Below are 225,651 nucleotides of genomic sequence, written 5' to 3'. Positions count from 1 at the left end.
TGTTGCGCACGCGGAAGACGAAGGTGGTCATCATCAGTTCGTCGGCGGCCTTGCGGATCGGGATGTAGGGCGCATTGGACAGGACGACGAAGCGCGTGACGTTGTTCTCCTGATCCTCGACGTCGTTGGCGATGATCTTCAGGCCGTGCAGTTCGGCGGCGAGCGCCGGCGCCAGCGCGGCCATGGTCGGATCGCCGGCTTCGGCGACGAAACGCGCCGCTCCGGCGGTGTCGCCGGCGACGACGCCCTCCCAGCCATTGTCGCGGACGAACTTGCGGCACTGGCCCAGCGCGTGAATGTGGCTGTGCACGGTGCGGATGGCCGAACGGTCCGTGTCCGGCAGCGCCATGAGCTGGAAATGGATCGGCAGGAAATACTCGCCGACGATGTGCAGGTTGGATTCGGGCAGAAGCGAGTGAATGTCGGCGACGCGACCGGCAATGGTGTTCTCGATGGGGATCATGGCAAGCGCGGCCTGGCCCTTCTCGACCGCGCTGAAGGCGTCCTCGAAGGTCGCACAGGGCAGCGGCGTCATCGCCGGATACATGTTGCGGCAGGCCGTGTCGGAATTGGCGCCCGGCTCGCCCTGAAAAGCGATCAGTGTGGTCGCATCGTCGGTCATCGATGGCCTTCTTCCTGTCGGTTCGTTCAGCCGGCGAGCACAGCGCGCGCCCTTTGAAGATCGGCCGGTGTATCGACGCCGAGCGGCGCGGTGTCAACGAGGCGGGCATGGATGGTCATGCCGGCCTCGAGCGCGCGCAACTGTTCGAGGCGTTCGCGCTTTTCGAGCGGCGATTGCGGCAGGGCGACGAATCGGGCCAGCGCCCGGCGCCGATAGGCGTAAAGGCCGATGTGGTGATAGAGCGGGCCATTGCCCCATGGCGCCGTGGCGCGGGTGAAATACAGCGCGTTCAGGACCCTGGGGCCGACCGGCGAGCCGACGATCTTGACGACGTTGGGATCGCTGCGCTCGGCTTCCTCGACGATGACGGTGCCGAGCGTTGCGATGTCGCAGAAGGGGTTGGCGAGCGGGGCGAGCGCGGCGCCGATGTCGCCTGGCGCGATCGTCGGCAGATCGCCCTGCACGTTGATGACGACGTCATGGGCGCCATCGGGATCGAGTAGCTCGAGCGCCTCGAAGATCCGGTCCGAGCCGGACTGATGATCGGCGCGCGTGGCAATGGCGCGGTGGCCGTGCCGGACGACGGCATCGAGGATCGCCCGGTCGTCGGTTGCCACGACGACCTCGGCGCAATCGGCCTCGCGCGCCCGGTCGGCGACATGGACGATCATCGGACGGCCGCCGATGTCGGCGAGCGGCTTGGCCGGCAAGCGGGTCGCCCCCATGCGCGAGGGAATGACAATGATCGGCTTCATCGGGCGAGGCAGGCCATGGCGGGCAGGTGGCAAAAGGTCTCAATCGGTACGACCTTATATGTGTTGCAAGCCTATCGCAAAAGACATAGGAGACAGCCCATCTGCGACGGGCGCCCGCCCGTCCAGTTCAACCATGGTTGATCGGGAATCGGGTTTTCTATGAACTATAACATGTACGCCGGCGCGTTCCTGGGGACGGTGTTTGTGCTGATGACCGTCGGCATCGCCGGAAACGCCATCTTCTCCACCGAGCCACCCGAGGAAGAGGGCTTCGCCATCGCCGTTGCGGACGATGCACCGGCCGAACCCGCCGAGGAAGACGAGGGCCTGCAGCCGATCACGCCGCTGCTGGCGAGCGCCGATATCGGCAATGGCCCGAGCGTGTTCCGCAAGTGCCAGTCCTGCCACAACATCGAGGCGGACGCGGCCAACAAGACCGGACCGAACCTGTGGAACGTCGTCGGCATGCAGGCCGCCAGCAAGGAAGGCTTCAGCTATTCGGCGGCGATGTCCGAATACGGCTCGGAAGGCAATGTGTGGGATTTCGAGGCGCTGAACCGGTTCCTGGCCGCGCCGGGCGATTATATCGATGGCACGTCGATGGGCTTTGCCGGGCTGCGCCGTGAGGGCGAACGCGCCGACCTGATCGCCTGGATGGCCGAACAGGGGGACGAACCGGTGCCGCTGCCGAGCGAGGACACCGCCGCCGACGATGCTGCCGCGGACGACGAGGCGCCGGCGGACGAAGCGCCCGCGGACGGGGAGGCTCCGGCGGACGAAGCGCCCGCAGACGGGGAGGCTCCGGCGGAAGAGGCGACCGCCGACGAGGAGGCTCCGGCGGAAGAGGCGACCGCCGACGAGGAACCTGCGACGGAGGAAGCGACCGCCGAGGATGCCGCGGCCGAGGAAACCGCGCCGACGGACGGTGCCGCCGCGGCCGAACAGGCCCCCGCGCAGGATGGCGAAGAGGCGCCGGCCCAATAGCGGCGCACGAAGTTTTGAGGACGCAGCGACCGGTTGCGTCCTCGCGCCGCAGATTGGGGCTTTGAAATGCCGCAAAGGCCACTACTGTATCTGCAAAGGCAGATCGGGAGGTTTGGCTGTGGCATTTGCGATATCGAACACGCTCACACGCATCATCGCGCTCGGCACGATTGTCGCCGCACCGGTGCTCGCCACAGAGGCGAGCGCGCAGCGCGCCGAGGACGATGCGCCCTGGGTGCACGCCTCGGCGCTGGTCGGCGAGCCGCAATACCCGCCCGATTTCGAGCGGTTCGACTACGTCAATCCCGACGCGCCCAAGGGCGGGACGCTGGAGTTGTCGGAGACCGGCTCCTTCGATACGCTCAACCCGATCCTGACCAAGGGCGAGGTCGCAACGGGGCTGGGCCTTGTCTATGAAAGCCTGACCACCTCCTCGCTCGACGAGATTTCCGCCGATTACGGCCTTTTGGCCGAGGCGCTGAGCTATCCGGAGGACTATGCCTGGGTGAAGTACCGGCTGCGCGAGGGCGCGCGCTGGCACGACGGCGAGCCGGTGACGGCCGAGGACGTGGTCTGGTCGTTCGACAAGCTCGTCGAGCTCAACCCGACGCAGCGCTTCTACTACCAGCATGTCGTCCAAGCCGAGGCGCTCGACGACCGAACGGTCCTGTTCACCTTCGACGAGAAGAACAACAAGGAACTGCCGCACATTGTCGGCCAGGTCCTCGTCCTGCCCAAGCACTGGTGGACCGCAACCGATGCCCAAGGCAATCAGCGCGACATCGCCTCCTCGACGCTGGAGCCGCCGCTCGGCTCGGGTCCCTACCGGATCACCGAGGTCAACGCCGGCTCGTCGGTCACGTTCACGCGGGTTGAGGACTATTGGGGCCGCGATCTGCCGGTCAATGTGGGCAAGCACAATTTCGGCGAGATCGGCTACACCTATTTCCGCGACCGCGACGTCGAATTCCAGGCGTTCAAGGCGGGGGAGTTCGATTTCTGGAGCGAGAACGAGGCCAAGCGCTGGGCGACCGCCTATGACTTTCCGGCGGTCGAGGAAGGCCGGATCAAGCGCGAAGTGCTGGAGAACGCCTACCGGACCCGGGGCATCCTGGTCGGCTTCATCCCCAATCTGCGGCGCGAGATGTTCCAGGATCCCAGGGTGCGGCGGGCGCTGAACCAGGCCTTCGATTTCGAAACGCTCAACGAGACCATCTTCTACGACCAGTACGAGCGGGTGGATTCGTTCTTCTACGGCACGCCGCTCGCCCATGAAGGGGCGCCGGAGGGGCGCGAACTGGAAATCCTCAACGAGGTGCGCGGCCAGGTGCCGGACAGCGTGTTCGAAGGCGAATACGAAAATCCGGTCGCCGGCAGCCAGCAGGCGCTGCGCGACAATCTGCGCGAGGCGGTGCGGCTGTTCCGCGAAGCCGGCTACGAATTGCGCGACGGCCAGATGGTGGATTCGGAGACCGGCGAACCGTTCGAGTTCGAACTGCTGCTGAACGGGCCGATCATCGAGCGCGTCGCCCTGCCCTATGCCGAGGATCTGCGCAAGATCGGGGTGACGATGAATGTCCGCTCGGTCGAGCCGTCGCAATTCGTCACGCGGCTCAGGGCGCGCGACTTCGACATGATCTATTCGGGCTGGGCGCAGTCGCTGTCGCCGGGCAACGAACAGTTCGACTATTTCGGTTCGGCTTCGGCCGACCGCGAAGGCTCGCGCAACTATGGCGGCGTCGCGGACCCGGCGGTCGACGCGCTGATCGAAGAGGTGGTCTTTGCCCCGGATCGCGACGATCTGATCGCGGCGACCCGGGCGCTCGACCGGGTGCTGATGGCGCAGCAATTCGTCATTCCGTCCTACACGGCGCGCAATTCGCGGATCGCCTACTGGAACAAGTTCGATCACCCCGATCCGCTGCCGTTCTATTCGATCGGCTTTCCGACGGTGTGGTGGTACGACGCCGACAAGGCGGAGGCGATCCAATGATCATCGATCGCCGGCGCTTCTTGACGGTGGCCGCGGGCGGATACGTCGCCTCGGCCGCCTTTCCAAGGCTCTGTCTGGCCGCCAACCCGACCGGCGTGCCGCGGCACGGCCTGTCGGCATTCGGCGACCTGAAATACGCGGCCGGTTTCGCCGCCTTCGACTATGCCAATCCGGACGCACCGGTCGGTGGCACGTTCAACTTCCAGCCCGGCTACTGGTACTTCAACCAGAACACCCAGACCTTCAACACGCTCAATTCCTTCGTGCGCCGGGGCGACGCGCCGCCGCGCATGGAGATGTGTTACGACTCGCTGGTGGCGTCGGCCCATGACGAGCCGGACGCGGTCTATTGTCATGTCGCCGAGACGGTGACGATCTCCCAGGACGGCAACCGCTTCACCTTCAGGCTGCGCGACATCGCCCGGTTCCACGACGGCACGCCGATCACGGCGGCCGACGTCAAGTTCAGCTACGACACGCTCAAGGCCGAGGGCCACCCGCAGCTTTCGCTGCCGCTCGACCCGCTGGCCGAGGTCATCGCCGAGGACGCGCGCACGGTGACGCTCGTCTTCGACGGCACGCAGTCGGCGCAGGCCATCCTGTCGGTGGCGGGCTATCCGATCCTGTCGGCGGCCTATTATGCGGACCGGACCTTCGACGAATCCACGCTCGACGCGCCGCTCGGCTCGGGTCCCTACCGGGTCGGCGACTTCAGTGCCGGCCGGTACATCGAATATGAGCGCGTTCCGGACTACTGGGCGCGCGGCATCGGCACCGGGCGCGGCACCGGCCATTTCCAGACCATCCGCATCGAGTTCTATGCCGAGCGCCAGGCCGGATTCGAAGCCTTCAAGAAGGGCGAGATCCACTGGCGGCGCGAATTCACATCCAAGACCTGGGCGACCGAGTACAATTTCCCGGCCGTGGAGGAAGGCCAGGTCGTCCAGCGCCTTTTCGACGACCTGAAGCGGCCGGGCATGCAGGCCTGGGCCCTGAACCAGCGGCGCGAGCGCTTCAAGGACCGACGCGTGCGCGACGCGATCGGGCTGTGTTTCGATTTCGAATGGACCAACCAGAACCTGTTCTACGGGCTCTATGCGCGCAGCCAATCGATCTTCGGCGGATCGCAATACGAGGCCGCCGGAACGCCCGACGAAGACGAGACCGCGCTGATCCAGGCGCTGGGCGCCGATCACCAATTGCCCGACGGCATCATGGATGACGCCTATATCCAATCGGCCGCCGACGGCTCGGGCCGCGACCGCGCGCGCCTGCGCGAGGCGACGCGCCTGCTCGAGGAGGCGGGCTGGACGGCGGGCGGCGACGGGCTGCTGCGCAACGCGGCCGGCGAAACGCTCGATGTCGAGTTGCTGATCCGCGCCTCGGTGTTCGAACGCATTTATGGCCCCTTCGTCGAGGTCATGCGCATGGTCGGCATCAATGCCGGGCTGCGCCTGGTCGATCCGGCCCAGTATCAGGCGCGCACCGCCGAGTTCGACTTCGACATGGCGGGCTTCGCGCTGACCTGGGGCGCAACGCCCACCGAACCGAGCCTTGAGGGTGTGCTCGGCTCGAAATCGGCCGAACTGCCCGGCTCGCGCAACTGGCCGGGCACGGCCGACCCGCTGGTCGACGCGCTGATCGCGCGGGTGGGCGATGCGGAGAACCGCGACCAGCACGAGACCGCCATGCGGGTTCTGGACCGGGTGTTGCGTTTGCGCCGCGACTGGATTCCAAATTGGACCGCGCCGAATCAGTTCATCGCCTATTGGGACATGTTCGGTTTCGGCGAGATGCCGGACTATTTCTGGCCGGTCGAGGCGCTGTGGTGGTTCGACGAAGACAGGGCAAGGGCGATTGGCAGGGCATAGCGCGACGACATCGACGGTTGTGCCGCTCCATTGCCGGGAGCGCTGATCGATGGGCGCCTATATCCTGCGCCGCCTGCTCCTGATGATCCCGACCATTTTCGGGATCATGGCGATCTCGTTCGTCATCGTGCAGTTCGCGCCGGGCGGGCCCGTCGAGCAGGTCATCGCCCAGCTCACCGGCCAGGGCGCCGACGCGACGGCGCGCTTTACCGGCGGCGGCAGCGAACTCGGCGGCGGAGGCGGCGAGGAATTCGGCGACACGGTGCAGGGCGGCGAGATCAATTCGCGCTATCGCGGCGCGCAGGGGCTCGACCCGGAGTTCATCGCAGAACTCGAGGAGCAGTTCGGCTTCGACAAGCCGCCCCTGCAGCGCTTCGGCATGATGATCTGGGACTATCTGCGCTTTGATTTCGGGGAGAGCTATTTCCGCGACATCACGGTCATCGACCTGATCATCGAGAAGCTGCCGGTCTCGGTGTCGCTGGGGCTGTGGATCACGCTGATCTCCTATGCGATCTCGATCCCGCTGGGCATCCGCAAGGCGGTGACCGACGGTTCGCGCTTTGACGTGTGGACCTCCGGCGTGGTGATCGTCGCCTATGCGATCCCGGGCTTCCTCTTCGCCATCCTGCTGATCGTGCTGTTCGCCGGCGGATCGTTCTTCGACTGGTTTCCGCTGCGCGGGCTCGTCTCGGACAACTGGGACGAGTTGAGCTGGCCGGCGCGCATCGCCGACTACTTCTGGCATCTGACACTTCCGCTGATAGCGCTGGTCATGTCGGCCTTCGCCACCACGACGCTTCTGACGAAGAACTCGTTTCTCGACGAGATCCGCAAGCAGTATGTCATGACCGCGCGCGCCAAGGGGCTGACCGACCGGCAGGTGCTGTACGGTCATGTGTTCCGCAATGCGATGCTGATCATCATCGCCGGCTTTCCGGGCGCGTTCATCTCGGCCTTCTTCACCGGTTCGCTGCTGATCGAGACGATCTTCTCGCTCGACGGGCTGGGGCTGTTGGGCTTTACCTCGGTGGTCAATCGCGACTATCCGGTGGTGTTCGCCACGCTGTACATCTTCTCGCTTCTGGGCCTGTTCGTCAGCCTTCTGTCGGACCTGATGTACACCTGGATCGATCCGCGCATCGACTTCGAACGACGGGAGGTCTGACATGGACCAGAGCGTCGACAAGCCGATCGGACGCATGCCGCCGCCCACGCGGGTGCCGCGGCGCGGCCGCTTCGTGCTGTCGCCGCTCAACCGGCGGCGCTGGCAGAACTTCAAGTCCAACCGGCGCGGCTACTGGTCGCTGTGGATCTTCATGATCCTGTTCGTCCTGTCGCTGGGCGCCGAGTTCATCGCCAACGACCGGCCGCTGCTGGTCTCCTACAAGGGCGAGATCCTCACGCCGGTCTTCGTCAACTATCCCGAGGAGAAATTCGGCGGGTTCCTGGCGCGCACCGACTACACCGACCCCTTCATCCAGGAGGAGATCAAGGCCAATGGCTGGATGGTCTGGCCGCCGATCCGCTATTCCTACCGGACCGTGAACAAGGAGGTGCCGACGACGGCGCCGTCCAAGCCGGCCTTCATGTTCGACAGCCGCGAGGAACTGTGCGCGCGCTATCCGGGCGGTGTCGGCGATCCCAACTGCCACTGGGGCAATTTCAACTGGCTGGGCACGGACGATCAGGCGCGCGACGTGCTGGCGCGATCGATCTACGGGTTCCGGATCTCGGTGCTGTTCGGGCTGATCCTGACGGCGGCCTCCGCGGTGATCGGCGTGACCGCCGGCGCGATCCAGGGCTATTTCGGCGGCTGGACGGACCTGGTCTTCCAGCGGGTGATCGAGATCTGGTCTTCGATCCCGGTGCTCTACATCCTGCTCATCATGGCCGCCGTGCTGCCGCCGGGCTTCTGGGTGCTGCTGGGCATCATGCTGGTGTTCTCCTGGGTGGGATTCGTGGGCGTGGTGCGCGCCGAGTTCCTGCGCGCGCGCAACTTCGAATATGTCAACGCGGCGCGCGCGCTCGGCGTGTCCAACCGCACGATCATGTTCCGGCATCTTCTGCCCAACGCGATGGTGGCGACGCTCACCTTCCTGCCCTTCATCCTGAACGGGTCGATCACCACGCTGACATCGCTCGACTTTTTGGGCTTCGGCCTGCCGCCGGGCTCGGCCTCGCTGGGCGAACTCATCCTTCAGGGCAAGAACAACCTGCAGGCGCCGTGGCTGGGCTTCACCGGCTTCTTCGTCATCTCGATCATGCTGTCGCTGTTGATCTTCATCGGCGAGGCGACGCGTGATGCGTTCGACCCACGCAAGACGTTTGGGTGATCGGCCTTTCGATGCTATATCGAGGTAGAATTCTACCATGGAAGCCGCGATGAGCCTGAACATCAAGAATGAGCGCGTACATCAACTGGCCAGGGAACTGGCTCTAAAGCGCAATTCCACCATGACCGCCGTGATACTGGATGCATTGGAAAGGGAGCTGGAACGAGATCAGGCCCACTCCGATGAGGTCCAAATGATGCGCATTAAGGCGCGAGAAGAGTTTCTCGCGCACCTTGATACGATGAAGGAACTGCCGGACGGCTACACAAGCGACCATGACGATCTTTATGATAGGGACGGCTTTCCGGCATGATTGTGGATGCGTCGGCCATCGTGGCGTTTGTCATGAAGGAAGCGGGTAGCGGCATCTACGGGCCATACCTGTTCAGCGACACGGTTCCGCTGTTCATATCCGCCGTCAATTGGTGGGAGGTTCAGGCGCGGATCATACGGCACGACAAGCCCGACGCCACACGATCACTGCAGTTCTTTCAACGTGGAACACGAATGGAGCTTGTTGCGGTCGATAGAGGACAAACCAACATTGCCATTGATGCATTCCGCCGTTTCGGCAAAGGCCGCGGGCATCCGGCCGGGCTCAATCTTGGCGACTGTTTCGCCTACGCGCTTGCCAAGACCCGAAACGAGCCGCTCCTGTTCAACGGGGACGATTTCCGCCACACGGACGTCAGGGCGGCGCTGTGAGCGAACCCCTCCTGTCCATCGACGATCTTTCGGTCGACTTCGCGCAGGGTGGCGAAGTCACCCACGCGGTGCGCAACGTCTCCTTCGCCATCGGCGAGCGCGAAACGGTGGCGCTGGTCGGCGAGAGCGGATCGGGCAAGTCGGTCACCGCCCTGTCGGTGCTCAAGCTGCTGCAATACCCGCCCGCCTCGCACCCCTCCGGCGCGATACGCTTTGCCGGCACCGACCTCTTGTCGGCCAACGATGCCGAACTGCGCGCGGTGCGCGGCAATCGCATCTCGATGATCTTCCAGGAGCCGATGACTTCGCTCAACCCGCTGCACACGATCGAAAAGCAGGTCGGCGAGGTTCTGCGGCTGCACCAGGGCATGGGCGAGACCGCGCAACGCGCCCGCACGCTCGAACTGCTGAACCAGGTCGGCATTCGCGAGCCCGAACGGCGCCTTGGCGCCTATCCGCATCAGCTTTCGGGCGGCCAGCGCCAGCGCGTGATGATCGCCATGGCGCTGGCCAACATGCCCAAGCTGCTGATCGCCGACGAGCCGACCACCGCGCTCGACGTCACGGTGCAGGCCCAGATCCTCGAACTTCTGGACCGGCTCAAGGACAGCCAGCAGATGTCCATGCTGTTCATCACCCATGACCTTGGCATCGTGCGGCGCATCGCGGACCGGGTCTGCGTGATGACCGATGGGCGGATCGTCGAAGCCGGGCCGACCGAAACCATCTTCACCGACCCGCAGCACGACTACACGCGGCACCTGCTCGCCGCCGAGCCCAAGGGGCAGCCGCCGGTCGGCGACGACAGCGCGCCGATCGTCGTCGGCGGCGATGGAATCAAGGTGTGGTTCCCGATCCGCAAGGGCCTGCTGCGGCGCACGGTCGATCACGTCAAGGCGGTCGACGGCATAGACATCACCGTGCGCGCCGGCCAGACGATCGGCGTCGTCGGCGAGAGCGGGTCGGGCAAGACAACGCTTGGCCTGGCGCTGACGCGGCTGATCTCGTCCGAGGGCCAGATCCGCTTTGCCGGCGACCGCATCGACACGCGCTCGTTCAAGCAGATGCGGCCGCTCAGAAAGGATATCCAGGTCGTCTTCCAGGATCCGTTCGGCTCGCTCAGCCCGCGCATGTCGATCTCCGAGATCATCGCCGAGGGTCTTGCCATCCACGAGCCGCACCTGAACGCCGACCAGCGTGACGACCGCGTCGTCGCCGCGCTCGCCGAGGTCGGGCTCGATCCCGATACGCGGCACCGCTATCCGCACGAGTTTTCCGGCGGCCAGCGCCAGCGTATCGCCATTGCCCGCGCCATGGTGCTCAAGCCGAAGTTCCTGATGCTCGACGAGCCGACATCGGCGCTCGACATGAGCGTGCAGGCGCAGGTGGTCGACCTGCTGCGCGACCTGCAGAAACGGCACGATCTGGCCTATCTGTTCATCAGCCACGACCTGAAGGTGGTGCGCGCGCTCGCCAATGACGTCATCGTCATGCGCGACGGCCGGATCGTCGAATCGGGGACGGCCGAGACCATTTTCAACGCGCCGCAAGCCGACTATACCAAGGCACTGATGGCCGCCGCCTTCGACATCAAGGCCAGCGGGGCGGGCGTCGTCAGCCAGTAACCGCGGACATCGAGAACATCCGAGCCATGCCCCAACCCGGCAAGATCCTGCTTTCGGTCACCGGTTTCGACCCTGCCGTGTGGCTCGCCGCCCTGCAGAAGCACGCGCCCGACCGCGAGATCGTCACCGAACCCGCCAGTGCCGACGATCCGACGATCCGCTATGCGGTGGTGTGGAAACAGCGGCCCGGCGTGCTCAGCGGGCTGCCCAACCTGGCCGCGATCTTCTCGGTCGGCGCTGGCGTCGATCACGTCTTCCAGGACCCGGACCTGCCGGAGGTCCCGATCGTGCGCAGCGTCGCCGACGACCTGACCGAGCGGATGAGCGAATATGTCGTCTGGCAGGTGCTCGACCATCACCGGAAGGGGCCGCGCTATCGCCGTCAGCAGGCCGAGCGCGTGTGGAACGAAGACCGCATGCAGCCGGCAGCGCGCGATGTCACGGTCGGGATCATGGGAATGGGCATATTGGGGCGCGATGCGGCCGAAAAGCTCAAGGCGCTCGGCTTCAGGATTGCCGGCTGGAGCCGGCGGCCGCAGGCAATCGGCGGTGTCGAGGGTTTCGCCGGCGACGCGCAGCTCGACGGGTTCCTGGCCATCAGCGACATCGTCGTGTGCCTTCTGCCGCTGACGCCGGCAACGCGCGGCATCCTGTCCAAGCCGCTTTTCGCGCGGATGAAGCGGCGCGGCCCGCTCGGTCCCGCGATCCTGATCAATGCCGGCCGCGGCGGGCTGCAGAACGAGGCCGATATCGTGGCAGCGCTCGACAATGGCTGGCTGGGCGCGGCGACGCTCGATGTCTTCAACCAGGAGCCGCTGCCCGCAACGAGCCCGCTCTGGAACCATCCGCGCGTGATGATCACGCCGCACGCGGCGGCGACCTCCATGCCCGACGCGCTGGTGCCGCCGATCCTGGCCCAGATCGAGGCGTTCGAGCGCGGCGAGGAACTGCGCAACGTGGTCGACCGCCAGGCCGGGTATTGAGGGTGCAGCGGCGCAGGATAACGGTGCCGATCGCGGGGCCGGGCCTTTACGGCCGCCGGAAGGCCGTCGGCGGGCCGTAGACCGCGCCGATGCGCTCGAGCGCCTGCGCCAGCGGTTCGCTGGTCACGTCCATCGTGCCCGCATTGGCGTGCAGCAGCGTCTCGCCGTCGCGCATGATGCCGACATGGCCGTCCCAGAAGACCAGATCGCCGCGCGCAAGGCGATTGGCGCGATCGATCGGCGTGCCGATGGCCGCCTCCTGCATGTAGGTGTCGCGCACGACCCGTTCGCCCGCCATGAGCATGGCGAGCTGGACAAGGCCCGAGCAGTCGAGCCCGAAGCCGGACGTGCCGCCCCACAGATAGGGCGTGTGCAGCAACCGTTCGGCGACCGCGACATAGTCGGGCGCGTGCTCGTCGGCCGGCCGGAAATGGCCGGCAAAGCCGAACGCGCCCGAACCCAGGCGCACGAAGCGCATCGTCCCGTGCGCGACCGTCTCGACGATGCCCGCGCAGGCGCCCATGGGCAGCGTGTCGAGGGCGGGCCGTTTCATGTCCGGTTCGGGGTAAAGAAAGGTGCGCGGCACGCAAACGCGGTGCGGCACGCCCTCGGCCGTCTGCTCCACCGGCGCCAGCGCCCGCGCCGGCGCATAGCCGACATAGCCGTCGCGCTCGCCCTTCACCCAGGCCCAGCCCTCGGCCTCCTCGAAGACCTCGAGGCGATCGCCGGCCAGGAACTGGGTGTCCAGGCTCGAATCCGGCGAGGGATTGCGGCGGATTTCGGCAACGGGCACGACCACCGTGCGCGGCTGCCCGTCGACGAAGCGGCCGGCCTCGACGCGTCCGCGCAGGCGCGCATCGGCGAGGTCGGGCCGGTAGGCGTTCAGCCGCGGATCGGGGTGGCCGGTCATCTTGGAAGCGCCGCCGCCTTGGCGATGATCACGTCGGCGAAACGTTCCAGATACAGCGCGCCCTCGACCGTGCGCGCGATGACGACATTGCGCCGGTCGCGCGGGTCGCGGTGGCGGGTGACCAGCTTCATCGTGCCCATCGTGTCGAGCGCGCGGGTGATGACCGGCTTGGTCACGCCCAGATGCTCGGCCAGGCCGCGTACGGTGTGCGGCGGCGGATCGAGATAGATCGTCAGCAGGATGGCGGCCTGGCGCATGGTCAGATCCGGGGCGGTGTCGCGCACCTCCGAGAGGCTGACCTGATGCCACAGCGAAAGCGCCTGGCTTGGCTTGAGGGAAATCGTCATGGGCCGGAGCATCGACCATGGAAACGTTACGGGACCGTTTCAATATGCATCGCCCAACGCAGGTTTGGCAAGCGGAACGGAAACCGACGTCGCCGCAACGATATCAGCCGGAGCCGAATCGATCTTCGATCACCGAGAACAGGGCGCGGATGCCGTGCGCCTCGCCGCCCACCGGGGCGTGCGGCCGGGAGGTCGGGTTCCAGCCGAAGACGTCGAAGTGCACCCAGCTCGCCGCGGCGGCGACGAACTTGGACAAAAACAGCGCCGCCGTCACCGAGCCGGCGAAACCGTCGGTGGTGACGTTGGCGCAGTCAGCGACGGTCGAGGACAGGTTGCGCTCATAGGGCCTCCACAGCGGCATGCGCCAGAGCGGATCGCGTGTCTTCAGCGCGGCGCGCGCCAGCCTGTCGGCAATGTCGTCGTCATCGGTGAAGAAGGGCGGCAGTTCCGGGCCCAGCGCCACGCGCGCGGCGCCGGTGAGCGTTGCCATGTCGACGATGAGTTCGGGCTTTTCCTCGTCGGCCAGCGTCAGCGCGTCGGCGAGCACGAGACGGCCCTCCGCGTCGGTGTTGCCGATCTCCACGGTCAGCCCCTTGCGGGTCGGCAGCACGTCGCCGGGCCGGAACGCGTTGCCGGAGATGGCGTTCTCGACGGCCGGGATCAGGACACGCAGGCGCACATCCAGGCCCGCATCCATGATCATGCGCGCAAGGCCGAGGACGTTGGCGGCCCCGCCCATGTCCTTTTTCATGTTGCGCATGGCCGATGCCGGCTTGATGTTCAGCCCGCCCGTGTCGAAGGCGACGCCCTTGCCGACCAGCGTGACCCGGGGCGCGCCGCGCCGGCCCCAGCGCATGTCTATCAGCCGCGGCGGCGTGCGCGAGGCGCGGCCGACCATGTAGACGAGCGGGAAATTGCGGCCGAGCAGGTCTTCGCCGGTCGTCACCTTGATGCTCGCCTTGCCATGCCGGGCGAGCGCGCGGGCGGCGGCCTCGATCGCGTCCGGCCCCATGTCGTTGGCCGGCGTGTTGATGAGGTCGCGGGTCAGGAAGATCGAATCGACGCTCGATGCCAGACGGTCGGCATCGACGGCATCGTCGACGACCAGCCGCACATCGGCGCGTCCGGCCGGGCGATAGCGGTCGAAGCGATAGCCGCCAAGGCAGAAGCCGAGCGTTGCCAGCGCGATGTCGGTGACCTCGGGGTTGGCGATGTACCAGTCGCCGGCGGGCAGCTTGCCGGCGAGGGCGCCGAGCGCGAACGGATCGGCGGCGGCGCCGAGCGCGACGATGGCAGCGCCCGGCCGGCTCGCGGCCTCGTCGGGCACCAGCAGCACCGAACCGGCCTCGCCGTCGAAGCGGCACTGGCCGCGCCAGGCGGCGAGCCGATCGGGCAGCGTCGCGCCCGCCTCGATCCACACGGGGCGGGCCCCATCACGCGCCCCGGCGGGCGCGAGCAGGGTTTGCGACGGGCGAGGCGCGTCGCGCTCGGTCTTCGATCCGGGAGCATTAACCATCCGTTAGGGTTAACAGATTATTGCTCGCCCAAAGAGGCCAATCGGGCGCATTGCGCGTTTTTCAACATGATGCGCGGCGCCGCGTCGGGGAGCGCGATCATGAACATCACAGCAGGGGTCGGCATCGTCGTCTCGCCGCGCCGCACCTTGGCGATGCGGGCGGCGCGGCTGGGCGGCGCCGCGATCATCGCCGCGGCGGTGGCCGGCTGCGCCAGCGACAACATCACCACAGGTTCGGTCAATCCCTCGGCCAAACCCATCGCGCAGATGAACAAGGAAGAACTGCGCGGCGCCATGGCCAGCTACCGGCAGCGCTACGAGCAGAACCCGCAGGACAAGAGGACCGCGATCGCCTACGCCTCGATCCTGGGCATGAACGGCTACAGCGAGCAGGCCGTCGCGGTGATGCGCAAGGCCGCGATCATCCATTCGGAGGACCGCGAGGTGCTCGCCGCGTTCGGCAAGGCGCTGGCCGGCGCCGGCGACTTCACCGCCGCGCTCGATGCTATCCAGCGCGCGCAGGACCCCACGCAGCCCGACTGGCGCCTGCTTTCGGCGGAGGGGGCGATCTATGACCAGACCGGCCGTCCCGAGCAGGCGCGCATCCGCTACCGAAAGGCGCTCGATCTGGCGCCGAACGAGCCGTCGGTGCTGTCCAACCTCGCCATGAGCCTGATGCTGGAGGGCGAACTCGACCAGGCCGAACAGCATCTGCGCACCGCCGTGAAGCAACCGGGCGCCGACAGCCGCGTGCGCCAGAACCTCGCGCTCGTCGTCGGCCTTCAGGGCCGGTTCGCCGAAGCCGAGGCGATCGCGCGGCGCGAGCTGTCGCCGCAGCAGGCGCAGGCCAATGTCGCCTATCTGCGCGACATGCTCTCCCAGCAGAACGCCTGGGGGCGCATCAAGCAGGAAGACCGGGCGCAGACCGCAACCAATTGAAACCGCGCGCGGTTTGGGGCATAGGAACGTCGGTCCACCTCGTATCGGGGCGCCCGTCCGGCATGTGAGCGTGCCGGGCCAAACGATCCAGAACGCCTTACGCGCATGAAAACGTTCATCGCCCTGCTTCGCGGCGTCAATGTCGGCGGCAACAACGTCATGGCGATGGCGCAGTTGCGGACGCTGCTGACCGGACTGGGCTATGCCGACGTGAAGACCTACATCCAGAGCGGCAACTGCATGTTCCGCTCGTCCAAGTCCGATCCGGGCCGGATCGCCGCAGCCATCAGCGCGGCGATCGCCAAGACCTTCGGTTTCAGCGTGCAGACCATCGTGATGTCGCTGGACGTGCTCGAGGCGGCGATCGCGGCCAATCCCTATGCGGCGGCATCGGAAGACGACCAGAAGCGGGTGCACCTTTTCTTTTTGCCCACGCCCGCCACCGGCGCCGACCTGCACGGGCTTCAGGCGCTGAAGAAACCCAGCGAATCCTACACGCTGACCAGGCAGGTTCTGTATCTTCACGCGCCCGAGGGCATCGGCCGGTCGCCATTTGCCGCCCAGGCCGAACAGATGATGGGCGTGATGGCGACCGCGCGCAATCTCAGGACCGCGATGAAGATCGCCGAGATGGCGCGCCAGATCAACGAAAAGGCGTCAGTGGGTTGAAGGCCAGATGCGGCCGGCGCGAGGCCGGGCGGCGGTGATCAGAAGATGCCGCCATTGGCGGCGATCTGGATGCCCGCCGGACCCAGAATGACGCCGAACAGGACCGGCAGGAAGAAGACGATCATCGGCACGGTCAGCTTTGGCGGGAGGGCTGCGGCCTTCTTTTCGGCCTCGGTCATGCGCTGTTCGCGGCTTTCGGCGGCGAGCACCCGCAGCGCCGCCCCGACAGGCGTGCCGTAGCGTTCGGCCTGGATCAGCGCCTGGGCCACCGATCGGACCGATTCCAGGCCGGTTCGCGCGCCCAGGTTCTCATAGGCCTGCCGGCGCTCGGACAGGAAGGACAGTTCGGCGCCCACCAGAACCAGCTCCTCGGCCAGCGGCACCGACTGGGTGCCGATCTCCTCGGAGACGCGGCGGAAGGCGGCCTCGACCGACATGCCGGACTCCACGCAGATCAGCATCAGGTCGAGCGCGTCCGGCCAGGCCTTGCGAATGGAATCCTTGCGCTTGCCGGCGACGTTGCTGACATAGATGTTGGGCGCGTAAAAGCCGGCATAGGCGATGGCGATGCACACGAACACGCGCATGAAGGTGGAATGCTCCTCCATGTTGCCCAGGCCGAAGATGTAGAACACCCCGCCGGCCAGGAACACGAAGGGCAGCACGAAGCGGGCGAACAGGAAGATCGTCAGCGGCTGCTGCCCGCGGTAGCCGGCCATGCGCAGCTTGGCAACGGTCTGTTCGTCGGCAAGCATCTTGCGCAGGTCGAGCCGTTCCACCAGGCTCTTGATGCCTCCATACTTGCTGTCTTCGAAACGCAGCGAGCCGCGGCCGGTCTGCTTTTCGGTGGCAAGGCGTGCCCGCTCGCGCGCACGGATCTCGTCGCGCTCGATGGCGACGGTCTTCATGCGCGCCTTGAGCTGGTTGCCGCCCAAAAGGCCGGTGAGCAGGGTGACGAGCGTGGCGAACACGCTGACCGAAACCAGCAGCGCGAACAGGAATTGCTGCGAGGTCAGAAGGCCGACGATGTCCGATGGCATGGCCGTCCCTCACACTTCGAAATTGATCATCTGGCGCATCACGAAGATGCCGATCGACATCCAGATGGCCGACACGCCCAAGATCAGAAAACCGGTATCGGTCGTGAACAGCAGCATGATGTATTCGGGGCTGGTCAGATAGACGAGCACCGTGACGATGGGCGGCAACGCGCCGATGATGGCGGCCGAGGCCTTGGCCTCCATCGACATCGCCGCGACCTTGGCCTTCATCTGCTTGCGCGCGCGCAGCACTTTCGACAGGTTGCCAAGGGCCTCCGACAGGTTGCCGCCAGCCTGTTGCTGGATCTGGATGACGATGGCGAAGAAGTTGGCCTCGGCCACCGGCATGTGCTCGTACATGCGAAGGCAGGCGTCGGGCGTGGACACGCCCAGTTGCTGGGCCTCGACGATGCGCCTGAATTCCGAGCGCACCGGCTCGCGCGCCTCGTTGGCGATCAGGCGGATGCCGTCATTGAGCGGCAGGCCCGACTTGATGGCGCGCACGATCACGTCGATGGCGTTGGGAAACTCGTCCAGAAACTGCTTCATCCGACGCTTGCGCAGGAACGAGACCACCCAGCGCGGCAGGCCGAAGGCGGCGGCGAAGAAGACGCCGGCCAGGTACAGCATGGGCATGCCGAAGATGAACGCGATCAGCGTGATCACCAGCCCGGCGACGATCGAGAGCAGATAGAAAGTGCGCAATTCGATCGACAGGCCGGCCTGCTGGATCTGCATCTTCAGCGACGGCTTGGTGATGCGTTTTTCGCGCGCCTTGTTGCGCTCTTCGAGATCGGACAGGCTCTCGGCGACCTGGCGGCGGCGGCGCTGGCTCTCGGTGAGGCGGTCGGCGGCCGCCTTCTTGCTCGCCGAGTCGGTCTTTTGCGCCTTGACCGTGGCCAGGCGCCGGCTCGTCTGGTTTTCCTGCGCGATGGTGTTGAAGAACACCGCATAGAGCAGGCCGCCGACGCCGAGGGCGGCGAGGCCGACGAGCGCGAGCACCGCCGCGGGAATGCCGAAGATCACCATGGGCGCGCTCCGGTTATGCGGGGCTGGGCGAGCATGTCAGTTCTGCTTCACTTCCATGGAGTCCATGGCGCTGGCCAGCCGCTGCTCCTCGCCATAGTAGCGGGCGCGATCCCACATGGCCGGCCGGCCGATGCCGGTGGAGCGGTGCTTGCCCACGATCCGGCCGTTCGCATCCTCGCCGTCGATGTCGTAGACCATCAGGTCCTGGGTGATGATCACGTCGCCTTCCATGCCGATCACCTCGGTGATGTGCGTGATCCGGCGCGAGCCGTCGCGCAGGCGGGCGGCCTGGACGATGACATCGACCGAGCCGACGATGATCTCGCGCACGGTGCGCTGGGGCAGGGAAAATCCGCCCATGGCGATCATCGATTCGATGCGGCTGAGACACTCGCGCGGCGAGTTGGCGTGGATCGTGCCCATGGAGCCGTCATGGCCGGTGTTCATGGCCTGCAGCAGATCGAAGACCTCGGCGCCGCGCACCTCGCCGACGATGATCCGCTCGGGACGCATGCGCAGGCAGTTCTTGACCAGATCGCGCATTGTGATCTGGCCCTCGCCCTCCAGATTGGGCGGGCGGGTCTCAAGGCGCACCACGTGCGGCTGCTGGAGCTGGAGTTCGGCCGCATCCTCGCAGGTGATGACACGCTCGTCGGTGTCGATGTAGCGCGTCAGGCAGTTCAGCAGGGTCGTCTTGCCCGAACCGGTGCCGCCGGAGATGACGACATTGCATCGCACGCGGCCGATGATCTGCAACAGCGTTGCACCCTCGGGCGAGATCGAACCGAAATTGACAAGCTGATCGAGGGTCAGCTTGTCCTTCTTGAACTTGCGGATGGTCAGGGCGGTGCCGTCAATGGCGAGCGGCGGCGCGATGACATTGACACGCGATCCGTCGGCGAGACGGGCGTCGCAGATCGGGCTCGACTCGTCGACGCGGCGGCCGACCTGGCTGACGATGCGCTGGCAGACCGACAGCAATTGCTGGGCGTCGCGGAAGGTGACGTCGGCTTCCTGCACCTTGCCGTTGACCTCGATATAGCAGCGGTCGGGCCCGTTCACCATGATGTCGGCGATCTCGTCGCGGGCCAGCAGCGGCTCGAGCGGTCCGTAGCCGAGCACGTCGTTGCAGATGTCCTCGAGCAGTTCCTCCTGCTCGGCGATCGACATGGCGTAGTTCTTGATCGCGATGATGTCGTTGACGATGTCGCGGATTTCCTCGCGCGCCGAATCGGCATCGAGCTTGGCGAGCTGCGACAGGTCGATGGTCTCGATCAGCGCCGAGAAGACCTGCGTCTTGGTGTCGTAATAGCTCTCATTGCGCGCCGATCTGCGCGGGGACGCCTGGGCCTGGGCGGGCACGGCCGGCGCGGTCGCCTGCTCGACGGGGGCGGCGGGCGTGGCCTTTTCGGGCGCCGCGGCAGCAGCATTGGCAAGTTCGGCCGCGGCGGGTGCGTCAGGCTTTGCAGCCGCCGGCTGTGCCTCGGCGGGGGTGGGCCTGGGCGCTTGCGGCGCAAGGCCCGCGCCGCGCGCCGGTCCGCCTGTCCCCGTTGCACCTCTCTTGCCAAACATAATGATTTCTCGCCGGTTGGTGACTGGTTACTTCTTCTTCAGGCGCGCCAGGATCGCCTTCAGGCCCGACTTGCCCTTGGGCGCGATGTGGCCGCGACCGGTGACGACATGGGCAAGCTCGGACAGCGTGCTCACGATCGGATTGCCCGCATCGGTCTCGGCCAGCATGCGGCCCGAATTGGCGGCGCTGCCGAAGAGCTGCGCGTCGAAGGGAATGACCGCGGCGGGCTGCAGCTCGAGCGGATCGGCGAAATCGCCCGGAGAGATTTCCGGCCGCTTCGGCATGCCGACCTGGTTGAGCACGAGCCGCGGCGGCGTGTCGTTCGGGCGCAGCGTGCGCAGCGTGTCGATGAGGTTCTTGGTGTTGCGCAGGCTGGCCAGTTCCGGCGCCGCGACGATGACGACCTCGTCGGCATGGGTCAGCGTGGTCTTGGTCCAGCCGTTCCAGACATGGGGGACATCGAGGACGACGAAGGGCGCGGCCAGAAGCGCCAGATGCTCCGCACAGTTGGCGAGCAGCCGGTCCAGATAGACCTCGTCGAGCCGCTCGGGCGACATCACCGCCTCGGCGATGCCCTGGGCGGGATCCTGGTCGAAATTGATGTTGGCGGTGCCGAAGGGCAGGTCCATGTCGGCCACCACGACCTCGCTGTTGAACAGCGTGGAGATCGTCCACGAGACATTGTGGGCGAGCGTCGAGGAGCCGGTGCCGCCCTTGGCGCCGATGAAGGCGACCGAACGGCCGAGCGGATCGGCGTCGGGATCGACGAACAGGGTCGAGATGACATTCATCAACTCGGCGATCGCCACCGGGGCGACCATGTATTCGGAGATGCCCGAACGGATCAGGTCGCGGTAGAGCGCGACATCGTTGTGATGGCCGACGACCACCACCCGCGTCGACGGATCGCAGACCTCGGCGAGATCGTTGAGCCGGCTCATCAATTCGTCGGGCCCGCAGGTCACTTCCAGGAAGATCAGGTTGGGCGTGGGCGCGGACTGGTAGAACTCGACCGCCGCGGCAAGGCCGCCCATGTAGACGCGCGTCTGCGCCTTGGACATGCGGCGATCCTCGGACATCCGCTCGATGGTCGAGGCGACGGCCTGGGTCTCGCAGAAGGCCTGCACCGAGATGCGGGGGATCGGCCGCACCTGCTGTATGCGCATGGCCTCGTCGGCGGAGACCTGCGAGGCGGGTTGGTCGAAATCTGTGTCGATAGCCGTGTCGGACATGGGATGATTCCGCGTTCAATCAGTAATTGACTTCGCCGGTCGTGCCGCCACGGAAGCCTCCTTGATAGCCCCCGAGAACCACGCTGCGCTGCGCGCCGTCGATCGGGCTGGTCTCGCGCGGGCCGAGCAGGTCGCCGGGGTTCTCGACCATGGCGGCCAGGTTGCTCTGGGTGGAGCAGCCGAAATCGGCGTAGGGCCGGTTGCCGCGCGTATCGGCCAGATCGGCCGGACGCTGGCCACAGGGCCTGGGCGTCGACGCGGTCATGCCGACGAAGGACAGGCGCACCGCGGCGGACGGTCCGTGCCCGCTGGCATCATAGCCCTGAATGGCGACATCGTGCCGGCTGGCGCCGCCCTGTTCGATGGCCGCGACGATGTCGCCGCGCACGCGATCGACGGCGTGCTCGTTGGCCGAGCCAACCGGAACCAGCACGTGAATGACGCCGGTGCCCGAATCGGCGAAGGATGCGGCGAAGGCGCTGATGTTGCTCTTGACGGCCGCGGTCAGTTCCCGCGCGCCCGAGGCGACGGGCACGTCCAGGGTCTGCTGCCGCTCGGTGACGACGATCGGATGGTTCACCCGGTGATCGCCGACCGATCCGACCGTCATCGGGTCCTTGGCGGTGGTGCCGCAGCCGGCCAGGAGCGTGGCGCCGACAAACAGCCCGGTTACCGTTCTGAAGATGGTCGCGGACATGGGTTGCGGCCTCCGGTTACTTGAAGATGAAGCCAGGCGTGCCGTGATAGGCGCCCTTGGGCGGTGCCTTGCCGGCATTGCCGTAGACGCGGTTCACCCGGCCCAGGATGAAGGACGCGGCATCGCCGGCCGGCACGAAATTGTCGGTCGGGCTCGCCAGTTCGTTAGCGGGCTTGGGACGCACCAGATAGGGCGTGACCAGGATCACCAGTTCGGTCTCGTTGCGAATGTAGTCGCGGCTGCGGAACAGCGCGCCCAGCACCGGCACCTTGGACAGGCCGGGAAAGCCCGAGGCGACCTGGCGGACATCGTCGCGTAGCAGGCCGGCGATCATCATCGAGCCGCCCGAGGGCAGTTCGACCGTGGTGTCGGCGAGGCGCTTGCGCAGGGAGAGGTAGGCGGAATTGCCCACGAAGCCGCCCACGGAGCCTTCCGTGGTCGGCTCGGACACCGAGGTGCGGATCTTCAGGCTGATGCGGCCCGGGCCGAGCACGATCGGCGTGAATTCGAGCCCCACGCCGTAATCGATCTCCTGCACCGTATAGACGACACCATCATCGTCGTCGGCCGTGGCCCCCTGGATGATGTTATATTGTCCGCCAGCCCGGAACACGGCCGTCTCGCCGGAAATCGCGGTCAAGGTGGGCTCGGCCAGCGTCTTCATGACGCCGACTTCCTCCATCGCCTGCAGCGACGCGCTGATCCCGACCGATCCTATGCTGCCGCCGATGCCGATCCGGCTGCCGCCGAGCGGCTTGCCGAGGGCACCGAAGTTCGGGTCGGAAAGGGCACTGAACGTGATGTCGCCGGATGTGGAGTTGACCTGGAAGGAAGAACCCAGCTGCTTGATCACCGACCTTTGGATCTCGGCGACCACGACCTTGAGCGCGACCTGGTCGCTGCCGCGGATCTCGATCAGGTTGATGATCTCGCTCCGCTGACGCTCGCCGTCCGGGTTGTCGATGTCCACATCGCCTTCTTCCTCGCCACCAGCAGCGACAGAAGCGTACTGGCCGGTCGTCGCCTCGCCGCCTTGCACGAAGACCTGGGCAAGCTGGTTGGCCTTGGCCGAATCGATCGGCGTCTGCACCGTCCCGGTCAGGATGATGTTGTCGTTGACGATCTCGGCCGTGATGTCCGAGCCGGGAATGTAGCGCTCGAGATAGTCCTCGAGCTGGCTGATGTCGCGTTCGACCTTCAGATCCAGTCCGACGATCTGCCGGCCCTGGCGGTCGAAGACGAAGATGTTCGTCGTTCCGACCTCCTTGCCGAACAGATAGATGCGGCGCTTGCTGCGCGTGACGGCGTCGGCGACCTTTGGATTGGCCACCAGGATATCGTGCGCGTCGGCCGGCAGGTCGATGACCAGCGACTTGTCGAGACCCAGATTGATGCGTTCGGTCCGCCCGGCATTCCGGCCGACCGTGATGACCCCCTGTGCCGCGGCATCGGTGACGCCGGCGAGGGAGGTCGGACCCGCCGGGGCGAAGTAGAGCGCGCATGCGGCGAGCGCGGCGGCCATTGTCTTGATCGTCTTGTCCATGATGGAGGCTTGCCCTGGCATGCGTGGCGACGGGACGTGGTGCTTGGCGGTCTTTGTGTGTCTCATTGGCCTGCCACCGTTCTCTGGCCGCGCTTGATCAGGGTGATCGTGCCGCCCGGGCCATCGCCGATCAGGTGTTCGGCGGCATTGCGGGCATCGGCGGGATCGACATCCTGAACCGATCGCAGGGCGAGGGTCAGCCGGTCGGCCATCTGCTGGGCGACGGTGATGATCTCGGCCTGGCGCGGGGTGAGTTCGAGCGTTGCGGTCTGGCCGACCTGGACGAGGCGGCCCTGTTCGTCCTCGCGGATGGTCTGGTCGATCGCCAGAACGCGGATGTTGTTGAGGATCGTCTCGGTGGTGAACCCGCCATTGCGGTCCCGCGAGGTCATGATCACGTCGACATAGTCGTCGGGCAGGATGAAGCCGCCCGCCGAGGTGTCGGCGGCGATCTGGGTCGCCACGGCGCGCTTGCCCGATGGCAGGATCGAGGACATGAAGCTCTGATCGGCGCCAAGAAGCTTGATCGGGCGGACCGGCTCGCCTTCGGCGATCGTCGCGCGGACGACCGATTCGGAGAGTTCGTCGATCGCCTCGGGCCGGCTGGACCGGGTGATGAAGTCGGGGGAGACGGCATCCGCCGGCCAGCGCTGCCAGCGCAACTGCCCCTCAACGCGGGTGCCCGTGGTCAACGTCTGGGACGCCACCAGCACTTCGTCGAGCTCGATCTGCGGTTCGGGTGCGACGACCCTCGCCGGTTCGACGGGTCGGTTCGAGCCCATCATGTTCATGGCAAGGTACCCCGCGCCGCCGGCGGCGAGGATGGCAACCCCGAGAATTATGACACGCATCGACATGAGCACACCCGATTGATTGACGAAACGTCTCGTCGCGGGTGGCATATTCGTCGAGCAATCGTGTAATTATAGTTAACAGGGTCCGTAGGCTTATGCTTAACGGGACGTGAACGGGGGGCGGGGCCGTCTCAGGCGGCCTGCGCCACGGCCCAGATCATGGCCGGAGACTGGGGAAAGGCCGCCAGTCCGCCAATGGCAAGCGCCACGCCGTAGGGAATGTCCTTTTCGTCGACCAGCCGCCGCAGCACGCGCACCTCGCCGGCATAGGCGGCCAGGGCCGAGCCGCGAAAGACCAACAGCACCAGCGTCAGGATGCCGCCGGCGACGGTGGCCATCAGGATGTAGTGCATCAGTGCCGGGCCAAGGCCCATCCACAACGCGGTCGAAGCGAGCAGCTTGGCGTCGCCCCCGCCCATCACGCCGGCGGCGAACAAAGCGAAGGTGACCGACAGCACCAGGGCGAAGGCGGCCAGGTGCAGGCCGAACTCGGTCCAGCTCAGCCCGATGAAGGGGGCAATGGCGATGAAGGCGGCGATCAGCAGCAGCGAGACACGATTGGCGATGGTCATGGTGAAGATGTCGGACAGGGCCGCATGGATCATCGCAAACGGAAAGACGACGAAGACGATGGCGGTGATCATGGCATCCTCCATGGCGAGCGTGCAGCGCCGGGCCGCCCGCGGGCTAGGCAAGACCGGCCCGGCGCGCAGCGGCACGATGCTGCGGCCGGACAGGGCAAAGGCCCGCTACGCATGCAGCGGGCCTTCGATGCGCGCCGGGACGGGCGTCAGGCCCGACCCGTATCCTGCGGCAAGCGCCATTAGCTGCCGGCGCCGGAAACCGTGGTCGCGATCGTGTTGAACTGGGTGTTGATGTTGGTGCCCAGGGCAGTCGCGCCAGCGATGATGGCAACAGCGATCAGAGCGGCGATCAGGCCATATTCGATGGCGGTTGCGCCCGACTCGTCTTTCAGAAAACGTGCAAACATTGGTGAGCTCCTTACTCGGTTTCAAACAGCACTCCTGTCGGGCTCTTTGCGCCCCGATCAGTGAGGCCCAACCTACACGGGGCCTGTTGCCACCGGCTTAAGGATTACGGTTTCACCGCGGTTAACGCGGCTATGGTGAAGGAACGGTTGGCGCGGCGCGAGGCATTGCGGCCGTGGCCCGTGGTTCAAGCCACACCGCCCGCCGAGACGTACGCATTCTTCAACTGCGTTGCCAACATGCCTGACAAGAGGGCTTCCATCTCCGATACGTCAACAATGCCAGACTTCCAAGCGGCGTCAGCCTTGTCCAGGGCATCGAAGTAAGGCGTCCGGTTCTCGACGATCTGCTCGGGGATCGTCGGTACACCTGGCAACACACTCCCGATCTTCGCACACAGCACGACGTATGACAGTATCCGTGATGTTCGACCATTGCCGTCGGCGAACGGGTGTATCCAGTTTAGTCGCCACATGACATATGCGGATAGATGGATAGCAGAACTGTTGTCCCAATTGCCGTTGACATATTCACACATGTCTTCGACCAGTTCCGGGACTTGATGCGCTCCCACAGGAGCGTGATCGCTTCCCACGATCTCCACGCTTGCCGGGCGGTAGTTGCCGGCATAGGCGCTGATCCCGGCGAGCGCCTCACGCTGCAGAGAGAGGACCAAAGATGGGCGCAGCCGAAATCGGCCGGTTTCGATCGCCGACTGAATGACCTGCAAGCCATAGTCGTACTGTTTGAGACCATTTCGAGCTTCGGCAACCGCACGCTCGGTTTCGTCCACGATGAGTTCCGCTTGGCCGGCTCTGCTATGCCTGGTCTCATTCATGAACAAGCGTGCCTCAACCGTCGTCCTTGTCCTTCTTCAGCAGCTCCGCCTGTTCGGCAACCATCTCACGCGTGATCTTGCTGTTTTCGAATCTGGTGTTGCCATAGGCGAAGCTCCGACGCTGCGTTTCGGATGCATCTGTTGATGGTTTAACCGTCTTGGCAGCCTCGATCAGTTTCTGAAGTGCGTCTGTCATCGGTTTCTCCCCATCTGGCCAATAAACTTCAGCATACCGGTTCATTGCAGCGATTTTTCGAATCGTATCACAAACCGCAGCCTGCACACAGAAGACCGGCAGCCACCGGCCTTCGTCTCGGCCTTCTGTCACCCGTCCACCTTCAGCACCTGGATGAACGCCTCCTGCGGGATCTCGACGCGGCCGAACTGGCGCATCTTCTTTTTCCCCTCCTTCTGCTTTTCCAGCAGCTTGCGTTTGCGCGTCACATCGCCACCATAGCACTTGGCGGTGACGTCCTTGCGCATGGCGGGGATCGTCTCGCGCGCGATCACCTTGCCGCCGATGGCGGCCTGGATGGGAATCTTGAACATGTGGCGCGGGATCAGGTCCTTGAGCTTTTCGCACATGGCGCGGCCGCGCTTTTCGGCGGCGGAACGGTGCACCAGCATGGACAGCGCGTCGACCGGCTCCTCGTTGACCAGGATCTGCATCTTGACCAGATCGCCCTCGCGATAGCCCTCGATCTGATAGTCGAAGCTGGCATAGCCCTTGGAGATCGATTTCAGCCGGTCGTAGAAGTCGAAGACCACCTCGTTGAGCGGCAGTTCATAGCTCACCATTGCCCGGCTGCCGACATAGGTCAGATCGGTCTGGATGCCGCGCCGCTCCTGACACAGCTGCAATATCGCGCCCAGATAGTCGTCGGGCGTCATGATCGTCGCCTTGATCCAAGGCTCCTCGATGGCGGCGATCTTGACGACATCGGGCATGTCGGCCGGATTGTGCAGTTCGGTCTGCGATCCGTCGGTCAGCGTCATGCGGTAGACGACCGACGGCGCGGTGGCGATCAGGTCGAGATCGAATTCGCGCGCCAGGCGCTCCTGGATGATCTCCAGGTGCAAGAGGCCGAGGAAACCGCAGCGGAAGCCGAAACCGAGCGCGGCGGACGTCTCCATCTCGAAGGAGAAGCTGGCATCGTTCAGCCGCAGCTTGCCGATGGCCGCGCGCAGATCCTCGAAATCGGCCGCATCGACCGGGAACAGCCCGCAGAAGACCACCGGCTGGGCCGGCTTGAAGCCCGGCAGCATCTTTTCGGTCGGCCGCTTGTCCTCGGTGATGGTGTCGCCGACGCGGGTGTCGGCGACTTCCTTGATCGAGGCGGTGAACACGCCGATCTCGCCGGGGCCCAGTTCGGGGATGACGACGAGCTTGGGCGTCAGCGCGGCGACGCGGTCGATCTGGTACTTGGCGTCGGTGCCCATCATGCGGATGGTCTGGCCCTTCTTCATCTGCCCGTCGATGATGCGCGCCAGAACGACGACGCCCAGATAGGTGTCGTACCAGCTATCGACCAGCAGCGCCTTGAGCGGGGCGTCGCGCTCGCCCTCGGCGGGCGGCGGCAGGCGCTTGACGATCGCCTCGAGCACATCGCCCACGCCCATCCCCGTCTTGGCGGAAATCTCGATGGCGTCGGACGCGTCGAGCCCGATCACCTCCTCGATCTGTGCCTTGACGCGCGCGACGTCGGCGGCCGGCAGGTCGACCTTGTTGAGCACGGTGACGATCTCGTGGTCGTTGTCGATCGCCTGGTAGACATTTGCGAGCGTCTGCGCCTCGACGCCCTGCGACGCATCGACCACCAGCAGCGAGCCCTCGCAGGCGGCGAGCGAGCGCGACACCTCATAGGCGAAGTCGACATGGCCCGGCGTGTCGATCAGGTTGAGCACGTAGTGCTGGCCGTCGGCCGCATCATATTCGAGACGCACCGTGTTGGCCTTGATGGTGATGCCGCGCTCGCGCTCGATGTCCATGGCGTCGAGCACCTGCTCCTTCATCTCGCGTTCCTCGAGCGACCCGGTCATCTGGATCAGCCGGTCGGCGAGCGTCGACTTGCCATGATCGATATGGGCGACGATGGAGAAGTTGCGGATGTGGCTGCGAGGGGTCTGTGTCATGCAGGCGATATAGGCGGGAAAGGCCGGCGCGGAAAGCGGCAAGTGGGGCGCGTGGCGGCGGAGTTCACCCCTCGACCGCCAGCGGCTCGGCCGGCGGCACGGGCGGGCCCTTTCCGGCGTCGGGTTCGTGCCAGTTCAGCCGCTTGTAGTCGAAGCCGAATGCAAGCGTCGGCTTGACCACCTCGAAATAGGGCGACAGATCGAAATCGCGCGGCGTATAGAGCGAATGGTGGCGGATATGCAGGATCTCGCGGCGCGAATAGTCCGAGGCGGCGCGCGCCCGGCCCGGCGCCAGCGTGATCTCGGGCAGAATCGGATAGCGGATGTGCTGAAAGGCCTCGGCGATCAGCGTCGAACAGATGGCCCGGGTCGGATCGCCCGAGCCGAACTCGATCATCCGGCGCCGCCAGCGCACCGGCACGGGCGGGGCCGGCAGGAAATAGCGCGCCATGTCGATGATGTTCTTGTTGTCGTATCTCAGGCCGATCCTGTCGATCATGAACTCGACCACCGTGTGCCGATCGGTCGGCGTCAGCCCCACCGGGCGGCAGATGCGCGTGTTATAGGTGGCGTATTTCTCGATCGGCACCGCGATGCAGCCGGTCCCCAGATTGACCTCGACGAGCCGCTTGCGCCGGCCATTGCCGTCATCCTCGTCCATGACGTCGCCGACATAGAGCGCCGAATGGCTCCAGGTCGACTGGGTGAGATACTTGATCGCCGCCGAGATGCGCCGATTGCCCTCGACCAGAAGGACGTCGCCGGGCCGCAACATGCGGTAGAGCGTTGCGGGGTCGGAGGGCGTATAGGGCTGATAGCCCGAGGACTCGGTCTCGAGGCGTTCGGCCAGCCAGCGGCCGATCCGGTCGAGCATGGTATCGCGCTGTTCGGTCATCTCCCATCCCAACCGGCGAGCAGTCGTGGCGGTGCAAGCCTACCGCGCAGCGTGATCGTCGTCCAATGACGGCATGATCGCGCCCCAGGATCGCGATATCGATGCGCGATAGCCGCGGAGCGCAAATGCCGGGCGCCGATCGTGGCGCGCCCTACGCAGCCTGCCGGCATAGCGCCGCGACGGCGTCTTCGACCGTTGCGGGCTTGTCGGAAAGCACCAGGGCTGCGCGCTCGACGGCCGCGGCGCGCAGGCGTTCGGAAGATAGATGCATGACGTGGATGAGGCTCTCGCGCGCATCGGCGTCGCCGACCGCGTCCGGTTCGACACGCACCAGACCCTCGAGCACGGCCAGATCGTGATCGTCACCCAACAGATCGGCGATGGCCTTGGCCTGCGTGGAGCGCATCATCATCATGGCAGGCCAGGCCTGACGCAGCAGCCGGCAATGCATGTGGTGATACTTCATGCGCTTGCGCAGTTCGTGCCAATCCTCGGGCTTGCCGGATTCGCGCGCGGCGCCGAACGCCTTGCGCGCGCGCTTGAAGGTCTTGCCCATGCCCGCCGACAGGCATTGCGCCGCCGCCTTCTTGCCGCTCGGCAGCCTGACTTGGCGCGCCGCCTTCATGGTGGCTTCGCAGCTTTCGACCGCCTCGGCGATGGCCGGATCGAGCTGCCCGCCATCGTCGGCGATGGCGTCGCGTCGGCGCGCGAGCGTCTCGCGCACCCGGTCGAGATCGTCGCGAACGGACTGGCTGAGGGGATCGGCGCGCAGACGGTCGAGCGTTTCGACGAGCGCTGCCGCATCGCGCACCACCGACAGCGCGTGCGCGCTGTCGCGCAGGCGGGCGTTTTCGGTGGCGTAGAGATCCGGTGCGGCCGGGCGGACTAGGCGATAAAGACCCCGCAGCTTCTTGAAGCGCTTGCGCGCCTCATGGATGGCCTCGTCACGATCGGCGATGCCGCCCAGCAGCGCGTTGCGCGCCTTGCCGGCCTGATCGTCGACGATGGCGACCAGTTCGTGCGAGAGGTTTTCACCAAGGGCGATCTGGTAGGTCATGGCTCCACCGCTCAGGCACCGGCGGCCCCGCCGGTCAACGCCGCACATAGGTCGGCACTCGCCATGGCCGCGTCAAGTCCAAATGCCGCACGGGCTTGCGGGCTGGCGACGAAACGCATAGTTTAGAATTATTCTAAACTAAGGTGACCGCCATGCTCAACAAATTCTTCGCCTCACGGCGCCGCGACTTCGATTCGCTCACCGAGCAGGAGATCCTGGCGCTCGCCATCGCATCGGAAGAGGACGATGCGCGCATCTATCTGGACTATGCCGACGGGCTGCGCGAGGAATATCCACATTCGGCGAAGATCTTCGAGGAGATGGCCGCCGAGGAGGACAAGCACCGGGCGCGCCTCATCGCGATGCACAAGAAGCGCTTCGGCGACCACATCCCGCTGATCCGGCGCGAGCACGTACGCGGCTATTACGAGCGCAAGCCGGACTGGCTGGTGCGGCCGCTGGGCATCGACAAGGTCCGCGCCCAGGCCGCGGAGATGGAGACGCAGGCGCAGCGATTTTATACCGAGGCGGCAAAGCGCGCCTCCGATGCCGACACCCGGGCGCTTCTGGGCGAGTTGGCCCTGGCCGAGGGCGGGCATGTGACGACGGCCCAGGCGCTGGAGGCCGAACACGCGCCCCGGGACGTCCGCGACGCCGAAGCGGCCTCCGAACGCAAGCAGTTCATCCTGACCTATGTGCAGCCGGGCCTTGCCGGGCTGATGGACGGTTCGGTGTCGACGCTGGCGCCGATCTTCGCCACCGCCTTCGCCACCCAGGATACCTGGACGACCTTTCTGGTGGGCCTGGCAGCCTCGGTGGGCGCCGGCATATCCATGGGTTTCACCGAAGTGGCGTCCGATGACGGCGTGATCTCCGGACGCGGCTCGCCGATCAAGCGCGGTCTGGCGACGGGGATCATGACCACGGTTGGCGGGCTCGGCCACGCCCTGCCCTATCTGATCCCGCATTTCTGGACCGCGACAACGGTCGCCATCGTGGTCGTGGTGATCGAATTGTGGGCGATCACCTGGACGCAGAACCGCTACATGGAAACGCCCTGGGGGCGGGCGATCTTCCAGGTGGTGCTTGGCGGCGCGCTGGTCTTCGCCGCCGGCATGCTGATCGGCAATGCGTGAGGGTCGGTCATGACCGGAAACCGCGGCAATTCGGCCACAGTGCCGGTTTTTTGCAGCGCATTCATGTCCGGTTCAACTTGTCGGCCTATGCTGTCAACCGGCGGGGCGATTCGGCCCCTTCACCCGAGGAAGAGGCAATGGCAGCGGCGCTGGACGCACTCGCAAGACGGTTTCAGACGATGCGGGAGTTCTTCTGGCCGTCCTACCGGCCCGAGCGCCACTACATGCGCGGCCCCGGCCCGGCCTGCCATCGCCGCGGCGGCAAGCTTTCCGGCGGCGATTCCGCTTGAGGGGTCACTCGACCGCGCCGACCACCACCCGGTCGGGCATTTCGATCGAAACCCACAAGCCGGCATGGCGCTCCGACTGACGCTTGAGATAGGTGTATTCGGTATCCAGCCACAGCCGCACATCCGTGCGCAGATTGTCGAGCACGAAGTCGCCGCGATCGGTGCGCACCGTCAGCACGGCGTGGCCCTCGCCATCGGGCTTGCGCACGACCGTGATCAGCAGCGCCGAGGGCGAGATGCCGCGTTCGATCAGCATCTGCCGCTTGAGCAGAACGTAGTCCTCGCAATCGCCGGCCCGGTCCGGGAACGTCCAGACCTCCTCGCGCCCGTAGATCTCCAGATCGCTCCTGGGCTCGATGATCATGTTGACCGCCGAATTGATGTCCAGGATGTCGTTCCAGCTCGAGCGGGTGAGCGTGATCGGCGCAGCCGGCCCGCGCTTCTGACGGCATTCGCTCTGGTAGATGCGGCAGAATTCGTAATGGCCGATGGGTTGCGATGTCAGCCCGCCCGTGGTCATCGAGCCGGCCGCCGCCGGCGTCGTGAGCCAAAGCCCGCACAGCACCGTGGCCATCGCCGAGGCCAGAATCGAACGCGAGCGCCGCAACAGCCAACCCATTTCACCCCACTCCCTTGCGCGTTACGGTCGGCCCCGCCCGGGGACGCCGCACCGATCCGTTAACGAAAAGTTAACCACGGGGTTCCGGCGAGGGCAACGCCGCACCGGTCACAGATTTGGGATATGGTTAAGGCGCCCGGCGCCCGCCGGGCAGGGCCTTGCGGCGAAGGGCGGGGTCAGGCGACCACGCGCATCGGCGAACGGCGGGTCACGCTCTGCTGGGCGCGCATGAAGTTGAGCATGCGCGGGGCGACCTCGTTGCGGAATCGCGAGCCGTTGAACACGCCGTAATGGCCAACGCGCGGCTGCTCGTAATGCAGCTTCATGTTGTCGGGCAGCGATGTGCACAGGCGATGGGCGGCGCGCGTCTGGCCGCGGCCGGTAATGTCGTCGTTCTCGCCCTCAACGGTCATCAGCGCGACACGCGAGATCGCGCCCGGATCGACCGGTTCGCCGCGATGCGTCATCGTTCCCCGGGACAGGGAATGGTCCATGAACACGGTCTTGACGGTCTGCAGGTAGAACTCGGCGGTCAGGTCCATAACCGCCAGATACTCGTCATAGAACTCGCGGTGCTTTTCGGCCGAATCGCCGTCGTCGCGCACGAGATGCATGAAGAAGTCCTTCTGCGCGATCATGTGCCGGTCCATGTTCATCGACATGAAGCCGGTGAGCTGCAGAAAGCCCGGATAGACCGGCCGGCCAAAGCCGAGGTTCGGAAACGGCACCTGCATGATCACGTTGTCGCGGAACCATTCCAGGTCCTTTTCCTCGGCAAGCTGGTTGACCGCCGTCGGATTGCAGCGCGTGTCGATCGGCCCGCCCATCAGCGTCATGGAGACGGGCGAATTGGGATCCTTGCGCGCTTCCATCAGCGAAACGGCCGCCAGGACCGGAACCGATGGCTGGCACACGCCCACGATATGCGTGCCCGGACCCAGATGGTCGAGCATGGCGATCAGATAGTCGATATAGTCGTCCAGATCGAACGTGCCGTCGGAGACCGGCACGTTGCGCGCATCGACCCAGTCGGTGATGTAGACCTCCGCCTCGGGCAGAAAGCGCTCCACCGTGCCGCGCAGCAACGTGGCGTAATGGCCCGACATCGGCGCCACCAGCAGCACGCGCGGGTCCTTCGGGCGGGGCTTGGCGAGATCGCGCTGAAAATGCTTGAGATGGCAGAACGGCCGCGACCAGACCGTGTTCTCGACGACCGGCACGGGCCTGGCGTCGATGATCGTCTCATGCAGGTCGAAGGCGGGCTTGCCGTAGCGGCGCGTGGTGCGCTCGAACACCTCGGCCCAGGCGGCCATGGTGCGCCCCAGGCGGGTGCGCGAGATCGGGTTGAGCGGGTTCTGATAGAACATGCGGGTGGCATCGGCCATCGCCCGCCAGGGCTGCATCGCCGCGTGATTGAGCTCATACATGTGGTAGAACAACCGCTATCCCCTTCTGATCGCCATTGAAGGCCTGTCGCGCATGGCGGGCCGCTTCTTGTGCATGGCAGCATTCATGGTCACGACGCTAGCATATTCCTTCGCAATTGCGAAATGGCCCAAAGGTTCAATCGCGGCCGCGTGCAATGTCCGCGCGTTGTGGCGGCCGAACCGGCCGGCCGGTCAGCCGTCGACGCCCTCGACGACGATGATCTCGCCTTCGGCCAGCTCCTGGCGGATGGCCCGCGCCTTCGCATAGCTGTCCGAATTGTAGCAGGCGAGCGCGGCCTCATAGGTCGGAAACTCGATGACGACGTTGCGCTGGCGGACGTCCCCTTCCGAGGCCCCGACGGCGCCACCGCGCACCAGGAACCTGGCGCCGTATTCGGCATAGGCCGGCGCCGCCGCCTCGATGTATTCGGGATATCGTGCGCTGTCGTGCACGTTCAGCCGCGCGATCCAGTAGCCCTTGGCCATGGCGTTGTCCCCCTGGGGTTGTTGCCGGTTCCTAACTGCCGGCCGGCGTGCTCTCGCCGGCGGCCTGCATCTGCTCGATGATGGCGCGTGCCGCCGCGGCCGGATCGGCGGCCGCGATGATCGGCCGGCCGACGACGAGATGGCTGGCGCCGGCGGCCAGCGCATCGGCCGGCGTGACCACGCGCTTCTGGTCGCCGCTGTCGGCGCCCGCGGGGCGGATGCCCGGCGTGACGATCGCCGTGGCGTCGCCAACGATGTCGCGCACCGGTTCGGCCTCTGCCGCCGAGCAGACGACCCCGCCCATGCCGGCGTCGCGGGCCTGCCGTGCCCGCTTGAGCACCAGCGTGGTCGCGTCGTCATGATAGCCCGCATCGGACAGGTCGTGGTCATCCATCGATGTCAGTACGGTGACGGCCAGCAGCGTCAGCTCGGTGCCGCGCGCCGCATCGGCGGCGGCGGCCATCGCCTTGGGATAGGCGTGGATCGTCAGCATGTCGACGCCGAGCCGGGCGACACTTTCGACGCCTTGCGCGATGGTGTTGTCGATGTCGAGCAGCTTCATGTCGAGGAAGACCGACTTGCCGTCTTGACCGAGCGCGCGGGCCAGATCGAGCCCGCCGGCGAAGGCCAGCCGGTAGCCGATCTTGTAGAAGCGAACCGTGTCGCCAAGCGCCCTCACCAGGCGTTCGGCCTCGTCGACCGTGGCGACATCGAGCGCGACGATCAGCCGATCGGCGGCGGCCGCGGCGGCGCCGCTCATCTGCGCGCCCGGCCCACGGCCGTCAGTTCGAGCAGCGACCGGCAGGTCCTGTCGAGCATGGTGCGCTGGCGTTCGTCGGTCGGCATGCCGTCCTCTCCATAGGCACTGGCGGCGCGGCTGATGCTCACCTGCTCGCTGATCACGAGCGCGCCGACATTCATCAACACCGAGCGCAGATGGTAAAGCCCGCGAATGCCGCCAAGGGCCCCATTTGAGGCCGCCCCGAGCGCCACCGTCAAGCCCGCGAAAGGCTTGATGTCGCGCGGCACCAGGCTGACCCAGTCGATGGTGTTCTTCAGCAGCGGCGGGATGGAGGAGTTGTATTCGGGAGAGGCGATGAACAGCCCGTCATGGCCGGCGAGCAGCCGCGCCAGCCGGACGGCATTGTCGGGCACGCCCTTTTGCGACTTCAGGTCCTCGTCGACAATCGGCAGCGGATAGTCGCCAAGCGAGATCATCGTCGTCTCGGCGCCTGACTCGGCGAGCGTCTTGCGGGCGGCCTGGGCGAGCGAGATGTTGAACGAGCCGGCGCGGACCGAACCGGCGAAAATCAGTATCCGGGGATGCATCATCGGGCCTCGGTCGACGTCCTCGTGTAGATCCAGACGCTGGCCGGGGGCACGTTGCGCAGCACCCGCCGGCTCCGCCGCATGGCGACGGCGGGGTCGGACGGCTCGATCGGCGGGCGCGTGCCATAGGTGATCTGGATGAACGGCCGTCCGGACGCGATGCGCGACAGCGCGTCGTTCAGAAGCGCGTTGCGCTCGGGCTGCGGGAAGTTCAGCATCGGCACGCCCGAGACGATGCTGTCGAACCGTTCATGGTCGACATCGGCCAACGCCCGGTCGAGATCGAAGGCGTTGGCGTTGATGACGTGAATGTCCGGAAAGCTCGTCCCGAGATGGGCGCAAAGGTCCGCCGAATACTCGACCGCATAGAGCTTGTCCGGCGCAAGGCCGCGCGCCAGGATCGCCGCCGTCACCGGCCCCGTGCCGGGACCCAGTTCGAGCACGGGCAGGCCCGAGCCGACATCGACATGGCGGGCCATTTCGGCGGCGGTGGGGCGCGAGGTTGGCGTGATCGAGCCGACAAGGCGCGGCGAGCGCATCATCTCGCGCAGAAAGCGGATGCGGTCTGCCATTCGGGAACGGCCATCGCCGGACGAAGGGTCGCCGCGGTCGCCCGGCGCGGTTGTCGGATCAGTCGCCAAGGTCGAAGAAGTCCTTCATTCGGGCAAAGAAGCCGGTCGATTGGGGGCTGTTCTCCTTGGCCGAGATGTCCTCGAACTCGGCCAGCAGTTCGCGCTGGCGCTTGGAGAGGTTCTGCGGCGTCTCGACCGCGATCTGGATGTAAAGGTCGCCCATCGCCGCCTGGCGCATCACCGGCATGCCCTTGCCCTTGAGGCGGAACTGGCGGCCCGACTGGGTGCCTTCGGGCACCTTCACCCGCGTCTGCGTGCCGTCGAGCGTGCCGACCTCGAACTGGCCGCCGAGCGCGGCCGTGGTCATGGAAATGGGCACCTTGCAGTAAAGGTCGGCGCCGTCGCGCTGGAAGAATTCATGGGGCTTGACCGAAATGAAGATGTAAAGGTCGCCCGGCGGCCCGCCGCGATAGCCGGCCTCGCCCTCGCCGGAAAGCCGGATGCGGGTGCCGTCCTCGATGCCGGCGGGGATGTTGACCGACAGCGACCGTTCCTGCGTGACGCGGCCCTGGCCCGAACAGGTCGGGCACGGATCGGTGATTTGCTCGCCGCGCCCGTTGCAGGCCGGGCAGGTGCGCTCGATCGAAAAGAAGCCCTGGGCGGCACGCACCCGGCCGACGCCATTGCAGGTCGAACAGGTGGTTGGCGCCGTGCCCGGTTTGGCGCCCGAGCCCGAACAGGTCTCGCAGGTGGCCGAGGTGGGCACGTGGATCTGCGCCGTCTTGCCCTCGAAGGCCTCCTCGAGCGTGATCTCGAGATTGTAGCGCAGGTCGGCGCCGCGCTCGCGCCCGCCCGAACCGCGCCGGGCGCGCGCGCCACCCATCATCTCGCCGAAAATGTCCTCGAAGATGTCGGCGAAGCCGCCCGCGCCGGCAAAGCCGGCCCCGGCGCCGCCCATGCCGCCGTTCTCGAAGGCGGCGTGGCCGAAGCGGTCATAGGCCGCGCGCTTCTGCGGGTCCTTGAGCGTCTCGTAGGCCTCGTTGGCTTCCTTGAACTTCTGCTCGGCGGTGGCATCGCCCGGATTGCGATCGGGATGGTACTTCATCGCCAGCTTGCGATAGGCGCTCTTGAGCGTCTTGTCGTCGGCGTCCCGGGAAACACCCAAAGTATCGTAGAAATCTGCCTTCATGGTCTTCCAGTTCGCAAATCGGCCGCGCAAAGGGAAGTCGTCCCCTCTCGATGAGTGCAAATAGTCAGTGGATCGCGGAAATTCCAGCGCCCGGCCGGCTTTCACCGGCCCAACGCGCGATCAAATCGGAGCTGGCGCGGTCAGGCGATCGACGGACGCCGGCCGAGCCGCTGGCCGGTGGTCATGATCATCCGCGAGGCGGGCGTTTCGAACCAGCGCAGCGACGCGGCCGCCACGATGATCGTCGCAAGCATGGGCAGCACCATGAAGGCATAGAACCAGGCGGTGGCCGGTTCGCCCAGAAACAGCTTCCAGACGCCCGAAAAGAACACCGTCTCGAGCACCGGGTGCCACATATAGATGCCGTAGGAGAGCATGGTCACCGGCGCGATCAGCGCGGTCAGCGCGCTTTCGTCGGGATCGTCGCGCTCGGCCACGGCGCCGAATACGATGGCGATTCCGATGATGGCGAGCGACCCGTAGGTGCCCTGACCGGCATGCATGCCGGCAACGGCGAGCCCGAGCAGCAGCCATGCCAGGGGGCGCGAACCGAACCGGGCCGGCATGCGCTCGGCTATGCAGAACAGGATCGCTCCGAAGGTGAAATCGGCGAAGATGCGGTAGGCGCCCCAGGTCTTGGCGTCATACCAGGTCTGGGTGAAGTCGGCCGCGTCGCGGCTGGCCCATTCGAGCCCGGACAGCGTGACGGCCAGCACCGCCAGCAGGCCAAGCGGGCCGAAACGCAGGCCCATGAAGGCCAGGATCGGCAGCAGAAGATAGGCGAACCACTCGCCCGACAGCGACCAGGAGACGAAGTTGAAGGTCAGCGTGTCGTGGAACCCCCAGGCCTGAATCAGCAGCAGGTTGGGCACGAGCTGGCCGAAGTCATAGCGCGTGCCAAGCCCGTTGGCGTGGATCAGGCCGGCCTGGGCAGCCACCGCCACGGCGACGAAGAAGCCCAGCGTGACCAGATGCAGCGGATAAAGCCGCGAAAAGCGCCGCAGCACGAAGAAGGCGTAGTCGCCGCGCGTCAGCACCCGATTCCGATAGCGTTCATAGATCAGAAAGCCGGACAGCACGAAGAACATGTCCAGAAGCGGGTTCATGTTCTCGAACCAGTCGACGAGAACATCGGCATGCGGAGCGGCGTGCACATAGTGGTACATCATCACGAGCATCGCCGCGATAAGCCGCCACTGCGCGAAAATCCGGTACTCCGGAAACCGTGCTTTCGTCTCCACCACCATGGCGGATCGATAGCACGATACCCATTAACGGGCGGTGTTGTTTACCGAATATGGTTAACGCGCAAAACAAAAGGCCCCGTAACGGGGCCTTTTGCAGTCGATGCGGGTCGAACTGTGGTCACGAGGCCTTTTTCTGGTCCTCGTCGTCGTCGATCTCCTCGAAATCGGCGTCGACGACATCATCGCCGGATGCATCGGCCGCCGCATCGGATTCCGCGGCAGCGGTCTCGTCGGCCTGGCTGGCCTCGTAGATCGCCTGGCCGAGCTTCATGGACGCTTCGGCGAGCGCCTGCGTCTTGGCGTTGATCGCCTCGGCGTCGGGCGTTTCGGCACCCACTTCCTCCTTCAGCGCGGCGATGGCGTCCTCGATCGCCTTCTTGTCGTCCGCCGAGATCTTGTCGCCGTGCTCGCCGAGCGACTTCTCGGTCGAATCGATCAGCGATTCGGCCTGGTTCCTGGCTTCGACGGCCTCGCGGCGCTTCTTGTCGGCCTCGGCATTGGCCTCGGCCTCCTGCACCATCGTCTCGATCTCGTCGTCCGACAGTCCGCCCGAAGCCTGAATGCGGATCTCGTGCTCCTTGCCGGTGCCCTTGTCCTGGGCCCGCACATTGACGATGCCGTTGGCGTCGATGTCGAAGGTGACCTCGATCTGCGGCACGCCGCGCGGCGCCGGCGGGATGCCGACCAGGTCGAACTGGCCGAGCAGCTTGTTGTCGGCGGCCATTTCGCGCTCGCCCTGAAAGACCCGGATCGTCACCGCGGACTGATTGTCCTCGGCGGTCGAGAAGACCTGGCTCTTCTTGGTCGGGATCGTGGTGTTGCGGTCGATCAGGCGAGTGAACACGCCGCCGAGCGTCTCGATGCCCAGCGACAGCGGGGTGACGTCGAGCAGCAGCACGTCCTTGACGTCGCCCTGCAGCACGCCGGCCTGGATAGCCGCACCCATGGCGACCACCTCGTCGGGGTTGACGCCCTTGTGCGGCTCCTTGCCGAAGAAGTCCTTCACGGTCTCCTGGATCTTCGGCATGCGGGTCATGCCGCCGACCAGCACCACCTCGTCGATCTCGCCGGCCTGGATGCCGGCATCCTTGAGCGCGGCCTTGCAGGGATCGACCGTCCGCTTGATCAGGTCGGTGACCAGGCTCTCGAACTTGGACCGGGTCAGCTTCATGGTCAGGTGCTTGGGACCGGTGGCGTCGGCGGTGATGAAGGGAAGGTTGATCTCGGTCTGGGCCGACGAGGACAGCTCGATCTTGGCCTTCTCGGCCGCTTCCTTGAGCCGCTGCAGGGCCAGCTTGTCGCCCTTCAGGTCGATGCCCTGGTCCTTCCTGAACTCCTCGGCGAGATAATCGACCAGACGCATGTCGAAGTCCTCGCCGCCCAGGAAGGTGTCGCCATTGGTCGACTTGACCTCGAACACGCCGTCGCCGATCTCCAGGATCGAGATGTCGAACGTGCCGCCGCCCAGGTCGTAGACGGCGATCGTCTTGCCTTCCTTCTTCTCCAGCCCATAGGCGAGGGCGGCCGCGGTCGGCTCGTTGATGATCCGCAGCACCTCGAGGCCGGCGATCTTGCCGGCGTCCTTGGTCGCCTGGCGCTGGGCGTCGTTGAAATAGGCCGGCACGGTGATCACCGCCTTTTCGACCTTCTCGCCCAGATAGCTCTCGGCGGTCTCCTTCATCTTCTGGAGCACCATGGCCGAGATCTCGGCCGGGGAGCGCTTGTCGCCGCCCGCCTCCACCCAGGCATCGCCATTGTTGCCCTCGACGATCTTGTAGGGGACCATCTTCTTGTCTTTTTCGACGGTCGGATCGGAATAGCGGCGGCCGATCAGGCGCTTGACGGCGAACAGCGTGTTTTCGGGATTGGTGACCGCCTGGCGCTTGGCCGGCTGGCCGACGAGGCGCTCGCCATCATCGGTGAATGCCACCATGGAGGGCGTGGTGCGCGCGCCCTCGGCGTTCTCGATGACCTTGGCGTCCTTGCCGTCCATGACGGCCACACATGAGTTGGTGGTGCCAAGGTCGATACCGATTACCTTTGCCATGTCTTACCTCTTCTTCAGCGAACCCACGCGGACCCGTTATGGCGTTCGTGTGCGGGGCCCCTCTTTGTTGGCAATTCAAATGTCCTCGCGCACGGTGAAAGGGCACCGTTTCGCGCTGGCGGGTATATAAGAAGGGGCCATTTTGCGTGCAAGGCAGCGCTTCAGGGAAAGTTGGCGCGGCCTCGCTCGCGATCTGGCGTCGAACGGCGCACCGCGCTTGCGTGCCCGCATCGGCGGCGGCGTCATCCCGCCCGGCGGAGACCGGCATTGACCGGCCGGCCCGCCAGCGCGCCATTGGCCGAGCGCACGATGCCCGCCTGGTCGATGCCGTAATGCCGGTAAAGATCGGCGATCGTGCCGGTCTGTCCGAAATGCTCGACCCCCAGCGGAATGGTGCGATGGCCCGCCACCGCGCCGAGCCAGCCCAGCGTCGCCGGGTGGCCGTCGATGACGGTCAGCATGGTGCAATGGCCCGGAAGATGGGCGAACAGGCGCTCGACATGGCACGAGGCGTCGGCATTGCCGCGCGCCCTGTCGCGCTGGGCCGCCGTCCAGCCGGCATTGAGCCGATCGGCGGACGTGACCGCCAGCACGCCGATGTCGCGCCGGTACTGGCCCAGTTCGCCGGCCGCCGCGATCGCCTCGGGCGCGACCGCGCCCTGATAGGCGATGACCAGATCGCAGTTCGGCCCCGGCTCGCGCCACCAATAGGCGCCGTCGATCGTGCCTTGCACGAAGACGTCGTCCCGGCGCGTGCCCGGCTGCTCGACCGCCCGTGTCGAAAGCCGCAGATAGACCGACCCTCCGGTCTCGTCCCGCAGCCAGGTGCGTTCGTCCGGATCGCCCTCGCCGTCCTTTTGCAGATAGGCGAGCGCCCACTTGATGATGACGGCCAATTCGTCGACGAAGGCCGGCTCGAACGCGGCGAGCCCGTCCTGGCTCATACCGATCAGGGGCGCGCCGATCGACTGGTGCGCGCCGCCCTCGGGCGCCAGCGTGATGCCGGACGGCGTGCCGGCGATGATGAAGCGGGCGTCCTGGTAGCAGGCATAGTTGAGCGCATCGAGCCCGCGTGCGACGAAGGGATCGTAGACCGTGCCGATCGGCAGCAGCCGCCTGCCGAACAGCGAATGGGCGAGCCCGGCCGCGCCGAGCAGCAGGAACAGGTTCATCTCGGCGATGCCCAGCTCGATATGCTGGCCGTCGGGCGCGAAGGTCCATTTCTGCATCGAGGGGATGCGCTCGGCGGCAAATGTGTCGGCGATCGCCTCGCGCGCGAACAGCTTGCGCCGGTTCACCCAGGGGCCGAGATTGGTAGACACCGTGACGTCGGGAGAGGTGGTGACGATGCGGTCGGCGAGCGCGCTGTCGGAGCGGGCGAGCGTATCGAGCAGCTTGCCGAAGCCGGCCTGGGTCGAGATTTCGCGATCAGCCGGCGTCGCGAACCCCGGCACGGCCAGCGGGGCATCGTGAAAGCGCCGGAAACCCTTCGAGAAGAACGGCACCGTGTCGAGGAAGGCCTTAAGGCCGTCCGGATCGTCGACGGTGGCGAACGGCTCCCATTCGGCGCCTTCGGCGACGCCCATATGCGCCTGCCACTCGGCCATCTGCGCCTTTGTCATCAGGCCGGCATGGTTGTCCTTGTGGCCGGCGAGCGGCGTGCCCCAGCCCTTGATCGTATAGGCCAGAAAGCAGACCGGCCGGTCATGGTCGATCCGTGCAAAGGCGTCGGCCATGGTCGCAACGCAATTGCCGCCGAGATTCTCCATCAGATCGGCGAGTTCGTCGTCGGAGCGCGCGTCGAGCAGCGCGGTGACATCGCCCTGATCGCCCAGATCGTCCATCAGCCGGGCGCGCCAGGCCGCCCCGCCCTGGAAGGTCAAGGCCGAATAAAGCTGGTTGGGGCAGGCATCGATCCAGGCCCTGAGCGCTTCGCCGCCGGGCTCTTGGAAGGCGGCGCGCTGCAAGGCGCCGTATTTGAGCGTCACCACATCCCAGCCGAAGGCGGTGAAGATCGCCTCGATGCGCTGCCACAGCCCTTCGCGCACCACGCCGTCGAGCGATTGCCGGTTGTAGTCGATGATCCACCAGCAATTGCGCAGGTCCTGCTTCCAGCCCTCCTGCAGGGTCTCGTAGACATTGCCCTCGTCCAGTTCGGCATCGCCGACCAGCGCGATCATCCGCCCCTGCGCGATGTCGCGGCCCCACGTCTTGGCGGCGATATAGTCCTGCACCATGGAGGCGAACGCGGTGATGCCGACGCCCAGCCCCACCGATCCGGTGGAAAAGTCGACATCGTCGAGATCCTTGGTGCGCGAGGGGTAGGACTGCGCACCGCCATAGCCGCGAAAGGCTTCGAGCCTGTCCCGGCCGATATTGCCCATCAGGTATTGCATGGCATGGAACACGGGCGAGGCATGGGGCTTGACCGCCACCCGGTCCTCGGGCCTGAGCGCGGAGAAGTAGAGCGCGGTCATGATCGAGACCATGGAGGCCGACGAGGCCTGGTGACCGCCGACCTTCAGCCCGTCGGCCTTGTCGCGCAGATGATTGGCGTTGTGGATCATGAAGTGCGACAGCCACAACAGACGCTGCTCGACGATCTTGAGCCATTTGGCTTGCGTTGATGCCAACCGGGCCTCCCTTGCGCTATCGCCGACCGGCGGGGTCCCAGATACCGCAGGTCAGATGAAGCATGTCGACAGGGCGAGCGCAATCGTCATCGGCCCCGGGCCGTCCATGGTGCCGGCCGACGTGGTCGCGGCGGCCCTGCTCCGGTATGGCGTCCGGTCAGCCCGCGCCGATAGGGGATCGGCCGACGGACGCGTTACCGCCCAAGGATCACATCCAGCACCGTGCGCTGCCGCACTGCCTGGGTCGTGCCGACATCGGCCGCGGGGCGCGGCTCGTTGGTCGTCGAGGCGGTCGTGGTCGCATCCGGGCCCGGCGGCAGATCGACCATCATGCGGTCGGGGCGCGGCTTGGGCACGACCAGGATCGGCGTGACGCCGGGCAGTTGCGCCTCCGGCAGGGCCTCATGGGCGACGGTCATGAACTGCCGCCACGCCTGCACCGGCAGCGTGCCGCCGGTGACGCCATCCATCGGCGCGCCATCGTCATTGCCGAACCAGACGCCCGCCACGAGCTGCGCAGTATAGCCGACGAACCAGGCATCGCGCGCGTTCTGCGTGGTGCCGGTCTTGCCGGCGGCGGGATGGCCGAAGCGGCCGGCGCGCGCCGTGCCCTCGCGCACCGTCATCGTCATCATGGCGTTCATCATGCCGGCAATGTCGGCCTGCACCACGCGGCGCGGATCGGGCCGGCGTTCGTAAAGCACTTCGCTATCCATGGTGGTGACGCGTTCGATGATGTGCGGGACGTGGCGATAACCGCCATTGGCGAAGGGCACATAGGCCGAGGTGAGTTCGTACAGCGTCACCTCCGATGTGCCGAGCGAAAGCGAGGCATTGGCCTTGAGCGCCGAGGTGATCCCCAGCCGCGTCGCGGTCTCGACCACGGTTTCGGCGCCGGTCTCCATGATCAGTTGCGCGGCGATGGAGTTGAGCGACCTGGCGAGCGCCGTCGACAGCGTGACCGCGCCGAAATATTTGCCCTTGTAGTTTTCAGGCGACCAGTTGCCGAAGGTGATCGGCGCGTCGTTGCGCACCGAATGGGGCATACGGCCCTGTTCCAGCGCGGCCAGATAGACGAACGGCTTGAACGCCGAGCCGGGCTGGCGCCTGGCCTCGCGGGCCCGGTCGAACTGCGAGGAGGCATAGTCGACCCCGCCGATCATGGCGCGGATCGCGCCGCCGGGGTCGATCGCCACCAGCGCCCCCTGGCCGACATTGTGCTCCTCGCCATGCTGGGCGATGAAGTCGCGGATCGCTGCCTCGCCGGCCTGCTGCAGCGCCAGGTCGAGCGTGGTGTCGACGATCACGTCGCGGTCGATCTGACCGATCAGCGCCGGCAGTTCCTCGATCACCGCGTCGGCGACATAGTGGTGCGAGCCCGACCAATAGGCGTTGGCGCGCGTCGGCGGGCGCGACAGCGCCGCCGCCATCTCGCTGTCGGAGACCATACCCTGTTCGCGCATGGCGGCCAGCACGATCTGCGCCCGCGCCTCGGCCCGCTGCGGATCGCGATTGGGGTTGAGCCGCGAGGGTGCCCGCAACAGCCCGGCCAGAATCGCCGCTTCGGGCAGCGAGACATCGCGGGCCGACTTGGAGAAATAGCGTCGCGAAGCCGCCTCGACGCCATAGGAACCGGCGCCGAAATAGACGCGGTTCAGATACATCCCCAGGATCTGCTCCTTGGAGTATTTCTGCTCGAGCCAGAGCGCCAGCAGCACTTCCTGCACCTTGCGCCCTATCGTGCGCTCGGGCGACAGGAACAGGTTCTTGGCAAGCTGCTGGGTGATCGTCGAGCCACCCTGCACCAGCCGCCATTCGGCGATGTTGCGCGCCATAGCCCGCGCCAGGCCGATCGGGTCGACCCCGAAATGCGAATAGAAGCGCCGATCCTCGATGGCGATCACCGCCTGCGGAATGTAGGGGCTCATCTCGTGCAGGCCGACCGCCTGACCGCCGGTCGCACCCCTGTTGGCGAACGGCGTGCCGCCGGCCGAGACGATCTTGACGTTGGGCGGCCGGTCCGGGATCGCCCAGGTGCTCGCGGAGGGCATCTGCGCGCCGTAATAGGCGACGACACCGGCGGCGGCGACGCCCGCCCAGATGCTGAAGATGAACGACCAGTAGAAGAGCCCGCCAATCAGCCCGCGCGATCCCCGCGCGGCACGGCGGCTGGGTCGTGCGCGCTTGCCGCGGCCCTTCTTTTCAGATGCCGCCGAGGACCTGGCGGCGGACCTTGCCCCACGCCTGCGCGGTGGCGGTGCGGCGCGGTCGGCATCGGTGACCGCCAGAGCGGTCTTGTCCGGCTTGCCGGTCGTGCCGAACCGTGGTTCGACGCGCCGCTTTTTCTTCTTTCGCAGGAACATGCAGGCCCGGCACGCATGAGACACAACAACTCGGGATGGCATGATCGTAAAATGCGGCGATTTAAGGCGCCGTTAATCGCCGGTGAACCGCTTTCGCGCAATTGTCGCAATCATGTCACGGCACGCATGTCACGGCGCGGCATGGCAGCCGGGATGTCTTGCCCGCGACGAAAAAAGCCACCATGCGGAGGTCGCGCATGGTGGCTATAGAAAGAAGTGGCAGCCCGGAGAGGGGGATTAGGCTGCCACAAGTCCGGGTCGGCGGGGGACGGGCCTAAGCCGGACAACGGCAAGACTGCCGTTAAAAGAACGTTAACCTGACGTTTGCGGCAAAATATTGGCAGCACGCGTCACACTTCGTGAAATCACGGAAATGTCAACGACAGACATATTCCGTGAGCGCGCCGAACGGCGATGACACGGGCGCGACGCTGGCATAGCATCGTCTGCGTTACGCGCTGATTCACGACGTGACGGCTATCGCCGCGTCATCGGCTTGCATCCGGCACGCCCGGCGGCTTGAAAGGATGCGGCGGCGGCCCGCAGCGGGCAGAGGAAGGGGCGAAATCATGTGTGGCATTGCCGGGCTCGTGACCAGGCCCTTCGACGACACGGCGGCCGAACTGGGCTGGGTGCCGGAACTGCTCAGGACCGTCGAGGCGCTCGATGAGGGCGAGGACGCCGCCGAGACGCTGCGCGGCGCACTGGCCGTGCTGGCCGACCGTTTCGGCCTGTTGATGTCGATCGCCGCGGTTCGGCAGGTGGCGCTTGACGGCGCGCTCGAAGCCGACATTCGCGCGCTCGCCGAGGCGCTGACCCGGCACGAAAAGGCGCTGACGGCCCTGTCGGAGGCCGGGCGCACCGATCTCGATCCGCTGATCGAGGGTCTGCGCGATTATGCCTGGCAGCTTCGCGCCGAACTGGCCGACCACGCCGCCAATGCACGCGCGCTGATGGCCGATGCCGACCCGCGGGCCGGTCACGCACTGCATGTGGCCGTCGCCGCCGAATACGTGCTGCGCGCGATCGACCGGCTGGAAGTGCGCGGCCGCGATTCCGCCGGCCTTGCCCTGCAGATCGACCTGCCGCCTTCGGCTGTCGACTCGCTGGCGCCCGACCATGCCACGGCGCTCGCGCAAAGATGCGCGGACATGCACGCCGGCCATGGCGCGGTCTATCTGACGCCCAATGGCGACGGCACCACGGCGACCTTTCTTTACAAGACGGCGAATCTCGTCGGCCGGCTCGGCGACAATGGCGCGGCCCTGCGCGCGGCGATCGGCGAGGACGCGCTCTTGCGGGCGCTTTCGGTCGCGGCGCGGCGCGCGAGCATCCTGTCGCATACGCGCTGGGCATCGCACGGGGTGATCTCGGTCGCCAATTGCCATCCGCACAACGGTTCGCTGTGCAACGACGGCGCGCCCGAGGCAGCCACGCTCGGCGCGATGTTCGCGCTCAACGGCGATGTCGACAACCATCACGAACTGCTCACCGAGATGGTGACCAACCGCCAGATGGCGGTGGACGCGGCGATCACCACCGATGCCAAGATCATCCCGATCGCCGACCGGCTTTCGGGCGAGGCCGATGCCGAAAGGCTGGAGCGGTTTCGCAGCGCGATCCGCCGGCTCGACGGCTCGGTGGCGATCGGCTGCATCGACCCGGCGCGGCCGGGCGAGGCGTTCCTGGCGCAAAAGGGATCGGGGCAGGGCCTGCACGCGGCGCGGCTCGTCGATGGCTGGGTCTTCGCCTCCGAGGTCTACGGGCTGTGCAATCTCGCCCGCGCCTCGGCCGATCTGGCGCGCTCGGTGGCCGGCGGATCGGTGATCCATCTCGATGCACGGTCGGACACCGCCGTCATGCGCACGGTCAATGACGGCGCGGTGGCGACGGTCAACCCTTCGCCGATCCAGATCTTCGCGCGCGACATCTATCGCGGCGCGTTCTCGACCTTTCTGGAAAAGGAGATCCATGACGGGCCGGCAAGCGTCGCCAAGACGCTGCGCGGCCGATACCGGCGCAAGGGCGGGCTCGTCGCCTTCGACGACCTGGCCAACGACATCTGGGCGCCGCTGCGCGACGCGCTCAAGGGCGGGCTGGCGCGCGTCTATGTCATCGGCCAGGGCACGGCCGGCGTCGCCGCCGTCGGCATCGGCCATCTGATCGAGAAGGCGCTCAGCCGCGATGCGAGGCGCGCCATACCGGTCGAGGCGGTGCGCTCGTCCGAACTGTCGGCCGACATCGAAGCCTATGACCTTGCCGACGCGCTGGTGATCGCGGTCTCCCAGTCGGGCACGACCACCGACACCAATCGCGCCGTCGACCTGGCGCGCGAGCGCGGCGCCTTCGTGCACGCCATCGTCAACCGGCGCAATTCCGATCTCGTGCGCAAGGCCGGCTCGACGCTGTTCACCTCCGATGGCCGCGATGTGGAGATGTCGGTCGCCTCGACCAAGGCGTTCTACGCGCAGATCGCCGCCGGCAAGCTGACCGCGCTGTTCCTCGCCGAACGACTGGGCACGATGACGGAGGTCGAACTGGCCTATGAGATGGGCGAGCTGGAGCGCCTGCCCGGCCATATCGCCGCCGTGCTCGCCGACGAGGCCCATATCGCCGCGTGCGCGCGCGATCTGGCGCCGCGCTCGCGCTATTGGGCCGTGACGGGTTCGGGCGTCAACCACATCGCCGCGCTCGAGATCCGGATCAAGCTGTCGGAGCTGTGCTACAAGTCGATCCCGGTCGACTACACCGAGGACAAGAAGCACATCGACCTGTCGACCGAACCGCTCACGCTGGTCGTCGCCAACGACCTGCCCGGCGACCTAGTCGGCGACGTCGTAAAGGAAGCGGCGATCTTCAAGGCGCATAACGGCAAGCCGGTGGTCTTCGCCACACGGGGCGCCGATGCCCAGGCCTTTGCCGACAATGCCGAGCGTGTGATCGCCCTGCCCGATATCGGTGCCGATCTCGCCTTCGTGCTGGCGACGGTGGCCGGACATCTGTTCGGTTTTCATGCCGCCCAGGCGATCGACGATGGCGCGCGCAAGCTCAAGCCGATCCTTTCGGGGCTGTCGCTGATCGCCATGGACGACGATCAAGCCGATGCCGGCGCGGTCATGGCCGCGCTCGATGCCTTTGTGGACGAGGCCGCCGCCGGCGCCTTCGATTCCGGCCTGGGTGCGGGCAATCTGGCGCGCCTGGCACAGCTCTCGCGCACGCTGCGAGCGGCCGGGGAGCCGTCCGAGCGGCGGGCGATCGCCCAAGCCGCGATCGCCGATGTGCGCGCGGCCTTCGAGGAGACCTCGCGGCCGGTCGACACGATCCGCCACCAGGCCAAGACCGTCACGGTGGGCACCAGCCGCCCCGAGGACGCATTGTCTTCCACCATCCGGCACGCGCTGGCCGCGCTCGGCATTGCCGACAGCCGCATGTCGTTCGACAACCGCAAGATCCTGGCCGCCGTCTCGCGCATGGTCGATGCGGTGCGCTGGTCGGCGCTGCTCGATGTCGAGACCGACCAGGGCGTGCCCAGGGTGGCGCTCGCTGCCGGCGGCGGCGCGCCCGATACGCTTGCCGCCTATGGTGCCCGGCGCGCGCCGATGGGCGTGATCGGCTCGGCGCTCGACACCAACCGGCTGGTCTGTGGCTTCATCGACACCGAGGCGGTGATCGCCGTGCCGGTCACGGGCACGAGCTTTGACCGGACCGAGCACGTACTGTGCCTGTCGGTCGGCATGCTCGCGCACGCCTCCCGCGAGCAGAAGACGGCGGTGATGAACGCGCTCGGGGCCTATCAGACGACGCTGCGGCAATGGGAGCAGACGCTCGGTTCCGACGCCGAGGCCGCGCTGCAGCGCGAGATCGCCCGCCACGATCCGCTGACGGTGACGTTCCGGCCCTCGGCGATCGACGCGCTCAACCGCGACGACCGCGCCTCGGCATAGCCCAGGTCGGCCCGCCCGTCACGCCGACGATCGCCCGCTCTCCAGATATTCGGCCAGCGCCGCCATGACGTGATAGAGCGTGCTCGAGGGCATGTCGGGCGCGGCCACGCGGCCACGGGCGTCGATGGCGTCAAACCAGCCGCCGGCGGCCGGCTGGCCGAGATAGCGTCCGAACAGAAGGTCGATCATCTGCGCGCGCAGCGGCGCGGCGCCGACGAGGCCGCGCCGTTCGAAGGCGAGCGCCGCCTTGAGCGCTTCGGTCTGCGGCCAGCAGCGCGCCCGTTCGGACTGGCGCGCGCCATCCGGCGCCATGGTGTCGGCGGCGGCGCCGGTTTCGGCGTGATGACCCAGCGCACGCGCGGTCGAAAACAGGAGGCGCGCTTTCGCCTCGAGGCCGGGTCGTGTCCGGTGGCCGAGATGGCGCAGCAGCAGCCAGGCCCATTCATAGTGATGGCCCGGCTCGACATCGGTGCTCGCCGAACCGTCGGTGACCGGCGTCCAGTCATCGGCGAAGAACTCGGTCAGCGTGCCGGTCTCAGGATCGAAGAAATGCCGCTCGAAAAGGTCGATAACCGCGTCGGCGCGGTCGAGGAAGCCGGTCTCGCCCGTCGCCTCGTACCAGGCCAGCATGGCCTCGAGGACATGCATGTGCGGGTTGGCGCGGCGCGGCCGGCTGTTCTGGCTGTCCTCGCGAAAGCCGCCATGGACCGGGTCGGCCAGCGCCTCGTCCATGAATTCGAGCGTGCGGTCGGCCCAGCGCCGCGCCTCGGGCCAGCCGCGCACCCGCCACAGCCAGGCCGTTGCCAGCAGCACGAAGCACTGGTCGTAGGTATCGCGCCTTGCGTCCCTGACGCGGCCATCGGGATGGAAGGTGTGGATGAACCCGCCATCGGCGTGCCAGCCGGTGGACACCAGCGTTTCGAACAGGGTTTCGAGCAGGCCCGGGGGCGCGCGCCAGCCCAGATGCTCGCCATGGGCGAAACAGTAGATCTGGCGTGGCAACACGCGCAGGCGCTTTTGCGGGTGCGGGGCGGGCGTGCCGTCGAAGGCCAGCGCCTCGTGCACGCCGCCATTGGCGCGGTCGATGCCGCTGTCGGCCCAGAACGGCAGGCAGGTTTCGAGCAGCCAGGCGCGGATCGCATCGGGTGAGCGGTCGCCGGCCATGGGCGAGGTGGCGCGCGCCTTGATTGCGGCCGCCACCTCCTTGACCAGGTGCGCCTTGTCGCGCGCGGTGACCAGCACCTTGCCATCCTCGGCGACGATGACGAGATCGTCGACGCCGGCAACGGCCACCTGGGCGTCCTCGGCGCGGACATAGGTGCCCGATGTGTGAAGCAGGACGGCATCGCCGCTGACGGCGTTGCCTCGGGCGTCCTTTCGTGCATGGTCGTGAAGCTGCGCCCAGGAGCCAAGATCGTCCCAGTCGAACTGGGCGGGCACGACGCCGATATTGTCGGCCTTCTCCATGATGGCGTAGTCGATGGACACGCGCTCGGCGGCGGCAAAGCTCTCCGGGTCGAGCCGCACCGCGGCACCATCGACGTCGGCGCGGGAAACCGCCCGTGTCGCCTGCTCCCAGATTTGCGGCTGCAGCGCGCCGAACGCGTCCGCCATGCGCCCGATGCGGTAAAGGAAGATGCCCGCATTCCACAGGAAGCGACCCGATTGCAGATAGTCGCGGGCGGTCTGCGCGTCGGGCTTTTCGCGAAAGGTGCGCACCTTGTAGCCCGCACCGACCGGCGCACCCTTTTCGATATAGCCATATTGGGTTTCGGCGCGCGTCGGCGTGATGCCGATCGTCATGATCGCGTCAGTGCGCGCGGCGATCTCGGCGGCGCGCGCCACGGTCCGACGAAACCCCTCCGCATCGGCAATGCGCGCGTCCGAGGGCAGCACGATCAGGAAGTCGTCGGGCGAGTTGCGGCAGTAGAGCGCGGTGCAGGCGGCGATCGCGGCCGCCGTGTCGCGAATGGCCGGCTCGAGCACGAGCCGGGCGCCGTGAACGGCCGGCATCTCCGCGGCGAGCAGATCCGCCAGCGTGGCGCTGCCGATCACGCAGGGCGGGGCGAAGTCGAGCGCGCCATAGGGGCCTGGCGGCATGCGCGCGAGCGTGTTGGCCAGAAGGCTGTCGCCGTCGAACAGCGCGTGGAACTGCTTGGGCTTGTCGCGGCGCGACATGGGCCAGAGCCGCGAGCCGGCCCCGCCGCACAGAACCACCGGTGTAACGACCTGGCGCTTTCCGTCCGTCATGGCCCGTCCCGATTGCACCGCCAATCCGTCCTTAAACCGTCCGGCGCCGATTGGGAACGGCCCATCCACGCCCGGCACGGTCGCAAACGGCCGCATCACCGGGCGCGCGGCCATTCGCGCACGGCCATGGTTAATGCTTCCTTCACGTTTGGCGGCGACAATTGTTCGCGAGTCCTTTCGTCGGAGTTATCAACGATGGCGCTGCGCCTTGCTGGAATTGTCGCCGGCCTTTTTTCGCTGGCCCTGGTCGCCGGGCAGGCCGCAACGGCCTCGGCCAATGAGCACGAACCCGCCGGCATCCAGGTCGTGCTCAATCACGCCAAGGTCATCAAGCTGTCCCGGCCCGCCTCGACCATCGTGATCGGCAATCCGGAAGTCGCCGATGCGACCGTCCAGGACGCGAACACGATTGTGCTGACAGGCCAAGGATTTGGCCGGACGAACCTTGTGATCCTCGATGAGGCCGGAACGCCGATATTCGACGAAAAGATCGCCGTCACGCGCGATCAGGCCGCCACGCTGCGCATCTACCGGCGGGCCAATATCGAGACCCTGTCCTGCGAGCCCCATTGCGAGGCGGCCTATCTGACCGAGGCCGAAAAGGAATCGCTGCAGGAGCGTGCCCGCGTCAACGCGATGTTCGGCGAGTAGCCCTCGCCCGGCAGCCGAGACGCGTCCCCGGCCGGCCGTATCTCCGGCCGCGGCGCCTCTTTGTCTCAATTTCGGTCACAACGGACAACCGAACATCAATCTTTGCGTCATAGGCTGGGCCGTCACAACCAAAATGACGGGGCAATGACGTGACAGTCGAGGCAAGGGGACAGGGCTTCATTTCCCGCCTTCGTGCGTGGAGAGGCGACAGGCGGGGTGCGACCGCGATCGAGTTCGCCATTCTCGCGCTGCCCTTTTTCCTTCTGACGTTCGCGGTCCTTGAGACCACCATCTCGTTCACCGTCGAGCAGGTGATGTCGAACACGACCGACCAGCTGGCGCGACAGGTGCGCACCGGCCAGCTCGACCCGGCGACGGTCGACGAAGACGCGTTCCGCGAATTGATCTGCGAGCGGATGGAAGTGTTCGTGCCGCAAGGCTGCCCCGGTCTGTCCTTCGACCTGCAGAACTATGCCAGCTTTGCCAATGTGCCCAGGGCGATCCCGTTCTCCGCGCCGGGCGTCATCGACACGTCGGACTTCGGCTACGATCCGGGCGGTACGGGCACGATCAACAATCTGCGGATCATCTATGAGTGGCCGGTCATCACCAACATCATGAAGTCGCGCATCGCCGGCCTGGAGGGTGGCCGGGTGCTGCTATACGCGACCACCACCTGGCAGAACGAGCCATTTTGAGGGTGCAGGACCCCGAGACGGGACGACGAGGATGCCGAGCAAAGACAAGATGACGGGACTGTTCGTGCCATGGCGCCGGTTCAAGCGCGACCGGCGCGGCGTGGCCGCCGCCGAGTTCGCCCTGATCGTGCCGCTGCTGCTGGCGCTTTATCTGGGAACGATGGAAGTCTCCAACGGCGTCTCCCTGAACAAGCGCGTCGCGCGGGCCGCCTCCACGATCGCCGACCTCGTCACCCAGCAGGACATCACCGACAGGGCCGAGTTGCAGGCGATCATGGATGTCGGCGCCTCCATCCTGTTTCCCTACGAGGCCGACAATCCCGAGATCCTCATCGTGGGCGTGGATATCGACGACGATCACCCCGAGGGCGGTCAGGTGGTCTGGTCGCGCCAGCGCAACAGTGACGGCAGCCACGAGGAGGGCTGGACAGCCGGCAACGACGTGTGGGTGCCCGAGCGTCTGCGCATCGACGAGACCTTCGTGGTCATGACGCGCGTTCAGGTGAAGTATCTGCCGATCGTCACTTGGGTCACCGGCCGCAATCCCGACGGCACGCGCACCGGGCTCGACATTTCCGAGCGTTACTGGCTGCGCCCGCGTCTGGTCGATCAGATCGACTGCACCAACTGCTGAGGGCCGACGCCGCGACGGCGATCCTATTGCCGGCCGGCCAGCGAGCGCACGATTTCGCTCGCATAAGCGTAGTCGTCCTCGGTGACGGCGACGAAGCCGCCGCCCAGCGCCGGCGCGATCGCATCGAAGGCATCGGGGTCGTCATCGCGAAGTGCGACCAGCATGGCCGTCAGCCGCGCGCGCATGACGTCCGGCATGTCGGCGCTGACCACATGCGGGCCGAACGGGACGACGGGCGACGTCCAGAGCGTCCTCGCGCCGACCTGCGGATCGCCTGACAGTCGCGCGGCAAGCCCGTTTTCGAAGGACGTCTCGCCGTCCGGGTCGGCATAGTCCCAGGCAAAGAAAGCGGCGATCTCGCCGGCCAGGAACCGGTCGCGGGCCGCCTCGAAGCTCGCCGCCCGTTCGAGCGCGAGACCGGCCCGGCGCAGGGCGTTGCCCTCGAACGAAAACGACGCGCTGGGGACGAGATCGCCGGTCAGCGAACCGGCCGGCCCGAAGGTCAGCCCGGTTTCGGCCAGATCGTCGATCCCGGTGATCTTGTCGCCGTCCGCCACGAGCACCGAGCGGACGCCGCGCGCGCCTTCGGCGCTTGTCGGGGCGGCGAGCGGGGCGAGACAGTTGCAGGCGATCTGCGCGGCGGCATAGCCCAGGCTCGAAAGGACCGCATAATCGATCCGGCCGCTGATCTTGGCGTCGATCAGAGCGGCGCCGTTGCGCATTACGTCGATTTCGGTCGGCATGCCGCTGGCGGCCGTGACGGCCTTGCGAAACGGCTCATAGCGCGGTGATTGCGTCCCGGCCTGGGGATCGGCCACGATACCGACGCGAAACACCTCGCGCGCGCCCGTCTCCTGCGCCACGGCCCCGTGCGCCGGGACGAGCAGGAAAAAGGCCGCGGCGAGCACCCCGAGACGATGACCGGTGTTCATGACCGTCATGATGGACCTTGCCGTTGCGGATCCTTATATAGAGCCTGCCGGGCGTGCGGCACAACGAGACAAGACGGCACCCAATGGCGCGAGCATTCCTGATCGTTCTTGATTCCGTCGGCATCGGCGGCGCGCCCGATGCGGCCGCCTTCGGCGATGCGGGCGCGAACACGGTCGGGCACATCATCGATGCGGCCGCGCGCGGCGCGGCCGACAATGCCGACCGGTCCGGCCCGCTGGCCTGTCCCAACCTGGCCGCGCTTGGGCTGTTCAACGCCGTCGAACTGGCCTCGAACCATGAAGGCGCCGCGGCGCTCAAACCGGATCGCCCGGCGGGCTTGTGGGGCGCGGCCGAGGAGGTGTCCAACGGCAAGGACACGCCGTCCGGCCATTGGGAGATCGCCGGCGTGCCGGTGCGCTTCGACTGGGGCTATTTCCCGCACGAGGTGCCGGCCTTTCCGCAGGACCTGCTCGAGCGCATCCATGCGCGCGCCGGACTTGAGGGCTCGCTGGGAAACAGGCATGCCTCGGGCACCGAGATCATCGCCGAACTGGGCGAGGAGCACATCAGGACCGGCAAGCCCATCTTCTACACCTCCGGCGATTCGGTGTTCCAGATCGCCGCCCATGAGGACCGGTTCGGTCTCGAGCGGCTGTACGCCTTGTGCGAGACCGTGCGCGCACTGGTCGACGACCTCAATATCGGCCGGGTGATCGCCCGGCCCTTCATCGGCACCGACAGCGCCTCGTTCAAGCGTACCGGCAACCGCCGAGACTATTCGGTGCCGCCGCCCGAACCGACGCTGCTCGACCGCACCCTCGCCGCGGGCGGGCGCGTGCTCGCCGTCGGCAAGATCGCCGACATCTTCGCCCATCAGGGCGTCAGCGCGGTGCGCAAGGCCTCCGGCAACGCGGCCATCGGCGAAGCGACGCTCCAGGCCATCGACGAAGCACGCGACGGCGATCTGGTGGTCACCAATTTCGTCGATTTCGACATGCTCTACGGGCACCGTCGGGACGTGGCGGGCTACGCCGCCGCCCTCGAGGCGTTCGACCGGTTCCTGCCGCGACTGACGGGCGCGACGGCGCCCGGCGATCTGATGATCATCACCGCCGACCATGGCTGCGATCCGACCTGGCGCGGCACCGACCACACGCGCGAGCGCGTGCCCGTCCTCGGGCTACGGCCGGGCTTCGGGCCGGCCCCGGTCGGGCTGCGGCCGACCTTCGCCGACATGGGCGAGACGCTGGCCGCGCATCTGGGCCTTGCGCCGGGACCGCACGGCCGATCGTTTCTGGACCTGACCGCCGGCGATGCCTGAGCTGCCCGAGGTGGAAACGGTGCGGCGCGGTCTGGCACCGGCGATGGAGGGCGCGCGCATCGACGCGCTCGAACTGCGCCGGCCCGACCTGCGCTTTCCGTTTCCCGAGCAGCTCGCCGAGCGGGTTGCCGGCCGTGCCATCGTCGCGCTCGGCCGGCGCGCCAAATATCTGACGATCCATCTCGATGACGGCACCGTGGTGATCAGCCATCTGGGCATGTCGGGATCCTACCGGATCGAGGCGCCCGACGCCGATGTCCGCGTCCCTGGAAGCTTCGTGCTCGCACGCTCGAAGGCCCGTGCGCACGATCACATGGTGTTCCACCTGACCGGTGCGGACGGCAGGGCCAGCGCGGTCGTCTACAACGATCCGCGCCGCTTCGGCTTCGTCGCGCTCGCCGAACCGGGCCGGTTGGACGAGAGCCCGTATCTGCGCGATCTGGGCCTCGAGCCGACGGGCAATGCGCTGAGCGCCGAACATCTGGCCGAGCGGCTCGCCGGACGCATGGCGCCGCTGAAGGCCGCCCTTCTCGACCAGCGCGTCGTCGCCGGGCTGGGCAACATCTATGTGTGCGAGGCGTTGTGGCGCGCGCGCCTGTCGCCGCGCCGGCGCGCCGGCACGCTGGTTACGTCCACCGGCCGGCCGACGCCGCGTTGCGAACGGCTCGCCCTTGCCATCGGCGCCGTCATCGCCGAGGCGATCGAGGCGGGCGGCTCTTCCTTGCGCGATTATGTGCGCGCCGACGGCACGCTGGGCTATTTCCAGCACAGTTTCGCCGTCTACGGGCGCCAGGGCGAGGCCTGCGCCCGGCCGCAATGCGCCGCGCCGATCCGCCGCATCGTGCAATCGGGCCGGTCGACATTCTACTGCCCGTCATGCCAGAGATGACGCGCGCACCGACACTCTGTCATCATCAACAGCCAGGAGCGGCCGATGGCCTATGAGACGATCATTGCAGACAAGCGCGGGGAAGCCGGACTGATCACGCTGAACCGGCCCAAGGCGCTCAATGCGCTCAATGCGCAGCTGCTCGGCGAACTCACCGAAGCGCTCGCGGCCATGGAAAAGGACGCCAAGATCGGCGCCGTGGTCATCACCGGCTCGCAGAAGGCCTTCGCCGCCGGCGCCGACATCAAGGAAATGCAGCAGATGCAGTTCGCCGAGGCCTATATGGACGATGCGATGTCGGGCTGGGAAAGGGTCGCCGGCTTTCGCAAGCCGATGATCGCCGCCGTCAGCGGCTACGCTCTGGGCGGGGGCTGCGAACTGGCGACGATGTGCGACTTCATCATCGCCGGCGAAAGCGCCAAGTTCGGCCAGCCCGAGATCACGCTCGGCATCATGCCGGGGATGGGCGGCACGCAGCGCCTGGCCCGCTATATCGGCAAGGCCAAGACCATGGATCTGTGCCTGACCGGCCGGACCATGGATGCGCGCGAGGCCGAAAGATGCGGGCTCGTGGCGCGCGTGGTCTCCGACAACGAACTGATCGAGGAGGCCCTCAGCGCGGCCCAGAAGATCGCCGGCTATTCGCATCCGGCGGTGATGATGGCAAAGGAAACGATCAACCGCGCCTATGAGACCACGCTCGGTGAAGGGTTGCGCTTCGAGCGGCGGCTGTTCCACTCCATGTTCGCCCTGGAGGACCAGAGCGAGGGCATGAGCGCCTTCATCGACAAACGCACGCCGACCTTCAAGAACCGTTGACTGCCGGCGGGTTTGCCACTATAGCAGCGCGGACTTTGGCGGCAGGGATGCCGCCATATGTTTTTGCCGTGCGCGCGGAGGCCATCGGGCCGGAGGCGGCGGCTCACACGGCTTCCGGAGGCCGATTCCGGACCACGAAGCAAGAGAGGCAAAGATGGCCAATACCCGGTCGGCCAAGAAGGCAACACGCAAGATCGCCAAGCGTACGGCGGTCAACACCGCGCGCCGCTCGCGCGTGCGGACCCATGTGCGCAAGGTCGAAGAGGCGATCGCCGCCGGCGACCCCGCCGCCGCGGCGGCCGCACTGAAATCCGCGCAACCTGAACTTATGCGTGCAGCCGGCAAGGGCGTCATGCACAAGAATACCGCCGCCCGGAAGGTCTCGCGGCTGTCGCAGCGAATCAAGTCGCTCGCCACCTGAAATTTCCTTCGTCGGCTCACGATATCGCGGCCCGGCCAATGCCGGGCCTTTTTGTTTTTCCGGCTAACGGAAAATTGGCGTTCAGCCACAATGCGTTAGGCCGCGCAACGCGACGGTGACGCCTCGCATGGGCGAGCCCCGATTGCCGGAACTCCGTAGCCTCCTCGCTCAAACCGCAGCTTTTTCAATGACTTACGGTGAATGCCGGGGCCGCTTCCCCCAGCCTTTCACAGCACTGGCGCAGCGAATCGAGTCAATCGTTTTTTTGGAAATTTTTTTGCCGATCGCCGCCATCTGAACGGGCCAAAAAGAAGCTGTGGAATCCCAACGGCTTATCTTTTGCGCCCCGATTCGGGACGCATTTTGTTCCGTTTCGGGCGCTCCGCCGGCGCTTAAATTTGTCTTAACGGGCCTTGAGTCGGCGCCGTTTCTGGGGCTACTTTACGGCCATCAGATCGGCAATCTGCCCCGCAACACAGTCCACTATCGATGACCGGGTACGACTTTAGGTTGTGCCTGCGCGGGGCGGTCTTGCCGGCATTCAGGGCCCGGCGGCCCGGCAAGAAACGAGCGGGTGGCGGCGGTGCCGCCGGTGCCGCGACAGAATGGACGGGGTGAAAGACGGGGGCACTGTCGGCGCCATGCCGGCCAATCCGACAAGAGCCGACCGGCACAGGGCCGTGCCGGCCGGTCCCGGATGGGCCATCGGAGCAGGCGCGCGCTCCCGACAGGCTGGGGAGGTGATCGGGGGCGGGCGCGGCCGGACAGCGCGACAGAACCGGGCAGCGGGGGCGACGCGAGAGTTTGTGTTTGCGCGGCGTTTCGCCGACACGGCGGCGAGTCCGTGTCCGGGAAATACGAATTTGCGACCCGTGAAACCGGGCGTGACGACCTGACAGGAGGCGAACACAAAGATGCGAGGGGAAGCAGAACGCTCAACCTTTTCGACTGCCTTGAACGCAGTGCACGCAATGCCGACGACCGGCACGGCGAGCGCCGCCGCATCGACGGATCGAACGAGCAACCACAACAAGGCCGGCACGCGGATCGAGGGGGCAGAAACGGTGAGCGACAACAAGAACAAAGAAGAAGGCCAGTCCGGTGGCGACGACGCCGACGACAGTGACCGGCGCGCCGTCTTTGCCAAGGTCAGCCGGCAATTGCGGGCCAAGCTCGGCGCCGAGGTCTACCAGAGCTGGTTCGGACGGCTGAAGCTCGAGCAGGCCACGCGCTCGGTCGTCCAGCTTTCGGTGCCCACGCAGTTCCTGCGAAGCTGGATCACGAGCCACTACCTCAAGCTGATCGAGGAGTATTGGCGCGCCGAGGAACCCGATCTGTTGCGTGTCGAGATCGTCGTGCGCAGTGCCACGCGAGGCACCGCGGCGGCCGAGCGGGCCGGCCAGGCGACCCATGCGGCGCGGGCCAGCGTCAAGCGGGCCAAGGCCAATGCGCGGACCGGCAAGGAAACATCCATCGCCGCGACGGCGCGCGAGGCGGCCGAGACCGGGCGCAGCGGACAGATGCTGGGCTCGCCCGTCGATCGCAACTGCACCTTCGACAGCTTCGTGGAAGGGCCGTCCAACCGCGTCTGCCTGGCCGCGGCGCGGGCCGCAGTCGAAAAGGGACCCAATTCGGCGCGGTTCAACCCGTTGTTCTTCCACTCCAATGTCGGACTCGGCAAGACCCACCTGCTGCAGGCCATCGCCAACGCGGCCCGGGCGGGCGACCGCAGCAAGCGCGTCGTCTACCTGACCGCGGAGTATTTCATGTGGCGCTTTGCCAGCGCCATCCGCGACCAGAGCGCGCTCATGCTCAAGGAGACGCTGCACGAGATCGATCTGCTGATCATCGACGACATGCAGTTCCTGCAGGGCAAGACGATCCAGTCCGAATTCTGCCATCTGATCAACACGCTGCTGGACAGCGCGCGCCAGGTCGTGGTCGCCGCGGACCGGCCGCCGTCCAAGCTGGAGTCGCTCGACCCGCGGGTGCGCTCACGGTTGCAGGGCGGGGTGGCTCTGGAGATCCAGAAGCCGGACTACGACATGCGGCTCGCCATGCTGAAGCTGCGCCTTTCCGAGGCGCGCAAGGACGACACGACGCTGGACATCGCCGACGACGTGCTCGCCCATGTCGCCCAGACCGTCACGTCCAGCTTCCGCGAACTGGAAGGCGCGTTCAGCCAGCTGGTCTTCCGCCATTCGTTCGAGCCGAACCTGTCGCTTGATCGCGTCGACGACATTCTGGGCCATCTGGTGCGGGTCGACGAGCCCAAGAAGGTCCTCATCGAGGACATTCAGAAGAAGGTCGCGCAGCACTACAATGTGGCGCGCTCGGAACTGCTCTCCAACCGCCGCACCCAGGCCGTGGTCCGGCCGCGGCAGATCGCGATGTACCTGTCCAAGCTGATGACGCCGCGCTCGCTGCCCGAAATCGGCCGGCGATTCGGCGGCAAGGACCACACCACCGTGCTGCACGCGGTGCGCAAGATCGAAAAGCTGATGAAGGACGACGCCAATCTGGCCAAGGAGGTCGAATTGTTGCGCCGGCTCATCGAGGAATAGAACGATCGCGGCCGCCCGGCAGCGGGCGGCGCGTTTTTCCCCAGCGTTTGCGGCCGGCCCCGCGGCGCCGGCGCGCCAAGCGGCTTGCTTTTCCCCCCTCGAAGCGCCACATTCGGCGTCCCGAACGGCCGTGCGCCGGCAGCGTTTCCGCGGCCGTTCGTCCAATCTCCTGCCGGACAGGCCTGCCCGGTCCTGGCGGACACGAATGACCGGATTGCCGTAGCCATGCGCGTGACCCTTGAGCGAGCCGATCTTCTCACATCCCTCAACCACGTCCACCGCGTGGTCGAGCGGCGCAACACGATCCCGATCCTGTCGAACGTGCTGCTCAAGGCCGAGGGCTCCAGCCTGCAGATGACGGCGACGGACCTTGATCTGGAGATCAACGAGGCGGCGCCCGCCAGCGTGGAGCAGGCCGGGGCGACGACGGTGCCGGCGCATCTTCTTTACGACATCGTGCGCAAGCTGCCCGAGGGCGCCGAGGTGATGCTGGCGACCGACGAGGGCGGCCAGACCATGACGGTCGTCACCGGCCGGGCGCAGTTCAAGCTGCAGTGCCTGCCCGAATCCGATTTCCCTCAGATCGCCGCCGGCGAGTTCCCGCACAGTTTCCGGCTGGACAGCACCACGCTCAAGCGGCTGATCGAATCGACGCAGTTCGCCATCTCGACCGAGGAGACCCGCTACTATCTGAACGGCATCTATCTGCACACCGCCGAGGCCGATGGCGCCATCGTGCTGCGCGCGGTGGCGACCGACGGACACCGGCTCGCCCGCGCCGAAACCGAAGCGCCCGATGGCGCCGAGAGCATTCCCGGCATCATCATCCCGCGCAAGACGGTCGGCGAGGTGCAGAAGCTGGTCGACGATCCGGACATCTCGGTGCTCATCGAGCTTTCCGACAGCAAGATCCGGCTGACCATCGGCTCGGTCGTGCTGACCTCCAAGCTGATCGACGGCACGTTTCCGGACTATCAGCGCGTCATTCCCACCGGCAACGACCGCGAGATGACGATCGACAGAAAAGCGTTCACCAATGCGGTCGACCGCGTCTCGACCGTCTCTTCCGAGCGCGGCCGGGCGGTGAAGCTGGCCCTGTCCGATGGTCAGCTCACGCTTACGGTGAACAATCCCGATTCGGGCTCGGCGACCGAGGAACTGCCCGCCGGCTACGAGGCCGAACCGCTGGAGATCGGCTTCAATGCCCGATACCTGCTCGACATCGCCAGCCAGCTTTCGAGCGGCGACGTCAAGTTCGCCTTTGCCGACGCCGGCTCGCCGACGCTGATCGAGGATCCCGAGGACGCCCAGGCGCTTTACGTGCTCATGCCGATGCGCGTGTAGCGCCTCTGGCCAAACCAGGCACAAACGCCGCATATGGGCTCGCCATGAGCCGTTTTGTCAGCCTGTCGGAATTGCGCCTGACCGATTTCCGCAATTACCGGCACCTCGCCCTTGATCTGAGCGAACGCCACGTCGTGCTGACCGGGCCGAACGGGTCGGGCAAGACCAATCTGATCGAGGCGATCTCGCTGCTGTCGCCGGGCCGGGGCCTCCGGCGCGCGCAGCTTGCCGATATGGCGCGCGCCGGCAGCCAGGGCGGCTTTTCGGTGTTCGCGCGCCTGCGCGACGGCGGAGACGGCCATGCCGTGGGCACCGGCACGGCGGGCAACGGTTCAGGACAGGGCGAGGGAGCGACGCGCCGCGTGCGCATCGACGGGACCACGGCGCGCAGTGCCGACGAACTGCTCGAACTGGCGCGCATCCTGTGGCTGACGCCGGCCATGGACGGGCTGTTCACCGGCCCGGCCGGCGACAGGCGGCGCTTCCTCGACCGCATGGTGCTGGCGATCGACCCCGGCCATGCGCGCCGGGCAACCGAGTATGAAAAGGCCATGCGCCAGCGCAATCGCCTGCTCGAAGCGCCGCCCGAGCCGCAAGTCGATATCTGGCTCGACGGCATCGAGACGCAGCTTGCGGCGCTGGGCACGGCCATCATCGCGGCCCGCCAGGAACTCGTCGGCCTTCTGACCGGGCTCATCGACGAGGCCGGATCGGATCCGGGCCCGTTTCCGACGGCCGACATCGCCCTTGACGGCGAACTGGAGACCATGGCGCGCCAGGGCACCGCGTCGGCCGCGCTGCAGACGCATATGGAGCGTCAGCTTCGCCGCATGCGCCATCGCGAACGGGCCGCCGGCCGAACGCTGACCGGGCCGCACCGCGCCGATCTCAGCGTGCGCCACAGGACCAAGGCAATGGCGGCCGGACGCTGTTCGACCGGCGAGCAGAAGGCGCTGCTGACCGGCCTGGTGCTCGCCCATGCGGCGCTGACGGCGCGCATCAGCGGACTGACGCCGATCCTGCTGCTGGACGAGGTCGCCGCCCATCTCGATCCCGAGCGCCGGGCGGCGATGTTCGACCGGGTCCATGCGCTGGGCGGGCAGGCCTTCATGACCGGTACGGACCGGAGCCTGTTTGACGCGCTCGCAGGACGGGCCCAATATCTGCATGTCGAAGACGGATCCATGGTCCCCGATGCGTGATGACAAGCCCCTGTCGGCCAAGGAAATCGAGCGCTATGCGCGTCATATCGTGCTGCCCGAAATCGGCGGCGGTGGGCAGCAGGCCCTGCGGCGCGCCCGTGTGGCGGTGATCGGCGCGGGCGGGCTCGGCTCGCCCATTCTTGCCTATCTGGCGGCGGCGGGCGTGGGCCAGCTTACGATCATCGACGATGATCACGTCTCGCTGTCCAACCTGCAGCGGCAGGTGCTGCACCGGAGCCAGGACATCGGCGCGCCCAAGACCGCCAGCGCCTCACGCGCCATCGCCGCGCTGAACCCGCATGTGACGGTCGCAACGCACGATCATCGGCTTCATGCCCACAACGGGCGCACGCTGCTCGCCGGCCACGATGTCATCGTCGACGGGTCGGACAATTTCGAAACGCGCTACCTGGCTGCCGACCTTGCCGAGTCGCTGGCCATCCCTGTGGTCAGCGGCGCGATCGGCCGCTTCGACGGGTCGGTTACCGTGCTCGCCCCGCATCTGTCCGACGCCAATGGACGGCCCAATCCGCGCTATCGCGACCTTCATGCCGAGCCACCCGCGCCGGACGCCGTGCCCAGTTGCGCCGAGGCGGGCGTGCTCGGCGCGCTCGCCGGCGTCGTCGGCTCGCTGATGGCCACCGAGGCGATCAAGCTGATCACCGGCGCGGGCGAACCGCTCATCGGTCGGTTGCTGCTTTATGACGCACTTGGTCCGCGATTCGATGTGATCGGCTACCAGCGGCGCGCTTGACGCGGCGGTCGGTTGCCTTACCCTCCACAAAGACGGGCGCATGCCGCGCCAGGCCGCGGCAACGGAACTATTGGGGGTCCCATGGCGACTATGGCATTGTTGCTGACCTTGCTGGTCATCGCGAATCTCGCCGTTCTTTATCTTTACCTGGCGCGGTCTGCGCTGAGAAAGTCACTGTCACCGGACCGAACGGTCTGGCCGGTGATGGTGCCGCGCGACGGCGAAGGGGACCGGTTCCGATTCTTCGGACGGCGCCGACGGGCCGCCCGCGCGGCGGCCTCGAACCGGGCGGCCGGTACGCCGGAGCCGGCCGGGCCGGCCGAAGCCGCACCGCACGCGCCCGACGAAGGCGACGGGCAGCCGACAAGAGCGGCGATCGCACCGACGCCCGCGCCAGCGAGTGCATCCGCGCCCGCGCCCGCCGCCGCCAAGCCCGCCACCAAGACCAGCACCAAGAAGAAGGCGCCCGCGGCAAAGCCGAAGCGCACGAGCGGCGCGACCAAGGCCAAGGCCGGAAGCAAGACGGCCGCGGCCAAGCCGGCAAGCCGCAAGAAGGCCGACAGCCCGAGCCCCGGGCGATAGCCGTTCATCGTCATCTGCCCATGCGGTCCAGGGCGCGGGTGCGCCGAATGCCCGTCAGACCATCGAGGGCAGCACGCGATCGGGCGGGCGGTCGCCGCCGGCCATCATCTTGATGTTGATGATCACCTTCTCGCCCATCTCGATCCGCCCTTCCATCGTCGCCGAACTCATATGCGGCGTCAGGACGACCTTGCCCTGGGCCGCCAGACGGCAGAGCCGGGCATCGACCGATGGCTCGTGCTCGAACACATCGAGCCCGGCGCCGGCAATCCGGCCATCCTCGAGCAGTCGGATCATCGCCTCCTCGTCGATGATCTCGCCGCGCGCGGTGTTGACGAGGAAGGCGGTGGGCTGGAGCAGTTGCAGACGCCGCGCCGACAACAGATGAAAGGTCGCGGGCGTCGAGGGGCAGTTGACCGAGACGATGTCCATGCGCGCGAGCATCTGGTCCAGGCTTTCCCAATAGGTCGCCTCCAGCTCCTGTTCGATCGCGGCGGCGGTGCGACTGCGGTTGTGATAGTGAATGGCAAGGCCGAACGCCCTGGCGCGGCGGGCGACGGCGGTGCCGATGCGGCCCATGCCGACAATGCCCAGGCGCTTGCCGTGAATGCGGTGGCCCAGCATCCAGGTCGGTGACCAGCCCTGCCACTTGTCCTCGCCCAGCAGATAGCCGGCGCCTTCGACGATGCGGCGCGGAGCGGCGAGGATCAGCGCCATGGTCAAGTCCGCCGTGTCCTCGTTGAGGACATTGGGCGTGTTGGTGACGGTGATCCCCCTGGCATGGGCTGCGACGACGTCGATATTGTCGACGCCATTGCCGAAATTGGCGATGAGGCGCAACTGCGCGCCAGCGCCGTCGATCAGTTCGGCATCGATGCGATCGGTGACGGTCGGCACCAGCACGTCGGCCTCGGCCATCGCCGCCGCCAGGGCGGCGCGGTCGAACGGCGTGTCGTCGCGGTTGAGCCGCACGTCGAACAGTTCGCGCATGCGCGCCTCCACCCGATCGGGCAGGCGGCGCGTGACGATGACCAGCGGCTTCATGTCCAAAGGGCGTTTCCCTTGTCTTGGGCCGTGCGGACGGACTGGCGAGCGATACGGCGGCGCTGTTGAGGCCTCATTAACCAAACCATGGGACCATCGGGGCGCGCGGGCGGACGAGCCATCTCTAACAAGCCGACCGGCCGGTGCAAAGGGGATTGTGCCGAGCCCGAACCGCCGGCCCCCGCATCGCTGACGGCACCGCAGGGATGCCGACCGTGGCGCGGGCTCCTGTTCGAAAGATCGGATGTGCCATGCGTAAGCTCCTGATTGCGTTCATGATGTCGCTCCTGCTGTTTCCGGCCGCGTGGACCGAGGCAAGCTGGGCCCAGACGACCGGGTCGATCTCACGCGGTCCCAGCGGCCTGCCGCTACCGCGCTTCGTCAGCCTGAAGGCGGAACGGGTGAACATGCGGGTGGGACCGGGCAAGCAGTACGCGGTCGCCTATCGCTACATGCGTTCGGGCCTGCCGCTCGAGATCATCCAGGAGTACGACAACTGGCGGCGCGTGCGCGATTCGGAGGGCGACACCGGCTGGATCCACGGCTCGCTGCTGTCGGGCACCCGGACGGCGATCGCAACGCCCTGGCGCAATGCCGATGATGCCGACGATGTCATCACGCTCTATCGCGAGCAACGGGCCGGCGCCGATCCGGTGGCAATGCTGCAGCCAGGCGTCGTCGGACGCATCGAGGCTTGCGACGGCGCGTGGTGCGAACTCGAGGTCCGCCATGGCGACAGGACGCTGAGCGGCTTCGTCGCCCAGGCCGACCTGTGGGGCGCCTATCCGGACGAGGTGATCGAGTAGGGCTTCAAGCGGCGGCCGGACCGGTCGGTCGGGACGCTCGTCCCTGGCCGACACTTGCCCTTTCGCCGAAGGGCAAAAAGGCCGACCTACCGCCGGCGGCGCTTCGGCCGCAGGCGGATCACCACGTCGACATTGGCGATTTCCATGCCCTCGGGCGGCTGTGGCAGATTGTCGACCGTCACCGTGCCATCGGGCACGTCCATCACCTCATTGGTGTGTTCGAAGAAGAAATGGTGGTGGTCGGTGGTGTTGGTGTCGAAATAGGTGCGCTGGCCCTCGACGGCGAGAATGCGCAACAGGCCGGCCTCGGTGAACTGGTGCAAGGTGTTGTAGACCGTGGCGAGCGAAACCGGCACGCCGGCGGCCACCGCCTCGCGGTGAAGATCCTCGGCCGCGATGTGGCGGTCGCTATCGGCGAACAGCATGTCGGCCAGCGCCACGCGCTGGCGCGTCGGCCGCAGTCCGACCGACTGGAGTATGGTGCGCGTGTCGGCCTTGTGCGGCCGGCTTTCGGCAATCGGGCTCATGCCATTCCAAAAAAGGCTTGCAGCAACAGGCATTTTCCCTGTTGCTTCCGTCCGAATTCATATATTCGCATTGCCATGATTTATCAATAGATCGGCACGGCTGCCTGCCGGCGCCGGCCAGCCCAGAGACGGCACGTGCGCGCACACGGCGCGGGCCGTTCTCATGATCGGCGCGAGCAAGACGAACCACTCCGGAGGAACGAAGACTGCATGGCCGAACAGAAGTCCAGCTATGACTACGAGGAAATCCTGGCGTGCGCGCGCGGCGAATTGTTCGGGCCCGGCAATGCGCAGTTGCCGGCACCGCCCATGCTCATGTTCGACCGCATCACCGAAGTCTCACAGACAGGCGGCGCCCATGGCAAGGGCGCGATCCGCGCCGAGTTCGACATCAAGCCGGACCTGTGGTTCTTCGCCTGCCATTTCATCGGCGATCCGGTGATGCCGGGCTGCCTGGGGCTCGATGCGATGTGGCAACTCACCGGGTTCTTTCTTGGCTGGCTTGGGGAACCGGGCAAGGGCCGGGCGCTTTCCACTGGCGAAGTCAAGTTCACCGGCATGGTTACGCCCGAAACGCGGCTCGTCGAATATGGCGTGGACTTCAAGCGCGTCATGCGCGGGCGGCTGGTGCTCGGCATCGCCGACGGGTGGATGAAGGCCGACGGCGATACCATCTACCGGGCAAGCGACTTGCGGGTCGGCCTGTTCAAGGACCCGTCCGGCTGAGCGGTCGCCGGTGAAGAACCAGCCTCGGGTCCCAGGTACAGGAACAGACTATGAAACGCGTGGTCATCACAGGCATGGGGATCGTCTCGTCCATCGGCGACAACGTGGACGAGGTGATGGAATCGCTCAGACAGGCGCGGTCGGGCATCAGCCGCGCCGAGGAATACGCCGAACTGGGCTTTCGCTGCCATGTGCACGGGGCGCCCAGGCTCGATCCGTTCAGCGTGCTGGACCGGCGCGAGGCGCGCTTTCTGGCCCGCGGCTCGGCCTGGAACTATGTCGCCATGCAGCAGGCGATCGCCGATTCCGGGCTTGGCGAGGATCTTGTCAGCCATGAGCGCACGGGCATCATCATGGGTTCGGGCGGACCGTCGACGCGGACGATCTTCGAGGCGGCCGAACTGACCCTCAAGAACACGTCGCCCAAACGGATCGGCCCGTTCGCGGTGCCCAAGGCGATGTCCTCGACCGCTTCGGCGACGCTCGCCACGCCGTTTCGCATCCTGGGCGTGAACTATTCGATCTCCTCGGCCTGCGCCACCTCCAACCACTGCATCGGCAATGCCTATGAGCAGATCCAGATGGGCAAGCAGACCATCGTGTTCGCCGGCGGCAGCGAGGATCTGGACTGGACGATGTCGAACCTGTTCGACGCCATGGGCGCGATGTCGACCAAGCACAACGACACGCCGTCGACCGCTTCGCGCGCCTATGACGTCAGTCGCGACGGCTTCGTGATCGCCGGCGGCGCGGGCGTGCTGGTGCTCGAGGAACTCGAACACGCAAGGGCGCGCGGCGCCAGGATCTATGGCGAGATCGTCGGATACGGCGCGACTTCGGACGGCTACGACATGGTCGCGCCGTCGGGGGAAGGCGCGGTGCGCTGCATGAAGATGGCGCTGTCGACGACCAGCGGCGACGTCACCTACATCAACACGCACGGAACATCCACGCCGGTCGGCGACGAGCGCGAGATGGACGCGATCCGTCAGGTCTTCGGCGACCGGCTGCCGCACATCTCCTCGACCAAGTCGCTGACCGGGCATTCGCTGGGCGCGACCGGGGTGCAGGAAGCGATCTACACGCTGTTGATGATGAACAACCGCTTTGTCTGCGAGAGCGCGCATATCGAAGAGCTCGATCCGAAATTCGAGGACATGCCGGTGGCGCGCGCGCGCATCGACGATGTCGATTTCGACATCGCGATCTCCAATTCGTTCGGCTTTGGCGGCACCAATGCGACGCTCGCCTTCCAGAGATTCGACAGCTGACAAGAATGACAAGAGGGACCTGCCATGGGCGGTTTGATGGACGGCAAGCGCGGGCTGATCATGGGCGTTGCCAATGATCACTCGATTGCCTGGGGGATAGCCAGGGCCGTGGCGGCGCAGGGGGCCGAACTGGCCTTCACCTATCAGAGCGAGGCGCTGGGCAGGCGCGTCAAGCCGCTGGCCGACAAGGTCGGCTCGAAACTGGTGATGCCGTGCGACGTCGAGGACGTGGCGACCGTCGCGGACGTGTTCGCGACGATCGGTTCGGAATGGGGCGGGCTCGACTTCGCCGTTCACGCGATCGGGTTCACCGACCGCACCCAGCTCAAGGGCCGCTATGTCGATGTGACCACGCGCGAGAACTTCGTGCGCACCATGGTCATTTCGGCCTACTCGTTCACCGAGATGGCGCAACATGCCGCGCCGCTGCTCAACGAGGGCGCCTCGCTGCTCACGCTGACCTATGGCGGGTCGATCAAGGTCATGCCCAACTACAACGTCATGGGCGTTGCCAAGGCGGCGCTCGAGGCGTCGATGCGCTATCTGGCCGCCGACTTCGGCAATCACCACATCCGCGTGAACGCGCTGTCGGCCGGGCCGATGCGCACCCTCGCCGGCTCGGGCGTATCGGATGCGCGGCTGATGTACAACTTCCAGCAGAAGAACTCGCCGCTGGGTCGGGCGATCAATCTCGACGACATCGGCGGGGCCGGCCTCTATCTGCTTTCGGACCTGTCGAGCGGGGTGACCGGCGAAGTGCACTATGTCGACAGCGGCTACAACATCATGTCGATGCCGCGGCTCGACGAACTGCGCCGCACCGAGACGATCTGACCGCCGCCCTGCGGGTGGCCCGATCGCGGCATCTGCGTGGGTGCGCGATGCAGACCGGATGCGGGTGCCCGAACCGTTCCACGCGGTTAATAGGCGCCATTGCGCCGACCAGTTTCAACGCTTCTTAGGTTTTTGCTGGCATGCTCGCTCGTCGAAGAGGGCAGGATGCACACGGACACCACGCAGACGCGCACACGCCTTTTCAGGGCGGTCACCATTTTCGCAAGCGGCATGGGCGCGGCCATCCTGGCGCTTTGGGCCATGGACATCGCCGGACTGGACCTTGCCGGTCGCAGCGATGCCTCGGTGATCGGCGCCATCGTGCTGGGGCTGGCGACGCTGGCCGGAGCGGGCAGCGCGCATGCCTATTTCGTCGGCAGCGACGATACAAGCGACGCCTATGAAATGCTCCTGAACACCGATCCGGTGACGGGCCTTCTGTCGCGCAAGGGCTTTGCCGACGCGCTCGTGCGGCAGATGGAGGCCGAGGACAATGCCAGCGGGCTCAAGCGCTCCTTCCTGATCAGCCTCGATTTCGATTCCCTGCGTGATTTCAACGATGTGTATGGCATGGAGACGGGCGACGCGCTGCTGAAGGTGTTCGGCGAACGTCTGCGCCGCATCGTCGACGATGCGGGGCTGATCGCGCGCACCAGCGGCGGCGAATTCGTCGTCGTTCTGGCTGGCACGCATGACGAGCGCGAACTGCGGGCCGCGGTCGACGCCCTGCTCGGCGTGATGTCGCTGCCGGTGCGCGTGGGGCAGGCCTCGCATTCGGTATTCTGGAATGCCGGAGTTGCCGAGATCCACCACCGCAAGTCCTCGGTCGAACGCATGTTGCGCAACGCCAATCTGGCCCGCGCCAATGCGCGCACGGCGAGCCGCGGCACCTGGTCGATCTACCATCCCGAGATGAGCCAGGTCGCGGCCTATCGAAGCTGGATCGAGGCCGAACTGCACGGCGCCATGCAGCGCGAGGAACTGCATCTGAACTACCAGCCCAAGGTGTCGGCCAGCACCGGCGAGACGCTCGCCTATGAAGCGCTGTTGCGCTGGAACCACCATCGAAAGGGGATCATCCCCCCATCGGAGTTCATTCCGGTGGCCGAGCATTGCGGGCTGATCCAGCAGATCGGCGACTTCGTCCTGCGGCAGGTGTGCGAAGACCTGACGGTGCTGCCGCCGCACATCACGGTGTCCGCCAATGTCTCGCCGGCGCAGTTCCGGCGCGACGATTTCGTGCCCAACCTGGCGCGCCTGCTGACCGAGACCGAGACCGATCCGGCGCGCCTGGAAATCGAGATCACCGAATCGCTGCTCATCCGCAACCATGTGGCCATGCGGCGCGTCCTCGATTCCCTGCGCGAACTGGGCGTGACGCTGGCCATCGACGATTTCGGGACGGGCTATTCGAACCTGTCGAACCTGTCCGAGCTCAGGTTCCATACGTTGAAGATCGACAAGTCCTTCGTCGACCGGCTGGGCGATCACGATCCGTCCGCCGGCGCCATGGTCTCGTCGATCGTGGGCATGGCGCGCTCGCTGGGCGCCGAAGTTGTGGCCGAGGGCGTTGAGACCGACGCCCAGGCGACGATGCTCAAGGCGGCCGGATGCATGATCATGCAGGGATATCTGTACGGCCGCCCGGTGCCGCTGTCGACGATCCTGCGCGAACAGCAGGCCGACGAAGAGGCCGACGAGCGCGAGGCGCTGCTCGATCAGGCCGACAATGTCTACCGCCTGCCGAGCCTGGCCGCCGCCGGCTGACCGGCGCTATCGCACCGGCCTCATCGCCTCGATCACCTTGAAGCCCTGCGCCTGCGCGCAAAGCCACATCCTTGCAAAACGCGCCCTGATGTCATCCTCATAGGGAAGGTGCCGGTTCGCGACCATCAGCAGCCGGCCATTGGCCACGAGCGCGGCGGCGGCCGCGGCGATGAAGGCCCGGCCGAGATCCGGGTCGCCCCGACGGCCGGCGTGAAAGGGCGGGTTCATGACGACGACGTCATAGCGGCGCGGCGGGGTTTCGCGCGTCAGGTCGAGCCAGTGCGCGGCGACCGGCACGGTACCGGCGCGGGGACGCAGATTGGCGAGCGCCGCGTCGAGCGAGGGCTTGTGCGCCTCGACCAGATCGAGCGTTTCGGGCCGGCCGCGCGCCAGGATTTCGGCGCCAAGATAGCCCCAGCCCGCACCGAAGTCGGCCACGGCACCGGCAATGCGCCCATCGATATGACCGGCAAGCAGCGCCGAACCCGCATCGATCCTTTCGGCCGAGAACATGCCCGGCGCGGCAACCAAGCCCGGCGCCGGCGTGGTTTGGGCGAGCGCGACGTCGGCAAGCGCGTTCGCCTCGGCCGCGAACCAGACCACGAGCCCGTGGTGCTTGGCGAGCGCGCCCAGCGGCGCAAGGCGGGCGGCAAGCCATTTTCTGATGGCCGCCGCACCCAGCGATTTCGGCCCTGAAAACACCACCGGCGCACCGGGCCTGACCATGCGGGCAGCGCGCGCGATCCGCGCCTGGTTCAACCGCCGATGCTTGCCCAGCAACACCAGCGCCCCGTCGAAGCGGCCGGCCGGTGCATCGGCAAGGGCGGGCGTTGTTGCGAAGCCGGCATCTTGCAGGTCGAGGAAGGCACCGCGCCCGGGCTGCTCGCAGACAAGGTCTGCCCCGGCGAAGATATCGCCGACAAGCGAATCGCCGACGGCGCCCAAGAACGCCCATTTGCCCGCCGGCAGCGGCAGGTCGCCCGTCTCGAACGGCAGCAGCGTGCGGATGGCGTCATCGGTCATGGGCGCTGGTTTCCCTCGTCACCCGCGCACGCGCACGTGCGACGGCCCGTCAGCCTCGGGCGCATGCGGGACGTCCCCACAACCCGGCCCTGCGTCCGGGCATATCGGGTCCTTAGCATGCGCTCGCGCGCAACCGAGGATGACGGCGGCGGGCCGATGACCGCGGGCGACGCACCAGCCGGCATGCCCCGATTGAGGCAAGGGAAGGCATGCCCGCCCGAGATGACGAGGGAGAAGCGCCCTCAGTCGGCCACCTCTTCACGCTTCTTGCGCTCGATTTCCTTGCCGGTCTCCTGGTCGACGACCTTCATGGACAGGCGCACCTTGCCGCGCTCGTCAAAGCCCATCAGCTTGACATAGACCTTGTCGCCTTCCTTGACGACATCGGTCGTCTTGCCGACGCGCTCGGGGGCGAGCTGGGAGATGTGCACCAGCCCGTCCTTGGGACCGAAGAAGTTGACGAAGGCGCCGAAATCGGCGGTCTTGACGACCGTGCCCTGATAGATCTCGCCGACTTCCGGCTCGGCCACGATGGTGTGGATCCAGTGCTTGGCCGCCTCGATCTCCTTGGCCGAGGACGAGGCGATCTTGACCGTGCCGTCGTCCTCGATGTTGATCTTGGCGCCGGTCTTCTCGACGATCTCGCGGATCACCTTGCCGCCCGCGCCGATGACGTCGCGGATCTTGTCGACCGCGATGTTCATCACCTCGATGCGAGGGGCGAACTCGCCCAGTTCGGCACGGCTTTCCGACAGGGCGCTCGCCATTTCGCCCAGGATATGGGCGCGGCCGTCCTTGGCCTGGCCGAGAGCGATCTTCATGATCTCCTCGGTGATGCCGGCGATCTTGATGTCCATCTGCAGCGAAGTGATGCCGGTCGACGTGCCGGCGACCTTGAAGTCCATGTCGCCCAGATGATCCTCGTCGCCCAGAATGTCGGAGAGCACGGCGAAGTCCTCGCCTTCAAGGATCAGCCCCATGGCGATGCCGGCGACCGGCGCCTTGATCGGCACGCCCGCATCCATCAGCGCCAGCGAGGTGCCGCACACGGTCGCCATCGACGACGAGCCGTTGGACTCGGTGATCTCGGAGACCACGCGCAGCGTGTAGGGAAACTCCTCGGGCTCGGGCAGCACCGGATGGATGGCGCGCCAGGCCAGCTTGCCATGGCCGATCTCGCGGCGGCCGGGCGAGCCCATGCGGCCCGCTTCACCGACCGAATAGGGCGGGAAGTTGTAGTGCAGCAGGAAGTTTTCCTTGTAGGTGCCGGTCAGCGAGTCGACATATTGCTCGTCCTCGCCGGTGCCAAGCGTGGCGACGACCATGGCCTGCGTTTCGCCGCGTGTGAAGATTGCCGAGCCGTGCGTGCGCGGGAAGACACCGACCTCCGAGACGATCGGGCGGACCGTCGACAGGTCGCGGCCGTCGATGCGCGTCTTGGACTTGAGGATATTGCCGCGCACGACCTTGGCCTGAAGGTCCTTGAAGACCGACTTGATCTGCTCGGGGTTCCACGCCGGATCCTCGGCGCCTTCGGGATAGAGCGTCTCGAACACCTTGCGCATGGCCGCATCGACGGCCTCGTAGCGCGCGCCCTTGTCGGTGATCTTGTAGGCCTCGGCCAGTTCGTCCGAAATCAGCCCGCTCATCGTCGCTTCGAGTTCGGAAAGATCCTCGGGCTGGTAGTCGCGCGGTTCCTTGGCGGCGACCTCGGCCAGCTTGATGATCGCGCTGATCACCGGCTGGAACGCCTTCTGGCCGAACATCACGGCGCCGAGCATGGTCTCCTCGTCCAGCTCCTGCGCCTCGGATTCGACCATCAGCACGGCTTCCGACGTGCCGGCGACGATCAGGTCAAGCGCGGTCTCGTCCATCTCGTCGACATGCGGGTTGAGCACGTAGTCGCCGTTGATGTAGCCGATGCGGGCGGCGCCGATCGGGCCCATGAAGGGCACGCCCGACAGGGTCAGCGCCGCCGAGGCGCCGATCATGGCGACGATGTCGGGATCGTTTTCGAGATCGTGCTGCAGCACGGTGAGCACGACCTGGGTCTCGTTCTTGTAGCCGGGCGCGAACAGCGGCCGGATCGGCCGGTCGATGAGGCGCGAGGTCAGCGTCTCCTTTTCGGTGGGCCGGCCCTCGCGCTTGAAATAGCCGCCCGGTATGCGCCCGGCCGCGAAGGTCTTTTCCTGATAGTTGACGGTGAGCGGGAAGAAGTCGCGCCCCTCGCGCGCCGTCCTCTCGGAGACGACGGTGGCGAGCACGACCGTCTCGCCATAGGTGGCGAGCACCGCGCCGTCGGCCTGGCGGGCGATCTTGCCGGTTTCGAGCGTGAGCGTGCGGCCGCCCCACTCCAATTCCACTTTGTGGTGATCGAACATGTCTTGTCCTTCTTCAATGGCGGCGCGGCGCCGGCTCGCGGCCGGCGGGCACCTGGCTTTGCGGTTTTCGAACCTGAGCCCGGGCAAGACGACCCGATGCTTGAAACGCCCCGGCGCGATGCGCGCCCTTATGGGTCAAGCAGCCGGCAATCCTGCCCCGCGGCCCCAACTCGTTGGGTGACCGGCGCCCCGCCATCGCGGTCACGCCGGCCGACACAGGCGCATTGTCCCCCGCCTGACAAGGGAAAGGCGGGCCCGCCACCCGGCAGGCCCGCCCGAACGCGTCAGCGACGAATGCCCAGTTCCTTGATCAGGGACTGGTATCGCGCCTCTTCCTTGCTCTTGAGATAGTCCAGCAGCTTGCGGCGCTGGGACACCATCTTGAGCAGACCACGGCGGGAGTGATTGTCCTTGGTGTGGCCCTTGAAGTGCTCGGTGAGGTTGTTGATCCGCTCGGTGAGCACCGCGACCTGCACTTCCGGCGAGCCGGTGTCACCGGCCTTGGTCGCAAATTTCTGGATCAGTTCCGCCTTACGCTCGGCAGTGATCGACATCGGGCTTCCTTTCATCGATTTCAAGGGGTGTCCGTCGCCCATTGCCGGGATGTCGTCCAGCAAGGGCCGTTAGCGCGCCGATCGGAATCGGGCCGCGCTGGCGCGGCTATAGTCCATTTGCCGCAAGAAGGAAAGACCTACGGCCGGCTCAGCACTTTCACCTCGGTGAAGTCCTCAAGACCCCAGACGCCGCCCTCGCGGCCATTGCCGGACTGCTTGTAGCCGCCGAACGGGTGGCCCGCCGACAGCCCCGCGCCGTTGACGCGCACCATGCCGGCGCGCAGGCGCCGGCCGACACGGCCGCCCTTTTCGGCATCGGCCGTCCACAGATAGGCGGCGAGCCCGTAGGGCGTGTCATTGGCGATCGATACCGCCTCGTCCTCATCGCCCGAAAACGGGATCATCGACAGAACCGGGCCAAAGATTTCCTCGCGGGCGATGGTCATGTCGTTGGAGACGTCGGCGAAGACGGTCGGCCGCGCATACCAGCCGCGGTTGAGCCCCTCCGGCCGGCCGGGGCCGCCGGCGACGAGCCGGGCGCCCTCGGCGATGCCGGTCTCGATCAGGCTTTGAACCTTGTCGAACTGGGCGCCCGAGACCAGCGGGCCGATATGGGCGCCGGGCTCGCGCGGGCTGGCGACGCGGGTTTCCTCGGCCACGGTGCGGGCGAGATCGACCGCATCGTGATAGACATCGCGGGCGACGATCATGCGTGTCGGTGCGTTGCAGGACTGGCCGGTGTTCTCCATGACGAACTCGACGCCGTTGCGCACCGCCTTTTCGACATCGGCATCGGCGAAGACGATGTTGGGCGACTTGCCGCCCAGTTCCAGTGTGACACGCTTGATCGAGGCGGCGCTGCCGGCCATCACCGCGCTGCCGGCCCGCGTGGAGCCGGTAAAGCTCATCATGTCGATGTCCGGATGGTTAGACATGGCTTCGCCGACCGTCGGACCGTCGCCATTGACCAGGTTGAACACGCCCCTTGGAAAGCCGGCCTCGTGCACCATCTCGGCGAAGACGAGCGCGGAGAGCGGTGCGATCTCGGACGGCTTGAGCACGCAGGTGCAGCCCGTGGCAAGGGCCGGCAGAACCTTGAGTGCGATCTGGTTGAGCGGCCAGTTCCACGGCGTGATCAGCCCGCACACGCCGATCGGCTCGCGGATGATCGTCTCGCGCTCGCTGAACCTTTCCTCCCATGCGAAATCGTCCATCGCCCTGAGGAATCCGCGCATGTGCCATGGCCCGGTCGGAGCCTGTTCGGCCCTGGCGAAATCGATCGGGGCGCCCATCTCCAGCGAGATCGCTTCGGCGAGGTCGTCGAGCCGGCCCTTCATGATGGCGCCCAGGCGCTCGAGCCCGGCGCGCCGTTCGGCGACCGGCGTCGCCGCCCAGCCGTCAAAGGCGGCGCGCGCGGCGGCGACCGCCCGATCGACATCGGCGGCGCTGCCCAGCGAGATCACCGCGCAGGCTTCTTCGGTCGACGGATCGTGGACGTCGAAATCGTTCGGCGTGGCCGGATCGACCCATTGACCGTCAATGTAGAACTGGCGTTTTTCGATCATGGCGCACTCCATCGGCAGCAAGGCAGATCGGCCCGCGCGATCGGGCCACACAGCGCGATCTATGCCCGGTCACCGCTCAATGCAATCGGCACGATTGCACGCTGGGCCTACAAAATGCCAGGCAGGAAGCGCGCCCGCCCCTTCTTGAAGGCGGCATATTCGTCGGCGAGCGCGGTCGCGGCAAAGCGCGCCTCTTCGCCCTGCGCCGCGCGCCAGTAAATGCCCAGCATGCCGAAGGCGAGCACGAACATCCACCACACGCCGGTCGCCAGCGCCCCGCCGAACCAGAACACGATATAGGAGGTGTAGAAGGGATGGCGGACGTAGCGATACGGACCGGTGGTCACCAGCGTTTCGGGATTGGCGTCGGTGAAGGCGGCGAGCAGCCGCGCCTTGCGCGTTGCGCGGATCGCCAGCCAGAACACGGCGAAGGCGATGACCTGCAGGGAAAGACCGGCCAGTTGCACGGCCGGTCGCTGCTCGACGGTCCAGGTCAGCCAGGCGATCAGCGCAGCCATGGCGAAGACCATCATCGCAATCAGCTTGGCGCCCGCCTCCAGCCGGTCCGACCTGAAATGCGCCTTGGCCGACCAGACATAGGCGACCAGCGTGCCGAGCACCATCAATGTCACAGCTAGGTCCAGCACGGCTCTGCCCGCGAAACGACGATCCGATGCGGTGCGGACCAGACAACCGCATTGGTGGCCAATCATGACCGGCATTGGTTAACGGAGACCTTCGGCTGCATGGAAAATGCCGGTGTCCGGCACAATCGCCTCTTGACATGGCGCTGGTATGGTCGGGGCACGAAAGGGGCGGAGCCGGCATGGGCATCGACCTACAACACAGGCTGCAAACCCGGTCCGGTCGGATCGCGGTGCGTGAACGAGCGGGGCGGGCCGGGTCGGCCTGTGTCGTTTTCCTGCACGGGTCGGGCTTTTCCTCCGGCGTGTTCGACCGGCAGTTCGCCAGCCCGGATCTGGCCGGCTTGCGGCTGCTGGCCATCGATCTGCCCGGCCATGGCGCGTCCGATCCGGCGCGCGACCCCGCCGCCACCTACTGCTTCGGCGGTCTGGCGGGCGTGGTCGGCGAGGTGCTCGCCGCGCTCGATCCCGGGCGGGTCGTGCTCGTCGGCTGGTCGCTGGGCGGGCATGTGGCGCTCGACATGCTCGACGAGAACCCGCGCGTGGCCGGCGCGCTGATCATGGGCGCGCCGCCGCTGCCCGCAAACACGCTCGGTTCGCTGCGCGGGCTGCACTTCTCGCGCGACATGCTGCTCGCTTCCAAGGCCCGGTTCAGCCAGACCGATGCGGCCCGTTTCGAGCGGCTGTGCCTTGGCGTGTATGCCGATGGTCGCCATGTGCCCGCCTTGCGGTCGGTCGACCCGAAGGCGCGGCCCATGCTGGCGCGGAGCGTCTTTTTCGGCCACAATCGCGACCAGCGAGCCGTGGCGATGAACGCCCGCAAGCCGCTCGTCATCGTCCACGGCGAGGACGATCCGGTCATCCGCACCAGCTACATGCGTTCGGTCATCGAGGCGCCGCAGTTCGGCGGGCGTGGCCACATGCTGATCGGGGCGGGCCATGCGCCCTTCATGCAGGCGCAGGGCCGGTTCGAGGCGATCCTTGCCGAATTCGTCGAAGACCTTGCCGCCCGCAGTGACCGGCCGGCGGCGCGCGGCGAACCGGTCAGGCCTTCAGGACGCGCCGCGGCTTGAAGCAGCCATGGGCGATCTCGCCGATCGCCAGCAGCCGGCCCTTGTGAAAGGCGCAGGCCTCGTCTTCGGCAAGCGGGGCGTCACGGCCGCGAATGATCGCGTCATTGCCCAGCCGGATGCGCCGCGCCTGGTCGTCGGAGAGCTCGACGCGCGGGAAGCCGGCCATCGCATCGCCCGGCTTCAGCAGCATGGCATCGAGCGCAGCGTGCTGCGCCTGCCGGTCCTCGCCGGCGTCACCGGCCGCCCGTTCGAGCGCGGCGAGCGTGACCGCGTCGGCCTCCTCGAACGGGTCGACGACGGTGCGGCGCAGCGCGCAGACATGGCCGAAACAGCCCAGATCGCGGCCCATGTCGCGCGCCAGCGCACGCACATAGGTCCCCTTGCCGCATTCGACCTCGAACTCGGTGGTCGCGCCGTCATGGGCAAGGATGTCCAGCCGGTCGATCTCGATCTCGCGGGCCGCGATCTGGGCCGCCTCGCCCTGGCGGGCCAGCGCATGGGCGCGTTCGCCGCCGATCTTGATCGCCGAGAACTGCGGCGGGCGCTGGCTGATCACGCCGGTATAGCGCGGCAGCAACGCCTCGATCGCCGCCCGCTCGGGGCGCGCATCGGCGGTTTCCACCGTCTCGCCTTCGGCGTCGTCGGTCGTCGTCTGCCTGCCCCAGCATACCGTGAAGCGATAGATCTTCGTGCCGTCCATGACATAGGGAACGGTCTTTGTCGCCTCGCCGAGCGCGATCGGCAGGATGCCGGTGGCGAGCGGATCGAGCGTGCCCGCATGGCCGGCCTTCTGCGCGCCGAACAGCCATTTGACCTTCGAGACCGCCTGCGTCGAGCCGAGCCCCAGCGGCTTGTCGAGCACGAGCCAGCCCGAGACGGGACGGCCCTTCTTCTTGCGTTGGCGGCTCATTGCGGGTCCATCGGCCTTGCGGTCGTCATCGGCCGGCCTCACCCATCGTCATCGTCACGATCGTCGAGATCCCGGCGCACCTTGTCCGACTTCAGCAGTGCGTCGATGCGCTCGAAATTGTCAAAGCTGGTATCGAGCCGGAAGCGGAACTCGGGCATGAACTTCATCTGTCCCAGTTCGCGCGACAGCCGGCCGCGGATGAACCTGGCATTGCGGGCGAGCGCCTTGACGACGGGCTGCGGGTCCTCGCGCCCGAGCGCGGTGACATAGGCTGTGGCGACCTTCAGGTCCGGCGACATGCGCACCTCGCTGACCGTGATCACCGCCCCGTCGAGCTCGGGATCGGCGATCTCGCCGCGCTGCAACAGGCCTGTCAGGGCATGGCGCACATGCTCGCCAACGCGCAGCTGGCGCTGCGACGGGCCGGCATCGCTGTGTCGTGTGGCTGGCAACAAGGCCTCCCCATGGTCCGCATTGGCCGCACCGTCTCCGGCGGGCGGTCATGCGCGGCACGTTCGTGATCTGCTTGCGGCGACACGCCCATGTGGCGGCCGCAGCGTTCGCGCTCATATCTCCGCGATGGCCCGACATTTCAAGGGCCGCGCCATCGCTATCGAACCCGGATCGGACACGCTCGCCCCTTTCGGGTTGTAATCTCGGGTTGTAATCGCACCATTGCCGGCATCGCGGCGGCGCGCTACTGTCGCATCCGATTGCGCATGCGACCGCGGGACCGAACGCAGATGGGATTTGTCTGGACGCATATGCGATGGGCCGCGGCGATCGTGCTGGGGTTCACGGTGTGGACGACGGCTGCCGGGGCGAACGAGGTTCCGCGATCCGGCCCGGTCCTTGGCAAGCATGCCGACCGGATGGAGATCCGGTTCGGCGGCGCGCTGCACGATCGCGGTTTCCTGACCGTGCACGAGGCCGATGGGTTCGTCGTCAACGGCGAATTGCTGTTCCGCTCGCCCGACCTGCTGGCGCGACTGGGCGCGCCTCGCCCCTATATCGGCGCAAGCTATGCGTTCGTCGAGGACGGCGCCACGCCGGTTCAGTTCATCTATGCTGGCCTGAACTGGCAGGTGCACTGGACCGAGCGCGTCTATACCGGTTTCAGCCTTGGCGGCGCGGTCAACGATGCCGACCTGTCGGCGGGTTCGCCCAATTGGGGGCTGGGCTGCAACGCCTCGTTCCATCTGGCGGCGAGCGCGGGGGTCGACCTGACCGACCGCGTATCGGTCGAGATCTTCGGCGATCACTTCTCCAATGCCGAGCTGTGCTTCAGCAATGGCGGTCACGAAACCGCCGGCATGCGGATCGGTGTGAGGTTCTGAACCGATGAGAGCCCGCCGGCGGAACGGCGGGCGCTCTGCTAGAGCGTCCGCGCCACTTCCTCCACGCGGAAGCACTCGATGATGTCGCCGGCGCGGATGTCCTCATAGTTCTCGAAGGCCATGCCGCATTCCTGGCCGACCGGAACCTCGTTGACCTCGTCCTTGAAGCGCTTGAGCGTTTTCAGCTTGCCCTCGTGGATGACGACGTTGTCGCGGATCAGGCGCACGCCCGCGCCGCGCTCGACCTTGCCTTCGGTGACCTGGCAGCCGGCGACCTTGCCGACCTTGGTGATGTTGAACACCTCCAGGATCTCGGCATTGCCCAGGAACGTCTCGCGCCGCTCGGGCGACAAAAGGCCCTCCATCGCCGCCTTCACGTCATCGAGCAGGTTGTAGATGATGTTGTAGTAGCGGATCTCGACCCCGGCCTGCTCGGCGGCATCGCGCGCCTGCTTGTTGGCGCGCACGTTGAAGCCCATGATCGCCGCGCCGGTGGATTCGGCCAGCGACACGTCGCTCTCGGTGATGCCGCCGGCGCCCGAATGGACGATGCGGGCCTGGACCTCGTCGGTGCCCAGCTTTTCGAGCGCGCCGTTGATCGCCTCCACCGAGCCCTGCACGTCGGCCTTGATGAGCAGCGGGAACTCGGCGGTTTCGCTGTCCCTGGCGGCCGCCATCATCTGTTCGAGCGAGCCGCGCGCGCCGGCCTGGCGGGCCACGGCGATCTCGCGCGCCTTGCGCTGGCGGTATTCGGAAATCTCCCGCGCCCGCGCCTCGCTTTCGACCACGGCGACCTTGTCGCCGGCCTGCGGCGTGCCGTTCAGCCCCAGGATCTCGACCGGAAGCGACGGCTCGGCCTGCTTGAGGTTGTCGCCGCGATCGTTGAGGATGGCGCGGACCTTGCCCCACTCGTCACCGGCGACGACGATGTCTCCGGTGCGCAGCGTGCCGGTCTGCACGAGCACGGTCGCCACCGCGCCGCGGCCCTTGTCGAGCTTGGCCTCCACGACCACGCCCTCGGCGGTGCGGTCGGGATTGGCCTTCAGTTCGAGAACCTCGGCCTGCAGCAGGATCGCATCGAGCAGCCCGTCCAGATTTGTCCCCTTGAGGGCCGAAACCTCGACCTCCTGCGTGTCGCCGCCCATGGATTCGACGAACACCTCGTGCTGAAGCAGTTCGGTGCGCACCTTCTGCGGGTCGGCGTCGGGCTTGTCGACCTTGTTGATCGCCACGATCATCGGCACGCCGGCCGCCTTGATGTGATTGATCGACTCGATCGTCTGCGGCATCACGCTGTCGTCCGCGGCGACCACGAGGATGGCGATGTCGGTGGCCTGGGCGCCGCGGGCGCGCATGGCGGTGAACGCCGCATGGCCGGGCGTATCCAGGAAGGTCACCTTCTGGCCGTCCTTGTCGACCTGGTAGGCGCCGATATGCTGGGTGATCCCGCCGGCCTCGCCGGAGACGACATTGGCGCTGCGGATCGCATCGAGCAGCGACGTCTTGCCGTGGTCGACGTGCCCCATGATGGTGACGACAGGCGGGCGACCCTTGAGGTCCTCGGGCTTGTCCTCGATGTCGAAAATGCCCTCCTCGACATCCGATTCCGAGACGCGCCGGACCGTGTGGCCGAACTCCTCGGCGATCAGTTCGGCCGTGTCGGCGTCGATCAGGTCGCCGGGCTTCATCATCTGGCCCTGCTTCATGACGAACTTGACCACGTCGACGGCCCGTTCGGCCATGCGCTGGGCCAGTTCCTGAATGGTGATCGTCTCGGGCAGCGTCACCTCGCGCGCGATCTTCTCGCGCGGCTCGGACGAGCCCATCTGGGCGCGCTTGATCTTCTCCTGCCGGCGCCGCATGGCCGACAGCGAGCGCGCGCGGCCCTCGCCGTCCGCGGTGACGTTGGACAGGGTGAGCTTGCCGCGGCGGCGATTGTCCTCGCGTCCCCGGGTCGGCTTGGGCGCGGCGTCGGTCTTGGCCGGCCGCTTGGCGGTCGTGCCGCGTCGCTCGCCGGCGTCCTTGTCGGCTTCCCTGGGCTGGGCGGCGGCCTGCTCGGCCTGGCGCGCAGCCTCCTGCTCGGCCTTGCGGGCTTCCTCGGCCCTGGCCTGCTCCTCGGCCTCGCGGCGGGCGGCTTCCTCGGCCTCGCGGCGCTCACGTTCGGCCTTGTCGCGCTCGAGCCGCTCTTCCTCCTCGCGCCGGCGCTGCTCGTCGGCCCGGAACTTCTGGCGGTCCTCGGCCTCGCGGGCCTTGGCTTCCTCGAGTGCCCGGCGGCGCGCTTCCATCTCGCTTTGCGACAGTTCCTTGAGCACGGTGCCGCCGCCGCGGTCGGGCTGGCTGGGCGCGGGCGGCGGCGTGGGCGCCTCGGCCGGGCGCGTGCGCGGCTTGAGCCCGGACGCAAGGGACCCGCCGGCCGGCTTTTCGCCGGGCTTGGTGAACTTGCGCTTGCGCGTTTCGACGACAACGGTGTTGGTGCGGCCGCCGCCCATCTTCTGGCGCACGGTGCCCTTGTCGCCGCGCCTCAGCGACAGCGTACGTCCACCGGTCTTCTTGTCGTCTGTGTAGTTGTCACTCATTCCTGATCCGTTTCCCTCACGGTCGCGTGCTTGCGTGCAGTGTCCGTTGATCGGCCCGATTGTCCGCCTGACCGGCCTTCGCGGTCGCCGGAACCGGCCCGGTAGTCGCGCAGCGCTTCAAGGCGCCGCAATGCGGCATCGCCGGCCCTGCCGTCAAGCACGGCAGCATGTATTGCATTTCCGCCCCCGAAAGCCAAACCCAATTGTTCGGCCTCGAGGAGTTGAAGGACCCCCATATCGGGCCCGCCGAGATGGCGGGTGGCGCGCCGTGCCTGGTCCAGTTTTCGCACCCCGTCGGGCGCCGCCTCCAGCGCGTGCAGGACGACCAGGGCGCGCCCTTCGCGCACGGCCCTGTCGACCTTCTGGGCGCCGGCGACCAGATCGCCCGCCTTGCGCGCGATCGCCAGTGCCCCGATGGCGCGCCGGACCAGCAATGCGTCGACCACCGCCCCCAGATCGTCGCCCGCGACGACCTTGCGCCTGAGCGCGCGGGCGAACAGCCGCTTGCGCACGGCCGTGTCGACATGTTCGCGCCGCGCCGTCACCCAGCAGCCGCGCCCCGGCAGGACCCGCTTGAGATCGGGCACGATGCGGCCGTCGGGATCGGCCACGAAGCGGATCAGCCGGTCAGCATCCGTGCTCGTGCCGGTAACGATGCAGCGGCGCTCGTTCATCGCATCGGCATCGGTGCCATGACCATGGACGCTGATGGCTCATCCCTCCGAAGCCCGTTTCAGGCCGAAGCCGGCGCGGCGGCGGCCGGTTCGCCGGCTTCGCCTTCGCCCTCGGCCGGTTCTTCGTCGGTTTCGGCCGCCAGATCCTCCTCGGAGATCCAGCCGACCGCGAGGCGGGCGGCGACGATCATCTCCTCGGCCTCGGCGCGCGTCGTGCCGAACGGCGTGAAGACCCCTTCATAATGCTTGGTCTCGCCGTCGACCCGCTCGCGCCAGCCGACCAGATCGTCGACCGCGCAGCCAGCGAAATCCTCGAGCGACTTGATGCCGTCCTCGCCGAGCGCAACCATCATCGCCGTGGTCACGCCGGGGACGTCGCGGATCTCGTCGGCAACGCCCAGTTCCTTGCGCCGCGCGTCGTTCTCGGCCTCGATCCGGTCGAGATATTCGCGCGCACGCGCCTGGATTTCCTCGGCGGTCTCCTCGTCGAAGCCCTCGATCGAGGAGACCTCCTCGGCCTCCACATAAGCGACTTCCTCGATCGTCGAAAAGCCCTCCGATGCCAGCACCTGGCCGACCATCTCGTCGACGTCGAGCGCCTCCATGAACAGTTCGGTGCGGTCGGTGAACTCCTTTTGCCGGCGCGCCGACTCCTCGTCCTCGGTCAGGATGTCGATGTCCCAGCCGGTGAGCTGGGAGGCAAGGCGCACATTCTGGCCGCGCCGGCCGATGGCCAGCGAAAGCTGCTCGTCGGGAACGACCACCTCGATGCGCTCGGCATCCTCGTCAAGCACGACCTTGGCGACCTGGGCCGGCTGCAGCGCATTGACGATGAAGGACGCCGCATCGGGCTGCCATGGGATGATGTCGATCTTCTCGCCCTGCAACTCGCCCACGACGGCCTGCACGCGGCTGCCGCGCATGCCCACGCAGGCGCCGACCGGGTCGATCGAACTGTCGCGGGAGATCACCGCGATCTTGGCGCGTGAGCCCGGATCACGGGCCACCGACTTGATCTCGATGATGCCGTCATAGATCTCCGGCACCTCCATCTGGAACAGCTTGGCCATGAACTGCGGATGGGTGCGCGAAAGGAAGATCTGCGGGCCGCGCTGCTCGCGCCGCACATCGTAGATGAAGGCGCGCACGCGGTCGCCATAGCGGTACATCTCGCGCGGGATCAGTTCGTCGCGCCGGATGATGCCCTCGCCGCGGCCAAGATCGACGATCACATTGCCGTATTCGACCCGCTTGACCGTGCCGTTGACGATCTCGCCGACGCGGTCCTTGAACTCCTCGTACTGCTTGTCGCGCTCGGCCTCGCGCACCTTCTGGACGATCACCTGCTTGGCCGACTGCGCCGCGATGCGGCCGAAATCGAGCGGCGGCAGCGGCTCGGCGATGAAGTCGCCAAGCTGCGCGTCCGGGTTCTTGGCGCGGGCATCGGCAAGCGCGATCTGGTTGTCGGTGTTTTCGAGCTCCTCGACCACCTCCATCAGCCGCTGCAGCTTGATCTCGCCGGTCCTGGCGTTGATGTCGGCGCGCACATTGGTCTCCTGGCCGTAGCGCGACTTGGCCGCCTTCTGGATCGCATCGGCCATGGCGCCGATGACGATGTCCTTGTCGATGAGCTTTTCGCGCGCGACCGCATCGGCGATCTGCAGAAGCTCGAGCCTGTTAGCACTGACTGCCATGTCTTTCTCCTGTCACGATCAGGCGTCGGGCCCGTCGTCTGTGAAACCATCCTGGTCGGCGTCGATGTCGCGGGCGGCGCGGGCCGCCTTGTCGGCCTTCAGAGAGGCGCGGATCAGATCGTCGGTGAGGATCAGGCGCGCCTCGGCGATGGCCGAAAACGGGATCTCGCTGCGATTGTCCTCGCCCATGGCCGGCTGGTCGCGGAACAGCGCGACCGTTTCCTTGCCGACATCGGTGATCGTGCCGCGAAAGCGCTTGCGCCCGCCGACCATCACCGAGGTCTCGACCTTGGCGATGTGACCGCGCCATTTGGCGAAGTCCGATCTCCGGACCAGCGGCCGGTCGATGCCCGGCGAGGACACCTCCAGATGATAGGCGCGATCGATCGGGTCTTCAACGTCCAGGATCGGCGAGACCATCCGCGACAGCGTCTCGCAATCCTCGACGGTCATGGTGCCGTCGGCACGCTCGGCCATGATCTGCAGCGTCATGCCGTTCAGGCCCGACAGGCGCACCCGCACCAGGCGGAACCCTTCCGAGTTCAGCACCGGCTCGATCAGTTCGGCGACACGCGCATCGAGGCCGGTTTCGCGCACCAGCCGCGGCTCGTCGTCGATGATGGGCGCGAATTGCGCTGCCTGTGTCGTCACGTGCGATCTGAATATAAAAAAGAGCGGGTCCGGCGGGCCCACTCTTCGTCTGCGACCAAGATTTAAGCGCTATATACGCCTTGGCGCGGGGCGTTGCAAGGGCCGCCTCAGAGCCTTCTGACCGTAAGGTAGGCGGGCTTGCGCCCCTCGGCCAGCGCCTTTTGCTCATAGCGCGTGCCGGGCCAGTGGGGAAACGGGCGCCGCCAGTCCCGGGCGCGGCGGGCGGTCCACGCAAAGCACCGGTGGCCGCCGACATGGCGGAGCGTCCAGTTGACATAGCTGTCGATGTCGGAGGCGAAGCGGAAGACCCCGCCGGGCTTCATGACGCGGGCGAACCGGTCGAGATTGGTCCGGTTGACGAAACGGCGCTTGAAATGGCGCGGCTTCGGCCATGGGTCGGGGTACAGAAGGTCGATCTCGTCGATCGAGGCGTCGGGCAGCCAGTCCAGAAGCTGCGTTGCATCGTCGTCATAGACGCGGATGTTGGGCGCCGGCGTCCGTTCGAGGGCGACGAGCAGCTTGGCCATGGAATTGACGAAGGGCTCGACGCCGATGAAGCCGGCTTCGGGCCGGCGGCGGGCGTGCGCCAGAAGGTGTTCGCCGCCGCCAAAGCCGATCTCGAGAACGACAGTCTGCGGGCTGTGCGGGAAAAGCCGCGCGATGTCGGCGGGCGCCGGTACGCCCGGATCGATGCGCAGTTCGGGCAGGCGCGTTGCGAGCGCCTGCGCCTGGCGCGGCTTGAGCGCCTTGCCGCGCCGCCGGCCGAAAAACGCCTCGGTGGCCCGCCCTGGCCGGTCGGCGGACATGACGGGCCCGCTACGCGGCCTGCTTGACGGCGTCCTTGAGCGCCTTGACCAGGTCAAGCCGCTCCCAGGAGAACGAACCGTCGCGGCCGGGCTTGCGGCCGAAATGGCCATAGGCCGCCGTCTTGGCGTAGATCGGGCGGTTGAGCTTGAGCTGGCGGCGGATGCCGCCGGGCGACAGGTCGACCGTCTGGCGGATGGCGTATTCGATCATCTCGTCGTCGACCCGGCCGGTGCCGTGCGTGTCGACATAGACCGAAAGCGGCTGCGCCACGCCGATGGCGTAGGAAAGCTGGATCGTGCACTTGTCGGCCAGCTTGGCGGCGACGACGTTCTTGGCGAGATAGCGGCTGACATAGGCGGCCGAGCGGTCCACCTTGGTGGTGTCCTTGCCCGAGAACGCGCCGCCGCCATGGGGCGCGGCGCCGCCATAGGTGTCGACGATGATCTTGCGGCCGGTCAGGCCGGCATCGCCGTCCGGGCCGCCGATGACGAACTTGCCGGTGGGATTGACATACCACGCGCAATCGTCGGCAACCGGCATGTCGCCAAGGGCCTGCCGGATATAGGGCTCGACCACCGCGCGCACCTTGTTCGAATCCCAGTCCTCGTCCAGATGCTGCGTGGACAGCACGATCGAGGTGACCTCGACCGGCTTGCCGCCGGCATAGCGCACGGTCACCTGCGACTTGGCGTCGGGGCCGAGCCGGGCCGCCTCGCCCTCGCCGGCCTTGCGGGCATCGGCCAGAATCTCCAGGATCTTGTGCGCATAATATATCGGCGCCGGCATCAGTTCGGGCGTCTCGTCGCAGGCATAGCCGAACATGATGCCCTGGTCGCCCGCACCTTCCTCACCCTCGGCATCGGCGGCGCTGTCGACGCCCTGAGCGATATGCGCCGACTGGGCGTGCAGCAGCACGTCGATCTTGCAGGTCTTCCAGTGGAAGCCGTCCTGCTCGTAGCCGATGTCGCGGATCGCCCGCCGCGCCGCCGAGCGGAAACGGCCCGGCGCGATGGCCGGATGGCCCGAGGCGTCGTGGACGACATTGCCCTGCCTGTCCTTCTTGAAGAAGATGTCGGGGACGCGCACCTCGCCGGCGATGACCACGCGATTGGTCGTCGTCAACGTCTCGCAGGCCACCCGCACCTTCCCGACTGCCTCCTCGCCGGCCTTGCGGGCCTCGCGATAGATCATGTCGACGATTTCATCGGAGATGCGATCGCAGACCTTGTCCGGATGCCCCTCCGAGACCGATTCGGAAGTGAACAGATAATCCTGCCGAGCCATGTTGCTGCCTTCTGGTTTGGTGCGCGCCATGGGTGCCGCGCCCCTTGTTGTTGGCTGTTTGGTTCCCAGTGGCAGCGTGGTTAGGCAACAATCCGACGCAGGTCAAGGACAATAGAAAGATATAAGCATAAGTGCATATGCCCGCGCCAAGCGTGGCGAGGGCCAGCGGGATTTCGGCCCGCGACCGGCGCGATTGCGGCAATGCACGCCGTTCAGCGGCCGGTGCTGCCCGGCCACCACGAGGGCGGATCGCTGGCCGGGAAGGTTTCCTCGAGCGCCTCGTCCACGTCGCCGTTTTGGCGTTCGGGCTGGTTGTCCGCATCCTCCGGGCGCGGCTCTTTCGACGGTGTCGGCTTTTCGGTGCGGTCCTCGGATTCGTGTTCGGGTCTGTGCCGTTTGGTCATCGAACAACTCCTGGTTCATGTCCTCGGTCATGGTCGGCAGCAGGCTACCGCCATGGCCACAGTACATCAACGCGCCGGCCGGCCTGTCGTTCAGCGACTGTCCATCGACCGATCGATTGGGAACCCGATCGCTCCGCAATGCTTATTCGAGAAGTTTCAGTCGCAAACCATGGAAGAGACCGCGATGCCCACCACAGTCGGAACCGAGGCCGATGAGAAGACGATGATCGGCCATCTGATCAATCTCGAGCATGACGCCATCGCCGCCTACGAATCGGTGATCGACAAGCTCGACAATGCCAGCCACAAGGAGCGCGTCACCGCATTCAAGGCCGACCACGACCAGCAGGTGGCCGAACTGCGCTCGATCGCGGCGGAGCTGGGCATGGAGGCCAGCTCGAACGGCGATTTCAAGAAATTGCTGACGACCGGCAAGATCGCGCTGGCCAATCTGGGCGGCGACAAGGCCATCCTTCGCGCCATGAAGACCAATGAGGACGACACGGTGCAGGCCTATCAGCAGGCCCGAGACAACAGCGCCGCCAGACCGGAATGGCGCAGCTTCTTCGAAAAGGCGCTGGCCGACGAGGAAAGGCACCGCGCCTGGTTCGCGAGCGCCGAGTGAATGGCGGGGCATCAAGGCGCGCAGGACGCCTTTGCCCCGCGCAGACCGATCAACGCGGCTTCACAAAGGCCTCGGCGACCCAGTGCCGGGTGCGGACAGCGCTGCGCGGCGCACCGAACAGCGCGCGCAGTTCGGTGCCGATCCGGGCACTCGTGCAGGTCATGTCGTCATAGCGCCAGACGGTGTTGACGACGACCAGCCGCCCGCCCGGGCGCAGGGCCGCAAAGGTTGAAGCCATGGTCGCCCGACGTTCCCTGCCGGCCAGATAGTAGAGCACCTCGCTGGCGATCGCGGCGTCATATCGCGCGCAGGCCAGGCGAAGCGGCAAGGCGGCCTGGCGGATCGTGACATGCGGCAGATGCGCGGTCCGGCTTCGCGCATGGGCGACCGCGCCCCTTGCGACATCGACGGCCTCGAGCCGCAGGAAACGCGGCGCCAGTTCGCGCGTCGAAACGCCCGGCCCGCAGCCGAGTTCGAGACCCCGGCCAAGCCGCCCCGCGCCGAGCATGCGGCCGATCACGGCGCGCTTGCAGCGCTCGACGCGATCGCGCTCATACGACCAGGGGTCGTCGGAACCCGCATAGAGCGCCTCGAAGTGCGCCGCCTGCCCCGGCGCCGTGCTAGCGTTCCAGAACATAGCTTTCGTGTGGCCCCGTCATGGCCCTGAAGGTGGCCGGATCGATGCAAAAGCCATCGGGATCGTCGCCGACGACAGCGCCGAACTGGCTGCGATGGGCTCTCAGGGCGGCGACCTTGCGCGGGCGCGCGGCGCCCACGGTCAGGTGCACCAGACGGCCCTCGCGCGCGCTCGGCCGGTCCCGGCGCGTGCCCGTGATGGGCGTCCAGACAAGGCATTCGGCAAGGGTTGCCGGCAGGCCGTACATGGCCTGACGCAACAGCCGGTATGCGCTGCGGTGATCACGGTGCGGCTCGCGGCGCCAGGTGGTGACGACGAGCCCGGCGCCGCTTTGCACTATGGCGGCGCGCAGGCGGCGACGGGTCCCTTGCCATTGCGCGTCGGCAACCGTGCCGGATGCGCTGTCGGGAAGATCGAGGGTCAAAAGCGGCCGGATCTGCCCCAGGCAACGCAGCGCCGCGCGCATCTCGGCCAACCGGATGGCCGCCAGGCGCGCGGGCCCGTGCTGCCGGCTTCTGGGGTGCGAGGCGGCGCCGTCGGTCAGCAGAGCGACCTCGACCCTCACCCCGCGCATGCGCGCATGGGCGATCAGCGCGCCCGTGCCGATGCATTCATCGTCGGGATGCGGGGCCAGCACGAAGATGCCGCGACCGGCGCCGCTCAGGCGCGCAAGGCGGGGCCAGTCGACGATCGGCTCATGCATCGAAGAGCGGCACATAGCGCCCCTCCGCGGCCGCCGTGCCCGCCCGGCAAAGCGCTGCGTCGGGGGCGGGCTGACGCAGATAGACCGACAGGTCGCGCAAGACCCTTTCAAGCCGATGACCGGCCATCAGACCCGGACAGCCCACCGAACGCTGCGCAAGATCGAGGACGCGGGCGCCAGCCTGCACCAGGTGCGTGCGCGCGGCATCGGCAATCAGCGCCGCCTCGGGCGAGGCGGCAGCGTCCTGCCAGGCAATGGCAGGGGCGATGCGGCGGTAGGCGGCCCTGACGGCCGCATAGGCCGCCTCGGCATCGGCGAGCATTTCGCCCAGCCGCGCCGCCTGGTGGGGGTCGGCGTGCCTGCGTGTGTCCGCCAGGTGCGCCCTGGTGGCATCCCAGACAGCCAGAAGCCCGCCCAGTTGCACCGCAACGAAGCGAATTGCGCCTCCGCCGAAAAACGGCTGGTCGAGATACCGGCCCGGCGCGCCCAGAACGTCAGCCTCGTCCACGACGGTGCCTTCAAGGTCGACGGCGTGGCTGTCGGTGCGCTCCATGCCGAGCGGTTTCCACCAGCTTGTGTCGAACCGGCCTTCCAGCGTCTTGCGATCGGCAAGGACAAGCACCATGCGGTCGGCATCGTCGCGGACCGGTATCAGGGCCAAGGCGAGGTGGGAGGCACCCGAGGCATAGACCTTGCGGCCGTGCAGCCGACCCTTGCGCAGACAAGCCGGGCTGGCACGGTCGTCGGCGCCCCAGACGCCGAACAGGCCGCCAAGTCGGGCCATGTCCAGCAGTCGCTCGCGCTGTGCGGCGCTGGCCAGCCGCGCAATCAATCCGATCGCGTTGACATGGCCTTCATAGATCCGGCCCAGCGCCAGGTCGGCCCGGCCGAGCGCGATCAGGAGGTCACACATCTGCGGCGGCGCGCCCTCGCGTGGGGCGACGAGCGTGGCGATACGCGCCGGATCGGTCAGCCCCTCGTGGCGAAGCAGGTCCAGCCCTTGGGCGGGAAAGGCGTCGCTGGCGCAGGCGCGCAACGCGTCGGTCAGCTCGGCATGGTTCACGCTGCCCTCCCGGCCCGCATCTGTGCAAGGAATGCCTCCAGGCCGGCGATGGCGCGATCGGCCGGCTCCAGCGCCGCCGGCCACTGCACGAAGGCGCGGGCATGGCAGGGACCGGCGCAAAGCCGTTCAAGCGTCAGGTCATGGCGTTCGACGAGACCGGGGTCGGCGGACGCGGCATCGCGGTGCAGCAGGTCGGCCATGCCGCCCAGGGCACGCCCCGTCACCCTTGTGGAGGCGCGCACCGCAAAGCCGCTGCTGCGGTCGACACGCAGGCCCAGTGCGTCCGCCGAGCCGACGAAGCTGCGGTCTTCCTCGCTGGGCACGGGCGGAAATCCTCCAGCCTCGTCGTAGGCCGAAAAGGTCGCGGCGATGCCGGCCGCGCCGTGATCGCCATGCAGCAGTTCGGAGGCCGGCTGCCCCGTGCGCAGCCACTCGACGACCTCGCGCACATGGCGGCGCCACAAGACGATCCGCGCGCGCCGGCGCAGCGCGGTCTGCGGCGCAGGCTCGGCCGGATCGGCAAGGCAGGCGATGCGGGCCAACACGACATCGGCGCCTGCGGCAAATGCCGCGCCGGCCGTCCGAAGCCCGTCTTCGGGAACGATCGCATCGGCGTCGGTGGAAAACAGGCGGTCGCGATCACGGGCGCCGAACACGCGCCGCGCCGCCTCGACCGCCGCGCGGCGCGCCCCGCCGGCATGCGCCAGGGCATCGGGCAGCCGTCGCTCCTCGACGACCGTGTTCAGGTGGGCGCTGCGGGCCGTGTGCCCGGCGGCCATGGCGGTCCCGTCCGTGCAGTTGTTGGCGTAGACAAGCACGTTCACCTCCTCCGACACCCCTCGCGCGGCCCGGTCGAGAGCCTGCAAGGCGCGGGGAATGCGCAATTGCTCGTCTTTGGCCGGGATCACGACGATCCATCGGGCGGGGTCGGTGTGCATCGCAAAATCCGATCAGCTCAACGAAAGCGGTAACGTCGCTGAAGGCCGATCGGTTGCCTTAACGTTCGCAGCGACGGTCCCTGCGCCATTGCCGGCTCAGCCGCTGGAGCCGTCGGCGCCCGTGCCCGCGCCCTCGGCCGGGCGCGGCTGGCCGCACACGCCGTAAAGGGCGCCCCCAGGGCGAACCGTGCCTGTCAGCCGGCGGCGCGCCCCGGCCCGCTCCGGGGCGTGGCGGCGACCGGTCATTGAGTGCGGATGCCGTGGCGGGCGATCGGGCATGGTCATGGCGCATCCTGTCGGATCGGGTGTTTCGGCGTTTGCCCAAACAAGCGTCGATGGCGCCTGCGGTTCCGTGGAGGGTGCGGCCGGCAAGGCGCGCGGCGGCGACCGGCGGGCCGTCAACGACGCGGGTCCGGATCGGGGCCGATCGGCCACCGGTCGCTTCGCCTGGGGAACCTCGAGCCCAGCCGCGCCGTTGAGTTGCAGCCTTCAAACTCTCGCGCGCACCATGAAACGTCCTTTTGGCACCGTGCTGGTCTTTTTCGTGCTCGCGGTCGCCGCCGCGGCGCAGGATGGTGTGCTGCGCTATTTCGAAGTCGACAGCCTGAACACCGGCCTTGGCCCCGTGCCCGAAGGGATCGACCGCGACACGCCCCAGGCGGCGGTGGAATCGTTTCTCAACCGCGCCCATGGCGGCGAGTGGAAGGCGGCCGCCCATCTTCTCGACCTGACCAACCTCGAGCCGGCTAGCCAGCCGCAGGCCGGCCCTGAACTCGCCCGCAAACTGCACACGGTCATCGAGCGGCAGGTGGTCATCAACTGGGACGACCTGCCCGACCGGCCCGACGGGCTGAAATCGCGCGCGCCGTCGAACGCGGTGCTGGCGGGCGAGCCGCGACGGTCGATCCGTGTGTGGATGGTCGAACTCGAAAACCGGCCGGTCTCCATCCGCCTCAACCGGCTGAAGCCCGCCGGAGCGGATCCGGTGTGGGTCTTTTCCGAGCAATCGGTGGAGAACCTGCCGGCGCTCGCTGCGCGCTACGGTGCCTCGCGCTTTGAGGCGATGTTGCCGGAACTGCTGCAAGAAGAGGTCTTCTGGGACCTGCGTGTCTGGGAGGTCATCGGCCTGCCACTGGTGCTCGCCCTGTCGGTCGGCCTTGGCGTGCTCACCTATGCGCTGATGTCGCGCGGCATGTATCGGATCCGCCGCGACGAGGGCGGCAAGTCATTCACGCTCGCGCTGCGCGGCCCGCTCATCCTTTATGTCATGACGGGCGTCGTTCATGTCCTGACCCATTGGGTGCTCGCATTTTCGGGGCGGATCGACGCCTTCCTTGCGCCACTGATCGCCATTGGCTACTTCGTTGCCACGGTGTGGCTGATCATCAACGCGGCCGACACGATCCTCAACCGCCTGATCGACTTCGACCAGGGTCAGCTCAGCACGATCGGTTCCGGCCAGGAGCGCAAGCGCGGCATTGCAACCAAGGTCGCCGCGGCAAGGCGGCTGCTGATCGTGGGGCTGGTTGTGACGGGCGCCGTCATCGTGCTGCGCCGGGCCGATCTGTCGCAGACGCTGGGCCTGTCGCTGGTGGCCTCGGCCGGGGTGCTCACCCTGGTCCTGGCCTTTGCCGCCCGCAGCATCCTGGCCAATATCCTGTCATCGATGCAGATCGCGCTGAACCAGTCGGCCAAGATCGGAGACAAGCTGCTTTGGAACGGCTATATCTGCACGGTCGAGCGCATCCACTTCACCTTCGTGCAGTTGCGCGACTGGACGGGCAAGCGGATCGTCGTGCCGGTTTCCGACTTCGTCGAGGAAAGCTTCGAGAACTGGACGATGGTCGATCCCACCATCATCCGCCGCGTCGACCTGCGTCTTGCCCACGACGCGGACATCGATCCGCTGCGCAAATCCTATCACGCCATTCTCGAGCAGATGGCCGACCGGCTCGGCGACCTCGACAATCGCGGCGTGCACGTCACCGATCACGACATCTTCGGGCAGAACGTGATGTTCATGGTGCCGTGCGCCGATCCGAATGCGGCCTGGATGCTCGAGTGCGAGGTGCGCGAGAAACTGCTCGCCGCCGCCGCGCGGATCGAGGCCGGCGGCGAGAACGTCTTTCCCGAAGCCAACCCGGCCGAGGCGGCGTGACGTGGCGAGCCCGACAGGGTGGTCCTGCCCACACCGTCTTCGCCCCATCGCGATCGGTGCGCATCGCAATGGCCGGGCAACAACGCCGCCGATGGCGGCGCAGGCCAGATCCGTCGAAGTCGGGCGCACGACTTGCGGCACGCAGATGGCGCAAGGCGCGGCGGGCTCGAGCCCGCCCTGGCGGATCAACGCGCAGCGCGGACCACTTCACAGACGCAGGCTATGCGTCAAGCCAATGACACAGCGCTCCGACTTGGCGCCACTGGCTGCTCACATCGTCGCTTCGCACATCCTCGCGACGACCCAGGCGATCACGGCATCGCCGCTGGCGCGCTTGTGCCAGACGGCCGAGACGTTGAATGGCCGCGGCGTGACCGGCGGATCGACCACAAGCAGCCGGAAGTTCGTTGCGTGCGCCATGGCGAGGCTGGCAGGGACCGTCGCGATCAGCTCGGTCCGGGACACGAGGTCAAGGGCGGTAAGAAACCCCGTCGTCGTTACCGCGACGGTACGCGTGCGGCCCCTTGCCCGCAGGGCGCTGTCGACGATGCCGCCCGTCGTGCCACCGGGCGCGGCAACGACATGGTGCTCGGCGCAGTAGGTGTTCAGCGTGACGGGGCCGCCCGCCGCGATCCTTGGGTGATCGGACCGGGCAATCACTTTGTAGGTCTCATCGACCAGGTGTCTTGTCTGAAGGCTTCCCGGTAGCTGTCTTGCAAATCCGATCCACAGGTCGGCCTCGTCGCGTTCAAGCGCGGCCACCGCCGCGTCGCGGCCCATGCCCTTGAACAGGAACCGCAGGCCCGGGGCCTCCTGATGCAGCCGCTCGATCACACCGGATAGTAGCGTGACCTCGAAGTCGAGCGCGCAGATCCGCAGTTCCCGGTGTTCCGTCGCCGGATTGAACGGTGCCGGGTTTGCCAGCATCGTCTCTGCCGCCTCGATCACCTGTTCGGCGATCCGCGCCAGTTGAATGGCCCGTGTCGTCGGCTCCACGCCGTGCGGGCGACGGATGAACAGTTCGTCATCGAAGACGTCGCGAAGCCGCGCCACCGAATGGCTGATCGCGGTCTGCGTCACGCCCAGCGCAGCGGCGACGTCGGACAGCTTCCGACGACGCACGCCCTCGCGCAGGACGAGCAGAAGCATGAAATCCAGCCGCCGGATTTTAGTCTCGTTCAAGTCAGACATGAGGCGAATTCGTTAGCATTCATATCAGTGCTGGTCCAACTCTTCGCCGACGACATTCCCGCCCCTTCAGCGCCCAGGAGAGACAATGAGCAATCCCCGAAGGATCCTGATGATCGTCTCGAACCCCGCCACCTCGCCGGTCACGGGCTGGCCGATCGGCTTTTGGTGGGCCGAACTGTCCCATGCCTACGCGGTCTTCGAGCAGGCCGGCTACCGGATCGACATCGTGTCGCCCGACGGCGGCAAGCTGGAGGCGGACGGCTACTCCGACCCCGAGGACGAAAGCGGCTACTCGGTGCAGGACACGATCTCGCTCGCCTTCAAGAACGATCCGGCCAAGATGCAACGCCTCGACAACACGCCGGCGCTCGCAGACGTGCGCCCCGACGACTACGATGCCCTCTTCGTTGTCGGGGGGCAGGGCCCGATGGTGACCATGATCGACGACGAGCGCGTGCATCGTTTCGTGGCCGAATTCTATGAGGCCGGCAAGGTGACCGCCGCCGTCTGCCACGGCACCTGCATTCTTCTGAAGACCCGCCTGTCGACCGGCGACCTGCTGGTGAAGGGAAAGCGCTGGACCGGCTTCGCGGATTCCGAGGAAGCCTATGTCGAACAGGCGGTCGGCCAGAAGATCCAGCCCTTCTGGATCGAGACGGAAGCACGCAAGATCGCCGAGACCCGATTTGAGGTCGCCGGCCCGCTCGAGGAGCATGCGATCCGGGATGGCAATCTCATTACCGGCCAGCAGCAGGTCTCGGCCGGCGCGGCGGCCCGCGAGATCGTCGCGGCGCTCTCCTGAGGGCGGTCGGAGTCGTGGGCATGACGCAATGGGCGCTGATTCTTGCCGCCTTCGCCACCGGCGCGCTCGTTCCGTTGCAACTGGTCTTCAACGGTCAGCTGGGCGGGGTGACACGCAATGCCTTCACCGCATCGCTGATCGTGTTCCTGATCGGCGCCCTCGTGCTGGCCGCGATGGTCGTGATCACGCGGCCGACCTTGCCGAGCGTCGGAACGCTCATGGCGGCGCCGAAGACCGTATGGCTCGGCGGGCTGATCGCGACCGCCTATATCGTGGCCATCGTCATCATCACGCCACGCCTCGGCGTCGGGGTGACGACCGGGCTGATTCTTGTCGGCCAGCTCTGCATGGCCCTTGCGCTCGATCACTTCGGCGCCTTCGGCAACCCGCAACAGACGCTTGGCCTCGGCCGCGCCGCGGGTTTGTCGCTGATGGTCGCGGGCGTCGTTCTCATCAAATCGTTCTGAAAGGCCTTCCATGTCCCAAGCGCAAAGAACCGTACCGGTCACCGGTGGCCATCGAGGCCTTGCCGCCGCGATCAACGGGACCGGGGAGAGGACCGGTCTGCCGGGCAGCAATGGCGGCTTCACCCCGAAAGACCGCAGGGACGATCCGGACTTTTTCGCTCCACCTTTGCGATCGAGAGGGGTTTTCGGCCGAGAACTTGGCCCACTCCATGTGGATCAGCGCGCTGGCACCGACCGCGCCGATCGCGCACCTTCCGCCCAGCCTGCCGGACGAGGCTGTGGTGCTGAACGCGTCCAAGAGCAGCGATGAGGAGGATGGGTGGTGCCCAGAAGAGGACTCGAACCTCCACGGCCTTGCGGCCACTGGCACCTGAAGCCAGCGCGTCTACCAATTCCGCCATCTGGGCACGAAATCGGATCGTCGCATACGCGCTCGCTCCATCACTGTCAACACGAACCAAGCCGACAGGCCGGCGCCGGCAAACCGGTCACAGCCGCGCCAGGCGCTCGACGATCAGGTCGAAGAAGCCGGTCGCGTCGATCTCGCGCAGCACATTGGCGTTGGCGGGCTTTTTCGTCACGCGCCACCAGTCGACGACCGTCATGCCCATGGTCAGTTCCGAGCCGGTCTCGATCGCCACATGGCAGTCGCGGCCCGAGAACAGTTCCGGCCGCAGCAAATAGGCGATCACGCACGGATCGTGCAGCGGCCCGCCATCGGTGCCGTATTTCTCCTCGTCATAGCGGTCGAAGAAGTCGAGCAGCGCGGCGGCCGCATCGCAGACCGGCGTGCCCTTGGCGCGCAGCGCGTCCAGCCGGGCATTGCTCGTCAGCGCCTTGTGGGTGACATCGAGCGGCGCCATGACGATCGGCACGCCCGCGGTGAAGACCGTATGGGCGGCGTGCGGGTCGACATAGATGTTGAATTCGGCCGCCGGCGTGGTGTTGCCGCCCTCGAAGAAGCCGCCGCCCATCAGCACGATGCGGGCGATCTTCGGCGCGATGTCGGGCGCCTTGATCAGCGCCAGCGCGATATTGGTCAGCGGGCCGAGCGGGCACAGCGTGACATGGCCGTCGGGATGGGCGCGGACCGTATCGATGATGAAGTCGACCGCGTTTTGCGGCTGGACGGGCATGGTCGGCTCGGGCAGGTCGGGCCCGTCCAGGCCGGTCTTGCCGTGCACGTGCTCGGCGGTGACGAGACGGCGCATCAGCGGTCGCGAGGCGCCGGCATGGACCGGCGTTTCGGGCCTGCCGGCCAGTTCGCAGATCTTGCGCGCGTTCTTCGTGGTCAGTTCGAGCGGCACGTTGCCGGCCACCGTGGTGATGCCGAGGATTTCAAGTTCCGGGCTCGCCAGCGCCAACAGGATCGCGATCGCGTCGTCCTGGCCCGGATCGGTGTCGATGATGATGGCGCGCCTGTCTGACATGGTCTGATCCCCGGATTTCCTTGAAAAACGCCCGCCCGGACGGCATAAACCGCGACAGGCGAATGCCGTCCGGGTTCGCCGGGCCGCGGTCGAAATGCAAGCGAAATGTTTCGATCGCCGTTGCTTTGCAAAAGGACATGACGGCCATGACACGCACGACCACGCTGTCGAGCCCGCTGCTCGTGGGGTTCGAAGCCATCGAGAAGTCGCTCGAACGCGTCGCCAAATCGGGCGACGGCTACCCGCCCTACAATATCGAGCGCATCGCGGCCGAGGATCGCGCCATCGTGCGCATCACGCTGGCGGTGGCCGGCTTCGGCATCGACGATCTGGAGATCACCACCGAGGACAGCCAGCTGATCATTCGCGGCCAGCGCGCCGAAGAGGACCAGCCGGACCGGCAATACCTGCATCGCGGCATCGCCGCGCGCCAGTTCCAGCGCGCCTTCGTGCTCGCCGACGGCATGCGGGTGATCGGGGCGCAACTGGAAAACGGCCTGCTGATGATCGACCTGGACCGGCCGCAGCCCGAGCGGCAGGTGCGCAGGATCGCCATCAGCCAGAAGGACTGAGCCTGGCCGGCGCCGGCCGGAAAAAGCAGCCGAGGCGGCGCTGACGCAGGTCTCACCGCAATGTGAGCCGGTTTGAGCATCGGTTTGTTGACCTTTTGCCGGCCTGCGTGATGTTTGCCGTACCGTGGAACCTTCCGGAGACCGAGCCTTGAAGCCGCTTTCGTGCACCATCGCCCTGACCGCCAGCCTCGCTGCGGCCGCCTTCCCCGCCCTTGCCGAGACGCCCGACCCGGCCGACTGGGAGGCGGTGCTCGCCGCGGCCGAAGGGCAAAAGGTCTATTTCAACGCCTGGGGCGGCTCGACCCAGATCAACGCCTATATCGACTGGATCGGCGACCGGCTCGCCGAGCGTCACGACATCGATCTGGTGCACGTCAAGCTCGACGATACGGCAAATGCGGTGTCGACGGTGGTCGCCGAAAAGGCGGCCGGTCGGGACGAGGGCGGATCGATCGATCTGATCTGGATCAATGGCGAGAACTTCGCCTCGATGAAGCGGCAGGGCCTCTTGTTCGCGCCGGACTGGACGACGAAACTGCCCAACTGGGCATTCGTCGACCACGAGACCAAGCCGACGATCACGGTCGATTTCACGGTGCCGACCGACGGGCTCGAATCGCCCTGGGGCATGGCCAAGATGGTGTTCTTCCACGACAGCGCGCGCACCGATGCCGCCGACCTGCCCGACGGCGCGGCCGAATTGCTGGAATGGGCCAGGGCCAATCCGGGCCGGTTCTCCTATCCGCAGCCGCCCGATTTCGTCGGGTCGAGCTTTCTCAAGCAGGTGCTGATCGAGACCGTGGACGATCCGTCCGTCCTGCAGGCGCCGGTGGTCGAGGCCGAGTTCGAGGCGGTGACCGAGCCCCTTTTCGACTATCTCGATGCGCTGCATCCACATTTGTGGCGCAGCGCGCGCACCTTTCCCAAGGACTATCCGTCCATGAGCCAGCTTCTGGCGGACGGCGAACTGGACATCACCTTCGCCTTCAACCCGGCCGAAGCGTCCAACGCGATCGCCAACCAGCTTCTGCCGGAGACGGTGCGCTCGTTCACCTTTTCGGGCGGCACGCTCGCCAACACCCATTTCGTCGCCATTCCCTACAACGCCAACGCCAAGGCCGGCGCGCTGGTGACGGCGAACCTCCTGCTCTCGCCGGAAGCGCAGGCGCGCAAGCAGGATCCGGAAGTGTGGGGCGATCCGACCGTGCTCGCCATGGACAAGCTGTCCGAGGAGGACCGCGCGCGGTTCGAGGCGCTCGATCTGGGCATCGCGACGCTGCGCCCCGACGAACTCGGCCCGTCGCTCGCAGAGCCGCATCCGAGCTGGATGACGCGCATCGAGGAAAAATGGGCCGCGCGCTATGCGGTGGGCAATTGACAGCCAGCCGGTGGCGCCACGCCACGCCGACGCACCCGCTTCGCGTCTCTTCGCAATGAGCCGCTCCAGACCTTGCCCCTCCCCCATCGCGGTGGGAGGGGCGACACCGGCGCCGCCGCCTTGGTGCCGACTTGTGCGCCCGGGACCAGCGACGGTGCGACAGGCGCGCAGGCTCATGCCCCCCTTCCAATACGCTGAGCCGGCCGAAGGACGGGAAAGCGCAGATCGGTGGGCGCAAGAGGCGAGAGGCAACGGCACCTCCGGTTCGGCCGCCTGCGGTTCGGCCGCCTGCGGCCGGGTCGGCTGATGCTTCGCCTTGCCCCGCCGCTCGCGCTGATCGTCCTGGCGGTGCCGCTGGCGTTCGGCGTGCTCGGCACGGTGCTGCCGGCCTTGGGTTACCTGCCGGCGCTCGGCGGCACGCGCCTCACCCTTGCGCCCTTCGCCGAACTGCTGGCCCAACCGGGCATTGTGCGTTCATCGATCCAGGCGCTGCTGATCGGCCTTGCGACGACCGCCGTCTCGCTTGTTCTCGTGGCCGGGTTCGTCTGCGCCTGGTATGGCACGCGCGCCTTCGCTTTCATCCAGCATCTGGTCTCGCCGCTGCTCGCCGTCCCGCACGCGGCGGCCGCCTTCGGCTTTGCCTTCATGATCGCGCCGTCGGGCTATCTGGCGCGCCTGGTCTCGCCATGGGCGACGGGCTGGGAACGCCCGCCGGACTGGCTGATCGTCAACGATCCGGCCGGGCTCGCGCTGATCGCGGGGCTTGTGCTCAAGGAAGTGCCGTTCCTGCTTCTGGTGACGCTCGCCGCGCTGCCGCAGGTGCCCGCCACGCGCGCGCAAGAACTCAGTCAGTCGCTCGGCTATGGCCTGCTCGCCGGCTTCATGTTCACCGTGTGGCCGGCGCTCTACCGGCAGATCCGCCTCGCCGTCTTCGCGGTGATCGCCTATGCGAGCGCCAATGTCGACGTCGCCATCATCCTGGGCCCGACCACGCCGGAAACGCTGCCGGTGCGGCTCGTTGGCTGGATGAACGATCCCGACCTTTCCATGCGCTTCATGGCCTGCGCAGGCGCGGTGCTGCAGATCGGCGTCACCGCCACGGCCATCGCTATCTGGGTCGCGATGGAAAGGGCCATGCACATACTCGCCGAGCGCGTGTGCGAGACCGGACGCCGTTTCCGGCGCGACGGGGCCATGCGCATGCTCGCCGGCGCGGCGATGACGGTCCAGGCGCTGCTCGTCTTCGGCGGCCTTGCGATCCTGGCGCTGTGGTCGGTCTCGGGGCTGTGGCAGTTCCCCGATGCGCTGCCGGCGAACCTGTCGCTGCGCAGCTGGAAGCAGAGCCTGCCGGTGCTGGCCGGCCCGCTCGCGACCACCATCATCGTCGGTGTCGCGGCGACCGCCATCTCGCTTGCCATCGCGCTCGCCTGCCTGCAGCGGGAGAACGAGACCGGCCGCACGGGCGGCAACCGGGCGCTGGCGCTCGTCTACCTGCCGCTGCTGGTGCCGCAGATCGGCTTTCTGTTCGGCCTGCAATTGTTGCTCGTGGCCGCCGATGCCGACGCCAACTGGGCGGCGCTGATCGGCGCGCACGTCATCTTCGTGCTGCCTTACGTCTTCCTGTCGCTGTCGGCGCCCTGGCGCGCCTATGACCGGCGATACGAGGCGATCGCCGCCGCGCTCGGCGCGACCACCGGCCGCATCTTCTGGCGCGTGCGACTGCCCATGCTGACACGGGCCGTGCTGGCGGCGAGCGCGGTCGGCTTTGCCGTGTCGGTCGGCCAGTACCTGCCGACGCTGCTCGTCGGCGCGGGCCGGTTTCCCACCATCACCACCGAAGCGGTGGCGCTCGGCTCGGGCGGCAATCGCCGGGTGATCGGCGTCTACGCCTTCCTGCAGATGATGCTGCCGTTCATCGGCTTTGTCCTTGCCGGCCTGGTTCCCGCCTTGCTTTTCCGCAATCGCCGCGCGATCAGGGGCGTGTGACTCCCGCCGCCCCGTCCACAACGAGCGATGCCGCCGGCCTGCGCCTGGCCGATGTCAGGATCACGCTCGACGGTCGGCCGCTGGTCGCGGCGGACCATGCCATCGCGCCCGGCGAGGTGCTCACCGTGATGGGTCCCTCGGGATCGGGCAAGTCGACGCTGCTGGCGTTCATCGGCGGGTTTCTCGACCCGGCCTTCACGGCGCACGGGCGCATCTGGTGCGCCGGACGCGACATCACCGACGAGCCGCCGCAGGCCCGCCATGCCGGCCTCCTGTTCCAGGATCCGCTCCTGTTCCCGCACATGTCGGTGGGCGGCAACCTGGTCTTCGCGCTGCCCCAGCATGTGCGACCGGTCGCAAGACGCAAGGAACGGGCCGCCGAAGCGCTCGCCGATGTCGGACTTGCGGGTTTCTTCGACCGCGATCCGGACACGCTGTCGGGCGGACAGAAGGCGCGGGTGGCGCTGGCCCGCGTGCTCGTCTCCGAGCCGGCCTTCATGCTGCTCGACGAGCCCTTCTCCAAGCTCGATGCCGGCCTGCGCGCGCAGATCCGGCGGCTGGTCTTCGACCGCGCGCGCGCCATGCGGCTGCCGGTGCTGCTGGTCACGCACGATCAGGCCGATGCGGACGCGGCCTGCGGCGTGACCATCCATGTCGCCCCGCCCGAGGGCTGCGAAGGGAGCGGCGCGTGATCGACCTTGCGGCCACGGGCCTGCCTGTGGTCGACGTGCTGGGCGATCTCGCCGCGGCACTCGACGACAGGCCCAACGCCGTGCTCGTCGCCCCGCCCGGCGCCGGCAAGACGACGCTTGTGCCGCTCGCGCTGCTCGATGCCCAATGGGCGGCGGGCCAGCGGATCGTCATGCTCGAACCGCGACGGCTTGCCGCGCGCGCCGCCGCCCGGCGCATGGCGCATCTGATCGGCGATCAGGTGGGCGGAACGGTGGGGTACCGCATGCGGCTCGACAGCAAGGTCGGCGCGCAGACCCGGATCGAGGTGGTGACCGAAGGCGTCTTCGCGCGCATGCTGCTCGACGATCCCGAACTGACCGGCATCGCGGCGGTGATCTTCGACGAGTTTCACGAGCGCTCGCTCGATGCCGACTTCTCGCTGGCGCTGGCGCTCGACGTGCAGGCCGGCCTGCGCGACGATCTGCGGCTGGTCGTGATGTCGGCCACGCTCGATGGCGGGCGCGTGGCCGCGCTCATGGACGATGCGCCGGTCATCGAAAGCGCCGGCCGGTCCTATCCGGTCGCGATCCGATATCGGCCGCGACGGCCCGACCTGCGCATCGAGGACGCCACGGCCGAAGCGGTGCGCACCGCGCTGCGCGAGGAGGAGGGCAGCATCCTCGCCTTTCTGCCCGGACAGGCGGAAATCCGCCGGACCGCCGAGCGGCTCGAACCGCGCCTTCCGGCCGATGCCTATCTGGCGCCGCTGTTCGGCGCGATGGACATTGCCGATCAGGACAGGGCGATCGCCCCGGCCGCGGCAGGCCGGCGCAAGATCGTGCTCGCGACCGCGATCGCCGAAAGCTCGGTGACGATCGACGGCGTGCGCGTCGTCATCGATTCGGGACTGGCGCGGCGCCCGGTGTTCGAGCCGGGGCAGGCGATCACGCGGCTCGAAACCGTGCGCGTCAGCCGCGCTTCGGCCGACCAGCGCGCCGGCCGTGCCGGACGCACGCAGCAAGGTGTCGCGCTCCGCCTGTGGCATGAGGGCCAGACCGCCTCGCTGATCGCGTTCGATCCGCCCGAGATCACCCAGACCGACCTGTCGAGACTTGTGCTCGACTGCCTGGCCTGGGGCGTCAAGGACCCGCGCGCCCTGCGCTTCGTCGATGCGCCGCCCGAACCGGCCCTGATGAAAGCACGCGCCAGGCTCGAAAGCCTTGGTGCGATCGATGCCGGGGGCGCCCTGACCGCAAAGGGGCAAAGACTGCGCACGATCGCGCTGCCGGTGCCGCTGGCGGCGATGGTGGCCGATGCCACGGGCCGGGACGATGCCGTGCGGCGCGCGCGACTGGCCGTGCTGATCACCGAGCGCGGCCTTGGCGGGGCCTCGACCGATCTCGACCGGCGGCTCGCCGCCTTCGAAAGCGACCGCTCGCCGCGCGGCCGGCAAAGCCGCCAGCTTGCCGCGCGGCTCGCCGGCGGGCTCGACCTGTCCGATGGTGGCGCGGCGGCGTCCGGCGCCGGCGCGATGCTGCTGGGCGCGTTTTCCGACCGGGTGGCGCGGGCGCGGCCCGGCCAGCCCGGACGCTTCGTGATGGCCGGCGGCCGCGGCGTCAGGGTCGAGCAGGCCGATCCGCTCGCCGCCGAGGACTTCATCGTCTGCGCCGAGGTGGCCGGCGCGGGCGCCGATACGCGGTTGATCGCAGGGGCTGCGGTCACTCGCGCGCAGATCGAGGAGCGGCTTGGCGACCGGATCGCCGAAGCGGTCGAGCATCGCTTCGATCCTGCGTCGGGCACGTTGTCGGCGCGCGCGGTCCGCCGGCTCGGCGCGATCACGCTCGATGCGGCGCCCCGGCCGGTCGAAGCGGGCGAGAAGACGACAACGGCGCTGATCGAGGCGGTGCGCCGGCACGGCCTCGACACGCTGCCCTGGGAGAGGTCGAGCAGCGACCTGCGCGCACGCCTCGCCTGGCTGCATGCGCGGCTCGGGGCGCCCTGGCCGGAGATGGGCGCGGCGGCGCTGATCGCCTCGCTCGAGCACTGGCTGGCGCCGTTTCTGGCCGGCAGGACCGGCCTTGCCGATGTCCCGCTGCGCGCGGCGCTGCTGAGCCGGCTCGACCACGCGCTGCACGGCGAACTCGACCGCCTCGCACCGCACCACTTCACCGCGCCGACCGGCTCGAAGGTCCCGCTCGCCTATCCCGAAGACGGCGCCGCGCCGGTGCTGTCGGTCCGCGTGCAGGAGCTGTTCGGCATAAGGGCGCATCCGACTGTGCTCGGCGGCTCGGTGCCGATGGTCATCGAGCTACTCTCGCCGGCTCACCGGCCCATCCAGCGCACCACGGACCTGCCCGCCTTCTGGGCGGGATCGTGGAGGGATGTGCGCGCGGCCATGCGCGGGCGCTACCCCAAACATGCCTGGCCGGACGACCCGGCCCATGCCGAGCCGACACGACAGGCAAAACGGCGAAATTAGAAACCTTCAAATCTGGCAATCGGCAGCCCCGGGCGCCATATGAGCGGGCATGGATCAACAGGTCGTGCAGCAGGAAGTGGGCCAGTCCGAGCGCTTCGAGCGGCGCCGGCTGCGCATGTCGACGCTGATCAACACGCGCTGGATCGCGGTGTTCGGCCAGAGCGCGGCCGTCACATTCGTTGCCGCATGGTTCGGCTTTCAGTTTCCGGTCGTCGCCTGTTTCGCGCTGATCGCCATTTCGGCGGCGCTCAATCTGGTGCTGACATGGATCTATCCGGCCAATCGGCGGCTCGACCCGATGAGCGTGTTCGGCGTCCTGGCATTCGACATCATGCAGCTTGCCGCGCTGTTGTTCCTGACCGGCGGGCTCGAGAACCCCTTTTCGGTGCTGCTGATCGTGCCGGTGATCATCTCCGCCGCAACGCTGCCGGCCCTTTACACGGCCACTCTGGGTTTCCTCGTGGTCACCGCGGCAACCGTTCTGGTCTTCTCGCACCTGCCGCTGCCCTGGTATTCGGACGTTGCGCTCGACATACCGTTCATCTTCGTGGCCGGCATGTGGGGCGCCGTGATCTCGTCGGTCGCCTTCACCGCCTTTTACGTCTATCGCGTCGCAGACGAGGCGCGCAGCCTGGCCGACGCGCTGTCGGCGACCGAACTGGTGCTGCAGCGCGAGCAGCACCTGTCGGCGCTCGACGGGCTCGCCGCGGCCGCGGCGCACGAACTGGGAACGCCGCTGGCCACGATCTCGCTCGTCTCCAAGGAAATGGACCGGGCCACCACCGAAGACGACCCGCTCAAGGAGGATGTGCGCCTTCTGCGCGCGCAGGCCGACCGCTGCCGGCAGATCCTGAGCCAGCTGTCGACGCTGAACACGACGTCCGAAGCGCTGATGTCCCGGCTCTCGCTACGTGAGATGATCGAGGAAGTGGTCGATCCGCATCGCGAGTTCGGCGTGGACATCGCCACAACGCATGAGGGCGACGGTTCGGCCGAACCGGTGATGCGGCGCAATCCGGGCATCCTCTACGGATTGGGAAACCTGGTCGAGAACGCCGTCGACTTTGCGCGCAACCGGGTCTCCATCCGGCTGGGCTGGTCGCAGGAGCGTGTCGAGATCGACATCGTCGACGACGGACCGGGGTTCCCGTCCGACCAGCTCGAAAAGCTGGGCGAGCCCGATATCAGCATGGCGCGCGGCGCCCTGCGCAGCCGCAAGGGCGGGCCCGGGCTCGGCCTGGGCATCTTCATCGCCAAGACGCTGCTCGAGCGCAGCGGCGCGACGCTGCATTTTTCCAATGGGCCGCAGCCCGGTACCGGCGCCAAGATCTCGGTACACTGGCCCCGCTCATCCATCGAGGCGGAAGCTGCGTAGTTGAAGACAAAACAGGTGATTCATGACACACACACAGATCGCAGACCATGATGCGCCGGCCATCGGGCCGGACCCGACCCTGCTGGTCGTCGACGACGACGTGCCATTCCTGCGGCGGCTCGGCCGCGCCATGGAAAGCCGCGGCTTCGTGGTGGAGATGGCCGAATCGGTCGCCGAGGGCCTGGCCAAGGTCGAGGCGGCGCCACCGGCCTATGCGGTGGTCGACATGCGGCTCGAAGACGGCAACGGCCTCGAGGTCATCAAGGCGCTGCACGCCAAGCGCGACGACACGCGCGCGATCGTGCTGACCGGCTACGGCAACATCGCCACCGCCGTCAACGCGGTCAAGCTGGGCGCGATCGACTACCTGTCCAAGCCCGCCGATGCCGACGATGTGTACAACGCGCTCACCGTGGCGCCAAACCAGCCGCCGCCGCCGCCGGAAAATCCGATGTCGGCGGACCGGGTGCGCTGGGAGCACATCCAGCGCGTCTACGAGATGTGCGACCGCAACGTGTCGGAGACGGCGCGCCGGTTGAACATGCATCGCAGGACGCTGCAGCGCATTCTGGCAAAACGCGCGCCGAGATAGGGCGAACGAAAAAGGGGGCGTTCGCCCGTGCTCACCCCGTCATCATCCACTCGGCCGCCAGAAGCCGTTCGGCGGCAAAGCGCGCAAAGCGCAGCGTCATCGCCTTGCGCCGGGCAGCGGCCAGGCGATGCTCGGGCGCCTCGACGAGGATCTCGGCGCCATGGGCATCGGCGCGGATGAAGCCGCACTGGGCCGGAAACAGCGCCTGCGGCACGTCGGGCAGGGTGGCGAAGAAGAACCTGTCGCAGAAATCGCGATAGTCGGGCCATTTGCGGTCGGCACGCAGATCGGCGGGCGAGGACTTGATCTCGACGATCCAGATCGCGCCCTCGCGCGTCAGCCCGACCAGATCCGCGCGCCGGCCATTGGCGAGCGTCATCTCCGGCACAAGGGCGAGACCGGCCTCGAACAGAAGCGTCTGCACGCCGCGGCGCACGCGAAGGGCCCGGTCGGACTGGCGGCCGTCTTCGGTGGGCGGCGAGGCGTTCACGGTGACAAGCGGCATGCTCGGATCGTCTCCGGCAATCGTCGGCGGAGGGGAAGGCTCGGGTCGAATTGTGCCATATCTGTGTTCACAATGCGACACGGTGTGCCAAAGCGCACAGCGGCCACGCCCGCAAGGCACGCATAAGCTTGCTCGTGCAATCACAAATCGGTACAAACGAGGTGAGGCGGAGAGCGGAGGACGCTCTGCTCACCGGATGGGGGAAGACGGACATGCAGCGAAGACAGTTTCTCGCAGGGGTGGCGGCGCTTGCGACAACAGGCGTGGCGGGATGCTCGACGATCACGAACACGATCACCAATTCGGCCTATTTCGCCAATGCCTATGCCGGCCGGACCGATGGTCAGTACAAGCTGCCGTCGATTCCGGTGTCCAAGGTGCCGGCGAAATACCGCCGCCAGGTGGTCAATTATCCCACTGACGAAAAGCCCGGCACCATCATCGTCGATACGCCGAACCGGTTCCTCTACCTGGTCCAGGAGGACGGCAAGGCGATGCGCTACGGCATTGGCGTGGGCCGTGACGGCTTCCGCTGGGCCGGCACGGCGCGCGTCGGCTGGAAGCGCAAATGGCCGACCTGGACGCCGCCCGAGCCGATGATTCGCCGGCAACCGGAACTGGCCAAATACCGTGGCGGCATGGAGCCGGGCCTGACCAATCCGCTCGGCGCACGGGCGCTCTATCTGATGCAGGGTCGGCGGGACACCGGCTACCGCCTGCACGGCACGCCCGAATGGTGGTCGATCGGCGGGGCGGTCTCGTCGGGCTGCATCCGGCTGATGAACCAGGACGTGATCGACCTTTACGAACGCGTCGATCCGGGCGCCAAGGTGATCGTCAAGCAGGGCTGACCGGTTCGGTGCCGGACCGCATCCAAGAAAGGCCGGAGACGATCCGGCCTTTGTTGCGTCTGGCCTGGCCGGGTCCGGCGGCGCCGCTCAGACGGCCTCGACCTGCTGCACTTCGGGGATGAAGTGGCGCAGCAGGTTCTGAATGCCGTGCTTGAGCGTTGCCGTCGAAGACGGGCAACCGGCGCAGGCGCCCTTCATGTGCAAGAAGACCACGCCGTCCCTGAAGCCGCGAAAGGTGATGTCGCCGCCATCCTGGGCAACGGCGGGCCGCACGCGCGTCTCGATCAACTCCTTGATCGTGGCGACGATCGTCTCGTCGCCCGCATCGAAGAACTCCTCGTCGGCACCCATGGACGGGCCGCCGGCGCCGCCCTGATCGGCCATGACCGGCGCGTCGGACATGAAGTGCTCCATGATGCCGGCCAGCACGGCGGGCTTGAGATGCGACCAGTCCACGCCGTCCTGCTTGGACACGGTGACGAAATCATAGCCGAAGAACACACCCGTCACGCCGTCGATGGCGAACAGGCGGCCGGCCAGCGGCGATTGCGCGGCGGCCGCTTCGGGCTCGCGGAAATCGGCCGTGCCCATCTCCATGACGACCTGTCCGGGCAGGAACTTCAGCGTTGCGGGGTTGGGCGTGGCTTCGGTCTGGATGAACATGGCGGTCACCGGTCAAAGATTGGAATGATTCCAAAATAGGGGGCTTTCTCCCCGACATCAAGGGCGTCCGGGCCGGGGCGCTATGACAGGCTCTCGATGTCCTCGTCCGTCAGATTGGCGGGCACGACCGTGACCGGGATCGGAAAGGCCGCGTCGCGCCCGGCCACCGAGGAGACGAGCGGGCCCGGCCCCTCCTTGGCGGCGGCGGCGGCCAGCACCAGGATGGCGATGTCCTGGTCCTCCTCGATCAGCGCGTGGATCTGCTCGGCCGGCCGGCCCTCGCGAATGACGGTCTCGGCCTCCACGCCGCAGCGTTCGCGGGCGAGCGAGGCGTATTTGGCGAGCACCTGCTCGGCGCGCTCGAGCGCTTCCTCGCGCATGACCTGCTCGACGCCCAGCCAGTGCTGGAAATCGCCCGGCTCGATGACGAACAGGAGGATCAGCCCGCCACCGGAATTGACCGCCCGGCGCGCCGCATAAAGCAAAGCACGCTCGCATTCGGGCGTCTCGTCCATGATGGCGAGAAACTTGCGATGGTGGCCGGCCTCGCCGGACAGGCGCTTGGTTACCATGGATGCGATCCTGTCATGACCGCGATGTCGCCACAAGATGCCGTCACCGGCATCGATATGCCGACGGGCCGGGTCACGGACTGAGGCCGACGATGCGCTTGACGTCGGCCACGGTGCGCGCCGCCATCGTCGAAGCGCGCTCGGCGCCGTCGGCGAGAACCGCATCGATGTGAGCGGGATCGGCCAGCAGACGACGCATTTCGCCGGCGACCGGGCTGATCACCTCGACGGCGAGATCGGCCAGCGCCGGCTTGAACGCCGAGAACGGCCGGCCGCCGTGATCGGCCAGCACGGCGTGGCTGCTGACATCGGCGAGCGCGGCGTAGATGCCGACCAGATTGGCCGCCTCCGGCCGGCCCTCGAGACCGCCGGTGTCGGAGGGCAATGGCTCGGAATCGGTCTTGGCCTTGCGGATCTTGCGCGCGATATCCTCGGCGGTGTCGGTCAGATTGATGCGCGACATGTCGGAAGGGTCGGATTTCGACATCTTCTTGGTGCCGTCGCGCAGGCTCATGATGCGCGTCGCCGGCCCCTCGATCACCGGTTCGGTGAGCGGGAAATAGCCCGACACGGTCTCGCGGCCGACTTCCATCTCGACGCCAAGGCCCAGTTCGGCGATGTGGGCGGAATAGTCGTTGTTGAACTTCTGCGCGATGTCGCGGGTCAGCTCCAGATGCTGCTTCTGATCCTCGCCGACGGGGACATGCGTTGCCCGATAGACCAGAATGTCGGCGGCCATCAGCGTGGGATAGGCGAACAGGCCGACCGAAGCGTTCTCGCGGTCCTTGCCCGCCTTTTCCTTGAACTGGGTCATGCGGTTGAGCCAGCCCATGCGGGCCACGCAGTTGAACACCCAGGCCAGTTCCGCGTGCTCGTGCACGCGCGACTGGTTGAAGACGATGTGGTCCCTTGGGTCGATGCCCGAGGCGATGAACGCCGCCGCGACCGAGCGCGTGGCGTCGAGCAGTTCGCGCGGATCCTGCGGCAGGGTGATGGCGTGCAGGTCGACCACGCAGTAGATGCACTTGTAATGCGCCTGCATGGCGACGAACTTGCGGATCGCGCCCAGATAGTTGCCGAGCGTGAGATTGCCCGTCGGCTGGACGCCGGAAAAGACGCGTTCGTGAAAGGTGGCGGTCATCGGAAAACCGGAGCGTGTGGGCAAAAAGCGAGCGCCTTATGCAACGGGTCCGCCCGCGGCGCAAGGCTCGCCGTCACGCCTTGCGCACCAGCATGCGGCGCAAGGTGCCAAGGCGCGCCGCGCCTGTCAGATGCGCAATGGCGAAAAAGCTCACAATGCCGGTGCCGACGACGACGGCCAGCGCGCCGACGCGAACCGGCAGCGGGCTGGTTCGCGCCAGCGGCTCGGCGAGCAGCGCCGCCGCACCCATGACGCACGCGCCCATCAGCACGGCGCTCAGTGCCATCAGGCCCAGAAGTCGGGCCATGGAAGCGTCGATGGTCCACAGCCCGCGCCGGTTGAGCAGCGCATAAAGCAGCAGCGCATTGACCCAGCCGGCCAGCGAGGTCGCAAGCGCGATGCCGACATGGCCCAGAATCGGAAACAGCGCCAGGCTGGCGCCGATATTGACGGCGACGGCGACCGCGCCGATCTTCATCGGGGTGGCTGTGTCCTCGCGCGCGAAAAAGCCCGGCGAGAACACCTTGACCAGCACGAAGGCCGGCAGGCCGATGGCAAAGGCGCGCAGCGCGGCGGCGGTGCCGGCCGTATCCTCGGCGGTGAACTCGACGCGCTCGAACAGCACCGAGACCAGTTCCACCGGCACGACCGCCAGCGCCACGGCGGCGGGCAGGGTCAGCATCATCGAAAACTGCAGCGCGCGGGCCTCGGTCTGCCTGACGACTTCGCCATTGCCGACCTTGAGCTGGCGCGACAGTTCGGGCAGCAGCACGACGCCGATGGCGATGCCGACCACGCCGAGCGGCAACTGGTAGAGCCGGTCGGCGAGATAGAGCAGCGTCACCGCGCCGGCCTGCATGGAGGCGATGATCGTGCCGACAACGATGTTGATCTGGGTGATGCCGCCGGCGATGACGCCGGGTATGCCCAGCGTGACGAGCCGCTTCATGCGCCCGTTCCAGCGCGGGCGCACGAAGCCGAGCGGGAAGCCCTCGCGCCTGAGCGCGATGACGACCATGGCAAGCTGGGCGATGCCGCCGGCGATCACGCCGAAGGACAGCCAGACGCCCGCCGCGCGCTGCCCGACAAGGCCGGCGGCGACGATGTAGGCGAGGACGGCGATCAGGACGACATTGAGCAGGACCGGCGCGAAGGCCGCCGCCGCAAAGCGCCCCAGCCCGTTCAGGACGCCCGATATCAGCGCCAGCAGCGAGACCAGCGCCAGATAGGGAAAGGTGATCCGGGTCAGTTCGACGGCGAGGCCGAACTTGTCGGGGTCGGCGGAGAAGCCGGGCGCCAGGGCATACATGAGCACCGGCATGGCGATCATGGCGATCGCCGTCAGGGTCGCCAGCACCGTGATCAGCCCGGCCATGGCCTCGGAGGCAAAGCGGCTCGCCTCGGCACGGCCTTCGCCCTCGAGCCGTCGCGAGAACAGCGGAATGAAGGCCGAGTTGAACGCGCCCTCGGCGAACAGGCGCCGGAACAGGTTGGGAAAGCGGAAGGCGACGACGAAGGCGTCCGCCACCGGCCCGACGCCCAGGGCGGCGGCGAACAGGATGTCGCGGACGAAGCCGAGCACGCGGCTGGCCAGCGTCGCGCCGCCGACGGTGGCGAAATTGCGCAAAAGGCTCATGGGCTTGACGCGGCCCTGATCGTCCCCGAAGGCGCGGTGTCGCCGCCCGCCCCGTGCTGCTTGAGAACGGATGTCAGCGACTTGCGGATGCGGCCCTGTCGCGCCGGATCGACGATCTTCTGACCGGTCAGGTCGGTCACGTAGAAGCTGTCGATCACCTTCTCGCCGAAGGTCGTGATGTGCGCCGAGCGGATGTCGAGCCGCAGATCGGAGATCGCGCCGGTCAGATGCGACAGCAGGGCCGGCCGATCGAGCCCTTCGACCTCGATCACCGTGAAGCGGTTGGACAAGGTGTTGTTGATCCTGACCGCAGGCTCGACCTGGAAGGCGCGCAGGGCCCGCGCGGCCCGCTTGGGCTTTTGCTGGATCTCGGGCAGGCCGATATGGCCGCGCAGCACATCCTCGATCAGCGCACCGATACGGCGGGCGCGCCGCAACTCGTCCTCGTCGGCGGCGAATTCGCGCTCGATCTGGATGACGTCGAGCGCCCGTCCGTCGGTCGTGGTGAAGATGTGGGCGCTGTCGATGGAGGCGCCGGCGCTCGAACAGGCGGCGGCGATCACCGACAGCAGGCGCGGATGGTCCTGCGCCAGAATGGTGATCTCGGTGATGGCGTGAAAGCCGTGCGTGCGCACGGCCGTCGCCAGCGGGCGGCCGGCGGCGTCGGCGGCGCGGATCATCTCGGCGTGGCGGATCTGGTCGTGAAGATCGACGGTCAGGAGATAGTTGTCGTAATGCAGGTCGAGATAGGCCGTGCGCTCGGCCTGCGGCCAGTCGGCCAGCGCCTCGGCCAGGCGGGCGCGGCGCTCGGCGGCACGGCTGCGGCGGCCGGTCTCCGAAAATCCGCCCGTCAGCGCCAGTTCGGCTTCGGCATAGAGCGTGCGCAGGAGCTGGCCCTTCCAGCCGTTCCAGACCCCTGGGCCGACGGCGCGAATGTCGCAGACCGTCAGGATCAGCAGCAGCTTGAGCCGCCGCACCGTCTGCACACGGGCGGTGAAATCCTCGATCGTCTTGCGGTCGGACAGGTCGCGCCCCTGCGCCGTCATCGACATGGTCAGGTGTTCCTCGACAAGCCAGGCGATCAGCGCGGTATCCTCGGGCGAAAAGCCAAGGCGCGGGCACAGCCGGCGCGCCACCTCGGCGCCGGCGACGGAATGGTCCTGCGGCCGGCCCTTGGCGATGTCGTGCAGGAGCAGGGCGACATAGAGGATCGCCCGGTCGGCGCGAAGGCCCGGGATCAGCGTGGCGGCCAGCGGATGGTCCTCCTTGAGCGTGCCCTTCTCGATGTTCGCCAACACGCCGATGGCGCGGATCAGGTGCTCGTCGACGGTGTAGTGGTGATACATGTTGAATTGCATCATCGCGACGATCTTGCCGAATTCGGGGATGAACCGGCCAAGCACGCCGGCCTCGTTCATGCGCCGCAGGTTGAGCTCGGGATCGTTGCGCGAGGTCAGGATCTTGACGAACAGGGAATTGGCGTTGACGTCGGCGCGCAGGTCGCGGTCGATCAGCTTGAGCGAACGGCGCACGAGTTGCAGCGCCCTTGGATGGTATTCCAGACCGTAGCGGTCGGCGAGATGGAACATGCGGATCAGATTGACCGGATCGCGCTTGAACACATCGTCATCGGCGATGTTGATGCGCTGGCGGTCGATGACGAAGTCCTTGATGCCGCGGATCGTGGTGGCGCGCCGGGAAAAGGGAAGGCTCTGGAGCAGGGCCGACAGGGCCGGCGCCTGCTTGACCTCCGCATCCTCGAGGGCGGCGCAGAAGATGCGGGTGAGATCGCCGACATCCTTGGCCACGAGGAAGTAGTGCTTCATGAAGCGCTCGACGTCCTCGAGCCCGGGGTGGGTCTGATAGCCCAGCCGTTCGGCCAGATCGCGCTGGACGTCGAAGGACAGGCGCTCCTCGGCCTTGCCGGTCATGAAATGCAGGTGGCAGCGCACCGCCCACAGGAAATCCTCGCACTTGACGAACAGATTGTAATCCTTGCGGGTGAACACGCCGAGCTTGACCAGTTCGGCGCGGCGGCGGACGCGATAGACGTATTTGGCGATCCAGAACAGGGTATGCAGATCGCGCAGACCGCCCTTGCCGTCCTTGACGTTGGGCTCGACCAGATAGCGCGTTTCGCCCATGCGCCGGTGGCGCGCATCGCGCTCGGCCATCTTGGCCTGAATGAACTGTGCCGCGCTGGTGCGCACGACTTCATCGTCGAAACGCGCGATCAGCGTGTCGAACAGCTCCTCGTTTCCGATCAGGAAGCGCGCTTCCAGGATCGTGGTCGCAATCGTGATGTCGTCCTTGGAAAGGCGGATGCAATCGTCGAGATTGCGGGTGGCGTGGCCGACCTTCAGCCCCATGTCCCACAGCATGTAAAGGATGTATTCGGCGAGCTGTTCGCCAAGGGGCGTCTGCTTGTAGGGCAGCACGAACAGAAGGTCGACGTCGGAGCCCGGCGCCAGCGTGCCGCGTCCATAGCCGCCCACGGCGACCAGCGCGATGCGCTCGCCCCGGGACATGTTCGAGACCCTGAAGACCTCGGTCAGCGCGAAGCGGTAGGTGGCGCGGATGATGGTGTCCTGCAGTTGGGCGAGCCTTTGGGCGCAGCGATGGCCCGAACCGTCGGCAAACAGGCGGCGCTCGGCTTCGGCGCGGCCGTCCTTCAGCGTCTGCTTGAGATGGCCGAGCACGAGCGCCCGCGTGCTGCTCGCCCCCGCGTCGGCGCCCGACGTGCGGGCCAGCGCGACCAGTTGCGCGGTGAGCGCATCGGCGTCCGGTTCCGGCGGGTCGTCGGTCAGCGCGGCGGGCATCATCCGGGCCGTTGCCATCGATCAGTCCTTTCCCGCCGCCAGGGCCTTGAGCGCATAGAGCGCCTCGAGCGCGGCGCGCGGTGTCATGTCGTCGGGCGTCAGTTCGGCCAGCGCCGCCTCGATCTGGCTGGGCTTGCCGGCCGGCGCCGCCGGCGCCGCGGCCGAGGCGATCGAAAACAGCGGCAGGTCGTCGATCAGGTCGGCCGTGCCACGGTCGCGGTTCCGTGCCTCGAGCCGGTCGAGCACCTGGCGGGCGCGCTCGACGACCGCATGCGGCAGCCCCGCCAGCCGGGCCACTTGGACGCCATAGGAGCGGTCGGCGGCGCCGCGCGTCACCTCGTGCAGGAAGATGACATCGCCCTGCCATTCCTTGACGCGCATGGTCACGTTGACCAGCCGGCCGAGCTTTTCGTTCAGCGCCGTCAGTTCATGGAAATGGGTCGCAAACAGCGTCCGGCAACGATTGTGCTCATGCAGGAATTCGATCGCCGCCCAGGCGATCGACAGCCCGTCAAAGGTGGCCGTGCCGCGGCCGATCTCGTCGAGAATGACCAGGGCATTCTCGCCGGCCTGATTGAGGATCGCGGCGGTCTCGACCATCTCGACCATGAAGGTCGAGCGCCCGCGCGCCAGGTCGTCCGAGGCGCCAACGCGCGAAAACAGCCGGTCGACCACGCCGACATGCGCCTGGCCGGCGGGCACGAACGCGCCCATCTGGGCCAGGATCGCGATCAGCGCGTTCTGGCGCAAGAAGGTCGACTTGCCGCCCATGTTCGGGCCGGTCAGCAGCCACAGCGCGCCATGGCCCGCGCCGTTCTGCGGAGACAGGTCGCAGTCATTGGCGACGAACGGGTCGGCGGCCTGGCGCCTGAGCGCCTGCTCGACCACCGGATGACGGCCCGCGACGATGCGGAAGGTGCGGCTGCCATCGACCACCGGCCGGCACCAGCCCTGGGCGGTGGCGAGATCGGCGAGCGCCGCCGAGACATCGAACACGGCGAGCGCCCGGGCGACGGCGCCGATCGCCTCGGCCCGTTCGACGGCCATGGTGCGCAGCTCGTCGAAGACGGCGAGCTCGATCTCGAGCGCGCGGCCCGCCGCGTTGGCGATGCGGCTTTCCAGGTCGGCCAGTTCGGTCGTCGTGAAGCGGACGGCGCTGGCCAGCGTCTGGCGATGGATGAAACGTGCCTTGGCCTCGTGCGTGCCGGTCAGCGCGCCGGCATTGAGCGCAGTGACCTCGATGAAATAGCCAAGAACGTTGTTGTGGCGGATCTTGAGCGACTTGACGCCGGTTTGGGCGGCATAGTCCGCCTGAAGGCCGGCGATGACGCGGCGGCTTTCGTCGCGCAGCGCGCGCATCTCGTCGAGTTCGCCGTGGTGGCCGGCGCGCACGAAGCCGCCATCGCGCGCCAGAAGCGGCACGTCCTCGTCAAGGGCGGCGGCGAGCGCCTCGGCGAGGTCGGCGGGCAGGGCGCCGAGCGCCTGGCGCGCCGCGGCCAGTTCGGCGGGCAGGTCGCGGCCCTCGAGCAGGTGGCGCAGTTCGGCGGCGGTCTGCAGCCCTTCGCCCAGCGCGCGCAGATCGCGCGGGCCACCGCGGTTGAGCGACAGGCGCGAAAGGGCCCGCGCCATGTCGGGCGCCTGCTTGAGCCGGGCGACGAGCTCGCCGGCGAGCGCGTCGTCGGCGACGAAGAACGCGACCGAATCGAGCCGGTCGGCGATCGCCGCCGGATCGGTCAGCGGCGCGCGCAGACGGGCGGCGAGAAGGCGCGAGCCGGCACCGGTGACCGTGCGGTCGATGGCGTGCAGCAGGCTGCCCTCGCGCCCGCCCGCAAGGGTGCGCTCGAGTTCGAGATTGGCCCGCGTCGCCGGGTCGATGAACATCTTGTCGGTGACCGAGTCGCGCTGCGGGCGCTGCAGCACCGGGCGTTCGGCGACCTGGGTCTTTTCGACATAGGCGAGCGCGCCGGCGGCGGCGGCCAGTTCGGCGCGGGAGAAGTCGCCAAAGCCCTCAAGCGTCGCCACGCCGAAATAGCGCGCCAGCCGGTCGGCGGCGGTGGCGCTGTCGAACAGGCTTGGCGGGTGCGGCGCGACCATGCGGCCGAAGGCATCGAAGACCGGCCGAAGTCCGGGCTCGTGGAACAGCGGCTCGGCCAGGATGATCTCCCTGGGCGCAATGCGGGTGATGTCGGCCTCGAGGCGTTCGGCGGCCGTCTCGCCAAGGCGGAACTCGCCGGTCGAGATGTCGATCCAGGCCATGGCCATCTCGCCGGAGGCGCGGATGCGCGCAATGGCAAGCAGGAAAGTGGCCTCGCCCGGCGCGAGCAGCTTGTCCTCGGTGATGGTGGCCGGCGTGACCAGACGCGTGACATCGCGGCGCACGACGGCCTTGGAGCCGCGCTTTTTCGCTTCCGCCGGGTCCTCGAGCTGCTCGCAGACCGCGACGCGGTGGCCGAGCGCGATCAGCTTTTGCAGATAGTCGTCGGCGGAATGGACCGGCACGCCGCACATGGGGATGTCCTCGCCGGCGTGCTTGCCGCGCTTGGTCAGCGCGATGCCGAGCGCCCGCGCGGCGATCTCGGCGTCGCCAAAGAACAACTCGTAGAAATCGCCCATCCGGTAGAACAGCAGCGAATCGGGATTGGCCGCCTTGATCTCGATATACTGCGCCATCATCGGCGTCGCCGTGGCGGCATCGTCCTTGCCGGTCGTGACGGGGCGCATCTGGGTCATGGTCAGCTTGAATACGCGTCTTGCGCCGCGTTTCCAACGCCCCCGGGCCGCCATGCCACGGGTTTTGCGCGTGCCGGCCGTGCCTTCAGGCCGCAAAGCGGCTGGCGTCGGTGCCGTAATAGGTCAGATAGCGGGCATCGATATGCTCGACGGGCAGAATGACGAGCACGTCGATCGAGGCGAAGACAGGATCGATCACCGCGCCGTCGCCGAACTTCGCGCCGAGACGCAGATAGCCCTTGACGAGCGGCGGCAGGGCGCGCATCGCCGTCCGCAGGTCGATGGCCTCGGCGCCGGTCATGTCCATGTCGACGCCGATAGCGTCATGCGCCCGCGCGGCCCAGGCGCCTTCGGCGCGGGCATGGTGGTGGAGCAAGGACAGTGCCTGGGCATGGGCGGCCGGGTCGGTGCCGGCAAAGGAGGCGCAGCCGAGCATGACATCGAGGTCATGGCGGCGGCAATAGGCCCAGATCCCCTGCCAGAGCAGTTCGATGGTGCGCCTGCCGCGATAGGCGGGCGCCACGCAGGAACGTCCGAGCTCGACGAACCGCCGGCCGCGATGCCGCGCCAGCAGGGGCGCGATGTCGAAGGTGGCGGCCGAATAGAAGGCGCCGCCGGCGCCAAGCCGGTCCGCGGGCAGCAGCCGGTAGGTGCCGACGATGCGGCGCTCGTCCGGGCCGGGCAGGCCGGTGTCGAGGACGATCAGGTGGTCGCAGACGGCGTCGTGGGCGTCCTCGTCGCGCCCGCTGCACGCCTTGGTCCCCAGATCGGCGCCGAATTCTTGCGAGAACACGTCAAAGCGCAGCCTCTGAGCGGCGCGCAGTTCGGCCGAGTTGCGGATGAGACGGGTCTCGAGCGGGCCGAGCCTGCCAAGGCTTCCAAGGCACGGCTCCGGGTTCGGCAGTTCATCGAGCGGGGCAGGACTGAGGACGGTCATCGACGAACCCCGTGTTCGGCGCAGATGTACGGCAAGGCCATTATGTAGGTGCGAACACAATTCGATGACAGGCTTTTCGCCCCGTTGCGACGAAAAAACGCAAACCGCCTCATGCGGCGGACTGCGCGTCGACCCGGGGCAGGAACATGTCCAGATATTCAAGACAGAGCGGCTTCTGGATGACCGCCTGGGCTCCGAGCGCCAGAAGCGACTGTTCGGTTTCGGCGTGATCGTCGGCGGTCAGCGCGATGACGGGTACGCGCGGGGCGAGCCCGGCGGCGTCCTCGTGGCTGCGGATCATGCGGATCGCCTCGGCGCCGTCCATGACGGGCATGTGCACATCCATCAGGACGAGGTCGAAGGCGGTGCCGCCCGCCACGAAGTGCCGCACGGCGTCCTGTCCGTTCTCGGCGAGCGTGACCTTGTGTCCGGCCTTTTCGAGCATGGTGCGGGCCAAAAGCGCGTTGACCGGATTGTCCTCGGCCAGAAGAATGCTGCGCGGCGTGGTGCCCAGATGCGGCGCGCGGCGCTTCTCGCGCACGGTGTCGGCATCGCTGTCGTCGAAACTGTGGGTGAGCACGCGCAGGAGCGTCGCCTCGCGCACCGGGCGGGTCAGAAAGGCGTGACCGGCGGCCTTGAACGCGGCGCCGAGCGTGCCGCGCTGGGCCGGCTCGATCAGCACCACCGCGCGCCAGCCGGTTTCCTTCAGCCTGTCGGCGAGGGCGAGCGCGGAGCCGCTTTCGCCAAGGATGCGGCTGTCGATCAGCGCCGTGCCGTTGTGCCGTGCCGCGGCGCGCTCCGACACGTCTGCGGCGGTGTCGCAGCGGACCGCCTTGGCGCCCGCTTCGGCCATGACGGCGGCAAGCGCTTGCGCCTCGAAGCCGGCGCGCATCAGCAAAACGAAGTCGCGGCCGGACAGCGGCGCCTCGCGCCTGGCTGGAGCCGGCGCGATGCCCGTCGGAAGGCGGATCTCGAAACGCGTGCCCGCGCCGACCGTGCTGTGGCAGGCGATCGTGCCGTTCAGCCGGTCGACGATGCGCCTTGCGATGGAAAGGCCGAGGCCGGCCCCCTCGTGCGGGCGCGCGAGGCTCATGTCGACCTGCTCGAAGGGTTCGAAGATGTCTGCCTGCTTGTCGGCGGGAATGCCCGGCCCGGTATCGCTGACGGCGACCTTGAGATCGCGGGCCACGGTGTCCGCGCGCGCCGCGCACAGGCCGATCTCGACGAGCACGCCGCCGGCCTGCGTGAACTTGATGGCGTTGCCGACGACATTGAACAGGATCTGGCGCAGCCCCTTGGAATCGGCGCGGAAGGTCTCGGGCACCGCCGGATCGATGCGATAGGCGAGATCGAGGTCCTTGTCGTGGGCGCGCGCGGCCAGAAGCTCGATGACGCCGCCGGTGAGGCTGCGAATCTCGGTCGCCTCATAGACCGGAGCGGGCGTTTCGGCGCCGCTGCGCCCGAATTCGAGAAGGTCGCCGACCAGCAGCATCAGCGCCTGCGAGGACGAGCCGATCGCCTCGACATAGTTGCGCTGTTCGGCGGTGAGCCGGGTGTCGGCGAGCAGCTTGCTCATGCCGATGATGCCGTTGAGCGGCGTGCGGAGCTCGTGGCTGACGATGGCCAGAAAGCGCGACTTGGCCGCATGCGCATCGCCCAGCAATGCGTGCGCGTCGGCTGTCCGCCAGTGCCGGTCGTGGCTGGCTTCGTCCGCCTCGGCACCGATGCCGGATTGTGCTGGGCGTCGCTCCATGGCGCGATCATCGCACGCCATGGTTATCGTTTCGTTGCCTGCGCGAGAGCGGTTGCGGACGGCTCAACCGGTCATGTCGACAACCACCCGGCCGCGTATCTGTCCGTTCAGGATGGCTTCGGCCGTCGGTATGATGTCGTCAAAGCCGATCGTGCGCGACAGGCTTTGAAGCTTTTGCGGGTCGAGATCGGTCGCCAGCCGCGCCCAGGCCGTCTCGCGCAGGGGGCGCGGCGCCATTACCGAATCGATGCCCAGAAGCGACACCCCGCGCAGAATGAACGGCGCGACCGTGGCCGGCAGGTCCATGCCCTGGGCGAGCCCGCAGGCGGCAATGGTGCCGCCGCGCATGGTCTGCGCGAGCACGTTGGCAAGGGTATGCGAGCCCGCTGAATCGACGCCGCACGCCCAGCGCTCGGCGCCGAGCGGCCGGCCGGGTTCGGACAGTTCGGCGCGGTCGATGATTTCCGACGCGCCAAGCGAGGACAGGAACGCGCTCTCGCCGGTGCGCCCGGTCGAGGCGATGACATGATAGCCGAGCCGGGACAGGACGGAGATGGCGACCGTGCCCACACCGCCATTGGCGCCGGTGACGATGGCCGGCCCGGCATCGGGCGTGACGCCGGCGCGTTCGAGCGCCAGGATCGACAGCATGGCGGTGTAGCCGGCAGTGCCGATCGCCATGGCCTGTTGCGCGGTGAACGCATCGGGCAGGGCGATGAGCCAGTCGCCGCTGACGCGCGCGCGGCCGGCATAGGCGCCGTAGTGGGTCTCGCCGACGCCCCAGCCATTGAGGATCACGCGGTCGCCGGGCTTCCAGTCGGCGTGGTCGGAAGAAAGGACGGTGCCGGCGAAGTCGATGCCGGGAATCATCGGCCAGCGGCGCACGACCGGCGAAGCGCCGGTGATGGCGAGCCCGTCCTTGTAGTTGACCGTCGTCGCTTCGACGGCGACGGTGACGTCGCCGTCCATCAGGTCGTCCTCGGTCAGCGTCTTGACGGTCACGGACTGGTTCCTGGCCTCGTCGCGCGTGACCATGATCGCCTTGAACGTGTCGCTCATTCGTCCTCTCCCTTGCGTTCGCTCTTGCGGGCGGCCTGCCAGGCGAGCACTTCGTCCAGGATCACCAGCCCCGCCCCGATGGTGATCGCCGCATCGGCCAGGTTGAAGATGGCGAACGACCAGCCCGGCGTGTGAAACAGGAAATAGTCGATCACATAGCCATATAGCACGCGATCGATCAGATTGCCGATTGCACCGCCAATGATCAGCGCAAAGCCGATATGGGCGAGCCGGCGCTCGGGCGGGCTCGATGCCCAAAGCCAGGTGACGAAGGCCGAAACGGCCAGGCTGAGGCCGATCAGCGGCAGCGGACCGGCGCCCGACAGCATGGAAAAGGCGATGCCCGGATTGTGCGTCAGGAAGAGAGCGAAGAAGGGCAGCAGGTCGATGCGCTGGTGATAGTCCATGACCTGCTCGATGCCGATCTTGATCGCCTGGTCGGCGGCGACCAGCGCGGTGACGGTCACAACGGCCGTCGAGAGGCGCTTCATGGCAGGGCTCCTGCGGGCTCGACGGCTAGCGCGTGGCGGCGCGCCTCGTAAAGGCAGATGGCGGTGGCGACGGCCAGGTTGAGCGAGTCGGCGCGGCCGGCCTGCGGAATGCGGATCAAAGTGGTGCAGACCTCGACGAGCGCCGCGGGCAGTCCGGCCTGTTCGTTGCCCATCAGCAGCAGGATCGGGCCGTCGGCATAGTCCGGCGCGCGGTAGTCGACCGCGCCCTCCAGATGAGTGCCCACGATCTGGCCGGGCCAGTTGCGGGCGAGCGCGATGAACGCGTCCTGGCGCATCCGCGCGACGGGCACGGCGAAGATCGAGCCCATGGTGGCGCGCACGGTCTCGGTGGCGAACGGGTCGGTGGTCTCGCCGACCAGGATCACGCCCGCCGCGCCGGCGGCGTCGGCGGTGCGGATGATCGTGCCAAGATTGCCCGGATCGCGCACCCGGTCGAGCGCGATCCAGACATCGCCCGGGGCAGGATCGATGCGACGGGGATCGGCGAAGCGCCGCTGCATGACCGCGGCGACCATCTGCGGATTGTCGCGGCGGGTGATCGTCCCCAGCAGCTTTTCGGGGACCAGCAGGACATCGGCGCCGGCGGCCACGCAGCGCGCGGCGAGCGCCTCGACACGGTCATTGCCGCGTTGCGAGCGCGCCTGGATCAGCGTGCGCACGCGCCAACCGGCATCGAGCGCGTCGATGATCAGTTTCATGCCCTCGGCGAGGAAGCTGTCGGTTTCCTCGCGATGGCGCTTTTTTTCGAGCAGGCGGATCTGCTTGACGATCGGATTGGCGGCGGAGGTGATCTCCTTGACCCGGCCGGGGGCGCGCGCAGCGGTGTCCACGGCGGTCACGCTCCCGGCGTCCAGCGGCTGAACATGGAGGTGGAAAGCGCGCGATCGGCGGCCTTCTCACGCAGGACCAGTTCGCCCGATTCCACATAGCCCGGCTCGTTCCGGCCAGGCGGCGCGAAACCGGTCATCGTCTCCATCATGAGCTCGTGGATCGCAAACATCGAGGCACGGATGGCATAGGCGGTCAGCACCATCATCAGCGGTCTCTCGGTGAGGATGGCGCGGCAGCCGTCGAGCATGTCGGGCAGATGCTCGAACAGTTGCCAGACCTCCCCCGCCGGGCCGCGGCCATAGGCGGGCGGGTCGAGCAGCACGATGTCGTAGACATTGCCGCGCCGGCCCTCGCGGACGACGAATTTCATCGCGTCCTCGCAGATCCAGCGGATCGGCTTGTCCTCGAGCCCGGCATGGGCCTGGTTCTCGCGCGCCCAGCCGATCGCCTTTTTGGAGGCGTCGACATGGGTGACCTCGGCGCCGGCGCGGGCGGCGACGAGAGAGGCGATGCCGGTATAGCCGAACAGGTTGAGCACGCGCACCGGCCGGCCCGCACGGGAAATGGCCTGGTCCATGGCACGCCAGTGAACCGCCTGTTCGGCGAAGACGCCGACATGGCGGAACGAGGTGAACCGGCCCAGATAGCCGATACCGTCGAAGCGCATCGGCCAGGTCTCGCCATGCCGGGCCTTCGGAAAACGCCAGCGTCCGACGCCCTCCTCGTCGGTGTCGCCGGTGAAGATCGCGTCCGCCGCGTCCCATTCGGAAGCAGGCAGGGCCTTGCCCCAGATCGCCTGCTGCTCGGGGCGCACCAGCCGCATGGCGCCATACTGCTCCAGCTTGCGGCCGTCGCCCGTGTCGAGCAGCGCGTAGTCGTCATCGGGCCGGGCCTCGAGGATCACCGGCACGGCCTGGCGCGGCCGTTCGCCGCTTCGGCGCCGGCGCGGGGCCGCGTCGCGGTCCGGCCGCTTCGCCTCGGTGGGGGCGGCGTGCCTGGGCTTGGGCCGGAAGGTCTGCCCGGCGCCGTTGCGATCGCGTCTTGCGGGGGCGTCGCGCCGTGTGTCGGCGGGCCGGGAATGGCGGCCGCGGGGAGACCGGTCCTTGCTCATCGGCCCGATATGGCCGCCAATGATGGCGTTGTGAAGAGCGCGCGCCTGCGTTCTTGACGTGCGCTTGCCCGCGCATTTGACTTCGAAGCCGGCAAGGGAGGCAAGCAATGGACGAACTAGACCAAGGCTATCGGGACAATGTCGGCACGGTGTTCTTCTGGTCGCTGATCGCGTGCCTGGCGCTGTGGCTGCTGGCCTCGCTGTTCGGCTGAGCGCCGGCTCACAGGCCGCACCGGTCGGCGACCAGCGTGGCGGCGGCGATGTCCTCGAGCGAGGCGCCGGTCGACTTGAACACGGTGACCTCCCCGGCGCTCGTGCGGCCGGGGTGGGCGCCCTCGACGAGATCGCGCAGTTCGGCCCTGATATGGCCGCGCGCGATGCGCCCGGCCTTGATCGGCTGCACGATGTCGCCGCCCTCATGCAGCGCCCCGGCATAGGTGTCGACGAAGACGCTCGCCATCTCGATGCAGCGGTCGTCGCTCTCGCGCATGTCCGGGGTGAAGGCGCCGACCAGATCGACATGCGTGCCCGGTTTGACATGGGCCCCCTTGACCAGCGGCTCGGTCGATAGCGTCGCCGCGGTGATCACGTCGGCCTCGCCGATGGCCGCGTCGAGTTGGCCTGCGGGCACGTGGCGCGCATCATGGCCCTCGGCCGCCAGTTCGGCGGCGAGGCGTTCGGCCGACGCCTCGCGGCGGTTCCACACAGCGATCGCCTGGAAGTCGCGCACGGCCAAGTGGGCGCGGGCAAGAAACGGGGCGAGCGCGCCGGCGCCGATGACAAGCAGCGTGCGCGGTTCGGCCGGGGCGAGGTAGCGGGCGGCAAGGGCGGAGGCGGCGGCCGTGCGCCAAAGGGTCAGGCGCGTGCCGTCGAGCATGGCGACCGGCGCGCCGGTGGTCTTGTCCATCAGCACGACCGATCCCATCACCGTGGGCAGCGAGCGCGTGCCGTTGTCGGGCGTGACGACGACCATCTTGACAGCGATGTGCCGGTCCGACCAGGCCGGCATCAGCAGCAGCGTCTGATCGTCGCCGGCCGCATTGGCGATGGTGTGGTGGTGTCGCGGCGGGGCATGGACGCCGCCGGCGAACGCCTCCCGCAGCACGTCGACCAGCGCCGGGAAATCAAGGGCCGCATCGATGTCCGATGCCGAAACGATACGCATCGGCCGACCGGCTCAGCGCTGCAGGACGAGGGAATTGCCGGCGGTGTCGTCGGTCCCCGCCTTGCGCTTGGTCTCCTCGACCTCGTAGCGCAGCTTCTGCGCCTCGCGCTTGTAGCTGCGCTCCTGCTTGCGGTGCTTGCCCTGGGCCAGCCAGGCGCCGACGCCGCCCGCCACGATGCCGATCGCGGCCGCGCAGAACAGCCAGACGAACAGCGGCGCCTCATAGGTCAGAGCCGGATTGCCGGGATTAAACACATCGATGCTCAGCGGCACCGACCGGCGGTTGGCGACCATCAGCGCGATCAGCATGATCGCCAGCGGGATCAGGATGAGGACGTAGAGAATGCGGCGCAGCATGGCAGGTCCGATCGGTGGGTCAGCCCGCCCCGTTGAGGCGGTTGCGCAATTCCTTGCCGGTCTTGAAGAAAGGCACCCATTTCTCCTCGACCATGACGGTCTCGCCGGTGCGCGGATTGCGGCCCTCGCGCGCCGGGCGGTTCTTGACCGAAAAGGCGCCGAAACCACGCAGCTCGACGCGGTTGCCCTGAGCCAGCGTCTCGGCGATCTCGTCGAGCACGGCGTTGACGATGTTCTCGACGTCGCGCTGATAAAGATGCGGGTTGCGATTGGCGATGATCTGCACGAGCTCTGATTTGATCATGGGTTTGATGCTGCTGGAGAAACCGGACTTTCAGCGTGCCAAAGGGAGACAAGGCCGTCAAGGAAAAGCCGCTCCTGAAGCGCCTCGACGGCCGGCGCCGAAAGCGGCGCAAGGCCGGTCGCCCGTGCAAAGCGCGCCACGATCGAATCGAGCAGCAGCGATGCCGCCGAAGGCGTACGCGGTTCCCAGTCGACCGTCCGCAGATCGGGATCGACGCCCTGCTCGGTCAGCCAGGCGCGCGCCACGTCCTGGCCGCCCAGCGCGTCGACCAGACCGTTCTGCAGGCCTTGACGGCCGGTGAAGACCGAACCGTCGGCAAGGCGGTCGATGGTCTGGGCGTCGAAGCCCCGCCGCTCGGCGACCAGGTCCTTGAACCACTGATAGCTGTCGAGAACCATCTGGCGGATCATGCGTTCGGCGCCCGGCGGCGGTTCGCCGAAAAAGGACGGCTCGGACTTCAGCGGGGTCGACTTGATGTCGGTGACTTCGATGCCCCAGCTCTCCAGCAGCCCGGAAAAATTCGGATACTGCACGATCACCCCGATGGAGCCGACGATGGAAGTGTGGCGCGCGACGATGTGATCGGCGGCGGTCGCGATCATGTAGCCGGCGGACGCGCCCAGCGTGTCGATCCGGGCGACGACGGGCTTGTCGGCGGCGATGTCGCGGACGGCGTGGTAGAGCGCCTCGCCGGCCGCCGTCGTGCCGCCGGGGGAGTCGATGGTCACGATGACGCCCGCAACGCGGCTGCTACGGGCGATCTGTTCGAGCAGATCGAGCATGCGCTCGTCGCCCAGGAGCGTGCCGGCAATGGAAACGTTGGCAACGTGGGGCCGGGCCTGGGGGCCGAGCCGGTCCGTGCCGAAACGGGCGGCGAGGGCGACGATGATGGCCAGGGCCGCAAGCACCGACACGATGCGCCAGAAGGTCAGCTTGCGACGCATCCGCTGCCGGTCCACGATGTCGTCGGCGCGCAATGGTTCCATCGTCTCTGGCTCCCGGTCCGGTTGCATCGGCGGCCCGCCCGCCGCATGCAGTTAGCACATCCCAAATCGACCACAATGCGAATTTAGCGCGCAGTCACGCAAATGAAGTATGGTCCCGCGAAATCCAGCCGGCAATGCCAAGGTTCCATGCCATGAGCCAGACACGTCAGCCGCCCCGGCAAGGCGCCTATGCGCGGGCCGCCTCGCATTCCTCGCGGGTGCGGCTGCTCAAATGGCTGGTGCCGGCGCTGGCGACGGTCGGCCTGGCCGCCCTTGCCGGTGTCGTCATCGTCTCGCGGCTGACGACGCCCGGGCTCGAATTCGACCCCTCGGCCAGCGGCATCGTCGACGGTCAGTTCGTCATCGCCGATCCGGTTCTGAACGGGTTCACCGCCGATGACCGGGCCTACCGGGTCGCGGCGCAGCGGGCGCGACAGACGCTGGGCACGACCGTGATCGGCCTCGACGCGCTCGACGCCGAAATCGAGCTCGAGGACGGCCGGACCGTGGACCTGATCGCCGAAACCGGCGTGTTCGATACCGACACCAGCGTGCTCGATATCGAAAGAGCCGGCACGGTGACCATCTCCGACGGGACGCGGGCGGTGTTCTCGGCCATGCGCATCGACTTCGATGCCGGGGCGCTTGAAACGCGCGAGCCGTTGACGATCAGCCGCCCCGGCCTTCGAATCGAGGCGGGCCGGCTGCGCGTCGAGGACAATGGGCGCAGGATGGTGTTTGAAAACGATGTCGGTGTGGTGATACAGCCGGATGCGCCCGGCATGGCGCTGAACGCCGGGGCCGGCGAGGCCGAGCGATGATGATGGACCAAGACATGACCCGCACCGCGTTGCGCATCTGCCTGGGCGTTGCCCTTGCCGTTCTGTTGGCCTGGCCACAGTCCGGCCTGGCACAGGGGCGCGGCACCAATTTCGCCATCACCGCCGACGAACCGGTGCAGGTCGACGGCGACCGGCTCGAAGTGCTCGAGGACCAGGGCCGGGCGATCTTCGAGGGCAATGTGCGAGTCGTGCAGGGGCAGACGGTGATGCGCACCGGACGGCTGGTGATCCATTACGCGCGCGGCGAAGGCGGATCGCTGATCGAGGGCGGTTCGGCGATCGAGCGCCTTGAGGCGAGCAATGGCGTCAACATCCAGTCCGGCGAGCAGGTGGCGACCGGCGAGCGCGCCGAATACGACATGGCCTCGGCGACGCTGACGCTTTCGGGCCAGCGCGTGACATTGTCGGAAGCCGGCAACGTGGCGACCGGATGCCGGCTCACCGTGAACATGCGCTCGAGCCGTGCCCGGCTGGAAGGCTGCGGCGACCAGAGCTCGCGGCCGACCATCCTCATCCAGCCGCGCAACCGCTGACCGAAGCGCCCGCAACCCGCATGACATCGCGCCCGCGCCCTTGACCGCCGCTCCCGAGCCCCCCGCCAACGGGCAAGACGGCAACCGCCCCGCCGCCCGCCGCAACGGGCGCATCGACCTGACGGGCACGCTGATCGCGCGCGGGCTGACCAAGAGCTATCGCGGCCGGCGCGTGGTCGACGGCGCGTCCATGGCGGTGCGCACAGGCGAGGCGGTGGGCCTGTTGGGGCCGAACGGGGCGGGCAAGACCACCTGCTTTTACATGGTCACCGGGCTGGTGCCCGTCGATGCCGGCCAGATCCTGATCGACGGCAACGACGTCACGCACATGCCCATGTATCAGCGCGCCCGGCTGGGGATCGGCTATCTGCCGCAGGAAGCCTCGATCTTTCGCGGATTGAGCGTGGAGAAGAACATTCTCGCCGTGCTCGAAGTGGTCGAAAAGAGCGCCAGGGCGCGCGCGCGCAAGCTCGACGCGCTGCTCGAGGAGTTTTCGATCGCGCATCTGCGCAAGTCGCCGTCGATCGCGCTGTCGGGCGGCGAGCGGCGGCGCTGCGAGATCGCCAGGGCGCTCGCCTCCGAGCCGGCCTTCATGCTGCTCGACGAACCGTTCGCCGGTGTCGACCCGATCGCGGTCGCCGACATTCAGGAACTGGTGCGGCATCTGACAAGACGCGGCATCGGCGTTCTGATCACCGATCACAATGTTCGCGAAACGCTGGGGCTGATCGACCGGGCCTACATCATCCATGCCGGCAAGGTGCTCACCCATGGCACGCCAAGGCAGATCATCGCCAACCCCGATGTGCGCCGGCTTTACCTTGGCGACCGGTTTACCCTTTGAACCGGCTTTGCCGCGCCGCGACGATCGGGCACTGGCCATCGCGTTGAAAAAGCGCTTCAATGGCGCTCATGCAAGCTGCGGGCCATTTGCCGCGGCGGGGACCGGACGCGTAGCGGGTATTCGAGTGGACGAGTGATGGCGCTGTCGGCACGCCTCAACCTGCGTCAGACCCAATCCATGGTCATGACGCCGCAATTGCTGCAGTCGATCCGGCTGCTTCAACTGGGCCATGTCGAGCTGCAGCGTTTCATCGACGAGCAGATCGAGCGCAATCCGCTGCTCGAGCGCGCCGAGGAGGGTGCGGCGCGTGCTGCCGAGATCGGCCCGGACGATGCCGAGAACGCGCCGGGGAGCGGAGCCGAGCCGGCCGCCCATGGCACCGATATCGCCGCAATGGCCGAGGCGGTCGACGCCGCGCCCGAGGACGTCTTCGCCGAGGACGCGCCGCGCATGGAGCGCGCCTCCGATCGCCTCGGACCCGGACCGGCGAGCGGGCCGGTCGGCGGCGTGGTCGAGACGGACTGGACGGTCGAGGAGCTGCCGGCCGGCCGGCCGGGCCTGCGCCAGATCGTCGCCGAGCAGATCGCGCTCGCCTTTGCCGCGCCGGCCGACCGGATGATCGCCGCCGAACTCGCCGACGGGCTCGACGAGCGCGGCTATCTGGACGCCGATCTGGGCGCGCTGGCGCGCCGTTTCGGTGTCGACCGGCGGCGCGTTGCGACGGTGCTCAAAAGGCTGCAGCGCTTCGATCCGCCGGGGCTCTTCGCGCGCGATCTCGGCGAATGTCTGGCCCTGCAATGCGCCCGGCGCGACCGGCTCGACCCGGCCATGGCGGCGCTTCTGGAGAATCTCGAGCTTCTGGCGCGCCGCGATTTCGCCGCGCTCGGCCGGATCTGCGGCGTCGACCAGTCCGATCTGATCGACATGCTGGCCGAAATCCGCACGCTCGACCCGCGGCCGGGCCTCGCCTTCGACAGCGCACCCACCGAGACCATCATTCACGATGTCGAATTGCGCAAGGCGCCCGACGGGGCCTGGCTGGTCGATCTGAACGCCGACGCGCTGCCGCGCGTGCTCGTCGACCGGGGCTATCATGCGCGGATCAGCGCGGGCGTGCGCGACGGCGAGGAGAAGGCCTTCCTCACCCAGTGCCTGCAGGACGCCAGCTGGCTGGAGCGCAGCCTCGACCAGCGCGCCAACACGATCCTCAAGGTCGCCGCCGAGATCGTGCGCCAGCAGGACGGGTTCTTCGAGCATGGCGTCGGCGCGCTCAAGCCGATGACCATGAAGGCGGTCGCCGATGCGATATCGATGCACGAATCGACGATCAGCCGGGTGGCGGCGAACAAGTACATGCTCACGCCGCGCGGCCTGTTCGAATTCCGCTATTTCTTCACCGGCACGATCGGCGCGAGGACGGGCACGGGCGAGGGACACTCGACCGAAAGCGTGCGCCAGCGCATCCGCGACCTGATCGATGCGGAATCGCCCGCAAAAGTGCTGTCGGACGATGCGCTTGTGTCGATGCTGCAGGACGAGGGCATCGACATTGCACGCCGCACGGTCGCCAAGTATCGCGAATCGATGAACATCGCCTCGTCGGTGCAGCGTCGGCGCGAAAAGCGGGCCCGCGCCATGGCCGAGGCCGGCTGAACGGGCCCGAAAGGGCGAACGCACGGCTTTTGCCGCGCGAACCCTTCACAATATGTGCCGATTGCACCAATCTGTCGCTGCTGCGTTGAGCCAGGGCAGCCAATAATGATGGTTCGAAAGAGGTGACACGATGAGCCTGCGCGTTTCGGGAAAGCACATGGAGATCGGCGACGCGTTCCGCACGCGGATCGAGGACCGGATCGACGAAGCGATCACCAAGTACTTCAGCGGGCGTGCCTCCGGGCACGTGACGGTCGAGAAGTCGAAGTCGCGCTTCACCACCGACTGCATGCTGCATCTTGATTCGGGCGCCATGCTGCAGGCCACCGGCGAAGCACAGGATCCGCAAGCCTCCTTCGATGCCGCCGCCGAACGCATCGAAAAGCGCCTGCGCCGCTACAAGCGCCGGCTGAAATCGCACCACGCCAATGGCGCGGCCACGCGCACCGAGGAGTACGCCTATCGCGTTCTGGAGGCGCTGCCCGAGGACGATGAAGAGGACATTCCCGACGATTATGCGCCGCTGGTGATCGCCGAAACCCGCAAGAGCTTATCAACAATGCCCGTCTCCTCGGCGGTTTTGCAACTGGACCTGCAGGACACGCCGGTCTATGTGTTCCGCAACGCGGGCAGCGGAGGCGTCAATCTCGTCTATCGGCGCCCGGACGGAAACATCGGCTGGATCGATCCGGGTTCACTGGAGTAAGCCAGGCGTCCGGTTCCGACGTTCGCATCCCACCGGCAACACACATCGATGCAAACGCCGGAACCAAAGGCCACTGGCAACGCTTTGATTTGCTTGGAGTCTCGAGTTTGACATTTGATTTCGAGCGCGACATCGAGCGGGTATCAAATGTCAAATCCGCTTCACCAGGGACCGGCTCTGCCTGGCGGGGAGCCGGACGTCCATCCGTGATGCCGGCCAAATGGCGCATGCCGCGGTCCGGCGACGCAAGGTGATCGACATGAATCTAGGCGACATACTGCCTCGGGAGGCCGTGATCGGTGATCTGCGGGCCAGTTCGAAGAAGCAGCTCCTTCAGGCCATCGCCGAGCATGCCGCCGACCTGACCGGCCTGTCGGCGCGCGAAATCTTCGACACGATCCTGCAGCGCGAGAAGCTGGGCTCGACGGGCGTGGGCAACGGCATCGCCATCCCGCACGGCAAGTTCCCCAATTTCGACCGCATCACCGGTGTGTTCGCGCGGCTGTCGGCGCCCATCGATTTCGATGCGCTCGACGATCAGCCGGTGGATCTGGTCTTCCTGCTGCTGGCCCCCGAAAGCGCCGGCGCCGATCACCTCAAGGCGCTGTCGCGGATCGCCCGGCTGATGCGCGATCCGGTGCGGGTCGCCCATCTGCGCGCGACCTCCGATCCGGACGCGCTGTATGACTATCTGGTCAGCGAACCGGCCTCGAACGCGGCCTGAGCCCGGCGACGGATTTCCGATGCCCTAACGGATGCGCCGGCCGCTGCCGGTGTCGAACAGCATGGCGCGGGCGGGGTCGAACCGGGCGGCGATCTCGGCGCCGGGCGCGGCCGAATGGCCCTCGCCGAGCGCGATCGTCAGCGGGTTGTCGCTGTCGGCGCCCGAATAGCCGTAGGACACGCCGCCAAGATCCTCGATGACGTCGAGCCGGGTGCGAAGCTGCGCGGTCCCGTCCCTCGAGAAATGCTCGGGCCGGATGCCGAAGGTCAGCTTTGTGCCCGGCGCCGGGGCGTCGCGGACGGGCACCTCGGCCTGCGTGCCGTCGAAATCGGTGAGCGCGACGCGCGCGGTGCCGTTTTCGGCGCCGGTCACCTCGCCGGCAAGAAAGTTCATCTTGGGCGAACCTATGAAGCCGGCGACGAACAGATTGTCGGGATCGCCGTAAAGGTCGAGCGGCCGGCCGACCTGCTCGATCCGCCCGGCGCGCAGCACGACGATCTTGTCGGCCAGCGTCATCGCCTCGACCTGGTCGTGGGTGACGTAGATCATCGTCGCGCCCAGATCGTTGTGCAGCTTGGCGATTTCCAGCCTCATGCGCACGCGCAGTTCGGCGTCCAGGTTGGACAGCGGCTCGTCGAACAGGAACACCTTGGGCTCGCGCACGATCGCCCGGCCGATGGCGACGCGCTGGCGCTGACCGCCCGAAAGCTGCTTGGGCTTGCGCTTGAGCAACTCCTCAAGGTGCAGGATCGCGGCGGCGCGCTGAACGCGCTCGCGCACCAGCCCGGGGTCGGCGCCGGTCATGCGCAGGCCGAAGCCCATATTCTCCTCCACCGTCATGTGCGGATAGAGCGCATAGGACTGGAACACCATGGCAACGCCCCGGTCGGCGGGCTCGGTATCGGTGACGTCCTCGTCGCCGATGGCGATGGTGCCGCCCGTCGCCTCCTCCAGGCCCGCCACCAGACGCAGAAGCGTCGACTTGCCGCAACCCGACGGTCCCACGAACACGGTGAACTCGCCCGATTCGATCTGCAGATCGACACCGTGGATGATTTCCACATTGCCGAACGATTTCCTGAGTTGCTTGAGTTCGACCTCGGCCAATGCGTGCCTCCCCTGCCCCCGCGCGATCAGGCGCGCGGTCCCAACCTGATTTCGATGTCGTTGTTGATGGCCTGCGCCGTGCGGCGCACCTCGTCCGCCCATCCGGCGAGCTGGGCCATCGCAATGCGATAGCTCGGCGCGGTGACCGAGACCGCGCCGACCAGCGACCGGTCGGGCGAATGAATGGGCGCGGCGATGCAGTGAATGCCCGGCTCGTGCTCCTCGCGGTCAAACGCGATGCCCGTGCGGCGGATATCGGCGATCTCGGCCAGCAGGGCGGACGCATCGGTGATGGTGGTCTCGGTATGGCGCCTGAAGGTCAGGCGGCGAACGAGCGCCTGGGCCGCCTGCATCGGCATGGCCGCCAGCGCCGCCTTGCCGACGCCGGTGCAATAGCATGGCGAGGCATTGCCGATCTGGCTGTGCATGCGCACCGACTGTCGCGACTCCACCTTGTCCAGATAGACGACCTCCAGATCGTGCAGGACGCCCAGATGCACCGTCTCCCCGGTCGCCGCATGCAGCGCCGCCAGGTGCGGCTCGGCGACCTCGCGGAAGCGATTGCCGGACCAGGCATTGGAGGCAAAGCGCAACAGGCGGACGCCGAGCTGGTAGGAATGGTCGGGATTGACCTGCAACAGCCCCTCCGAGACCAGATTGGAGACCTGCCGGTGCAGGGTCGCCGCCGGCTGCGGGATCGCCTCGCGCAGATCGCGAAAGCGCAAGGGACGTTCGGCCCGCGCGACCGTATCGAGCACGGCCATCGCCTTGCCCAGCGTGCCGGTGCCCGAGCCCGCCCTGTCGCCCGATGCCCTTTCGGCGGACATGGTCATCGTCTCCTTCCCGGTTCGCGGCGCGTCAGGGCGCACGCCCTTGACATTGCAGGAATGCTAGATCAATAATTCACAATAGTCAAATCGGATTCCATTATTCGGAATGGATTGGACTGTGAATGGCGTGCATCCGGGCCGTTCCCGGCACGGCGGCGCGCTCTTGGCAGGGCGAGCGCGACGACGCTCGCATTCGGGAGGTAAACTGCACATGAAACACATCGTCAAAACCGCCGTGCTCGGCGCAGCCACGCTCGCCATGATGGCCGGCTCGGCGCTTGCACGCGATCTCGTCATCACGTTCGATGATCTCAATCCGGCACCCAAGGAGTCGTTCGAATGGGTGATCGAGCAGTTCAAGGCCGAATATCCGGACATCAACGTGACCACCAACATCAACGATCGCGAGGCGCACAAGACCGCGATCCGCAACTTCCTGTCGGCCGACGCGCCCGACGTGACCTCCTGGTATGCCGGCAACCGCATGGCGCCGTTCGTCGAGGCCGGCCTGTTCGATGACGTGTCCGACGTCTGGGAGGAGAACGGGTTCGACGAGACGCTGGCCTCGACCATGCCGTCCATGACGATTGACGGCAAGCAGTGGGGCGTGCCCTATACCTACTACCAGTGGGGCGTCTACTACCGGAAGGACATCTTCGAGGAGCTCGGCCTGGAGGAGCCGCAGACCTGGGAAGAGCTGCTCGAGGTTTCCCGTACGCTCTCGGAGAACGACATCACACCGTTCACCATCGGCACCCAGTTCCTGTGGACCGCCGCCGGCGTGTTCGACTATCTGAACCTGCGTCAGAACGGCTACGACTTCCACATGGATCTGACCGCGGGCCGCGTTGACTGGACCGACGACCGCGTGCGGGCGACCTTCGACCGCTGGAACGAGCTGATGGACGCCGGCGGCTTCATCGAGAACCACGCCACGATGAGCTGGCAGGACGCGCTGGCGCCGTTCGTGCAGGGCGAGGCGGGCATGTATGTCATGGGTAATTTCGCCGTCGCAGCGATGCGCGACGCCGGACTGACCAACGACCAGATCGACTTCTTCCAGTTCCCGGTCATCGATCCGGACATTCCGAACGCCGAGGAAGCACCGACCGATACCTGGCACATTCCCTCCAACGCCCAGAACAAGGAAGATGCGCGCCTGTTCCTGGCCTTCGTGGCGCGTCCGGACATCCAGACCGAGTGGAACAAGCGGCTTGGCCAGCTTCCGGTCAACTCGGAGGCCGAGGTGGGCGACGACAAGTTCCTGCAGCAGGGCTTCGAGGTCCTCAACGACGCCGCCGGCATCGCCCAGTTCTTCGACCGCGACGCGCCTGCCGAGATGGCCAAGGCCGGCATGGAGGGCTTCCAGGAGTTCATGATCAATCCCGATCGCCTGGACCGCATTCTGGAGCGGCTCGACCGCATCCAGGAACGGGTCTACGAGTAACCGACCAGCCATTCGATCGACCGGGCACCGCACGGTGCCCGGCCGCGCCGAGGGAGGCCGGACATGACCGATGTCGTCGTTCCGCCCATTGCCGGTTCGCCGGCGGGCGCGCGCCGCAGGCGCAGCTGGTATCGGCGCAACCGCATCGCGCTGGCGCCCTGGCTGTTTCTCGCCCCGGCGCTGATCATGTTCGCAATCTACGTGGTCGCGCCGATCTTCCAGTCGATCTGGATCTCGTTTTACGAGTGGGACGGGCTGGGCGAGGCCGAATGGGTGGGCCTGCGCAATTACGAGGACCTGCTCTACGACGACCGGTTCTACACCTCGCTGAAGAACAACGTCATCTGGCTGGTGCTCTACATGGCGGCGGTGCCGGCCGGGCTCGCCGTGGCGCTGTTCCTCAACCAGACTGTCGCCGGCATCCGCGTCTACAAGTCGCTGTTCTTTTTCCCCTTCGTGATCAGCCAGGTCGTCGTCGGGCTGATCTTCGCCTGGTTCTACAATCCCAATTTCGGCATCGTCGGGCAGGTCTGGGAGTTCTTCGGCGCAAGACCGCCGTCCATTCTGGGCGATGAGCGCTACGTCACCTATGGCATCATCTTCGCCGGGCTGTGGCCGCAGATCGCCTATTGCATGATCCTGTACCTGACCGGTCTGAACAACGTCTCGCCCGACCAGGTCGAGGCCGGCCGGCTCGACGGCGCCAGGGGCTGGCGCATGCTCTGGCACGTCATCCTGCCGCAGCTCAGGCCGGCGACCTTCATCGCCGTGGTCGTCACCGTCATCGGCGCGCTGCGCTCGTTCGATCTGATCGCGATCATGACGCAGGGCGGACCGTACGGCTCGTCCAACGTGCTGGCCTATTACATGTACGAGGTGGCGCTGTCCGAATACGGCTTCCGCTACGGCTACGGCTCGGCCATCGCCACGGTGCTGTTCACCATCATGCTGGTCTACATCTCCTATTTCCTGTGGCGGATGTGGCGCGACGAGCGGGAGGGCCGCTGATGTTCCCGGCGCCGATCCAGAAGGCCTCGCCGTCCGCGCAACTGACCTACAAGCTCGCCTTGCCGATCGCGCTGTTCGTCTGGCTGCTGCCGCTGCTGGCGATCTTCATGACCTCGATCCGCCCCGCCGCCGACATCAATGCCGGCAACGTGTTCGGCTGGCCGTCGCAGTTCCAGCTCATCGAGAACTACGTGACCGTGTTCACGACGTCCGATGCGGCGGTCTATCTGTGGAACTCGCTGCGCATTACCGTGCCGACCGTGATCGTCTCGGTGGCGCTGGCGTGCCTGGCGGGCTACGGGCTGGCGATCTATCGCGGCTTTCGCTGGGCGCTGCCGCTGTTCTTCCTGTTCGTGGCCGGCAATTTCGTGCCGTTCCAGATCCTGATGATCCCGGTGCGCGATCTTTCGGTGCGCACCGATCTTTACGACACGATCACCGGGCTGGTGCTGTTCCACGCCGCCTTTCAGACCGGCTTTTGCACGCTGTTCATGCGCAACTTCATCAAGGCGCTGCCCTATGAGCTGATCGAATCGGCACGCATCGAGGGCGTGGGCGAGTTCAAGATCTTCTGGTATCTGGTGCTGCCGCTGGTGCGGCCGGCGATCGCGGCGCTGGCGGTGCTGATCTTCACATTCGTGTGGAACGACTTCTTCTGGGCGACGGTGCTCATCCAGTCCGACGAATATCTGCCGATCACGGTCGGCGTGCGCTCGCTGAACGGGCAGTTCGTCAACCAGTGGCAGCTCGTCTCGGCAGCTTCGCTGCTCGCCGCGCTGCCGCCGGTGCTGATGTTCTTTGCCATGCAGAAGCACTTCATCGCCGGGCTGACGCTCGGCGCGACCAAGGGCTGATCGGCCATGGCCGCCGCTCCGAAAATCGCCTTCATCGGCGCCGGGTCGACCGTGTTCACGAAGAACCTGATCGGCGACATCGTCCGCCGCCAGGCGCTGGCCGAGGCCGATCTCCGGCTCATGGACATCGACGCGGGCCGGCTCGAGCAGTCGCGGCTGATCGCCGAAAAGCTCATTGCCAGCCTCGGCGCCGGTGCACGCGTGAGTGCCACCACCGACCGGCGCGCGGCGCTCGAGGGCGCCGATTTCGTCATCTGCGCCTTCCAGATCGGCGGCTACGAGCCGGCCACGGTCACCGATTTCGATGTGCCCAAGCGCTTCGGCCTGCGCCAGACCATCGCCGACACGCTGGGCCTTGGCGGCATCATGCGCGGGCTGCGGACCGTACCGCATCTGTGGGCGCTGTGCGCGGACATGGAGGAGCTGTGCCCCGAGGCGATCCTGCTGCAATACGTCAACCCGATGGCGATCAACACATGGGCGATCGCCGCGAAGTTCCCGCGCATTCGCCAGGTGGGCCTGTGCCATTCGGTGCAGGGCACGGCGGCGGAACTGGCGCGCGATCTCGACATCGAAGTCGCAACGCTGCGCTACAAGGTGGCGGGCATCAACCATGTCGCCTTCTTTCTGGAACTGGAGCAGCGCCTTCCCGACGGCCGGCGGCGCGATCTCTACCCGGCTCTGCGCGAGGGCTACCGCGCCGGACGCATGCCCAAGCCTTCATCGTGGAACCCGCGCTGCCCGAACCTGGTGCGCTACGAAACGATGATGCGGCTTGGCTATTTCGTCACCGAGAGCTCGGAGCATTTCGCCGAATACGTGCCCTGGTTCATCAAGCGCGACCGGCCGGACCTGATCGAGCGCTTCGGCATTCCGCTCGACGAATATCCCAGGCGTTGCGTCGAGCAGGTCGAAAGCTGGACCCGCGATTATGCACGGATGCAGGCGGCCGAGCGCATCGAGGTCGACGCGAGCCATGAATATGCCTCCGACATCATCGACTCGGTCGTCACCGGCACGCCGTCGGTGATCTACGGCAACGTGCCCAATGACGGGCTGATCGACGGCCTGCCGGAGGGCTGCGCGGTCGAGGTGCCGTGCCTTGTCGATGCCAATGGAATCCAGCCAACGCGCATCGGCGCGCTGCCGCCGCAACTGGCCGCGCTGATGCGCACCAATGTCAATGTGCAGGAACTGACCGTGCGCGCCCTGCTTGAGCGCAAGCGCGCGCACGTCTATCACGCTGCCATGATGGACCCGCACACCGGCGCCGAACTCGATCTCGACCAGATCTGGAACGTCGTCGACCAGCTCATCGAGGCGCATGGCCCGTGGCTGCCCGACTGGCTGCACGAGCGTGCGGCGTCGTCCATCGCCGCGCAATGACGACGAACGAGACCGCAATGAGCAGCCACCCCGTCTATCCCGATCTCGCCGGTGCCTCGGTCCTTGTCACCGGTGGCGGAACGGGAATCGGCGCCGCGCTGACCGAAGGCTTCGTGGCCCAGGGCGCAAGGGTCGCCTTCATCGATGTCGCCGAGGCGCAGAGCCGCGCGCTCGTCGATACGCTTGGCGGGCGCTATGACGCCATCCCCTATTTCCTCAATGCCGACCTGACCGACATCGCCGCCCTGCGCAAGGCGGTGGAGGATGCGGCGCGGGCGCACGGGCCGATCTCGATCCTGATCAACAATGCGGCCTGGGACGACCGCCACGAGATCGACGCGGTCGACGGGGCCTATTGGGACCGGAACCAGGCGATCAATCTGCGCCACGCCTTCTTCACCGCGCAGGCGGTGGTCGACGGCATGATCGAGGCGCGCAAGGGCGCGATCGTCAACTTCACCTCGACCTCCTACATGCTCAATATCGGCGACATGCCGGCATACACCACCGCCAAGGCGGGCATTGTCGGGCTGACCAAGGGATTGGCGGGCAAGCTGGGCAAGCACGGCATCCGCGTCAACGCGATCGCGCCGGGCTGGATCATGACCGAGCGGCAGAAAAAGCTCTGGGTCACCGACGAAGGGCTCGAGGAGATGATCGGCCGGCAATGCCTCAAGCATGCGCTTCAGCCCGAGGAGATGGTCGGGCCCTGCCTGTTCCTGGCCTCGAACGCGGCCAGCGCGATCACCGCGCAGGTGCTGCTGGCCGACGGCGGGATGCTGTGAGCGGTGCCATGCAGATCGCCGCGGTACTGGTCGACTGGGGCACCTCGCATCTGCGCATGTGGGCGGTCGATTGCTGCGGCGGCATCGTCGGCGAGGATCGCAGCGCCGAAGGCATGGGCGCGACCGCTCCGAGCGCCTTTGCCGGCGTTCTGGAGACGCATCTCGACCGCCTAGGCGCGCCGGCCGACACCCCGGTGATGATGTGCGGCATGGTCGGCGCGCGCCAGGGCTGGCTGGAGGCGCCCTATGTCGATGTGCCCGCCTGCCTCGACACGCTGGTCGACCGGGCGGTGCATGTGCAGGTTCCGGGCCGCGACATCCGCATCCTGCCCGGCATCGCCGATCGCAGCGCGGAAACCCCCGACGTCATGCGCAGCGAGGAGACGCAACTGCTTGGCCTTTGCACCGTCGCACCCGAGCCGGCGTCGCGCCTTGTCTGCATGCCCGGCACCCATGCCAAATGGGTGGAGATCGACGGCGCGGCGCGGCAGGTGCGGCGCTTCGCGACCGCGCTGACCGGCGAACTGTACGCCGCGCTCGGCACGAGCACGGTGCTGCGCCATTCGCTCGGGACCGGGTCCGTCGATGCCGACCATCCGCGCTTTGCCGAGGCCGTCGCGGCCTCGCTCGAACGGCCCGAGACGATACTGACGCGGCTGTTCGCGATCCGCCCGCACGCGCTGCTGCGCGGCGAGGGCGAGGCCGACGCGCGGGCGCGGCTGTCGGGCACGATCATCGGCCAGGACATCGCCGGCGCGATCGCGCGTTTCGGCCGGCCCGGGCGCGTGGTCCTGGTCGGCGGCGGGCGGCTCGGTGCGCTTTACGAACGCGCGCTCGATCTCGCCGGCATCGCACCGCAGATCCATGACGGCGAGGCGCTCGCGCGGGCGGGGCTTCTGGCCGCCGCGGGCAAGGTCTGGCCGCATCGCCTCGGCGGGGCGAACCCGACGCAGATCGCGGTGTAGCCATGGGCCGACCGCGAACGCCGACCGCACCATGGCCGCACCTGTCGCGCGGGCTGATCGCGATCCTGCGCGGGCTGACGCCCGACGCCGCTCCCGCCATTGCCGACGCGCTCGTCGAGGCGGGGTTCGAAGCCATCGAGGTGCCGCTCAACTCCCCCGAGCCCTTCGCCTCCATCGAGACGATCGCCCGACGCCACGGCGACACGGTGCTGGTGGGCGCCGGCACGGTGCTCGACCCGCACGATGTCGACCGGCTGGCCGATTGCGGCGGCCGTCTGCTGGTCTCGCCCAATATCGATGCCGCGGTGATGGCGCGCGCCGGCGCGCGCGGGCTGGTGACCATGCCCGGCGTCTTCACGGCGACCGAGGCGCTGGCGGCGCTGTCGCATGGCGCATCGGCGCTGAAGTTTTTCCCGGCAAGCGTGCTCGGCCCGGCCGGCATCAAGGCGGTCATGGCCATCCTGCCGAAGGGTTGCGTCGTGGGCGCGGTGGGCGGCGTTTCGGACGCCGATTTCGCCGCCTATGCGGCGGTCGGTGTGAGGACGTTCGGGCTGGGCTCGTCGCTTTTCGCACCCGGCATGGAAGCGGGCGAAGTGGCCGAGCGGGCACGGCGCGCGGTCGCCGCTCTTGACGCGATCGCGCCATGACCGCGCGGCGCCAGCGGCTGGGCACCTGCTATTATCCCGAGCACTGGCCGCGCGCGCGCTGGCCGGTGGATGCGGCGCTGATGGTCGAAGCGGGCATTTCGCATGTGCGGATCGGCGAGTTCGCCTGGAGCCGGCTCGAGCCCGAACCGGGCCGATACGATTTCGACTGGCTGGACGACGCCTTCGAGGTTCTGCACGCGGCCGGCCTGCGCGTCATTGTCGGCACGCCGACGGCGACCCCGCCCAAATGGCTGGTCGATGCCATGCCCGACATGGTCGCCATCGACGCCGAGGGGCGCCCGCGCGGCTTCGGCTCGCGCCGGCACTATTGCTTCTCCCACCGGGGATACCGGGCCGAATGCGCGCGCATCGTCGAGGCGCTGGCCAGGCGCTACGGCACTCACCCGGCCCTGGAAGCCTGGCAGACCGACAATGAATATGGCTGCCACGACACGGTAGTCAGCCACTCGGCAGCCGCCCGCGACGAATTTCGCGACTGGCTGGCGCAAAAATACCAGTCAGTCGACTCACTGAACCGGGCCTGGGGCAATGTCTTCTGGTCGATGGCCTATCGCGCATTCGACGAGATCGAGCTGCCCAACCTGACCGTCACCGAGCCCAACCCGGCCCATGTGATGGATTTCCGGCGGTTTTCCTCCGAGCAGGTGGTCAGCTTCAACCGGCTGCAGGCGCGCATCATCCGCGCCCATTCGCCGGGGCGGCCGATAAGCCACAATTTCATGGGTTCGGAGACCGGTTTCGACCACTATGCGGTGAGCGCCGATCTGGACATCGCCACCTGGGACTCCTACCCGATCGGCTTTCTCGACCGCGACACCGCGGATCCGGACCACAAGCGGCGCTATCTGGGCGTGGGCGACCCCGATCTGCAGGCCTTTCACCACGATCTGTACCGGGCCTGCGGGCAGGTGCGCAACGGCGATGCGGGGCGCTGGTGGGTGATGGAACAGCAGCCAGGCCCGGTGAACTGGGCGCCGTTCAACCCGGCGCCGGAGCCGGGCGCGCTGCGCCTTTGGGCGTTCGAGGCGTTTGCGGCGGGCGCGGAGATCGTGTCCTATTTCCGCTGGCGGCAGGTGCCGTTCGCCCAGGAGCAGATGCATGAGGGCCTGCTGCTGCCCGATGGAGAAAGGAACGAGGGCTGGCACGTCTGCCGGCAGGTCGCTGCCGAGCTCGATACGCTGGCGGCGATGGCGGTGCCGACGCGCGCGGAAGTGGCGCTGGTCTTCGACTATGAGAGCGCCTGGGCCTGGACGATCCAGCCACAGGGCGCCGACTTTTCGCATCTGGACATGGCGCTGCGGTTCTATCGCGCGCTGCGACGCTGCGGGGCGAGCGTGGATGTGGTGCCGCCGACGGCCGCGGCGGTCGCCGGACGAAGTCTGGTCGTGATGCCGTCGGTGTTCGCGCCAGGCGAGGCGCTCGTCGACGAACTGGCGCGCGGCGATGCCCAGGTGATCGTCGGCCCGCGTTCGGGCTCCAAGACGCCGGACTTTTCGATCCATCCCGATCTGCCGCCCGGCCCGCTCCGGAGGCTCATCGATATCGCCGTGACGCGTGTCGAAAGCCGGCCGCCATTTGCGCCGGTTCCGCTTGCGGACGGCACGCATTTCGAGGGCTGGCGCGAATTCGTCAGGGTCGGCGGCGGCGAAGTCGAGACCGTCCTGAAATCGCAGGACGGGCATGCGGCGCATCTGCGGTGCGGGCGGATCGACTATCTCGCCGGACGGCCCGATGCGGCTCTCGCCGAGACCATCGTGCGCGCCGCCCTCGCCCGCGCCGGCCTCGCCGCCATCGACCTGCCGCGCGATGTGCGCATCCGCGACCATGGCGCGCTGCGCTACGTCTTCAATTACGGGCCGGAGCCGGCCACGGTGCCCGATGCGGCCATGGCGGGCACGGTGGTGCTGGGCGCAAATCCGCTGCCGCCGCGCGGCGTGATGGCGCTGCGCCGCGATCTGTGACCTTGCCCGGCGGCGCCAAGGGCAATACCACAGGCGATCATGCCGACCCTCGTGATCGACACCGCCGCACGCTACTGCTCGGCCTGCCTGTTCGACCCGCAGGCCGACCGTGTGCTGGCGTCGGACGAGCATGATATCGGTCGCGGTCACGCCGAACGGCTGATGGCGGTGATCGGCGCGGTCATGGCGCGGGCGGATATCGACTTTGCGGCGCTCGACGGGATCGCGGTGACCATCGGGCCGGGCTCGTTCACCGGGATTCGCGTGGGTGTTGCGGCCGCGCGCGGCTACGCGCTGGCGCTCGACGTGCCGGCGACAGGCGTCACCACGCTCGAGGCGCTCGCCATGCAGGCGGTCGCGGAGATCGCGCCCGACGCGCCATTCGGCACCGTCATTCAGGGCGGGCGCGGCCAACTCTTCATCCAGCATTTCGGCCCCGACGGCGCGGCACGCGACGAGCCCGCCGCCATCGCCGAGACCGAGGCGGCCGGTCGGATCGACGCCGGGACCGCCCTTTTGGTCGGCAACGGCGCGGGACCTGCGGCCGCGTCGATCGCGGCATCCGGGCGCGCCGCGCCTTGCGCCGCCATCGACCGGCCCGTCGGCACGATCGAAGCGGTGGCGCGCGCCGGCATGCGCTTCAGCCACCGGCCCGTTCCGCTCTATCTGCGCGAGGCCGACGCCAAACCGCAATCGGGCTTTGCGCTGCCGCGCGCCACAACGGAGCCCGTGCGATGAGATGGCTGTTCGGGCTGTGGCCGGCCGACCAGATCGCGATCCATCCCTTCGAGGCCGATCATGTGCACGATGCCGCCCAGATCCACGCGGCCAATTTCGCCCGGCCCTGGACCGATGGCGAGATCGCCACGCTTTCGGGCCGCGACGGGGTCTTCGGCTTCGTCGCGCGCGGCACGGACTGGTGGGGCACGGCGACCGTCGGCTTCGTGCTGGCGCGGATGGCGGCCGACGAGGCCGAAATCCTGACCATCGCGGTCAAACCGGACTGGCAGGGCTATGGCGTCGGTCGGCGGCTGATGGACGGTGTCCTGACCCATGCCTATCGCGAGCGCATCGCCTCGGTGTTCCTGGAGGTCGACGAGACCAACGCCGCGGCGCGCGCGCTCTATCAGCGGCTCGGCTTCGTGACCGTGGGCGACCGGCCGGACTACTATGCGGGCGCCGACGCGCAGAAGTCGCGCGCCATCGTGATGCGGCGCGACGCGCCGGCCAGGCGAGCCTGGCGGTGAACGGCACCGTTCGCGCCGTGCTGGCGGCGGCGGCCATCGCGACGGTCACGATCGCCCTGCTGCCGGTGCATCTGGTCGCGCAATGGCGCGGCATGGCGCTGCGCAAGCGCACCGCGCGGCTGTGGCATCGGGCCGCCGCCCGGGCGCTCGGCCTGCGCATCCTTGTCCACGGCACGCCGCCGGCGCCCGGTCGGCCGGGCGTGCTGATCGCGGCGAACCATGTCTCCTGGCTCGATATCGTCGCGCTCGGGGCGGTGGCCGAGGTCAGTTTCATCGCCAAGGACGAGGTCCGGGGGTGGCCGTTCTTCGGCCTGCTCGCCAGGCTGCAGGACAGCGTCTTCATCGACCGCAGCGTGCGCAGCGCCACCGGCCGGCAGGCGGCGACGATCGGCGACCGGCTGGCGCGCGGCGACGATCTTGTCCTGTTTGCGGAGGGGACCACCTCCTGCGGCAATTTCGTTCGTCCCTTCAAGTCCGCGCTGTTCGGCGCGCTCGGCGTCGGCCGGCGCGGTGACCGGCGGCCCATGGGCCAGGTCGTGCCCGCGGCCATCGCCTATGTCGGTGCCGACGGCATGCCGCTCGGACGCTTCGGCCGGCCGCTGGCGGCCTGGCCGGGCGACATCGCCATGGCGCCGCATCTTTGGCGCGTGCTGCGCGAGGGGCGCATCGACATCGCCATCGCCTTCGGTGCGCCGATCGGCGTCGACGCGGCGACCGACCGCAAGGCGCTTGCCGCGACCGCCGAAGAGCAGGTGCGCGCCATGGTCTCGGCGCTGCTGCGCGGCCGCGCCCCCGCTTCCCCCACGCCGCAAAAAACGCTAGAACGCGCCCCATGAGCGATCGCAATCCGCCCGCCCGCCACGACCGGCCGAACACCCGCAAGGTCTTCGTGAAGACCTTTGGGTGCCAGATGAACGTCTATGACAGCCAGCGCATGGCCGATGCGCTGGCGCGCGACGGCTTTGTCGAGACCGATGCGCCCGACGAGGCGGACATGGTGCTGCTCAACACCTGCCACATCCGCGAAAAGGCGGCCGAAAAGGTCTATTCGGAGATCGGGCGGCTCAAGCAGTTGCGCGCCCGCCGGAACAAGGCGGGCGGCGATCTGATGATCGGCGTTGCCGGCTGCGTCGCCCAGGCCGAGGGCGCCGAGATCGTGCGCCGCGCGCCGGCGGTCGATTTCGTCGTCGGGCCGACAACCTATCACCGGCTGCCCGAGATCATAGCCCGGGCGCGTGGGGGCGAGGCCGTCGTCGATACCGAGTTCGCGGTCGAGGACAAGTTCGAGCACCTGCCGGCGCAGGATCGGCGCCAGGTCCGCAGCCGGGGGGTGAGCGCCTTTTTGACCGTGCAGGAGGGCTGCGACAAGTTCTGCACCTTCTGCGTTGTGCCCTATACGCGCGGCGCCGAGGTCTCCCGGCCGGTCGCCCAGATCGTCGATGAGGCGCGGCGGCTCGCCGCGGCGGGCGTGCGCGAGATCACGCTTTTGGGCCAGAACGTCAATGCCTGGCACGGCGAGGGCCCGGACGGCCGCCAATGGGGCCTTGGCGCCTTGCTGCACGAACTGGCGAAGATCGACGGCCTTGCGCGCCTGCGCTACACCACCAGCCATCCGCGCGACATGGATGACGCGCTGATCGCCGCGCATCGCGACCTGGACATGCTGATGCCCTATCTGCACCTGCCGGTGCAGGCGGGCTCCGACCGCGTCCTGAAGGCGATGAACCGCCGGCACACCGCCGACGACTATCGACGGCTGGTCGACCGCATCCGCACGGCGCGGCCGGATATCGCGCTATCGGGCGATTTCATCGTGGGCTTTCCCGGCGAGGGCGAGGACGATTTCGAGGCGACGATGCGGATCGTGCGCGATGTCGGCTATGCACAGGCGTTTTCGTTCAAATATTCGACGCGGCCCGGGACGCCGGGCGCGGACATGGACGCGCAGGTCGACGAGCGGGTCAAGACCGAACGCCTTCATCGCCTGCAGGCGCTGCTCGGCGAGCAGCAGGCGGCCTTCATGGCCTCGCTCGCCGGGACCAGCATCGCGGTGCTGCTGGAAAAGCCGGGCCGGGAACCGGGACAGCTCGTTGGACGTTCACCCTTCCTGCAGCCGGTCATCTGTGATGAAACTGTCGGAAAGATCGGCGATATAGTGACGGTGCGAATCGATCGGGCTTCGACCAACAGCCTGATCTCGGAAGGCGTGGCGGCAGCCGGCCGCAGCGAGCGCAGGGACGCGGCATGACCGAACTGAACGGGCGGTTCGTTTGAGCACGAGCGGGGTCAAGCTGCAGACGGCGCCGCATGGTGCATCCGATCTCGCCCACATCGTCCTGACGTTCGACAACAATCACCATGCGCGCGGCCTGTTCGGCCAGTTCGACCAGAACCTGGCCCTGATCGAGCAGCAGCTGGGCGTGGATGTGCGTGCGCGCGGCAACCAGGTGACCATCAAGGGCGAACCGGTGGCCACCGAACAGGCCCGGCGCGCGCTCGACTGGCTCTATGACAGGATGGAAAGCGAGGGGCTGGAGCCGGAGGCCTCCGACGTCGAAGGCGCGCTGCGGATGGCAATGGCGGACGACGACCAGCTCTCGCTGCCAACGCTCGATGGCGCGCACCGCCTCGCCGCCGCGCAGATCGCCACGCGCAAGCGCACCGTCAGCGCGCGCACGCCCAATCAGGACGCCTATATGCGGGCGCTCGAACGCGCCGAACTGGTGTTCGGCATCGGCCCGGCGGGCACCGGCAAGACCTTCCTGGCCGTCGCCCACGCCGCCATGCTGCTCGAGCGCGGCCAGGTCGACCGCATCATCCTGTCGCGTCCGGCGGTGGAGGCGGGCGAACGGCTCGGCTTTCTGCCCGGAGACATGAAGGAAAAGGTCGATCCCTATCTTCGCCCGCTTTACGACGCGCTCTACGACATGATCCCCGGCGAGAAGGTGGAGCGCGCGCTCGCCGCCGGCGTCATCGAGATCGCCCCGCTCGCCTTCATGCGCGGGCGCACGCTGTCCCACGCCGCGGTGATCCTCGACGAGGCGCAGAACACCACGTCGATGCAGATGAAGATGTTCCTGACGCGGCTTGGCGAGAATGCGCGCATGATCGTCACGGGCGATCCCAGCCAGGTCGACCTGCCGCCCGGCCAGAGATCGGGTCTGATCGAGGCGCTGGACCTGCTCGCCGGTGTGGAAGGCATCGTCACGGTGCGCTTCGGCGAGGCCGATGTGGTGCGCCATCCGCTGGTGGCGCGCATCGTCGCCGCCTATGATCGTGCCGGCGGCAGGGATTGACCGGCGCGTGGCGACACCGACACCGCCTGCCGTCGATATCGCGATCACCGCCCCGGACTGGCCGCCGGAGGCCGAACTCGCCGCTCTTGTGACGTCCGCGCTGGCGGCCACGTTCGACCGCCTTGGGGCCGATGGCAGCGAGAGCGAGCTTTCGGTGGTCTTCGCCGACGATGCCGCCATCGCGGCGCTGAACGCGCAATGGCGCGGCCAGGACAAGCCAACCAATGTGCTGTCCTTTCCGGTCTTCGCGGTGGCACCGGGGGATCGGCTGCCGCCCATGCTCGGCGACATCGTGCTGGCGCGCGAAACGATTGCGCGCGAGGCAGGCATTGACGGCAAAAGCGTCGATGCCCATCTGACTCACCTGATTGTTCATGGAATCTTGCATCTTCTGGGTTATGATCACGTCAAAGACAGCCAAGCCGAGCAGATGGAGCGCCTTGAACGCGTGATACTGGCCGATCTGGGAATGGACGATCCCTACGCGCCGGTTTCCGACAGCTAAGAGACAATGGAAGACCGACAATCGAACGCCAAGGCGCCGGATGCGCCTTCCAGCCAGGACCCCGATCCCTCGAGTACGGGGTTGCCGGCTGTCCTCCCCGCCAGAAAGCAGCCGGGCTTCTTCCAGCGCCTGGCCTATCTGTTCCGGCCGCAAGGCCATGTGACCATCCGCGAGAACCTGCAGGATGCGCTGGCCGCGCCAAGACCCGGCGACCAGACCATCTCGGCCGACGAGCGGGTGATGCTGCACAACATATTGCGGCTGCGCGAGGTGCGCGTTGTCGACGTGATGGTGCCGCGCGCCGAGGTCGAGGCGATCGACCTGTCAACGACGCTGGGCGAGTTGCTCGCGCACTTCGAGACCTCCGGGCACAGCCGGATGCCGGTCTACAACGAAACGCTCGACGATCCGCGCGGCATGGTGCACATCCGCGATGTCGTCACATACCTGACCAAGACCGCGCGCCGGCGCACGCGCCGCGGCGGCCGCCAGGCCAGCGCCGGCAACGGCAAGGGCAACGGCGCCAAGGCCAATGGCCAGACAGACGGCAAGGCTTCGGCGCCGGGGCTCGATTTCTCGCGGATCGATTTCTCCAGGACGATCGGAGAGCTCAAGCTGATGCGGGACGTGCTGTTCGTGCCGCCGTCCATGCTCGCCTCGGACCTTATGGCCCGGATGCAGACCCAGCGCATCCAGATGGCGCTGGTGATCGACGAATATGGCGGCACGGACGGGCTCGTCTCGCTCGAAGACGTGGTCGAGATGGTTGTCGGCGACATCGAGGACGAGCATGACGAGGACGAGATCCAGATCGAGCGCAAGGACGAGAACACCTTCATCGTCGATGCGCGAATCGAGGTGGTCGAAGCGGGCAAGGAACTGGGCGAGGATTTCGTCGCCGCCGCACAGCGCGAGGACGAAAATGTCGACACGATCGGCGGGCTGATCTTCTCGATCCTGGGCCACGTGCCGGTGCGCGGCGAGGTGATCCCGTCATTCGCCGGCTACGAGATGGAGGTGCTGGACGCCGATCCGCGCCGCATCCGCCGCGTGCGTCTGGTGCGCCTCAAGCAGCCGCATCGGCGCGGCGCGGCGCGGCGCGAGACACCGGCCTTGCCGGCGCCGGCCAATGTCAACGAGCCACGGGACCAGCAAGGCGCCAAACCGCAACGCGAACCGGCCACACCGGCGCAATAGTCGCCCCTTGGCAGCCGCAATGCAGCCGTCGCACGGGTCGGGCGGGCCTGCTATGGCTGATGGCGGGTTGATTCGGATGCGGCAGACATGGAACGACTTGCGCAACGCATCTTGCTGCTGACCGGCTGGCGGCGCGCCGGTCTTGCGATCGGCCTTGGCGCTGTCAGCGCACTCGCCCAGGCCCCGTTCCATCTGTTCATCGTCCTGTTCGCGACGTTCCCCGCGCTCGTCTGGTTGCTCGACGGTGCGGTGCCGGAAGGCACGGGCCGGGCGTGGCTTGCCTGGCTGCCGGCCTTTGCGACCGGCTGGCTGTTCGGGCTGGGCTACTTCACCGCCGGCCTGTGGTGGATCTCCAACGCGCTGCTGGTCGAGGCACCGGAATTTGCCTGGGCGATTCCGCTGGCCGTGCTCGGCCTGCCCGCGATCCTGGCCGTGTTCTACGGCGCGGCCTGCGCGCTCGCCTGGCTGTTCTGGTCGGGCGGCGTGACGCGCATCTTCGCGCTTGCCGCCGCGTTCGGCCTGGCCGAATGGGCGCGCGGCTTCGTGCTGACCGGCTTTCCCTGGCATACGCTCGGCTACGCCATCATGCCCGTGCCGGTCATGATGCAATCGGTGGCGCTGGGCGGCATCTTCGCGATGAGCGCCTTTGCCGTTCTGGTCTTCGCGCTGCCGGCGCAGTTCGCGGCCGGGCGAAGGGCCGGCAATGTGGCGAGCGCGCTGTCGCTGGTCCTGCTGGGTGCGCATATCGGCTTTGGCGCCTGGCGTCTGGCACAGGCTCCTGAGCCGGATGCGGCAGACGGCCCGGTGCTGCGTCTGGTCCAGCCGGCAATCTCGCAAGAGCGAAAGATGGACGAGGCAAGCCGCCAGGAGGATTTCCGCCTGCTGCTCGACCTGACCGCCCTGCCGCCCGGCCACGACGCCCAGGCGCCCGACATCGTCATCTGGCCGGAAACCTCGGTGCCCTTCATCCTGACGCGCGAGCCGGGCGCGCTGAGCGCCATCGGCGAGGCACTGGGCGAGGAACAGGCGCTGCTGGCCGGCGCGATCCGCGAGGAACCGGCCGAGGCCGGCGGCAACCGGTTCTACAACTCGGTCATGGCAATCAGTGCCGAAGGCGTGATCGACGCCGCCTCCGACAAGGTGCATCTGGTCCCCTTCGGCGAATACCTGCCCCTTGCCGGTTGGCTGGAAGGGATCGGCCTGCGTGCCGTCGCCGCCGCAGATCGCGGCTATTCGGCGGCGCCCGGCCGCGCGCTGATCACGCTTGCCGGCGGCTTCACCGTCCTGCCGCTGATCTGCTACGAGGCGATCTTTCCGCGGCTTGTCGCGGCACCGGCAATCGCCGATGTCGACGTGATCGTCAACGTCACCAACGACGCCTGGTTCGGCCGCACGCCAGGGCCGTGGCAGCACCTGCACAAGGCACGGCTGCGCCCGGTGGAGACCGGCCTGCCGATGGTGCGGGTCGCCAACAATGGCATCTCCGCCGTGGTCGACCCCTATGGCCGATTCGTCGCTCGAATTGACATTGATTCGCGTGGCGTCACCGACGTGACCTTGCCCTCCGGAATACAACCAATGCTGACAAGTGCGCAGCGTAAATACACCTTTTGGTTGTTTCTTGCGGTACTTTCAGCTATTGCGGTTATCGGGTCGTTGCGGCGCCGGCGTTTCGGGCGAATTCACAGGCCAGACGATTGACACAATCAGTGCCCGCGGCTCATACGTAGCAGGCCGAGCAGGGGGCTGCGTATCGCGGTGCGCAAGGCGAAGCATCTGGTCCTATTGTGGAAATTGTCCGCATCACCGGCGGAAGGGACGCAGAATGAGCGATAAGAAGAAACAACCCAATCCAATCGACGTACACGTCGGCAGCCGTATTCGCCTGCGCCGCACAATGCTTGGAATGAGCCAGGAAAGGCTTGGGGAGAGCCTCGGGATCACCTTTCAGCAGGTGCAGAAATACGAAAAGGGCACCAATCGCGTCGGTGCCAGCCGGCTGCAGAACATCGCCTCGATCCTGAACGTGCCCGTGTCGTTTTTCTTCGAGGATGCACCCGGCGATTCGCCCGTCGTGTCCGAATCGGGCTTCGAGGAGAGCGCCACGACCTATGTCGTGAACTTCCTGTCCAGCTCGGAAGGCCTGCAACTCAATCGAGCATTCGTGAAGATCGCCGACCCGAAGGTCCGCCGCCGGGTGATCGAACTGGTCAAGTCGCTCGCCGACGAAGACGACACACCCCTGTGACCGCCCAGCCCGAAGCGATGTGAACCGGATCGGCGGCGCCGGCCGATCTCGCAGCTGCGGCCAGTGCCCGGTCGGGCAAAGGCCTTTTCTGGCAGCAGTCGGCGGCCCGCATTCGGCGACCGACCGCCACCCGGGGGTTATTGAACCAGAACGGCGCGCTGGCAGGTGACGCCATGGACCCGCACGTCCGCCTCGCCCACACGCACGCCGAGCACGGTCAGAAGACCGTAGACGACCTGATCGAGCGGGGCGGCCAGCGGCGTGATCAGGCCGCTGACGGTGCGCGTCACCAGACCGGGCAGATTGAGCCCCAGGATCGCAACCTGCACCTCCAGATCGAGATCGCCGATGAGCGACGCAACGACGGAGTTGACATAGTCGCGTGTGGCGACCTGCTTGATCGTCTGCTGCTCGATGTCGCGGTGATCGAAGCTGATGTCCTGGTAGGCCTGATTGCCGATCTCCAGATGTGCCTGGCCCTTCACCCTTATCAGTGGCGCCGAAACGATTCGCGCCGGCCCGGTATCGGGCGTGTCGGCAAATCGACGGAAGCTGTCGCGGTCGACCTCGGCGATCCACAGATCGGCGATGCCGGGACGCGCCTCCACTTCCACCCGTGCCGATTCCGGCCGGCCGGAGGGGCACGAGACGCTCTTCAGTCGCGCTTCGGCATAGGCGAGTTCGAGATAGAGCGGCAGGCGCACGCCGGTGCTCGACAAAAGGCCCGTGCCGCCCACCCGCGCCTCGATGTAAAGCCGCGTCTGCGCGGTGCGAACGGTCTCGCCGCCATCGCCCACGGCGAACCATGCAATGTTCTGCGGCGGCTCGCCGATCGCAAGGTCGACGGTCAGCGCGGCAAGGCCGGGCACGACGAGGCCGAGATCGAGCGCGACCTGGTTTTCGCCGTCGCCGAGCGCGGCGGCCGCCGTCAACACCTGCATGACGCCGACGGCGGCGTCCAATGCCGAAGGCCCCTCGCCCAGCGCCAGTTGGCCCAGGGCGCCCAGGTCGAACATGTGCGACAGCGGCACCGAAACGCCGGCCGCGCCATGGTCGTTGGCGAGCTTGACGAGTGCCGACCGAGCGCCGGGCGAACCCGTCAGATCGGCGGCGACCGCGGCGATGTCGCCGATGCTTACGGCGCTGTCGAGAACATCGTCATAGGTGCCGGCGGTGATGCCGATCTCGCTCGCCAGTCCGTCGATGAAGCTCAGCAGGTCGACATCGGCATCGATCAGCGCCTCGTAGTCCATGACCGACAGCGACACATTGGTGCCGAGCAAGCCGTTGAGCAGCGCGTTCAGCAGGCCGTCGTCGACCCGCGCCAGCCGCGATCCGACCGAGAAGGCCGCCTTGGCCTCGCCATGCCCGATGCCGCTTGCGACGATCTTCGGGTCGTCGATCAGGCCGGCGCCGAAGAAGAGCTGGCCCTCAATGTGCATGGTCACGCGCACAGCGTTGTGGGGATAGCCGCCCGGCGTGAAGCGGTCCTGGGGTGCCAGAGCGGGGTCAGGCCGGTAATGACCCTTTTCGACCAGCACGAGGTTCTGCCCGCCGGACACGGCCTCCTCGACGATCTCGTCGAGCGCATCGCCGGGCTCGACAGACTTCACCAGGACCGAGCCGACGCCATTGTCGCTCATGGTCAGTTTCACGGCGCGTTCGGCATCGTCCAGGTTGGCGGCGGCGGTGATGGCGGCAAGATCGACCAGCGACTGCGCTTCGCGGCGTTCGAGATAAAGCGATCCTGCATCGACGGCGATCGCTGCCAGCCCCACGGCTATCGGCATGAAGAGGGCGGACATGATCGCGACATTGCCGCGCGTTTGGCGCCGCAGTGCGAAGAGCCGGCGCCGCGCTCGTGCGAGAATGGCCATCATACGCCTCCCACGCGAATGGTGGAGGTCCGCATGATCATCTGCTCGGGCAGAGGCAGGGGGACATGCAGGTTCCAGATCGGCAGCTGCCTTGCGTCATAGCTCACCGACACCAGAAACTGGCTGGCATCGCGCGCACTGCCGGCGGCGCTGATCGTCACCGCTTCGGGATCGATCAGCATGTACTGGCTTGAGTTCAGGCTGACGAACCTCTCGGCCAGGCGGGTCCGCTCGTCTTCGTCGAGCCCGGCAACGCTGGCACGCGCCGCATCGGCGGCCAGTTGCTGCATGGAGTGGGCGGCACCGAAATAGATTCCATAGGCGATCATCCCGAACATGAGCAGTATGAAGACCGGACCGACGATGGCAAGTTCGACGGCGACCGTCCCCTCACGCGCGCGGCCTAGCCGGCGAAACGAACTCCTGTGTGTTGAGCGTGGCATGGTGGTCCCCCTTTTCGACAGGTGCGATTATTGTCCAGCGCACTTGAAGGCCACCTTTCCCCAAAAATTAAAATTCGCGCTATGCCCGCTCCGTTTGAAATCTAATCTTCCATGTCGTACGATTTACGACGAATTCACACGACTCGGGCATGATCTCGCCCTGTCAATACTATTCCAGATTGCGCTTTTCGGCGCAGCATTTCACGGTTGCATGCGCATGCGGTTGGCCCTCGGCGCGGGCAGTCACTGTGACGTCACAAACAACAATGATATGACGGGGCTTGTCGCGCGATCTATTGGGGTCACCAAGCCACGCCCATGACGACCGTTCTGACCAATGCCCGCTGCGTGCTCGAGGACACGATCATGCACGGCACGATCGTCATCGACGGACGCGTTATCACCGAGATCGGCGAGGGCGTCGCCAGGACGGGCGAGGATGTCGGCGGCGACTACATCATCCCCGGCCTGATCGAATTGCACACCGACCATCTCGAACAGCACTATGCGCCGCGCCCCGGCGTGCGCTGGCCGCTGACGGCGGCGATCCAGGCCCACGATTCGCAGATCGCCGCCTCCGGCATCACCACCGTCTTCGACTGCCTGCGCCTGGGGTCGGACGAGGAAGGCGGCTTCGAGCGAGGCGAGATGCGCGCCATGGCCGACGCCATCAAGGCGAGCCAGGCCGAAGGCCGGCTGCGCGCCGAACACCGCATTCACCTGCGCTGCGAGGTCTCGTCCGCCGATGTGATGGACCATTTCGCCGCGTTCGAGGACGACGAGAGCGTCGGCCTTGTCTCGCTGATGGACCATACGCCCGGCCAGCGCCAGTTCCAGACGCTCGACCAGTACGAGCTGTACTACAAGACCAAGCGCGGGCTTTCCGACGAGGCGTTCCGCGCCTTTGTCGAACGCCGGCAGATGCAGGCGGCGATCTATTCGGACAGGCATCGCCACGCGCTGGCAGCCATTTGCGGTGCGCGCGGCATCGCCCTTGCCAGCCATGACGATGCGACGCTCGACCATGTCGAGGAAGCGATGTCCTTCAACGTGTCGGTGGCCGAATTTCCCACATCGATGGAAGCGGCGCGGGCAAGCCACGAAGCGGGCCTGGGTGTGCTGATGGGCGCGCCGAACGTGGTGCGCGGCAAGTCCCATTCGGGCAATATCGCCGCGCGCACTTTGGCCGAGGCAGGGGTCCTGGACGTGCTTTCGTCGGACTACGTCCCGTTCAGCCTGGTCTATGCGCCGTTTCTCCTGGCCGACCAGGTCGAGCGGATCGCGCTGCCCGAGGCGGTCGCCATGGTCACCGCCAATCCGGCGCGTCAGGTCGGCCTGAACGATCGCGGCGCATTGCGGCCGGGGCTGCGGGCCGATCTGGTGCGGGTCGGCCGCCAGGAGGGCGTGCCCGTGGTCCGCCAGGTCTGGCGCGAGGGGCAAAGGGTCGCCTGAAGCGTTCTGTGATGAGATTGAATCGATCCTGTTTCCCGGTCGGCGAGGCGATCCACCAGCACAAGCGCGCGGCGCGTGGCGGGGCGACGGGCAAGCGCTTGAACGCCGTGGGCGTCCGCCGGCCGGAACCCCACCCGAACCGGCCCGGCACAATGGCTCAATCCGACCGCGGAACGCTGCAATGACCGGCGTGCTCGTCGCCGTGGTCGGTGCAAGCGGCGTCGGCAAGGATGCCGTGATCGGCGTTGCCCGCCAACGGCTCGGCGAACGCCATGACATCATGTTCGTGCGACGGACAATCAGCCGGCCCGCCGATGCGGGCGGCGAGGACCATCGGCCGGTCAGCGAGGCGGAGTTCGGCGCGCTCGAACGGGCCGGTGCGTTCTGCGCGAGCTGGCGGGCGCACGGGCTCGGCTACGGGCTGCCGCGCGCGGCGCTGGACCATGTCGAGGCCGGCGGCATTGCCGTTGCCAACGGCTCGCGCCGCGCTCTGCCCGCCATCCGATCGCGCTTCGTGACGGTGCGTGTCGTCGAGATCACCGCCGCGCCGGAGGTGATCGCGGATCGGCTGGCCGCGCGCGGCCGCGAAACCGCCGATCAGATCGCGGCGCGACTGGCACGACGCGTCGAGGCGCATCTGGCCGTTCCCGGCCTGATCGCCATCGACAATTCCGGGCCGCTGGAACGGGCGGGCGAAGCGCTTGCCAAGCTGATCGCCGAGCTTGCATCGCCGGCCGTGAGCTGACGGCCGTCAATCGGGCAGCGTGCCGTTGGCGCGCAGCACCTCGCCGGCGAGATAGAGCGAGCCGCAGATGACGATGCGCGGCGGCCGCTCGAGCCCGTTCCAGCTTTCGGTCAGAAGCCTCAGCGCGGCGGGCACGTCGTCCATCGGCTCGGCCGACAGCCCCGCCGCCAGGGCCTGGTCGGCGAGAAAGCCGGGGTCGGCGCCCGCCTCGGTGCCCGGTACCGGCACGGTGAAGACATGGCGGGCGAGCCCTTCGAAGACGCTGAAATACCCCGGTGCATCCTTGCTGGCGAGCATGGCGGCGATCAGAAAGAGCGGGCGCTCGACCTCCTCCTCGCGCGCGGCCACGAATTCGGCGACCATCAGGGCGCCGTCGCGATTGTGGCCGCCGTCGAGCCAGATTTCGGCGCCGGGCGGCGCCAGATCGACGAGACGGCCCGCATCGAGCCGCTGCATGCGGGCCGGCCAGTCGGCAGCGGCCATGGCGCGCTCCATCGCCGCCTCGGACATCTCGAAGCCGCCGGCGCGCACGGCCGCGATCGCCGCGGCGGCGTTGGTGAGCTGGTGGCGGCCGCGCAGGCCGGGCAGCGGCAGGTCCAGAAGCGACACCGCGTCCTGATAGACCATCCGGCCATGCTCCTCGAAGGCCAGGAAATCCTCTCCATAGACGATGGCCGGACAACCCAGCGCCTCGGCGCGGGCGATCAGCACGTCGCGCGCAGTCGGATGGGTCTGCGCGCCGATCACGACGGGCACGCCGGGCTTCATGATGCCGGCCTTCTCGCCGGCGATCAGTTCGACCGTGTCGCCCAGATAGGCCTGGTGGTCGAGGCCGATCTGCGTGATCACGCTGACCCTTGGCCGGGTGATCACATTGGTCGCGTCGGCGCGGCCGCCAAGGCCGACCTCGAGCACGGCGGCATCGGCGGGCTGCTCGCTGAACAGGACGAACATGACCGCCGTCAGGATCTCGAACACGGTGATCCTGGCGCCGCCATTGGCGCTGGCGACGCGACGCACGGTCTCGGCAAGCAGGGCGTCGTCGACCAGATTGCCGCCGAGCCGGAAGCGCTCGTGCCAGCGCACCAAATGCGGCGATGTGTGCACATGGGTGCGCAGACCGGCTGCCTCGAGCAGGGCGCGGCAGAAGGCGGCGCACGAACCCTTGCCGTTGGTGCCGGCGATGTGGATGGTCGGCGGCAGCCGGTCCTGCGGGTCGCCGAGCACGCCCAGCAGCCGGCGCACGCGACCCAGCGAGAGGTCGAAGCCCTTGGGATGCAGCGCCATGAGCGCCTCGATCTCGGCCGTGGCGCGGTCGGGCTGCACGAGGTCCGTGCCCGGCGAAACCGGGCCGAGATGCTTGTCCATGCCGGCGATCCCTTCAGGCGCTGGACGCGGTCTTTGGCGGCGCCTCTTCGGCTTGCGAAGCCGCCACCGGTTCGTTCTGCGCGGTCTCCTCGCCTGAAGGCTCGCGCGCGGCTGCCGTTTCGGCGGGAAATTCGCCATTGGCCAGCACGGCGCCATTGGCGGGGGCGGGCTGGTCCGGTGCCGGTTCCTCGACCACAAGCGCCTCGCGACCGGTCAGCATGCGCAAGAGCCGGGCAATGGTGCGCCGCAGTTCCGGGCGCGGCACCACCATGTCGACCATGCCGTGATCGAGCAGATATTCGGCACGCTGGAACCCATCGGGCAGCTTCTCGCGGATGGTCTGCTCGATGACGCGGGCGCCGGCAAAGCCGATCACGGCACCAGGTTCGGCGATGTGGATATCGCCGAGCATGGCATAGGACGCCGACACGCCGCCGGTGGTCGGGTTCGTCAGCACCACGATATAGGGCAGTCCCGCGTCCTTGAGCATCTGCACGGCGATCGTGGTGCGCGGCAGTTGCATCAGCGACAGGATGCCCTCCTGCATGCGTGCGCCGCCCGAGGCGGCGAACAGCACCATCGGGCACTGTCTTTCGACGGCGGTCTCGAAGCCCTTGATGATCGCTTCGCCGGCGGCCATGCCGAGCGAACCGCCCATGAACGCGAAATCGTGCACCGTGGTGACGATCTGCATGCCGTCGAGCGTGCCGGTGGCGTTGATGATGGAGTCCTCAAGGCCGGTCTTGGCGCGGTTGTCGCGCAGCCGGTCGGCATATTTCTTCTGGTCGCGAAACTTGAGCGGATCCTGGGCGACTTCGGGATTGTCGATCTCGGTGAAGCGGCCCTCGTCATAAAAGTGCCCCAGGCGCTCGCGCGCCGAGATCTTCATGTGATGGCCCGAATTGGGGATCACCCACTGGTTCGCCTCGACATCCCGGTGAAAGACCATCTCTCCGGATTCGGGACACTTGATCCAGAGGTTTTCGGGTGTCTCGCGCCGCCCCAGCATCGAGTTCAGGCGCGGGCGCACATAGCTGGTGATCCAGTTCATGGCGAACTCCTGTTGGAGCGCCTCATGTGGACCATCTATTCGGCGGCTTCAAGGCGGGCGCCGCGCACGCCGGCCGCCAGGCCACCGACCAGCGTGCCGACCGCGGCGACGGTGTCGGGCGTGGCGCGCTCTTCATCGTCGAGCGAGTTGACGATGGCCTGCACGATGGCGGTTCCGACGACCACGCCATCGGCATCGCGCCCGATGGTCCGGGCCTGCTCGGCGGTCTTGACGCCAAAGCCGACGCAGACCGGCAGCGGCGTGTGCGCCTTGATGCGCGACACCGCCTGGCCGACCGCGCCGGTGTCGGCGATGGCCGAGCCGGTGATGCCTGTCATCGACACGTAGTAGACAAAGCCCGAGGTGTTGGCGAGCACGGTCGGCAGGCGCCTGTCGTCGGTGGTCGGCGTGGCCAGGCGAATGAAGCTGATGCCCGCGTCCAGCGCGGGCAGGCACAATTCGCCATCCATCTCCGGCGGCAGGTCGACGACGATCAGCCCGTCGAGCCCGGCCTCGCCGGCATCGGCGAGGAACCGGTCGACGCCATGGATGTAGATCGGGTTGTAATAGCCCATCAGCACGATGGGCGTTTCGGTGTCGGCGCGGCGAAACCGGCGCACCATGTCGAGGGTCCGCGCCAGCGTCTGGCCGCCGCTGAGCGCACGCTGGCCGGCGGCCTGGATCGCCGGCCCGTCGGCCATGGGATCGGAAAACGGCATGCCGAGCTCGATGATGTCGGCGCCCGCCCCGGGCAGCGCGGCCATGATCTCGACGGAGGTGTCGAAGTCGGGATCGCCGCCCATGATGTAGGTGACGAGCGCCGGGCGATCTTCATCGCGCAGGCGGGCGAACAGCGTGTCGAAACGGTTGGTCATTGTCTTCCTCATTGTTCGCCCACGGGCCGCACGACCTCGCCGTCCTCCTTGGTGAACGTGCCGACCTTTTCGGCATCGGGCAGCACGTCGAGCACCTTTTCGGACGGCCGCGCCAGCACTGTCCCCAGCGGGGTGACGACGATCGGCCGGTTCATCAGGATCGGATGGGCGACCATGAAGTCGATGAGCTGGTCGTCGGTCCATTTCGGATCGTCCAGGCCCAGTTCGTCATAGGGCGTGCCCTTGCGGCGCAGCACGTCGCGCACCGAAAGGCCGGTCGCATCGATCAGTTCGACAAGCCTGGCGCGCCCCGGCGGCGTCTTCAGATATTCGATCACCTCGGGCTCGGCGCCCGAGGCGCGGATCATCGCCAGCACGTTGCGCGAGGTGCCGCAAGCGGGGTTGTGGTAGATGGTGATGTCGCTCACGCCGAAATCTCCGGATGGTCGAAACGCTCGCCCTCGCTCCATTTGCCGGGCTGGTTGCCGCCGACGGGAAAGCCGCCCGCATCGGCCAGCATCTTCGCCAGATGCATCAGGTTCCAGCTCATGAAGGTGGTGTTGCGCTTGGTGAAGTCGTTGTCATAGCCCGCGCCGTCATCGCCATAGGAAGCGCCGGGGCCGGCTTCCCCGATCCAGCCGCAGTCGGCCTGCGGCGGGATCGTGTAGCCGACGTGCTGGAGTGCGTACAGGCAGGTCATGGCGACGTGCTTGATGCCGTCCTCGTTGCCGGTGACGACGCAGCCGCCGGCCTTGCCGTAGAAGACGCCCTGGCCGCGCGCGTTCTGCTGGCTCGAATGGGCATAGAGCCGCTCGATGATCATGCGGCAATAGGAGGATTCCTCGCCCAGCCAGATCGGCGTGCCGAGCACCAGGATGTTCGCCTCGCGCACCTTCGGCCAAAAGATGTCGGGCCAGTCGTCCCGCTCGGCGCCGTGGTCGCGCATGTCCGGCATGATGCCGTGCGCGATTTGGTGATCGGCGGCGCGCAGATAGTCGACGGTCACGCCGTTGGCGTCCATGATCGCCATGGAATTGCGCATCAGCCGCTCGGTGTGGCTTTCGCCCTGATGGCTGGCCTTGAGCGTGCAGTTGATGAACAGCGCCTTGAGATCGGAGAAATCGGTCATCTGTCGTCTCGTCTGGCGTGATTTCCGGCAGTCAATCGCGATTGCCGACGCCCCGCCGGCATCGCGTATAGCGGCTAAAGGAACAAGGTGCGTGCGAAGATCGCCACGGCAAGCGCTATCAGAACGCCCATCATCCATTTGACCAAGGTCAGTTCTCCCCGAAGCGACGCGATTTCGCCGTTCAGTTCACCACGCAGCGACGAAAAATCGCTCTTCAGTTCACCGCGCAGCGACGCGTTTTCGCCTTTCAGTTCATCGCGCAGCGACGCGATTTCGCCGTTTAGTTCACCACGCAGCGACGCGAAATCGTTCTTCAGTTCTCCTCGAAGCGACGCGATTTCGCCTTTCAGTTCACCGCGCAGCGCAGCGATCTCGGTTCGGATCTTCTGATTGTCTTCGCGAAGATCGGCGAACTGCTTCTTGAATTCGGCATCCGACGTGGCAAGCGTGGTGGCCGCCTGCCGCGCCTTCTCCTCATTGGCTCCGGCGCTCATAAGCGCGTCATAGAGTTCGGTCACCATGACGTTCATGGGATCAGCCTCGCGTGCTGACAGTCTCCAGACCCTAGACCGGCTCGGCAAGGTTTCAAAGATCAAATCCCAGCCGCTTGCCGACGGCGAAGACGTCCTTGTCGCCCCGCCCGCACAGATTCATCACGATGATCCGGTCCCGGCCCATTTTCGGCGCACGCTTGACCACCTCTGCGAGCGCATGGCTGGGCTCGAGCGCGGGGATGATGCCCTCTATCCTCGACAGGAGCTGGAAGGCCTCGAGCGCCTCGTCATCGGTCGCCGGCACGTATTCGACGCGGCCGCTTTCCTTGAGCCAGGAATGCTCGGGCCCGATGCCCGGATAGTCGAGCCCGGCCGAGATGGAATGGCCCTCCTCGATCTGCCCGTCGCCATCCTGCAAAAGGTATGTGCGGTTGCCGTGCAGCACGCCCGGACGCCCCGCCGTCAGCGATGCGCAGTGCTCGTCCGTGTCGAGCCCCTTGCCGCCGGCCTCGACGCCGACCATCGCAACGTCCTTTTCGTCCAGGAACGGATGGAACAGGCCGATCGCGTTGGAGCCGCCGCCGACCGCGGCGACCAGCAGATCGGGCAGGCGGCCCTCGGCCTGCATGAGCTGTTCGCGGGCTTCCCGCCCGATCACCGACTGGAAGTCGCGCACCATCTCCGGATAGGGATGCGGGCCGGCCGCCGTGCCGATGATGTAGTAGGTGCTGTCGACATTGGTCACCCAGTCGCGCAGCGCCTCGTTCATGGCGTCCTTGAGCGTGCCGTGGCCGGAGGTGACCGGCGTCACCTCGGCGCCGAGCAGCTTCATGCGGAACACGTTGGGCGCCTGCCGCTCGATGTCGGTGGCGCCCATATAGATATGGCACGGAAAACCGAAGCGCGCGCATACGGTCGCCGATGCGACGCCGTGCTGGCCGGCACCGGTCTCGGCGATGATGCGCGTCTTGCCCATGCGCCTTGCAAGCAGGATCTGGCCCAGGCAGTTGTTGATCTTGTGGCTGCCGGTGTGGTTGAGCTCGTCGCGCTTGAAGTAGATCCTCGCGCCGCCCAGATGCGCGGTCAGCCGCTCGGCGAAATACAGCGGCGAGGGCCGGCCGGTATAGTGCCTGCCCAGTTCGTCCAGTTCGGCCAGAAAGGCCGGGTCGGCCTTGGCGGCGTCCCACTTCTCCTGAAGATCGAGGATCAGCGGCATCAGCGTCTCGGCGACGAAACGGCCGCCGAAGATGCCGAACATGCCCTGTTCGTCAGGCCCGGTGCGGAAGGAATTGGGCTGAGCGATGGTGTTCATGCGTGTTCTCCCTGCGCGGCGGGCCGCCGTGCGCCCTGGTGCCCGGCGATCGCCTCGAACAATTGCGCGATCAACGCCGGATCCTTGATGCCGGGCGCGCGCTCCACGCCCGATGAAATGTCGACGCCCGGCGGATCGGCAATGGCGATCGCCCGGGCGATATTGGCCGGGTCCAGCCCGCCCGACAGAAAATAATCTGTGTCCGCATCGAGTGCGGCCAGCACCTGCCAGTCAAAGCAAACGCCATTGCCGCCGGGAAGATCCGAGCCCTTCGGCGGCTTGGCGTCGAGCAGGAAGCGGTCGGCCATGCCGCGATAGGGCGCAAGCTTGTCGAGGTCGGCAGCCGCGCTGATGGCGAAGGCCTTGATGATCTGGAGCCCGTGGCGAGCCTTCAGCGCGGCAAGGCGAGCGGGCGGCTCGGCGCCGTGCAGCTGCAACATGTCGGGCCGCATCACGGCGACGATCTCGTCGATCGTCGCATCGTCGGCATCGACCGTGACCGCGACCGGGCGGACGCCACGGGCGCGCGCCGTCTCGGCCAGATCGCGCGCGATCGCGGGCGTGACATGGCGCGGCGACCTTTCGAAGAAGATGAAGCCGGCATGCGTCGCGCCGGCGGCGACGGCCGCTTCGAGTGCGGGCGCGGTGGAAAGGCCGCATATCTTCACATCGAGGCTCATCGCGCCCGCTTAGCGCGGCAATGGCGCCGGAGTCGAGTGGCATGGCCGATTTCCGCCGCGCAAAGCGGACAGCACCGACGGCGGGCGGACAGGCCGGTCAGAACACGATGGCCTGGAGCTTGCCGCCATTGCGTTTCAGCCAGGCCTTGCAGCGGTTCGTGTCGGGGCACAGCTCCTCGCACAGCGCCCAGAACCGCGGGCCATGGTTCATGTGGCGCAGATGGGCGACCTCATGGGCGACGAGGTAGTCGATCACCGCCGGCGGCGCCATGGCGATGCGCCAGCAAAAGGACAGATGGCCCGCCGACGAGCAGGACCCCCAGCGGCTCACCGTATCGCGATAGCGTATCGAGGCGACCTTGCGGCCGACCGTCGCCGCGTGGCGGGCGACCAGGGGCTCGATCTCCTGGCGCGCCCGCGCCTTGAGGAAGTCGGCGACGCGCCGCGGCAGATGGTCGGCGCCGCCGCGCACGATCAGTTCGGGGCCGGCATGCCCGCGGGTGGTTTCGGTCAGGCCGCGGCCGGGGCGGTGGACGATCAGGTGATTGACGCCGCACACCGGCAGCTTGATGCCGGCGCGCACCTGCGGCCGGTCGGGCTGGGCGGCGATCCTGTCGGCGAGCCAGCCGCGATGGCGGTCAAGGAAGCGGTCGACCTCGCGCCGGCCGATGCCGGGCGGGACGGTCACCTTGATGCCGCGATCGCCGGGCTGGACGCGCAGGGTCAAACGGCGGGCGCGCGGATGTTCGACGATGGCGAGCGCCACCGTGCGGCCGGCGACCTCGTAACGGTCGGCCCGCGCCGGGCCGGGCTGATTGGGAGACAAGGCGGCCATGGCCGCAATCTACCGCGATTCGGCGCCGAGCCGACAAAAAAACCGGGCCCGCTTGCGCGGACCCGGAACGACATTGCCAATGGCAGTGTCATAGGAGACGTGTCAGGCGAGACTTGCGGTCCCGATCAGCCCTCGTTCGGTCGGACACCCGGCACGGAACCGTTCCTGGGCTCGCCATCGTCGGTGGCGCCGGTATCGGTCCTGGACTTGCGGGCCGCCATGAAGGCATCGAACTCCTGCTGGTCCTTGGCACGGCGCAACTCGCGCAGATAGGAATCGAATTCTTCGCGCATCTCGTCGAGCTTGCGGCGCTCCTGTTCGATGCGCTTGAGTTCAGCCTCGCGCCAGTCGTCGAAGGCGACATTGCCGGTGCGCGCGCTTGCCTGCGCGCGGCCGCGGCCGAAGGTCCGCGCGATGTCGTCGGTGGCGCGGTTGACCCCGCCCTTGAACTCGTCGAGACGGTCGCCCCACAGGATATAGGCCAGCATCGCAAGGCCGAGCGGCCAGAACACGATGAAACCCAGAACCATCAAGCCGATGGTGGCGGGCGTCCATGCGGGCCGGATCATTGCAGTCTGTGTCATGTTCACTACACCCCATTGTTCGGTAACGGCGGTGTGTCCGCCACGCCATCGACATGGTGACGGTCGGCGAGCCGCGCAAGCTTCCAGCCGCGTCCTGGCGGCGCGGCGCGGTCAAACCCGATGCAATATCAAGGTCTTGTCAGTGACAAAAAATGCACGCCAAGGCCCAGCATCAGGCCCCAGAAGGCGGCGCCCACGCCGAAAAACGTCACCCCCGAGGCGGTCACCGCGAAGGTGACGATGGCTGCCAGCCGGTCCTGCTCGACGGCAACGGCAAGGCGCGTGGCGTTGGCGAGCGGCGTCAGCACGGCCAGACCGATCACCAGCGCCACGAAGGTCGGCGGCAGGACGGCGACCAGCGCCACGATGGAGGCGCCGAACAAGGCCAGAAAGCCATAGATGCCGGCATACCACAGGCCGGTCTGCCAGCGCTTGTCGGCATCGGGATGGGCCTCGGGGCCGGTGCAGATGGCGGCGGTGACTGCGGCAAGATTGGTCGAGGACGCGCCGAACAGCGCGGTCAACGCCGAAAAGGCGCCGGTGACGGCGACCACCGGTCCGGCGGGCGGCGCATACCCGTCGGCGCGCAGGACCGCCAGCCCCGGCAGGTTCTGCGAGGCCATCGTGACGATGTAGAGCGGCAGGGCCAGGCCGAACAGCGCGCCCACGGTGATCTCGGGCGCGATGAACACGAGAGGCGACAGACCGATCGCGAACTCGGCCTCGGCGCGGCCGCTCAGAAGCGCCCAAAGGGTGCCGGCGACGATGATGGCGACGACGGCGAGCGAGGGGTTGAACAGGCGCAGGATGAAGAAGCCCGCCGCCAGCGGGAGGATGAAGGCCGGGTCGGCCTGCGCCGCCTGCGCCCCGCCGATGACGAAGGGCAGCAATATGCCGCCGAGCATGCCGGCCGCCAGAGCCGCCGGGATCGCCTCGACGGCGCGCATGAGCGGGCCGAACAGCCCGGTCGCCATGATCAGCAGGCCGGCGATCAGGAAGGCTCCGACAGCCTCGTGGATCGAATATCCGGTGCTGGCGGTGACCAGCGCGAGGCCGGCAATCGACCAGGCGGCGACGATCGGCATGCGGAACCAGAGCGTCAGGACCAGCGTCTCCAGGCCCACGGCAATGCAGATCGCCGTCACCCAGCTCGCTGTCTGCGCCTGGGTCGCGCCGACCGATTGCGCGGCGCCGAGGACAAGCGCCATGGTGCCGCCAAAGCCGACCGAGGAGGCGACGAGGGCGGCCGTGAAGGACGAAAAGCGCGGCCGGTTCAAGGCCCGATCCGTGCGGTGCTCACCAATTCGTCCGCCGCGGCGAGGATGCGCTCGATGTCCTGCGGGCGCGACAGGCGATGATCGCCGTCCTTGATATAGGCGATGGTCGCATCGTCCTTGGACAACAGCTCGAACAGGCGCTGGGCGTGCTGCCACGGCACGTCCGGGTCGGCCTGGCCCTGGATGATGTGCACGGGACAGTGGGTGTCGATGGGACCGGTCATGACGCGGTTGTGCTCGCCGTCGGCGAACAGCGCCCGGGTGAAGACGTTCGGCTCGGGGCCGTAGGGCGTGGGCTCCTCGAAATATCCCTTTTCGACAAGATCGCGGCGCTGCGCCTCGGTCAGGTGCGGCTCGTGCAGCTCGCTGGTGAAGTCCGGCGCCGGCGCCAGCAGAAGCAGGCCGGCAACGGGATCGTCGGGCGCGCCGCGATTGCGCTCCTGCACCATGCGCAAGGCGATCCAGGCGCCCATGGACGAGCCGACGAGGATCACCGGCTTGCGTGCGAAGGCTTCGACCACGGCCATCGCTTCGCCCAGCCAGCGCGAGATCGTGCCCTGCATGAAGTCGCCGCCCGAGGCGCCGTGGCCCGAATAGTCGAATGCCGTGCTGGCAAGGCCGCGTTCGGCGCACCACCGATCAAGCTCCAGCGCCTTGGTGCCGTCCATGTCGGAGCGGTAGCCGCCCAGCCATACGAGCCCCGGCGCGGCGCCGGTCCTGTGGCGTACCGCGATGGATGCGCCGCCAACCTCGATGCTGTGCCCGGTCATGGTGCTCCCGCTGGTCTTCGGCCTCGCCCCGCACGGCCTTATCTTCGATCGGTAACGAGCTGTGAAGCCCGAAATACCGTGATTTTCGCCGTCGATCGTGGTATTGACTTGGCCGCGTCAATGCCGACATAGCGGCCGACGCAGAATTCACCCGTCCCCTGAACGACACGGAGTATACGACAATTCGCAGACCATTCAGAGCGCCGCCGCCGCAGAAATCCGGCCCGCCTGCCAATGACGACATTCGCGATCACGAAGTCCAGCTTATCGATTCCGACGGCGAGAACCGCGGGGTCGTCGAAACGCGCGATGCGCGGCGCATGGCCGAGGAGGCCGGCCTGGACCTGGTGCTGATCTCGCCCAACGCCAAGCCGCCCGTCGCCAAGATCCTCGACCTGGGCAAGCTGAAATACGAGCAGCAGAAAAAGGCCTCCGCCGCCCGCAAGAAGCAGAAGACCGTCGAGGTCAAGGAAGTGAAGATGCGCCCGAACATCGACACGCACGACTATGATGTGAAGATGCGGGCGGTCAAACGCTTCTTCGAGGAGGGCGACAAGGTCAAGGTGACGTTGCGCTTCCGCGGCCGCGAGATGGCGCACCAGCAACTGGGCATGCAGCTGCTCAACAAGGTGCGCGAGGAAGTCCAGGACATTTCCAAGGTCGAGGCCGAGCCCAAGCTGGAAGGCCGCCAGATGATGATGGTGCTGGCGCCGAAATAGGCCCCGCGCCCGCCCCTGGCCGAAGCCGACCCCGCCGTCGGCGCGCCGGGGCGACACGGTTGCGCGCGGGCCGTTTTCGGTCTATAGGCGCGCGGTCCGGACCGGCCGGCAGGGCATGCCGTGCCGGTTCTCAATGCTGACAAGTCAAGCTGTCGGGAAACCGAGCGAAGCGCGGCAGGATCGATCGATCACCGTTCATGGTTTCGAACGTGCCGTGCGGAGCGTCTGTGCAGCAGACCGGCGCGCACACGAAAAACGGAGAGCAAAATGCCCAAGATGAAGACGAAGTCTTCGGTCAAGAAACGCTTCAAGACCACCGCCACGGGCAAGGTGAAGGTGCAGGCCGCGGGCAAGCGGCACGGCATGATCAAGCGGTCCAACAAGTTCATCCGCAAGGCGCGCGGCACGATGGTGCTGTCCGAGCCGGATACCAAGATCGTCAAGAAGTTCATGCCGTACGGCCTTTGAGCGCCGTCCGATCGCAGTTCGAGCCCAGGAGCATCCATCATGGCACGCGTCAAACGCGGCGTCACCGCGCACGCCCGACACAAGAAGGTTCTCAAGGCCGCCAAGGGCTATTACGGCCGGCGCAAGAACACCATCCGCATCGCCAAGCAGGCCGTCGAGAAGGCCGACCAGTACGCCTATCGCGACCGCAAGGTCAGAAAGCGCAATTTCCGCTCGCTGTGGATCCAGCGGATCAACGCGGCGGCGCGCGAGCACGGCCTGACCTATGGCCGGCTGATCGACGGCATGAACAAGGCCGGCATCGAGATCGACCGCAAGGTGCTTTCGGACATGGCCATTCACGAGCCGGCGGCCTTCGCCGCCGTGGTCGAGCAGGCAAAGGGCTCCCTTGCCTATCTGAAAGACACCACGCCGAACGCCTTTGAGGGCGCTGTCCGCTAGGCCAGCGCGAGTCTCAACCGTTCCGAACCTGTTTGAGAACCCGCTTCTGGCCACCGCCGGAGGCGGGTTTTCTTTGTGGACCGACTGTGACAAACCAAAGCCGAAACGATCGACGAGAGCTGTGATGAACGCGATGAGCCAAACCGTGCCCGACGAACTGGCGCGCCTTGAAGACGATCTGATGGGCGACATCGCTGCCGCGTCCGACGAGGCGGCGATCGAGGCGGTGCGCATCGCCGCCATCGGCAAGAAGGGTGTCGTCTCCGAACGCATGAAGACGCTGGGCAGGATGAGCCCCGAGGAGCGCCAGGTGCTGGGCCCGGCGCTGAACGGGCTCAAGGCGCGCGTCACCGAGGCCATCAATGCCCGCAAGGCGGAGTTGCGCGCGGCGGCGATCGAGGCGCGCCTTGCCACAGAGACGGTCGACGTCACGCTGCCGGTGCGCAGCTCGCCCGCCGAGGCCGGGCGCATACACCCGATCAGCCAGGTGGTGGACGAGCTGACGGCGATCTTCGCCGACATGGGCTTTTCGATCGCCGAGGGGCCGGACATCGAGACCGACTACTACAATTTCACCGCGCTCAACTTCCCGGCCGACCACCCCGCGCGGGAGATGCACGACACATTCTTCCTGGCGCCCGACGAGAACGGCGAGAGCAAGGTGCTGCGCACCCACACGAGCCCGGTGCAGATCCGCACCATGGAGGCGCAGGAACCGCCGATCCGCATCGTCATTCCCGGCAAGACCTATCGTCACGATTCGGATGCGACGCACACCCCGATGTTTCACCAGCTCGAAGGGCTGGTCGTCGACCGGACCGCGACGGTGGCGCATCTGAAATGGGTGCTGGAAGAGTTCTGCAAGGCATTCTTCGAGGTGCCGCATGTGGATATGCGGTTCCGGCCGTCCTTCTTTCCGTTCACCGAGCCGAGCCTCGAAGTGGACATCAAGTGCGACCGGTCGCGGCCGGGCGAGGTGCGCTTTGGCGAGGGCAATGACTGGATGGAGATCCTGGGCTGCGGCATGGTGCATCCCAACGTGCTGCGCGCCGGCGGGCTCGATCCGGACGTCTATCAGGGCTTTGCCTGGGGCATGGGGATGGATCGGCTCGCCATGCTCAAATACGGCATGCCCGACCTGCGCGCCTTCTTCGATGCCGATGTGCGCTGGCTGAAACATTATGGCTTCCGCCCGCTCGACATGCCGACGCTGTTCGGAGGGCTGAGCGGGTGAGATGCCGACGCTGCTGATCTGGCGCGGGCACAAGTTCCGCTTCTATGCCTCCGATGGCCCGGAACCGCCGCATGTCCACGTCGTCAAGGGCGGCAAAGCCGCAAAAGTATGGCTGCGCGATTTGAGTGTTGCCTACAATCGCGGCTATAACGAGCAGGAGATCAGTCGGCTCCTTGCGGTTGTCTCGAACCATCAGAACGATTGGATTGGATCGTGGAATGACTTCTTTGGAGTTTGAGACCGAAGGGACACGCCCGGTTGCCGCGTGGTGCGACGACCGATACGTGTACGCCACGTTGGCCGACGGCCGCCAGATCCGCGCGCCGTTGTGGTGGTATCCCTATCTGGAGCAAGCCTCTGCCGCCGAGCGCGCCGAGGTGGAGCTTCAGTTCAGCGGTGTCTGGTGGCCAGCCATCGACGAGGGCGTATCGATCAAGGCCCTGCTTCTGGGCTGGAAGGCACCCGATGCGAAAGCGCCCGATCAAGCCGCCTGATCCCATCACCGAAAGACCGAACCGATGAAATTCACCCTGTCCTGGCTTAAGGACCATCTCGACACGGACGCCACACTCGACGAGATCGTCGACACGCTGACCATGATCGGCCTTGAGGTCGAGGCGGTGGACGACAAGGCGCGGTTCGCCCCGTTCACCATCGCCCGCGTGCTCACCGCCGAACAGCACCCCGATGCCGACAGGCTGAAGGTGCTGAGGGTCGATGCCGGCGACGGCAAGCCGGTGCAGGTCGTTTGCGGGGCGCCAAACGCGCGCGCCGGGCTGGTCGGCGCCTTCGCCGCGCCGGGCACCTATGTGCCGGGCATCGACCTGGAGCTCTCGGTGGGCAGGATCCGCGGCGTGGAAAGCCATGGCATGATGTGCTCGGAGCGCGAGTTGCAGATGTCGGACGAGCATACCGGCATCATCGACCTGCCCGAGGACGCACCGGTCGGCCAGCCCTTCGCCGCATGGGCCGGGCTCGACGATCCGGTGATCGAAATCGGGCTGACGCCGAACCGGCCCGACTGCACCGGCGTTCACGGCATCGCCCGCGACCTGGCCGCGGCCGGGCTCGGCACGTTGAAGCCGGTGGACATTACGCCGGCAAAAGGCTCTGGCGACTGCCCGGTGCGCGTGACCATCGACGCGCCGGATCTGTGCCCGGGCTTTGCCCTGCGCATGGTCAAGGGCGTGACCAACGGTCCCTCCCCGCAATGGATGCAGCAGCGGCTGATCGCCATCGGCTTGCGGCCGATCAACGCGCTCGTCGACATCACCAATTACGTCACCTTCGGCTGGGGACGGCCGCTGCATGTGTTCGATGCGCGCAAGGTCGCCGGCGACCTTGTCGTGCGCCGCGCGCGGGACGGTCAGACGATCGTCGGTCTCGACGGGCGCGATTACACGCTCACCGGGGACATGTGCGTGATCGCCGATGATAACGGTCCCGAATCGATCGCCGGAATCATGGGCGGGGAGGCGTCCGGCTGCGACGAGGGCACTGTCGACGTGCTGATCGAATCGGCGCTGTGGAACCCGCGCAACATCGCCCGCACGGGCCGCGATCTCGGCATCATCACCGACGCGCGCTACCGCTTCGAGCGCGGCGTCGACCCCGAATTCATGGTGCCCGGGCTCGACCTGGCGACGCAGCTGGTCACCGAGCTTTGCGACGGCACGCCGACCGAGGCCCGCGTCGTCGGCTATCACCGGCCGGCTCCGAAAACGATCGGCTTTCCCTTTGCGGAAGTACGCCGGCTAACGGGTGCAGATGTTTCGCCGGCTGAAAGCCGCGACATCCTCACCAGGCTCGGCTTCGGCATCACCGGAGACAACGAGCGAGCCGAGGTCACCGTGCCGAGCTGGCGCCCCGATGTCGACGGCAAGGCGGATATCGTCGAGGAGGTGATGCGCATCCACGGCGTCAACAACGTCGCGCCGGTGCCGCTCGCCGGCCACGATGCGGTGAACACGAAGATCCTGACGACCGAACAGACCCGCACCCGCGCCGCGCGGCGGTCGCTGGCCGCGCGCGGCATGATGGAGGCGGTGACCTGGTCGTTCATCTCGGCCGCCCATGCCGAAGCCTTCGGCGGCGGGGCCGCCTCGCTCAAGCTCGCCAACCCGATCGCCGCCGAGATGAGCGACATGCGACCCTCGCTCCTGCCCGGACTGCTGTCGGCGGCCCAGCGCAACGCGAATTTCGGCCATGGCGATGTCGCGCTGTTCGAGGTCGCCGGCACCTATCAGAGCGACACACCGCAAGGCCAGCGCCGCGTCGCCGGCGGCATACGCCGCGGCACGGCGAAGCTGACCGGGCCGGGCCGGGCCTGGGACGGCGATGCCGGTACGGTCGAGGTGTTCGATGCCAAGGCCGATGCGCTGGCCGCGCTCGAGGCCTGCGGCGCGCCGGTCGACAAGCTGATGGTCGAGCCGGGCGCGCCGGGCTGGTATCATCCGGGCCGGTCCGGCGTGATCAAGCTGGGGCCGAAACTCGTGCTGGGCCATTTCGGCGAGTTCCACCCGCGCACGCTGGAGGTGCTCGACGTGAAGGGTCCGGCCTGCGGCTTCGAGGTGTTCATCGACGCGCTGCCCGAGCCCAAGAGAAAGGCGACCCGTACACGGCCGCGGCTCGACGTTTCGCCCTTCCAGGCGGTGACGCGCGATTTCGCCTTCGTGGTCGACGAAACCGTCGCCGCGAGCACGTTGACACGCGCCATCGCCGGCGCCGACAAGGCACTGATCGCCGGGGTCAAGGTGTTCGACGTCTATGCGGGCGAAGCGGTCGGCGCGGGCCGCAAATCGGTGGCGCTGGAAGTGGAGATCCAGCCGACCCAGAAAACGCTGACGGACGAGGATCTGGAAGCACTGAGCGGCAGGATCGTGGCCAGCGTCGAGAAGGCGACGAGCGGCGTGTTGCGTTCATAGCGTCCCGCGCTTGCCCGACCGGCCGGGAGCGAAACATGCCGGTTCGCCATTTTGGATGAACACGGCTGCGATGAGCCGGATGTTTCATGCGCACAACCTGGCCGCCGCGCCAGGTGAGTTCACCGAGCTGCCGGAAGTGGCCGCAGGTCTTAGGCGTGCCAGCCGTACGGATCGGGGCTCCGCGCACCTTGCCCCTTGCCGATGCCTCTGACAAAACGCTGTCCTGCATCGGGCGGAGCCGGTCATGAACTTCATCCTCAACACCGACAGCTACAAATACTCCCACTACGCGCAGTACCCGCCCGAGACGGCGGGCATCTCGGCCTACATCGAGTCCCGGCGCGGCGGCGAGTACGACACCGCGCTGTTCTTCGGGCTGCAGATGTTCCTGAAGGCCTATCTTGCGCGGCCGGTCACGGCGGCCGATGTCGAGGAGGCCGAGGCGCTGGTCACCGCCCATGGCCTGCCCTTCAACCGACCCGGCTGGGAGACCCTGGTCGATCGTCATGGCGGTTATCTGCCCGTGACGATCGAGGCGCTGCCCGAAGGTATGCTGGTGCCTGCCGGCACGCCCATGGTGCAGGTGCGCAACACCGATCCGGACTTCTTCTGGCTGCCGACCTTCCTTGAAACCGCGCTCCTGCGCGCGGTCTGGTATCCCTCGACCGTCGCCACGGTGTCCTGGCATGTGCGGCAGATGATCGCCGAAACGCTGGAGAAGACCTGCGACACGCCTTCCGATGTCCTGCCGACGCGGCTGCACGATTTCGGCGCGCGCGGGGCGACGAGCCTGGAGCAGGCCGGCCTTGGCGGCGTGGCGCATCTGGTCAGTTTCCTGGGTACGGACACGGTGGCTGGGCTCGTCTATGGCCGGCGCTTCTACCACGAGCCGATGGCCGGCATCTCCATCCCCGCCGCCGAGCACTCGACCATGACGAGCTGGGGGGAGGCGCGCGAGGCGGCGGCCTATGAGAACATGATCGCCCGGTTCGGCGGCGAGGGAAAGCTGGTCGCCGTCGTATCGGACAGCTACGACCTGTTCCGCGCGGTCCGCAACATCTGGGGCGAGGAGCTCAAGGAGAAGGTCGAGAAGATGGGCGGCACGCTCGTGGTCCGGCCCGATTCGGGCGATGCAACGCGCGTGCCCATCGACACGATCGAGATGCTGGGCGAGATCTTCGGCTTTTCGGTCAACACGAAAGGCTACAAGGTGCTGTCGCCCTGCGTGCGCGTCATCCAGGGCGACGGCGTCAACCCGCGCACCATCCGCATCCTGCTCGGGTCGATGGTCGAGCGCGGCTGGTCGGCCGAGAACCTCGCCTTCGGCATGGGCGCGGGATTGCTCCAGAAGGTCAACCGCGACACGCTGCGCTTTGCCATGAAGGCCAATGCCCGCCAGGACAAGGACGGCACCTGGCACGGGATCGCCAAGGATCCCAAGACCGATCCGGGCAAGGCCTCCAAGCGCTATCGCCAGGCGGTGGTGATGGAAGGCGACATACCGGTCGCCGTGCCGCTGAAGGATCTCGGCGACCGGCGGAACCTGCTCGAAACGGTGTGGGAGGACGGCGCGCTCAAGCGCGACTGGACGCTGGCGCAGATCCGCGAACGGGCCAATGGTCGATCGTGAAGAAATCGGGAACGGGAGGGCGATGATGTTTCGCTGGGGTATCGTTTCGACGGCGAAGATCGCGCGCGAACAGGTGGTGCCGGCCATCATGCAGAGCGACAGCAGCGTGGTGACGGCGGTTGCCAGCCGCGATGCCGGCCGGGCGGCCGACTTCGCGCGCCGGTTCAACATCGCCCATGCCTTCGAGGGCTATCAGGCGATGCTGGAGTCGGACGTCGTCGACGGCATCTACATCCCGCTGGTGACGTCCCAGCATGTCGAATGGGCGATCCGGGGCGCGCAGGCCGGCAAGCATGTGCTGGTCGAAAAGCCGCTGGCGCTGAACGCCGGGGACATCGCGCCGGTGATCGCGGCGCGCGATGCGGCGGGCGTGGTCGTCTCCGAGGCGTTCATGGTGACATATCATCCGCAATGGCTGAAGGCGCGCGCATTGATCGCCGAAGGGGCGATCGGCCGGCTGCGCATGGTGCAGGGCGCGTTCTCCTACTTCAACCGCGATCCGACGAACATGCGCAACATGCCCGAACTGGGCGGCGGGGCGCTGCCCGATATCGGCGTTTATCCGACGGTCGCCACGCGCTTCGTCACCGGCCAGGAACCGCTGGACGTCACCGCCATCATGGAACGCGACGCCGATTTCGGCACCGACATCTACGCCAACGTCGCCATGCGGTTCGACGGGTTCGATCTGGCCTTCTACGTGGCGACACAGCTCGCCGCGCGGCAGGTCATGGTGTTCCATGGCGATGCGGGTTTCATCGAAGTGCAATCGCCCTTCAATGCCAGCATCTACGATTCCGACAAGGTGATCGTGCACGATGCCGGCCACACCCAGGCGCGGGTCTTCGCCTTTCCGGCCGTGCATCAATACGAGCATCAGATCGATGCCTTCGTGCGACATGTGCGCGGCGAGGATCAGCCGATCTTCACGCTCGAACAGTCGGTCGCCAATCAGCGCGCAATCGATGCGATCTATCGCGCCGCAGAAACGGGCCAGCGCCAACCGGTGTGAGCGCTACCACCACACGCCGCCGCGCGCAAAGCGGATGCGCGGGGCGTCGTCGGCGGGCGCATGCAGGCTTTCGGCGCAGCCGGGGCAATCGGCCTCCTCGCCCTCGATGACCGGCGCGACATGCGGCCGGCTGCGGGCGAAGTCGAACCAGTCGCGATCGGCACGCCCATCGCGGCGCCAGCGCGGACGAACGGTCGGCACCGAGCCGCCGGGCCGCCGGATGGGGATGTGCCGGCCCTCGGCGACGCCGACGGGCCCGGCCGGTCCGGGCAGCATGGACTGCTTGAGCGCCAGGAGCCGCTCGACGCGCTCCTCGGTGCGCGGATGCGAGCGCAGCATGGACGGTTCGGCCATGCGGCCGGTCGGCAGCATCATCGCCTCGAGCCGGCGGCGATGGGCATGTTCGAGCTTTTGCAGCGCCGCGGCAAGCCCATCGGGATCGCCGGTCAACATGGCCGCGCCGTAGTCGGCGTCGAACTCGCGCGTGCGCGACAGCGCAAGCTGCAGCAGGCTGCCGATCGTCGGCGCGGCGATCATGGCCAGGATGCCGAGCCAGGGCACGGTGGGAAAGAAGCCGGTCAGGTTGAACACGATCGCGATGATGCCGACCGTCGACAGCGTCGATGTCAGACGCGACACCACATCGGCCAGGCTCATCACCTTCAGATCGTCGTTGCGGATATGCGTCACCTCGTGGGCGAGGACACCGGCGAGCTCGCGCATGGTCATGTGGCGCACGAGCTGGTCGGTCACCGCGATCGCCGAGCGATCCGGACGGCCGACGGCAAATGCGTTCATCATGCGCGAGGGCACGACATAGAGCCTTGGCGGATGGTCCAGGCTGGCACGGCGCGCCAGTTCCTGGATCAGCCTGTAGCCGGCCGGAAAGTTGACAGGGCTGACAGGCTGGGCCTTGTACATGCGCAGCACCATGTCCGGCGAGACGTTGCGCGCCGCAAGCAGGCTGATGACGCCGAAGACGAGGGCGTAGACGATGCCGATTGTTCCGGCGATCGCCCAGGCGGTCACCGCCAGCAGCGCAAGCGACCCGCCGACCAGCAGCCAGGTATGCAGCCGGTTGATGGTGCGGTGACGGCGGTGGATGGCGTGGCCATGTTCGAAGAATGCAAATGCCATGGCCCTCATATGGCGCGCCCGGGCGCGATTTTTTAGGGCGTCCGCCTCACCGGCGGAAGACGAAGCGCGCATAGCCCAGATAGGAGAAGACCGACACCAGGGCCACGGCGATGAAGGTCGCCCAGAACGGCGAAAAGCCCGGCATGGCGAGCAACAGGCCGGCATAGACCACATAGTTGAGCCCGGCGCCGAGCGCGGCGATCGACGAATAGCGCGCGCCCTCGGTGAGGATCGACCGTCCGCTCGCACCGAAGGTGAAGGTGCGGTTGATCAGGAAGTTCGAGACCATCGCGCAGGCGATGGAGACGAGGCGGCCGGCAAATGGGCCCAACGGCGTGAAGGCGAGCATCAGATAGAGCACGCCGAAATCGATCACGAAGCCGCTGCCACCGGCGGCGGCGAAGCTGCAAAGCCGCCCAAGCGGCGTTGTTGCGGCGCGCGGCCGGCCGCCGCGGTCGGCGTCCCCGCGGCCGGGTGCGTGCGCCATTGGCTCGGCGGATCTGTCCGCTTCGGTCACCGTCTCGCTCCGTTTCGCGGCCAGGTGATGATCATGGGTAGGGTGCCGAAGGGTCGCTTGCAATCACATTCGGTTGCAACGCTTGGAAGCGCGGCGCCGACGCAGTATTCTGGCGCCAGATGGGGCGCAGGACACAAGAGCACATGTCGATGAACATTTCCTTCACCGGCGCCATGCGCGCCGTGTCGAACCTGCGGGGCAGGCCCATGGCGCTTGCCTTTTGCGCAATGACGCTGATCGGCGCTCTCGCGCCGGCGCCCGCCCAGGCGCAGGAGCCGGCGCGGCAGCTCTTCGGCAACACCGACCTGCCCTCGGCGAGCGCGCCGCGGGTGCACGGCTTTTATTCGGGCGGCTGCATCGCCGGCGCGGTGGCCATGCCCGTCGACGGGCCGAACTGGCAGGCCATGCGGCTCGAACGCAATCGCCGCTGGGGCCATCCCGAACTGATCGCGCTCATCCAGCGCCTTGCCGACGAAGCGGTTGACGAGGGCTGGCCCGGCCTTCTCGTCGGCGACATCGCCCAGCCGCGCGGCGGGCCGATGCTGACCGGTCACCGGTCGCACCAGACCGGGCTCGACGCCGATCTGTGGCTGACCAAGATGCCCGACCGGCGCCTGACGCCGGCCGAGCGCCGCGACATGAGCGCCATATCCGTGCTCAAGCCCGGCACGATGGAAATCAATCCCCAGGTCTGGACGCCGGCCCATGCCCGGCTGTTGCAGCGCGCGGCCTCTTATGACGAGATCGAGCGCGTGCTGGTCAATCCCGGCATCAAGAAGAAGATGTGCGAACTGTATGGCGACGATCCGGCCAACGATCCCTGGATGATCAAGCTGCGGCCGGTGCGCGGGCACCATTATCATTTCCACATCCGCATGGTCTGCCCGGACGACTCGCCCGACTGCCGCCCGCAAAAGCCGGTGCCCACCAGCGGCAATGATTGCGGCGCCCCGCTCGACTGGTGGTTCAACCCGCCGCCGCCGCCAAAGGACCCCAAGCCGGTGGCCAAGCCGCGGCCGCGGCGCGACACCGTGCTCGCCGACCTGCCGGATGCCTGCGGGCCGCTGCTGCGCGCACCGCAACCGGCAAGCGAGAGCCTGGCGACCTATTCGGCGCAGTTCGACCGCTCGATCATGATGGCTTCGGCCGTGCCCTCGACCGCCCCGGACCCGGCGCTCGGACGCATCGCGCTGCCTTCGGCCGCGCGGCTGCCGATCCCCACCGCGCGACCGGAATGAACGCGGGACCGACGGTCCGCAACGGCCGCAAGAGGTTCCGCGCCGACAAATCGCGGCGGGGCCGCCAATCGCGCCTTTCATGCCGGCGCAAAGTGCGCTAACAGGCTGGCGCCGCCTAAATCGATTGAACCGCCATGCCGGATGCCCTGACCATTGCGCTGGTCGCGCACGACCAGAAAAAGGACGACATGGTCGCCTTCGTGCGCCGGCACGCGGCGCTGCTCGGGCGCTGCCGGCTCGTCGCCACCGGCACGACCGGCGGCCGCATCGCCGAATCGAACACCGCGCTGGCCGTCGAGCGGTTGCGCAGCGGCCCGCTGGGCGGCGATCAGCAGATCGGCGCCATGATCGCGGAAGGGGCAATCGATGCCCTGGTCTTTTTCGTCGACCCGCTCACGCCGATGCCCCATGATGTCGACGTCAAGGCGCTGATGCGCCTTGCGATCGTCTACGACATTCCCATGGCGCTCAATGCGGCGACCGCGGAAATCCTGCTGAACGCGCTCCTGAAAAGGCATATGGGAACGGTCAATGCCTAGCACTTCCGGATCGAACACGACTGTTCTTCCCTTTCCCACGCTGATCGCCGATATCGGCGGCACCAATGCCCGCTTTGCGATCATCGTGGACGCCTTTGCCGAACCGAAGGTCTTTGCCTCCATTCGCACGCGCGACTTCGCCACGCTCGATGAAGCCATCCAGACCCATGTGCTCGACCAGACCTCGGTGATGCCGCGCGGCGCGGTGCTCGCCGTGGCCGGGCCGACCGATGGCGAGGAGATCGACCTGACCAATTGCGACTGGGTCGTGCGGCCGCGCGGCATGATCGCCGATCTGGGCTTCGACGAGGTGGTCATCCTGAACGATTACGAGGCCCAGGCGCTTGCCGTTGTGGCGCTGGAGGAAGACAATCTCGAGCAGATCGGCGGCGGCGTTCGCGATCCGGCCTCCAACCGCGTCGTCATCGGGCCGGGCACGGGGCTCGGTGTCGCCGGGCTCGTGCACGCGGCGCGAACCTGGATTCCGGTGGCGGGCGAGGGAGGACATGTCGATCTGGGTCCGCAGACCGACCGCGATCTGGAGGTCTTTGCGCATATCAAACGCATCGGCGGGCGCGTGTCCGGCGAACAGGTGCTGTGCGGCAGCGGCATGGTCAATCTCTATGGCGCGGTATGCAGGGCAAACGGCGCACCGCCCACGCTCGACACGCCGGCGGCGATCACCGCCGCCGCCCGGGACGGCAGCGATGCCGCCGCGGTGGAAACGCTGTCGCTGTTCGCCGAGTATCTGGGCCGCGTGGCCGGCGACCTGGCGCTGATCTTCATGGCGCGCGGCGGCGTCTATCTGACCGGCGGGATCACGCAGAAGATCCTGCCCTTCTTCGATCGCGCGCGGTTCCGGGCGGGCTTCGAGAACAAGGCACCGCATCAGGCGATGATCGCCGCCATGCCGACCTATGCGATCACGCACGACCGCGCGCCGATGGAGGGGCTGGCAGCCTATGCGCGCACGCCTTCGCGTTTCGGCGTGTCGCTCGAAGGCCGGCACTGGAAGCGTTGACCATCTTGGACGACGGCTTCGCGCGCATCGCAGCGACCCTGTGCAGACCGGCGCCGATGGGATAGAGCGTCCTTTCATGGCGAGTGATCCGACAAGACCGACCGAAGGCGCCTTGCGGCTGGCTCGGGGCGTGCTGCCGATCCTCAGGCGCATCGTCGCCGAGAACGGCCGCGATTACGCGCGCCACTACGCCGTGACCATCGTCTGCCTGGTGATCATCGGCCTGACCACGGCGTTCGTCGCCTGGATCACGCGGGACGTCGTCAACGAGATCTTCGTGCGCCAGCGCGGCGACCTGATCGTCGGCATTGCCGGCGCGATCGTCGCGGTTTTCCTGCTGCGCGGGGTGGCGATGTATGTGCAGGCGGTGGTGCTGGCGCGCATCGGCAACGATCTGGTCGCCCGTTACCAGAGCCGCGTCTTCGACAAGCTGATGCGGCTGGGCGTGGGCTTTTTCACCGAGGCGCGGTCGGGGCATCTGGCCGCGCGCATCGCCGAAAACGTCAACGGCATCCGCGACGTGCTGTCGCTGACCCTGACCGCGCTCGGCCGCGACCTGATCGCGCTGGTCGGGCTGGTCGTCGTCATGGTGACGATGGATCCGCTCCTGTCGCTGATCGTGCTCGCGGTCGCGCCGATCCTGATCGTGGCGGTGGCCTGGGTGTCGGCGCGTATCCGATCGGTGGTGCGCGACACGGTGGAGCTCAACTCGCGCGTTGTCGGCACCATGCAGGAGTCGGTGCAGGGCATCACCGTCGTCAAGGCCTTCACCATGGAAGAGCAGCTTGGCGCGCGCATCGGCACGATCATCGAACGGGCCCGCGCCAAGGCCGACCGGCTGGCGGCGATCGTCGAACGCGTGAACCCGGCCGCGGAGATCTTCGCCGGGCTCGCGGTCGCCGGCGTGATCGCCTATGCCGGGCTGCGCGCGGTCAACCAGGGCCAGCCGCCCGGGGCAACGTTCGCCTTCATCACCGCCCTGCTGCTCGCAGCCGATCCGGCCCGGCGGCTCGGCCAGCTCAAGGTCAATCTGGAAAAGGCGATGGTCAATGCGCGCATGATCTACGAGATCCTCGACATGCCCGAGCGCCAGGGCGACAGGCCCGATGCGACCGCGCTGGCGGTGGCGGCGGGCGAGATCGTGTTCGACGGCGTCGACTTTTCCTATGCCGACGGCACGCAAGTGCTCGCCGGGCTGACATTCACCGCGCCGGCCAACCGGACCACGGCCATTGTCGGTCCCTCCGGCGCCGGCAAGAGCACCGTGATCGCGCTGATCCAGCGCTTCTACGACCCGGCGGCGGGCGCGATCCGCATCGACGGCCAGGACATCGCCGGCGTCACCGCCGCCTCGCTGCGCGGGCAGATCGCGTTCGTCTCGCAGCAACCCTATCTGTTCGAGGGCACGATCGCCGAAAACATCCGCTTCGGCCGGCCCGATGCGAGCGATGGCGAAATCGAGGCCGCCGCGCGGCAGGCCAATGCGCATGACTTCATCACCGCGCAGGCGGCGGGCTACGACACGCCGCTGGGCGAGAACGGTGTGACGCTTTCGGGCGGCCAGCGCCAGCGACTGTCCATCGCACGCGCCATCGTGCGCAACGCGCCGATCCTGCTGCTCGACGAGGCGACCTCGGCGCTCGACAACGAATCGGAGAAGCTGGTGCAGCAGGCGCTCGAGGAGGTGATGGCCGGGCGCACGACCATCGTCATCGCGCACCGGCTGTCGACGATCGTGTCGGCCGACCGCATCATCGTGATGGATCAGGGCCGTGTCGTCGAGACCGGTACGCATGCCGAACTGGCCACGCGCCACGGCGGGCTCTATGCCAGGCTGAACACGCTGGGCATGAGCGGCGGCGGCACGGTCCGCGCCGCGCCGGACGACGATATGGCGGCAACCGGGACCATGGCAGCGAGCGGCCGCAGGCGCGCCGGCGGAGGGCAGGCATGAGCGAAATCAGATCGATCGCGGTGGTCGGCGCCGGCGGGCGCATGGGCCGGGCACTGATCAGGGCGGTGACCGAGGACGCATCGACGCGGCTTGCGGGCGCGCTCGAACGCGAAGGGGCGGACGTGATCGGCGCCGATGCGGGCGAGATGGCCGGCGTCGGCAGCAATGACATCGCGGTGACCGACGATCCCGAGACGGCGTTCGCCGGGGCCGACGCGGTGCTCGATTTCACCGCGCCGGCGGCGACGCGCGCCTTCGCCGAACGCGCGGCCGCGGCGGGCCTTGCCCACATCATCGGCACGACGGGCCTTGGCGCCGAAGACGATGCGGCGATCGCACGCGCCGCCGAACGCACACCGATCGTCAAGTCCGGCAACATGGCGATGGGCGTGATACTCCTGTCCGTTCTCGTCGAGCAGGCCGCAAGGGCGCTCGAGGCGGCGGAATGGGACATCGAGGTGCTCGAGATGCACCACAGGCACAAGGTCGACGCGCCCTCCGGCACCGCGCTGCTGCTCGGCGCGGCCGCGGCCGCCGGACGCAAGGTCGATCTCGATGACCATTCGGTGCGGGTGCGCGACGGGCATACCGGTGCGCGCGAGGCCGGCACGATCGGCTTTGCCACGCTGCGCGGCGGCTCGGTGGTCGGCGAGCATTCGGTGATCATGGCCGGGCCGGGCGAGCGCGTGACGCTGTCTCATCACGCCGAGGATCGCGGCATCTTCGCGCGCGGGGCGGTGAAGGCCGCGCTGTGGGCGGTCGGACGTCCCGCCGGGCTCTACTCGATGCGCGACGTCCTCGGCCTTTCGCAATTGAGCTAACTGACCTGGGAGAAGAACATGTCCGGCACACTGGTTCTGGTCCGCCACGGACAGAGCGAATGGAACAAGAAGAACCTGTTCACGGGCTGGCACAATGTCGACCTGACCGAACAGGGCGTCGCCGAGGCGACCGAGGCGGGCCGGGCACTGGCCGAAAAGGGCTTTCACTTCGACATCGCCTTCACCTCGGTCCTGATCCGCGCCGAGCGGACCAACGACATCATCCTGAAGGGTGTCGGCCAGCCCGACCTCGAGACCATTCACGACAAGGCGCTCAACGAGCGCAATTATGGCGACCTGACGGGCCTGAACAAGGACGACGCTCGCGCGAAATGGGGCGAGGAGCAGGTGCATGTCTGGCGCCGCTCCTATGCCACCGCGCCGCCCGGCGAGGATGGCGAGAGCCTGCGCGACACCGGCGCGCGGGTCTGGCCCTATTACATGACCGAGATCCTGCCGCGCGTGCTGCGCGCGCAGACCGTGCTGGTCTCGGCCCATGGCAATTCGCTGCGGGCACTGGTCATGGTGCTCGACCGGCATACGCCCGACACCATCACCAAGCTCAATCTCGCCACCGGGGTGCCGATGGTCTACCGCCTGCACGCCGATTCGACCGTGGCGTCGAAGGAAGTGCTGGGGGACATGTCGAAGGCCCACTGACCCGCGAAAAGGGCGCCTTGGGAATCGGCGAACGGTTGGTTCACACGGCTGCCACGCGCGTCCGGACAGACAGATAGACGAGATGCTCATGACCCATGTCCTCACGCTGCTCGCCGAGCACTGGCCGGCGATGATGGCCGTTTTCGCCGTCTTCACCGTCGCCGCGGCAAGTCCGGGTCCGGCGACGCTCGGCATCATGGGGACCTCCATGGCGAAGGGACGCGCGGCGGGCATGGCGTTCGCTGCCGGTGTGCAGGTCGGCTCGTTCACATGGGCGGTGACTGCGGCGGTCGGCCTTTCGGCCTGGCTGAGCACGGTCGCCTGGGGGCTGACGGCCATGAAGATGGCCGGCGCGGCCTATCTTGGCTGGCTTGCCTTCAAGTCGCTGCGCAGTGCGCTCTCGGCCGGACCGGCGCAAGGCGTCACGAGCGGGGCGGGATCGCTGTCCGGCCACTTCCGGCGCGGCGCCCTCCTGCACCTGACCAATCCCAAGGCCGTTCTGGCCTGGATCGCGATCGTCGCGCTCACGCAGACAAGCGGCGGCGGCACGCCCGTGCTCGTGGTCACCCTTGCCATCTGTCTGGTGATCGGCGCCTTCGTCTTCCAGGGCTATGCGCTCGTCTTCGCCTCGCCGATCATGATGGCGGCGTACCGGCGCGCACGCAGGGCGATCGAGGGGATGCTGGCCGCCGTTTTCGGCTATGCAGGCTGGCGATTGTGGGCGTCCGCCGTCTGACCGCCGGCCAACTGCCCTGCTTCCCAGCCCAGCATGGCGCGCTTGCGTGTCAGGCCCCAGTGATAGCCTGTCAGCGCCCCGGACTTGCCGACCGCGCGATGGCACGGCACGACAAAGGACAGCGGATTGGCGCCGATCGCCGCGCCGACCGCGCGCGCCGCCTTCGGCCGGCCGATGCGTTCGGCGATGGAGGAATAGGCCTCGGCCCTGCCCATCGGGATCTCGAGCAGCGCTTCCCAGACGCTGACCTGGAAATCGGTGCCGATCAGCACGACGCGCAGGGGCTGGTCCTGGCGCCAGCGCCCGGGCGCGAAGATGCGCGCCGCATAGGGACCGGTCGCGGCCATGTCCTCGACGAACGCCGCATGGGGCCAGCGCCGGCTCAGGTCGTCGAACGCCGCGCGCTCGCCGCCGGCATCGCAGAACGCCAGACCGCACAGCCCGCGGTCGGTGACCATGACGAGCGCGATGCCGAACGGGCACACATGATAGCCATAGCGCACGGTCAGCCCGGCGCCGCGCGCCTTGATCTCGCCGGGCGACATCGCCTCATGCGTGACGAACAGATCGTGCAGCCGACCGGGTCCGGACAGCCCGAGCTCGAAAGCGGTCTCGAGCAGCGGCATGTCGGAGGCCAGAAGACGCCGCGCATGGTCGAGCGTCACCGCCTGCAGAAACGCCTTGGGCGACAGCCCGGCCCAGCGGGTGAAGAGCTTTTGCAGCGCGGTCGGCGCCATGCCGACCCGCGCGGCCAGGCTCTCGAGCGAGGGCTGGTCGCGCCAGTCCTCGGAAATCATCTCGATGACGCGGCGGACGATGTCGTAGTCGTGGCTGCCGATATCGGCGGGTCGGGTCAGGACGGCTTGCGGCTCGGCCATGGTCTTGGTCCGGCGATGGTTGCGGTGCGTCTGTCTCGCACCGGAACGGCCCGGCCGCCACCCGAAACTTGCGCCCGTCAGCCCTTTGCCGTCGCCAGGGCCCGCGAGAAGGCCATGGCGAAGCTTTCGCGGTCGTCCGGGTTCAAGAAGGCGCCGAGCGTCGTCGCGCGCCCCTGGCCGGACAGGCGCATGGCGGTGATCCCGATTTCCCTGTGCCGATCGATGTGGAAGCGCGCCCAGAACGGATTGTAGTGGTGATCGGAGTGCCGACCGTTCGGGGAAATCTTGCGGATATGCACGTTCGAGCGCGTGACGGTCACTTCCTCGCGGGCGCGGCCGGAGCGGAAGCTCAGCTTGATCGCGATGAAAAGAAGCAGTACGTCCAAGCCCAGGAAGATCGCCACCGGCCAGGCGCCGAGCGTGAAGTAGAAGACAGCATTGCCCGCGCAAATGGCCGCAAACACCGTCATCAACAGTGCAAAGCCGCGCGGCGTGAGCGAGCGATGCGGTACGAGTTCGGCGGCGAACAACGGCCGTTCGGCGGGCTGCGTCGATCCGATCTCCGGGGCGGTCATCGTCATGGCATCGAATTATAGGCGGTCATGAGCGCGGGCCAAGAGAAAAAGCCGGCAAGGACGACTGCCGCACGGGCAAGAAAGCCCCGCCGCCGGCTGCCGCGCACCAAGTACACGAGCGACGAGTTGCACGAGATGTTCCGCCGCTTTTCCGTGCAACGGCCCGAGCCGAAGGGCGAACTGGCCCATGTCAACGCGTTCACGCTGATTGTCGCGGTGGTGCTGTCGGCCCAGGCGACCGATGCCGGCGTCAATCGCGCCACCAAAGAGCTTTTCGCCCTTGCCGATACGCCCGAAAAGATGCTCGCGCTCGGCGAGGAAAAGGTCGGCGAATGCATCCGCACCATCGGGCTTTGGCGCAACAAGGCGAAGAACGTCATCGCGCTGTCGCAGAAGCTGGTCGATGATTTCGGCGGCGAGGTGCCGCGCTCGCGCGAGGAACTGGTCAGCCTGCCCGGCGTTGGCCGCAAGACCGCCAATGTCGTGTTGCAAATGGCCTTCGGCGTGCCGGCGATCGCCGTCGACACCCACATCTTCCGCATCGGCAACCGCATCGGCTTGGCGCCGGGCAAGACGCCCGACGAGGTGGAGGCCGTGCTGATGAAGACCGTGCCCGAGGCGTATCTGCTGCACGCCCATCACTGGCTGATCCTGCACGGGCGCTATGTGTGCAAGGCACGCAAGCCGGACTGCCATGCCTGCGTGATCGCCGATCTGTGCAAGTTCAAGGACAAGACGACCGACATGCCCGCACCGCTGGTGCCGCTGCCGCCGCAGGTGGTGGGCTGATCGCAACCCACTGGCACCCATGCTCGCAAGCCTCCTGATCGTCGTCGCTCTGGTTCTTCTGAACGGCCTGTTCGCGCTGGCCGAACTGGCGGTCGTCTCCTCGCGCCGTGCACGGCTTGCCGCGCTGGCCGATCGCGGCCGGGCGGGGGCGCAAAGCGCGATGGCGCTGCACGCCAATCCGGGTCGCTTCCTGTCGGCGGTGCAGATCGGCATCACCCTGGTGGGCGTCGTCAATGGCGCGTTCTCGGCCGAGACCTTCGGCGAGGCCGCCTCCGGCGCGTTGATGGCGATGGGCATGGCCGAGGCGAGTGCGGCCACGCTCGGCTTCGGCGCGGTGATCATCGTCGTCACCTATCTGTCGGTGATCATCGGCGAACTGGTGCCAAAGACGCTGGCGCTGCGCAATCCGGAGGCGATCGCCTGCCTGGTCGCACCGACCATGACGCTGTTCGCCCGGCTGGCGGGGCCGGCCGTGTGGCTGCTCGATGCATCGACCCGGCTCGTCATGCGGCTGATCGGCCGGGCCGGCGAAGCAGGCGAGGAGGTGACCGACGAGGAGATCAGGTCGCTCGTCGCGCAGGCCGAAAAGGCCGGCGTCGTCGAGCGCGAGGAAAGCGCGATGATCGCCGGCGTCATGCGGCTGGCCGATCGCAACGCCGCAAGCCTGATGACCCCGCGCAACGATGTCGATTGGCTCGACATCACCGCCCCGCACGAGACGATCAAGGCGCGCGTCGTCGAAACGCGCCATTCCTACCTGCCCGTTGCCGAAGGCCAGCTCGAGGAGGTGCTCGGTGTCGTGCGCACGCGCGACTATCTCGCCGCCCTGCGCGACGGCCCCGTCGATCCGCGGTCGATGATCCGGCCGGTCGAACTGGTGCGCGAGGAAACCGCCGCGCTCGACGTCGTCAATATCCTGCGCAAGGCGCAGACCCCGGTCGTGGTGGTCGAGAACATCGACCAGCATTTCGAGGGGCTGGTCACGCCCGCCGACCTGCTCGAGACGATCGCGGGCGCGTTCGTTTCCGATGCGGGCACGGCGGAGCCGGACGCGACGCGGCGCGACGACGGCTCGTGGCTGGTGTCGGGAAGCATGCCCGTGGACGAGGCGGCCGACCTGCTCGGTTTCGAAAAGCCCGAGGATCGCCGCTATGCGACGATTGCGGGCTATGTGCTCGACCGGATGGGCCGGCTGCCCGAACGCGGCGAATGGATCATCGCCGGCTCGTGGCGGCTCGAAGTGGTCGACATGGACGGGCGGCGGATCGACACGCTGCTCGCCCTGCCCATGGCCGGCACGCATCGCGCGGCCGGCCGTCCGGGATAGGCGAACGTCAGGCCGGCGCGGAACCTGGGGCCGAGGCGGCATCGCGCGCGGCGATGGCCTTGTGCAGATGCACCATCAGCGCGGCGCCGAACAGCGGCGTCATCAGGTTCACGATCGGGATCGCCATGAAACCGGCGATCAGGAGCCCCGCCATGATCACCGTCGCCGAGTACTGGCTGCGCAGGCGGTGAACGGTCGCCTCGTCGTGAAAGCGCATGGCGGCGAACTGGAAGTATTCACGACCGAGCAGATAGGCGTTGACCACCAGAAACGCGACCAGATTGATCCCCGGCACGAGCAGGAGCAAGAGGGCAGCCAGGTTGCCGGCGACCACCACGCCGAAGAACTTGACGGACAGCACGACCGAACGGCCCAGCGGCACCGGCGTGCCCGGCGCGTCGGCCGGATAGTCCTGACGCTCGACATGCTCGGCGACATCGTCGAGGAAGACGCCGGCAATGATGGCGCTGACCGGCCCGATCAGGAAGGCGAGCGCGATGGCGAGCACGATGCCCGCCGTGATCGCCGCGAAGACGCCGACGAGACCCGTCCATTCGGGCAGGGCGAGCGGCGAGACGAAGGCGGTCAGATAGGGCAGCGCCGCCCATTCGACGAGCCAGCGCACGGCGAACCAGATCGCGATCAGGCCGGCGATGGTCAGGCCGACCGACTTCCACAGGACCTGGCGCAGGGCCGGGTCGAACAGTTCGCCAAGGGCTTTGCGTGCGGCCTGATAGAGCATGGCGGTCAGATGGGGACGGCGCGGGGCGCTTGCAACGAGGGGACGGGCGCGCCCTTCACCTTTGCCGCCGCACGGGTTAAACCCCTGCCCGTTCAACAGGGAAAACTCATGACACAATACGACGTCCTGTGCATCGGCAATGCGATCGTCGATATCATCGCACGCGCCGAAGACGATTTTCTACGCCAGAACAACATCATCAAGGGTGCGATGAACCTCATCGACGCCGAACGGGCCGAACTGCTCTACGACCGCATGGGTCCGGCGGTGGAAACCTCGGGCGGCTGCGCCGGCAACACGGCGGCAGGCGTTGCAAGCCTTGGCGGCCGCGCCGCCTTCTTCGGCAAGGTGGCCGACGACACGCTGGGCGACATCTATCGCCACGACATCCGCGCCCAGGGCGTGGCCTTCGACACCGGCGCGCTGAACGGGCACCCGCCGACCGCGCGGTCGATGATCTTCGTGACGCCCGATGGCGAGCGCTCGATGAACACCTATCTGGGTGCCTGCGTGGAACTGGGCCCCGAAGATGTCGAGGAGGACAAGGCAGCCCAGTCGAAAGTGACCTATTTCGAAGGCTTCCTGTGGGATCCGCCGCGCGCCAAGGAAGCGATCCGCGAGACCGCCGGGGTCGCCCATGCAAATGGCCGCGAGGTGGCGATGAGCCTGTCCGATTCGTTCTGCGTGGATCGATATCGGGACGAATTCCTCGACCTGATGCGATCGGGCACGGTCGACATCGTGTTCGCCAACGAGGACGAGGCGAAGTCGCTGTACCAGACGGCGGACCTTGAAACGGCACGCGAAGCGCTGGCCGCGGACTGCAGGATCGCCGTCGTCACCCGCTCGGAAAAGGGCTCGATGATCATCAATGGCAGCGGCGCGCATACCCATGTCGACGCGCACGATATCGACCGATTGGTCGACACCACCGGTGCCGGCGACCTTTACGCCGCAGGCTTCCTTTACGGCTACACCAAGGGGATGGACATGGAGGCGTGCGGCCGGCTCGGCGCGCTGGCCGCATCGGTGATCATCCAGCAGGTGGGCCCGCGCGCGCAAATCTCGCTGCGCCAGGCGGCCATCGACGCCGGCTTGATCAGGGGTTGATTTTTCATCGCTGGCCACGATCGGATCAGTCTATGTTCACGGCAGGTTATTCCACGGGCTTTTGTCTCGATCCGGACCGTCCCGCATGGCGCACGAACGACCCAAGGCCGCTGGTGTGGTCGGCATGGTATCCGGCGGATGCGCAAGACACGGTCGAACTGAGCGACGGCGTCGATGATGCCTGGTTCAAGTCCGGACCGATTGCACCGAACGCGCGTCTCAGCGAAAAACGCGCCCAATGGCCGACTGTCTTGCTCTCGCACGGCACCGGCGGATCGGCGGACGGCATGGGCTGGCTCGGGCGGCGTCTGGCCGAACGCGGCTTCATCGCATGGGGTGTGTCGCATCACGGCAATACGTCGATCGAACCCTATCTGCCGGAGGGCTTTGCCTGCTGGTGGGAGCGAGCCAGGGATCTGTCGGTCCTGCTCGATCTGTTGACCGCCGATGGTCCGTTTGCTGGCCGGATCGATACGGACAGTGTGTTCGCGTCCGGGTTTTCGCTTGGCGGGTACGCCGTCCTCTGCCTGGCCGGCGCGCTGACCGATCTCGATCTGTTCGAGGCATGGCGACAGACGGAAGCACCGGAGATGGGCGGTCCGCGAGAGTTTCCCGATCTGGCTGATCGGTTGAAGCGACTTGAGCAAAGCAGCGAGACGTTCCGTCGATCGGTCGCACGCCACGGACAATCCTGGCGCGATCACCGGATCAGGGCCGTCGTGGCCTACGCCCCGGCGCCGACCGTTCGGGCCTTTGAGCCGCAAAGCGTCGCATCGATCGACATACCCGTGGCCCTGATGACGGGGGCGGCGGACGCCGAAGCGCCGTTCGAGGCGTGCACGCGTTGGCTCGAGAAGCAGAACCCGTCATTCGCCGTCAGCAGGCTCGATGAACCGGTCGGGCACTATGTCTTCCTTCAGGAAGCGACGGACGTTGGAAAGGCAGCTGAACCGTCGATCTGTGTCGATCCGCAGGGCATTGACCGCCGCGCGATTCACGAGCGAGCGGCCGCGGCGGCGATTGACCTGTTCGCCCGCGTCGGCGCGTGAGGCAACCAAGGATCAGGCGTCGCGCTCGGCCTGCTCGTTGGGCGGGCCGGGCTCGGCCTTCCAGACGCTGTCGTTCTCCGCCGGCCTTGGCTCCTTCGGCCCGCCCTTGGCGATGCCGACCATGGCCGGGCGCAGAACCCGGTCGCCGATCGAATAGCCGGCCTGGACCACCTGCACCACCGTGCCCGACGGTACGTCCGGGTTGGGCACCTCGAACATGGCCTGGTGGAAATTGGGGTCGAACTTCTCGCCTTCGGGCTCGAGCTGCTTGACGCCATGGCGCTGCATGGTCGCGAGCATGGACTTCTCGGTCAGCTCGACACCTTCGAGGAGCTGCTTGAGCGTCTCGTCGGCGCCCTCGCGCTGCTCGTCGGTGACCGCCTCGATGGCGCGGCGCAGATTGTCCGACACGCCGAGCATGTCGCGGGCGAAATTGGCGATCGAGAACGCCTTGGCATCGGCGACCTCGCGCTGCGTGCGACGGCGCAGATTCTCCATATCCGCGGCCAGGCGCAGCAGCCGGTCCTTCATGTCGGCGTTTTCGGCCTGGATCGCGGCGATCTCCTCGGAGATCGTCTCGCCCGCCTCGCCGCTATCGGCGTCCTCATAGTCGAAATGCTCGCCCGAGGCCTCGAATTCGGCATAGGCGTCGGCGTCTTCCGCCGCCGCGCGCTTGCGGGCGGCCCGGTCGGCCTTGAGCAGTTCGTCGGCGGCCTTGCGCAGCTTGTCGCGATCGTTCGGATCGATGTTCGCGCTCTCGCCTTCCGGCTTGTGATCGTTGTCGGCCATGCGTTCTTCCGTGTCGTTTCGGGGCGTTCGAACCTGGGCGCGATATCGAGTGCGCGGCGGGAAAAATCAACCCCGCGGGCGTGCTACTCGCGCTCGATCATCTTCGAGACGAGCTGTGCGGTGAAGTCGACCACCGGCACGATGCGCGCATAGTTGAGCCGCGTCGGCCCCAGAACGCCAAGCGCGCCGATGACGCGGCGTTCGCCGTCGCGATAGGGCGCGACCACCAGCGAGGAGCCCGACAGCGAAAACAGCCGGTTCTCCGAACCGATGAAGATGCGCACGCCCGAGCCGGTCTCGGCCATGTCGAGGACCTCGACGATCTCGTCCTTGCGTTCAAGGTCGTCGAGCAGCAGCTTGGTGCGCTCGATATCCTCGGCATCGGACAGGTTCTCGATGAGGTTGGCCCGGCCGCGCACGATCAGCTGGCGCGGATGGCCGTCATTGGCGCCCGACCAGACCGCAAGGCCGCGCTCGACCAGATCGGCACTGAGATTGTCCAGTTCGGCCAGGATCTCGGCGCGCTTGCGGTCGATCACCGAGCGCGCCTGCGACAGGGTGTGGCCGCGTGCATGGTGGTTGAGGAAATTGGCCGCCTCGGCGAGCTGGGAGGCGGTCATGCCCGCCGGCAGCTCGATGACGCGGTTCTCGACCTCGCCCGATTCCCACACGAGCACGGCCAGCGCCTTGGTCTCCTCGAGCCGGACGAACTCGATGTGCTTCATGGCGCCGTCGCGCTTGGCCGCCAGCACCAGACCGGCACCGTTGGAGATGCGGCTGAGCATCTGGCTGGCCTCGGTCAGGAGCTGCTCGGTATGAGGATGGCCACCGTTCATGCCGAGCTGGCTCTCGATCAGCGTGCGCTCGTCCTCGGCGATCTGGCCGGTGTCCATGAAGGCGTCGACGAAGAAGCGCAGCCCCTGCTCGGTGGGCATGCGGCCGGCCGAGACATGGGGCGCGTAGATCAGCCCCAGCGCCTCCAGATCGCTCATCACATTGCGCACCGAGGCCGGCGACAGCGAGGTCGGCAGCATCCTCGACAGATTGCGCGAGCCGACCGGCTCGCCCTCGATCAGGTAGCACTCGACGATGCGCCGGAAGATGTCGCGCGAACGGTCGTCCAGCTTGTCTTCGATATCGGCGCGGGCCTGAACGGATGGATGCATGGGCATTGCGGCATGAACCTTGTCAACCGGATATATGGCACCTGCCGGTGCCGATAAAGAGGCGCTATGCAGGCCGGCCATTATCGATTAGACAGGCGCGAATTTCAGCCAAGCCATACGGATATTCCATGAATCGGCCTTCCGGGCGCATGCCCGACCAGATGCGCGCCGTCTCGTTCACGCGGGGCATTTCCAAACACGCCGAGGGCTCGTGCCTGGTCAAGTTCGGCGACACGCATGTGCTGTGCACCGCCAGCCTGGAGGAGCGGGTTCCGCCATGGCTGCGCAATTCGCAACGCGGCTGGGTGACGGCCGAATACGGCATGCTGCCGCGCGCCACCGGCGAGCGCATGCGGCGCGAGGCGAGCGCCGGCAAGCAGGGCGGCCGGACGCTGGAGATCCAGCGCCTGATCGGCCGGTCGATGCGTGCCGTGGTCGATCTCGAAGCGCTGGGCGAGCGCCAGATCACCATCGATTGCGACGTCCTTCAGGCCGATGGCGGCACGCGCACGGCGGCAATCACCGGCGGCTGGGTGGCGCTGCATGACTGCCTGGACTGGATGCACCAGCGCCAGATGGCCTCCAAGACGCGCGTGCTCAAGGACCATGTGGCCGCCGTCTCCTGCGGCATCTACGAGGGCACGGCGGTGACCGATCTCGACTATATCGAGGACAGCGCGGCGGGCACGGACGCCAATTTCGTGCTGACCGGGTCGGGCGGCATCGTCGAGGTGCAGGGCACGGCCGAGGGCGTTCCGTTTTCGCGGGCCGAGTTCGACGCGCTGATCGGCCTGGCCGAGCGCGCCGTGGCCGATCTGGTGGCGCTGCAGAAACAGGCGATCGCGGGCTGACCGGTGGCTGACGCACCCGAGGGCATTCTGGAGACCGCGCTCTATGTCGACGACCTGCGCGCCGCCGAAAGCTTCTATGCGGGCGTGATGGGGCTCGAGAGGATCGTCGAGGTCGAGGGCCGGCACATCTTCTTTCGCTGCGGAGACGGCGTCTTGCTGCTGTTCGTGCCCGAACAAACCGAAAAGCCGCCGAGCGATCCGGCCATGCCGGTGCCGCCGCACGGCGCTTATGGTCCGGGTCACGCCTGCTTTCGCGTGGAGGCCGAGGCGCTCGATGGCTGGCGGTCTCGTCTCGAGGGCGCCGGGGTCGCGATCGAGACCGACTTCCGCTGGCCGAACGGGGCGCGCTCGATCTATTTCCGCGATCCGGCCGGCAACAGCCTCGAGATCTCCGAACCGAAACTGTGGGGCCTTTCGTGACCCGCCGCCTCGAACCGGGCCGGCTGGTGCTGGCCACACACAATGACGGCAAGCTGCGCGAAATTCGCGGGCTGATCGGCCCGTTCGGGTTCGACGTCCTATCGGCGGGCGAACTCGGCCTGCCCGAGCCCGAGGAGCACGGCACGACCTTCGAGGAAAATGCGCGCACCAAGGCCATGGCCGCCATGCAGGCGACCGGCCTGCCCGCGCTGGCCGATGACAGCGGCATCTGCGTCGATGCGCTCGAAGGCGCGCCCGGCGTTCATACCGCCGACTGGGCCGAAACCGGCAATGGTCGCGATTTCATGATGGCGATGCGCACGGTCGAGGAAAGGCTGCGGGCGCTCGGCGCGACCGACCCCGCCGAGCGACGGGCGGCGTTCGTCGCCGTTTTGTGCCTGGCGTGGCCCGACGGCCATTGCGAATTCTTCCGCGGCGAGGCGCCGGGCCATCTGATCTGGCCGCCGCGTGGCGATCTTGGCTTCGGCTACGATCCGGTCTTCGTGCCGGACGGCCACGACCGGACCTTCGGCGAGATGAGTGCCGCGGAAAAGCATGGCTGGACGCCGGGCGATGCCGAGGCCTTGTCGCACCGCGCCCGTGCCTTCAAACTGTTTGCCCATGACTGTCTGGGCGTCACCTGAAAGAACCGAAACGGCGGCGGGCCTGCCCGATGACGGCGCGCCCGGTTTCGGCGTCTATCTGCACTGGCCGTTCTGCGCGGCCAAGTGTCCCTATTGCGACTTCAACTCCCATGTCCGGCACGCGCCGGTGGATCAGGCCGGCTTCGCCGACGCCTTCATCGCCGAGATGACGCATATGCGCGCGCTGACCGGGCCGCGCACCGTGACCTCGATCTTCATCGGCGGCGGCACGCCATCGCTGATGGAGCCGGAAACCGTTGGCGTGCTGCTCGCGTCGGCCGCCGCGCATTGGACCGTGCCGGCTGGCATCGAAGTGACGATGGAGGCCAATCCGCAATCGGCGGATGCGGAGCGCTTTGCCGGCTATCGGGCTGCCGGGGTCAATCGCCTCTCTCTTGGGGTGCAGGCCCTGGGCGATGCCGATCTGCGCTTGCTTGGCCGGCTGCATGACGCCGCCGAGGCACGGGCCGCGATCGATCTGGCGCGGCGCACCTTTCCGCGCCTGTCCTTCGACCTGATCTATGCCCGGCCGGGCCAGACGGTCGAAAGCTGGCGGGCCGAACTGGAGACGGCCATCGATCTGGCCGCCGACCACCTGTCGCTCTATCAACTGACGATCGAGGACGGCACGCCCTTCAAGGCGCTTCATCAGGCCGGAAGGCTGGCCATGCCGCCCGACGATCTTTCGGGCGATCTTTACGCGCTCACGCAGGAGGTGACGGCGGCGCGGGGCCTGCCGGCCTACGAGATCTCCAACCATGCCGTTCCCGGGGCCGAGAGCCGGCACAATCTGACCTATTGGCGCTATGGCGATTATGCCGGCATCGGTCCGGGCGCGCATGGCCGGTTCGCCGCGGAGGCCGGGCGCCTGGTCAACATGACCGAGCGCTATCCGGAGCGCTGGCACGCGCGGGTCGCCGCGAACGGGCATGGCATCGCCGAGACCGAAACGCTCGATGCGGCGAGCCAGGCCGACGAAATGCTACTGATGGGCCTGCGGCTTGTCGAAGGCCTCGACCTGGCCCGCCACGAGGCGCTCGCCGGTCGGCCGCTCCCGGTCGACAAGGTGCAGGCGATGATCGATCTGGGCATGATCGAACGGATCGGCAATGCGCGCATCCGCGCCAGCGCGCGCGGGCGCATGCTGCTCGATGCCGTGCTCGCCGAACTGGCGCGCTGAGATGGCCGGCTTTGCCATCGACGGTCACCGGATCGAGGCGCCGCCGCTCGAGCCGGCGCTCTATCTGGTGGCGACGCCGATCGGCAATCTGCGCGACATCACGATCCGCGCGCTCGAAACGCTCGCCGCGTGCGATGTGCTCGCCTGCGAGGACACGCGCATCACCCGGCGCCTGCTCGACCGCTATGCCATTGCGCACAAGCCCGTGGCCTATCACGAGCACAATGCGCGCCAGGCCGGCCCGCGCCTGCTGGCCGCCCTCGATGCGGGCCGGAGCGTGGCGCTCGTCGCGGATGCCGGGACGCCGCTCATCTCCGACCCCGGCTACCGGCTGGTCGCCGAAGCGCGGGCGGCGGGCCACCGCATCGTGCCGATCCCCGGTGCGTCGGCCGTGCTCGCGGCGCTGACGGCATCGGGTCTGCCGACGGACGACTTCCGTTTCATCGGCTTCCTGCCGGCACGGGACAAGGCAAGACGCGACCTTCTTGCGCAGCTTGCACAGGCAAGGACAACGCTTGTCGCCTTTGATTCACCGCACAGGCTGGCGGCCTCGCTGAACGCCATCGCGGAGGTGATGGGCGCCGAGCGCCAGGTCTGCGTCGCACGCGAGCTGACCAAGCGTTTCGAGACCGTTTCGTGCGGACTTTCCGGCGAACTCAAGGAGCAATTCGGCTCCGAAACGGTGAAGGGCGAGATCGTTCTTCTGATCGCGCCGACCGGCGAGGCGGCAGCGCCACCGAGCGAAGCGGAGATCGAGGCGCTGCTGGCCGGGCTCGTCGAGACCATGCCGGCGGCGCGCGCGGCGCGCGAGGCGGCCAGCCGCACGGGCCTGCCGCGCGCCGACCTCTACAAGCGCCTGATCGCGCTCAAGCGCACCGATGGCTGAGCGCGCGCCCGCGAGCCGACGCCGGGCCGAGCGCCGTGGCCGGACCGGGGAATGGCGCGCCGCCTGGGCGCTGCGGGTCAAGGGCTATGCGATCATCGCGCGCCGCTTCAAGACGCGGGCCGGGGAAATCGACCTGATCGCCCGGCGCGGCGATCTCGTCGCCATCGTCGAGGTCAAGGCGCGGCCGACGCTGGCCGAGGCGATGGATGCGATCACGCCGGCGGCGGCGCGGCGGATCGAGGCGGCGGCCGACCACTGGCTGGCCCGCCAGCCCGACCATGGTCGCCTCAGTCTGCGGTTCGACCTGGTGGCGATCCTGCCGGCTCGCTGGCCGGTGCATGTGCCGCGCGTCTTCACGCCGTGATGGCGCCACGAGCCGCGCATTGATTTTGTCGTCGGGACGACGCAGTTAGGTCGCGCAGATCAAGGGGATGACAATGGCGCTCAGCGTTGCGGTCCAGATGGACCATATCTCGACCGTCGCGATCGCGGGCGACACCACCTTCGCGCTGTGCCTTGAGGCGCAGGCGCGCGGCCATGCGCTCTATCACTATACGCCCGACCGGCTGACCATGCGAAACGGGTCAATCACCGCGAGCGTCGAGGCGCTGAAGGTGCGCGACGTCGCGGGCGACCATTTCACGCTGGGCGCGGCCGAACAGCGCGACCTGTCGCAGATGGACGTGGTGCTGCTGCGCCAGGACCCCCCGTTCGACATGAACTACATCACGACCACCCATCTGCTCGAGCGCATCCACCCCCAAACGCTGGTCGTCAACGATCCGGCCTGGGTGCGCAACTCGCCCGAAAAGATCTTCGTGACCGAATTCGCGCAATTCATGCCCGAAACGCTGATCACCAAGGATATCGACCAGATCTGGGCGTTCCGGCGCGAATTCGGCGACATCATCCTCAAGCCGCTCTACGGCAATGGCGGGGCCGGCGTGTTCCATCTGCGCGACGGCGACCGCAACCTGACCTCGCTGATGGAGATGTTCGCCCAGCTCACCAGCGAGCCGATCATCGCCCAGCGCTATCTCGACGATGTGCGCGCTGGCGACAAGCGCATCATCCTGATCGACGGCGAACCGGTGGGCGCGATCAACCGCGTACCCTCGGAGACCGACGCCCGCTCGAACATGCATGTGGGCGGCAAGGCGCTGGCCATCGAGATGAGCGAACGCGATCGCGAGATCTGCGCGGCCATCGGCCCGGCGCTGCGCGAGCGCGGCTTCGTGCTGGTCGGCATCGACGTGATCGGCGGGCTGATGACCGAGATCAACGTCACCTCGCCGACCGGCGTGCGCGAGGTGCGGCGCTTCGGCGGTGCCGACATCGCCGCGCTGTTCTGGGACGCGGTGGAAGCAAGGCGCTGAGCCGGCACCGCTTTTGTTCCGCCGTGCAACCGGGCGCAACCTGACCGCACCCTTTCCGTGCGCCTGTTCGCATAATGTTCTTGCAATGTGCCGTTCGCTGTGCTTTGCTTGCGTTGGCGGAGCAGGCAGAGGCCAATCGCCGGTTGCAAGGGCCGGCGCGGCCCGGAGGGCGGTTGCGATGGTAGGGCGTGTGACGACGGTTGCCTTTCAGGGCGTCGAGGCGGTGCCGGTCGACGTTCAGGTCATGGTTGCGCCGGGCAAGATGGGCATGCAGATCGTCGGCCTGCCCGACAAGGCGGTCGCCGAAAGCCGCGAGCGGGTGCAGGCGGCACTGCATGCATCGGGCCTTTCAATGCCGCCCAAGCGCGTCACCGTGAATCTGGCGCCGGCCGACCTGCCCAAGGAGGGCAGTCATTTCGACCTGCCGATCGCGCTGGGGCTGATGGCGGCGCTGGGCGCGGTGCCGGCCGATGCGCTGGCCGGCCACTGCGTTTTGGGCGAATTGTCGCTTGATGGCACCATCGCTCCCGTGGCGGGCGTGCTGCCGGCGGCGATTGCCGCCAATGCCGCCGGAAAGGGGCTGATCTGTCCGGCCGCCTGCGGCGCCGAGGCGGCATGGGCCGATGCCGAGATGGCCGTTCTCGCCCCGGTCAGCCTGATCGGGCTTGCCAACCATTTTCGCGGCACGCAGGTGCTTTCGCGACCGCAGCCTGCCATCCGCGCGCCCGCGACCGACCTTCCGGACCTTGCCGACATCAAGGGTCAGGAGACCGCCAGGCGGGCGCTCGAGGTGGCGGCGGCCGGCGGGCACAACCTGTTGATGGTGGGGCCGCCGGGGTCCGGCAAGTCGATGCTGGCGCAGCGGCTGCCGTCGATCCTGCCGTCGCTTGCGGCGCGCGAACTGCTCGATGTCTCAATGATCGCCTCGGTGGCGGGCGAACTGGCCGGCGGCCGGCTCTCCGACCGGCGGCCGTTCCGGGCACCGCACCATTCGGCGTCCATGGCGGCGATGGTCGGCGGCGGGCTCAAGGCACGGCCGGGCGAGGTGTCGCTCGCCCATAACGGCGTTCTGTTCCTCGATGAATTCCCCGAATTCTCGCCGCAGGTGCTCGACAGCCTGCGCCAACCGCTCGAGACCGGCGAATGCGCGATCGCGCGGGCCAATCACCGCGTCACCTATCCGGCGCGTATCCAGCTCGTCGCCGCCATGAACCCGTGCCGATGCGGGCTCGCCGGCACGCCCGGCCATGTCTGCGCGCGCGGGGCCCGCTGCCGCGCCGATTACCAGGCGCGCATTTCGGGCCCGCTGATGGATCGCATCGATCTGCATGTGGAGGTTCCGCAGGTCATGCCAGGCGACCTCATCCGCAAATCCGCAGGCGAATCCAGCGCGGCGGTGGCCGAGCGCGTTGCAGCCGCACGCGCATGTCAGACCGCCCGCTATGGCGCGCTCGGAACGGGCCATATCGGCGTCAATGCACAGTGCCCGACCGCGATGATCGAGGATGTGGCGCAGGCCGATCGCGGCGCGACCGGCCTTCTGGCCGATGCCGCCGACAAGATGCGCTTTTCGGCGCGCGGCTATCACCGCATCCTGAAAGTCGCGCGTACCATTGCCGATCTCGACGGGGCGGCGGCCGTCGGCCGAATTCACGTCGCCGAGGCGATTTCCTATCGCATTGCCGGCGAGGCGACGGCGCTTGCGGCCTGACCGCCCCGGGGCAGGCGCCAGGCGGCCGGCGCAAGGCAGGCGCCGCTCTTGCGCGCTAGGCGGCCGGAAAGCGGTCGCCGGCGACGGACCCGCACCGCCGCCTATTCGAGGCCGGTCGAGCCGAACCCGCCGGCATCGCGCTCGGTCGGTCCTGGCGGGGTGGCGCTTTCGAGCACAACGGCGTGCACGATGGGCGTGATCACCATCTGCGCGACGCGCATGTTGCGCGTGACGAGGAAGGATTCCGTACCGAGATTGGCCAGCAGGATCTGCACCTCGCCGCGATAGTCCGAATCGATCGTCCCGGGCGTGTTCAGGCAGGTGATGCCGTAACGCAGTGCCAGTCCGGAACGCGGCCTGATCTGGGCCTCGTAGCCCGGCGGCACGGCAATGATCAGGCCGGTCGGCACAAGCCGGCGATCGCCGGGCTCGACGAGGATCGGGGCGTCGTCGGGTACGGCGGCGCGCAGGTCCATGCCCGCCGCGCCCGCGGTCTCGTAGGCAGGCAGCGCCAGGCCCCTGGCGTGCTTGAGCCGATGGATGTGAAGCGGCGGCATGCGCATGGCACGGGTCCTCTCGCTGCTGCCGGCGGTGCCCGGCCGATCTGCAAAGACCATGGTCCGCGCGGTTGTTCAAGCAGGCAGCGTGCAGGTTTCGGTTCCGTCCTGCCCGCCATTGCCGCGCACCGGCTTGCGCCGCGTCATCGCGCCTGGACCGCTCGCCGAAGCCGGGGGCGGCCGCACGGCGCTCCTTGCCGCCGCAATGTCAGCCATCTGCCAGGCCGCCACCGGCGCTGGTGCGGTGCGCGATTGACAAATGCGGCCGGGCCCTGCCAGACACCGGCTCGTCCCCCTGCAAGGCCCGTTACCCCATGGCACCCATGCTCGACAAGGAAGTCGCTCGCCGGCGCACCTTCGCCATCATCTCGCACCCCGATGCGGGCAAGACGACGCTCACCGAAAAGCTGCTGCTGTTCGGCGGCGCCATCCAGCTCGCCGGCGAGGTGAAGGCCAAGAAGAACCGCACCCAGTCGCGCTCGGACTGGATGAAGATCGAGCGCGAACGCGGTATCTCGGTCGTCACCTCGGTGATGACGTTCGAATATGACGACACCATCTACAATCTGCTCGACACGCCCGGCCACGAGGATTTCGCCGACGACACCTATCGCACACTGACCGCCGTCGACAGCGCGATCATGGTGATCGACGCGGCCAAGGGTATCGAGCCGCGCACGCTCAAGCTGTTCGAGGTGTGCCGCCTCCGCGACATCCCGATCATCACCTTCGTCAACAAGCTCGACCGCGAAAGCCGCGATCCGTTCGAGATCCTCGACGAGGTCTCCGAGAAGCTGGCGCTGGACGTGGCGCCGATCACCTGGCCGATCGGCCGCGGGCGTAGCTTTGCCGGCACCTATCACCTTTCGGGCAATGCGGTGCGGCGCGGCGACGCCGAGACCGACCGAACGCCGGTCAACGGGCCGGAGGCGAAAAGCGCCGCCGGCCTCCTGCCCGTCGGCGAGCGCGAAGAGTTCATCGACGGCGTCAATCTGGCGCGCGAGGCATGCATGCCCTTTGACCGGCAGGCCTATCGCGAGGGCCATCTGACGCCGGCATTCTTCGGCTCGGCGCTGCGCAACTATGGCGTGCGCGACGTGATCGAGGCGCTCGCCGATTTCGCTCCGCGGCCCCGCGCGCAGCAGGCCGACAGCCGCATGGTCGAGGCCACCGAGGAGCGCATGACCGCGTTCGTCTTCAAGATCCAGGCGAACATGGACCCCAACCACCGCGACCGCATCGCCTTTGCCCGAGTCTGTTCGGGACGGCTTTCGCGCGGCATGAAGGCGCAACTGGTGCGCACCGGCAAGGCGATCACGCTGTCGGCGCCGCAGTTCTTCTTCGCCCATCAGCGCCAGACCGCCGACGCGGCATTTGCCGGCGATGTCGTCGGCATTCCCAATCACGGGTCCTTGCGCATTGGCGACACGCTGACCGAGGGCGAGGGGCTGGTCTTCCGCGGCGTGCCCAATTTCGCGCCCGAGATCCTGCGCCGCGTGCGCCTGAAGGACGCCATGAAGGGCAAGAAGCTTAACGAGGCGCTGCAGCAGATGGCCGAGGAGGGCGTGGTCCAGCTCTTCGTGCCCGAGGACGGCTCGCCGGCCATCGTCGGCGTGGTCGGCGCGCTGCAGCTCGACGTGCTCAAGGCACGGCTTGCGGCCGAATACGCGCTGCCGGTCGAATTCGAGACCGCGCGTTTCTCGCTGTGCCGCTGGATCTCGGCGGAAAGCCGCGCCGATCTCGATGCGTTCATGGTCAGGCAGCGCAGCGCCATCGCCCGCGATCTGGACGGCGATCCGGTGTTCATGGCCGAGAACGGCTTTTCGCTGAACTACGAGGCCGAGCGCGCGCCGGCCATCCGGTTCGAGGCGGTCAAGGACTACCAGGTCACGGCCAAGAAGGCGGCCTGACGCCGCTTACCGGTTCTCGTCGAGCCGCTTGCGGATGGCCCGAAGGTGCGGCAGGGCGGCGGCGAGGTGATCGAGCGTCTGCGGGTCGAAGACCTGCCGCACCATCGCCTCCACCGCGCCGATCGCCTCGTCGCGGAATCGGCGACCGTCCTCGGTCAGGAACACCAGCTTGGAGCGGGCGTCGCGTTCGTTGACCGCAAGCCGGATGAAGCCGCGCCGGTCGAGCAGCGCCAGCGTGTGGCTCATCGTGGCGCGGGTGACCTGAAAGGCCGAGGCCAGCTCGGCCGGGGTGCGCCCGTCGCCGAGCCGCACCATGTGGTTGAGCACGGCGAAATGCGACGGATGCATGCCCTCGGGCAGAACCCTTTGGAACCGGGTCGTGCCGAGCTGGTTGATGATGCCGATTTCGTTGAAGAAGGCGAACGGGCTCGGCTCTTCGGACGCGGTTTCGGTCAGCTTGCGGTCCTTTCGACGATGCGCGATTCCAGCGGCCAGCGGGGAGTCGGGCCGACCGCCGGTCCATAGCCGATCCGCGCCAGCATTTGAACCGTGCCGCCATCGGGCGCCAGCCTCTGGTGCACCTGCTCATAGAGTTCGTCCATCTCCTCATATTCCTGCAGGCACTGGCTGAGCGGATGGAACGCGATGCCCGCGGCCGTGGCGGCCAGATTCATGCGCACCCAGTCGCGCCCCGCGCCGATCTGGGCGAGCCGGTCGTTCGTCTCTGTGACCGTCCAGACAAAGCCCATCGAGGTGTCGAGCGGCGCCATGACGGCGGCCATGCCCTGCCGGTAGGCGATCGAGCCGGGATCGAGCGCCGTCTCGCGCGTGAAAAGGCCCAGCGCCTTCAAGATCTCGAGCGGCGCCCCGGGCAGCTCGATCCCGTCGGGGTTGGCGTTGATCTCGCGCTTTCCGATGCGGAACAGGTCGACCGATTCCCTGTAGGTGCGCGGTGTCTCGAACTCGATTGCCAGCGCCTTGCGGCTCAGTTCGCGCCAGTATGGCAGATCGGCCGCATCGACGGTGCCGCCCGCCGCCGTCACGTGCCGGCGCGCGGTCAGCATCGCTTCGAGCGCCTCGGCCGGCACCGGGCGCGCCATGTCGTGCGCCTCCTTGGCCGAACGGCGGGCGAGAACATGGGCGAACAGCGGGTCGGGCTTCACGCCCTTATCGGGCACGAACCGGGCAAGGGCGACGGGGGCGTCGGTCAGCCCGTCCGGCGAGGCGCCCTGCGGGAACAGGTCGAGGTCGACCCTGTAGCCATCCTGGGCGGCGGCCATCACCATCAGCTCGAGGAAGCAGCCCATGCCGACGGTCAGTTGCCGGTCGAACGGGTCGGTGTGCGGCAACTGACGGCTCTGATCGAAACCGATCGAGACGCCATCATCGCCGACGAGTTCGACCGTCCAGGGCTGGCGATTGTGGGGATTGGGCGCCAGAATCGCAAAGGACAGGGCCCGCATGCGCGGGTCTTCATAGCCCGGCGCGCCGGCCCGCTCCCAGGGTTCGAGGGCGCGCCTGGGCGTGCGGGTGAGCGCGAAGGCGGTGGCCGATGCGCCGGCGGCGACGACGATGCCGCCGCCGGCGAGCATCAGGACTTTTCTGCGGCTGAGGGATGGCATGACAGGCTCCAATAGTTCGACATCAAACCATTATAATAAGATATCGAATTAATCAAGCCGCTTGTCGACAGGACCGCGTCTCGCCGGTTCGAGGATGGAGCCCGTTCCTCCGGGCCGCCCTTTGCCGGAACGGTTTTCCGCCTCCGCGGCCCGCCGCGCATCGGCTTGGCTCGCAACGCGCGTCGGTCGGCCTTAGCCTTTGGTCGAGGCTGGCCGGATTCGGTCGTGGCGCAATGCCGCGCCCCTTTTTCGCGCCCGGTGCGATGCCTATTGAAAGGGCACCTGCCAAGGACAAGCAGAAAGGAGCAGACCCATGGGACTGCGCATCAACGACACCATCCCCGACCTGACCGTCACCACCGACCAGGGCAGCTTTTCGCTGCATGAGTGGATCGGCGACGATTGGGCGATCCTGTTCTCCCACCCCAAGGACTTCACGCCGGTGTGCACGACCGAATTCGGCGCCGTGGCAAAGCTTGCCGACGAATGGCAAAAGCGCGGCACCAAGGTGATCGGCGTGTCGGTCGACAGCGCCGAGGACCATGTGAAATGGAAGGGCGATATCGAGCAGGTCGCCGGCACCAAGGCGGGCTTTCCGATCATCGCCGATGACGGGCTCGAGGTCTCCAAGGCCTTCGACATGCTGCCGGCCGAGGCCTATCTGCCCGAAGGGCGCACGCCGGCCGACAGCCAGACCGTGCGCGCGGTGTTCATCATCGGGCCGGACAAGAAGCTCAAGCTGTCGATGACCTATCCGATGAATGTCGGCCGCAACTTCGCCGAGGTGCTGCGTGCGCTCGACGGGCTGCAGACGGCGGCCAAGCACAATGTGGCGACGCCGGCCGACTGGACCGTCGGCGAGGACGTGATCATCCCCACCGCCGTGAGCGACGCCGACGCCAGGGAGAAGTATGGCGAGTTCACGACCGTGCTGCCCTATCTGCGCAAGACCAGGGCGCCGACAGCCTAGCTCTACTGGCTTGCGTTGGGCGAACGGAAGCCAATGCGCTTGACTGCAATATTGAGAGAGTTTAACCCTTTATAAGGCACTTTTCTTATAAACGAAAGGCTCCCTCGCATTGAACCCCGCATCTTAATCCGTTCGCCCCAGGCGCAGGTTCTCAGCCGCCGGAATTGGCAGGGCGGCGAGAGATCGTTGAGCGTGCTACGCTCGTGCTCGAACGCGTCAAACGTGGCCGTCAAGAAAAGAGTCTGATTGTTGTCGGATTGCGCGGCGTCGGTAAGACGGTTGTTCTAAACAAGATTCGCGATATCGGTACCGAGATCGGTATTCGCGTCATTCAAATCGAGGCAACTGAAGATCGAAACCTGCTCGAGCTGCTCATACCACGTATTCAGCAGACATTGCTTGCATTTGATCGCGGTGAAAGAGCGGTTGCGGCGGTAAAGCAGGCGATTGCTGTTCTAACTTCGTTTGTAAGATTTACTGCGACAATAGAAGGTGTTGACTTTGGGTTGTCAGTCGACCCGGAGGTTGGTTCGGCTGACAGTGGCGACCTTGAGCTGGACTTACCTGATCTATTCGAGGCGGTTGGGGTGGCAGCTAGGGCGAAAGGCGCGACGTTGTGCCTCGTTATTGACGAGTTGCAGTACGCAAACGAACGCGAAATGAGCGCCCTCATCATGGCGATGCATCGGATTTCGCAGCGCAACCTGCCGGTCGTCTTGGTGGGAGGGGGACTCCCGCAGATTCTCGGACTTGCTGGCCGGTCAAAATCCTACGCTGAACGACTTTTTGATTACCCACGGCTCGACCGATTGAAAAAGGTTGATGCAGTTGCAGCGATCAGAGAGCCTATTGAGCGCGAAGGAGCCAACGTCACCGAGGCGGCGCTATTCAAGATATTTGAGACGACAAATGGTTATCCGTACTTCCTGCAGGAATGGGGATACCAGCTATGGAACGAGGCGCCGGGCTCTCCAATCGACAACAGCCGTATGGATGAAGTCGATCGAAGAGCCATTGATCGCCTGGATGAGAGTTTCTTCCGTGTTCGCTTCGATAGGCTAACGCCTGTAGAACAGCGCTATATGTTTGCAATGGCCAGATTGGGTGCTGGGCCACATCGGTCGGGGGACGTTGCCAACGAGATGGATCGCGAGGTTCAAAGTGTCGCGCCACACCGCAGTTCGTTGATCAGGAAGGGCATGGTCTATAGCCCGGCGCATGGGGACGTTGCGTTCACCGTCCCTATGTTCGACGAGTATCTCAACCGCGTTGCGAGTGGTACGACTAGCAGCCAACCGCGCTTGTTGTAGCGCCTACATCCGCGCCTGCTCGCGGATGAAGTTGCCCGAGCGCAGATCGTTGAACGCCTGGGCCAGTTCGGCCTGCGTGTTCATGACGATCGGACCGTGCCAGGCGACCGGCTCCTGGATCGGCTTGCCGGTCACCAGCAGGAAACGGATGCCCTTTTCGCCCGACTGGACGACGACCTCGTCGCCGGTGTCGAACACCACGAGCGTCCTGTCACCGGACATGTCGCGCAGATAGACCTCCTCGCCCGCCACTTCCTTTTCGACGAGCACGCCGAACGGCTTTGACGCATCGCGGAACGTGCCCGACCCCTCGAAGATATAGGCGAAGGCCGACCGGTAGGTGTCGATCGGCAACACTTTCCTTTTCAGTGGCGGCACCCAGACGTCGAGATATTGCGGATCGGCGGCGATGCCGTCGACCGGGCCCTTCTTTCCCCAGAACTCGCCGGTGATCACCCGCACGCGCGTGCCGTCATCGTCGATCACCTCGGGAATGTCGGCGCCCGAAATGTCCTGATAGCGCGGCGTCGTCATCTTCTCGCTCGAGGGAAGATTGGCCCAGAGCTGAAAGCCGTGCATGCGGCCCCTGGCGTCGCCCTTGGGCATCTCCTGGTGCAGGATGCCCGAGCCGGCGGTCATCCACTGCACCGAGCCGGGGCCGAGCGAGCCGGCATTGCCCAGGCTGTCGGCGTGGTCGACCGAACCGGCCAGCACATAGGTGATCGTCTCGATGCCGCGATGGGGATGCCAGGGAAAGCCGGCGGCGTATCTGTCGGGCGAATCGTTGCGGAAGTCGTCCATCATCAGGAACGGATCGGTCATGGACGGATCGCCGAAGCCGAACACGCGATGAAGATGGACGCCGGCGCCTTCCATGGTGGGCGTGGTGCCGGAGACGTGCTTGACGGGACGAATGGACATCGTGGGCAACTCCTTTGCTGCCGCCAAGATAGTGTGCCTGGCGCGTCGGGACGAGCGGATGCGGCGTGAACGCTGTGTTCGCCGTGCCCCGGTCAGGTGACGAGCGTGGCGAGCCGGTCGGCGACCAGGGCGGCAAGGCGCTCGGCCACTTCCTGCTTGCTCATCTCCGGCCAGGGCTCGGCGCCCTGTCGCGAGACCAGCGTGACGCGATTGCGATCGCCGCCCATCACGCCGCCACCACCGATGCCGCTGCCGGCGGAGACATCATTGCCGACGATGTAGTCGGCGCCCTTCTTGGCGAGCTTGGCATCGGCATTGTCGAGCAGGTCGCGCGTTTCGGCGGCAAAGCCGATCACCAGGCGCGGGCGCATGGTGGCGTGTCGGCCGACCGAGGCCAGAATGTCCGGGTTCTCGGCAAGCGGCACCGCCGTGAGGCCGCCATCGTCCTTCTTGAGCTTGTCGGATGCGACCTGCGCCGGCCGGTAGTCGGCGACCGCGGCGACGAAAACAGCGGCGTCGGCCGGCAGGAGCTGGTCGACGACGTCGAGCATTTCGCGCGCGGTCCGCACGTGAACGGTCTCCACACCGGCCGGATCGGGGATGCCGACCGGCCCGGACACGAGACGCACCTTCGCGCCCAGATCGGCCAGCGCGGCGGCGATCGCGTGGCCCTGCTTGCCCGAGGAGCGATTGGCGATGTAGCGCACCGGGTCGATCGGCTCGTGCGTCGGCCCGGAAGTGACGATGACGCTGCGGCCGGCCAGCGGTTTGGGACGGTCGTCGAGCAGGGTTTCGATGGCCGCGACGATCTCCAGCGGTTCGGCCATGCGGCCCTCGCCCGCTTCGCCGCTTTCGGCCATCTCGCCGGCATCGGGGCCGACAAATGCGATCCCGTCGCCGGCGAGCGTCTCGCGATTTCTGCGCGTGGCCGGGTGGGTCCACATGGCCGGGTTCATGGCCGGCGCGACGAGCACCGGACTCGAGGCGGCCATCAGCACGGTGCTCGCCAGGTCGTCGGCCAGCCCGTGCGACATCTTCGCCATCAGGTCGGCGGTGCCCGGCGCGACGACGATCAGATCGGCCTGCCGCGCCAGCCTTATGTGGCCGACATCGTGCTCGGCCTGCCGGTCGAAAAGTTCGGTGAAGACGGTGTCGGCGGTCAGCGCACCGACCGAAAGCGGCGTGACGAATTGCTGCGCGCCGGCCGTCATGACGCAGCGCACGGCGGCGCCGCGTTCGCGCAGGCGGCGGATCAGGTCAAGGCACTTGTAGGCCGCGATGCCGCCGCCGATGATCAGCAGGATGTGCTTGCCGGAAAGGGTCTGTCTCACCGCCGCGCCTCAGCCGGCCGGAAGGGCCGATGCGATGTCGGTATGGCCGAAATCGTCGCCGTTGAAAAGCAGCGACCACCCTGGCATTTGCACGACAATGGCGGACCTGGCCAGGTGCGCGACAACCTTTCGCATTCTCGAAGATGTTTCTCACCGCCTCCCGCCCGTTGAGGGCGCTCGAAGAGAGACACGGGCCAATCGGGCGTGCGTTCTGCGTCACGCGCCCAGTCTCCGAACGGCGGATCGCCCGGCCAACGGTGTTCGAAACAAAAAGAAAAAGGCCCCAATCAGGGCCGCTTTACGGATTCGCTATCCGGATGGTGGCGGTGAGAGAGGGATTCGAACCCTCGAGACGGTTTCCCGCCTACACGCGTTCCAGGCGTGCGCCTTCAACCACTCGGCCACCTCACCTTACCAGTCATCACCGGCCGGGACGGCCGCGCGGGTCACAATGGCGCACGCGCCTTCTGCCGTGACCTGCGTTCTCCGTCGGGGCGGATAACCGCCGGTGCGCCTTCAACCAACCGGCCACCCACTGTCGCCACGACCGTTCCGTCCCGACGACCGGCCGACGGAGCGTTGTCCTAGCGCGGCCACCGCGCACAATCAAGATGGGGAGCGGCCTGGGTGCCGCGCAAGGGGCCGCGCCCGGCCGACCGGCTCGCGATGCGCGTCCGGCGTCGGGTGATCCCGGCACAATGGGCGCGCGGGGCGGCCGGACCCGCCGCGCATGGCCTTGCCGGGCGCATTTGTGTTCGCCGCACGAGGCCGATAGACTCGCCGACAAAGGGCGGTGGCGCATGGTCCGACTTGTCTTTCGCATCCTGGCCTATCTGAGCCTTGCGGCAATGATGGTGTTCGCCGTGCTCGACGCGACGCGCTCGATCGGCGTCTCGCGGCTCGTGCTCACCCCGTTCGCCGCAAGCTGGGACGCCATCGCGCCCGGCTTGCGGCCGGCCTTCGAGCACTGGCTGGCCGACACGGTTCACCCGTTCTTGACCGATCCGGTCCTTGCAACGGTCCTGCAATGGCCCACATTCGCCCTTGCCGGCGGCCTGGCGATCGTGATGGCGATCTTCGCCACCGGCGGCCGGCCGCGACGCCGCGCGCGCTTTGCCCGGCGCTGAACGCCCATCCGCCAGGAGGAAACCCGATGCTGCTCAACGCCCTTGCCGGCAACAAGACCACCATGGTGTCGCCGCGCGACGCCCTGCCCGGCCGCGACACCCCCATGCCCGTCCCCGAGGCCCATTTCGTCAACGGCAACCGGCTCGCCGGGCCCTATCCGGACGGCCTGGAGATCGCCGTTTTCGGCATGGGCTGCTTCTGGGGCGCCGAACGGCTGTTCTGGCAGACGCCGGGCGTTCACGTGACGGCTGTCGGCTATGCCGGCGGCTATACGCCCAACCCGACCTACCGGGAAACCTGCACCGGCCGGACCGGACATGCCGAGGTGGTCATGGTCGTCCACGATCCGGCAAGGATCGGATATGGCGCGCTGCTGCGGATCTTTTTCGAGGAACACGATCCGACCCAGGGCATGCGCCAGGGCAACGATGTGGGCACGGTGTACCGCTCGGCCATCCTGACGACGAGCGAGGCACAGCTCGAGCAGGCCAAGGCGGCGCGCGATGCCTATCAGGAGGCGCTCGCCGCCGCCGGCCGGCGCGATGCCATCACCACCGAGATCAAGCCGCTCGACACGTTCTATTTCGCCGAGGACTATCACCAGCAATATCTCGCCAAGAACCCCGGCGGCTATTGCGGGCTGCAGGGCACCGGCGTTTCCTGCCCGGCGCCGGCCGCGACGGCCTGAGCGCGTTTTCTATCGACAGCGCGCGAGCTTGCGTGCAAAGTCGCCGCCGGGGCGGTTTCAAACCGCTTTGTGGGAGGCCTCCGCCCGCCGGCGGAGGCAGCAGTCAAAACCGGAAAACAGGGAAGTGAGCATGAAGCGCATTGCACTCGGCCTTCTGGCCGCAACCGCGATGACGGCGGCCGCCTATGCGGAAACGCCGGCCATCGTCTACGATCTGGGCGGCAAGTTCGACAAGTCGTTCAATGAAGCGGCCTTTGGCGGGGCCGAACGCTTCAAGGAAGAAACCGGCACGGACTATGTCGAGTTCGAGATCCAGAACGAGGCGCAGCGCGAACAGGCGCTGCGGCGCTTCGCCGAGCGCGGCCATTCGCCGGTGGTGATCGCCGGCTTTTCGGCCGCGGCGGCCGTCGAGAAGGTCGCCCAGGAATTCCCCGAGACCAACTTCGCCATCATCGATGCGGTGGTCGACCAGCCCAATGTCCGCTCGGTCGTCTTCAAGGAGCAGGAAGGCTCCTATCTGGTCGGGATCATGGCCGCCAAGGCGTCCGAGACCGGCACGGTCGGCTTCGTGGGCGGCATGAACGTGCCGCTGATCTCGGCCTTTGCCTGCGGCTATGTCGGCGGCGTGAAGTCGGTGAACCCCGATGCCGAGGTGATCGTCAACTATACCGGCGACACGCCGGCGGCCTGGAACGATCCGGTGCGCGGCGGCGAGATCACCAATGCGCAGATCGCCCAAGGCGCGGACGTGGTCTATGCGGCGGCGGGCGGCACCGGCATCGGCGTGCTGCAGGCGGCGGCCGATGCGGGCGAACTGGCGATCGGCGTGGACTCCAACCAGAACCATCTGCAGCCCGGCTCGGTGCTGACCTCCATGCTCAAGCGCGTGGACGTCGCCGTCATGGAAGCGATGAAGGACGGCATGGAAGGCGAGTTCGAAACCGGCGTGCAGGTGCTCGGCGTCGCCGAGGACGGCGTCGGCGTCGCCATGGACGAGAACAACGAGCCGCTGGTGACCGACGAGATGATGCAGGCCGTCGAGGAGGCCCGCGAGAAGATCATCTCCGGCGAGATCGACGTGCACGACTACCGCACCGACAGTGAGTGCCCCTACGGCTCGGTCGGCTGACGCAGCCCGACCGCGATGACGCCATCGGCCGCCGGCATCCGTGCCGGCGGTCTTGTCTTGAAGGCAACGATCGGAGCCCCCGATGAACGGTTCGACGGTTCGCGTGGCATCGGTGCAGATGGCGCTCGCGCAGACGACCTCGATCGACGCGTTCCTGGCGCGGCTCGAGCACCATGTGCGCGCGGCGGCCGGATATGGCGCCGACTTCGTCTGCTTTCCCGAACATGTCACGCTGCAACTGCTGTCCGGTGCGCCCGACGAAGTGCCGGCCGAAGAGACGGTCGGTCGACTGACTGAATACACCGCCGCTCTGTCGGACCGGCTCTCGGCGCTGGCCGTGCGATACCGCATCAACATCGTCGGCGGATCGCACGCCACCCGGCTCGATGACGGCGCGGCGCGCAATGTGGCCTTGCTGGCCGGCCGCGACGGTACGCTGGCACGCCAGGACAAGCTGCACCCGACGCCGGACGAACGGGCGGTCTGGGGCATCGGCGGCGGCTCGGCGCTCGATGCCATCGAGACCGATTGCGGGCCGGTCGGCATTCTGATCTGCTATGACAGCGAGTTTCCCGAGGCCGCGCGCCGGCTCGTCGACCGGGGCGCGCGCATCGTCTTCGTGCCCTATTGCACCGATACGCGGCACGGACATCTGCGTGTGCACCATTGCTGCCAGGCGCGCACGGTGGAAAACCAGATCTACGTCGTCACGGCGGGGCTCGTCGGAACGCTTGCCAATGTCGCCAATCTCGACATGGCCTATGCGCAGTCGGCGGTGCTGACCCCGTCCGACCACGGCTTTGCGCGCGACGGCATCGCCGCACAGGCCGAGCCGCAGGTCGAGCAGATGATCATCGCCGATCTCGACATGGCGGCGCTCGACCGGGCGCGCAGCGAGGGCTCGGTGCGCAATCTCGCCGACCGGCGGCACGATCTCTACCGGCTGGAGTGGACCGGCGAGTGAGCGGCTGGCCGGTGTTCAGCCGCCGCGGCGCCAGAGCGTGACCGGCGTGCCGTCGGCCAGGCTGCCGGAGAAGTAGTTGATGCCGTCGCGGTTGAGCGTTGCCACAACCGTGCGCCGATCCGATGCCAGCAGTTTCAGCGTGGTGTCGTAGCCGGTGAAGCTGCGCCCGCCCAGTTGCCAGCGTGCCGCATTGGAGACGAGCGAGGTGCAGCCGGACGGCTCGAGCGCGCCGGCGTTCGAGGACTGGCCGGCGAGATTGACCCCCGAGGATATGTCGATGCGGCAGCCGCAGTCGGGCGCGCCGTCGGTGATCGTCCAGCTTCCCTTCAGATCCTGCTCGGTGCGGATCGTGTTCCGTGCGAGCCCGCCGGCGACCGCCGCGCCCAGCCCGCCGCCGAAACGGCCGCCGATATTGGCGATCACGTTGCGGCTGACATTGCGGCCGACATTCTTGGCGACCGCGTTCTGGGCGAAATCGGCGCCCTTGGCGGGCTTGGGCGGCGGGCCGCCGGCAATGGTCATGGCGCACTGACCGCCCGAAGCGGCCGGTGCGGCGGCCGCGAATGCATCGGCGCTGATCGAGGTGGTCCCGGCGGTCGCCGCGCTCTCGGAGCCGCCGAGCGACGAACAGGCCGAAAGTGCGGTCATGGCGCCGAGCGCGACAAGCGCGCCGGCCAGTTTCGTGTGTGGTTTCATCCCGTTGCCCCCGGACTGCCCTTCTCGTGCCGGGAACGGTAGACCCGGTTACCGAAAGGTAAACCACCCGTTCAGGGGGTGCCTTCAGTCTTCGGAGGATTTGGCCGGGCGCTCGTCCTCGGTCGGGTGCAGGCCGTATCTGCCCACCAGCGCCCAGACATGGTCCGGTACCATGTGCTTGATCGCCGCCGGGCGCCGGCGCCGCAGATGCAGAACCGTCTCGATCGCCTTCATTTCGAGGCGCGCGCGGGCGAATTCGAGCCCGCGCGGCCCGGTGCGCGGCTGCAGCCAGGAAACGATGCCACGCAAGAAATTCGGCATGCGGCGCAACGGCAGGCCGCCGGCGGCGCGCTCGGTGTTGACCATGAAGCCCTTGACCGGCGCCGTGCGGTCACCTTTCGAGCCGGGCGCAGACAGTTCGATCTCGCCGGCCAGAAGGTCGAGGATGGCCGCCCCGCGCGCGTTGCGCACGATCAGCCACTGGTCGCCCTGACCGCCCATATAGCCGACCGTGATGTCCGAAAGGGCGTTGGTGTAGTCGACGCAGGTCCGGCAGGTCAGCGGGAAGAAATCGGCGGGCAGATCGGCGATCGGTAGCTTGAGGAACGGAATCTCGCGCACGCGGCCATCGTCGTAGCGCAGTTCGACCCGATAGTCGGCGCGAAATTCGAGATAGCAGATCGTCTCCGGCGCCGGGTCGAGCCGGGCCAGGAAGGCATGGAAATTCTCTGTCGTCGTGTTGTCCGAGCATGGCGTGCCGACGACATAGACCGCCTCGAAGCCCAGCTCCGCCTCGAGCGCGCGCAGCGCATAGACCTGGCAGGGAATGCCGATCACCGCGATGCGCCGATGGCCGGCGGCACGCGCTGGCTCGAGCAGCGACAAGAGCGGCGCGAACCCCATGCGCATGCCGCGGCACTGCGCCATGTCCTCGGACCGGGTGACAATCACCGGCACCGGCTTCCAGCGGTCGTCCGGATCGGGCCTGACCGCGAGCACCGCATCGACCATGCCCGATTCCAGCATCGCCTCGCCAAGGCGCGTGGTGATGCCGGTCCACTGCGCGCCATCGCGCGGGGTGGCGAGCCGCGCCCGGTACATGCGGCGATGGACGCCGAAGAAAGCCTCGTCCGGCTTGTCGTCGGCGTTGCGCGGGCGGCCGTGCACGGCCGTTTCAAGGCCCGGATAGTCGGGCGCGATGAACTGGCACGCCCGCCCGCATCGCTTGGGGTCGGAAGAGCGCGAGATACCGCAATCGGTGCACAGCGTGCGATGCGGCGCAGGCCGCTGGTCTGGCGTCAACATGGGTTGACGTTAACCGCAATTGCGGCGCGGGACCAGCCGCTCGCGCCGATGCAATCGAGTCGACGGGTTTGCGGGCGGCCGGGCCTAGCGACCGAGGCTGTAGCGCGCCCGAATTCGCTCCAGCTCGCGGCATGCATTGACATGCATCGGTAGATGCCCCGCCCATATCACATCGCCGCGGGTGATGCCGAGATCGTCGTAGAGCCAGTCCTCGTGGTCGAGCACCTCGAGGAGCGCCTTGCGGTTGGCCCGCTCGCGCCGCCGCTGGGCGAGGGTGACGCGGCGCATGTCGAGCCAAAGCGCGGCGTGGCGGGCAAGGCGGCGGAGCCAGCCATCGGGGCTGTTGGCCTTGATGAAGCGCGTGTCGTGAACGGTCATTGGCCAGGTCCTTTCGGATCTTCGTGTCAGCATGCGGCGCGACGAACGCGCCGTGGGCTGGACAATGGCGTGCCGGCATGCTTCAATCAAACGAAACGATTTGATGTCGGTGATCAACAATTCTGAATGGAGACTCCATGACCGTCCATGACGCCAGACGGACCCCGAACCGGACGCCCGTGGATATCGACCTGCTGCGAACATTCCTCGCCATTGCCGAGACCGGCAGCTTTTCGCGCGCGGCCGAGCGTGTGTTCCGCACGCCCTCCGCCGTTTCGATGCAGGTCAAGAAGCTCGAGGAAGTGTTGGGCACCAGCGTCTTCGAGCGCGATTCGCGTTCGGTGAAACTGACCGTGAACGGGGAGATCCTGGTCGGATACGCCCGGCGCATCCTGGCGCTGTCCAACGAGATGCTGGCGCAGTTCGTCATGCCGGACGTGCGCGGCACGGTGCGGCTGGGAGCGCCGGACGATCACGGCGAACGGGTGCTGCCACAGGTTCTGAGCCGTTTCGCCGAGAGCCATCCGCACGTGGCCGTCGACGTCGTGATCGAGAATTCGGAGAACCTGATACCGCGCTTCGAGCGCGGCGAACTCGACGTCGTGATGTACAATTCCAGCCAGGCCCATGCTCTCGAACCGGGCGCCCAGGTGCTGATCGAGGAATCGCTTGTCTGGGCCGGACTCAAGGGAGGCTGCGCCTGGGAGCGCGATCCGCTGCCGGTGTCGATGTGGGAGGAAGGCTGCTCCTGGCGCGCCAGTGCGGTCGAGGGCCTCGGCCGGATCGGCCGCGATTACCGCATCGCCTACAAGAGCGCCCACACATCGGCGCAAATGGCGGCAATTCGCTCCGATCTCGCCATCGCGCCGCTGCCCATGTCCTATGTCAAGGCGCCGGCGATCTGCCTGGGCGAGCGGCAGGGCCTGCCCGAACTGGCGTCCTGCCAGACACGCTTGCGCGCGCGGGGGGAGGCCGATGACTGCATCTCGGCCGTGGCCGACCATATCATCGCGTGCTTCGAGGCCATCAAGTCGGGCGAACTGGATTGCGGCTGCGACTGAGGTGACCGTACATGCGCGCGCCGGACACCGCCGGGCGCGCCGGGCGGCGCGGCCTCAATGCGCCTCGTCCCAGTCGTCGGCGGCGTTGGCGTCGACGGCGAGCGGCACGGCCATGGCGACGGCCGGCTCGGCGGCGCTTTCCATGATCCGCTTGACGACCGGCGCGGTCAGACCGACTTCGTCTCGGGGCACTTCGAAGATCAGTTCGTCATGCACCTGCAGGAGCATCCTGGCGCTCAGCCCGGCCTCTTCGAGCGCCGGCTGCATGCGGATCATGGCGCGGCGGATGATGTCGGCGGCCGAGCCCTGGATCGGCGCGTTGATCGCCGCGCGCTCGTTGAAGGCGCGCACCTGCGGATTGGACGACCTGATCTCCGGATAATGCGCCCGGCGACCGAAGATGGTCTCCACATAGCCGTGTTCGCGCGCGAACGCCTTGGTGGCATCCATATAGTCCCTGATCCCCGGAAAGCGCTCGAAATAGGTCTTGATGTACTCGCCCGCCTCCGAGCGCGGGATGGAGAGCTGGTTGGCGAGGCCGAAAGCCGAAATGCCGTAGATGATGCCGAAATTGATCGCCTTGGCGCGACGGCGCACCTCGCCAGGCATGCCCTCGATCGGCACGCCGAACATTTCCGAGGCGGTCATGGCATGGATGTCGAGCCCCTCGGCGAAGGCCTGCTTGAGCTGGCCGATATCGGCGACATGGGCGAGCACGCGCAGTTCGATCTGACTGTAGTCGGCCGAAAGCAGCTTGTGGTCGGGCACGGCCACGAAGGCGGTACGGATGCGCCGGCCCTCGACCGTACGGATCGGAATGTTCTGCAGGTTCGGCTCGGACGAGGAGAGCCGGCCGGTGGTCGTCGACGCCAGCGAATAGGACGTGTGCACGCGCCCCGTGCGCGGATCGATGAAGCCGGGCAGCGCGTCGGTATAGGTCGATTTGAGCTTGGTGAGCTGGCGCCAGTCGACGATGCGCCTGGGCAGTTCGTGCCCTTCGGCGGCCAGATCCTCGAGCACGCGGGCCGATGTCGCCCACTGGCCGGTGCGCGTCTTCGTGCCGCCGGGCAGGCCCATCTTGCCGAACAGGATCTCGCCGAGCTGGCGCGGCGAGCCGATATTGAAGCTCTCGCCGGCCAGTTCGTGGATCTCGGCCTCGATGGCGGCGGCCTTCTGCGCGAACTCGCCCGATAGCCGGCTCAATATCTGCCGGTCGACGCTGATGCCATACGCCTCCATGCGGGCGAGCACATTGACCATCGGCCGCTCGAGCCGCTCGTAAACGGCAGCCAGACCCTGCGCGACGAGCCGCGGCTTGAGCACCCGCCACAGCCGCAGCGTGATGTCGGCATCCTCGGCGGCGTAGCAGGTCGCCTCGTAAAGAGCGATCCTGTCGAAGGTGAGCGCCTTCTTGCCGGTGCCGGCAATGTCCTTGTAGGCGATCGGCTTGTGGCCGAGCCAGCGTTCGGCGAGCGCATCCATGCCGTGCCCGTTCGTGCCCGCATCGAGCACATAGGAGATGAGCATGGTGTCGTCATGGCAGGCGATGTCGACGCCGTGGCGGCGCATGACCAGGATATCGTATTTGATGTTCTGGCCGACCACGAGGATGGACGGATCCTCGAGCAGGGTCTTGAGCCGGCTTAACGCCTCTTCCATCGGCACCTGGTCGGCGAGCAGCCCGCCGGCGCCGAGCAGGTCGTCCGCGCCGTCACGATGGGCGAGCGGCACATAGGCCGCCTCGCCCTCGGCGTGGCACAGCGAGAAGCCGACCAGATTGGCCTGCATCGCATCGAGCGAGTCCGTCTCGGTGTCGAAGGCGACCGTGCCGGCCTGGCGGGCCATGTCGAGCCAGCGGTCGAGCGTTCCAAGATCGCGGATGCACACATAGGCATCGGGGTCGAACTTCGCGGTCGCGGCCGCTTCGGCGCGGGCATTGGCGAGCGCCGATGGCGTGCCCTCCTGGCCGGCCGTGCCGTCCGCCTCGCCCTCTCCGCGCGCGCCGGATCCATCCTTTTGACCGTTCACGCCCGATGCGGATCGAGGGCTCGCTTCCTTGTGCCCGCCTGCGGGGAGACGATCGCCCGAAGATCCGATGCCGGCGCCGGTGTCCAGATCGGGCCCGCGCGCCGCCGCGCCCCATTCGATCTCGATCTCGGCCGGTGCGATTTCGGCGGCATCGGTTCCTGTGGCCTCGGCGACGCGGCGCGTCAGTGTGTTGAACTCCATCGCCTTGAGAAACGCGATCAGCTTCGGCCCGTCCTGGCTGTCGAGCGCCATTTCATCGAGCGGAACCTCGACGGGCGTGTGCGCGTCGAGCTTGACCAGTTCGCGCGACAGCCGCGCCTGGTCGGCGAATTCGATCAGGTTCTCGCGCCGCTTCTTCTGCTTGATCCGGCCGGCGCTGGCGAGCAGCGTTTCGAGATCGCCATATTCGGCGAGCAGTTGCGCGGCGGTCTTGGGGCCAATGCCCGGCACCCCCGGCACGTTGTCGGTCGGATCGCCGCAAAGCGCCTGCAGATCGATCATCTTCTCGGGGCCGACGCCGAACTTCTCGATCACCGCCTGGCGGTCGATCTGCCGGTCCTTCATTGTGTCATACATGGACACATGGTCGGTAACGAGCTGCATCAGATCCTTGTCGGACGACACGATCGTGGTGTCCGCGCCGATGTCCTCGGCCATCCGGCAATAGGCGGCGATGATGTCGTCGGCCTCATAACCCTGCATCTCGATGCAGGGCAGGCCGAAGGCGCGCGTCGCCTGCCGGATCAGCCCGAATTGCGGGATCAGATCCTCGGGCGGCTCGGTGCGGTTGGCCTTGTAGTCGGCATAGAGCGTGTTGCGGAACGTCTTGGCGGAATGGTCGAAAATGACCGCCAGATGGGTGGGCGTGACGCCGACATCGGTGTCGCGCGCATCGACCAGCAGCTTCCAGATCATGTTGCAGAAGCCGGCCACCGCCCCGACCGGCAGACCGTCGGACTTGCGGGTCAGCGGCGGCAGGGCATGGAAGGCGCGGAAGATGTAGGCCGACCCGTCGACGAGGAAAAGATGATCACCCTTCTTCATGGCGAACGCTTAGCGCGCGCACCGCGTGCCAGCAATCACAAAGCCGCGAAGCGGCGCGTTTGCGGCGATTTTGTGTTGCATCGCTGCATCGTTCAGGTTTCATTCACAATGCTTAACTCAATCTTCACGCCATGGGCACTTTATTGGGCGCGCCTGGTTGATAGAGTCGGGCATGGGGCAACCAATCCGGAGAAGATCCGTGGCGTTCACATCGATTTCGCGTTTCGTGCTGGTCCTGGCCGTCGTCGTAACCGGCCTTTCCGTTTCACCGCCGGCCATGGCGGACCAGGTGCAGCTTCATGAGCTGCTGTTCAATCGCGACAAGCGGCAGGAGTGGCGCGAACGCAGGGAACGGGCGCAGCGACCGCAGCGCCAGGTGCAGCGCTCGGCGCCACGGCGCGCGCAACGCGCCCAGCCGCGCCGCACGCAGACCGCGCGCCGCCCCGCGCGGCAGATCCAGAAGGTAAGCGGGCCGCAATACTACACCTACAGCGCACCGGCGGTGAGCTGGGTCACCCTGGCCTCGCTGGTGCCCGATATCGAGCCGACGGGCTCGATCGCAAGCGACGCGGACGCCTTGCCGCCCATGGTGGTGCTGACGAATGACCGCTTTGCGCAGGCGCTCGAGCATGTGCCCGACATCGATGTAGGCCTGGAGGATCCCGTCGCCGAGGCGGTCCGGGCGCATTATGCGGGCAACCCCGCCTTCCTGTGGGTCGAGGGCATGCATGCCAGCGCCACCGGCCGGCAGATCGCCGAACTGGTCAACGATGCCGCCGCCCATGGCCTCCAGGCCGAGCACTACGCGGTCGACCTGCCGCCCGCCGGCTGGTCGATGGACGACCCGGCCAGCCGCTACAGCGAACTGATGGCCTTCGAACTGACGCTGACCGCCAATGCGATCCGCTACGCGATGGACATGAAGGACGGCGCCATCGATCCCAACAAGCTGTCCGGCTATCACGATTTCCCCGGCGAGCGGCTGAGCGCGAAGGCGGCGATGTTCGCGCTCGCCAATGCGCAGGACCCGGTCCGCTGGCTGCGGCGGCTGGAGCCGCGCCAGCCCGAATATGCGGCGCTCAGAAACGAGTTGAGGCGCCTGCAGACAACCGAACTCGAGCCCATCGTGATCCCCGAGGGCATCATGATGCGGCCCGGCACGGTTGATGAGGGCCTGCCCATGGTGATGCGCGCGGTCGAACGCAAGATCCGCGACGAGACCCGGCAGAAGCATGCCGAGACCCTGGCCGCCTATGACGGCGGAACGGCCTATGAGGGCGCGCTCGTCGAACTGATCCGCGACACCCAGCGTGACCTCAACCTAGTCGCCGACGGCATCGTCGGGCCGAAGACGGCGAGCCGGCTGACCGAGGCGACCGTCGAAAGCCGGATCGACAAGGTCAGGTTCGCGCTCGAAAGGCTGCGCTGGCACCCCGAGGAGTTCGGCGACCGGCATGTGGTGATCAACCAGCCCGAATATCGCGTGCGCTATTTCGAGGGCGACGAGACGGTGCTCTCCATGCGCGCCATCGTCGGCAAGCCTTCCAACCAGACCTATTTCTTCTATGACGAGATCGATCACGTGGTCTACGACCCCTATTGGGGCGTGCCGCAGTCGATCATCGTCAACGAGATGCTGCCCAAGCTCTGGCGCGACCGCAGCTATCTGGACCGCAACGGCTATGTCGTGACCACCCATTCGGGCACGAAGGTCGCCTCATCGGCGATCAACTGGCGCCAGTACAACGGGCCGGTGCCGTATAATGTGCGCCAGAAGCCCGGTCCCTCCAACGCGCTGGGCGAGTTGAAGATCATGTTCCCCAACAGCCATGCCATCTACATGCATGACACCCCGGCCAAGAACCTGTTCGAGCGCAGCAGCCGCGCCTACAGCCATGGCTGCGTGCGCCTGCAGGATCCGCGCGCCATGGCGGCAGCGGTGCTGGGCAAGTCGGTCGAACATGTGCAATCGCAGCTTGGCGGCTATGAACAAGTCGAACGGCTTCAGACCCGCGTGCCGGTCTATGTCAGCTACTTCACCGCCTGGCCCAACGACACCGGCGAGATCGGCTACCACGCCGACATCTATGAACGCGACGACTATCTGTCGCGGGCGTTCGACGCTGTGCGCACCGCGCGCACGAGCTGAGCGGTTCTCCCGCAGGCGCCAAATACCGAACACGCATTTGATCCGAAGGCCCGGCGCGCACGCGCCGGGCCTTCTTCATGTCCCGTTCCTGCCGTGCGGCGGTCAGCCGACGCGGCTGATGCAGGCGGACACGACGCCCGAGTTCACCATGCCCAGCTTGCGGGCCGCACCCTTGGACACGTCGATGATCCGGCCCGCCACGAAGGGCCCGCGATCGTTGATGCGCACGACCACGGAGCGGCCATTGGCGCGGTTGGTCACCTGGATCCTGCTGCCGAAGGGCAGGCTCTTGTGCGCGGCGGTCATGCCTTCGGGGTTCATCATCTCGCCGGACGCGGTTTGCGAGGTGAGCGCATACCAGCTCGCCTTGCCGCATTGATCGGCCGCCGAGGCGGCGGTCGCGCCGGCCGCCATCAGGCCGACCGCCAGGGTTGTCGCGCACGCGGCGCGCATCGTCCTTGTCTTCACTGTCATCGTTTGCCAATTGTCTCCTTGGTTGGACAAGCGGCGCGAACGAACCGATCAGGCCCCGGCCTGCCAGCTTCCGTCGTCCCACATCCGGCGCAGCGCCGTCCGGTAGTCGGGATGATCGAAGGAAAAACCGGCCTGCCTGATCCGCGCGTTCGAGACCCGCTTGTTCTCGCCGTAAAAGGACCGGGCCATTGGTGACAATGTGGCGGACTCGAAGTCGATTTCCGGAGGCGGTTCAACTTTCATAACATCGGCTGCAAAAGCGACAACGTCCTGTGGCGGCGCGGGGCAGTCGTCGGTGACGTTGTAGATGCCGTCCGCGCGCCGCTCGGCGAGGAAGGCGAGCGCCCGGGCGATGTCGCGGACATGGATGCGGTTGAACACCTGGCCGGGTTTGACCAGCCGACGCGCCCGGCCGGCCTTCAGATTGGCAAAGGCATTGCGGCCCGGCCCGTAAATGCCCGAAAGGCGAAGGATCGCCAGCGGCGTGCCGCGGCGTTCGGCCAGGTCGCGCCAGGCATTCTCTGCGCCAAGACGCTGGATCGAGCGCTGCGAGACCGGGCGCGGGCGCGTGCCCTCGTCGACCCAGCCGCCATCGTGATTGCCATAGACGCCCACGGTGGACAGATAGGCCAGCCATTGCAGATGCGGCGCGGCGGCGATGGCCTCGCCCGCCGCCTGGATCACCGGATCGCCGGTCTCGTCGGGAGCGATGGAGATGACGATGTCGGTGGCCCGCGCGATGGCTCGCGCCAGATCGTCTGTGATCGCCGCGCCGTCGAAGATCACCGGCGCGATCCCCGCAGCCTCGAGAGCCCCTGCCTTGTCGGCGCTTCGCGTCGTGCCGATCACGGCGTTGCCGCGTTCGGCCAGCAGCCGGCCATAGGCCGTGCCCGAAAACCCGGCGCCGAAGATCACGGTGACGGCCTCATCCATGCGGTTGCACCTGCGTTGCATGTCGGTCGAGCGCGTGCGCCCATTCCTCGCGCACGGTCTCGTCGGCCTCGGCTGCGCCATGGCGCAGATGGGCGGCCCGCACCGCGTCGGGATCGGCAAGGCGGGCAAACGCCCAGACCGCGGCGCCGCGCACCAGCGGTGCCTCGTCGCCGAGCAGGCCCTCGACGTGCGCGATGAGTGCAGGATCGTCGCTGTTGCCGGCGGCGATCAGGCAATTGCGGACAAAGCGCGCCCGGCCGATGCGCTTGATCGGCGAGCCGGAGAAAAGCGCGCGAAACGCCGCGTCGTCGAGCGCGAGCAGGCGGGCGAGCGGCGGTGACCGAAGGTCCTCGCGCGCGCGCAGCCTGGCCTCGCGCGCAATGCCGGCGAACTTGTTCCATGGGCACACGGCCAAGCAGTCGTCGCACCCATAGACGCGGTTGCCCATCGCCGTCCGGAACGCGCGCGGGATCGGTCCCTTGTGCTCGATGGTCAGATAGGAGATGCACCGCCGGGCATCGAGGGTGTAGGGCGCCGGAAAGGCGTCGGTCGGGCAGATGTCGAGACACGCGCGGCACGAGCCGCAATGGTCGGTCTCGGGCACGTCGACGGGCAGCTCCATGTCGGTGAAGATCGCGCCCAGGAAGAACCACGATCCCAGATCGCGGCTGAGCAGATTGGTATGCTTGCCCTGCCATCCGAGCCCGGCCGCCTGGGCCAGCGGCTTTTCCATCACCGGCGCGGTGTCCACGAAGACCTTGACATCGGCGCCGGTGCGCGCGGCGAAGCGGCCGGCGGCCTGCTTGAGCTTGCCCTTGATGACGTCGTGATAGTCGCGGTTCTGCGCGTAGCACGAGATCGCCGCCCGGTCGCGCCGCCCGAGCGCGTCGAGCGGGTCGGTCTCAGGACCGTAATTCATGGCGACCATGACCACGGTCCGCGCGGCCGGCCAAAGCGTGCGCGGATCGGCGCGGCGGGCCCGGGTCGTCGCCATCCACTCCATGGTGCCGTGCCGGCCGGCCCGCAGAAACGCATCGAGCCCCTCGGCGGCGCCGGGCGGGCTTTCGGCGCTCGCAAAGCCGACGGCGCCGAAGCCGGCCTGCCGCAGGTCATGCGCCAGCATGGCGCGCGCCTGCGCCGCCCGGTCGTCGTGCTGTGGGGTTTGCGGTGCCGCCATGGCCGGAACCTATGGCCCCGCCGGTCAAAAATCGAGGTCGGCGTAATGGGAAACCGGTGGCAGGCCGCGCACGCGCTCGTTGAGCAGCGGCCGGAAGGAGGGGCGCGACTTGACGCGGCTGTACCAGTCGGGCGCGTGCTGGGCCTCGGCCCAGGGCACTTCGCCCATATAGTCGAGCACCGAGATCGCCGCCGCGGCGGCCAGGTCGGCCAGCGAGATCGTCTTGGCGCCGAGCCAGTCGCGCGTGCCGGCGAGCCAGTCCAGATAGCGCATGTGCTGGCGCATGTTGGCGCGGGCGCCGCGCAGCGCCGCCGAGTTGGGCGAGCCGCCGCCGGACTGGGCCGGCATTTCGAGCTTGAAGACGCGTTCGCGCACCAGCGCGCGGGTGACGTCGCTTTCCAGCTTGACCAGGAACCAGTCGACCAGCCGGCGCACCTCCGCCCTGGCCAGCGGATAGTCGGGCATCAGCCGGCGGTCGCGCGCCATCGCGCCGCGCGTTTCGTCGAGATATTCGGCGAGCGGAAAGGCGCCGACGACCGGATAGCCGCTCTGGTCGACGAGCACCGGCAGCGACGCACCGGGGCTGATCGCCAGAAAGGACGGGCGGCGCTCCCAGGGGCGCTCCTCGTACAGTTCGACATCCACGCCATATTCGGAAAGCATCAGCCTCACGAAGCGTGAGGATGCCGACATGGGGTGGTGATAGAGGATCATCTTGGCGAGGCCCGGCGTCACGAATGTATCGTGATACGGATTTGCACGATCCGACGCAATATCGATCGCATCAGGGCGAAAAGGCGGCGATCTCGGCAAGCGTGGGCAGGTCGGCGCCGCGTCGCGTGCAGGTCAGCGCGGACGCCTTGACCGCGAACCGCGCCAGTTCGACGATATCGACATCGCGGGCCGCCCGGCGCCGCGCCGCGGCGTGCGCCGTCAGGCGATGCAGGCTTGCGGCCATGAAGGTGTCGCCGGCCCCGACCGTGTCGACCGTGTCGACCTCGATGCCCGGGACATGGGTGAGCCGTCCGTCGGCGCTGGCGGCGATCGCGCCGTCGGGGCCGCGCGTGATCAGCGCGATGTCGGCGCCGGCGACGAGCGCCTTCTCGGCGAACCATTCGAGCGGCTTGCCGGGCCAGAGCAGGCCGATATCCTCGTCGGACGCCTTCACGATGCCCGCCAGCGGCAGCATCTCGTCGATGCGCTGGCGCCACAGGTCCAGATCGGCGACGACCATGGTGCGCACATTGGGGTCGAACGAGATGAAGCGCCGTTCGGCCTCGCGCCGTGCCAGCGTGCGCAGCGCCTCGCCGACCGGCTCGAACACGGTGGCGAACGAGCCCAGATGAACGATCGCGATGTCCTCGCCGAGGGCGGCGGGCAGTTCGCCGACCTGAAGCGAGCAATCGGCAGTGCCCTTGCAGTAGATCGAATAATGCGGGTGACCGCTGTCGTCGGTCTCGATCAGCGACAGTGTGGTCGGGTTGTCCGTGGGCACGCAATAGGCGTCCGAAATGCCGTTCTCGGCCATGAAGGCGCGCATGCGGCGGCCGAGCATGTCGGTGGAGACGCGCGTGAACAGCGCGGCCGGCGTGCCCATGCGCAC

The 225,651-nt window shown here is 67.3% G+C and carries 216 protein-coding genes and 2 tRNA genes (2 of these 218 cut by a window edge); 108 read left to right on the top strand and 110 right to left on the bottom strand.

Annotated features, from left to right (window positions below; genetic code table 11):
- Together RBB34_RS01645 and RBB34_RS01640 are read right to left on the bottom strand one after the other, a co-directional pair.
- Window positions 1–622, bottom strand: the 5' portion of a protein-coding gene (locus RBB34_RS01645; RefSeq protein WP_306117425.1) for a prephenate dehydratase. The gene continues 242 nt to the left of window position 1, outside the view; 622 of the gene's 864 nt are visible here — the first part of the coding sequence; the start codon lies at window positions 620–622; its stop codon lies off the left edge, out of view.
- A gap of 26 nt (window positions 623–648) precedes the next feature.
- Window positions 649–1,377 (bottom strand): 3-deoxy-manno-octulosonate cytidylyltransferase, encoded by a 729-nt coding sequence (locus RBB34_RS01640; RefSeq protein ID WP_306117424.1) that lies wholly within the window; start codon window positions 1,375–1,377, stop codon window positions 649–651.
- Between the two features lie 159 nt (window positions 1,378–1,536).
- On the opposite strand from RBB34_RS01640, the gene RBB34_RS01635 reads away from it, so the two are divergent.
- The 9 genes from RBB34_RS01635 (at window position 1,537) to RBB34_RS01595 (ending at window position 11,874) form a co-directional block, all read left to right on the top strand.
- On the top strand, window positions 1,537–2,361 hold the full coding sequence (locus RBB34_RS01635) for a cytochrome c family protein (RefSeq protein WP_306117423.1): 825 nt from the start codon (window positions 1,537–1,539) through the stop codon (window positions 2,359–2,361).
- A gap of 118 nt (window positions 2,362–2,479) precedes the next feature.
- On the top strand, window positions 2,480–4,354 hold the full coding sequence (locus RBB34_RS01630) for an extracellular solute-binding protein (RefSeq protein ID WP_306117422.1): 1,875 nt from the start codon (window positions 2,480–2,482) through the stop codon (window positions 4,352–4,354).
- The gene (locus tag RBB34_RS01625) at window positions 4,351–6,225 is read left to right on the top strand and encodes an extracellular solute-binding protein (protein ID WP_306117421.1); all 1,875 of its coding nucleotides are present in this window, start codon (window positions 4,351–4,353) and stop codon (window positions 6,223–6,225) included. The genes RBB34_RS01630 and RBB34_RS01625 overlap by 4 nt, the downstream gene beginning before the upstream one ends.
- Before the next feature lie 49 nt (window positions 6,226–6,274).
- On the top strand, window positions 6,275–7,393 hold the full coding sequence (locus tag RBB34_RS01620) for a microcin C ABC transporter permease YejB (RefSeq protein WP_306117420.1): 1,119 nt from the start codon (window positions 6,275–6,277) through the stop codon (window positions 7,391–7,393).
- A 34-nt stretch (window positions 7,394–7,427) separates the two neighbouring features.
- Window positions 7,428–8,561, top strand: coding sequence for an ABC transporter permease (locus tag RBB34_RS01615; protein ID WP_306117480.1), 1,134 nt, complete (start codon window positions 7,428–7,430; stop codon window positions 8,559–8,561).
- A gap of 49 nt (window positions 8,562–8,610) precedes the next feature.
- Entirely contained in the window at window positions 8,611–8,874 is a 264-nt protein-coding gene (locus RBB34_RS01610; protein ID WP_306117419.1) for a type II toxin-antitoxin system VapB family antitoxin, read from the top strand.
- Window positions 8,871–9,266, top strand: a complete 396-nt coding sequence (locus tag RBB34_RS01605) for a type II toxin-antitoxin system VapC family toxin (protein WP_306117418.1) — start codon at window positions 8,871–8,873, stop codon at window positions 9,264–9,266. Before RBB34_RS01610 ends, RBB34_RS01605 begins: the two co-directional genes overlap by 4 nt.
- Window positions 9,263–10,891, top strand: coding sequence for an ABC transporter ATP-binding protein (locus tag RBB34_RS01600; protein ID WP_306117417.1), 1,629 nt, complete (start codon window positions 9,263–9,265; stop codon window positions 10,889–10,891). Before RBB34_RS01605 ends, RBB34_RS01600 begins: the two co-directional genes overlap by 4 nt.
- Before the next feature lie 26 nt (window positions 10,892–10,917).
- On the top strand, window positions 10,918–11,874 hold the full coding sequence (locus RBB34_RS01595) for a glyoxylate/hydroxypyruvate reductase A (protein ID WP_306117416.1): 957 nt from the start codon (window positions 10,918–10,920) through the stop codon (window positions 11,872–11,874).
- Between the two features lie 46 nt (window positions 11,875–11,920).
- On the opposite strand, the gene RBB34_RS01590 is transcribed toward RBB34_RS01595, so the two are convergent.
- The 3 genes from RBB34_RS01590 to RBB34_RS01580 all read right to left on the bottom strand — a co-directional run bounded on the left by RBB34_RS01590 (window position 11,921) and on the right by RBB34_RS01580 (window position 14,545).
- On the bottom strand, window positions 11,921–12,784 hold the full coding sequence (locus RBB34_RS01590; RefSeq protein WP_306117415.1) for an NlpC/P60 family protein: 864 nt from the start codon (window positions 12,782–12,784) through the stop codon (window positions 11,921–11,923).
- A complete protein-coding gene (locus RBB34_RS01585) occupies window positions 12,781–13,131 on the bottom strand; it encodes a MarR family transcriptional regulator (RefSeq protein ID WP_306117414.1) in 351 nt (116 codons plus the stop codon). Before RBB34_RS01585 ends, RBB34_RS01590 begins: the two co-directional genes overlap by 4 nt.
- Window positions 13,132–13,234: 103 nt before the next feature.
- Window positions 13,235–14,545: a leucyl aminopeptidase family protein gene (locus RBB34_RS01580; protein WP_306117479.1), complete on the bottom strand. Its 1,311-nt coding sequence runs from the start codon at window positions 14,543–14,545 to the stop codon at window positions 13,235–13,237.
- 255 nt (window positions 14,546–14,800) lie between these two features.
- Here RBB34_RS01580 and RBB34_RS01575 point away from each other — a divergent pair, with 255 nt between their 5' ends.
- Complete coding sequence (locus RBB34_RS01575; protein WP_306117478.1) at window positions 14,801–15,586, top strand: tetratricopeptide repeat protein; 786 nt, start codon at window positions 14,801–14,803, stop codon at window positions 15,584–15,586.
- 105 nt (window positions 15,587–15,691) lie between these two features.
- Window positions 15,692–16,255, top strand: coding sequence for a DUF1697 domain-containing protein (locus RBB34_RS01570; RefSeq protein WP_306117413.1), 564 nt, complete (start codon window positions 15,692–15,694; stop codon window positions 16,253–16,255).
- A gap of 38 nt (window positions 16,256–16,293) precedes the next feature.
- Here the strand turns inward: RBB34_RS01570 and RBB34_RS01565 are convergent, their stop codons facing one another.
- From RBB34_RS01565 to RBB34_RS01500, 14 genes are all read right to left on the bottom strand, one after another.
- On the bottom strand, window positions 16,294–17,295 hold the full coding sequence (locus RBB34_RS01565; RefSeq protein ID WP_306117412.1) for a type II secretion system F family protein: 1,002 nt from the start codon (window positions 17,293–17,295) through the stop codon (window positions 16,294–16,296).
- A 9-nt stretch (window positions 17,296–17,304) separates the two neighbouring features.
- Complete coding sequence (locus tag RBB34_RS01560; protein ID WP_306117477.1) at window positions 17,305–18,318, bottom strand: type II secretion system F family protein; 1,014 nt, start codon at window positions 18,316–18,318, stop codon at window positions 17,305–17,307.
- A 42-nt stretch (window positions 18,319–18,360) separates the two neighbouring features.
- Entirely contained in the window at window positions 18,361–19,896 is a 1,536-nt protein-coding gene (locus RBB34_RS01555; protein ID WP_306117411.1) for a CpaF family protein, read from the bottom strand.
- 27 nt (window positions 19,897–19,923) lie between these two features.
- Window positions 19,924–21,129: a CpaE family protein gene (locus RBB34_RS01550; protein WP_306117410.1), complete on the bottom strand. Its 1,206-nt coding sequence runs from the start codon at window positions 21,127–21,129 to the stop codon at window positions 19,924–19,926.
- Between the two features lie 19 nt (window positions 21,130–21,148).
- Complete coding sequence (locus RBB34_RS01545; protein ID WP_306117409.1) at window positions 21,149–21,826, bottom strand: CpaD family pilus assembly protein; 678 nt, start codon at window positions 21,824–21,826, stop codon at window positions 21,149–21,151.
- A 16-nt stretch (window positions 21,827–21,842) separates the two neighbouring features.
- On the bottom strand, window positions 21,843–23,369 hold the full coding sequence (locus RBB34_RS01540; RefSeq protein WP_306117408.1) for a type II and III secretion system protein family protein: 1,527 nt from the start codon (window positions 23,367–23,369) through the stop codon (window positions 21,843–21,845).
- A 62-nt stretch (window positions 23,370–23,431) separates the two neighbouring features.
- Window positions 23,432–24,226, bottom strand: coding sequence for a Flp pilus assembly protein CpaB (cpaB, locus tag RBB34_RS01535; RefSeq protein WP_306117407.1), 795 nt, complete (start codon window positions 24,224–24,226; stop codon window positions 23,432–23,434).
- Between the two features lie 128 nt (window positions 24,227–24,354).
- Complete coding sequence (locus tag RBB34_RS01530) at window positions 24,355–24,867, bottom strand: prepilin peptidase (protein ID WP_306117406.1); 513 nt, start codon at window positions 24,865–24,867, stop codon at window positions 24,355–24,357.
- Window positions 24,868–25,046: 179 nt separating this feature from the next.
- Window positions 25,047–25,214 carry a Flp family type IVb pilin gene (locus RBB34_RS01525; protein WP_306117405.1) on the bottom strand — a complete coding sequence of 56 codons (168 nt, stop codon included), beginning with the start codon at window positions 25,212–25,214 and terminating at the stop codon, window positions 25,047–25,049.
- Between the two features lie 185 nt (window positions 25,215–25,399).
- Window positions 25,400–26,005 carry a Fic family protein gene (locus tag RBB34_RS01520; RefSeq protein ID WP_346432521.1) on the bottom strand — a complete coding sequence of 202 codons (606 nt, stop codon included), beginning with the start codon at window positions 26,003–26,005 and terminating at the stop codon, window positions 25,400–25,402.
- 58 nt (window positions 26,006–26,063) lie between these two features.
- A complete protein-coding gene (locus RBB34_RS01515; protein WP_306117403.1) occupies window positions 26,064–26,246 on the bottom strand; it encodes a hypothetical protein in 183 nt (60 codons plus the stop codon).
- A 128-nt stretch (window positions 26,247–26,374) separates the two neighbouring features.
- A complete protein-coding gene (gene lepA / locus RBB34_RS01510; RefSeq protein WP_306117402.1) occupies window positions 26,375–28,183 on the bottom strand; it encodes a translation elongation factor 4 in 1,809 nt (602 codons plus the stop codon).
- A 64-nt stretch (window positions 28,184–28,247) separates the two neighbouring features.
- Complete coding sequence (locus tag RBB34_RS01505; protein WP_306117401.1) at window positions 28,248–29,078, bottom strand: lipo-like protein; 831 nt, start codon at window positions 29,076–29,078, stop codon at window positions 28,248–28,250.
- Between the two features lie 151 nt (window positions 29,079–29,229).
- Window positions 29,230–30,135: a CHAD domain-containing protein gene (locus RBB34_RS01500; protein ID WP_306117400.1), complete on the bottom strand. Its 906-nt coding sequence runs from the start codon at window positions 30,133–30,135 to the stop codon at window positions 29,230–29,232.
- 152 nt (window positions 30,136–30,287) lie between these two features.
- On the opposite strand from RBB34_RS01500, the gene mbfA reads away from it, so the two are divergent.
- Window positions 30,288–31,271 (top strand): iron exporter MbfA, encoded by a 984-nt coding sequence (gene mbfA, locus RBB34_RS01495; protein ID WP_306117399.1) that lies wholly within the window; start codon window positions 30,288–30,290, stop codon window positions 31,269–31,271.
- Between the two features lie 137 nt (window positions 31,272–31,408).
- Window positions 31,409–31,561, top strand: coding sequence for a hypothetical protein (locus RBB34_RS01490; protein WP_306117398.1), 153 nt, complete (start codon window positions 31,409–31,411; stop codon window positions 31,559–31,561).
- Window positions 31,562–31,565: 4 nt separating this feature from the next.
- On the opposite strand, the gene RBB34_RS01485 is transcribed toward RBB34_RS01490, so the two are convergent.
- The 11 genes from RBB34_RS01485 to RBB34_RS01435 form a co-directional block, all read right to left on the bottom strand.
- The gene (locus tag RBB34_RS01485) at window positions 31,566–32,180 is read right to left on the bottom strand and encodes a transglutaminase-like cysteine peptidase (protein WP_306117397.1); all 615 of its coding nucleotides are present in this window, start codon (window positions 32,178–32,180) and stop codon (window positions 31,566–31,568) included.
- 176 nt (window positions 32,181–32,356) lie between these two features.
- Complete coding sequence (phaZ, locus tag RBB34_RS01480; RefSeq protein ID WP_306117396.1) at window positions 32,357–33,619, bottom strand: polyhydroxyalkanoate depolymerase; 1,263 nt, start codon at window positions 33,617–33,619, stop codon at window positions 32,357–32,359.
- Between the two features lie 180 nt (window positions 33,620–33,799).
- On the bottom strand, window positions 33,800–34,093 hold the full coding sequence (locus RBB34_RS01475; protein WP_306117395.1) for a DUF1330 domain-containing protein: 294 nt from the start codon (window positions 34,091–34,093) through the stop codon (window positions 33,800–33,802).
- A 31-nt stretch (window positions 34,094–34,124) separates the two neighbouring features.
- Window positions 34,125–34,853, bottom strand: coding sequence for an orotidine-5'-phosphate decarboxylase (gene pyrF / locus RBB34_RS01470; RefSeq protein WP_306117394.1), 729 nt, complete (start codon window positions 34,851–34,853; stop codon window positions 34,125–34,127).
- A complete protein-coding gene (locus RBB34_RS01465) occupies window positions 34,850–35,422 on the bottom strand; it encodes an NAD(P)H-dependent oxidoreductase (RefSeq protein ID WP_306117476.1) in 573 nt (190 codons plus the stop codon). The genes pyrF and RBB34_RS01465 overlap by 4 nt, the downstream gene beginning before the upstream one ends.
- Window positions 35,422–35,994 (bottom strand): methyltransferase domain-containing protein, encoded by a 573-nt coding sequence (locus RBB34_RS01460; RefSeq protein ID WP_306117393.1) that lies wholly within the window; start codon window positions 35,992–35,994, stop codon window positions 35,422–35,424. Before RBB34_RS01460 ends, RBB34_RS01465 begins: the two co-directional genes overlap by 1 nt.
- 58 nt (window positions 35,995–36,052) lie before the next feature.
- Window positions 36,053–37,183 carry a molecular chaperone DnaJ gene (gene dnaJ, locus RBB34_RS01455; protein ID WP_306117392.1) on the bottom strand — a complete coding sequence of 377 codons (1,131 nt, stop codon included), beginning with the start codon at window positions 37,181–37,183 and terminating at the stop codon, window positions 36,053–36,055.
- 140 nt (window positions 37,184–37,323) lie between these two features.
- The gene (locus RBB34_RS01450) at window positions 37,324–38,430 is read right to left on the bottom strand and encodes an acyltransferase (RefSeq protein WP_306117391.1); all 1,107 of its coding nucleotides are present in this window, start codon (window positions 38,428–38,430) and stop codon (window positions 37,324–37,326) included.
- A gap of 118 nt (window positions 38,431–38,548) precedes the next feature.
- Window positions 38,549–40,477 (bottom strand): molecular chaperone DnaK, encoded by a 1,929-nt coding sequence (dnaK, locus tag RBB34_RS01445; RefSeq protein WP_306117390.1) that lies wholly within the window; start codon window positions 40,475–40,477, stop codon window positions 38,549–38,551.
- Between the two features lie 242 nt (window positions 40,478–40,719).
- Window positions 40,720–43,044, bottom strand: a complete 2,325-nt coding sequence (locus tag RBB34_RS01440) for a transketolase (RefSeq protein ID WP_306117475.1) — start codon at window positions 43,042–43,044, stop codon at window positions 40,720–40,722.
- Between the two features lie 260 nt (window positions 43,045–43,304).
- A complete protein-coding gene (locus tag RBB34_RS01435; protein WP_306117389.1) occupies window positions 43,305–45,473 on the bottom strand; it encodes a PBP1A family penicillin-binding protein in 2,169 nt (722 codons plus the stop codon).
- 569 nt (window positions 45,474–46,042) lie between these two features.
- Between RBB34_RS01435 and RBB34_RS01430 the strand changes: the two genes are divergently transcribed.
- On the top strand, window positions 46,043–49,417 hold the full coding sequence (locus RBB34_RS01430) for an SIS domain-containing protein (protein ID WP_306117388.1): 3,375 nt from the start codon (window positions 46,043–46,045) through the stop codon (window positions 49,415–49,417).
- 18 nt (window positions 49,418–49,435) lie between these two features.
- On the opposite strand, the gene RBB34_RS01425 is transcribed toward RBB34_RS01430, so the two are convergent.
- Entirely contained in the window at window positions 49,436–51,667 is a 2,232-nt protein-coding gene (locus RBB34_RS01425; RefSeq protein ID WP_306117387.1) for an AGE family epimerase/isomerase, read from the bottom strand.
- Window positions 51,668–51,862: 195 nt separating this feature from the next.
- Between RBB34_RS01425 and RBB34_RS01420 the strand changes: the two genes are divergently transcribed.
- The 3 genes from RBB34_RS01420 (at window position 51,863) to RBB34_RS01410 (ending at window position 53,650) form a co-directional block, all read left to right on the top strand.
- Window positions 51,863–52,318 (top strand): pilus assembly protein N-terminal domain-containing protein, encoded by a 456-nt coding sequence (locus RBB34_RS01420; protein WP_306117386.1) that lies wholly within the window; start codon window positions 51,863–51,865, stop codon window positions 52,316–52,318.
- Window positions 52,319–52,467: 149 nt separating this feature from the next.
- A complete protein-coding gene (locus RBB34_RS01415; RefSeq protein ID WP_306117385.1) occupies window positions 52,468–53,016 on the top strand; it encodes a TadE/TadG family type IV pilus assembly protein in 549 nt (182 codons plus the stop codon).
- A 31-nt stretch (window positions 53,017–53,047) separates the two neighbouring features.
- A complete protein-coding gene (locus RBB34_RS01410) occupies window positions 53,048–53,650 on the top strand; it encodes a TadE/TadG family type IV pilus assembly protein (protein ID WP_306117384.1) in 603 nt (200 codons plus the stop codon).
- A 23-nt stretch (window positions 53,651–53,673) separates the two neighbouring features.
- Here the strand turns inward: RBB34_RS01410 and RBB34_RS01405 are convergent, their stop codons facing one another.
- Window positions 53,674–54,591, bottom strand: coding sequence for a PhnD/SsuA/transferrin family substrate-binding protein (locus tag RBB34_RS01405; protein ID WP_306117383.1), 918 nt, complete (start codon window positions 54,589–54,591; stop codon window positions 53,674–53,676).
- A 74-nt stretch (window positions 54,592–54,665) separates the two neighbouring features.
- Here RBB34_RS01405 and RBB34_RS01400 point away from each other — a divergent pair, with 74 nt between their 5' ends.
- From RBB34_RS01400 to RBB34_RS01360, 9 genes are all read left to right on the top strand, one after another.
- Window positions 54,666–55,904 carry a phosphopentomutase gene (locus tag RBB34_RS01400; RefSeq protein WP_306117382.1) on the top strand — a complete coding sequence of 413 codons (1,239 nt, stop codon included), beginning with the start codon at window positions 54,666–54,668 and terminating at the stop codon, window positions 55,902–55,904.
- On the top strand, window positions 55,897–56,793 hold the full coding sequence (gene mutM, locus RBB34_RS01395) for a bifunctional DNA-formamidopyrimidine glycosylase/DNA-(apurinic or apyrimidinic site) lyase (RefSeq protein ID WP_306117381.1): 897 nt from the start codon (window positions 55,897–55,899) through the stop codon (window positions 56,791–56,793). The genes RBB34_RS01400 and mutM overlap by 8 nt, the downstream gene beginning before the upstream one ends.
- A gap of 45 nt (window positions 56,794–56,838) precedes the next feature.
- Entirely contained in the window at window positions 56,839–57,612 is a 774-nt protein-coding gene (locus RBB34_RS01390) for an enoyl-CoA hydratase (protein WP_306117380.1), read from the top strand.
- Between the two features lie 154 nt (window positions 57,613–57,766).
- Entirely contained in the window at window positions 57,767–58,033 is a 267-nt protein-coding gene (rpsT, locus tag RBB34_RS01385) for a 30S ribosomal protein S20 (protein ID WP_306117379.1), read from the top strand.
- Between the two features lie 1,064 nt (window positions 58,034–59,097).
- Complete coding sequence (gene dnaA / locus RBB34_RS01380; protein ID WP_306117378.1) at window positions 59,098–60,597, top strand: chromosomal replication initiator protein DnaA; 1,500 nt, start codon at window positions 59,098–59,100, stop codon at window positions 60,595–60,597.
- A 225-nt stretch (window positions 60,598–60,822) separates the two neighbouring features.
- Window positions 60,823–61,941, top strand: coding sequence for a DNA polymerase III subunit beta (dnaN, locus tag RBB34_RS01375; RefSeq protein WP_306117377.1), 1,119 nt, complete (start codon window positions 60,823–60,825; stop codon window positions 61,939–61,941).
- A 44-nt stretch (window positions 61,942–61,985) separates the two neighbouring features.
- Window positions 61,986–63,143 carry a DNA replication/repair protein RecF gene (recF, locus tag RBB34_RS01370; RefSeq protein WP_306117376.1) on the top strand — a complete coding sequence of 386 codons (1,158 nt, stop codon included), beginning with the start codon at window positions 61,986–61,988 and terminating at the stop codon, window positions 63,141–63,143.
- Window positions 63,136–63,897, top strand: coding sequence for a molybdopterin-synthase adenylyltransferase MoeB (gene moeB / locus RBB34_RS01365; RefSeq protein ID WP_306117375.1), 762 nt, complete (start codon window positions 63,136–63,138; stop codon window positions 63,895–63,897). The genes recF and moeB overlap by 8 nt, the downstream gene beginning before the upstream one ends.
- Before the next feature lie 81 nt (window positions 63,898–63,978).
- On the top strand, window positions 63,979–64,479 hold the full coding sequence (locus tag RBB34_RS01360) for a hypothetical protein (RefSeq protein WP_306117374.1): 501 nt from the start codon (window positions 63,979–63,981) through the stop codon (window positions 64,477–64,479).
- 54 nt (window positions 64,480–64,533) lie between these two features.
- Here RBB34_RS01360 and RBB34_RS01355 read toward each other — a convergent pair whose 3' ends face one another.
- Window positions 64,534–65,523, bottom strand: coding sequence for a D-glycerate dehydrogenase (locus tag RBB34_RS01355; RefSeq protein WP_306117373.1), 990 nt, complete (start codon window positions 65,521–65,523; stop codon window positions 64,534–64,536).
- 251 nt (window positions 65,524–65,774) lie between these two features.
- On the opposite strand from RBB34_RS01355, the gene RBB34_RS01350 reads away from it, so the two are divergent.
- A complete protein-coding gene (locus tag RBB34_RS01350; protein WP_306117372.1) occupies window positions 65,775–66,329 on the top strand; it encodes an SH3 domain-containing protein in 555 nt (184 codons plus the stop codon).
- Window positions 66,330–66,415: 86 nt separating this feature from the next.
- Here RBB34_RS01350 and irrA read toward each other — a convergent pair whose 3' ends face one another.
- A complete protein-coding gene (irrA, locus tag RBB34_RS01345; RefSeq protein WP_306117371.1) occupies window positions 66,416–66,856 on the bottom strand; it encodes an iron response transcriptional regulator IrrA in 441 nt (146 codons plus the stop codon).
- Window positions 66,857–67,066: 210 nt separating this feature from the next.
- Between irrA and fabA the strand changes: the two genes are divergently transcribed.
- The 4 genes from fabA (at window position 67,067) to RBB34_RS01325 (ending at window position 71,454) form a co-directional block, all read left to right on the top strand.
- Window positions 67,067–67,582 (top strand): 3-hydroxyacyl-[acyl-carrier-protein] dehydratase FabA, encoded by a 516-nt coding sequence (gene fabA / locus RBB34_RS01340; protein ID WP_306117370.1) that lies wholly within the window; start codon window positions 67,067–67,069, stop codon window positions 67,580–67,582.
- Window positions 67,583–67,632: 50 nt separating this feature from the next.
- On the top strand, window positions 67,633–68,853 hold the full coding sequence (gene fabB, locus RBB34_RS01335; RefSeq protein WP_306117369.1) for a beta-ketoacyl-ACP synthase I: 1,221 nt from the start codon (window positions 67,633–67,635) through the stop codon (window positions 68,851–68,853).
- Window positions 68,854–68,877: 24 nt separating this feature from the next.
- On the top strand, window positions 68,878–69,687 hold the full coding sequence (gene fabI / locus RBB34_RS01330) for an enoyl-ACP reductase FabI (RefSeq protein ID WP_306117368.1): 810 nt from the start codon (window positions 68,878–68,880) through the stop codon (window positions 69,685–69,687).
- A 165-nt stretch (window positions 69,688–69,852) separates the two neighbouring features.
- Complete coding sequence (locus tag RBB34_RS01325) at window positions 69,853–71,454, top strand: bifunctional diguanylate cyclase/phosphodiesterase (protein WP_306117367.1); 1,602 nt, start codon at window positions 69,853–69,855, stop codon at window positions 71,452–71,454.
- Window positions 71,455–71,460: 6 nt separating this feature from the next.
- Here the strand turns inward: RBB34_RS01325 and RBB34_RS01320 are convergent, their stop codons facing one another.
- From RBB34_RS01320 to RBB34_RS01300, 5 genes are all read right to left on the bottom strand, one after another.
- Window positions 71,461–72,477 (bottom strand): class I SAM-dependent methyltransferase, encoded by a 1,017-nt coding sequence (locus RBB34_RS01320; RefSeq protein ID WP_306117366.1) that lies wholly within the window; start codon window positions 72,475–72,477, stop codon window positions 71,461–71,463.
- A gap of 242 nt (window positions 72,478–72,719) precedes the next feature.
- The gene (gene pnp / locus RBB34_RS01315) at window positions 72,720–74,858 is read right to left on the bottom strand and encodes a polyribonucleotide nucleotidyltransferase (RefSeq protein WP_306117365.1); all 2,139 of its coding nucleotides are present in this window, start codon (window positions 74,856–74,858) and stop codon (window positions 72,720–72,722) included.
- A gap of 284 nt (window positions 74,859–75,142) precedes the next feature.
- Window positions 75,143–75,412: a 30S ribosomal protein S15 gene (gene rpsO / locus RBB34_RS01310; protein ID WP_306117474.1), complete on the bottom strand. Its 270-nt coding sequence runs from the start codon at window positions 75,410–75,412 to the stop codon at window positions 75,143–75,145.
- Window positions 75,413–75,549: 137 nt separating this feature from the next.
- Window positions 75,550–76,989 (bottom strand): aldehyde dehydrogenase family protein, encoded by a 1,440-nt coding sequence (locus tag RBB34_RS01305; protein ID WP_306117473.1) that lies wholly within the window; start codon window positions 76,987–76,989, stop codon window positions 75,550–75,552.
- Between the two features lie 95 nt (window positions 76,990–77,084).
- Window positions 77,085–77,624: an isoprenylcysteine carboxylmethyltransferase family protein gene (locus tag RBB34_RS01300; protein ID WP_306117364.1), complete on the bottom strand. Its 540-nt coding sequence runs from the start codon at window positions 77,622–77,624 to the stop codon at window positions 77,085–77,087.
- A 230-nt stretch (window positions 77,625–77,854) separates the two neighbouring features.
- Here RBB34_RS01300 and RBB34_RS01295 point away from each other — a divergent pair, with 230 nt between their 5' ends.
- Window positions 77,855–78,694, top strand: coding sequence for an alpha/beta hydrolase (locus RBB34_RS01295; RefSeq protein WP_306117363.1), 840 nt, complete (start codon window positions 77,855–77,857; stop codon window positions 78,692–78,694).
- Here the strand turns inward: RBB34_RS01295 and truB are convergent.
- Both truB and rbfA read right to left on the bottom strand, forming a co-directional pair.
- Window positions 78,666–79,604: a tRNA pseudouridine(55) synthase TruB gene (gene truB / locus RBB34_RS01290; RefSeq protein WP_306117362.1), complete on the bottom strand. Its 939-nt coding sequence runs from the start codon at window positions 79,602–79,604 to the stop codon at window positions 78,666–78,668. The genes RBB34_RS01295 and truB overlap by 29 nt on opposite strands.
- Before the next feature lie 38 nt (window positions 79,605–79,642).
- Entirely contained in the window at window positions 79,643–80,056 is a 414-nt protein-coding gene (rbfA, locus tag RBB34_RS01285) for a 30S ribosome-binding factor RbfA (RefSeq protein WP_306117361.1), read from the bottom strand.
- 291 nt (window positions 80,057–80,347) lie between these two features.
- Here rbfA and RBB34_RS01280 point away from each other — a divergent pair, with 291 nt between their 5' ends.
- Window positions 80,348–80,941, top strand: a complete 594-nt coding sequence (locus tag RBB34_RS01280; protein WP_306117360.1) for an acyloxyacyl hydrolase — start codon at window positions 80,348–80,350, stop codon at window positions 80,939–80,941.
- A 38-nt stretch (window positions 80,942–80,979) separates the two neighbouring features.
- On the opposite strand, the gene infB is transcribed toward RBB34_RS01280, so the two are convergent.
- The 7 genes from infB to RBB34_RS01245 all read right to left on the bottom strand — a co-directional run bounded on the left by infB (window position 80,980) and on the right by RBB34_RS01245 (window position 89,031).
- Window positions 80,980–83,517 carry a translation initiation factor IF-2 gene (gene infB, locus RBB34_RS01275; protein WP_306117359.1) on the bottom strand — a complete coding sequence of 846 codons (2,538 nt, stop codon included), beginning with the start codon at window positions 83,515–83,517 and terminating at the stop codon, window positions 80,980–80,982.
- Window positions 83,514–84,227, bottom strand: coding sequence for an RNA-binding protein (locus RBB34_RS01270; protein WP_306117472.1), 714 nt, complete (start codon window positions 84,225–84,227; stop codon window positions 83,514–83,516). Before RBB34_RS01270 ends, infB begins: the two co-directional genes overlap by 4 nt.
- A 23-nt stretch (window positions 84,228–84,250) precedes the next feature.
- Window positions 84,251–85,885 (bottom strand): transcription termination factor NusA, encoded by a 1,635-nt coding sequence (gene nusA, locus RBB34_RS01265; RefSeq protein WP_306117358.1) that lies wholly within the window; start codon window positions 85,883–85,885, stop codon window positions 84,251–84,253.
- 18 nt (window positions 85,886–85,903) lie between these two features.
- Complete coding sequence (rimP, locus tag RBB34_RS01260; RefSeq protein WP_306117357.1) at window positions 85,904–86,536, bottom strand: ribosome maturation factor RimP; 633 nt, start codon at window positions 86,534–86,536, stop codon at window positions 85,904–85,906.
- Window positions 86,537–86,643: 107 nt separating this feature from the next.
- A complete protein-coding gene (locus RBB34_RS01255; protein WP_306117356.1) occupies window positions 86,644–87,342 on the bottom strand; it encodes a tRNA (guanine(46)-N(7))-methyltransferase TrmB in 699 nt (232 codons plus the stop codon).
- A 10-nt stretch (window positions 87,343–87,352) separates the two neighbouring features.
- A complete protein-coding gene (gene metK / locus RBB34_RS01250; protein ID WP_306117355.1) occupies window positions 87,353–88,627 on the bottom strand; it encodes a methionine adenosyltransferase in 1,275 nt (424 codons plus the stop codon).
- Window positions 88,628–88,839: 212 nt separating this feature from the next.
- Window positions 88,840–89,031, bottom strand: a complete 192-nt coding sequence (locus RBB34_RS01245; RefSeq protein WP_306117354.1) for a hypothetical protein — start codon at window positions 89,029–89,031, stop codon at window positions 88,840–88,842.
- Between the two features lie 184 nt (window positions 89,032–89,215).
- Between RBB34_RS01245 and RBB34_RS01240 the strand changes: the two genes are divergently transcribed.
- Window positions 89,216–89,656 (top strand): ferritin-like domain-containing protein, encoded by a 441-nt coding sequence (locus RBB34_RS01240; RefSeq protein ID WP_306117353.1) that lies wholly within the window; start codon window positions 89,216–89,218, stop codon window positions 89,654–89,656.
- Window positions 89,657–89,705: 49 nt separating this feature from the next.
- On the opposite strand, the gene RBB34_RS01235 is transcribed toward RBB34_RS01240, so the two are convergent.
- Genes RBB34_RS01235 through RBB34_RS01220 form a run of 4 tightly spaced genes read right to left on the bottom strand, consistent with a single transcriptional unit; the run spans window position 89,706 to window position 92,997 of the window.
- Window positions 89,706–90,293 (bottom strand): class I SAM-dependent methyltransferase, encoded by a 588-nt coding sequence (locus RBB34_RS01235; RefSeq protein WP_306117352.1) that lies wholly within the window; start codon window positions 90,291–90,293, stop codon window positions 89,706–89,708.
- Entirely contained in the window at window positions 90,277–90,996 is a 720-nt protein-coding gene (locus RBB34_RS01230; protein WP_306117351.1) for a PIG-L deacetylase family protein, read from the bottom strand. Before RBB34_RS01230 ends, RBB34_RS01235 begins: the two co-directional genes overlap by 17 nt.
- Window positions 90,989–92,059 (bottom strand): acyl-CoA dehydrogenase family protein, encoded by a 1,071-nt coding sequence (locus RBB34_RS01225; RefSeq protein WP_306117350.1) that lies wholly within the window; start codon window positions 92,057–92,059, stop codon window positions 90,989–90,991. Before RBB34_RS01225 ends, RBB34_RS01230 begins: the two co-directional genes overlap by 8 nt.
- Entirely contained in the window at window positions 92,056–92,997 is a 942-nt protein-coding gene (locus RBB34_RS01220) for a hypothetical protein (RefSeq protein WP_306117349.1), read from the bottom strand. Before RBB34_RS01220 ends, RBB34_RS01225 begins: the two co-directional genes overlap by 4 nt.
- 508 nt (window positions 92,998–93,505) lie before the next feature.
- Between RBB34_RS01220 and RBB34_RS01215 the strand changes: the two genes are divergently transcribed.
- Window positions 93,506–95,155, top strand: coding sequence for a mechanosensitive ion channel domain-containing protein (locus RBB34_RS01215; protein WP_306117348.1), 1,650 nt, complete (start codon window positions 93,506–93,508; stop codon window positions 95,153–95,155).
- Between the two features lie 270 nt (window positions 95,156–95,425).
- On the opposite strand, the gene RBB34_RS01210 is transcribed toward RBB34_RS01215, so the two are convergent.
- Window positions 95,426–96,346: a LysR family transcriptional regulator gene (locus tag RBB34_RS01210; protein ID WP_306117347.1), complete on the bottom strand. Its 921-nt coding sequence runs from the start codon at window positions 96,344–96,346 to the stop codon at window positions 95,426–95,428.
- Window positions 96,347–96,431: 85 nt separating this feature from the next.
- Between RBB34_RS01210 and RBB34_RS01205 the strand changes: the two genes are divergently transcribed.
- Together RBB34_RS01205 and RBB34_RS01200 are read left to right on the top strand one after the other, a co-directional pair.
- Entirely contained in the window at window positions 96,432–97,148 is a 717-nt protein-coding gene (locus RBB34_RS01205) for a type 1 glutamine amidotransferase domain-containing protein (protein WP_306117346.1), read from the top strand.
- A 20-nt stretch (window positions 97,149–97,168) separates the two neighbouring features.
- Window positions 97,169–97,615 (top strand): DMT family transporter, encoded by a 447-nt coding sequence (locus tag RBB34_RS01200; RefSeq protein ID WP_306117471.1) that lies wholly within the window; start codon window positions 97,169–97,171, stop codon window positions 97,613–97,615.
- Between the two features lie 320 nt (window positions 97,616–97,935).
- Here the strand turns inward: RBB34_RS01200 and RBB34_RS01195 are convergent.
- A tRNA-Leu gene (locus tag RBB34_RS01195) sits at window positions 97,936–98,022 on the bottom strand.
- An 81-nt stretch (window positions 98,023–98,103) separates the two neighbouring features.
- The gene (locus RBB34_RS01190; RefSeq protein WP_306117345.1) at window positions 98,104–99,045 is read right to left on the bottom strand and encodes a nucleoside hydrolase; all 942 of its coding nucleotides are present in this window, start codon (window positions 99,043–99,045) and stop codon (window positions 98,104–98,106) included.
- Between the two features lie 146 nt (window positions 99,046–99,191).
- Between RBB34_RS01190 and RBB34_RS01185 the strand changes: the two genes are divergently transcribed.
- From RBB34_RS01185 to RBB34_RS01155, 7 genes are all read left to right on the top strand, one after another.
- A complete protein-coding gene (locus RBB34_RS01185; protein WP_306117344.1) occupies window positions 99,192–99,617 on the top strand; it encodes an Hsp20 family protein in 426 nt (141 codons plus the stop codon).
- 175 nt (window positions 99,618–99,792) lie between these two features.
- A complete protein-coding gene (locus RBB34_RS01180; protein ID WP_306117470.1) occupies window positions 99,793–100,995 on the top strand; it encodes an ABC transporter substrate-binding protein in 1,203 nt (400 codons plus the stop codon).
- Window positions 100,996–101,301: 306 nt separating this feature from the next.
- Window positions 101,302–102,981: an ABC transporter permease gene (locus RBB34_RS01175; RefSeq protein ID WP_306117343.1), complete on the top strand. Its 1,680-nt coding sequence runs from the start codon at window positions 101,302–101,304 to the stop codon at window positions 102,979–102,981.
- Entirely contained in the window at window positions 102,978–103,673 is a 696-nt protein-coding gene (locus tag RBB34_RS01170) for an ATP-binding cassette domain-containing protein (protein WP_306117342.1), read from the top strand. Before RBB34_RS01175 ends, RBB34_RS01170 begins: the two co-directional genes overlap by 4 nt.
- Window positions 103,670–106,132: an ATP-dependent helicase HrpB gene (gene hrpB / locus RBB34_RS01165; RefSeq protein ID WP_306117341.1), complete on the top strand. Its 2,463-nt coding sequence runs from the start codon at window positions 103,670–103,672 to the stop codon at window positions 106,130–106,132. Before RBB34_RS01170 ends, hrpB begins: the two co-directional genes overlap by 4 nt.
- Before the next feature lie 49 nt (window positions 106,133–106,181).
- On the top strand, window positions 106,182–107,507 hold the full coding sequence (locus tag RBB34_RS01160; protein WP_306117340.1) for an ActS/PrrB/RegB family redox-sensitive histidine kinase: 1,326 nt from the start codon (window positions 106,182–106,184) through the stop codon (window positions 107,505–107,507).
- A gap of 22 nt (window positions 107,508–107,529) precedes the next feature.
- Window positions 107,530–108,099: an ActR/PrrA/RegA family redox response regulator transcription factor gene (locus tag RBB34_RS01155; protein ID WP_306117339.1), complete on the top strand. Its 570-nt coding sequence runs from the start codon at window positions 107,530–107,532 to the stop codon at window positions 108,097–108,099.
- Between the two features lie 31 nt (window positions 108,100–108,130).
- Here the strand turns inward: RBB34_RS01155 and RBB34_RS01150 are convergent, their stop codons facing one another.
- The gene (locus RBB34_RS01150; protein ID WP_306117338.1) at window positions 108,131–108,604 is read right to left on the bottom strand and encodes an MmcB family DNA repair protein; all 474 of its coding nucleotides are present in this window, start codon (window positions 108,602–108,604) and stop codon (window positions 108,131–108,133) included.
- 212 nt (window positions 108,605–108,816) lie between these two features.
- Here RBB34_RS01150 and RBB34_RS01145 point away from each other — a divergent pair, with 212 nt between their 5' ends.
- Window positions 108,817–109,455, top strand: a complete 639-nt coding sequence (locus RBB34_RS01145; RefSeq protein WP_306117337.1) for a L,D-transpeptidase — start codon at window positions 108,817–108,819, stop codon at window positions 109,453–109,455.
- Window positions 109,456–109,542: 87 nt separating this feature from the next.
- On the opposite strand, the gene RBB34_RS01140 is transcribed toward RBB34_RS01145, so the two are convergent.
- From RBB34_RS01140 to sppA, 16 genes are all read right to left on the bottom strand, one after another.
- On the bottom strand, window positions 109,543–110,118 hold the full coding sequence (locus RBB34_RS01140) for a NifU family protein (protein ID WP_306117336.1): 576 nt from the start codon (window positions 110,116–110,118) through the stop codon (window positions 109,543–109,545).
- An 80-nt stretch (window positions 110,119–110,198) separates the two neighbouring features.
- On the bottom strand, window positions 110,199–110,690 hold the full coding sequence (locus tag RBB34_RS01135; RefSeq protein ID WP_306117335.1) for a universal stress protein: 492 nt from the start codon (window positions 110,688–110,690) through the stop codon (window positions 110,199–110,201).
- A 73-nt stretch (window positions 110,691–110,763) separates the two neighbouring features.
- Complete coding sequence (gene trpS / locus RBB34_RS01130; RefSeq protein ID WP_306117334.1) at window positions 110,764–111,831, bottom strand: tryptophan--tRNA ligase; 1,068 nt, start codon at window positions 111,829–111,831, stop codon at window positions 110,764–110,766.
- 73 nt (window positions 111,832–111,904) lie between these two features.
- Window positions 111,905–113,467 (bottom strand): murein biosynthesis integral membrane protein MurJ, encoded by a 1,563-nt coding sequence (gene murJ / locus RBB34_RS01125; protein WP_306117333.1) that lies wholly within the window; start codon window positions 113,465–113,467, stop codon window positions 111,905–111,907.
- Window positions 113,464–116,286, bottom strand: a complete 2,823-nt coding sequence (locus RBB34_RS01120; RefSeq protein WP_306117469.1) for a [protein-PII] uridylyltransferase — start codon at window positions 116,284–116,286, stop codon at window positions 113,464–113,466. Before RBB34_RS01120 ends, murJ begins: the two co-directional genes overlap by 4 nt.
- Window positions 116,287–116,307: 21 nt before the next feature.
- Window positions 116,308–119,016, bottom strand: a complete 2,709-nt coding sequence (gene mutS, locus RBB34_RS01115; protein WP_306117332.1) for a DNA mismatch repair protein MutS — start codon at window positions 119,014–119,016, stop codon at window positions 116,308–116,310.
- An 85-nt stretch (window positions 119,017–119,101) separates the two neighbouring features.
- Window positions 119,102–119,953: a GNAT family N-acyltransferase gene (locus tag RBB34_RS01110; RefSeq protein ID WP_306117331.1), complete on the bottom strand. Its 852-nt coding sequence runs from the start codon at window positions 119,951–119,953 to the stop codon at window positions 119,102–119,104.
- A 109-nt stretch (window positions 119,954–120,062) separates the two neighbouring features.
- Complete coding sequence (locus tag RBB34_RS01105; protein WP_306117330.1) at window positions 120,063–121,706, bottom strand: ATP-binding protein; 1,644 nt, start codon at window positions 121,704–121,706, stop codon at window positions 120,063–120,065.
- Window positions 121,707–121,769: 63 nt separating this feature from the next.
- Window positions 121,770–122,765, bottom strand: coding sequence for an MDR family oxidoreductase (locus RBB34_RS01100; RefSeq protein ID WP_306117329.1), 996 nt, complete (start codon window positions 122,763–122,765; stop codon window positions 121,770–121,772).
- A complete protein-coding gene (gene lspA, locus RBB34_RS01095; RefSeq protein ID WP_306117328.1) occupies window positions 122,762–123,256 on the bottom strand; it encodes a signal peptidase II in 495 nt (164 codons plus the stop codon). The genes RBB34_RS01100 and lspA overlap by 4 nt, the downstream gene beginning before the upstream one ends.
- The gene (locus RBB34_RS01090; protein WP_306117327.1) at window positions 123,253–124,116 is read right to left on the bottom strand and encodes an RNA methyltransferase; all 864 of its coding nucleotides are present in this window, start codon (window positions 124,114–124,116) and stop codon (window positions 123,253–123,255) included. The genes lspA and RBB34_RS01090 overlap by 4 nt, the downstream gene beginning before the upstream one ends.
- Window positions 124,113–125,219, bottom strand: coding sequence for an RsmD family RNA methyltransferase (locus RBB34_RS01085; RefSeq protein WP_306117326.1), 1,107 nt, complete (start codon window positions 125,217–125,219; stop codon window positions 124,113–124,115). Before RBB34_RS01085 ends, RBB34_RS01090 begins: the two co-directional genes overlap by 4 nt.
- 220 nt (window positions 125,220–125,439) lie before the next feature.
- Window positions 125,440–126,384 carry an ornithine cyclodeaminase family protein gene (locus RBB34_RS01080; RefSeq protein ID WP_306117325.1) on the bottom strand — a complete coding sequence of 315 codons (945 nt, stop codon included), beginning with the start codon at window positions 126,382–126,384 and terminating at the stop codon, window positions 125,440–125,442.
- 12 nt (window positions 126,385–126,396) lie between these two features.
- Window positions 126,397–126,741 (bottom strand): LapA family protein, encoded by a 345-nt coding sequence (locus tag RBB34_RS01075; RefSeq protein WP_306117324.1) that lies wholly within the window; start codon window positions 126,739–126,741, stop codon window positions 126,397–126,399.
- A 19-nt stretch (window positions 126,742–126,760) separates the two neighbouring features.
- Window positions 126,761–127,045 carry an integration host factor subunit beta gene (locus tag RBB34_RS01070; protein ID WP_306117323.1) on the bottom strand — a complete coding sequence of 95 codons (285 nt, stop codon included), beginning with the start codon at window positions 127,043–127,045 and terminating at the stop codon, window positions 126,761–126,763.
- Window positions 127,042–128,031: a signal peptide peptidase SppA gene (gene sppA / locus RBB34_RS01065; protein ID WP_306117322.1), complete on the bottom strand. Its 990-nt coding sequence runs from the start codon at window positions 128,029–128,031 to the stop codon at window positions 127,042–127,044. Before sppA ends, RBB34_RS01070 begins: the two co-directional genes overlap by 4 nt.
- Window positions 128,032–128,183: 152 nt before the next feature.
- On the opposite strand from sppA, the gene RBB34_RS01060 reads away from it, so the two are divergent.
- The 6 genes from RBB34_RS01060 (at window position 128,184) to ptsN (ending at window position 133,333) form a co-directional block, all read left to right on the top strand.
- On the top strand, window positions 128,184–128,852 hold the full coding sequence (locus tag RBB34_RS01060) for a hypothetical protein (RefSeq protein WP_306117321.1): 669 nt from the start codon (window positions 128,184–128,186) through the stop codon (window positions 128,850–128,852).
- Between the two features lie 14 nt (window positions 128,853–128,866).
- Entirely contained in the window at window positions 128,867–129,406 is a 540-nt protein-coding gene (locus RBB34_RS01055) for an LptA/OstA family protein (protein WP_306117320.1), read from the top strand.
- A 112-nt stretch (window positions 129,407–129,518) separates the two neighbouring features.
- Window positions 129,519–130,250: an LPS export ABC transporter ATP-binding protein gene (gene lptB / locus RBB34_RS01050; protein WP_306117468.1), complete on the top strand. Its 732-nt coding sequence runs from the start codon at window positions 129,519–129,521 to the stop codon at window positions 130,248–130,250.
- Window positions 130,251–130,385: 135 nt separating this feature from the next.
- Window positions 130,386–131,903 (top strand): RNA polymerase factor sigma-54, encoded by a 1,518-nt coding sequence (gene rpoN, locus RBB34_RS01045; protein ID WP_306117319.1) that lies wholly within the window; start codon window positions 130,386–130,388, stop codon window positions 131,901–131,903.
- 130 nt (window positions 131,904–132,033) lie between these two features.
- The gene (gene raiA / locus RBB34_RS01040; RefSeq protein WP_306117318.1) at window positions 132,034–132,609 is read left to right on the top strand and encodes a ribosome-associated translation inhibitor RaiA; all 576 of its coding nucleotides are present in this window, start codon (window positions 132,034–132,036) and stop codon (window positions 132,607–132,609) included.
- Between the two features lie 259 nt (window positions 132,610–132,868).
- Window positions 132,869–133,333, top strand: coding sequence for a PTS IIA-like nitrogen regulatory protein PtsN (ptsN, locus tag RBB34_RS01035; protein ID WP_306117317.1), 465 nt, complete (start codon window positions 132,869–132,871; stop codon window positions 133,331–133,333).
- A gap of 24 nt (window positions 133,334–133,357) precedes the next feature.
- Here the strand turns inward: ptsN and ugpC are convergent, their stop codons facing one another.
- Together ugpC and RBB34_RS01025 are read right to left on the bottom strand one after the other, a co-directional pair.
- Window positions 133,358–134,440 carry a sn-glycerol-3-phosphate ABC transporter ATP-binding protein UgpC gene (gene ugpC / locus RBB34_RS01030; protein WP_306117316.1) on the bottom strand — a complete coding sequence of 361 codons (1,083 nt, stop codon included), beginning with the start codon at window positions 134,438–134,440 and terminating at the stop codon, window positions 133,358–133,360.
- Between the two features lie 26 nt (window positions 134,441–134,466).
- The gene (locus RBB34_RS01025) at window positions 134,467–135,273 is read right to left on the bottom strand and encodes an IclR family transcriptional regulator (RefSeq protein WP_306117315.1); all 807 of its coding nucleotides are present in this window, start codon (window positions 135,271–135,273) and stop codon (window positions 134,467–134,469) included.
- 208 nt (window positions 135,274–135,481) lie between these two features.
- Between RBB34_RS01025 and RBB34_RS01020 the strand changes: the two genes are divergently transcribed.
- The 17 genes from RBB34_RS01020 (at window position 135,482) to RBB34_RS00940 (ending at window position 152,837) form a co-directional block, all read left to right on the top strand.
- Window positions 135,482–136,717, top strand: coding sequence for an extracellular solute-binding protein (locus RBB34_RS01020; RefSeq protein WP_306117314.1), 1,236 nt, complete (start codon window positions 135,482–135,484; stop codon window positions 136,715–136,717).
- Between the two features lie 63 nt (window positions 136,718–136,780).
- Window positions 136,781–137,725 (top strand): sugar ABC transporter permease, encoded by a 945-nt coding sequence (locus tag RBB34_RS01015; RefSeq protein ID WP_306117313.1) that lies wholly within the window; start codon window positions 136,781–136,783, stop codon window positions 137,723–137,725.
- Window positions 137,725–138,579 carry a carbohydrate ABC transporter permease gene (locus tag RBB34_RS01010; protein WP_306117312.1) on the top strand — a complete coding sequence of 285 codons (855 nt, stop codon included), beginning with the start codon at window positions 137,725–137,727 and terminating at the stop codon, window positions 138,577–138,579. Before RBB34_RS01015 ends, RBB34_RS01010 begins: the two co-directional genes overlap by 1 nt.
- 6 nt (window positions 138,580–138,585) lie before the next feature.
- A complete protein-coding gene (locus tag RBB34_RS01005; protein WP_306117311.1) occupies window positions 138,586–139,965 on the top strand; it encodes an alpha-glucosidase/alpha-galactosidase in 1,380 nt (459 codons plus the stop codon).
- Between the two features lie 17 nt (window positions 139,966–139,982).
- Window positions 139,983–140,750, top strand: a complete 768-nt coding sequence (locus RBB34_RS01000; RefSeq protein WP_306117310.1) for an SDR family oxidoreductase — start codon at window positions 139,983–139,985, stop codon at window positions 140,748–140,750.
- Window positions 140,751–140,758: 8 nt separating this feature from the next.
- On the top strand, window positions 140,759–141,715 hold the full coding sequence (locus RBB34_RS00995; RefSeq protein WP_306117309.1) for a 2-dehydro-3-deoxygalactonokinase: 957 nt from the start codon (window positions 140,759–140,761) through the stop codon (window positions 141,713–141,715).
- A 2-nt stretch (window positions 141,716–141,717) separates the two neighbouring features.
- Window positions 141,718–142,362, top strand: a complete 645-nt coding sequence (locus RBB34_RS00990) for a 2-dehydro-3-deoxy-6-phosphogalactonate aldolase (RefSeq protein ID WP_306117308.1) — start codon at window positions 141,718–141,720, stop codon at window positions 142,360–142,362.
- Window positions 142,359–144,344 carry a beta-galactosidase gene (locus RBB34_RS00985; protein WP_306117307.1) on the top strand — a complete coding sequence of 662 codons (1,986 nt, stop codon included), beginning with the start codon at window positions 142,359–142,361 and terminating at the stop codon, window positions 144,342–144,344. The genes RBB34_RS00990 and RBB34_RS00985 overlap by 4 nt, the downstream gene beginning before the upstream one ends.
- Window positions 144,345–144,383: 39 nt before the next feature.
- On the top strand, window positions 144,384–145,082 hold the full coding sequence (gene tsaB / locus RBB34_RS00980) for a tRNA (adenosine(37)-N6)-threonylcarbamoyltransferase complex dimerization subunit type 1 TsaB (protein ID WP_306117306.1): 699 nt from the start codon (window positions 144,384–144,386) through the stop codon (window positions 145,080–145,082).
- Window positions 145,079–145,591 (top strand): ribosomal protein S18-alanine N-acetyltransferase, encoded by a 513-nt coding sequence (gene rimI, locus RBB34_RS00975; protein WP_306117305.1) that lies wholly within the window; start codon window positions 145,079–145,081, stop codon window positions 145,589–145,591. Before tsaB ends, rimI begins: the two co-directional genes overlap by 4 nt.
- Window positions 145,588–146,427: a lysophospholipid acyltransferase family protein gene (locus RBB34_RS00970; RefSeq protein WP_306117304.1), complete on the top strand. Its 840-nt coding sequence runs from the start codon at window positions 145,588–145,590 to the stop codon at window positions 146,425–146,427. Before rimI ends, RBB34_RS00970 begins: the two co-directional genes overlap by 4 nt.
- Window positions 146,424–147,839 (top strand): tRNA (N6-isopentenyl adenosine(37)-C2)-methylthiotransferase MiaB, encoded by a 1,416-nt coding sequence (gene miaB, locus RBB34_RS00965; protein WP_306117303.1) that lies wholly within the window; start codon window positions 146,424–146,426, stop codon window positions 147,837–147,839. Before RBB34_RS00970 ends, miaB begins: the two co-directional genes overlap by 4 nt.
- A 22-nt stretch (window positions 147,840–147,861) precedes the next feature.
- Window positions 147,862–148,887: a PhoH family protein gene (locus RBB34_RS00960; protein ID WP_306117302.1), complete on the top strand. Its 1,026-nt coding sequence runs from the start codon at window positions 147,862–147,864 to the stop codon at window positions 148,885–148,887.
- The gene (ybeY, locus tag RBB34_RS00955) at window positions 148,862–149,392 is read left to right on the top strand and encodes an rRNA maturation RNase YbeY (protein WP_306117301.1); all 531 of its coding nucleotides are present in this window, start codon (window positions 148,862–148,864) and stop codon (window positions 149,390–149,392) included. Before RBB34_RS00960 ends, ybeY begins: the two co-directional genes overlap by 26 nt.
- A gap of 81 nt (window positions 149,393–149,473) precedes the next feature.
- Window positions 149,474–150,589: a hemolysin family protein gene (locus tag RBB34_RS00950; RefSeq protein WP_346432520.1), complete on the top strand. Its 1,116-nt coding sequence runs from the start codon at window positions 149,474–149,476 to the stop codon at window positions 150,587–150,589.
- Between the two features lie 87 nt (window positions 150,590–150,676).
- Window positions 150,677–152,290, top strand: coding sequence for an apolipoprotein N-acyltransferase (gene lnt / locus RBB34_RS00945; protein ID WP_306117299.1), 1,614 nt, complete (start codon window positions 150,677–150,679; stop codon window positions 152,288–152,290).
- Between the two features lie 124 nt (window positions 152,291–152,414).
- Window positions 152,415–152,837 (top strand): helix-turn-helix domain-containing protein, encoded by a 423-nt coding sequence (locus RBB34_RS00940; RefSeq protein ID WP_306117298.1) that lies wholly within the window; start codon window positions 152,415–152,417, stop codon window positions 152,835–152,837.
- A 137-nt stretch (window positions 152,838–152,974) separates the two neighbouring features.
- Here RBB34_RS00940 and RBB34_RS00935 read toward each other — a convergent pair whose 3' ends face one another.
- Together RBB34_RS00935 and RBB34_RS00930 are read right to left on the bottom strand one after the other, a co-directional pair.
- The gene (locus tag RBB34_RS00935; protein WP_306117297.1) at window positions 152,975–154,714 is read right to left on the bottom strand and encodes a pilus assembly protein TadG-related protein; all 1,740 of its coding nucleotides are present in this window, start codon (window positions 154,712–154,714) and stop codon (window positions 152,975–152,977) included.
- Window positions 154,714–155,157, bottom strand: a complete 444-nt coding sequence (locus RBB34_RS00930; RefSeq protein ID WP_306117296.1) for a TadE/TadG family type IV pilus assembly protein — start codon at window positions 155,155–155,157, stop codon at window positions 154,714–154,716. The genes RBB34_RS00935 and RBB34_RS00930 overlap by 1 nt, the downstream gene beginning before the upstream one ends.
- A gap of 318 nt (window positions 155,158–155,475) precedes the next feature.
- Between RBB34_RS00930 and RBB34_RS00925 the strand changes: the two genes are divergently transcribed.
- Both RBB34_RS00925 and phnN read left to right on the top strand, forming a co-directional pair.
- Complete coding sequence (locus tag RBB34_RS00925; protein WP_306117295.1) at window positions 155,476–156,609, top strand: alpha-D-ribose 1-methylphosphonate 5-triphosphate diphosphatase; 1,134 nt, start codon at window positions 155,476–155,478, stop codon at window positions 156,607–156,609.
- A 181-nt stretch (window positions 156,610–156,790) separates the two neighbouring features.
- A complete protein-coding gene (gene phnN, locus RBB34_RS00920) occupies window positions 156,791–157,354 on the top strand; it encodes a phosphonate metabolism protein/1,5-bisphosphokinase (PRPP-forming) PhnN (RefSeq protein WP_306117294.1) in 564 nt (187 codons plus the stop codon).
- Window positions 157,355–157,360: 6 nt separating this feature from the next.
- Here the strand turns inward: phnN and RBB34_RS00915 are convergent, their stop codons facing one another.
- From RBB34_RS00915 to RBB34_RS00860, 12 genes are all read right to left on the bottom strand, one after another.
- Complete coding sequence (locus RBB34_RS00915) at window positions 157,361–158,641, bottom strand: folylpolyglutamate synthase/dihydrofolate synthase family protein (RefSeq protein ID WP_306117467.1); 1,281 nt, start codon at window positions 158,639–158,641, stop codon at window positions 157,361–157,363.
- Between the two features lie 94 nt (window positions 158,642–158,735).
- Entirely contained in the window at window positions 158,736–159,773 is a 1,038-nt protein-coding gene (accD, locus tag RBB34_RS00910; protein ID WP_306117293.1) for an acetyl-CoA carboxylase, carboxyltransferase subunit beta, read from the bottom strand.
- Between the two features lie 35 nt (window positions 159,774–159,808).
- Window positions 159,809–160,648 (bottom strand): tryptophan synthase subunit alpha, encoded by an 840-nt coding sequence (gene trpA, locus RBB34_RS00905; RefSeq protein ID WP_306117292.1) that lies wholly within the window; start codon window positions 160,646–160,648, stop codon window positions 159,809–159,811.
- A gap of 8 nt (window positions 160,649–160,656) precedes the next feature.
- Window positions 160,657–161,076, bottom strand: a complete 420-nt coding sequence (gene arsC / locus RBB34_RS00900; protein WP_306117291.1) for an arsenate reductase (glutaredoxin) — start codon at window positions 161,074–161,076, stop codon at window positions 160,657–160,659.
- On the bottom strand, window positions 161,073–161,777 hold the full coding sequence (locus tag RBB34_RS00895; protein WP_306117290.1) for a flavodoxin family protein: 705 nt from the start codon (window positions 161,775–161,777) through the stop codon (window positions 161,073–161,075). Before RBB34_RS00895 ends, arsC begins: the two co-directional genes overlap by 4 nt.
- 74 nt (window positions 161,778–161,851) lie before the next feature.
- A complete protein-coding gene (locus tag RBB34_RS00890; protein ID WP_306117289.1) occupies window positions 161,852–162,307 on the bottom strand; it encodes a hypothetical protein in 456 nt (151 codons plus the stop codon).
- 55 nt (window positions 162,308–162,362) lie between these two features.
- On the bottom strand, window positions 162,363–163,583 hold the full coding sequence (gene trpB, locus RBB34_RS00885; RefSeq protein WP_306117288.1) for a tryptophan synthase subunit beta: 1,221 nt from the start codon (window positions 163,581–163,583) through the stop codon (window positions 162,363–162,365).
- On the bottom strand, window positions 163,580–164,263 hold the full coding sequence (locus RBB34_RS00880) for a phosphoribosylanthranilate isomerase (protein WP_306117287.1): 684 nt from the start codon (window positions 164,261–164,263) through the stop codon (window positions 163,580–163,582). Before RBB34_RS00880 ends, trpB begins: the two co-directional genes overlap by 4 nt.
- A 97-nt stretch (window positions 164,264–164,360) precedes the next feature.
- Entirely contained in the window at window positions 164,361–165,098 is a 738-nt protein-coding gene (locus RBB34_RS00875) for a M48 family metallopeptidase (protein WP_306117286.1), read from the bottom strand.
- A 125-nt stretch (window positions 165,099–165,223) separates the two neighbouring features.
- Entirely contained in the window at window positions 165,224–165,682 is a 459-nt protein-coding gene (locus tag RBB34_RS00870) for a DUF2852 domain-containing protein (protein WP_306117285.1), read from the bottom strand.
- A gap of 128 nt (window positions 165,683–165,810) precedes the next feature.
- Entirely contained in the window at window positions 165,811–166,890 is a 1,080-nt protein-coding gene (locus RBB34_RS00865) for a benzoate/H(+) symporter BenE family transporter (RefSeq protein ID WP_306117466.1), read from the bottom strand.
- A 65-nt stretch (window positions 166,891–166,955) separates the two neighbouring features.
- Window positions 166,956–167,729 carry an alpha/beta hydrolase gene (locus RBB34_RS00860; protein WP_306117284.1) on the bottom strand — a complete coding sequence of 258 codons (774 nt, stop codon included), beginning with the start codon at window positions 167,727–167,729 and terminating at the stop codon, window positions 166,956–166,958.
- A 182-nt stretch (window positions 167,730–167,911) separates the two neighbouring features.
- On the opposite strand from RBB34_RS00860, the gene infC reads away from it, so the two are divergent.
- The 9 genes from infC (at window position 167,912) to RBB34_RS00815 (ending at window position 176,157) form a co-directional block, all read left to right on the top strand.
- A complete protein-coding gene (gene infC, locus RBB34_RS00855; RefSeq protein WP_306117465.1) occupies window positions 167,912–168,448 on the top strand; it encodes a translation initiation factor IF-3 in 537 nt (178 codons plus the stop codon).
- 267 nt (window positions 168,449–168,715) lie between these two features.
- Window positions 168,716–168,916 carry a 50S ribosomal protein L35 gene (rpmI, locus tag RBB34_RS00850; protein WP_306117283.1) on the top strand — a complete coding sequence of 67 codons (201 nt, stop codon included), beginning with the start codon at window positions 168,716–168,718 and terminating at the stop codon, window positions 168,914–168,916.
- A gap of 39 nt (window positions 168,917–168,955) precedes the next feature.
- Window positions 168,956–169,357: a 50S ribosomal protein L20 gene (gene rplT, locus RBB34_RS00845; protein ID WP_306117282.1), complete on the top strand. Its 402-nt coding sequence runs from the start codon at window positions 168,956–168,958 to the stop codon at window positions 169,355–169,357.
- Between the two features lie 133 nt (window positions 169,358–169,490).
- Window positions 169,491–170,591, top strand: a complete 1,101-nt coding sequence (gene pheS, locus RBB34_RS00840; protein ID WP_306117464.1) for a phenylalanine--tRNA ligase subunit alpha — start codon at window positions 169,491–169,493, stop codon at window positions 170,589–170,591.
- 1 nt (window position 170,592) lies between these two features.
- Window positions 170,593–170,829, top strand: a complete 237-nt coding sequence (locus tag RBB34_RS00835; protein WP_306117281.1) for a DUF4160 domain-containing protein — start codon at window positions 170,593–170,595, stop codon at window positions 170,827–170,829.
- Complete coding sequence (locus RBB34_RS00830; protein WP_306117280.1) at window positions 170,810–171,085, top strand: DUF2442 domain-containing protein; 276 nt, start codon at window positions 170,810–170,812, stop codon at window positions 171,083–171,085. Before RBB34_RS00835 ends, RBB34_RS00830 begins: the two co-directional genes overlap by 20 nt.
- 24 nt (window positions 171,086–171,109) lie before the next feature.
- Complete coding sequence (pheT, locus tag RBB34_RS00825) at window positions 171,110–173,515, top strand: phenylalanine--tRNA ligase subunit beta (RefSeq protein WP_306117279.1); 2,406 nt, start codon at window positions 171,110–171,112, stop codon at window positions 173,513–173,515.
- Between the two features lie 244 nt (window positions 173,516–173,759).
- Window positions 173,760–175,145, top strand: coding sequence for a nicotinate phosphoribosyltransferase (locus RBB34_RS00820; protein ID WP_306117278.1), 1,386 nt, complete (start codon window positions 173,760–173,762; stop codon window positions 175,143–175,145).
- 25 nt (window positions 175,146–175,170) lie between these two features.
- On the top strand, window positions 175,171–176,157 hold the full coding sequence (locus RBB34_RS00815; protein ID WP_306117463.1) for a Gfo/Idh/MocA family oxidoreductase: 987 nt from the start codon (window positions 175,171–175,173) through the stop codon (window positions 176,155–176,157).
- A 3-nt stretch (window positions 176,158–176,160) separates the two neighbouring features.
- Here RBB34_RS00815 and RBB34_RS00810 read toward each other — a convergent pair whose 3' ends face one another.
- On the bottom strand, window positions 176,161–177,294 hold the full coding sequence (locus tag RBB34_RS00810; protein WP_306117277.1) for a zinc metalloprotease HtpX: 1,134 nt from the start codon (window positions 177,292–177,294) through the stop codon (window positions 176,161–176,163).
- A gap of 46 nt (window positions 177,295–177,340) precedes the next feature.
- Entirely contained in the window at window positions 177,341–177,811 is a 471-nt protein-coding gene (locus tag RBB34_RS00805; RefSeq protein ID WP_306117276.1) for a GtrA family protein, read from the bottom strand.
- Window positions 177,812–177,954: 143 nt separating this feature from the next.
- On the opposite strand from RBB34_RS00805, the gene mepA reads away from it, so the two are divergent.
- The 7 genes from mepA (at window position 177,955) to RBB34_RS00770 (ending at window position 184,780) form a co-directional block, all read left to right on the top strand.
- Window positions 177,955–179,049: a penicillin-insensitive murein endopeptidase gene (mepA, locus tag RBB34_RS00800; protein WP_306117275.1), complete on the top strand. Its 1,095-nt coding sequence runs from the start codon at window positions 177,955–177,957 to the stop codon at window positions 179,047–179,049.
- Between the two features lie 134 nt (window positions 179,050–179,183).
- Window positions 179,184–179,588 (top strand): methylglyoxal synthase, encoded by a 405-nt coding sequence (locus RBB34_RS00795; protein ID WP_306117274.1) that lies wholly within the window; start codon window positions 179,184–179,186, stop codon window positions 179,586–179,588.
- On the top strand, window positions 179,581–180,609 hold the full coding sequence (locus RBB34_RS00790) for a glucokinase (protein WP_306117273.1): 1,029 nt from the start codon (window positions 179,581–179,583) through the stop codon (window positions 180,607–180,609). The genes RBB34_RS00795 and RBB34_RS00790 overlap by 8 nt, the downstream gene beginning before the upstream one ends.
- 76 nt (window positions 180,610–180,685) lie before the next feature.
- Window positions 180,686–182,563 carry an ABC transporter ATP-binding protein gene (locus tag RBB34_RS00785; protein ID WP_306117272.1) on the top strand — a complete coding sequence of 626 codons (1,878 nt, stop codon included), beginning with the start codon at window positions 180,686–180,688 and terminating at the stop codon, window positions 182,561–182,563.
- A complete protein-coding gene (gene dapB / locus RBB34_RS00780; protein ID WP_306117271.1) occupies window positions 182,560–183,384 on the top strand; it encodes a 4-hydroxy-tetrahydrodipicolinate reductase in 825 nt (274 codons plus the stop codon). Before RBB34_RS00785 ends, dapB begins: the two co-directional genes overlap by 4 nt.
- 18 nt (window positions 183,385–183,402) lie before the next feature.
- A complete protein-coding gene (locus tag RBB34_RS00775) occupies window positions 183,403–184,044 on the top strand; it encodes a 2,3-bisphosphoglycerate-dependent phosphoglycerate mutase (protein WP_306117270.1) in 642 nt (213 codons plus the stop codon).
- A gap of 88 nt (window positions 184,045–184,132) precedes the next feature.
- A complete protein-coding gene (locus tag RBB34_RS00770; protein ID WP_306117269.1) occupies window positions 184,133–184,780 on the top strand; it encodes a LysE family transporter in 648 nt (215 codons plus the stop codon).
- On the opposite strand, the gene RBB34_RS00765 is transcribed toward RBB34_RS00770, so the two are convergent.
- Window positions 184,744–185,658 carry a bifunctional helix-turn-helix domain-containing protein/methylated-DNA--[protein]-cysteine S-methyltransferase gene (locus tag RBB34_RS00765; protein WP_306117268.1) on the bottom strand — a complete coding sequence of 305 codons (915 nt, stop codon included), beginning with the start codon at window positions 185,656–185,658 and terminating at the stop codon, window positions 184,744–184,746. The genes RBB34_RS00770 and RBB34_RS00765 overlap by 37 nt on opposite strands.
- A 77-nt stretch (window positions 185,659–185,735) precedes the next feature.
- Entirely contained in the window at window positions 185,736–186,239 is a 504-nt protein-coding gene (locus RBB34_RS00760; RefSeq protein WP_306117267.1) for a DUF2244 domain-containing protein, read from the bottom strand.
- A gap of 21 nt (window positions 186,240–186,260) precedes the next feature.
- Between RBB34_RS00760 and nth the strand changes: the two genes are divergently transcribed.
- Both nth and RBB34_RS00750 read left to right on the top strand, forming a co-directional pair.
- On the top strand, window positions 186,261–187,022 hold the full coding sequence (gene nth, locus RBB34_RS00755; protein WP_306117266.1) for an endonuclease III: 762 nt from the start codon (window positions 186,261–186,263) through the stop codon (window positions 187,020–187,022).
- Window positions 187,023–187,041: 19 nt separating this feature from the next.
- Window positions 187,042–188,349 carry a hemolysin family protein gene (locus RBB34_RS00750; protein WP_306117265.1) on the top strand — a complete coding sequence of 436 codons (1,308 nt, stop codon included), beginning with the start codon at window positions 187,042–187,044 and terminating at the stop codon, window positions 188,347–188,349.
- A 7-nt stretch (window positions 188,350–188,356) separates the two neighbouring features.
- On the opposite strand, the gene RBB34_RS00745 is transcribed toward RBB34_RS00750, so the two are convergent.
- Window positions 188,357–189,091 carry a sulfate transporter family protein gene (locus RBB34_RS00745; protein ID WP_306117264.1) on the bottom strand — a complete coding sequence of 245 codons (735 nt, stop codon included), beginning with the start codon at window positions 189,089–189,091 and terminating at the stop codon, window positions 188,357–188,359.
- 108 nt (window positions 189,092–189,199) lie between these two features.
- Here RBB34_RS00745 and RBB34_RS00740 point away from each other — a divergent pair, with 108 nt between their 5' ends.
- Together RBB34_RS00740 and RBB34_RS00735 are read left to right on the top strand one after the other, a co-directional pair.
- Entirely contained in the window at window positions 189,200–190,201 is a 1,002-nt protein-coding gene (locus RBB34_RS00740; RefSeq protein ID WP_306117263.1) for an adenosine kinase, read from the top strand.
- A gap of 32 nt (window positions 190,202–190,233) precedes the next feature.
- Entirely contained in the window at window positions 190,234–191,250 is a 1,017-nt protein-coding gene (locus tag RBB34_RS00735; RefSeq protein ID WP_306117262.1) for a hypothetical protein, read from the top strand.
- Between the two features lie 12 nt (window positions 191,251–191,262).
- On the opposite strand, the gene grpE is transcribed toward RBB34_RS00735, so the two are convergent.
- The gene (grpE, locus tag RBB34_RS00730) at window positions 191,263–192,039 is read right to left on the bottom strand and encodes a nucleotide exchange factor GrpE (RefSeq protein WP_306117261.1); all 777 of its coding nucleotides are present in this window, start codon (window positions 192,037–192,039) and stop codon (window positions 191,263–191,265) included.
- An 83-nt stretch (window positions 192,040–192,122) separates the two neighbouring features.
- A complete protein-coding gene (gene hrcA / locus RBB34_RS00725) occupies window positions 192,123–193,211 on the bottom strand; it encodes a heat-inducible transcriptional repressor HrcA (protein ID WP_306117260.1) in 1,089 nt (362 codons plus the stop codon).
- Window positions 193,212–193,333: 122 nt separating this feature from the next.
- Here hrcA and rph point away from each other — a divergent pair, with 122 nt between their 5' ends.
- From rph to RBB34_RS00685, 8 genes are all read left to right on the top strand, one after another.
- On the top strand, window positions 193,334–194,056 hold the full coding sequence (gene rph / locus RBB34_RS00720; protein WP_306117259.1) for a ribonuclease PH: 723 nt from the start codon (window positions 193,334–193,336) through the stop codon (window positions 194,054–194,056).
- 3 nt (window positions 194,057–194,059) lie between these two features.
- Window positions 194,060–194,476: a VOC family protein gene (locus RBB34_RS00715; protein WP_306117258.1), complete on the top strand. Its 417-nt coding sequence runs from the start codon at window positions 194,060–194,062 to the stop codon at window positions 194,474–194,476.
- A complete protein-coding gene (rdgB, locus tag RBB34_RS00710) occupies window positions 194,473–195,120 on the top strand; it encodes an RdgB/HAM1 family non-canonical purine NTP pyrophosphatase (RefSeq protein ID WP_306117257.1) in 648 nt (215 codons plus the stop codon). The genes RBB34_RS00715 and rdgB overlap by 4 nt, the downstream gene beginning before the upstream one ends.
- Window positions 195,098–196,300 carry a radical SAM family heme chaperone HemW gene (gene hemW, locus RBB34_RS00705; protein ID WP_306117256.1) on the top strand — a complete coding sequence of 401 codons (1,203 nt, stop codon included), beginning with the start codon at window positions 195,098–195,100 and terminating at the stop codon, window positions 196,298–196,300. Before rdgB ends, hemW begins: the two co-directional genes overlap by 23 nt.
- A gap of 1 nt (window position 196,301) precedes the next feature.
- Complete coding sequence (rsmI, locus tag RBB34_RS00700) at window positions 196,302–197,186, top strand: 16S rRNA (cytidine(1402)-2'-O)-methyltransferase (RefSeq protein WP_306117255.1); 885 nt, start codon at window positions 196,302–196,304, stop codon at window positions 197,184–197,186.
- On the top strand, window positions 197,179–197,550 hold the full coding sequence (locus tag RBB34_RS00695; RefSeq protein WP_306117254.1) for a YraN family protein: 372 nt from the start codon (window positions 197,179–197,181) through the stop codon (window positions 197,548–197,550). Before rsmI ends, RBB34_RS00695 begins: the two co-directional genes overlap by 8 nt.
- A 73-nt stretch (window positions 197,551–197,623) precedes the next feature.
- On the top strand, window positions 197,624–198,562 hold the full coding sequence (gshB, locus tag RBB34_RS00690; protein WP_306117253.1) for a glutathione synthase: 939 nt from the start codon (window positions 197,624–197,626) through the stop codon (window positions 198,560–198,562).
- A gap of 178 nt (window positions 198,563–198,740) precedes the next feature.
- Window positions 198,741–200,273 (top strand): YifB family Mg chelatase-like AAA ATPase, encoded by a 1,533-nt coding sequence (locus RBB34_RS00685; RefSeq protein ID WP_306117252.1) that lies wholly within the window; start codon window positions 198,741–198,743, stop codon window positions 200,271–200,273.
- Between the two features lie 101 nt (window positions 200,274–200,374).
- On the opposite strand, the gene dut is transcribed toward RBB34_RS00685, so the two are convergent.
- Complete coding sequence (dut, locus tag RBB34_RS00680) at window positions 200,375–200,836, bottom strand: dUTP diphosphatase (RefSeq protein ID WP_306117251.1); 462 nt, start codon at window positions 200,834–200,836, stop codon at window positions 200,375–200,377.
- Between dut and RBB34_RS00675 the strand changes: the two genes are divergently transcribed.
- Both RBB34_RS00675 and RBB34_RS00670 read left to right on the top strand, forming a co-directional pair.
- Window positions 200,835–201,086 (top strand): hypothetical protein, encoded by a 252-nt coding sequence (locus tag RBB34_RS00675; protein WP_306117250.1) that lies wholly within the window; start codon window positions 200,835–200,837, stop codon window positions 201,084–201,086. The two genes, dut and RBB34_RS00675, sit on opposite strands and share 2 nt — an antisense overlap.
- Window positions 201,087–201,144: 58 nt before the next feature.
- Window positions 201,145–202,740, top strand: coding sequence for a peptide chain release factor 3 (locus tag RBB34_RS00670; RefSeq protein WP_306117249.1), 1,596 nt, complete (start codon window positions 201,145–201,147; stop codon window positions 202,738–202,740).
- Window positions 202,741–202,746: 6 nt separating this feature from the next.
- On the opposite strand, the gene RBB34_RS00665 is transcribed toward RBB34_RS00670, so the two are convergent.
- Both RBB34_RS00665 and RBB34_RS00660 read right to left on the bottom strand, forming a co-directional pair.
- Window positions 202,747–203,088, bottom strand: coding sequence for a MarR family transcriptional regulator (locus RBB34_RS00665; RefSeq protein ID WP_306117248.1), 342 nt, complete (start codon window positions 203,086–203,088; stop codon window positions 202,747–202,749).
- A 104-nt stretch (window positions 203,089–203,192) separates the two neighbouring features.
- Window positions 203,193–204,362, bottom strand: a complete 1,170-nt coding sequence (locus tag RBB34_RS00660; protein ID WP_306117247.1) for a twin-arginine translocation pathway signal protein — start codon at window positions 204,360–204,362, stop codon at window positions 203,193–203,195.
- A gap of 313 nt (window positions 204,363–204,675) precedes the next feature.
- Between RBB34_RS00660 and RBB34_RS00655 the strand changes: the two genes are divergently transcribed.
- The gene (locus RBB34_RS00655) at window positions 204,676–205,332 is read left to right on the top strand and encodes a peroxiredoxin (protein WP_306117246.1); all 657 of its coding nucleotides are present in this window, start codon (window positions 204,676–204,678) and stop codon (window positions 205,330–205,332) included.
- 164 nt (window positions 205,333–205,496) lie between these two features.
- Window positions 205,497–206,642, top strand: a complete 1,146-nt coding sequence (locus RBB34_RS00650; protein ID WP_306117245.1) for an ATP-binding protein — start codon at window positions 205,497–205,499, stop codon at window positions 206,640–206,642.
- A 3-nt stretch (window positions 206,643–206,645) separates the two neighbouring features.
- Here the strand turns inward: RBB34_RS00650 and RBB34_RS00645 are convergent, their stop codons facing one another.
- The 3 genes from RBB34_RS00645 to RBB34_RS00635 all read right to left on the bottom strand — a co-directional run bounded on the left by RBB34_RS00645 (window position 206,646) and on the right by RBB34_RS00635 (window position 209,305).
- Complete coding sequence (locus RBB34_RS00645; protein WP_306117244.1) at window positions 206,646–207,563, bottom strand: pirin family protein; 918 nt, start codon at window positions 207,561–207,563, stop codon at window positions 206,646–206,648.
- Window positions 207,564–207,655: 92 nt separating this feature from the next.
- Window positions 207,656–208,894 (bottom strand): bifunctional phosphopantothenoylcysteine decarboxylase/phosphopantothenate--cysteine ligase CoaBC, encoded by a 1,239-nt coding sequence (gene coaBC, locus RBB34_RS00640; RefSeq protein ID WP_306117243.1) that lies wholly within the window; start codon window positions 208,892–208,894, stop codon window positions 207,656–207,658.
- A 321-nt stretch (window positions 208,895–209,215) separates the two neighbouring features.
- A tRNA-Ser gene (locus tag RBB34_RS00635) sits at window positions 209,216–209,305 on the bottom strand.
- A 389-nt stretch (window positions 209,306–209,694) separates the two neighbouring features.
- Here RBB34_RS00635 and RBB34_RS00630 point away from each other — a divergent pair.
- The 4 genes from RBB34_RS00630 to RBB34_RS00615 all read left to right on the top strand — a co-directional run bounded on the left by RBB34_RS00630 (window position 209,695) and on the right by RBB34_RS00615 (window position 212,803).
- Entirely contained in the window at window positions 209,695–210,021 is a 327-nt protein-coding gene (locus RBB34_RS00630; protein WP_306117242.1) for a hypothetical protein, read from the top strand.
- A 26-nt stretch (window positions 210,022–210,047) separates the two neighbouring features.
- On the top strand, window positions 210,048–210,710 hold the full coding sequence (gene msrA / locus RBB34_RS00625) for a peptide-methionine (S)-S-oxide reductase MsrA (protein ID WP_306117241.1): 663 nt from the start codon (window positions 210,048–210,050) through the stop codon (window positions 210,708–210,710).
- Window positions 210,711–210,840: 130 nt separating this feature from the next.
- Entirely contained in the window at window positions 210,841–211,839 is a 999-nt protein-coding gene (locus RBB34_RS00620) for a BMP family ABC transporter substrate-binding protein (RefSeq protein WP_306117240.1), read from the top strand.
- Window positions 211,840–211,921: 82 nt separating this feature from the next.
- Window positions 211,922–212,803: a carbon-nitrogen hydrolase family protein gene (locus RBB34_RS00615; RefSeq protein ID WP_306117239.1), complete on the top strand. Its 882-nt coding sequence runs from the start codon at window positions 211,922–211,924 to the stop codon at window positions 212,801–212,803.
- A 15-nt stretch (window positions 212,804–212,818) separates the two neighbouring features.
- On the opposite strand, the gene RBB34_RS00610 is transcribed toward RBB34_RS00615, so the two are convergent.
- From RBB34_RS00610 to RBB34_RS00600, 3 genes are all read right to left on the bottom strand, one after another.
- Window positions 212,819–213,499: a hypothetical protein gene (locus RBB34_RS00610; RefSeq protein ID WP_306117238.1), complete on the bottom strand. Its 681-nt coding sequence runs from the start codon at window positions 213,497–213,499 to the stop codon at window positions 212,819–212,821.
- An 84-nt stretch (window positions 213,500–213,583) separates the two neighbouring features.
- Window positions 213,584–214,804, bottom strand: coding sequence for a Coenzyme F420 hydrogenase/dehydrogenase, beta subunit C-terminal domain (locus tag RBB34_RS00605; protein ID WP_306117237.1), 1,221 nt, complete (start codon window positions 214,802–214,804; stop codon window positions 213,584–213,586).
- 84 nt (window positions 214,805–214,888) lie between these two features.
- Complete coding sequence (locus RBB34_RS00600) at window positions 214,889–215,182, bottom strand: hypothetical protein (protein ID WP_306117236.1); 294 nt, start codon at window positions 215,180–215,182, stop codon at window positions 214,889–214,891.
- Window positions 215,183–215,319: 137 nt separating this feature from the next.
- On the opposite strand from RBB34_RS00600, the gene RBB34_RS00595 reads away from it, so the two are divergent.
- A complete protein-coding gene (locus tag RBB34_RS00595; protein ID WP_306117235.1) occupies window positions 215,320–216,243 on the top strand; it encodes a LysR family transcriptional regulator in 924 nt (307 codons plus the stop codon).
- Between the two features lie 54 nt (window positions 216,244–216,297).
- On the opposite strand, the gene polA is transcribed toward RBB34_RS00595, so the two are convergent.
- Window positions 216,298–219,315 (bottom strand): DNA polymerase I, encoded by a 3,018-nt coding sequence (polA, locus tag RBB34_RS00590; RefSeq protein WP_306117234.1) that lies wholly within the window; start codon window positions 219,313–219,315, stop codon window positions 216,298–216,300.
- A gap of 199 nt (window positions 219,316–219,514) precedes the next feature.
- Between polA and RBB34_RS00585 the strand changes: the two genes are divergently transcribed.
- On the top strand, window positions 219,515–221,464 hold the full coding sequence (locus tag RBB34_RS00585; RefSeq protein WP_306117233.1) for a L,D-transpeptidase family protein: 1,950 nt from the start codon (window positions 219,515–219,517) through the stop codon (window positions 221,462–221,464).
- A gap of 102 nt (window positions 221,465–221,566) precedes the next feature.
- Here RBB34_RS00585 and RBB34_RS00580 read toward each other — a convergent pair whose 3' ends face one another.
- The 5 genes from RBB34_RS00580 to RBB34_RS00560 form a co-directional block, all read right to left on the bottom strand.
- Entirely contained in the window at window positions 221,567–221,938 is a 372-nt protein-coding gene (locus tag RBB34_RS00580) for a septal ring lytic transglycosylase RlpA family protein (RefSeq protein WP_306117232.1), read from the bottom strand.
- Window positions 221,939–221,986: 48 nt separating this feature from the next.
- Window positions 221,987–222,871 carry an SDR family NAD(P)-dependent oxidoreductase gene (locus RBB34_RS00575; protein WP_306117231.1) on the bottom strand — a complete coding sequence of 295 codons (885 nt, stop codon included), beginning with the start codon at window positions 222,869–222,871 and terminating at the stop codon, window positions 221,987–221,989.
- Window positions 222,864–223,994, bottom strand: a complete 1,131-nt coding sequence (queG, locus tag RBB34_RS00570) for a tRNA epoxyqueuosine(34) reductase QueG (protein ID WP_306117462.1) — start codon at window positions 223,992–223,994, stop codon at window positions 222,864–222,866. The genes RBB34_RS00575 and queG overlap by 8 nt, the downstream gene beginning before the upstream one ends.
- Window positions 223,995–224,072: 78 nt before the next feature.
- Complete coding sequence (locus RBB34_RS00565) at window positions 224,073–224,762, bottom strand: glutathione S-transferase family protein (protein ID WP_306117461.1); 690 nt, start codon at window positions 224,760–224,762, stop codon at window positions 224,073–224,075.
- Between the two features lie 70 nt (window positions 224,763–224,832).
- Window positions 224,833–225,651, bottom strand: partial view of a carbohydrate kinase gene (locus tag RBB34_RS00560; RefSeq protein WP_306117230.1) — the 3' portion only. Its footprint extends 126 nt past the window's final position; 819 of the gene's 945 nt are visible here — the last part of the coding sequence; its start codon lies off the right edge, out of view; it ends in the stop codon at window positions 224,833–224,835.

Source organism: Roseitalea sp. MMSF_3546 (assembly GCF_030732865.1).
Classification (GTDB): domain Bacteria; phylum Pseudomonadota; class Alphaproteobacteria; order Rhizobiales; family Rhizobiaceae; genus Roseitalea.
Note: the sequence above shows the minus strand (reverse complement) of the source record. Positions and strands in the feature narration are given on the sequence as shown.

What these genes read in the sequence shown, in the direction of transcription:
- RBB34_RS00745 (WP_306117264.1), bottom strand. Translation starts at nt 189,091, where the DNA reads ATGCTCTATCAGGCCGCACGCAAAGCCCTTGGCGAACTGTTCGACCCG.
- RBB34_RS01190 (WP_306117345.1), bottom strand. Translation starts at nt 99,045, where the DNA reads ATGTCAGACAGGCGCGCCATCATCATCGACACCGATCCGGGCCAGGAC.
- rph (WP_306117259.1), top strand. Translation starts at nt 193,334, where the DNA reads ATGAATCGGCCTTCCGGGCGCATGCCCGACCAGATGCGCGCCGTCTCG.
- RBB34_RS01140 (WP_306117336.1), bottom strand. Translation starts at nt 110,118, where the DNA reads ATGTTCATCCAGACCGAAGCCACGCCCAACCCCGCAACGCTGAAGTTC.
- RBB34_RS01005 (WP_306117311.1), top strand. Translation starts at nt 138,586, where the DNA reads ATGGCCGCCGCTCCGAAAATCGCCTTCATCGGCGCCGGGTCGACCGTG.
- RBB34_RS01500 (WP_306117400.1), bottom strand. Translation starts at nt 30,135, where the DNA reads ATGACCTACCAGATCGCCCTTGGTGAAAACCTCTCGCACGAACTGGTC.
- RBB34_RS01540 (WP_306117408.1), bottom strand. Translation starts at nt 23,369, where the DNA reads ATGGACAAGACGATCAAGACAATGGCCGCCGCGCTCGCCGCATGCGCG.
- recF (WP_306117376.1), top strand. Translation starts at nt 61,986, where the DNA reads ATGAGCCGTTTTGTCAGCCTGTCGGAATTGCGCCTGACCGATTTCCGC.
- RBB34_RS00655 (WP_306117246.1), top strand. Translation starts at nt 204,676, where the DNA reads ATGGGACTGCGCATCAACGACACCATCCCCGACCTGACCGTCACCACC.
- RBB34_RS01105 (WP_306117330.1), bottom strand. Translation starts at nt 121,706, where the DNA reads ATGGAGCGACGCCCAGCACAATCCGGCATCGGTGCCGAGGCGGACGAA.
- RBB34_RS01015 (WP_306117313.1), top strand. Translation starts at nt 136,781, where the DNA reads ATGACCGATGTCGTCGTTCCGCCCATTGCCGGTTCGCCGGCGGGCGCG.
- RBB34_RS01000 (WP_306117310.1), top strand. Translation starts at nt 139,983, where the DNA reads ATGAGCAGCCACCCCGTCTATCCCGATCTCGCCGGTGCCTCGGTCCTT.
- truB (WP_306117362.1), bottom strand. Translation starts at nt 79,604, where the DNA reads ATGAGCCGCCAACGCAAGAAGAAGGGCCGTCCCGTCTCGGGCTGGCTC.
- RBB34_RS00990 (WP_306117308.1), top strand. Translation starts at nt 141,718, where the DNA reads ATGGGCCGACCGCGAACGCCGACCGCACCATGGCCGCACCTGTCGCGC.
- trpA (WP_306117292.1), bottom strand. Translation starts at nt 160,648, where the DNA reads ATGACCAACCGTTTCGACACGCTGTTCGCCCGCCTGCGCGATGAAGAT.
- RBB34_RS01230 (WP_306117351.1), bottom strand. Translation starts at nt 90,996, where the DNA reads ATGCATGAGCCGATCGTCGACTGGCCCCGCCTTGCGCGCCTGAGCGGC.
- tsaB (WP_306117306.1), top strand. Translation starts at nt 144,384, where the DNA reads ATGCCGACCCTCGTGATCGACACCGCCGCACGCTACTGCTCGGCCTGC.
- RBB34_RS01240 (WP_306117353.1), top strand. Translation starts at nt 89,216, where the DNA reads ATGCCCACCACAGTCGGAACCGAGGCCGATGAGAAGACGATGATCGGC.
- RBB34_RS00865 (WP_306117466.1), bottom strand. Translation starts at nt 166,890, where the DNA reads ATGGCGCTTGTCCTCGGCGCCGCGCAATCGGTCGGCGCGACCCAGGCG.
- RBB34_RS01525 (WP_306117405.1), bottom strand. Translation starts at nt 25,214, where the DNA reads ATGTTTGCACGTTTTCTGAAAGACGAGTCGGGCGCAACCGCCATCGAA.
- RBB34_RS00795 (WP_306117274.1), top strand. Translation starts at nt 179,184, where the DNA reads ATGCCGGATGCCCTGACCATTGCGCTGGTCGCGCACGACCAGAAAAAG.
- RBB34_RS00895 (WP_306117290.1), bottom strand. Translation starts at nt 161,777, where the DNA reads ATGACCGATTTCTCCGATCTCAAGGCGCTGTTCATCAACTGCACGCTC.
- RBB34_RS01210 (WP_306117347.1), bottom strand. Translation starts at nt 96,346, where the DNA reads ATGTCTGACTTGAACGAGACTAAAATCCGGCGGCTGGATTTCATGCTT.
- RBB34_RS00770 (WP_306117269.1), top strand. Translation starts at nt 184,133, where the DNA reads ATGACCCATGTCCTCACGCTGCTCGCCGAGCACTGGCCGGCGATGATG.
- dapB (WP_306117271.1), top strand. Translation starts at nt 182,560, where the DNA reads ATGAGCGAAATCAGATCGATCGCGGTGGTCGGCGCCGGCGGGCGCATG.
- RBB34_RS00565 (WP_306117461.1), bottom strand. Translation starts at nt 224,762, where the DNA reads ATGATCCTCTATCACCACCCCATGTCGGCATCCTCACGCTTCGTGAGG.
- RBB34_RS00735 (WP_306117262.1), top strand. Translation starts at nt 190,234, where the DNA reads ATGTTCACGGCAGGTTATTCCACGGGCTTTTGTCTCGATCCGGACCGT.
- rpoN (WP_306117319.1), top strand. Translation starts at nt 130,386, where the DNA reads ATGGCGCTGTCGGCACGCCTCAACCTGCGTCAGACCCAATCCATGGTC.
- RBB34_RS00875 (WP_306117286.1), bottom strand. Translation starts at nt 165,098, where the DNA reads ATGGCCGCCTTGTCTCCCAATCAGCCCGGCCCGGCGCGGGCCGACCGT.
- queG (WP_306117462.1), bottom strand. Translation starts at nt 223,994, where the DNA reads ATGCTGGCGCATGACCTGCGGCAGGCCGGCTTCGGCGCCGTCGGCTTT.
- RBB34_RS01075 (WP_306117324.1), bottom strand. Translation starts at nt 126,741, where the DNA reads ATGCTGCGCCGCATTCTCTACGTCCTCATCCTGATCCCGCTGGCGATC.
- fabA (WP_306117370.1), top strand. Translation starts at nt 67,067, where the DNA reads ATGGCCGAACAGAAGTCCAGCTATGACTACGAGGAAATCCTGGCGTGC.
- dnaK (WP_306117390.1), bottom strand. Translation starts at nt 40,477, where the DNA reads ATGGCAAAGGTAATCGGTATCGACCTTGGCACCACCAACTCATGTGTG.
- RBB34_RS00870 (WP_306117285.1), bottom strand. Translation starts at nt 165,682, where the DNA reads ATGACACAGACTGCAATGATCCGGCCCGCATGGACGCCCGCCACCATC.
- RBB34_RS01640 (WP_306117424.1), bottom strand. Translation starts at nt 1,377, where the DNA reads ATGAAGCCGATCATTGTCATTCCCTCGCGCATGGGGGCGACCCGCTTG.
- RBB34_RS00810 (WP_306117277.1), bottom strand. Translation starts at nt 177,294, where the DNA reads ATGGCATTTGCATTCTTCGAACATGGCCACGCCATCCACCGCCGTCAC.
- RBB34_RS01620 (WP_306117420.1), top strand. Translation starts at nt 6,275, where the DNA reads ATGGGCGCCTATATCCTGCGCCGCCTGCTCCTGATGATCCCGACCATT.
- RBB34_RS01590 (WP_306117415.1), bottom strand. Translation starts at nt 12,784, where the DNA reads ATGACCGGCCACCCCGATCCGCGGCTGAACGCCTACCGGCCCGACCTC.
- RBB34_RS01150 (WP_306117338.1), bottom strand. Translation starts at nt 108,604, where the DNA reads ATGCCGCTTGTCACCGTGAACGCCTCGCCGCCCACCGAAGACGGCCGC.
- rpsO (WP_306117474.1), bottom strand. Translation starts at nt 75,412, where the DNA reads ATGTCGATCACTGCCGAGCGTAAGGCGGAACTGATCCAGAAATTTGCG.
- RBB34_RS01305 (WP_306117473.1), bottom strand. Translation starts at nt 76,989, where the DNA reads ATGGAGTGCGCCATGATCGAAAAACGCCAGTTCTACATTGACGGTCAA.
- RBB34_RS00630 (WP_306117242.1), top strand. Translation starts at nt 209,695, where the DNA reads ATGGTCCGACTTGTCTTTCGCATCCTGGCCTATCTGAGCCTTGCGGCA.
- RBB34_RS01145 (WP_306117337.1), top strand. Translation starts at nt 108,817, where the DNA reads ATGCAGCGAAGACAGTTTCTCGCAGGGGTGGCGGCGCTTGCGACAACA.
- RBB34_RS01425 (WP_306117387.1), bottom strand. Translation starts at nt 51,667, where the DNA reads ATGACGGACGGAAAGCGCCAGGTCGTTACACCGGTGGTTCTGTGCGGC.
- RBB34_RS01485 (WP_306117397.1), bottom strand. Translation starts at nt 32,180, where the DNA reads ATGGGTTGGCTGTTGCGGCGCTCGCGTTCGATTCTGGCCTCGGCGATG.
- RBB34_RS01100 (WP_306117329.1), bottom strand. Translation starts at nt 122,765, where the DNA reads ATGAGCGACACGTTCAAGGCGATCATGGTCACGCGCGACGAGGCCAGG.
- RBB34_RS01255 (WP_306117356.1), bottom strand. Translation starts at nt 87,342, where the DNA reads ATGTCCGCCGACCGGCCAGGGCGGGCCACCGAGGCGTTTTTCGGCCGG.
- RBB34_RS00815 (WP_306117463.1), top strand. Translation starts at nt 175,171, where the DNA reads ATGTTTCGCTGGGGTATCGTTTCGACGGCGAAGATCGCGCGCGAACAG.
- cpaB (WP_306117407.1), bottom strand. Translation starts at nt 24,226, where the DNA reads ATGTCGATGCGTGTCATAATTCTCGGGGTTGCCATCCTCGCCGCCGGC.
- RBB34_RS01545 (WP_306117409.1), bottom strand. Translation starts at nt 21,826, where the DNA reads ATGTCCGCGACCATCTTCAGAACGGTAACCGGGCTGTTTGTCGGCGCC.
- sppA (WP_306117322.1), bottom strand. Translation starts at nt 128,031, where the DNA reads ATGGAACCATTGCGCGCCGACGACATCGTGGACCGGCAGCGGATGCGT.
- RBB34_RS00740 (WP_306117263.1), top strand. Translation starts at nt 189,200, where the DNA reads ATGACACAATACGACGTCCTGTGCATCGGCAATGCGATCGTCGATATC.
- RBB34_RS01460 (WP_306117393.1), bottom strand. Translation starts at nt 35,994, where the DNA reads ATGGCAGACCGCATCCGCTTTCTGCGCGAGATGATGCGCTCGCCGCGC.
- lspA (WP_306117328.1), bottom strand. Translation starts at nt 123,256, where the DNA reads ATGAAGCGCCTCTCGACGGCCGTTGTGACCGTCACCGCGCTGGTCGCC.
- pyrF (WP_306117394.1), bottom strand. Translation starts at nt 34,853, where the DNA reads ATGAGCGGCGCCGCCGCGGCCGCCGCCGATCGGCTGATCGTCGCGCTC.
- ptsN (WP_306117317.1), top strand. Translation starts at nt 132,869, where the DNA reads ATGAATCTAGGCGACATACTGCCTCGGGAGGCCGTGATCGGTGATCTG.
- rpsT (WP_306117379.1), top strand. Translation starts at nt 57,767, where the DNA reads ATGGCCAATACCCGGTCGGCCAAGAAGGCAACACGCAAGATCGCCAAG.
- RBB34_RS01595 (WP_306117416.1), top strand. Translation starts at nt 10,918, where the DNA reads ATGCCCCAACCCGGCAAGATCCTGCTTTCGGTCACCGGTTTCGACCCT.
- RBB34_RS00620 (WP_306117240.1), top strand. Translation starts at nt 210,841, where the DNA reads ATGAAGCGCATTGCACTCGGCCTTCTGGCCGCAACCGCGATGACGGCG.
- RBB34_RS01085 (WP_306117326.1), bottom strand. Translation starts at nt 125,219, where the DNA reads ATGAGCAAGGACCGGTCTCCCCGCGGCCGCCATTCCCGGCCCGCCGAC.
- mutS (WP_306117332.1), bottom strand. Translation starts at nt 119,016, where the DNA reads ATGACCCAGATGCGCCCCGTCACGACCGGCAAGGACGATGCCGCCACG.
- hrcA (WP_306117260.1), bottom strand. Translation starts at nt 193,211, where the DNA reads ATGCCCATGCATCCATCCGTTCAGGCCCGCGCCGATATCGAAGACAAG.
- RBB34_RS01220 (WP_306117349.1), bottom strand. Translation starts at nt 92,997, where the DNA reads ATGCACACCGACCCCGCCCGATGGATCGTCGTGATCCCGGCCAAAGAC.
- RBB34_RS00890 (WP_306117289.1), bottom strand. Translation starts at nt 162,307, where the DNA reads ATGAACGTCATGGTGACCGAACTCTATGACGCGCTTATGAGCGCCGGA.
- RBB34_RS00925 (WP_306117295.1), top strand. Translation starts at nt 155,476, where the DNA reads ATGACGACCGTTCTGACCAATGCCCGCTGCGTGCTCGAGGACACGATC.
- miaB (WP_306117303.1), top strand. Translation starts at nt 146,424, where the DNA reads ATGAGCGATCGCAATCCGCCCGCCCGCCACGACCGGCCGAACACCCGC.
- RBB34_RS00610 (WP_306117238.1), bottom strand. Translation starts at nt 213,499, where the DNA reads ATGAAACCACACACGAAACTGGCCGGCGCGCTTGTCGCGCTCGGCGCC.
- RBB34_RS01570 (WP_306117413.1), top strand. Translation starts at nt 15,692, where the DNA reads ATGAAAACGTTCATCGCCCTGCTTCGCGGCGTCAATGTCGGCGGCAAC.
- RBB34_RS01025 (WP_306117315.1), bottom strand. Translation starts at nt 135,273, where the DNA reads ATGACCATGTCCGCCGAAAGGGCATCGGGCGACAGGGCGGGCTCGGGC.
- trpS (WP_306117334.1), bottom strand. Translation starts at nt 111,831, where the DNA reads ATGACCGCCACCTTTCACGAACGCGTCTTTTCCGGCGTCCAGCCGACG.
- RBB34_RS00575 (WP_306117231.1), bottom strand. Translation starts at nt 222,871, where the DNA reads ATGGATGAGGCCGTCACCGTGATCTTCGGCGCCGGGTTTTCGGGCACG.
- mbfA (WP_306117399.1), top strand. Translation starts at nt 30,288, where the DNA reads ATGCTCAACAAATTCTTCGCCTCACGGCGCCGCGACTTCGATTCGCTC.
- RBB34_RS01410 (WP_306117384.1), top strand. Translation starts at nt 53,048, where the DNA reads ATGCCGAGCAAAGACAAGATGACGGGACTGTTCGTGCCATGGCGCCGG.
- RBB34_RS01070 (WP_306117323.1), bottom strand. Translation starts at nt 127,045, where the DNA reads ATGATCAAATCAGAGCTCGTGCAGATCATCGCCAATCGCAACCCGCAT.
- phnN (WP_306117294.1), top strand. Translation starts at nt 156,791, where the DNA reads ATGACCGGCGTGCTCGTCGCCGTGGTCGGTGCAAGCGGCGTCGGCAAG.
- fabB (WP_306117369.1), top strand. Translation starts at nt 67,633, where the DNA reads ATGAAACGCGTGGTCATCACAGGCATGGGGATCGTCTCGTCCATCGGC.
- RBB34_RS01610 (WP_306117419.1), top strand. Translation starts at nt 8,611, where the DNA reads ATGAGCCTGAACATCAAGAATGAGCGCGTACATCAACTGGCCAGGGAA.
- rsmI (WP_306117255.1), top strand. Translation starts at nt 196,302, where the DNA reads ATGGCCGGCTTTGCCATCGACGGTCACCGGATCGAGGCGCCGCCGCTC.
- RBB34_RS01435 (WP_306117389.1), bottom strand. Translation starts at nt 45,473, where the DNA reads ATGTTCCTGCGAAAGAAGAAAAAGCGGCGCGTCGAACCACGGTTCGGC.
- pheT (WP_306117279.1), top strand. Translation starts at nt 171,110, where the DNA reads ATGAAATTCACCCTGTCCTGGCTTAAGGACCATCTCGACACGGACGCC.
- raiA (WP_306117318.1), top strand. Translation starts at nt 132,034, where the DNA reads ATGAGCCTGCGCGTTTCGGGAAAGCACATGGAGATCGGCGACGCGTTC.
- RBB34_RS01440 (WP_306117475.1), bottom strand. Translation starts at nt 43,044, where the DNA reads ATGATCCACAACGCCAATCATCTGCGCGACAAGGCCGACGGGCTGAAG.
- RBB34_RS01550 (WP_306117410.1), bottom strand. Translation starts at nt 21,129, where the DNA reads ATGTCCGACACGGCTATCGACACAGATTTCGACCAACCCGCCTCGCAG.
- RBB34_RS00665 (WP_306117248.1), bottom strand. Translation starts at nt 203,088, where the DNA reads ATGCATCCGTCGCATTTCGCCGTGCTCAACCACATGGTGCGGCTCGGC.
- RBB34_RS00940 (WP_306117298.1), top strand. Translation starts at nt 152,415, where the DNA reads ATGAGCGATAAGAAGAAACAACCCAATCCAATCGACGTACACGTCGGC.
- RBB34_RS01405 (WP_306117383.1), bottom strand. Translation starts at nt 54,591, where the DNA reads ATGACGGTCATGAACACCGGTCATCGTCTCGGGGTGCTCGCCGCGGCC.
- RBB34_RS01555 (WP_306117411.1), bottom strand. Translation starts at nt 19,896, where the DNA reads ATGTTTGGCAAGAGAGGTGCAACGGGGACAGGCGGACCGGCGCGCGGC.
- polA (WP_306117234.1), bottom strand. Translation starts at nt 219,315, where the DNA reads ATGAAGAAGGGTGATCATCTTTTCCTCGTCGACGGGTCGGCCTACATC.
- RBB34_RS00880 (WP_306117287.1), bottom strand. Translation starts at nt 164,263, where the DNA reads ATGAGCCTCGATGTGAAGATATGCGGCCTTTCCACCGCGCCCGCACTC.
- RBB34_RS00615 (WP_306117239.1), top strand. Translation starts at nt 211,922, where the DNA reads ATGAACGGTTCGACGGTTCGCGTGGCATCGGTGCAGATGGCGCTCGCG.
- RBB34_RS01565 (WP_306117412.1), bottom strand. Translation starts at nt 17,295, where the DNA reads ATGCCATCGGACATCGTCGGCCTTCTGACCTCGCAGCAATTCCTGTTC.
- RBB34_RS00695 (WP_306117254.1), top strand. Translation starts at nt 197,179, where the DNA reads ATGGCTGAGCGCGCGCCCGCGAGCCGACGCCGGGCCGAGCGCCGTGGC.
- accD (WP_306117293.1), bottom strand. Translation starts at nt 159,773, where the DNA reads ATGAACTGGATCACCAGCTATGTGCGCCCGCGCCTGAACTCGATGCTG.
- lepA (WP_306117402.1), bottom strand. Translation starts at nt 28,183, where the DNA reads ATGACACAGACCCCTCGCAGCCACATCCGCAACTTCTCCATCGTCGCC.
- RBB34_RS01280 (WP_306117360.1), top strand. Translation starts at nt 80,348, where the DNA reads ATGGGATTTGTCTGGACGCATATGCGATGGGCCGCGGCGATCGTGCTG.
- dnaN (WP_306117377.1), top strand. Translation starts at nt 60,823, where the DNA reads ATGCGCGTGACCCTTGAGCGAGCCGATCTTCTCACATCCCTCAACCAC.
- RBB34_RS01320 (WP_306117366.1), bottom strand. Translation starts at nt 72,477, where the DNA reads ATGACCGATGACGCCATCCGCACGCTGCTGCCGTTCGAGACGGGCGAC.
- moeB (WP_306117375.1), top strand. Translation starts at nt 63,136, where the DNA reads ATGCGTGATGACAAGCCCCTGTCGGCCAAGGAAATCGAGCGCTATGCG.
- RBB34_RS01110 (WP_306117331.1), bottom strand. Translation starts at nt 119,953, where the DNA reads ATGACCGTCCTCAGTCCTGCCCCGCTCGATGAACTGCCGAACCCGGAG.
- RBB34_RS00835 (WP_306117281.1), top strand. Translation starts at nt 170,593, where the DNA reads ATGCCGACGCTGCTGATCTGGCGCGGGCACAAGTTCCGCTTCTATGCC.
- RBB34_RS01515 (WP_306117403.1), bottom strand. Translation starts at nt 26,246, where the DNA reads ATGACAGACGCACTTCAGAAACTGATCGAGGCTGCCAAGACGGTTAAA.
- RBB34_RS00760 (WP_306117267.1), bottom strand. Translation starts at nt 186,239, where the DNA reads ATGACGATGACCGCCCCGGAGATCGGATCGACGCAGCCCGCCGAACGG.
- nusA (WP_306117358.1), bottom strand. Translation starts at nt 85,885, where the DNA reads ATGGCAGTCAGTGCTAACAGGCTCGAGCTTCTGCAGATCGCCGATGCG.
- murJ (WP_306117333.1), bottom strand. Translation starts at nt 113,467, where the DNA reads ATGAGCCTTTTGCGCAATTTCGCCACCGTCGGCGGCGCGACGCTGGCC.
- dut (WP_306117251.1), bottom strand. Translation starts at nt 200,836, where the DNA reads ATGCGCATGCCGCCGCTTCACATCCATCGGCTCAAGCACGCCAGGGGC.
- RBB34_RS00660 (WP_306117247.1), bottom strand. Translation starts at nt 204,362, where the DNA reads ATGCCATCCCTCAGCCGCAGAAAAGTCCTGATGCTCGCCGGCGGCGGC.
- RBB34_RS01450 (WP_306117391.1), bottom strand. Translation starts at nt 38,430, where the DNA reads ATGGTGGTGGAGACGAAAGCACGGTTTCCGGAGTACCGGATTTTCGCG.
- RBB34_RS01615 (WP_306117480.1), top strand. Translation starts at nt 7,428, where the DNA reads ATGCCGCCGCCCACGCGGGTGCCGCGGCGCGGCCGCTTCGTGCTGTCG.
- RBB34_RS01350 (WP_306117372.1), top strand. Translation starts at nt 65,775, where the DNA reads ATGCGTAAGCTCCTGATTGCGTTCATGATGTCGCTCCTGCTGTTTCCG.
- RBB34_RS01530 (WP_306117406.1), bottom strand. Translation starts at nt 24,867, where the DNA reads ATGATCACCGCCATCGTCTTCGTCGTCTTTCCGTTTGCGATGATCCAT.
- msrA (WP_306117241.1), top strand. Translation starts at nt 210,048, where the DNA reads ATGCTGCTCAACGCCCTTGCCGGCAACAAGACCACCATGGTGTCGCCG.
- RBB34_RS00775 (WP_306117270.1), top strand. Translation starts at nt 183,403, where the DNA reads ATGTCCGGCACACTGGTTCTGGTCCGCCACGGACAGAGCGAATGGAAC.
- mutM (WP_306117381.1), top strand. Translation starts at nt 55,897, where the DNA reads ATGCCTGAGCTGCCCGAGGTGGAAACGGTGCGGCGCGGTCTGGCACCG.
- RBB34_RS01235 (WP_306117352.1), bottom strand. Translation starts at nt 90,293, where the DNA reads ATGTTCTGGAACGCTAGCACGGCGCCGGGGCAGGCGGCGCACTTCGAG.
- RBB34_RS00600 (WP_306117236.1), bottom strand. Translation starts at nt 215,182, where the DNA reads ATGACCGTTCACGACACGCGCTTCATCAAGGCCAACAGCCCCGATGGC.
- RBB34_RS01080 (WP_306117325.1), bottom strand. Translation starts at nt 126,384, where the DNA reads ATGCGTATCGTTTCGGCATCGGACATCGATGCGGCCCTTGATTTCCCG.
- RBB34_RS01390 (WP_306117380.1), top strand. Translation starts at nt 56,839, where the DNA reads ATGGCCTATGAGACGATCATTGCAGACAAGCGCGGGGAAGCCGGACTG.
- RBB34_RS01155 (WP_306117339.1), top strand. Translation starts at nt 107,530, where the DNA reads ATGACACACACACAGATCGCAGACCATGATGCGCCGGCCATCGGGCCG.
- RBB34_RS01635 (WP_306117423.1), top strand. Translation starts at nt 1,537, where the DNA reads ATGAACTATAACATGTACGCCGGCGCGTTCCTGGGGACGGTGTTTGTG.
- RBB34_RS00685 (WP_306117252.1), top strand. Translation starts at nt 198,741, where the DNA reads ATGGTAGGGCGTGTGACGACGGTTGCCTTTCAGGGCGTCGAGGCGGTG.
- RBB34_RS01245 (WP_306117354.1), bottom strand. Translation starts at nt 89,031, where the DNA reads ATGACCAAACGGCACAGACCCGAACACGAATCCGAGGACCGCACCGAA.
- RBB34_RS00605 (WP_306117237.1), bottom strand. Translation starts at nt 214,804, where the DNA reads ATGTTGACGCCAGACCAGCGGCCTGCGCCGCATCGCACGCTGTGCACC.
- infB (WP_306117359.1), bottom strand. Translation starts at nt 83,517, where the DNA reads ATGAGTGACAACTACACAGACGACAAGAAGACCGGTGGACGTACGCTG.
- gshB (WP_306117253.1), top strand. Translation starts at nt 197,624, where the DNA reads ATGGCGCTCAGCGTTGCGGTCCAGATGGACCATATCTCGACCGTCGCG.
- rimI (WP_306117305.1), top strand. Translation starts at nt 145,079, where the DNA reads ATGAGATGGCTGTTCGGGCTGTGGCCGGCCGACCAGATCGCGATCCAT.
- trpB (WP_306117288.1), bottom strand. Translation starts at nt 163,583, where the DNA reads ATGAACACCATCGCTCAGCCCAATTCCTTCCGCACCGGGCCTGACGAA.
- RBB34_RS00860 (WP_306117284.1), bottom strand. Translation starts at nt 167,729, where the DNA reads ATGACCGGGCACAGCATCGAGGTTGGCGGCGCATCCATCGCGGTACGC.
- RBB34_RS01185 (WP_306117344.1), top strand. Translation starts at nt 99,192, where the DNA reads ATGACACGCACGACCACGCTGTCGAGCCCGCTGCTCGTGGGGTTCGAA.
- RBB34_RS01205 (WP_306117346.1), top strand. Translation starts at nt 96,432, where the DNA reads ATGAGCAATCCCCGAAGGATCCTGATGATCGTCTCGAACCCCGCCACC.
- RBB34_RS00785 (WP_306117272.1), top strand. Translation starts at nt 180,686, where the DNA reads ATGGCGAGTGATCCGACAAGACCGACCGAAGGCGCCTTGCGGCTGGCT.
- RBB34_RS00750 (WP_306117265.1), top strand. Translation starts at nt 187,042, where the DNA reads ATGCTCGCAAGCCTCCTGATCGTCGTCGCTCTGGTTCTTCTGAACGGC.
- RBB34_RS00765 (WP_306117268.1), bottom strand. Translation starts at nt 185,658, where the DNA reads ATGGCCGAGCCGCAAGCCGTCCTGACCCGACCCGCCGATATCGGCAGC.
- RBB34_RS00820 (WP_306117278.1), top strand. Translation starts at nt 173,760, where the DNA reads ATGAACTTCATCCTCAACACCGACAGCTACAAATACTCCCACTACGCG.
- RBB34_RS01200 (WP_306117471.1), top strand. Translation starts at nt 97,169, where the DNA reads ATGACGCAATGGGCGCTGATTCTTGCCGCCTTCGCCACCGGCGCGCTC.
- RBB34_RS01465 (WP_306117476.1), bottom strand. Translation starts at nt 35,422, where the DNA reads ATGCATCCCCGGATACTGATTTTCGCCGGTTCGGTCCGCGCCGGCTCG.
- RBB34_RS01010 (WP_306117312.1), top strand. Translation starts at nt 137,725, where the DNA reads ATGTTCCCGGCGCCGATCCAGAAGGCCTCGCCGTCCGCGCAACTGACC.
- RBB34_RS01430 (WP_306117388.1), top strand. Translation starts at nt 46,043, where the DNA reads ATGTGTGGCATTGCCGGGCTCGTGACCAGGCCCTTCGACGACACGGCG.
- mepA (WP_306117275.1), top strand. Translation starts at nt 177,955, where the DNA reads ATGTCGATGAACATTTCCTTCACCGGCGCCATGCGCGCCGTGTCGAAC.
- ybeY (WP_306117301.1), top strand. Translation starts at nt 148,862, where the DNA reads ATGATCGTGCCGGCGGCAGGGATTGACCGGCGCGTGGCGACACCGACA.
- metK (WP_306117355.1), bottom strand. Translation starts at nt 88,627, where the DNA reads ATGGCTCGGCAGGATTATCTGTTCACTTCCGAATCGGTCTCGGAGGGG.
- RBB34_RS01505 (WP_306117401.1), bottom strand. Translation starts at nt 29,078, where the DNA reads ATGACCGAACAGCGCGATACCATGCTCGACCGGATCGGCCGCTGGCTG.
- RBB34_RS00580 (WP_306117232.1), bottom strand. Translation starts at nt 221,938, where the DNA reads ATGACAGTGAAGACAAGGACGATGCGCGCCGCGTGCGCGACAACCCTG.
- RBB34_RS01475 (WP_306117395.1), bottom strand. Translation starts at nt 34,093, where the DNA reads ATGGCCAAGGGCTACTGGATCGCGCGGCTGAACGTGCACGACAGCGCA.
- nth (WP_306117266.1), top strand. Translation starts at nt 186,261, where the DNA reads ATGAGCGCGGGCCAAGAGAAAAAGCCGGCAAGGACGACTGCCGCACGG.
- fabI (WP_306117368.1), top strand. Translation starts at nt 68,878, where the DNA reads ATGGGCGGTTTGATGGACGGCAAGCGCGGGCTGATCATGGGCGTTGCC.
- RBB34_RS00915 (WP_306117467.1), bottom strand. Translation starts at nt 158,641, where the DNA reads ATGGCGCTGCATCCCAAGGGCTTCGACCTCTCGCTGGGTCGCGTGCGC.
- RBB34_RS01175 (WP_306117343.1), top strand. Translation starts at nt 101,302, where the DNA reads ATGCTTCGCCTTGCCCCGCCGCTCGCGCTGATCGTCCTGGCGGTGCCG.
- irrA (WP_306117371.1), bottom strand. Translation starts at nt 66,856, where the DNA reads ATGAGCCCGATTGCCGAAAGCCGGCCGCACAAGGCCGACACGCGCACC.
- rplT (WP_306117282.1), top strand. Translation starts at nt 168,956, where the DNA reads ATGGCACGCGTCAAACGCGGCGTCACCGCGCACGCCCGACACAAGAAG.
- RBB34_RS00930 (WP_306117296.1), bottom strand. Translation starts at nt 155,157, where the DNA reads ATGCCACGCTCAACACACAGGAGTTCGTTTCGCCGGCTAGGCCGCGCG.
- RBB34_RS00670 (WP_306117249.1), top strand. Translation starts at nt 201,145, where the DNA reads ATGGCACCCATGCTCGACAAGGAAGTCGCTCGCCGGCGCACCTTCGCC.
- RBB34_RS01215 (WP_306117348.1), top strand. Translation starts at nt 93,506, where the DNA reads ATGAAACGTCCTTTTGGCACCGTGCTGGTCTTTTTCGTGCTCGCGGTC.
- RBB34_RS01355 (WP_306117373.1), bottom strand. Translation starts at nt 65,523, where the DNA reads ATGAAGCCGCTGGTCATCGTCACGCGCCGCCTGCCCGATCGGGTGGAG.
- RBB34_RS01135 (WP_306117335.1), bottom strand. Translation starts at nt 110,690, where the DNA reads ATGGTAACCAAGCGCCTGTCCGGCGAGGCCGGCCACCATCGCAAGTTT.
- dnaJ (WP_306117392.1), bottom strand. Translation starts at nt 37,183, where the DNA reads ATGAAGGCAGATTTCTACGATACTTTGGGTGTTTCCCGGGACGCCGAC.
- rpmI (WP_306117283.1), top strand. Translation starts at nt 168,716, where the DNA reads ATGCCCAAGATGAAGACGAAGTCTTCGGTCAAGAAACGCTTCAAGACC.
- RBB34_RS01605 (WP_306117418.1), top strand. Translation starts at nt 8,871, where the DNA reads ATGATTGTGGATGCGTCGGCCATCGTGGCGTTTGTCATGAAGGAAGCG.
- RBB34_RS01020 (WP_306117314.1), top strand. Translation starts at nt 135,482, where the DNA reads ATGAAACACATCGTCAAAACCGCCGTGCTCGGCGCAGCCACGCTCGCC.
- RBB34_RS01585 (WP_306117414.1), bottom strand. Translation starts at nt 13,131, where the DNA reads ATGACGATTTCCCTCAAGCCAAGCCAGGCGCTTTCGCTGTGGCATCAG.
- RBB34_RS01575 (WP_306117478.1), top strand. Translation starts at nt 14,801, where the DNA reads ATGCGGGCGGCGCGGCTGGGCGGCGCCGCGATCATCGCCGCGGCGGTG.
- RBB34_RS00830 (WP_306117280.1), top strand. Translation starts at nt 170,810, where the DNA reads ATGACTTCTTTGGAGTTTGAGACCGAAGGGACACGCCCGGTTGCCGCG.
- RBB34_RS01625 (WP_306117421.1), top strand. Translation starts at nt 4,351, where the DNA reads ATGATCATCGATCGCCGGCGCTTCTTGACGGTGGCCGCGGGCGGATAC.
- RBB34_RS01060 (WP_306117321.1), top strand. Translation starts at nt 128,184, where the DNA reads ATGAGCCAGACACGTCAGCCGCCCCGGCAAGGCGCCTATGCGCGGGCC.
- RBB34_RS00935 (WP_306117297.1), bottom strand. Translation starts at nt 154,714, where the DNA reads ATGGCCATTCTCGCACGAGCGCGGCGCCGGCTCTTCGCACTGCGGCGC.
- RBB34_RS01120 (WP_306117469.1), bottom strand. Translation starts at nt 116,286, where the DNA reads ATGCCCGCCGCGCTGACCGACGACCCGCCGGAACCGGACGCCGATGCG.
- RBB34_RS01160 (WP_306117340.1), top strand. Translation starts at nt 106,182, where the DNA reads ATGGATCAACAGGTCGTGCAGCAGGAAGTGGGCCAGTCCGAGCGCTTC.
- RBB34_RS00595 (WP_306117235.1), top strand. Translation starts at nt 215,320, where the DNA reads ATGACCGTCCATGACGCCAGACGGACCCCGAACCGGACGCCCGTGGAT.
- pheS (WP_306117464.1), top strand. Translation starts at nt 169,491, where the DNA reads ATGAGCCAAACCGTGCCCGACGAACTGGCGCGCCTTGAAGACGATCTG.
- RBB34_RS00645 (WP_306117244.1), bottom strand. Translation starts at nt 207,563, where the DNA reads ATGTCCATTCGTCCCGTCAAGCACGTCTCCGGCACCACGCCCACCATG.
- RBB34_RS01055 (WP_306117320.1), top strand. Translation starts at nt 128,867, where the DNA reads ATGACCCGCACCGCGTTGCGCATCTGCCTGGGCGTTGCCCTTGCCGTT.
- RBB34_RS01360 (WP_306117374.1), top strand. Translation starts at nt 63,979, where the DNA reads ATGGCGACTATGGCATTGTTGCTGACCTTGCTGGTCATCGCGAATCTC.
- pnp (WP_306117365.1), bottom strand. Translation starts at nt 74,858, where the DNA reads ATGTTCGATCACCACAAAGTGGAATTGGAGTGGGGCGGCCGCACGCTC.
- RBB34_RS00985 (WP_306117307.1), top strand. Translation starts at nt 142,359, where the DNA reads ATGACCGCGCGGCGCCAGCGGCTGGGCACCTGCTATTATCCCGAGCAC.
- RBB34_RS01325 (WP_306117367.1), top strand. Translation starts at nt 69,853, where the DNA reads ATGCACACGGACACCACGCAGACGCGCACACGCCTTTTCAGGGCGGTC.
- hemW (WP_306117256.1), top strand. Translation starts at nt 195,098, where the DNA reads ATGACTGTCTGGGCGTCACCTGAAAGAACCGAAACGGCGGCGGGCCTG.
- RBB34_RS00790 (WP_306117273.1), top strand. Translation starts at nt 179,581, where the DNA reads ATGCCTAGCACTTCCGGATCGAACACGACTGTTCTTCCCTTTCCCACG.
- RBB34_RS01490 (WP_306117398.1), top strand. Translation starts at nt 31,409, where the DNA reads ATGGCAGCGGCGCTGGACGCACTCGCAAGACGGTTTCAGACGATGCGG.
- RBB34_RS01420 (WP_306117386.1), top strand. Translation starts at nt 51,863, where the DNA reads ATGGCGCTGCGCCTTGCTGGAATTGTCGCCGGCCTTTTTTCGCTGGCC.
- lnt (WP_306117299.1), top strand. Translation starts at nt 150,677, where the DNA reads ATGGAACGACTTGCGCAACGCATCTTGCTGCTGACCGGCTGGCGGCGC.
- RBB34_RS00995 (WP_306117309.1), top strand. Translation starts at nt 140,759, where the DNA reads ATGCAGATCGCCGCGGTACTGGTCGACTGGGGCACCTCGCATCTGCGC.
- grpE (WP_306117261.1), bottom strand. Translation starts at nt 192,039, where the DNA reads ATGGCCGACAACGATCACAAGCCGGAAGGCGAGAGCGCGAACATCGAT.
- RBB34_RS01400 (WP_306117382.1), top strand. Translation starts at nt 54,666, where the DNA reads ATGGCGCGAGCATTCCTGATCGTTCTTGATTCCGTCGGCATCGGCGGC.
- RBB34_RS00675 (WP_306117250.1), top strand. Translation starts at nt 200,835, where the DNA reads ATGGCACGGGTCCTCTCGCTGCTGCCGGCGGTGCCCGGCCGATCTGCA.